The organism is Lysinibacillus capsici (assembly GCF_003367505.1).
GTDB lineage: Bacteria > Bacillota > Bacilli > Bacillales_A > Planococcaceae > Lysinibacillus > Lysinibacillus capsici.
In genome coordinates this window covers 57,672-258,815 of record NZ_PXXX01000019.1, presented here as the reverse complement: position 1 = coordinate 258,815, position 201,144 = coordinate 57,672, and the positions used below count along the sequence as shown (strand labels likewise).

The 201,144-nt window shown below is 36.8% G+C and carries 173 protein-coding genes and 1 riboswitch; of the genes, 21 read left to right on the top strand and 152 right to left on the bottom strand.

Translation table 11 applies throughout. The features are described from left to right. Window positions 1-40 precede the first annotated feature (40 nt). The 12 genes from C7B89_RS18455 to C7B89_RS18395 form a co-directional block, all read right to left on the bottom strand. A complete protein-coding gene (locus C7B89_RS18455) occupies window positions 41-262 on the bottom strand; it encodes a DUF2198 family protein (protein ID WP_004227503.1) in 222 nt (73 codons plus the stop codon). After that, complete coding sequence (locus tag C7B89_RS18450; RefSeq protein WP_115674277.1) at window positions 262-1,443, bottom strand: PDZ domain-containing protein; 1,182 nt, start codon at window positions 1,441-1,443, stop codon at window positions 262-264. The genes C7B89_RS18455 and C7B89_RS18450 overlap by 1 nt, the downstream gene beginning before the upstream one ends. 122 nt (window positions 1,444-1,565) lie before the next feature. After that, window positions 1,566-3,008, bottom strand: coding sequence for a S41 family peptidase (locus C7B89_RS18445; RefSeq protein ID WP_048392047.1), 1,443 nt, complete (start codon window positions 3,006-3,008; stop codon window positions 1,566-1,568). A gap of 221 nt (window positions 3,009-3,229) precedes the next feature. Further along, window positions 3,230-3,817: a redoxin domain-containing protein gene (locus C7B89_RS18440; protein WP_115674276.1), complete on the bottom strand. Its 588-nt coding sequence runs from the start codon at window positions 3,815-3,817 to the stop codon at window positions 3,230-3,232. Further along, window positions 3,814-4,446, bottom strand: coding sequence for a hypothetical protein (locus C7B89_RS18435; protein WP_066036283.1), 633 nt, complete (start codon window positions 4,444-4,446; stop codon window positions 3,814-3,816). Before C7B89_RS18435 ends, C7B89_RS18440 begins: the two co-directional genes overlap by 4 nt. A 653-nt stretch (window positions 4,447-5,099) precedes the next feature. After that, on the bottom strand, window positions 5,100-6,407 hold the full coding sequence (locus C7B89_RS18425) for a murein hydrolase activator EnvC family protein (RefSeq protein ID WP_048392050.1): 1,308 nt from the start codon (window positions 6,405-6,407) through the stop codon (window positions 5,100-5,102). A gap of 53 nt (window positions 6,408-6,460) precedes the next feature. After that, window positions 6,461-7,345 (bottom strand): permease-like cell division protein FtsX, encoded by an 885-nt coding sequence (gene ftsX, locus C7B89_RS18420; RefSeq protein WP_004227513.1) that lies wholly within the window; start codon window positions 7,343-7,345, stop codon window positions 6,461-6,463. Then, entirely contained in the window at window positions 7,335-8,021 is a 687-nt protein-coding gene (gene ftsE / locus C7B89_RS18415; protein WP_016991524.1) for a cell division ATP-binding protein FtsE, read from the bottom strand. The genes ftsX and ftsE overlap by 11 nt, the downstream gene beginning before the upstream one ends. Window positions 8,022-8,264: 243 nt before the next feature. Further along, window positions 8,265-9,452, bottom strand: coding sequence for a DUF4097 family beta strand repeat-containing protein (locus C7B89_RS18410; RefSeq protein WP_066036284.1), 1,188 nt, complete (start codon window positions 9,450-9,452; stop codon window positions 8,265-8,267). 283 nt (window positions 9,453-9,735) lie between these two features. Beyond that, window positions 9,736-12,603 (bottom strand): excinuclease ABC subunit UvrA, encoded by a 2,868-nt coding sequence (gene uvrA / locus C7B89_RS18405; protein ID WP_112117403.1) that lies wholly within the window; start codon window positions 12,601-12,603, stop codon window positions 9,736-9,738. Window positions 12,604-12,610: 7 nt separating this feature from the next. Next, a complete protein-coding gene (uvrB, locus tag C7B89_RS18400; RefSeq protein ID WP_115674275.1) occupies window positions 12,611-14,590 on the bottom strand; it encodes an excinuclease ABC subunit UvrB in 1,980 nt (659 codons plus the stop codon). A 410-nt stretch (window positions 14,591-15,000) separates the two neighbouring features. After that, the gene (locus C7B89_RS18395; RefSeq protein ID WP_054549770.1) at window positions 15,001-15,249 is read right to left on the bottom strand and encodes an IDEAL domain-containing protein; all 249 of its coding nucleotides are present in this window, start codon (window positions 15,247-15,249) and stop codon (window positions 15,001-15,003) included. 227 nt (window positions 15,250-15,476) lie between these two features. Here C7B89_RS18395 and C7B89_RS18390 point away from each other — a divergent pair, with 227 nt between their 5' ends. Then, window positions 15,477-15,986 carry a competence protein ComK gene (locus tag C7B89_RS18390; RefSeq protein ID WP_048392055.1) on the top strand — a complete coding sequence of 170 codons (510 nt, stop codon included), beginning with the start codon at window positions 15,477-15,479 and terminating at the stop codon, window positions 15,984-15,986. A gap of 43 nt (window positions 15,987-16,029) precedes the next feature. Here the strand turns inward: C7B89_RS18390 and prfB are convergent. The 60 genes from prfB to C7B89_RS18090 form a co-directional block, all read right to left on the bottom strand. Continuing rightward, window positions 16,030-17,134 (bottom strand): peptide chain release factor 2 gene (prfB, locus tag C7B89_RS18385; protein ID WP_237497242.1). Its coding sequence is split into 2 segments (ribosomal slippage): window positions 16,030-17,058 and window positions 17,060-17,134, totalling 1,104 coding nucleotides; the frame shifts between segments, so codons are not numbered across the junction. Window positions 17,135-17,256: 122 nt separating this feature from the next. Then, window positions 17,257-17,799 carry a competence protein ComK gene (locus C7B89_RS18380; protein ID WP_048392056.1) on the bottom strand — a complete coding sequence of 181 codons (543 nt, stop codon included), beginning with the start codon at window positions 17,797-17,799 and terminating at the stop codon, window positions 17,257-17,259. Between the two features lie 328 nt (window positions 17,800-18,127). After that, window positions 18,128-20,638, bottom strand: coding sequence for a preprotein translocase subunit SecA (gene secA / locus C7B89_RS18375; protein ID WP_115674274.1), 2,511 nt, complete (start codon window positions 20,636-20,638; stop codon window positions 18,128-18,130). A 144-nt stretch (window positions 20,639-20,782) separates the two neighbouring features. Beyond that, a complete protein-coding gene (gene hpf / locus C7B89_RS18370) occupies window positions 20,783-21,334 on the bottom strand; it encodes a ribosome hibernation-promoting factor, HPF/YfiA family (RefSeq protein WP_004227537.1) in 552 nt (183 codons plus the stop codon). A gap of 90 nt (window positions 21,335-21,424) precedes the next feature. Next, window positions 21,425-21,808: a PilZ domain-containing protein gene (locus C7B89_RS18365; RefSeq protein WP_048392058.1), complete on the bottom strand. Its 384-nt coding sequence runs from the start codon at window positions 21,806-21,808 to the stop codon at window positions 21,425-21,427. A 181-nt stretch (window positions 21,809-21,989) separates the two neighbouring features. Further along, a complete protein-coding gene (fliS, locus tag C7B89_RS18360; RefSeq protein ID WP_004227541.1) occupies window positions 21,990-22,400 on the bottom strand; it encodes a flagellar export chaperone FliS in 411 nt (136 codons plus the stop codon). Window positions 22,401-22,602: 202 nt separating this feature from the next. After that, a complete protein-coding gene (gene fliT / locus C7B89_RS18355) occupies window positions 22,603-22,962 on the bottom strand; it encodes a flagellar protein FliT (RefSeq protein WP_112117401.1) in 360 nt (119 codons plus the stop codon). 19 nt (window positions 22,963-22,981) lie between these two features. Further along, entirely contained in the window at window positions 22,982-25,309 is a 2,328-nt protein-coding gene (gene fliD / locus C7B89_RS18350) for a flagellar filament capping protein FliD (protein ID WP_112117400.1), read from the bottom strand. Window positions 25,310-25,331: 22 nt separating this feature from the next. Beyond that, window positions 25,332-25,715, bottom strand: a complete 384-nt coding sequence (locus C7B89_RS18345) for a flagellar protein FlaG (protein ID WP_115674273.1) — start codon at window positions 25,713-25,715, stop codon at window positions 25,332-25,334. 155 nt (window positions 25,716-25,870) lie between these two features. Then, a complete protein-coding gene (locus C7B89_RS18340) occupies window positions 25,871-27,568 on the bottom strand; it encodes a phospho-sugar mutase (protein ID WP_115674272.1) in 1,698 nt (565 codons plus the stop codon). Then, complete coding sequence (locus tag C7B89_RS18335; RefSeq protein WP_115674271.1) at window positions 27,561-28,775, bottom strand: glucose-6-phosphate isomerase; 1,215 nt, start codon at window positions 28,773-28,775, stop codon at window positions 27,561-27,563. The genes C7B89_RS18340 and C7B89_RS18335 overlap by 8 nt, the downstream gene beginning before the upstream one ends. Before the next feature lie 59 nt (window positions 28,776-28,834). Continuing rightward, window positions 28,835-29,977, bottom strand: coding sequence for a UDP-4-amino-4,6-dideoxy-N-acetyl-beta-L-altrosamine transaminase (gene pseC / locus C7B89_RS18330; RefSeq protein ID WP_115674270.1), 1,143 nt, complete (start codon window positions 29,975-29,977; stop codon window positions 28,835-28,837). Between the two features lie 2 nt (window positions 29,978-29,979). After that, window positions 29,980-30,786: a formyltransferase family protein gene (locus tag C7B89_RS18325; RefSeq protein ID WP_112117396.1), complete on the bottom strand. Its 807-nt coding sequence runs from the start codon at window positions 30,784-30,786 to the stop codon at window positions 29,980-29,982. Beyond that, complete coding sequence (locus C7B89_RS18320) at window positions 30,786-32,126, bottom strand: DUF4910 domain-containing protein (protein WP_233436300.1); 1,341 nt, start codon at window positions 32,124-32,126, stop codon at window positions 30,786-30,788. The genes C7B89_RS18325 and C7B89_RS18320 overlap by 1 nt, the downstream gene beginning before the upstream one ends. Next, complete coding sequence (gene pseI / locus C7B89_RS18315) at window positions 32,123-33,169, bottom strand: pseudaminic acid synthase (RefSeq protein ID WP_112117395.1); 1,047 nt, start codon at window positions 33,167-33,169, stop codon at window positions 32,123-32,125. Before pseI ends, C7B89_RS18320 begins: the two co-directional genes overlap by 4 nt. Next, window positions 33,166-34,134: a UDP-2,4-diacetamido-2,4,6-trideoxy-beta-L-altropyranose hydrolase gene (gene pseG / locus C7B89_RS18310; protein WP_115674269.1), complete on the bottom strand. Its 969-nt coding sequence runs from the start codon at window positions 34,132-34,134 to the stop codon at window positions 33,166-33,168. The genes pseI and pseG overlap by 4 nt, the downstream gene beginning before the upstream one ends. Then, window positions 34,134-34,856 (bottom strand): cytidylyltransferase domain-containing protein, encoded by a 723-nt coding sequence (locus tag C7B89_RS18305; RefSeq protein WP_115674268.1) that lies wholly within the window; start codon window positions 34,854-34,856, stop codon window positions 34,134-34,136. The genes pseG and C7B89_RS18305 overlap by 1 nt, the downstream gene beginning before the upstream one ends. Before the next feature lie 16 nt (window positions 34,857-34,872). Next, complete coding sequence (locus C7B89_RS18300; protein WP_244205707.1) at window positions 34,873-36,069, bottom strand: acyl-CoA reductase; 1,197 nt, start codon at window positions 36,067-36,069, stop codon at window positions 34,873-34,875. After that, a complete protein-coding gene (locus C7B89_RS18295) occupies window positions 36,066-37,124 on the bottom strand; it encodes a LuxE/PaaK family acyltransferase (protein WP_115674267.1) in 1,059 nt (352 codons plus the stop codon). The genes C7B89_RS18300 and C7B89_RS18295 overlap by 4 nt, the downstream gene beginning before the upstream one ends. Further along, a complete protein-coding gene (locus tag C7B89_RS18290) occupies window positions 37,121-38,452 on the bottom strand; it encodes an AMP-binding protein (RefSeq protein ID WP_115674266.1) in 1,332 nt (443 codons plus the stop codon). Before C7B89_RS18290 ends, C7B89_RS18295 begins: the two co-directional genes overlap by 4 nt. A 55-nt stretch (window positions 38,453-38,507) precedes the next feature. Further along, window positions 38,508-38,747 (bottom strand): acyl carrier protein, encoded by a 240-nt coding sequence (locus C7B89_RS18285; protein WP_115674265.1) that lies wholly within the window; start codon window positions 38,745-38,747, stop codon window positions 38,508-38,510. Between the two features lie 57 nt (window positions 38,748-38,804). Further along, complete coding sequence (pseH, locus tag C7B89_RS18280) at window positions 38,805-39,341, bottom strand: UDP-4-amino-4,6-dideoxy-N-acetyl-beta-L-altrosamine N-acetyltransferase (RefSeq protein WP_158539195.1); 537 nt, start codon at window positions 39,339-39,341, stop codon at window positions 38,805-38,807. 30 nt (window positions 39,342-39,371) lie between these two features. Then, window positions 39,372-40,103, bottom strand: coding sequence for an SDR family NAD(P)-dependent oxidoreductase (locus C7B89_RS18275; protein ID WP_115674263.1), 732 nt, complete (start codon window positions 40,101-40,103; stop codon window positions 39,372-39,374). Window positions 40,104-40,167: 64 nt separating this feature from the next. Further along, window positions 40,168-41,319, bottom strand: coding sequence for a glycosyltransferase family 2 protein (locus C7B89_RS18270; RefSeq protein ID WP_115674262.1), 1,152 nt, complete (start codon window positions 41,317-41,319; stop codon window positions 40,168-40,170). Between the two features lie 327 nt (window positions 41,320-41,646). Continuing rightward, window positions 41,647-41,706 (bottom strand): hypothetical protein, encoded by a 60-nt coding sequence (locus C7B89_RS23320; protein ID WP_244205709.1) that lies wholly within the window; start codon window positions 41,704-41,706, stop codon window positions 41,647-41,649. Window positions 41,707-41,821: 115 nt separating this feature from the next. After that, window positions 41,822-42,895: a glycosyltransferase family 8 protein gene (locus tag C7B89_RS18260; RefSeq protein WP_115674261.1), complete on the bottom strand. Its 1,074-nt coding sequence runs from the start codon at window positions 42,893-42,895 to the stop codon at window positions 41,822-41,824. Window positions 42,896-42,928: 33 nt separating this feature from the next. After that, entirely contained in the window at window positions 42,929-44,065 is a 1,137-nt protein-coding gene (locus C7B89_RS18255) for a glycosyltransferase family 8 protein (protein ID WP_115674260.1), read from the bottom strand. A 622-nt stretch (window positions 44,066-44,687) separates the two neighbouring features. Further along, window positions 44,688-46,487 carry a capsular polysaccharide export protein, LipB/KpsS family gene (locus C7B89_RS18250; protein ID WP_115674259.1) on the bottom strand — a complete coding sequence of 600 codons (1,800 nt, stop codon included), beginning with the start codon at window positions 46,485-46,487 and terminating at the stop codon, window positions 44,688-44,690. A 454-nt stretch (window positions 46,488-46,941) separates the two neighbouring features. Then, window positions 46,942-47,916 (bottom strand): sugar phosphate nucleotidyltransferase, encoded by a 975-nt coding sequence (locus tag C7B89_RS18245; protein WP_115674258.1) that lies wholly within the window; start codon window positions 47,914-47,916, stop codon window positions 46,942-46,944. A 17-nt stretch (window positions 47,917-47,933) separates the two neighbouring features. Beyond that, the gene (locus tag C7B89_RS18240; RefSeq protein WP_279629547.1) at window positions 47,934-48,617 is read right to left on the bottom strand and encodes an acylneuraminate cytidylyltransferase family protein; all 684 of its coding nucleotides are present in this window, start codon (window positions 48,615-48,617) and stop codon (window positions 47,934-47,936) included. 22 nt (window positions 48,618-48,639) lie between these two features. Next, window positions 48,640-49,521, bottom strand: coding sequence for a sugar phosphate isomerase/epimerase family protein (locus C7B89_RS18235; protein ID WP_115674256.1), 882 nt, complete (start codon window positions 49,519-49,521; stop codon window positions 48,640-48,642). After that, window positions 49,514-50,167: a formyltransferase family protein gene (locus tag C7B89_RS18230; protein WP_115674255.1), complete on the bottom strand. Its 654-nt coding sequence runs from the start codon at window positions 50,165-50,167 to the stop codon at window positions 49,514-49,516. The genes C7B89_RS18235 and C7B89_RS18230 overlap by 8 nt, the downstream gene beginning before the upstream one ends. 1 nt (window position 50,168) lies before the next feature. Then, the gene (locus C7B89_RS18225) at window positions 50,169-51,233 is read right to left on the bottom strand and encodes a GNAT family N-acetyltransferase (RefSeq protein WP_115674254.1); all 1,065 of its coding nucleotides are present in this window, start codon (window positions 51,231-51,233) and stop codon (window positions 50,169-50,171) included. Next, on the bottom strand, window positions 51,223-52,281 hold the full coding sequence (locus C7B89_RS18220; RefSeq protein ID WP_115674253.1) for an N-acetylneuraminate synthase family protein: 1,059 nt from the start codon (window positions 52,279-52,281) through the stop codon (window positions 51,223-51,225). Before C7B89_RS18220 ends, C7B89_RS18225 begins: the two co-directional genes overlap by 11 nt. Window positions 52,282-52,298: 17 nt before the next feature. Further along, entirely contained in the window at window positions 52,299-53,312 is a 1,014-nt protein-coding gene (gmd, locus tag C7B89_RS18215; RefSeq protein ID WP_115674252.1) for a GDP-mannose 4,6-dehydratase, read from the bottom strand. Further along, the gene (locus tag C7B89_RS18210) at window positions 53,309-54,424 is read right to left on the bottom strand and encodes a DegT/DnrJ/EryC1/StrS family aminotransferase (RefSeq protein ID WP_115674251.1); all 1,116 of its coding nucleotides are present in this window, start codon (window positions 54,422-54,424) and stop codon (window positions 53,309-53,311) included. Before C7B89_RS18210 ends, gmd begins: the two co-directional genes overlap by 4 nt. A gap of 24 nt (window positions 54,425-54,448) precedes the next feature. Next, entirely contained in the window at window positions 54,449-55,216 is a 768-nt protein-coding gene (locus C7B89_RS18205) for a CBS domain-containing protein (protein ID WP_208644742.1), read from the bottom strand. Beyond that, a complete protein-coding gene (locus tag C7B89_RS18200) occupies window positions 55,213-56,421 on the bottom strand; it encodes a UDP-glucose dehydrogenase family protein (protein ID WP_115674250.1) in 1,209 nt (402 codons plus the stop codon). The genes C7B89_RS18205 and C7B89_RS18200 overlap by 4 nt, the downstream gene beginning before the upstream one ends. Next, window positions 56,422-57,306, bottom strand: coding sequence for a UTP--glucose-1-phosphate uridylyltransferase GalU (gene galU / locus C7B89_RS18195; RefSeq protein WP_115674249.1), 885 nt, complete (start codon window positions 57,304-57,306; stop codon window positions 56,422-56,424). Then, window positions 57,307-58,242, bottom strand: a complete 936-nt coding sequence (locus C7B89_RS18190) for a UDP-glucuronic acid decarboxylase family protein (RefSeq protein ID WP_115674248.1) — start codon at window positions 58,240-58,242, stop codon at window positions 57,307-57,309. It lies immediately after the preceding gene. Further along, window positions 58,239-59,222, bottom strand: coding sequence for a UDP-glucose 4-epimerase GalE (gene galE / locus C7B89_RS18185; RefSeq protein WP_115674247.1), 984 nt, complete (start codon window positions 59,220-59,222; stop codon window positions 58,239-58,241). Before galE ends, C7B89_RS18190 begins: the two co-directional genes overlap by 4 nt. Next, window positions 59,223-60,194 (bottom strand): UDP-N-acetylglucosamine 4,6-dehydratase (inverting), encoded by a 972-nt coding sequence (pseB, locus tag C7B89_RS18180; protein WP_115674246.1) that lies wholly within the window; start codon window positions 60,192-60,194, stop codon window positions 59,223-59,225. A 115-nt stretch (window positions 60,195-60,309) separates the two neighbouring features. Then, window positions 60,310-61,512: a motility associated factor glycosyltransferase family protein gene (locus C7B89_RS18175; RefSeq protein WP_115674245.1), complete on the bottom strand. Its 1,203-nt coding sequence runs from the start codon at window positions 61,510-61,512 to the stop codon at window positions 60,310-60,312. Next, on the bottom strand, window positions 61,512-61,856 hold the full coding sequence (locus C7B89_RS18170) for a DUF8042 domain-containing protein (RefSeq protein ID WP_115674244.1): 345 nt from the start codon (window positions 61,854-61,856) through the stop codon (window positions 61,512-61,514). Before C7B89_RS18170 ends, C7B89_RS18175 begins: the two co-directional genes overlap by 1 nt. Then, on the bottom strand, window positions 61,849-63,549 hold the full coding sequence (locus C7B89_RS18165) for a motility associated factor glycosyltransferase family protein (protein ID WP_115674243.1): 1,701 nt from the start codon (window positions 63,547-63,549) through the stop codon (window positions 61,849-61,851). The genes C7B89_RS18170 and C7B89_RS18165 overlap by 8 nt, the downstream gene beginning before the upstream one ends. Before the next feature lie 84 nt (window positions 63,550-63,633). After that, entirely contained in the window at window positions 63,634-64,560 is a 927-nt protein-coding gene (gene hag, locus C7B89_RS18160; protein WP_115674242.1) for a flagellin Hag, read from the bottom strand. Window positions 64,561-64,732: 172 nt separating this feature from the next. Then, entirely contained in the window at window positions 64,733-64,951 is a 219-nt protein-coding gene (gene csrA, locus C7B89_RS18155) for a carbon storage regulator CsrA (RefSeq protein ID WP_115674241.1), read from the bottom strand. Continuing rightward, window positions 64,951-65,394, bottom strand: coding sequence for a flagellar assembly protein FliW (gene fliW / locus C7B89_RS18150; RefSeq protein WP_103117460.1), 444 nt, complete (start codon window positions 65,392-65,394; stop codon window positions 64,951-64,953). Before fliW ends, csrA begins: the two co-directional genes overlap by 1 nt. Before the next feature lie 16 nt (window positions 65,395-65,410). After that, on the bottom strand, window positions 65,411-65,974 hold the full coding sequence (locus C7B89_RS18145) for a DUF6470 family protein (protein WP_103117459.1): 564 nt from the start codon (window positions 65,972-65,974) through the stop codon (window positions 65,411-65,413). Between the two features lie 57 nt (window positions 65,975-66,031). Next, window positions 66,032-66,946 (bottom strand): flagellar hook-associated protein FlgL, encoded by a 915-nt coding sequence (flgL, locus tag C7B89_RS18140; RefSeq protein ID WP_115674240.1) that lies wholly within the window; start codon window positions 66,944-66,946, stop codon window positions 66,032-66,034. 55 nt (window positions 66,947-67,001) lie between these two features. After that, window positions 67,002-68,594: a flagellar hook-associated protein FlgK gene (flgK, locus tag C7B89_RS18135; RefSeq protein WP_103117457.1), complete on the bottom strand. Its 1,593-nt coding sequence runs from the start codon at window positions 68,592-68,594 to the stop codon at window positions 67,002-67,004. Between the two features lie 14 nt (window positions 68,595-68,608). Further along, on the bottom strand, window positions 68,609-69,109 hold the full coding sequence (locus tag C7B89_RS18130; protein WP_115674239.1) for a flagellar protein FlgN: 501 nt from the start codon (window positions 69,107-69,109) through the stop codon (window positions 68,609-68,611). A gap of 27 nt (window positions 69,110-69,136) precedes the next feature. Continuing rightward, complete coding sequence (gene flgM / locus C7B89_RS18125) at window positions 69,137-69,397, bottom strand: flagellar biosynthesis anti-sigma factor FlgM (protein WP_115674238.1); 261 nt, start codon at window positions 69,395-69,397, stop codon at window positions 69,137-69,139. 121 nt (window positions 69,398-69,518) lie between these two features. Further along, window positions 69,519-69,932, bottom strand: coding sequence for a TIGR03826 family flagellar region protein (locus tag C7B89_RS18120; RefSeq protein WP_066036322.1), 414 nt, complete (start codon window positions 69,930-69,932; stop codon window positions 69,519-69,521). A 78-nt stretch (window positions 69,933-70,010) separates the two neighbouring features. Then, the gene (locus C7B89_RS18115) at window positions 70,011-70,601 is read right to left on the bottom strand and encodes a ComF family protein (RefSeq protein WP_115674237.1); all 591 of its coding nucleotides are present in this window, start codon (window positions 70,599-70,601) and stop codon (window positions 70,011-70,013) included. Next, window positions 70,594-71,964 (bottom strand): ATP-dependent helicase ComFA, encoded by a 1,371-nt coding sequence (locus tag C7B89_RS18110; RefSeq protein ID WP_425269297.1) that lies wholly within the window; start codon window positions 71,962-71,964, stop codon window positions 70,594-70,596. Before C7B89_RS18110 ends, C7B89_RS18115 begins: the two co-directional genes overlap by 8 nt. Before the next feature lie 62 nt (window positions 71,965-72,026). After that, a complete protein-coding gene (locus C7B89_RS18105) occupies window positions 72,027-72,869 on the bottom strand; it encodes a DegV family protein (RefSeq protein WP_048392086.1) in 843 nt (280 codons plus the stop codon). 268 nt (window positions 72,870-73,137) lie between these two features. Then, window positions 73,138-73,683, bottom strand: coding sequence for a DUF3225 domain-containing protein (locus tag C7B89_RS18100; RefSeq protein WP_004227588.1), 546 nt, complete (start codon window positions 73,681-73,683; stop codon window positions 73,138-73,140). A 285-nt stretch (window positions 73,684-73,968) separates the two neighbouring features. Beyond that, window positions 73,969-74,643 (bottom strand): response regulator transcription factor, encoded by a 675-nt coding sequence (locus tag C7B89_RS18095; RefSeq protein WP_004227590.1) that lies wholly within the window; start codon window positions 74,641-74,643, stop codon window positions 73,969-73,971. Window positions 74,644-74,678: 35 nt separating this feature from the next. Then, entirely contained in the window at window positions 74,679-75,827 is a 1,149-nt protein-coding gene (locus C7B89_RS18090; protein ID WP_048392088.1) for a sensor histidine kinase, read from the bottom strand. A gap of 165 nt (window positions 75,828-75,992) precedes the next feature. On the opposite strand from C7B89_RS18090, the gene C7B89_RS18085 reads away from it, so the two are divergent. Together C7B89_RS18085 and C7B89_RS18080 are read left to right on the top strand one after the other, a co-directional pair. Beyond that, window positions 75,993-76,628, top strand: a complete 636-nt coding sequence (locus C7B89_RS18085; protein WP_103117453.1) for a YigZ family protein — start codon at window positions 75,993-75,995, stop codon at window positions 76,626-76,628. A gap of 147 nt (window positions 76,629-76,775) precedes the next feature. After that, a complete protein-coding gene (locus C7B89_RS18080; protein WP_103117452.1) occupies window positions 76,776-77,831 on the top strand; it encodes an LCP family protein in 1,056 nt (351 codons plus the stop codon). A gap of 238 nt (window positions 77,832-78,069) precedes the next feature. On the opposite strand, the gene C7B89_RS18075 is transcribed toward C7B89_RS18080, so the two are convergent. Beyond that, the gene (locus C7B89_RS18075) at window positions 78,070-79,137 is read right to left on the bottom strand and encodes a glycosyltransferase family 4 protein (RefSeq protein ID WP_004230902.1); all 1,068 of its coding nucleotides are present in this window, start codon (window positions 79,135-79,137) and stop codon (window positions 78,070-78,072) included. Window positions 79,138-79,362: 225 nt separating this feature from the next. Here C7B89_RS18075 and secA2 point away from each other — a divergent pair, with 225 nt between their 5' ends. Next, complete coding sequence (secA2, locus tag C7B89_RS18070; RefSeq protein ID WP_115674235.1) at window positions 79,363-81,726, top strand: accessory Sec system translocase SecA2; 2,364 nt, start codon at window positions 79,363-79,365, stop codon at window positions 81,724-81,726. Then, window positions 81,726-82,622 carry an accessory Sec system S-layer assembly protein gene (locus tag C7B89_RS18065; protein ID WP_103117450.1) on the top strand — a complete coding sequence of 299 codons (897 nt, stop codon included), beginning with the start codon at window positions 81,726-81,728 and terminating at the stop codon, window positions 82,620-82,622. The genes secA2 and C7B89_RS18065 overlap by 1 nt, the downstream gene beginning before the upstream one ends. An 84-nt stretch (window positions 82,623-82,706) precedes the next feature. Here the strand turns inward: C7B89_RS18065 and C7B89_RS18060 are convergent, their stop codons facing one another. Further along, a complete protein-coding gene (locus C7B89_RS18060) occupies window positions 82,707-83,600 on the bottom strand; it encodes a C40 family peptidase (protein WP_115674234.1) in 894 nt (297 codons plus the stop codon). 250 nt (window positions 83,601-83,850) lie between these two features. Here C7B89_RS18060 and brnQ point away from each other — a divergent pair, with 250 nt between their 5' ends. Together brnQ and C7B89_RS18050 are read left to right on the top strand one after the other, a co-directional pair. Further along, window positions 83,851-85,170, top strand: coding sequence for a branched-chain amino acid transport system II carrier protein (gene brnQ / locus C7B89_RS18055; protein WP_115674233.1), 1,320 nt, complete (start codon window positions 83,851-83,853; stop codon window positions 85,168-85,170). 181 nt (window positions 85,171-85,351) lie between these two features. Next, the gene (locus C7B89_RS18050; RefSeq protein ID WP_115674232.1) at window positions 85,352-86,719 is read left to right on the top strand and encodes a S41 family peptidase; all 1,368 of its coding nucleotides are present in this window, start codon (window positions 85,352-85,354) and stop codon (window positions 86,717-86,719) included. Window positions 86,720-86,757: 38 nt separating this feature from the next. On the opposite strand, the gene C7B89_RS18045 is transcribed toward C7B89_RS18050, so the two are convergent. Next, the gene (locus tag C7B89_RS18045; RefSeq protein WP_103117447.1) at window positions 86,758-87,357 is read right to left on the bottom strand and encodes a TetR/AcrR family transcriptional regulator; all 600 of its coding nucleotides are present in this window, start codon (window positions 87,355-87,357) and stop codon (window positions 86,758-86,760) included. A 565-nt stretch (window positions 87,358-87,922) separates the two neighbouring features. Between C7B89_RS18045 and C7B89_RS18035 the strand changes: the two genes are divergently transcribed. Continuing rightward, on the top strand, window positions 87,923-88,897 hold the full coding sequence (locus C7B89_RS18035; protein ID WP_036074906.1) for a proline dehydrogenase family protein: 975 nt from the start codon (window positions 87,923-87,925) through the stop codon (window positions 88,895-88,897). A 103-nt stretch (window positions 88,898-89,000) separates the two neighbouring features. Here C7B89_RS18035 and C7B89_RS18030 read toward each other — a convergent pair whose 3' ends face one another. Continuing rightward, complete coding sequence (locus tag C7B89_RS18030) at window positions 89,001-90,338, bottom strand: AAA-type ATPase lid domain-containing protein (RefSeq protein ID WP_115674230.1); 1,338 nt, start codon at window positions 90,336-90,338, stop codon at window positions 89,001-89,003. A 179-nt stretch (window positions 90,339-90,517) separates the two neighbouring features. Between C7B89_RS18030 and pruA the strand changes: the two genes are divergently transcribed. Together pruA and C7B89_RS18020 are read left to right on the top strand one after the other, a co-directional pair. Further along, on the top strand, window positions 90,518-92,062 hold the full coding sequence (gene pruA / locus C7B89_RS18025) for an L-glutamate gamma-semialdehyde dehydrogenase (RefSeq protein ID WP_066036915.1): 1,545 nt from the start codon (window positions 90,518-90,520) through the stop codon (window positions 92,060-92,062). A gap of 275 nt (window positions 92,063-92,337) precedes the next feature. Beyond that, complete coding sequence (locus tag C7B89_RS18020) at window positions 92,338-94,305, top strand: S-layer homology domain-containing protein (protein WP_054548732.1); 1,968 nt, start codon at window positions 92,338-92,340, stop codon at window positions 94,303-94,305. A 400-nt stretch (window positions 94,306-94,705) separates the two neighbouring features. On the opposite strand, the gene C7B89_RS18015 is transcribed toward C7B89_RS18020, so the two are convergent. From C7B89_RS18015 to C7B89_RS18000, 4 genes are all read right to left on the bottom strand, one after another. Next, window positions 94,706-96,622, bottom strand: a complete 1,917-nt coding sequence (locus C7B89_RS18015; RefSeq protein ID WP_115674229.1) for an N-acetylmuramoyl-L-alanine amidase — start codon at window positions 96,620-96,622, stop codon at window positions 94,706-94,708. A gap of 233 nt (window positions 96,623-96,855) precedes the next feature. Beyond that, window positions 96,856-97,767: a C40 family peptidase gene (locus C7B89_RS18010; RefSeq protein ID WP_009371892.1), complete on the bottom strand. Its 912-nt coding sequence runs from the start codon at window positions 97,765-97,767 to the stop codon at window positions 96,856-96,858. Between the two features lie 221 nt (window positions 97,768-97,988). Further along, window positions 97,989-99,056, bottom strand: a complete 1,068-nt coding sequence (locus C7B89_RS18005) for a CAP and S-layer homology domain-containing protein (protein ID WP_112117354.1) — start codon at window positions 99,054-99,056, stop codon at window positions 97,989-97,991. Between the two features lie 199 nt (window positions 99,057-99,255). Next, the gene (locus C7B89_RS18000) at window positions 99,256-103,254 is read right to left on the bottom strand and encodes a rhoptry family protein (RefSeq protein ID WP_244205705.1); all 3,999 of its coding nucleotides are present in this window, start codon (window positions 103,252-103,254) and stop codon (window positions 99,256-99,258) included. A gap of 347 nt (window positions 103,255-103,601) precedes the next feature. Here C7B89_RS18000 and C7B89_RS17995 point away from each other — a divergent pair, with 347 nt between their 5' ends. Together C7B89_RS17995 and C7B89_RS17990 are read left to right on the top strand one after the other, a co-directional pair. Beyond that, window positions 103,602-104,279, top strand: a complete 678-nt coding sequence (locus C7B89_RS17995; protein WP_115674227.1) for a hypothetical protein — start codon at window positions 103,602-103,604, stop codon at window positions 104,277-104,279. Next, window positions 104,279-105,535 carry an HlyD family secretion protein gene (locus tag C7B89_RS17990; protein ID WP_115674226.1) on the top strand — a complete coding sequence of 419 codons (1,257 nt, stop codon included), beginning with the start codon at window positions 104,279-104,281 and terminating at the stop codon, window positions 105,533-105,535. Before C7B89_RS17995 ends, C7B89_RS17990 begins: the two co-directional genes overlap by 1 nt. A gap of 88 nt (window positions 105,536-105,623) precedes the next feature. On the opposite strand, the gene C7B89_RS17985 is transcribed toward C7B89_RS17990, so the two are convergent. From C7B89_RS17985 to C7B89_RS17975, 3 genes are all read right to left on the bottom strand, one after another. Further along, complete coding sequence (locus tag C7B89_RS17985) at window positions 105,624-108,116, bottom strand: S-layer homology domain-containing protein (RefSeq protein ID WP_115674225.1); 2,493 nt, start codon at window positions 108,114-108,116, stop codon at window positions 105,624-105,626. Between the two features lie 66 nt (window positions 108,117-108,182). Further along, the gene (locus tag C7B89_RS17980) at window positions 108,183-110,075 is read right to left on the bottom strand and encodes a stalk domain-containing protein (protein WP_115674224.1); all 1,893 of its coding nucleotides are present in this window, start codon (window positions 110,073-110,075) and stop codon (window positions 108,183-108,185) included. 461 nt (window positions 110,076-110,536) lie between these two features. After that, the gene (locus C7B89_RS17975; protein ID WP_115674223.1) at window positions 110,537-114,298 is read right to left on the bottom strand and encodes an S-layer homology domain-containing protein; all 3,762 of its coding nucleotides are present in this window, start codon (window positions 114,296-114,298) and stop codon (window positions 110,537-110,539) included. A gap of 632 nt (window positions 114,299-114,930) precedes the next feature. Between C7B89_RS17975 and C7B89_RS17965 the strand changes: the two genes are divergently transcribed. The 5 genes from C7B89_RS17965 (at window position 114,931) to csaB (ending at window position 122,430) form a co-directional block, all read left to right on the top strand. Then, window positions 114,931-116,781: an S-layer homology domain-containing protein gene (locus C7B89_RS17965; RefSeq protein WP_115674221.1), complete on the top strand. Its 1,851-nt coding sequence runs from the start codon at window positions 114,931-114,933 to the stop codon at window positions 116,779-116,781. A 342-nt stretch (window positions 116,782-117,123) separates the two neighbouring features. Beyond that, window positions 117,124-117,864, top strand: coding sequence for a WecB/TagA/CpsF family glycosyltransferase (locus tag C7B89_RS17960; protein ID WP_244205703.1), 741 nt, complete (start codon window positions 117,124-117,126; stop codon window positions 117,862-117,864). Then, window positions 117,861-119,417: a putative polysaccharide biosynthesis protein gene (locus C7B89_RS17955; protein ID WP_115674219.1), complete on the top strand. Its 1,557-nt coding sequence runs from the start codon at window positions 117,861-117,863 to the stop codon at window positions 119,415-119,417. Before C7B89_RS17960 ends, C7B89_RS17955 begins: the two co-directional genes overlap by 4 nt. Before the next feature lie 20 nt (window positions 119,418-119,437). Further along, window positions 119,438-121,351 (top strand): DUF5693 family protein, encoded by a 1,914-nt coding sequence (locus C7B89_RS17950; protein WP_115674218.1) that lies wholly within the window; start codon window positions 119,438-119,440, stop codon window positions 121,349-121,351. Beyond that, window positions 121,351-122,430 (top strand): polysaccharide pyruvyl transferase CsaB, encoded by a 1,080-nt coding sequence (gene csaB, locus C7B89_RS17945; protein ID WP_066036929.1) that lies wholly within the window; start codon window positions 121,351-121,353, stop codon window positions 122,428-122,430. The genes C7B89_RS17950 and csaB overlap by 1 nt, the downstream gene beginning before the upstream one ends. 40 nt (window positions 122,431-122,470) lie before the next feature. On the opposite strand, the gene C7B89_RS17940 is transcribed toward csaB, so the two are convergent. Then, a complete protein-coding gene (locus C7B89_RS17940) occupies window positions 122,471-123,301 on the bottom strand; it encodes a flagellin N-terminal helical domain-containing protein (RefSeq protein ID WP_066036930.1) in 831 nt (276 codons plus the stop codon). Between the two features lie 172 nt (window positions 123,302-123,473). Further along, entirely contained in the window at window positions 123,474-123,950 is a 477-nt protein-coding gene (locus tag C7B89_RS17935) for an IDEAL domain-containing protein (protein ID WP_066036931.1), read from the bottom strand. A gap of 216 nt (window positions 123,951-124,166) precedes the next feature. On the opposite strand from C7B89_RS17935, the gene C7B89_RS17930 reads away from it, so the two are divergent. Together C7B89_RS17930 and C7B89_RS17925 are read left to right on the top strand one after the other, a co-directional pair. Beyond that, window positions 124,167-125,741 carry a hypothetical protein gene (locus C7B89_RS17930; RefSeq protein ID WP_016991812.1) on the top strand — a complete coding sequence of 525 codons (1,575 nt, stop codon included), beginning with the start codon at window positions 124,167-124,169 and terminating at the stop codon, window positions 125,739-125,741. Continuing rightward, a complete protein-coding gene (locus C7B89_RS17925; protein WP_115674217.1) occupies window positions 125,738-128,500 on the top strand; it encodes a DEAD/DEAH box helicase in 2,763 nt (920 codons plus the stop codon). Before C7B89_RS17930 ends, C7B89_RS17925 begins: the two co-directional genes overlap by 4 nt. Before the next feature lie 245 nt (window positions 128,501-128,745). Here the strand turns inward: C7B89_RS17925 and C7B89_RS17920 are convergent, their stop codons facing one another. After that, window positions 128,746-129,144: a single-stranded DNA-binding protein gene (locus C7B89_RS17920; RefSeq protein ID WP_004269495.1), complete on the bottom strand. Its 399-nt coding sequence runs from the start codon at window positions 129,142-129,144 to the stop codon at window positions 128,746-128,748. A 297-nt stretch (window positions 129,145-129,441) separates the two neighbouring features. Here C7B89_RS17920 and C7B89_RS17915 point away from each other — a divergent pair, with 297 nt between their 5' ends. Next, window positions 129,442-129,867 carry a YwpF family protein gene (locus C7B89_RS17915; protein ID WP_048395644.1) on the top strand — a complete coding sequence of 142 codons (426 nt, stop codon included), beginning with the start codon at window positions 129,442-129,444 and terminating at the stop codon, window positions 129,865-129,867. 282 nt (window positions 129,868-130,149) lie between these two features. Here C7B89_RS17915 and C7B89_RS17910 read toward each other — a convergent pair whose 3' ends face one another. The 48 genes from C7B89_RS17910 to C7B89_RS17675 form a co-directional block, all read right to left on the bottom strand. After that, entirely contained in the window at window positions 130,150-130,575 is a 426-nt protein-coding gene (locus C7B89_RS17910; protein ID WP_048395642.1) for a hypothetical protein, read from the bottom strand. A 109-nt stretch (window positions 130,576-130,684) separates the two neighbouring features. Beyond that, window positions 130,685-131,068 (bottom strand): hypothetical protein, encoded by a 384-nt coding sequence (locus C7B89_RS17905; protein WP_048395640.1) that lies wholly within the window; start codon window positions 131,066-131,068, stop codon window positions 130,685-130,687. Window positions 131,069-131,215: 147 nt separating this feature from the next. After that, a complete protein-coding gene (gene fabZ, locus C7B89_RS17900) occupies window positions 131,216-131,659 on the bottom strand; it encodes a 3-hydroxyacyl-ACP dehydratase FabZ (RefSeq protein WP_016991806.1) in 444 nt (147 codons plus the stop codon). 56 nt (window positions 131,660-131,715) lie between these two features. Further along, a complete protein-coding gene (locus C7B89_RS17895; protein ID WP_004269489.1) occupies window positions 131,716-132,006 on the bottom strand; it encodes a DNA-directed RNA polymerase subunit beta in 291 nt (96 codons plus the stop codon). A 47-nt stretch (window positions 132,007-132,053) separates the two neighbouring features. Beyond that, entirely contained in the window at window positions 132,054-132,893 is an 840-nt protein-coding gene (locus C7B89_RS17890) for a flagellar hook-basal body protein (RefSeq protein WP_048395638.1), read from the bottom strand. Window positions 132,894-132,917: 24 nt separating this feature from the next. Beyond that, a complete protein-coding gene (locus tag C7B89_RS17885) occupies window positions 132,918-133,751 on the bottom strand; it encodes a flagellar hook-basal body protein (RefSeq protein ID WP_115674216.1) in 834 nt (277 codons plus the stop codon). A 21-nt stretch (window positions 133,752-133,772) separates the two neighbouring features. Further along, window positions 133,773-134,768, bottom strand: a complete 996-nt coding sequence (gene mreB, locus C7B89_RS17880; RefSeq protein WP_004269486.1) for a rod shape-determining protein — start codon at window positions 134,766-134,768, stop codon at window positions 133,773-133,775. A gap of 209 nt (window positions 134,769-134,977) precedes the next feature. After that, on the bottom strand, window positions 134,978-135,238 hold the full coding sequence (locus C7B89_RS17875; RefSeq protein WP_115674215.1) for a sporulation transcriptional regulator SpoIIID: 261 nt from the start codon (window positions 135,236-135,238) through the stop codon (window positions 134,978-134,980). Between the two features lie 156 nt (window positions 135,239-135,394). Next, complete coding sequence (locus C7B89_RS17870) at window positions 135,395-136,072, bottom strand: M23 family metallopeptidase (RefSeq protein WP_048395635.1); 678 nt, start codon at window positions 136,070-136,072, stop codon at window positions 135,395-135,397. Window positions 136,073-136,109: 37 nt separating this feature from the next. Then, window positions 136,110-137,048 carry a stage II sporulation protein D gene (gene spoIID, locus C7B89_RS17865; protein ID WP_115674214.1) on the bottom strand — a complete coding sequence of 313 codons (939 nt, stop codon included), beginning with the start codon at window positions 137,046-137,048 and terminating at the stop codon, window positions 136,110-136,112. Window positions 137,049-137,129: 81 nt separating this feature from the next. Continuing rightward, a complete protein-coding gene (murA, locus tag C7B89_RS17860) occupies window positions 137,130-138,440 on the bottom strand; it encodes a UDP-N-acetylglucosamine 1-carboxyvinyltransferase (protein ID WP_048395622.1) in 1,311 nt (436 codons plus the stop codon). 463 nt (window positions 138,441-138,903) lie between these two features. Then, complete coding sequence (locus C7B89_RS17855) at window positions 138,904-139,143, bottom strand: DUF1146 family protein (protein ID WP_004269481.1); 240 nt, start codon at window positions 139,141-139,143, stop codon at window positions 138,904-138,906. A gap of 81 nt (window positions 139,144-139,224) precedes the next feature. Continuing rightward, window positions 139,225-139,632: a F0F1 ATP synthase subunit epsilon gene (locus tag C7B89_RS17850; protein WP_004269480.1), complete on the bottom strand. Its 408-nt coding sequence runs from the start codon at window positions 139,630-139,632 to the stop codon at window positions 139,225-139,227. 24 nt (window positions 139,633-139,656) lie between these two features. Continuing rightward, entirely contained in the window at window positions 139,657-141,072 is a 1,416-nt protein-coding gene (gene atpD / locus C7B89_RS17845) for a F0F1 ATP synthase subunit beta (RefSeq protein WP_004269479.1), read from the bottom strand. Window positions 141,073-141,123: 51 nt separating this feature from the next. Continuing rightward, window positions 141,124-141,981 (bottom strand): ATP synthase F1 subunit gamma, encoded by an 858-nt coding sequence (gene atpG / locus C7B89_RS17840; RefSeq protein ID WP_004269478.1) that lies wholly within the window; start codon window positions 141,979-141,981, stop codon window positions 141,124-141,126. A gap of 47 nt (window positions 141,982-142,028) precedes the next feature. Next, complete coding sequence (gene atpA, locus C7B89_RS17835) at window positions 142,029-143,537, bottom strand: F0F1 ATP synthase subunit alpha (protein WP_004269477.1); 1,509 nt, start codon at window positions 143,535-143,537, stop codon at window positions 142,029-142,031. Window positions 143,538-143,565: 28 nt separating this feature from the next. Further along, complete coding sequence (locus C7B89_RS17830) at window positions 143,566-144,102, bottom strand: F0F1 ATP synthase subunit delta (RefSeq protein WP_115674213.1); 537 nt, start codon at window positions 144,100-144,102, stop codon at window positions 143,566-143,568. After that, a complete protein-coding gene (atpF, locus tag C7B89_RS17825) occupies window positions 144,099-144,620 on the bottom strand; it encodes a F0F1 ATP synthase subunit B (protein ID WP_016992759.1) in 522 nt (173 codons plus the stop codon). The genes C7B89_RS17830 and atpF overlap by 4 nt, the downstream gene beginning before the upstream one ends. Window positions 144,621-144,792: 172 nt before the next feature. Beyond that, the gene (gene atpE / locus C7B89_RS17820; RefSeq protein WP_004269474.1) at window positions 144,793-145,017 is read right to left on the bottom strand and encodes a F0F1 ATP synthase subunit C; all 225 of its coding nucleotides are present in this window, start codon (window positions 145,015-145,017) and stop codon (window positions 144,793-144,795) included. Between the two features lie 63 nt (window positions 145,018-145,080). Next, complete coding sequence (atpB, locus tag C7B89_RS17815) at window positions 145,081-145,791, bottom strand: F0F1 ATP synthase subunit A (protein ID WP_004269473.1); 711 nt, start codon at window positions 145,789-145,791, stop codon at window positions 145,081-145,083. Window positions 145,792-145,827: 36 nt separating this feature from the next. After that, window positions 145,828-146,199: an ATP synthase subunit I gene (locus C7B89_RS17810; protein ID WP_004269472.1), complete on the bottom strand. Its 372-nt coding sequence runs from the start codon at window positions 146,197-146,199 to the stop codon at window positions 145,828-145,830. 537 nt (window positions 146,200-146,736) lie between these two features. Beyond that, window positions 146,737-147,858, bottom strand: coding sequence for a non-hydrolyzing UDP-N-acetylglucosamine 2-epimerase (wecB, locus tag C7B89_RS17805; protein WP_004269471.1), 1,122 nt, complete (start codon window positions 147,856-147,858; stop codon window positions 146,737-146,739). A gap of 157 nt (window positions 147,859-148,015) precedes the next feature. Next, entirely contained in the window at window positions 148,016-148,645 is a 630-nt protein-coding gene (upp, locus tag C7B89_RS17800) for a uracil phosphoribosyltransferase (protein WP_004269470.1), read from the bottom strand. A gap of 124 nt (window positions 148,646-148,769) precedes the next feature. Continuing rightward, the gene (locus tag C7B89_RS17795; RefSeq protein ID WP_115674212.1) at window positions 148,770-150,926 is read right to left on the bottom strand and encodes an EAL domain-containing protein; all 2,157 of its coding nucleotides are present in this window, start codon (window positions 150,924-150,926) and stop codon (window positions 148,770-148,772) included. Window positions 150,927-151,211: 285 nt separating this feature from the next. Beyond that, window positions 151,212-152,453, bottom strand: a complete 1,242-nt coding sequence (gene glyA / locus C7B89_RS17790) for a serine hydroxymethyltransferase (RefSeq protein WP_048395620.1) — start codon at window positions 152,451-152,453, stop codon at window positions 151,212-151,214. Window positions 152,454-152,511: 58 nt separating this feature from the next. Next, the gene (locus C7B89_RS17785; RefSeq protein ID WP_016992753.1) at window positions 152,512-153,054 is read right to left on the bottom strand and encodes a TIGR01440 family protein; all 543 of its coding nucleotides are present in this window, start codon (window positions 153,052-153,054) and stop codon (window positions 152,512-152,514) included. 61 nt (window positions 153,055-153,115) lie between these two features. Continuing rightward, window positions 153,116-153,553: a ribose 5-phosphate isomerase B gene (gene rpiB, locus C7B89_RS17780; RefSeq protein WP_004269466.1), complete on the bottom strand. Its 438-nt coding sequence runs from the start codon at window positions 153,551-153,553 to the stop codon at window positions 153,116-153,118. Between the two features lie 328 nt (window positions 153,554-153,881). Next, window positions 153,882-155,165, bottom strand: a complete 1,284-nt coding sequence (locus C7B89_RS17775) for a methyl-accepting chemotaxis protein (RefSeq protein WP_004269465.1) — start codon at window positions 155,163-155,165, stop codon at window positions 153,882-153,884. An 8-nt stretch (window positions 155,166-155,173) separates the two neighbouring features. Continuing rightward, entirely contained in the window at window positions 155,174-155,614 is a 441-nt protein-coding gene (locus tag C7B89_RS17770) for a low molecular weight protein arginine phosphatase (protein WP_048395618.1), read from the bottom strand. A gap of 22 nt (window positions 155,615-155,636) precedes the next feature. Further along, a complete protein-coding gene (locus tag C7B89_RS17765) occupies window positions 155,637-156,134 on the bottom strand; it encodes a manganese efflux pump (RefSeq protein WP_048395616.1) in 498 nt (165 codons plus the stop codon). 169 nt (window positions 156,135-156,303) lie between these two features. Then, entirely contained in the window at window positions 156,304-157,338 is a 1,035-nt protein-coding gene (locus tag C7B89_RS17760) for an L-threonylcarbamoyladenylate synthase (protein ID WP_048395614.1), read from the bottom strand. A gap of 101 nt (window positions 157,339-157,439) precedes the next feature. Next, window positions 157,440-158,045 carry a stage II sporulation protein R gene (locus C7B89_RS17755; RefSeq protein ID WP_115674211.1) on the bottom strand — a complete coding sequence of 202 codons (606 nt, stop codon included), beginning with the start codon at window positions 158,043-158,045 and terminating at the stop codon, window positions 157,440-157,442. Window positions 158,046-158,089: 44 nt separating this feature from the next. Next, the gene (gene prmC / locus C7B89_RS17750) at window positions 158,090-158,950 is read right to left on the bottom strand and encodes a peptide chain release factor N(5)-glutamine methyltransferase (RefSeq protein WP_048395610.1); all 861 of its coding nucleotides are present in this window, start codon (window positions 158,948-158,950) and stop codon (window positions 158,090-158,092) included. Continuing rightward, window positions 158,937-160,013: a peptide chain release factor 1 gene (prfA, locus tag C7B89_RS17745; RefSeq protein WP_115674210.1), complete on the bottom strand. Its 1,077-nt coding sequence runs from the start codon at window positions 160,011-160,013 to the stop codon at window positions 158,937-158,939. Before prfA ends, prmC begins: the two co-directional genes overlap by 14 nt. Window positions 160,014-160,186: 173 nt before the next feature. Next, window positions 160,187-160,759 carry a thymidine kinase gene (locus tag C7B89_RS17740; RefSeq protein WP_048395608.1) on the bottom strand — a complete coding sequence of 191 codons (573 nt, stop codon included), beginning with the start codon at window positions 160,757-160,759 and terminating at the stop codon, window positions 160,187-160,189. Between the two features lie 116 nt (window positions 160,760-160,875). After that, window positions 160,876-161,079 carry a 50S ribosomal protein L31 gene (gene rpmE / locus C7B89_RS17735; protein ID WP_004269457.1) on the bottom strand — a complete coding sequence of 68 codons (204 nt, stop codon included), beginning with the start codon at window positions 161,077-161,079 and terminating at the stop codon, window positions 160,876-160,878. Window positions 161,080-161,282: 203 nt separating this feature from the next. Further along, window positions 161,283-162,332 carry an NAD(P)/FAD-dependent oxidoreductase gene (locus tag C7B89_RS17730; RefSeq protein WP_115674279.1) on the bottom strand — a complete coding sequence of 350 codons (1,050 nt, stop codon included), beginning with the start codon at window positions 162,330-162,332 and terminating at the stop codon, window positions 161,283-161,285. Between the two features lie 123 nt (window positions 162,333-162,455). Then, a complete protein-coding gene (locus tag C7B89_RS17725; protein WP_115674209.1) occupies window positions 162,456-163,490 on the bottom strand; it encodes a FecCD family ABC transporter permease in 1,035 nt (344 codons plus the stop codon). Next, window positions 163,487-164,539 carry a FecCD family ABC transporter permease gene (locus C7B89_RS17720; protein ID WP_054548709.1) on the bottom strand — a complete coding sequence of 351 codons (1,053 nt, stop codon included), beginning with the start codon at window positions 164,537-164,539 and terminating at the stop codon, window positions 163,487-163,489. The genes C7B89_RS17725 and C7B89_RS17720 overlap by 4 nt, the downstream gene beginning before the upstream one ends. A gap of 32 nt (window positions 164,540-164,571) precedes the next feature. Beyond that, window positions 164,572-165,366, bottom strand: a complete 795-nt coding sequence (locus C7B89_RS17715) for an ABC transporter ATP-binding protein (RefSeq protein ID WP_048395606.1) — start codon at window positions 165,364-165,366, stop codon at window positions 164,572-164,574. 34 nt (window positions 165,367-165,400) lie between these two features. Further along, window positions 165,401-167,125: an ABC transporter ATP-binding protein gene (locus tag C7B89_RS17710; RefSeq protein WP_115674208.1), complete on the bottom strand. Its 1,725-nt coding sequence runs from the start codon at window positions 167,123-167,125 to the stop codon at window positions 165,401-165,403. 76 nt (window positions 167,126-167,201) lie between these two features. Next, window positions 167,202-169,103 (bottom strand): helix-turn-helix domain-containing protein, encoded by a 1,902-nt coding sequence (locus C7B89_RS17705; protein ID WP_115674207.1) that lies wholly within the window; start codon window positions 169,101-169,103, stop codon window positions 167,202-167,204. A gap of 134 nt (window positions 169,104-169,237) precedes the next feature. After that, window positions 169,238-170,521 (bottom strand): transcription termination factor Rho, encoded by a 1,284-nt coding sequence (rho, locus tag C7B89_RS17700; protein ID WP_016992739.1) that lies wholly within the window; start codon window positions 170,519-170,521, stop codon window positions 169,238-169,240. A 223-nt stretch (window positions 170,522-170,744) separates the two neighbouring features. Next, window positions 170,745-171,701 (bottom strand): class II fructose-bisphosphatase, encoded by a 957-nt coding sequence (glpX, locus tag C7B89_RS17695; RefSeq protein ID WP_004269449.1) that lies wholly within the window; start codon window positions 171,699-171,701, stop codon window positions 170,745-170,747. Between the two features lie 94 nt (window positions 171,702-171,795). Further along, window positions 171,796-173,082 carry a UDP-N-acetylglucosamine 1-carboxyvinyltransferase gene (locus tag C7B89_RS17690; RefSeq protein ID WP_048395599.1) on the bottom strand — a complete coding sequence of 429 codons (1,287 nt, stop codon included), beginning with the start codon at window positions 173,080-173,082 and terminating at the stop codon, window positions 171,796-171,798. Between the two features lie 62 nt (window positions 173,083-173,144). Beyond that, on the bottom strand, window positions 173,145-173,795 hold the full coding sequence (gene fsa, locus C7B89_RS17685) for a fructose-6-phosphate aldolase (protein ID WP_004269447.1): 651 nt from the start codon (window positions 173,793-173,795) through the stop codon (window positions 173,145-173,147). A gap of 149 nt (window positions 173,796-173,944) precedes the next feature. Beyond that, window positions 173,945-174,799: a class II fructose-bisphosphate aldolase gene (locus C7B89_RS17680; RefSeq protein ID WP_048395593.1), complete on the bottom strand. Its 855-nt coding sequence runs from the start codon at window positions 174,797-174,799 to the stop codon at window positions 173,945-173,947. 614 nt (window positions 174,800-175,413) lie between these two features. Next, window positions 175,414-175,773 (bottom strand): response regulator, encoded by a 360-nt coding sequence (locus tag C7B89_RS17675; protein ID WP_004269444.1) that lies wholly within the window; start codon window positions 175,771-175,773, stop codon window positions 175,414-175,416. A 153-nt stretch (window positions 175,774-175,926) separates the two neighbouring features. Between C7B89_RS17675 and C7B89_RS17670 the strand changes: the two genes are divergently transcribed. After that, on the top strand, window positions 175,927-176,457 hold the full coding sequence (locus tag C7B89_RS17670; RefSeq protein WP_054548562.1) for a DUF2529 family protein: 531 nt from the start codon (window positions 175,927-175,929) through the stop codon (window positions 176,455-176,457). A 51-nt stretch (window positions 176,458-176,508) separates the two neighbouring features. Here the strand turns inward: C7B89_RS17670 and C7B89_RS17665 are convergent, their stop codons facing one another. From C7B89_RS17665 to C7B89_RS17580, 18 genes are all read right to left on the bottom strand, one after another. Further along, entirely contained in the window at window positions 176,509-178,101 is a 1,593-nt protein-coding gene (locus C7B89_RS17665; RefSeq protein WP_115674206.1) for a CTP synthase, read from the bottom strand. Between the two features lie 444 nt (window positions 178,102-178,545). Next, window positions 178,546-179,088 carry a DNA-directed RNA polymerase subunit delta gene (gene rpoE, locus C7B89_RS17660; RefSeq protein ID WP_115674205.1) on the bottom strand — a complete coding sequence of 181 codons (543 nt, stop codon included), beginning with the start codon at window positions 179,086-179,088 and terminating at the stop codon, window positions 178,546-178,548. A 449-nt stretch (window positions 179,089-179,537) separates the two neighbouring features. Continuing rightward, window positions 179,538-182,786 (bottom strand): fused isobutyryl-CoA mutase/GTPase IcmF, encoded by a 3,249-nt coding sequence (gene icmF / locus C7B89_RS17655; RefSeq protein ID WP_048393735.1) that lies wholly within the window; start codon window positions 182,784-182,786, stop codon window positions 179,538-179,540. A gap of 90 nt (window positions 182,787-182,876) precedes the next feature. Then, on the bottom strand, window positions 182,877-183,509 hold the full coding sequence (locus C7B89_RS17650; protein ID WP_048393737.1) for a TetR/AcrR family transcriptional regulator: 633 nt from the start codon (window positions 183,507-183,509) through the stop codon (window positions 182,877-182,879). A 3-nt stretch (window positions 183,510-183,512) separates the two neighbouring features. Further along, window positions 183,513-184,649 (bottom strand): acyl-CoA dehydrogenase, encoded by a 1,137-nt coding sequence (locus C7B89_RS17645; protein WP_016993589.1) that lies wholly within the window; start codon window positions 184,647-184,649, stop codon window positions 183,513-183,515. A gap of 166 nt (window positions 184,650-184,815) precedes the next feature. Further along, entirely contained in the window at window positions 184,816-185,952 is a 1,137-nt protein-coding gene (locus C7B89_RS17640; protein ID WP_115674204.1) for an acyl-CoA dehydrogenase, read from the bottom strand. 59 nt (window positions 185,953-186,011) lie between these two features. Continuing rightward, on the bottom strand, window positions 186,012-186,863 hold the full coding sequence (locus tag C7B89_RS17635; RefSeq protein ID WP_103117416.1) for a 3-hydroxybutyryl-CoA dehydrogenase: 852 nt from the start codon (window positions 186,861-186,863) through the stop codon (window positions 186,012-186,014). Then, window positions 186,863-188,068: an acetyl-CoA C-acetyltransferase gene (locus C7B89_RS17630; RefSeq protein WP_103117415.1), complete on the bottom strand. Its 1,206-nt coding sequence runs from the start codon at window positions 188,066-188,068 to the stop codon at window positions 186,863-186,865. Before C7B89_RS17630 ends, C7B89_RS17635 begins: the two co-directional genes overlap by 1 nt. A 196-nt stretch (window positions 188,069-188,264) precedes the next feature. Then, window positions 188,265-190,496 (bottom strand): heterodisulfide reductase-related iron-sulfur binding cluster, encoded by a 2,232-nt coding sequence (locus C7B89_RS17625; RefSeq protein WP_115674203.1) that lies wholly within the window; start codon window positions 190,494-190,496, stop codon window positions 188,265-188,267. A gap of 356 nt (window positions 190,497-190,852) precedes the next feature. After that, complete coding sequence (locus C7B89_RS17620; protein WP_004231536.1) at window positions 190,853-191,416, bottom strand: cob(I)yrinic acid a,c-diamide adenosyltransferase; 564 nt, start codon at window positions 191,414-191,416, stop codon at window positions 190,853-190,855. 12 nt (window positions 191,417-191,428) lie between these two features. Next, window positions 191,429-192,889 (bottom strand): adenosylcobinamide amidohydrolase, encoded by a 1,461-nt coding sequence (locus C7B89_RS17615; protein WP_115674202.1) that lies wholly within the window; start codon window positions 192,887-192,889, stop codon window positions 191,429-191,431. After that, window positions 192,886-193,887 (bottom strand): FecCD family ABC transporter permease, encoded by a 1,002-nt coding sequence (locus C7B89_RS17610; protein ID WP_066036948.1) that lies wholly within the window; start codon window positions 193,885-193,887, stop codon window positions 192,886-192,888. The genes C7B89_RS17615 and C7B89_RS17610 overlap by 4 nt, the downstream gene beginning before the upstream one ends. Then, window positions 193,884-194,852, bottom strand: a complete 969-nt coding sequence (locus tag C7B89_RS17605) for an ABC transporter substrate-binding protein (protein ID WP_115674201.1) — start codon at window positions 194,850-194,852, stop codon at window positions 193,884-193,886. The genes C7B89_RS17610 and C7B89_RS17605 overlap by 4 nt, the downstream gene beginning before the upstream one ends. A 137-nt stretch (window positions 194,853-194,989) precedes the next feature. After that, window positions 194,990-195,172: riboswitch (cobalamin riboswitch) on the bottom strand. 57 nt (window positions 195,173-195,229) lie between these two features. Then, the gene (locus C7B89_RS17600; RefSeq protein ID WP_115674200.1) at window positions 195,230-196,897 is read right to left on the bottom strand and encodes an acyl-CoA dehydrogenase family protein; all 1,668 of its coding nucleotides are present in this window, start codon (window positions 196,895-196,897) and stop codon (window positions 195,230-195,232) included. A gap of 1 nt (window position 196,898) precedes the next feature. Next, on the bottom strand, window positions 196,899-198,401 hold the full coding sequence (locus C7B89_RS17595) for a class I adenylate-forming enzyme family protein (protein ID WP_115674199.1): 1,503 nt from the start codon (window positions 198,399-198,401) through the stop codon (window positions 196,899-196,901). Next, window positions 198,394-198,783 carry a MerR family transcriptional regulator gene (locus tag C7B89_RS17590; RefSeq protein WP_066037054.1) on the bottom strand — a complete coding sequence of 130 codons (390 nt, stop codon included), beginning with the start codon at window positions 198,781-198,783 and terminating at the stop codon, window positions 198,394-198,396. The genes C7B89_RS17595 and C7B89_RS17590 overlap by 8 nt, the downstream gene beginning before the upstream one ends. Before the next feature lie 232 nt (window positions 198,784-199,015). Next, window positions 199,016-200,683 (bottom strand): arginine--tRNA ligase, encoded by a 1,668-nt coding sequence (gene argS, locus C7B89_RS17585; protein ID WP_048393759.1) that lies wholly within the window; start codon window positions 200,681-200,683, stop codon window positions 199,016-199,018. Then, window positions 200,683-201,114 carry a YwiB family protein gene (locus C7B89_RS17580; protein WP_048393761.1) on the bottom strand — a complete coding sequence of 144 codons (432 nt, stop codon included), beginning with the start codon at window positions 201,112-201,114 and terminating at the stop codon, window positions 200,683-200,685. The genes argS and C7B89_RS17580 overlap by 1 nt, the downstream gene beginning before the upstream one ends. Between the last annotated feature and the right edge of the window lie 30 nt (window positions 201,115-201,144).

The following is a 201,144-nucleotide window of genomic DNA, read 5'->3' as shown; positions in this document are numbered from 1 at the left end:
ATCTTATAGGGTACAGTTTATTGCCTGGACTGACCTTTCCTTATTTATTCATTTTACTTGCTAGCCAAAAGCCTACTGTTAATGAAAATGCATCGATAACGAAAATAATAGGTGGGGATGTATAGCCTGCATATACAGAGGCAGCAATAAGTGCAATGGCTAATAATAATGCAACATAGCGGTTATAAGTAATTCTAGTGAATAGTAATACCAATAAAGCTGGTATGAATAATGCTAGCATCATTTTCCCAAAAACGTCCATTATACTTCCCTCGGCTCAGCTAATAATAATCCAATACGGTAATGATCATTGCTATAAATCACATGTTGTGTTAAACGTAATTCATTGTTTCGGTCTAAAACCTCTAGACGACAATGAGCTGCATTTAATTGCAGTGCTTCATATAACTCATTTTCTGTAAAAATTGACACACCATTTACTTTGCGGATACATTCTCCTGCAAGTAAGCCCATCTTCTCAGCAGGTGAATCAGGAAGAACGGCTGCAATAATAGCCCCCTTCGTACTTGGCGCAACTGCATAATGATCTGTTTTTTCCTGTTGTGCAAAGTAGATAGCAATTATAATGCGGATAATTACACCAACAGCAAGTGTAATGAAGCCAATCACTGGCTCAAAATATGCAGCCAATCCTCCTATTAAAATAAGCTGTCCTAGTAAAAAGACAGGTCGGCCAATTTTTGGATACATATAAGCTGGTAATTCCTTTCTTGTCAGTTTAGTAAAGCCAATGACAAGTGGAAATAACACAAGTGCAAAGCTACTATGACCTATCGTAAACTGTGGCCAATATGGGAATATGGCCGAAATCGCATCGCCAGGAATAACAAAGAAAATAGGTAATACCCATACATTTTTTGACCGATAGACAATTGCCTGCATACCCCGCTTCGTTTTCTCAATACAAGGTGTTGTAACCTTCATCGCCATACGTCGAATTAATAGCCCTTCTGCAATAACACAAAGGCCCGCAAGAATGGTAATTGTCACAATTGCGCCACTCTCTAAATGGACATCCTCTACTGAAATTTTCCACCAGGAAAATGACCAATTGTAATAGGACATACCCCATATGGCAAGTGTGGCAATCCCCATTGTCAAAATAGGCGACATTGCATTCATGACAAATAAGATAAGTGCTACTATAGAAACTGCCGTTAAAATGATTAAAAATTCCTTTGGGACAGTTAGACCTGCTCCAATACTAATGATAGAAATAATTAGTGCATAGAGCCACCCATCTTTCCATTGTCCGATTAGCTCCGTCCAGCCCCAAATAATACGTCTATTAAAATATTTACGCTCCTGTTTTACTCGACGATAACCTAAAATAATAGCAAATATTATGACTATATATAGTAATGGGTTGAGTAAAAAGCGGCCAATCGCTGTTACAATCTCTATTAATATCTCACTAACCATACGAACACCCGCCATTTCTATCTTGAATACTATGAATTTATTGTATCAAAGGACTACACGCTTGCGTAGTACAAACTCATAGAAAGCTTTGTATTATGGTATTTTTGTTCTGTCTGCGAGTTTTATTGGTCAATCGTATGCAGTAAAAAACTAGTGGCCATTTGGAATTGTTGGTCATTTTGACGATCGGCTTTAAAATCCTTTAACGTTTCGTTTAAACTATTAAAGAAAGTCGTGTCCATATAAAATTCATCTTCTGCTAGCTTTAATTTTTTCTGTTTACGATAAAGATTAACGGCCTCTGCGGTCGTTTCATCCATATAGCCATCTAAACGATCGATTTGATAGCCTAGTTTCTGCAAGGCGTTTTGTGAATAGGAAATCTCTTCACTCATATCACCCACTTTAAACTTACCTGTTAGTGGATGAAGTTGAAAAGCAAATAATTCATTTTGCTCAATCATTAAACTAGCTTCAATGCCCTGCCCATGAATCCATTCACGTTTTGGTGTAAGCCATTTGTTGGTTGATAATTTAAGCTCGCCGCCATTGGAAAGCTCCCAAGATTCTTGTACAGTCCCTTTTCCAAAGCTCTTAACCCCAACAAGTGAAGCGCGTCCCCAGCCTTTTAAAGCTCCGCTCAATACTTCACTAGCAGATGCACTACCTTGATTTTGCAAAACAACAATTGGAATTTTATTCATCGTTTCTATATATTTTTCATCAAAGCCTTTTGTTTGCGTTTTTAATGGTTCCATAGCACCTTCCGCATTTTGCATATATGCAAATACTTTGCCATTGTCCAATACTGTGCTCAGTAGCGCTGCGACGCTATGTAAATAACCACCTGGATTATCCCGTACATCGATCACAATTCCTTCCACATCTTTACGAAGTAATTTACTCGTTTCTGCCACCCATTCATTGGCGGTTTTTTCACCGAATAATGAGATCACTACATAGCCAATAGCTGTATCTTCTACCTTCACTACCTCACTAGTTACCGTTTTATTGGAAATTGCTGCACGCTCCATCGTCATCTTAATATGCTTATCTTCACTTGGACGATAGACAACAATGGTTACTTTCGTTCCCTTTTCACCTTGAATTAAATGCATTAATTCACTCATCGTTTTCCCATCAATCCGTACCCCATCAACTTGTACAATTTCATCGAGTGAACGCATGCCTGCTTTCTCTGCTGGTGATGAGCGAACAGGTGACACAACAATAAACTTCCCTTTATTTTCGGTTAGTTCAATACCAATGCCTACTCGTTCCTCAGCTAGCATTTGCCGATGTTGCTCAGCCTCTTCCTTGGAGTAATACGTACTATAAGGATCTTTAATGGCATCAGCCATCCCACGAAGAGCCCCTTCCACTAATTCATCCTTTTTTGTACTGTATACTGATTTTTCTTCAATGATTGTCATAGCCTCACCAATAGTATCAACCTCCGTAACAGGCTCCTTTTTATCGCCAATATTAAACCAATCAAAGTAAATACCACTGCCCACCACCAAACTACTAAGTAGGACTCCGACACCGGCTGTTAATTTGCGCAAATCTTCCCTCCTCCGTCTCTTTTACTGTATGACTCTATTTTTTCAAACATACAAAATTACCTTTCAAATTTGTTAAGAGAGAATATTTCACTTTACACATGGATGTTGGCTGTTGATTCGCACGGATATACCTTGGTTCCCGCGAGTATTCATCTTGATTTCATGAAAAATAAAAAAATCTGCTTGTTTCCACTATAGAAAACGAGCAGATTTTTTATAAATCAATCTAGTGCATCTACATAATCATTTAACATATCCACGTCCATTGGTCCTCTGATGGCGCGTTGAATGAGGCCCTTGGAATCAATAAAATAAGTGGTTGGAATCGTGATGACTTGATAATTCAAGCCAGCTTCATTGTCAGGGTCCAATAAAATAGGGAACGTTAGCTCAAAGCTATCTCTAAATGTCATCACTGTGTCCACTTTGGCATCATCGGTCACATCACGTTCGGCTTCTGTTAAATTGACCGCTATAATTTCAACGTTTTTCTCTTTTGCATACTCATCATAGAAGCTTTGCATATGAGGCATTTCCGCCTTACAAGGTGGGCACCATGTCGCCCAGAAATTTAAAACGACTTTTTTTCCACGAAGATCGCTTAACGTGATATCTTCCCCGTCTAAGCTTGTTAAGGTGAAATCAGGCGGTATATCCCCTTTGCTTAAGCCGGTTTCTAGCTCCTCCATATCCTTACCTAGGGCCGATTTATCAATAGCACGTTCTTCGTCAATTTGTTGTTTTACATATGTACCAATCATCGCAACCACTAATAGCACAACGATCAGCAGTCCAATATTTTTTTTCATTTCTTACCTCCCTCATTGATTCGTTCATGCTGAATAGTTAAGCCCAAACAAAGTAGTATTACACTGACAGCCACAGCTGTTTGCCCTATACCAAGCGGCTGGAAGATAGCCACTATCAAATAGCTAATTGTATAGAGTATGAGAGCTTGTTTCACCGCTATTAATCTCCATAATATGACGAGCGTGACTACACTTAGCACAGCTAATGTTATAACTTCACTCGATGTGTTGTTGTCATTAAATAGCACAGCAAGCATTTGATAAATGGATTGCGTGAGAATAATAGCCCAGTTACCAGCTATCATCTCTTGTTCCTCAAGCTGTAGACTCTGTCGCTTTCTCCATATTTGCAAAGATGCTACAATGACACCGAGAAGAACACCCATTGTTCCGCCATTAAAATAAAGCAATGTAATTGGATTGTTTACTACCGTTTTGAAATCTGTTACAAGCAAACTTAACTTCCAAACAATAATAAAGGTGAAAATGGCATCACTATATAGCTCAGACCACTTTTTAGAAAATTGTAAGCGCAAGATAAGCCACACAATAAAAAAAGTAATAAGTAAAGCGACTGCAGTAGCTGGTAAAGTTAATGTTCGGATTGAGTACCACTCTGTATTTATCAATTCAACGAATCCTCCTCCGAAAGCATAGCATAGAACCTTTTTAAAAAAAGACTATTTCACACTGTTTTAAGAAAATCTTCAGAAATAACAACAATAAAAATACCCCACTAAGTATATATTCATCATAACATTATTTAGAATCTTATAATAGCGATGAAACTTTCAATGGAATATTTCGTAAAATGAGAAAAGGGGAGGAGTTATGCTTTCAAAGCGACTTATACTATGGATTGCTGCTATTTGTCTTAGTATTAGTGTTCTGATGCTGTACTCAGAGTATCGAACAAAGAATTTACTACAAGATTTTTTACTTAATAAAGATCTTCTAGAAATAGTAAATAAGATAACGATTTAGGAAGTTGACAATGGTACCAATAAAAGCTTTGCCATTATCAATCGTGAAAATCCACGATTAGATGTTTGCGTTTAGACTTAAGTACTTTGGAATTAAAAACAACCTTATTAAATAACAAAAAAGCTGATGTTGTCTTTCAATTGGATCTTACTTATTTTGACCATACATTAAAAATACTGTTCTGCAAAAATGGCTTATTGGCTATTAATGGGCAAACCTATAAGTTGGTGAATGGTGAAACATTCGATGAAATATTAAAAGCTATACACTAGAAAACGCTAGTGTATAGCTTTTATGTTTACAATGGAATATATTTCAGTGGATTTACACTGCCGACTGCTTGTCCTTTCCAAGGACCAATATGCACTTCAAAGTGTAAGTGTGGGCCAGTAGAGCGACCTGTACTACCCATGGCTGCAATTTGCTGACCTTGTGTTACTTCTTGTCCTACACTAACATTAAATGCACTTAAATGTGCATAAACGGTTGTGTAAATTTGTCCATCGATAGAGTGCGTTACAATGACAACATTACCATACGAACTAAGTGGTGCTGCGTAAGAAACAACGCCATCTGCTGCTGCCCATATTGGTGTTCCCGTTGCATTTGCAAGGTCGACACCATAATGGAATTCAGGACCTGCTCCAAGATTTCGCCAACCATATGGTGATGTTAAGCGACCGTTCGTTGGTTTTATCCAAGTTCCGTTTGATTGAGGCGCATGGACTGTACCACCAGATGATCCGCCACCATTGTTAGCAGCAGCTGCTGCCGCGGCCGCGGCGGCTGCTTTACGTTTTGCCTCTTGCTGACGTGCAATTTCAGCCAAACGATTTTGTTCAGCAATAATTTGATCTTGCAATTCCTGACTTACTTCCAAAGCCTCTGAGTATTCTTTTTCAAGTAATACCTTTTCTGATTTCAGCTTTTCTTGCTCTTTTTCTAATTGGTCTACTAGTTTATTTTTCTCAGTTTTTTGACTGTCTAATGATGCTTTTAATCGTTCAAGCTCAGCTTTTTTACCTTCTAGGTTTTTACGTTTCTCTTCTACACTTTGCTTTTGCTCTTCTAATTTTTGTTTATCATCTTTTTGATCTTGAATAATTTGACGATCCGCTTCCAATAATGCATTAACTGCAGAGAAACGATCAATAAAGTCTACAAAACTATTAGAGCCTAGCAAAACATCTAAATAACTTACAGAGCCCCCAGCTTGAATGGCACGTGCACGTTCTTGTAACAATAAATCGCGCTCTTCAATTTTATGCAAAAGCTCTTCAATAGAAGCTTCTAACTTTTTAATTTCCTCATTTGTTGCCCGAATATCTGCTTGTACTTTTTTAATATTACTATTAGTTTTGTCGATTTCAGCGTTCAATGCTTGAATTTGATCTAAGATTTGTTGTTGCTTTTCTTGATTAGCTGTAATTGCATTTGATTTATTGCTGATAGATGAATTTAACTGATTCTTCTTTGTTTCAACTTGTTTCTTTTCTTCTTTTAAATCCGATAAACTTGTTGCATATGCTGATGGAGTTTGGATAAAAAGAATTAGAGCAGATGCTGCTGCAAGTGTTTTTAATATGTTTTTCGCCTTACTTTTCACCGATTGAACTCCCCTTCGACTATTCTTTTCTTTTTCACAAATATCCGTTGTGACTAAATTTTTAAAAACTTACGTACTGACATGAAACTTCCCCAAATACCGATCAGTACACCAATGAGTAACAGAAGACCGCTTACCTGATACACAAGTGGAGAAAAATCTAGTAATTGAACAAGCTCTCCTTGTAAACGTGGTGCAATAATTTTATATATATTGTGGTAAAGGGTCGTGACAACCGCAATCGGAATAATTGAACCTAAAATTCCAAGCCACATACCTTCTAATAAGAATGGGATACGCACGAATGAATTTGTAGCCCCTACAAGTTTCATAATTTCTATTTCATCACGTCGAGCTATAATCGTTATACGAATTGTATTCGAAATTAAGAAAATTGCCGTAAATAATAACCCTAAAATAAGTACGATTCCTACATTACGACTAATATTTAAGAAGTTAAATAGTTTTTCAACTTTTCCTTCGCCATACATTACATCATATGTATACTCATATTTATCAATGGTTTTCGCAACTTTTGCTGTTTGCTGTGGATCAGCAGCTTTTACATAAATAACGTTACGTAAAGGGTTACTTTGTTCAAATAGTTTAAAATCATCACCGAAGTCTTTTACTAGCTTGGTTAACTCATCTTCCTTAGTGGAATACGTCATCTCGGAGACACCAGGCAATTTTTTGACTTTTTCGATGAGTGCTTTTTCAGCAGCTTCATCTGCTGTTTCATCAATTAACACTTTAATTTCGACATCATTTTCTAAATCCGTTGCTACTTTATTTAAATTCATCATAATAAGCGCAAAAACACCTACTAGAATGAGCGTAACGGTAACGGCACTGACAGAGGCAATGGTCATCCAGCTATTTCGACCAAGTGATTTGATACTTTCCCGGAAGTGGCGCTTTACTGTACTAAATTTCATAGCCGTATTCACCTCCGTGTTCATCACGGACAATTAAGCCGCCTTCAATTGCAATAACACGACGTCGAATCGTATTTACAATTTCACGGTTGTGGGTTGCCATTACAATCGTTGTCCCACGTGCATTAATTTCCTCAAATAAATTCATAATTTCCCATGATGTTTCAGGGTCAAGATTCCCTGTAGGTTCATCTGCAATCACCACTTTTGGGACATTGACGATTGAACGAGCAATCGATACTCGTTGCTGCTCTCCTCCTGAAAGTTCATTTGGAAACATTCTTGCTTTATGCTTCAATCCAACTAGTTCTAGCACTTCCATAACCCGACGTCGGATTTCATCTGGCTTTTCCTCTATTACTTCAAGCGCAAACGCTACATTCTCATAGACATTCAAACGAGGTAGCAATTTGAAATCTTGGAAAACTACACCAAGTTGACGGCGCAAAAAAGGGACCTTCTTATTCTTTAAAGTTGCTAAATCAATACCATTTACAATTATTTGTCCTGATGTTGCTTTTTCTTCACGGTACATCAATTTAATAAATGTGGATTTCCCTGCCCCACTTGGGCCAACTACATACACAAATTCGCCTTGCTTTATATTAACGGAAATACCATTTGTCGCAACAACACCGTTTGGGTATTTCTTTGTCACATTTTTCATTTCTATCATGATTAAACCACCTAAAACTCTCATCTATGTAAGAGGTATTTCTTTTACTATTATAGCACTCTATTTCTGTTTTTTTATTACAGTTTCATTTCAATCCGTGGCAGTTCCTTCTATTTCATTCTTTCCTTGCCATTATCCTTAAAAATATGACAAAAATAAAAACAAGATTCGCCTCTATGTGCTAGGTCGAATCCTGTTTGAAAAGAAAAAGCATTCAAGCTTTACCTTGAATGCTTTTTACTGTTAAATTTGTTGTTCATCTGTTGTTGTGTAGCGCACTAAAACAGCACCAGTTTTCGATTCACCTTCTATAAATAGGCGATTCGCATTTTCAACTTCTTTGTCGAAACGGACTACTTTGGATAAGAATTGATCTTGTGACTCCATTTTAGAAACATCCTGGATCCCCACATCCACTTTACCGAAATTCGTTACGACTTTACCGCTCAATGAAATTGTTCGTGGGACATATAATTCCACTGCTCCAGCAACTGTTTGAGCTTTAATTTTAGAAGAATTTGTCGAGCATGTTGTTACGACTACATGTCCATTGACAGACTTAGCTTCAACTTCATCCAATGCACCATCCAAATAAACACGCCCATTCAATGTTTCAGCCTCTAAATCCTTACCTCGAACATTCGTTAATTCAATGGAACCATTAGAAGAATCCACTTCAGCTTTTCCAAAATTAAATTTCGTACCTTTAATGGCACCGTTTAACGTTTTCACTTTTAATTCTTCAAATTCTGTATCCTGTAATGAAACACTACCATTCATTAGACGAACAGATAATTTTTCAAGTTTATCCTTTGGTACTAGCACCTTCACATTGACTTGAACAAGCTTTAATTGGCTCAAAATACGAAGTGATTGCGCTTCCTCTTTCACAACAAATTGCTCTAAGAAGTGATTACGAGTTTCTTCTTCACTTTCGTTCATCAAAGGTGCCTTTACCTTGCAAATCACCTGAATAGTTTCTCCTTCACTGGATTCCAATGAGAAGTTACCATTCGGTAATTCAACAATAATATTGTCCACATTGGCAGCAGCCACTTCTTCTGTATGGGTAAATTCAATTTTATCTCCAAATGGAGAAGCTACATCAAATTCCTTTACCTTTTTAACAGCCGTATTCATCATATCCATAAAAAGAGAACCGATTTGCGTTAAATCCTTACGAAAATCCTGCATTTCATCTTGGAAGTATTTCATAAAATCATCTTTTTTCTTGTCACCATCTTTTGATTTTTCTTCAAATAATGGCTCTTTTTCATTTGAAAAGGATTGCGTCTCTTTCGACACATCATTCATAACATGTTGAGTAGACTTGCCAGGTTGCTCTAATGCTTCTAATAATGTAATCGCCTCTTGTGCCGAAATTGTTCCTTTTTCTACAAGTTCTAAAATTCGTTGACGTTCATTTTGCATAAATAAATAGCCTCCCTCAGTTCGTTATACTATTTATACGATTCATCATGTGAAAAGTTTCACTGCAAAATTGAATAAATTGGGTCTTTTCATTTCAACATCGACAGGCTTTTACCTCTGAAGATTTTATTGCTCGTTTTTTAGATTAGTTGGATCACTTCTGACCTCTGTTTTAGTGGGTTCTTCACATTTCGAATCATTTTCAATCTGGATTGAGCGACTTTCCCCAATTTAAAATCACCTTTCAATCCAGATTAATCATTTCCGTTCGAATGTAAAACCCTTAAGACTTAGTAGCTTCTGCTAGCAATGCATCCATTCTCATACGATCACGTTCCAGAATTGGTTTTAAGTATTTGCCTGTATAGGAGCCTGCTACTTCTACTACCTCTTCAGGTGTACCAGTTGCAACAATCGTACCACCTTTGTCTCCGCCTTCTGGACCTAAGTCAATGATATAATCAGCTGTTTTAATCACATCCAAGTTATGCTCAATAACTAATACCGAATCACCGTTTTCAACAAGACGCTGTAAAACGACAAGTAAACGAGCAATATCATCGGCATGTAATCCTGTTGTTGGTTCATCTAAAATATAGAAGGATTTCCCTGTTGAGCGTCGATGTAATTCAGAGGCTAGTTTTACACGCTGTGCCTCTCCACCCGATAAGGTTGTGGCTGGTTGACCTAATTTCATATAGCCCAGCCCAACATCAACAATCGTTTGTAGCTTACGCTGGATCTTTGGAATATTTTCAAAGAACACTACTGCATTCTCAATCGTCATATCGAGAATATCTGCAATACTCTTATCTTTATACTTCACTTCAAGTGTTTCACGGTTATAACGTTTGCCGTGACATACTTCACATGGTACATAAACATCTGGAAGGAAATGCATTTCAATTTTAATAATGCCGTCACCACGACATGCTTCACAGCGACCGCCCTTAACATTGAAGCTAAAGCGTCCTTTTTTATAGCCTCGTACCTTTGCTTCATTTGTTGCTGCGAAAACATCGCGAATATCATCAAAAACACCTGTATAAGTTGCTGGGTTTGAACGAGGTGTACGACCAATTGGCGATTGATCAATATCGATTACTTTTTCAAGCTCATCGATACCTGTCACTTCTTTATGCTCGCCAGGCTTAACCTTTGAACGATTAAGCTTCTGTGCCAAAGATTTATATAAAATTTCATTTATCAGTGTAGATTTCCCTGAACCAGACACACCAGTCACTGCTACAAATAAGCCTAATGGAACATCTACTTTAACATTGCGTAAATTATTTTCCTTGGCACCTTTAATGGAGAGCTTTCGACCATTTGGTTGGCGTCTTTCAATTGGTAAAGGAATAAACTTTCTACCACTTAAATATTGTCCAGTTAAGGATTTTTCATTATTCATAACTTCCTGTGGTGTACCTGCTGCCACAATTTGACCGCCATGGACGCCTGCTCCAGGTCCTACATCGATGAGATAATCTGCTGCAAGCATCGTATCTTCATCATGCTCTACCACAATCAGCGTATTCCCAATGTCACGCATATTTTGTAATGTGCTTATCAGCCGATCATTATCACGCTGGTGCAAACCAATCGAAGGCTCATCTAAAATATAGAGGACTCCTGTTAATCGTGAACCAATTTGCGTAGCAAGGCGAATACGTTGTGCCTCTCCACCAGATAATGTACCTGCTGCACGACTCAATGTTAAATAGTCTAAACCAACATTCACAAGGAAGCCCAATCGTTCTTCGATTTCTCGTAAAACTAATCGAGCAATTTGCATATCCTTTTCAGTGAGATCAAGCTCTTTAAAGAAAGTGTCTGCTTCCTGAATTGAATATTGTGTGACCTCACCGATATGTTTATCAGCTACTTTCACTGCTAGCGTCTCAGGCTTTAAACGATACCCTTTACATGAAGGGCAAGCCTGCTGTGCCATGTATTTTTCCATCTGCTCACGAACATAATCGGATGTCGTCTCTTTAAAACGACGCTCAACATTGCGCACCACACCCTCGAATTCGATCATTTGATCTCGCACATTGCCAAACTCATTTTCATAATGGAAGTGTATCTTGTCTTTTCCAGAGCCATATAAAACTTTATCCATCTTTTCCTTTGGCAAATCCTTCACAGGCACGTCCATTGGAATATCGTAATGATCACATACAGCTTTTAGTAATTGTGGGTAGTACTGCGAACTTGTTGGTTCCCATGGTGCGATGGCATGCTCTAACAAAGAACGATCCCAATCAGGCACCACTAAATCTAAATCTACCTCTTGTGTTGAACCTAAGCCATCACAGCTTGGACAAGCACCAAACGGACTATTAAATGAAAACATACGAGGCTCTAACTCACCAATAGAAAAACCACATAATGGGCAGGCATGATGCTCACTAAATAGTAACTCTTCATGTTCCATCACATCGACAAGCACACGTCCATCTGCCAGGCGTAAAGCCGTTTCTAAAGAATCACTCAGACGAGCAGCAATCCCTTCCTTCATAACAACACGATCCACTACTACTTCGATGGAATGCTTTTTATTTTTATCAAGTTCGATAGCATCATCTAAATCACGCAATTCCCCATCAATTCGTACACGAACAAACCCCTGCTTTTTTAAATCTTCTAGCAGTTTAACATGGGTACCCTTACGTCCAGAAACCATTGGTGCAAGGAGCTGCATCTTAGTTCTCTCAGGATAGGTTAATAAACGATCCACCATTTGCTCAATCGTTTGGGAAGTGATTTCTATGCCATGATTTGGACAAATCGGTTTACCAATACGTGCATAAAGTAAACGTAGGTAATCATAGATTTCCGTTACCGTACCGACAGTAGATCGTGGGTTACGACTTGTTGTTTTTTGGTCAATGGAAATAGCAGGCGATAAACCTTCTATCGCATCGACATCTGGCTTATCCATTTGTCCAAGAAATTGACGGGCATAGGCGGAAAGGGACTCAACGTAACGACGCTGGCCCTCCGCATAAATTGTGTCAAATGCTAGAGAAGACTTTCCAGAGCCTGATAATCCTGTTAAAACGACTAATTGGTCACGTGGAATTGTGACATTGATATTTTTTAAATTATGAGCACGTGCGCCTTGCACGACAATTTCAGTATTTTTCACAAGTCATTCACCCTTCTACCTTCAATTCAAATATTGTATCTCGTAACTCAGCCGCACGTTCAAAATCAAGCGCTTTTGCTGCTTCCTTCATTTCGACTTCTAGGGAAGCTAAGAGCTGTTCTCTTTCCGCCTTTGTCAGCTTTTTGCCTTTTGTTGCCTTTGTTACATACGATTCCTCTTCTTCTGCTACTTGTGTTGCGCGAATCACATCTGGGATTTTCTTAATGATCGTTTGAGGTGTTATGCCATGCTCCTCGTTATAAGCCATTTGTAACGCACGACGACGTTGCGTTTCATCAATCGCCTTTTTCATCGAGTCTGTTATATGATCCGCATACATAATGACATGACCATTCGCGTTACGAGCAGCACGACCAATGGTTTGAATCAATGAACGCTCTGAACGTAAAAATCCTTCTTTATCAGCATCTAAAATTGCCACAAGGGACACCTCAGGGATATCAAGACCTTCACGCAATAGATTAATACCTATTAGCACATCATACGTTCCTTTGCGTAGCTCACGGATAATTTCAATACGTTCTAGTGTCTTAATTTCTGAATGTAAGTATTCTACTTTTAAGCCCATTTCCTTCAGGTAAGCCGTTAAATCCTCAGACATTTTCTTCGTTAGCGTTGTCACTAAAACTCGCTCATCACGCGCAATTCGATCTTGTATTTCATCAATTAAATTATCAATTTGACCTTCAATAGGACGTACATCAATTAATGGATCTAATAATCCAGTTGGACGGATAATTTGCTCTACCATTTCTGGTGTATGCTCCAGTTCATAAGGACCTGGTGTGGCTGATACATAAATCGCTTGATGTACGCGGTTTTCATACTCTTCAAAACGTAATGGACGGTTATCTAGAGCAGATGGCAATCGGAAGCCATGTTCTACGAGCACTCCTTTACGTGCTTGGTCACCATTGTACATTCCTCGAACCTGTGGAAGTGTTACGTGACTTTCATCAACCACAAGTAAAAAGTCTTCTGGGAAATAATCTAGCAAAGTATATGGAGTAGCACCTGCTTCACGCAATGTTAAATGACGTGAATAGTTTTCAATCCCAGAGCAAAAGCCCATTTCACGCATCATCTCTAAATCATAGCGTGTACGCTGTTCTAAACGCTGTGCCTCTAGTAATTTATCTTCTGCACGTAATAATGCAAGTCGTTCCTCTAATTCTTTTTCAATATTTTCAATCGCTTTACGCATTTTCTCTTCTCGTGTAACGAAGTGAGATGCAGGGAAAATAGCAACATGCTCTCGATCCGATAAAATCTCTCCCGTTAGTGCATCTACCTCACGAATGCGATCGATTTCATCCCCAAAAAATTCCACACGAATACAATGCTCATCACGAGAGGCTGGGAAGATTTCCACTACATCTCCACGTACCCGAAATGTTCCGCGAGTAAAACTAACATCATTTCGCTCATACTGAACGTCTACAAGCTTGCGCAGTAGCTGATTACGTTCAATTTCCATACCCGTACGAATGGAAACAACCATTTCTCGATATTCTTCGGGAGAACCTAAACCATAGATACAGGACACAGATGCAATAATAATGACATCCTCACGCTCAAACAATGCAGAAGTAGCAGAGTGACGCAGCTTATCAATTTCATCGTTAATGCTAGAGTCTTTTTCTATATAGGTATCTGTCTGCGGTACATAAGCTTCTGGTTGGTAGTAATCATAGTAGCTGACAAAATATTCAACGGCGTTATTTGGGAAGAACTCTTTAAATTCACTATACAACTGGCCAGCTAACGTTTTATTGTGTGCCATGATTAATGTTGGTTTTTTGACTTGCTGGATGACATTCGAAATGGTAAACGTCTTACCTGTTCCAGTAGCACCAAGCAATGTTTGATGACGTTTGCCTGCTTTCACACCCTCCACTAATTCCGCAATGGCCTGTGGCTGATCCCCGTTAGGCTGATATGGCGCTTGTAAATCAAATGTTTGCACTCATGTCCCCGTCCTTTCTTCCAATTTGTACATATATTTTAGCATAGCAATATTAAAATTTCGAACATTTAACGAACGAATGTTTGTAAATTTTTTTTCATCTCTAAAATTTTTATTACATAACAATACAGTCAATTTAACTTGTTACTCTTATAATAGCCGCTTTATTAGGTTTTCAAGCTTCATCGATGGATGATTTCCCCTTTTCAGAGTGATGGTTATTGCTTTTGGAGCGAGGTCACTTCTTTTGGAGCGGTTATCTCACTGTTATGATCGGAAGACTATACTTTCCGAGCAGCTTTCACTTTTTTATGAGAGGGTCCTCTGCTTTTGGAGTGAAATCTCCAATCCCGCAAATATTTTCAAAATCAAAAAAATCCCACTCTCCAATAGAATGGAGAGCGGGTTCGTCAATATGATTCATCTTCTGTTTGGTGTAAGGAAGTTAGTTCGGATGCGTATTGATAAAATGCGTTTTCATCTTTTTCATCGAGTGCTCTATCTATCAGAACCATGAGCTGCTCTTGCCGATGCATACGCTGGATACGATTTAAAAATAAATCTAAATAAATCTCGTTTAATAATTTCTCTGCCTCATCAACTTTTTTCGACTGACCAACGGCTTTCAGAAAATCTGTATACGAATAATATTTATCCAACGATCTCACCTCGATCCTTTTCTAAATTATATGAAAATTGAATTTAAAAAGCAATGCTTACGATTCGAAAATATCTTGGATTAGCTATTAATCAATGGATATTTAGAGCAAATCCTCTAGACATTTCGTGCTTTTCTGAACGATTTTCAACTATTTCATTTAATTTAAGAAAGTCATATTCTGTTTTACACTACCGTTATCACTAGAAAAAAGGAGGCACTCCCTATATGACAACTAACTTTGTAAACGGCTACTTAATTTCATTCAATACTTATTTGCTGCAACCTATTCAGCATGACTCCAAAGTCTTCACGCATGTGATTGATAAGCATAATGAGCTGATTGTTACACGCAAACCGATGCATGTCCTTCGAAAATCCTGTCTCTCATTAGGATCAACTTATGAAGCTGCAAAACAATCGGCTAAACGTTTTTTCGGCAATCAACACAAGCTACCAATCGTCGTGGCCTTTGATTATGGTTATCCCTGTATTTTTCTGCCAACTTATTCACCCAGCTCCATTCACAATATATGGATAGGGCTTCATGCAATTATTAATATTACACCTAGCGAATTGGGGTGTATTGTAACGTTAAAAAATGATAAACAAATCGAACTACCTATTCGTTATGCTTCCATTAGTAAACAATTTCTTAACGCATCTATGCTGTATAAATATTACATGAATGAACGAAAACAGCTGAGCCAAGATGCACCCTATCATCCACCCTTTTAACAAAAATTCCCCAAGAGCATCTCACTCTTGGGGAATCTGGGTATTAATTTATTTTTGAACGTAAATAGGCATTAATAAATGGATCTAAATCGCCATCCATCACAGCACCCACATTACCTGTTTCTTCATTTGTACGATGATCCTTCACCATCGAGTATGGGTGGAAGACATACGAACGAATTTGGGAGCCCCAGCCTATTTCTTTTTGCTCACCGCGTATTTCATCTAATTGTGCCTGCTGTTTATCAAGTTCTAGTTGATATAGCTTCCCTTTTAACATCGTCATCGCTTTTTCACGGTTTTTAATCTGGGAGCGCTCAGCTTGACATTGTACGATCGTACCAGTAGGAATATGCGTAATACGAACGGCAGAATCTGTCGTATTAATATGCTGACCACCTGCACCTGTTGCACGATACGTATCAATTTTTAAATCCTCTGTACGAATATCGATTTCTATATTGTCGTCAAACTCTGGCATAACATCACAGGAAACGAAGGACGTATGACGGCGGCCAGACGAATCGAATGGAGAAATGCGTACTAGACGATGCACACCCTTTTCCGCTTGTAAATAACCGAAAGCATTGTGACCTTTAATCGACAATGTTACAGATTTAATCCCAGCTTCATCTCCTGGTAGATAGTCCACTGTTTCCACTTTAAATCCACGCTTCTCAGCCCATCGTGTATACATACGTAATAGCATTGAACCCCAGTCCTGTGACTCCGTACCACCAGCACCAGGATGCAGCTCTAAAATGGCATTGTTTTGATCGTATGGGCCACTTAGCAGTAATTGAAGCTCAAAATCAGCCATCTTTTGTTGGAATTCTGCTAGTTCTTTGCCTAGTTCTTCTTGTAATTCTTCGTCTGGTTCTTCACGCAAAAGTTCCAGTGTCATATCTAAATTTTCATGTGTTTCCACTAAATCTTTATATTCATTGACAATCGCTTTTAAGCCATTTCCTTCATTGATAATCACCTGAGCACCTTGCTGATCATCCCAAAAGCCTGGCTCTAGCATCATTTCATCTAGCTCCTGAATACGTGCCTCTTTGTTCTCTAAGTCAAAGAGACCCCCTAAAGTCCGCCAATTTTTTGGCTGTAGTGTCTAACACATTGCGTACATCTGCTAATTCAATCATCGTTAAATCCTCCGAACGTTAGTCATGAAGCTAACACTTTATTCATAAAGCTCCGTATCTTTTTATTATAACGTTTTTAGAAACGAAAACATACTATCTAGCAGATGTTTTGTGGAATTAAGTCAACTATCCTGCGTCTCGTCCTCAAACATATTCTTGGCAAGACGTTGAAATACTTTCACACGGTCATACTGAACAAGTAAATATTTTGTTCGTTTCTCTAGTCTATATTTTAATAAAAAAGCTCTTTGAATCCGAGACTCTAACGCATTGACACTGACATCCACAATAAATTCCTTGCCATTCATAAAAGTAACCTTTGTCCTCTTTTTATCCACAGCGACATAGTCATCTATATGATGAACAGCGAACCAGATACAGTCAGGGTGTAAAGGAGACCTACTAGGAAACCATAAAATATTACAACGTTCGTGCACGACGATAGGATTTTTATTAAGCTTGCCTAGGATCATTTTCGAACCATCGAACGCTCCTCTTAAACTAGAACCAAAATAACGCAGATTAAAGTCCAATAATTTCGTTGGTGGTAACGTAGATATATACTCATTATTTTTCTCATACACCTGCGTACATAAATTTCCAAAGGAATCATACACAGGCATATACATCATTGTTTCACTATTCATAATATCTTTTTTATGCATCTATAGTCCCCCTTTATACATTTTATGTTGCTTCCAGTCAAAATAAAAAGGAATATACAAATATGCGTACATTCCCGCTATTTTCAATGAGTAAGATTGCTTGAAAATTCCGATCCTCCTTAAGACTTAGTATCACCATCAAAAATTCAGGATAATAATAGGATAAATGACTTGTACTATATACCTATTATTACAGCTATTGTATACCCATATTTTTCAATTGTCTATAAATTCTGACTTTTTATACTAAAATTTCTTCATTTTTAAGTAATTTTAAAAAGAAAAAATCATTTCAACACGTAGTTAAAATGATTTTTTCACCTAGATATTATAGAGCTGTGCCATGACAGTTTTTAAATTTCTTGCCGCTACCACATGGACATAAATCATTACGGCCAATGTTTTCAGCTTTACGTACTGGTTGCTTTTTCGGCGCAGCGCCACCTTCTTCTTTTGGATTAACAGCCTGCCCCTTTGCCACCTCTTCACGCTCCAGATTATTGCGGATTTCTGCTTTCATCGCATATTTCGCAACATCCTCGCGAATAGAGGCTACCATATCCTCAAACATCGCAAAGCCTTCTTGTTGATATTCACGAAGTGGATCGTTTTGACCATAAGCACGCAGATGGATACCTTGACGTAGTTGATCCATTGCATCAATATGATCAATCCATTTTGTATCGATTGATCGTAATAAAATAACCTTTTCAAACTCACGCATACGCTCTGGTGTCAGTTCTGCCTCTTTTTCATCATAACGAACATGAACAGCATCAGAGATTAGCTGATTAATATCTTCAGCAGACTTGCCTTGGAAATCAGATACTTTAAGTTGACCTTCCTCTAAAAGATTAGCCGCTACAAAGTCTTCAATAGCCTTTAGGTTCCAATCCTTCTGTTCACCTTGAGTATACAGGCTAACAACATTATCGATTGTTTCTTGAATCATAGACTCAACAAGCACACGCATATTTTCTGTTTCTAGTACATCATAACGCTCTTTATAAATAATCTCACGTTGCTGACGTAGTACATCGTCATATTGTAATAAGCGTTTACGCGCATCAAAGTTATTACCTTCGACACGTTTCTGCGCTGATTCTACAGCTCTCGACACAACTTTAGATTGCAATGGCTGGGAATCATCCATACCTAAGCGCATCATCATCGACTTCATATTATCAGAGCCAAAACGACGCATTAAATCATCCTCTAAGGATAGGTAGAATTGTGTAACCCCTGGATTCCCTTGACGACCAGAACGTCCACGAAGCTGATTATCAATACGACGTGATTCATGTCGCTCTGTACCGATTACCGCTAAACCGCCAATTTCGAGTACTCCTTCGCCAGGTTTAATATCGGTACCACGTCCAGCCATGTTTGTTGCAATTGTCACTGCACCCTTTGTACCAGCGTTCGCAATGATTTCAGCTTCACGTTCATGATTTTTCGCATTTAATACATTATGAGGAATTTTATGTTTATCCAATAGTTTAGAAATAATCTCAGACGTTTCAATAGCAACTGTACCAACAAGAACAGGTTGACCAGCTCTATGACGCTCTGCGATATCAGCAGCAACTGCTTTATATTTCCCTTCCATCGTTGCAAAAATCAAGTCAGCACGATCATCACGAGCAATCGGTTTATTCGTCGGAATAGCGACAACATTCATATTGTAAATATTACGGAATTCCTCTTCCTCTGTTTTCGCTGTACCTGTCATCCCTGCAAGCTTTTGATACATACGGAAGTAGTTTTGGAAGGTAATTGTCGCCATAGTCATCGATTCATTTTGAATCTCAACGCCTTCTTTAGCTTCAATTGCTTGGTGTAAGCCATCAGAATAACGACGACCCTTCATCAAACGACCAGTAAAGCCATCAACGATCACAATTTCGCCATCCTGCACAACATAATCGACATCGTTATGCATACTTACATGCGCCTTTAATGATTGATTGATCGCATGATTTAAACGAACATGTGTCAAATCAAATAGATTATCGATGCCAAATGCTTTTTCTGCCTTTTCCACACCTGCATCTGTTAACGTAACACCTTTTGTGGACTCTTCATACGTATAATCCGTTTCTGCATTTAACATACGTACAAACGCATTTGATTGTTTATAAAGCTGTGCTGATTTCCCAGCTTGACCCGAAATAATTAATGGCGTACGAGCTTCATCAATTAAGATCGAGTCCACCTCATCAATGACAGCATAGTGCAATGGACGTTGTACACGTTCCTCTTTGTAAAGCACCATGTTATCACGTAAGTAGTCAAATCCTAGCTCATTGTTTGTACTATACGTAATATCTGCCTCATAAGCAGTACGTTTTTCATCTTTTGAAAGGCTATTTAAATTAAGCCCAACAGATAAGCCTAAGAAATTATAAAGTTGTCCCATTTCAGCAGCATCACGACTCGCTAGGTATTCGTTGACTGTTACAACATGTACACCTTTACCAGTGATCGCATTTAAATAAACAGCCATTGTCGCTGTTAAAGTTTTACCTTCCCCGGTTTTCATCTCCGCAATATTCCCCTCATCAAGAGCGGCTGCCCCCATGATTTGAACGCGGAATGGGTACATCTCTAATACACGTTTTGCCGCTTCTCGACAAACAGCAAACGCTTCGGCACGAATCGACTCTAAATGCTCACCCTCAGCATAGCGCTTTTTAAATTCATCTGTTTTCGCTTGTAGTTGATCATCTGAAAGCTGTTCCATTTGAGAAGCGAATCTCTCAACTTGGTCAGCGATTTTTTCTAATTTTTTTAGCTCACGTTTATTGAAATCAAATAATTTATTTAATAGGTTTGCCATGAATGTTTTTCACTTCCTATATAGATTCAACTTTCATTTTACCATTGTGTAACAGTTTCATGCAAACTGTCACCCCGGCTACATATGATTGTCATACCAAAAAAAGGCCCTCGCCATCGCGAGAGCCTTCGTCATCATGAAGTTTTAAGTTGTTTCAATTAAGCCATATTTTCCATCTTTACGTTTATATACAATATTTGTGCCGTTCGATTCAGCATCTGTAAAGACATAGAAATCATGTCCAAGCATATTCATTTGTAGAACTGCCTCTTCTTGATCCATAGGTTTTAAATCAAATTGCTTTGTACGAACAATTGAGTACTCTTCTTCCTCTGACACAGCATCAGCGGCTGCTTGAGTAGTAGCAAAATAAAGGCCTGCACCTTCACGCTCGCGGAATTTACGGTTTACTTTTGTTTTATGCTTGCGGATCTGACGCTCTAATTTATCAACAATTAGATCAACAGCAGCATACATATCATTATGACGCTCTTCAGCACGAAGAGTTAGATTCTTCATTGGAATAGTAACTTCCACTTTAGTTTGTTTGTCATTGTAAACCTTTAAATTGACATTAGCGTTGGCATTAACATCTTCGTTAAAATAGCGTTCAACTTTATCGATTTTGTTCTCAACATACTCTCGAATAGCTGGAGTTACCTCAATATTTTCACCACGAATGTTAAAGTTTAACATGTAAACTCCTCCTTTATAACTGCTATACTATCTATTTCTACACAAGTGTGTGAAATTCCTCTAAAATCATTCTTTTTTTTACAAAAATTTTTATAAATTATTATTTTGTTTTTTCGCTTCTGCTGCTTCCTTTTTTCGTCGAAGCTTTAGTTCTTCAACAATCAAATCTTCCACGGGTCCTTGATTATTGAAATAGATGCCATATTGCTTGCCGCTCCCAAATGGACGACTCCAAATCACTTCCCCATAAGCGCGAACTTCTTGTGTATCAAGCACAAAATGGATATCTAATGGAGGAGGGTTTATACCTAAATCCACCTCCGTAAACATCTTCAATCCACGTGGGCTAATATCCAACAAGTCAGCCATAGCCGTTTGTCCATGATTGACCTTTCCATTCTCATAAATAGCAAAAGTTATTTGAATAGGCTCCTTAAATTTAAATCGGAAACCTTCTTGACGCTTAAAAATCATATTCCCACCCCAGTACTCTTTTAAACATGTTTATTGCTTTGATTATGCCATGATGCCCAACTAACAGCCACAGGGAATAAGTAACATATTTTACCGTTGAATAGCCTAATTTATGACTATTTCATGATAATAACGGTTTAACAAAAAAGAGACCATCTCTTTCGATGGTCTCTAATTGTGTCTAAATTTGTCCGCTGTTTCCCTGACCAAATTGCTGTTGTCGATTAATGCGAATTACTTCCTTCCACGTATCGCGAAATTCCGTCACCAATCCTTCCACTTCCTCAATAATGGCTACATCATTTTGAATGTTGGCTTCTACTAAACGATGATTCATATATTCATAAAGAGGTAGCATTTGTTTCGAAATCTCAATATCCATATTGAGTGTAGACATCAGTTCACTAATAATCGCCTGAGCTTTTTGAATGTTTGTATTTTTCTCTTGAATATTTTTATCTTGGATAGCTTGTTTCGCCTTATGCAAGAATTTTAAGCATCCATTATAAAGCATTAATGTCAATTCGCCAGGTGAAGCTGTAGTCACACTATTTTGTTTATACGCGTTTTGTGCTGTTAAATTTGCTGCCAATAAAGGACAACTCCTTTGAAAGGTTACTTATTTACTAGTTTAAACCATTTTCCGAAGAAAAGCTATTTACGTCTCAGCGTAAATTTGTCTGGATTTTGAATTGTATGATCACAATTCACTCCTTTTAAAATCGGATGACATCTGCCAATGCTTTATCTTCATTCAGCTAGCAACTTCCAGCACGATGAATGAAGATAAACTATTAATTTTTTTTGTCATAATACATGCCATCCATTACGCGAACATTCGAGTAAGGATTATAATATTGCTGTTCACTTTTCTTCGTTTTTTGTAGGTTCGCCATGTCTTGTTTGACGGTATTCATTACAACAGCCAATCGTTCTTTTATACCATTATCTAATTCTAGCAATGTTCGATGAATACGATTTTGATTATCAAAACGAAATCCTTCTTTCATTAAGTTTTCCATAATCGTACCACGCTTGTCCAGCATGTTGTTGATTACTATAATGTAATCGTCGCGTTCTTCGCCTTTAGGAATATTACCTAAATGCTTAAATAAATTAGCTGAAGTCTGCAATAGTTGTTCTATTTGCTGCATAATATTTCACCTACCTTTATTAGAAGCCTCCACCTTGCATGAACATGCCTGACTGCTGATTTGCTTTATTAATGGCTTGTTCCATGGCTGTGAATTGTTTCCAATATCGTGCTTCAATATCTACTAGTTTAGCTTGTAATTTAGAAATACGATCATCAGACTCTATAATTAATTTACCTAAACTATAAGTTTGATCTGTTTTGCCTTCCTTACCAGCCTTCTTCTCAATGCTTTTAGTTAAAGCATCTATTTCATCTCTTAGACGTTTCGTAATCCCCCGTGAATCTTGAGTTACTTTTCTACCTTTTTCATCAGTTATGGTAGTAACGCTGCCTTGATTAGTAAACATTTGAATAACTTGATCAGGATCTTTTTCCAATGCTGCATCAAGTTTCTTGTCATCTATTACTAGCTTTCCACCATCTGATAGTATCTTAGATGTTGTAATCCCAATTTCAGCTAAAGAATCAATTGTATCATCACCCAATCCTTTGACAGACGATACGAATTGCGAGCGCATCTTCGCTAAACCATCGCGAATTAAAGAATCGCTACGTAATAAACCGCTTTTAGCTTTTTCATCCCACAACTTTTGCTCGCTTTCAGACATATCTTCACGTTGTTCTTTTGTCAATGGTGGATAATCACGATATTTCTTCTCTTTTAATAGACCATTCAGCGTATCCAGCATTTCATTATAAGTTTTTACAAACTCTTGAATACTATCTTTTATGCTTTTAGTATCAGTAGTAGAGGTTAAATTAACTGGAGCTACAGTAGGAGAAGTATCACCTGCTGTGCTACTCTCTGCAGCCTTTGCATTATCATAAGATTTTTGAGCCTCCGCAATACGTTTCAGACCAGACTGAACATCATTTTCTGCTGTTTTATATGCTGCTAGATTCTCATTATTAGTTTTCTCAACTACACTAAATTGTTTAAAATCTTCTAAGGATCCACTTAAATCCGCTAAACGGGCTAAATCAACTCTATCCATCTTTTCGAATTTTTTCTTAATAGCATCATCTTTTCCTGCTAAAATTTGATCTATTTCACTATTATCCTTACCTTTGATTTCAGATAAAAATGCTATATCGTCTGCAGACAGGTTACTCAAAAAAGTCTTATCTAAAGATTTATAGGAGTTTTCAAAATCTATTTGATGTGCTCGGTCGAGTAATGCCCCTCCATCTGTACTTTGTAAAGATTTTAAATCATCTGCAGATAGTCTTAATAGTTTTGCCTTTTGTTCATCTGTTAAGCTTGAATTGTTAATCGATGTTTTAATACTGTCTGCATCTGTATAATCGATGCTCAAAGATTGTAAATCATTCAAATCAGTAGAATTTAGGAGAGCAACCTTACCTACATCTGAAAACTTATCAAATTTCCCTTGTTGATCTACTGTTAAATTATTTTTCCCAAAAATACGCTCGTGCTCTATTTTATACGTATCATTATAATAAGTATTGTATTCTCCAAGCTTTTTATCTCTATCAGCTTCTAAAATTGGCTGTGCATCTTTCGCATTATTCAATTCTATAAGTGTTGCTGCTACACGATCAGCTGCTCCTGCTTTAGCATTGAATGTTGACTTAAGTGAGACCTCATAGCCAGAAATCGTAATTGTATTTGATGAACGCTCCATCGAAATACCATTAACTTTTAGAATCGCATTTTTACCAGATATAAGAGTTGCTTTATCCATCCCTAATGCATCAAATAGTTCTTTTCCTTGTCCAAAGACAATCTCCCCGCTACCACTTTTTACACTACCTGTATTATTTGCAGTTAATGAAAGTTGTCCATTTTCAAATAATGCTGTAACCCCAGCATTGCTCTGATTGATTTTTTTCACTAAATCATTAATTGTATCTTTCGATGGGTCAAAAGTAATTGTAGTTGCCTTTTCTGCTAAATTACCGTTCTTATCGATTGATTTTAGCTCTATTGACTTAACAGATTCCCCCACCAAAGCTGATAATTTTGTTGTACCTGTATATCCTTTTTGCTCACCAATCAGCTGAGTTGCAGTGGCTAATTGGGAAACACTTTCAATATTGAGAGAACCTGTCGCTGTATTTGTAGCTTTAACAGTTGCTAGGTTTTCATTAGAAGATGTAGCAGTTTTTTTCATCATTTGACTCTGTAACCACATCTTTTCCTCTAAAAATTTATTGAGTTTCTGTGTAGCTACATTCACATTTCGATATGCGTCACGTTGCCATTCTAATGTTTGTTTTCTTTGAAATGCTTTATTCAACGGCATTCTTTCTGCTTGCATCAATTTCTCAACTATACTGTCAATATCCATCCCTGAGGCTAATCCACCAATTCTTGAAACCATGTTTCATCCTCCTATTTTTCCTTTATATTTTTTCGTCTACAATCATTCCTACCATTTTTTTCATCTCATAAAATGCATCTAATAATTTTTTTGGCGGAATTTCTTTTAGTACTTCTTCGGTATCACGATTTACGATTGTTACATAATAACGTTCTAATCCCTCATGATAAATAAATTTAGAGGAACTGTTATTAATTTCCAAAAATTCATTTACAACATCAACTGCCTGTTGTAGTTTATCCTTTGAAATTTCTTGATCTTCCTCTACTGCTGTTGCTTTTTCTATCACCGGTTTAGAGTTTGCGTCTGAAACAATAGGTGTTATATTTTCCTGAGCATTCATAGCTCTTGTATTAGTTGGTGCAGTAATCGTATCAATTGACTGTCCTTGCGATACAATACGCATGTAACTCAACCTCCCAAACTTTTCAATTGCTTACCATTATTATCGGAAGTATTTTGAATTGTTTCACGTTTTTTGACAAACAATCAGTTTCAGTCTTTTTAAGAATAATAAAACCTCCTAATCTTTATAAAATAGACTTTGGAGGTTCAAATCAATTATTTAATTAGTTCATGTATATAATCTTCAATCTTAGCTAGAGTTTTATCTGCCTCTTTTTTACTTTCCTTTTTAACACCTATATAAATTTTACATTTAGGTTCTGTTCCAGAAGGTCGAATACAAATCCATGAATCATCTTTTAATCTAAATTTGAGAACATCTGTTTTCGGTAAAGTTAATGCATGTTTTTCACCATTTGCAAGATATGTAAAACCAATTTTATAATCTTCTTTAGCTACAACCTTGATTTCAGCTATTTCAACAGGTTTTTTGTTTCTAAGGTGCTCCATAATATTGATTATTCGTTTCTGCCCCTCCATCCCCTCATATGTAAATGACAACAATTTTTCTTGATAGTATCCATGTTGCTGGTAGAGGGCGTTCAGCACATCTAAAAGTGATAGATTTTGCTCTTTATAATAAAAAGCCATTTCTGCAGTTAAAAGCGCAATTTGTACTGCATCTTTATCCCTTACAAAGCTACCTGCTAGATATCCATAGCTTTCTTCATAGCCAAATAAAAATGAATACTCACCAGTTGTTTCAAATTCTTCGATTTTCTCAGCAATATACTTAAAACCTGTAAGTGTATTTATAGTTTGTATGTTAAAACTATCGGCAATTGCTGTTCCTAACTCAGAGGTTACAATAGTTTTTAACATTGCTCCATTCAAGGGTAAAGTTCCTGCCCGTTGCTTTGTAGAAAGTATATAGTTTAGTAACAGGGCTCCAAGCTGATTCCCTGATAGAAGCTGATAATGTTCTCCATTATATAATGCTACACCAAGACGATCAGCATCTGGATCTGTAGTTAGTATTAATTCAGCACCAACCTTCTTTCCTAAAGCAATACCCATTTCAAAAGCAAAAGCATCCTCAGGATTTGGATACAACACTGTCGGAAAGTCACCATCTTGGATAGTTTGTTCGTTAACAATATTTACATTTGTAAAACCTGCCTCTTTTAAAGCACGCTTTGTCGGCACAAGACCTGCTCCATGTAAGGGTGTGTAGACAATGTTTATATCCTTTTTACCATTACCTTGAACAAGTTTTTTTAGAGCTGCATTATACGCATCATCCAATTTTGCTAACATTTCAATGCAATAACCCGATGTAAATAATTCGTCTTTTGCTAGGGAATGAATTTTAAAAATATCTTCTACACTTTTCATATGTTCAGAAATTTCATCAGCAAATTGAGGGGTTAACTGTGCTCCATCTTGTCCATATACTTTAAAACCATTATACTCTTTAGGATTATGACTTGCTGTAATAACTACTCCTGCATAAGCCGATAAATATCTAATAGCAAAACTTAATTCAGGGGTTGGTCTACTTTCACTAAATACATAGCTTTGTATACCATGTGCAGCCAAAACTCCTGCTGTTTCATAAGCAAACTCCTGAGAAAAATGCCGTGTATCATAGGCAATAACGACACCACTCTTTTTCGCCGATTCTCCCTGACATTCAATTTGACGAGCTAATCCTTCTGCTATTAAACGAATGGTATGTACATTAATACGATTCGTGCCGGCACCTAACTTCCCACGCATTCCACCCGTACCGAAAGGAACTAACTGATAGAAATGATCTTCTATCGCTTGCTTATTATTAGCAATTTCTAGCAGTTCGTCTTGATAGTTACTATTCGCTTTTTGACGCCATAAATCATACAATTCTCTATGCACGAACCTTCACCACATCTTCCTTTAACAACTCTAACATTTTCTTTTTATAGGCTTCTACACCAGGTTGATCAAATGGATTTACCCCCAGTAAATTAGCACTAATAACACATGCTTTCATAAAGAACATCATCAAATATCCAACATGATACGCATCTAATTTTGGTAATTCTATCCGAATGACAGGTACGCCACCTTCTTCATGTGCAAGTGCAACCCCATCTTTTGATGTTGCATTTACCTCATTCATTGATCGACCAGCTAAATAATTCAGACCATCTATATTTTCAGCAGAAAAAGGGATTTCTATATCTTCTTCGATATTATCAAAGTGAATAAGTGTTTCAAACATTATACGACTACCGTCTTGAATAAACTGTCCAATAGCGTGTAAATCTGTCGAGTAGTTAACGGTTGAAGGATATAGCCCTTTATGCTCTTTCCCTTCACTTTCTCCAAATAACTGCTTCCACCATTCATGTAATTTATTGAGTTTTGGCTCAAACGAAGCAAGTAATTCAACGGAATAACCCTGTTTATATAATTCATAACGATTATACGCATAATCGACAGCGCTGTTTGACTCACTAGAAAGATCTATTTCTGCTTGTCTTCCACCACGAACAAAAGCTTCTATATCAATACCTGCTACTGCAATTGGTAATAAACCTACTGGCGTAAATACAGAATAACGTCCCCCCACTTCAGACGGAACAGTAAATTGGCGATACCCTTCTTTAATGGCAATTTGCTTTAATATTCCTTTTTCAGCATCAGTAGTCACAATTATTCTTTTACTAGTTGCGTTACCATAACGACGCTCCATATATTTTTGCACAACTCGAAATGCAAGAGCAGGCTCCATCGTTGAACCGGACTTTGAGATAACATTGACATAAACGTCCTTTGTATCTAAATAAGACAATAATTGCTTTAAATAGGCACCACTCATGTTATTTCCAGCATATAAAATTTCTACACCATTATTAGTATGGAAATAAGGAGTTAGTGCATCAATCACCGCACGTGCACCAAGAAAAGAACCACCGACACCAATAACTAAGAAAATTTGTGCTCTTGAATTTATCTGATTTGCAACATTTTGAATCGCAAAAAGCTCTTGCATAGTAACAGGATTATAATGTTGCATGCTTGGATTTTCTGAAATTTTCATTTTAGGAAGATCAGTTAGTGGCTGAAAATTAATCATGTCGTCAACTCCTGCGAAAACAGCCTACCCTTTTTATGGTAAGCTGTTTGTTATATTACTTATTTCGGTTGTTTTACTAATTCTTTAATATTCGACACGATTATTGATAAATCTTCTACTGTCATATTTGGATGAATTGGTAATGTTAAAGTTTTTTCATACCACTTTTCTGCAATCGGACATATTCCACGTTCATACCCAAGTTCCTTATAATAGGGGTGCCAATAGACAGGAATATAATGTACATGAACTCCTATATTGAAAGATCTCATTTGTTCAAATACAAACTTACGAGATATTCCCTCAAGCTGAAGCATATACAAATGCCAACCAGAATTAGTTCCCTTTAACTGCTGTGGAACGATAATTCCTTCTATACCTTGAAATGCCTCTGTATAAAATGCAGCAATTTCACGGCGTTGTTGGATAAATGTATTAATTTTTTTCATTTGTGATAACCCAAGCGCAGCTTGTAAATCAGTCATTCGATAATTATAGCCAAGGTCAGTCATTTCATAATACCACCCACCTTGTTCAGCAGAAAAGTCAGTTTGCTCAATACCATGGCTACGGAACAATTGTAATTTACGATAATATTCCTCATTATTCGTTACAATAATGCCACCTTCAGCTGTTGTAATTGGCTTTACAGGATGGAAGCTAAACATCGTCATATCTGCCTGTGTACCAACTTTTTTTCCTTTATATTCAGCACCAAGAGAATGAGCACCATCTTCAATCACAACTAAATTGTGTTCACGTGCGATATCCATAATGATATCCATATCAGCTGGTTGACCTGTAAAATCAACTGGAATAATTGCCTTTGTATTTTGTGTAATCTTTTTTCTTATCTCTTCAGGATTAATGTTGTAAGTATTTGCATCAATATCTGCAAAGACAACTGTTCCTCCCATATAACGAACACAGTTAGCACTAGCTGCAAATGTAATGGGTGAAGTAATTACCTCATCCCCTTCGCTTATATCTGCTGCATAACACGCTGCGTGAAGTGCCGCTGTTCCGTTACAAAATGCAACAGCATATTGAGCGCCAACATAATTGGCAATTGCCTGTTCAAACTGTTGAATCTTTGGGCCTTGTGTTAAAAAGGGAGAGCGTAATGTTTCTATAACAATCTGTATGTCGTCCTCATCAATCAATTGACGACCATAGGAAAGAAATTCAGGCAATTTTTTCATAGCTATTCCTCATTTCTCAAAGCAGAAATTATAGGAGGGTCGATTCTTGGTATTTTACCATCTAAAAACTGGTCTACAATATCATTGTTATATTGATTATAAACAAAACGTAGATGTTGAGGCATCCAATCGTTACCTACCCATAGCTTTCCATTTCCTTTTTGTGGATGATATACTATTTGGTCAATAGATGTTGTAGTCAGAATTGTAGTTAAATCCGAAGCAACTTGAACGACCGCTTTACAAGCAACATCATGAAGCTTATCACCATAATCTAGATTCGGAACTGAGTGATGGACAATATCTCCTGCATCTAATCGAGCTGATAATCGATGAATTGTCATACCTGCCCAATTTGGACGTAACATAAAGAATGGCCAAAATAGTGTAGTATTTCCTTTATACCAAGGTGAAAGCCCACCATGAATATTCCATGAATGCTTTGGTAAAACATTTAACAACTCGTCAGATAATTTATGTACCCCGTAACTTATAGCTATATCAAATGATTGAGAACCAACCCATTTAATTGTTGCCTCACTATTTAATTGTGCTAAAGACACGTTTAGAGTCGGCATTTCAAGTTGTACTTTTTCATGTCCTACAAAATGGCGCTGTTCGGCTTCATCTCTATCTGCAAAATGTCGAATAAAATTCAAGCGATCGATTTCTTCTAGATTAGCTGGTGGTTGAGGGACAAACGCTTCTCGAACTTCCATTACATGAGCAGCTACTATACCTAATTCAGCTAGTTTATTCACTACATATAAATGTCTCGGATGTGATCCTGTTAGTAATAATACTCTCACTAAAATAACTCCTTCTCGTCATAAAATGGACCTTCAAGTAATTGGTGTTCTTTTAATACATCAATTGAAATTTTATAATCTTCTAGTGAATAGTTTAAAGTTTTAGCTACATCAGATAATCTATGTTTCCCATCAGAATAATTTAAAAGTGTTAGCACTTGATTTAATTGTTGTCGATTATCTATTTTTTTACTGCTAGAGTTCCCCCATGTTCCAGGGGCATTTATATCAGGATAAAGATCATATTTTCCTAGTTTTGGTTCACCAAATGGTTTTTTATTAATATAATAGCCATCTAATTCTTGCAGCTGTAAAATTTTTTCAATTTCATTGACACTAGTTAATAAAGCTTCTATTGTCATATGCTCTTTTGTATCTAAAGAATTATGATAGCCTTGGTACGTTCCATATATCATTTTAGAGAACTGCCCTACAGGTAAATTAAAACCAGGCGAACAATATTGACGTTCATCTGAACCAAACAATGGTGTAAATGGACGTATTGAATAACTTTGTTGTCCTCTTTCATTTAAGTAGGTTAACAAATTATTAAGTGGCGAATTAGTATTACGCGATTTTTTGTAACTAAGCTGATGCTCTTTACCACCCAAACATGTTAACACTGCTCCAGAATATATATTTTCCTTTAAATGTTGTCCGTATTTTGATAAATATGCTATAGATCCAATTGTTTCTGGTAAAAAAACGAATCGATAAGTTAACTCTCTATTTTCCCACTGTTTAAGGCGATTATATAAAAAGGTTGCAACAATTGGTCCACTTAGTTCATTATTAGCCATGGAAGGATGACAGATATATGTACTAATTAATACTTCTTTTTTTGATTTTCCAGGTAAAACAGCTTGAGCAAAGTTTAACTCACCATCAATTTTTTCACTATCAATATACACATGGTACTTTCCATCTGAAAGAGCATCTAATTGATTTTGGCTCATACAAAAACCCCAACGTTCCTTATAATAGGAAATTACATACGGCACAGCTTCTGGTAGATGGGGAATAGTATGAACATGTTTCTTTAATTCCTCAAGAGAAAGCCACATATCTATAGGTTCACTATAATTTACAACATGTAAATTTAAATCCTTTATATCTATGATTGTCTCACCATGCTCATCCTTAATCCAAGCTTCATGTATAACCCACTCTTTTGGAATTTCCCAGTCGAAAACTTCTGTACCTGTTGGTATTCCTTCCATTTCAAGTGGTATATATTCTTGAAGGATATGAATTGTTTCTCGAACACCTTCTCCCGTAATACTACGCATAATTGGAAAAAGTCGATCAAACAATTCGTCCATTTCTTTTAATTCATTCACAGTAATAACTCCCAACTTAAAGGTGTTCCCTTTTTCACATCTTGTTTAATAGTCTTTCCAAGTACTAAATCATAGTATTTTGTTGGCAGCCCTAAACCTGGTCTAACATTTCGAAGATTTTCTTCTGTTAAAACGTCGCCTGCTTTTAAGTCTTCCCCTATATATAATGAACGTCGAAATTTAGTTGAGTCCTTTTCGGCTTCTGTTGGACCATAATGAATTTGCCCTAAGCTTCGCCACGCTCGTTCAGTTTCCTCTACAAGCATTTTTAACTCATGTGGCTCCATTGAAAATGCAGAATCAACTCCTCCATCAGCACGCGAGGTAGTGAAATGTTTTTCAATAACAGTTGCTCCAAGCGTTACGGCAGCAACCGATACACCAACACCCATCGTATGGTCTGATAAACCAATCTCAGTTCCAAGCAAATCCCGCATATGAGGGATTGTAGATAAATTAGAGTTTGCTGGGGTTGCTGGATATGTACTTGTACATTTTAATAAAACAATTTGCTGATTTCCTTCAGCTTTTGCAGCTCGAACTGCTTCATCAAGCTCTGCTGCTGTTGCCATACCTGTCGAAATAATAATTGGTTTACCTGTGCGAGCAACTTTTTGAATTAACGGTATATCCACATTTTCAAAAGATGCAATTTTATACGCAGGTACATTCAAAGTTTCTAAAAAATCAACAGCTGTTTCATCAAAAGGCGAACTAAAAGCTAGTAAACCATGTTCTTTCGCACGATTAAAAATCGCTTCATGCCATTCCCAAGGAGTATAGGCCTCTTTATACAAATTATATAGGGAATTCCCTTTCCAAAGGTTGGCATCATCTTGGATAAAAAACTCACCTGTATGTACATCTAATGTAATTGTATCCGGTGTATACGTTTGTAGCTTTAACGCATCCACACCAGCTTCAGCTGCTAAATCTACTAAATGCAAAGCTCTTTCTAATGATTGATTATGATTGCCAGACATTTCTGCAATAATAAAAGGCTTTGCATGCTTGCCAATCTCTTTATGTCCAATTTTTATCATGCTAACAACTCCATTATTTGTGATAACCAGGCATTTGGTTGTTGTGTGGCTGTTAATTGTAAACCTATTTTTTCAAGTCTCACCACATCTAAATCGCCTAATCTATTTAGCAAATGTTTATACGTATCTACTGTGACATCTTCATGCCATCCTAAACTAATAACTGCTCCAAGTTGATCTGTATAATTAGTTGTAATGAGTTGATTGTCAGCAACTATAGTACTTGAGGATGGGAGTCCAACATAGCAACGCTCCCACATTGAACTTCCACCTGCCCCAATAGAAAAATCTGCTTGTCGCATTAGCTGTGCCATATAAGGAATTTGACAATGATAATGGTAATTACGTTCACGGCAAATTTGCTCAATTTCTTCTTTATGTACATTTCCATTACCTACAACAACATCTACATGGACAAATGTCAATTCTTCAAGTGCAGTTAATATTTTTAGCGTTTCATGGGTTGGATCAGTTCCCCCCATAAATACAAGAAGTCGTTGAATATCTTGATTGCGCTTTCGAATTTGCTGACGGGCTTCAATAAACTCTTCACGCATAATTAAGTACTTAGGGCCCAATAACTTAATACAATGCTTTGGTACAAGCTCATCATAACGGTCCTCAAAGTTTGGCACAACATTTTGATCAAGCAATACATCACAATCATGTACTCTTGCTAAATCATCAATCACCATTAGTTTTTTTGTATATGGACGAATATTTAGTTCCCACTCTATATCAAGCCCGTAATGATCAATAATATAAAGATCAGCCTGGTCAGCCTTAGAAATAGTTTCATAGCCTTGTTGCGCAACATAATCTATTAAATTGCCGACATGTGGCTCCATCCAAAATTGAAGATTACAACCTTCTCGCTTTAAATTATGAGCAATTGTTAAACAGCGCATAACATGACCGCTTCCAATGTCTACTGATGCATCAGTACGGATAATTATTTTTTTCATTAAATCACCGGCTTTTGTTCAATATGTGCATTTAATATAGCGACATTAGGCGTTTCTCTTAAATAGCTAATAACCTCTGAACTTGATACTAACGGGTTATTAAAATGCTTCGCTACTGCCGAAATCAACTCATAGTCTTCTGCAGTATCTAACGTGATACGTAGCTCAGGTGCTATTCGATTTGTAGGTACCTCATAAGTAACAGCACTAAATTCTTCAAGAAATTCATATGCATAATAAGTGACATGCTCCCGATGGCGTGGTTCAGTCCCAGTTTCATATATACGTAATAGTGCCTCATAGGAAATAAGTTCAACCGCTAAACCACGTGGAAGCTCTCCATTCATTAATACAATGTCTTTCTGTTCTTTTTCCATTAGTGAAACAATCTCACTTGCCATTTCATAATCAACAAAGGGGCAATCTGATGTAACACGCATAACATAATCAGGCTTATACATTTTAGCGCATTGCACATAGCGATCCAGTACATTATCTTCAGAACCACGGAAATAAGCTACCTGATGCATTTCACACCATCTTGCAATAGCATCATCCTGTGGTAAATTACTTGTTGCAACAATTACTTCACTTACCCCTTGAATTGCTCGACATCGTTCTATATCATATGTAAGTACATCCACATCCCCAAGCTGTTTTAAAATTTTACCAGGTAGACGGGAGGATCCCATTCTGGCTTGGATGATTACAATTGTATTCATCTTGAAACACCTCGATCTATATAATTACTACTTCTCTTGTAAACGATGTTAAAAAACTCTGCCCGTCCCACACCCCATTAAAATCAAGTGCTTTACCAATAGGGACAATACGATCAATACCACGAGTTGAAATAGCTTCTACTAAATTCTCAAGTTCCTCGCGTTTAAATCCAAAGTAGGCAATTGTTTGATCTTTGTCTATTAGTACATCTGCTAATTCTTCAAGTTTATCAACTTCGTATTCATAGAACAAACCACCACCGCAGTGACGTTCCCGAACGTCTACTGGCACATCAGATAGTTTCACACGTGAAAAATAAGTTCCATTTTTCAAATTCTCCACATTACTTTCTGTTGCAAGAATTAAGCTTGTTGTATATTTTAAAACTTGTGTCGCAGCCATTAACTTATACTGTTTTTGCTGAATCTTTTGTTCAAACGCTAACCAAAAACGATTAATGGCCTGTTGATTACCTCCACACCATGTTATTAATCTTGGAGAAGAGCACGCCATTTGATCGAACCAAAAAACATCATTATAAAATTGCTCTAATAGACTGTCTAATTGTGCTTCTTCTGCTTTAGCGAGTACATCACTATTTAATACTGCCAACGAGAAACGATCTGGAAAAGCAAGTTCATTAGCTAAAGGAGCTAGTGGTATTTCTCGAATAGTACTAATCGTTTCATCCCCACCCCAAATCACACGTGTTTGACATGTAGCACTTAAGACAGCTGTTGTATTTTCCTCGTGACCATACGTACATATTATCGTCTGTTTAGCGATTTTTTGAAATTCGTTCCGCGCTAATTCATCAATAATAATCTGTAGAAGCAAGTTTAGTCCGTTTTGTTCCTTGCTTGATATTCTAATGACATTTCGGTTGCCTGCTAGTAACGATAACATCCAGGAGTAAACAAAAATAGTATCAACATTCGACGGAGCCATATGAAAGACCGTCCCACGAGCTTTTATAATTTTTTTAACTGTATACTGTTCAAAAGCTGTTTGCATTTCTTTTATATTCGCCTTTCGTAGCCAATAACCTAATGCTACTACTTCAGGTAATTCTCTTATTCGGAGAAAGCGCTTGGAAATTGCTTGTGTGAATGCCACAACTTCTTGATCAAATGGTTGATTCGGTTTATTCGAAGATAGTTGCTCAATGGCAACTTCAAATTCTATATTTTTCGGCCAAAATAATTGCATCATTTTGTACCTCCTTGAAACGTATCACTACACCCTCTTAGCTCGGCCTTCGGAATTCTGCCTGCTACAGAAAAATATTTCCCTTTCCAACCACATGGACAATCATCTTCCCCATGAATTGTACCCAAATCCTCAGTCAGTAATGAATGCCCTGGGTAGCTTTTGGGTAGCTCACTCAACACCTGAATAAGCCCCTGTTCTCCGTAAGGAATTGGCTCAAAAGTTATCGGATTGCGAATAATGACATCAGCGTAGCTAGGTGTATGCAGATGGCCCATACTACACTCAACAAAAATAGAACCGACCTGCTCAACCATACCGTAATAATTATGTACCTCACGAATTCCCAGTTGCTGATTTAACAACCGATTAAAAGTTAATGAATCGACTGCTTCATCCTTAAGCTTCTTCCAGCCACCACCGTGAATTAAAATACTGTCGCCAAAATCAATCTCTAAGCCTCGAGCTACAGCCTCCTTATAGACATACTGCCATATCATAAAAGTAAAGCCGAACAGTAAAATTTTCTGTCCTTCAAATTCCTTTAGATATGCCTGTAGACCCTCGACATCCAAACTCATATCATCATTTAAAGCATAAAAATGCTTACGTCCAAAATTGGAAAAGCCTAAAATCCCAGCACCACGCGCACTAAAGGATTTTCTGTCTTTTAAAACAGACTTCGTATCTAAAATAATCATCGGTAAACGTTTACTGCCTAGTAACGGCTTCATCACTTCCACCAATGTTTTTGTTTGTGAAGCAGATGTTTCCTTATCTAAATAAATTTTCGACACCTGCTGCCCTGTCGTACCACTTGATGTAAGTATTTTTACTACCTCTTCTTGTGAAATCGATTTTAAATCTAAAAGCTTAAATAATTGTACAGGTAGGTAGGGTACTTCTTCTAATGAGCTTGCCTGCTGTAGAGCACCACTTTTTTCAAGCATTGCCATATAATCTGAACAGTTTCCAATATGCCATTTTGTTAAATCATTTAGTTTATCTAATAGCTGCGCTGATTTTTGCTCTCGTTCCAAATGATAAGGGGCAATCATAAACAGCTCTCCTTTAATTTCATATAATCTGTTTTGCTATTTGCAAAGCGTGGTATATCCATCACTTTTATCTTATAGGCAGTTTTATGCAGTTTGTATAAATCCTCTACTGCTTTTTTTATAGGTTCAACAAATATTTCTTGTTCAATGGCTATAATTAATTTATCGTCAGAGCCAGTACAAGCTAAAGGTATGTGAAAGGAGGACTCGAGTTTTTTCTCAACTTCATCTAGGTTTATACGCAAACCAAAAAGCTTAATAAAGCGCTTCATTCGCCCCGTTATCGTAAAGTATCCTTCTGCATCAACAGTTGCAGTGTCACCAGTATGAAGCACGCCACCAAGCTCATCTGATTTTGCTAAGTCTTCAAGACATTCAGCATATCCCATCATGACATTTGCACCTTTATAAATAAGTTCTCCTGTTGATTCGTTAACTTCCAAATGTCCATCAGGAATCGCCACACCAATTGTTCCTGCTTTTTCTAGCACTTTTTCAAAAGGAATATAGCTGATACGTGGTGCTGCTTCAGTCTGTCCATACATCACGTAAAACCGTTTATCTCTTTCCTTTGCATACTCTGCAAAAAACTTCACAAGCTTTTCATTTAGTCGTCCACCAGCTTGTGTCAAAGTTTTTAATGTCGGTAATTCCATTTTAGTAAAACCTATACGTTGCAACATTTGATAAGTAAAAGGAACCCCTGATATAGATGTAGCCCCCTGATCTTTCGCAAAACTCCAAAAGGATTTTTCCATGACACTTTCGTCTGTTAATAATATAGAAGCACCAGCATAAAGATGACTATTTACTATGGACATACCATATGAATAAGAAAGTGGTAGATTCATAATGGCACGTTCCTTTTCATCTATATCAAGATATTTAATAATAGATTCTGCATTTGAACGAATATTTTCATACGATAAACGGACAAACTTTTGGCTACCAGTCGTGCCTGAAGTACTCAATAAGATCGCTAGGTCGGGATGTATATTCATGTTAATATTTTCGATTCTTACTAAATACTCACTACTTCTCTCATAGCCATCATAACTCTCTAAACCTACAATCCATTTTGGTTCATATCGGATTATAATATCTTCTAAAAGTTCACGATTAATATCTGCCGAAAGTAGCATCACGGCATGCTGACTATTCATAGCTGAAACATAGGTTGATAGTATATCAATGGTATTCTCACATAAAATTAATACTAATTCTTTTTGTGTACTTTTAAATTCCACTCTAGAAATTTCATTGTACGTATATGTACGTTCATGTGTAATGACTGCAACTTTATCGTTGTTCAGTTTAAAAAAACTCATTCAATCTCTCCTTCCATTGAAAAAGGCGTGATAGTCTCTACCACACCCTCCTCAATTAAAACTCTACATCATATTTAACTAATATTTCCTTCGCTTTAGCAAAAGTACTCATATCTAATACATCATCCGTATCTAGCATTGTATCAAATTGATCGTCAATTTCTGCAATCAATGCCATATGAGCAATTGAATCCCATTCTGGAATTGTATTATAAGCTAGGTCCTCTGTAACTTGATTAATATCAATCCCAAGTGCTTCTACAAAAATTTCACGTAATTTCTCTTCATTCGTCATAAATTATCCCTACCTACTTCAAATTGTATATATAGTATTTCGGCTATTTCTATTTAATTATAATACAAATGTTGATTTAAATTTATGGAATTTTGTACACTCCATCCAATCAGAAGCTAAAAGTTCAAAGTACTCTACATTGTGAAATTGATCGTATTTATAAATATGATCTTTAAATGTTGCAACATGTGTAAAACCATAGTGCTTATGCATTTTCATCATGCCATCATTTTCTTGCATGACTTCTGCATATACCTTATTTAAACCAAGTTCAAAAAAGGCAAAATTATAAAGATAAGGGTGAATACGACCCGCGATAATCGAATAATTTAAATCGCCAATGTAATAAGCAAATGATGATTTTTTATTCGTTCGATCCAACTGATTTAGTGAAATTAAACCAATTGGCGTATTTTTAACTTCAATTATCCAGTAATATTGTGTATCATCATTGGAAATTCTCTCAAACCATTTATATTGGTTCGCTAAATCCTTTTCTATATCCGTATACATATATTGTGTCACATGCTCACTTGTACGCCATTCTAGCACAAGCTCTAAATCGCGTTCCTCTAATTTACGAAATGAAATCAATAATCTCAACTCCTATATAAAAGGCATGGTTTAAATCACCATGCCTCCATCTACACCTATAACCTGTCCTGTTACATAAGAAGAATAATCTGAAGCTAAAAATAAAATGACATTAGCTACTTCTTCAGCGGTACCAATACGACCCATTTTAATTTCTGATAAACGTTGCTCATATTTCTCTTGTGATAATTGCTTTGTCATATCTGTCTCAATAAACCCTGGTGCTACTGCATTTACACGGATATTATAAGGTGCTAGCTCTTTAGCAGCAGAATACGTCGCACCAATTACCGCTGCTTTACTTGCACCATACACTGTTTGCCCAGCATTACCAACTCGACCAATAATCGAGCTCACATTGACAATTGTCCCTGATTTTTGCTTCATCATTAAGCGTGATGCATATTGCATATGGTAAATAACAGCTTCAGTATTAACAGCTAAAGTATGAGACACCTGCTTTTCATTGACCATCCCAAGTAGTGCATCATCTAAAATGCCTGCATTATTAACAACAGCATCTAGTTGCCCAACATTTTTCTTAATCCACATAAATGCTTTTTTTATAGCATCAATATCGCAAACATCATAGCTTAATATATGAACCGATGCACCGTATGCCATTAGTTCATTTTTTATTTCTATCAGCCGCTCTTCATCACGACCGTTTACAATAATCGTAAACTTTTGTTTTGCTGCTTGTACAGCTGTTGCATAACCGATACCACGTGTGGCGCCTGTGATGAAAATTGTTCTGCTCATTCTTCACTCATCCCACCTATTTCAGTTGTTATTCTTTAGTATATCTTATTTATAAAAATAAGCTTTATAAATACCTCAATAAATTTTCACGCAATTCTCGCTTTGTAAAACGGTACTCACCTTTTCCTTCTTTTAACACTAGTAAATTATTTGTCGCATCCATATAGCCAGGAAATTGCAATAAGGCTTTTTCAAATAGTTTTTGTGCTGCTATTAGATTACTCTTTTTAGCATAAAACACTGCACGATTATTTAACGCTGCACCATGTCTTTCATTCATAACAAGTAGTTGATCTAAACAAACTATTGCTTCCAATTCTAAGTTTTTCTCTATATAATACAGTGCCTGATAAAATAATTTGCTCTCCTTAAATTCTTCATCCGTAACACCTTCCAAATATCGGAATCCTTCATCGTATTGTCGGTACTGATAAAGAAGGGTCACAAAATCTATTAAATTCTTTTGTTCACTAAAGTTTCGGCAAAATACTGCTTCTTTCACATCATCAATCGAATACACATCTAAAACTGCTTTTCCTGCCTCTGAAATTTTTTTCAAGTCTGAAGAAGTATTCATCACATGACGACGGTAATATACATAAGGCTTATCCAAATATACAAACGTACCTGTTCGTGATAAACGTAACATGAATTCTGCGTCCTCGGATATTAGAAAATCTATTTTATAACCACCAATTTCCAATGCTGCATCCCGTTTTAATAACAACCCCGATTGTGTAATAATATAATTGCGCATTAATAACGATCCAAATGTTTCATTAAATGGTAGTTGCTTTCCGAGAAATTCACTATTAGGTAAAATATTGCCCTCTGCATCGGTTTGTACATATGCTGGATGCACACAGACAGGTTCAGGATGTACCTCTTCATATTGTGCCAGTTTTTCAATTTGACTATTTAACAAATTAGGATGAATTGTATCATCTGCATCCATCATCAACACCCATTCATTTCTAGCCTCTAGTAGTCCTTGATTACGTGCCGCTGAAACACCTTGATTATATGGCTGCTGAATTAAGCGAACAATAGGATATTGCTGACTATATTCTTTTACAATTTCAGCCGAACAATCAGAACTACAGTCATCTACAACTAAAATCTCATCTATTGGATATGTTTGATTTATTAAACTATCTAATGTTTCTACTATGTACTTTTCTGCATTATATAGTGGGATTACTACAGAAATATTCATTTATTTACCCCATTCCATATTATCTCTTTCATAAATATATAGTAACACAAAAGGTTATGTTAAGATTTCCTTTTCCCAACATACCCCATAGATACTAATCTAATTTATTAACTTCTTATAAGTTTTCAATGTTGCTGACCTGTTAATTGTTTAAATTCTGTAGTTCGTGTAATATCATAGCTATTTGGCGAGTTAAGTTGTCCAACATTATGGAAGCTCAACATAATTGAAGTCAAATAATTCATCAATCTTACCTGTATTAATAATTTGTCCTTCAAAAGGCTGTCCAAACAAAGTATGTCCATCCTTTGAAATTGTCACAACATCTTAATATTTTGTATTCAACATCAGTTGAATGTTCAGATGATCCAACATCTTTTTATACATCTCTGTATAACCATACTTCGGTATGCCTTGATAATTATCTTAGAAATAACGATTATCCCGTGAAATATAAACAGCAACTCGTCCCGGCACCGTTGGATGAAAATGTATATCCTTTCTACATTTGATGTACAAAATCAATATTTTCTTGATATCTATATTCTTTCAAAATATTAGCAATTTCTTTATAATAACCGCTACACACCAAAATACCTATTCTATCTTTTCTTTGAATTTGTTCTATAGAGTAGATTAGTTTATTCTTTAATAAATGACCTACTTTGCGTTTATCTGAATCAATAAATCCCTTTATTTGTATTTCAAGATGTTCATAGACTTTTTCCCCAGTCGAACCGGCACCCCAAATATAAATCTCTTCTTTAGTATTTATTAATTTTTTGGTATTTTCAGAAACCATTCCATTATCCCTAAAACGTCCTAATTGTAAATATTCATGGTACTCATTTTTAAAAAGATTTTCTGAAGAAATATGCCAAGGTTTAGAAGCACCTGTAAAATGTACTATTGCCGGGTTTGTTAGATTATTTTTGTCGTAATATTCTAATTCAAAATTTGCTGTTTGAATATTCCAAGTGTCTTCCACTATCAAAACCTTATCATATAAAAGAGCATTTAAAGCATCTTGGTCCCAATATTTAAGATTACTCCCCATCTCCTGTATATAGTGTTCTAGAATATTTGTTAAGTTATAATTTCGCCAATATTCAAGATTCATTAATAATACACCTGCATTAAAATAAGAAGCAGCATCTGGTATGCCTAATTCCTTTTTTCGCTCTTGTGCTTTATAATCATAAGCTGCTGCAATAGCTACAGACTCAATGTTTTTATTATATAAATCATTTAATGGCCGCCTTACAATTAAATCGCTATCTAAATACAAAACTTTATCTACATCAATTATTTCTGGGAGTATAATTCTAAAATATGTTTCATAACTAATATGCCCATTTACGAAAAAATTACCAAATTCAAAATTATTCATATTATGCCAAATAAATTTAAAATGTGGGAATTCTATTTTTAATTGATTAAGTTCTAATTCTGTTAAATCAATAAACATAATATGTATAGTAAAATCTTCACCAGGTAATGAATTTTTTTCTATAGATTTTAAAACCACAAAAAAATACGGAATGTATTGTTTATTTATAGCAAACGCAAGATTCATTTTTATACCTCACTTTTGTTATTTCCTCAAAAATTATATTAAAAGATTTTCCGAATCAGGAGTTAAAATTGTTATTTTACTAAAGTCAAATTTTATTTCATTTAAACTTTTCAATATTTCTTGATAGTACATACTACAAATTAATAATTTTATATTATTATTTTCCATAAATAATTGCTGAGGTGCTATAATTTTAGAATCTTCTAAATTAGAACCCCACTTACTTTTATCATTATCTAGAAAACCACTTACTTTCACGTTAAAATATTTTAATATATTAAATACTGTTTTTCCAAACTCTCCTGTTCCAAATATATATATGTCCTCATTATTATTTAATAGATTGTTATTTATAATACTGCTCTCCCAAACTTTCATTTCAAATAAAACATCGAAAAACTCTTTATAATTAACCTGATTATTCAACAAATTCCAAGGCTTGTTTTTTCCAGAAAAGTGTATTCCAAAAGGTCTTTCAGTAATTTCTTCGTATATTTTTTCCGAATAAAACTCACAAAAATTTTCCTTTGTAAAATATAATGAATTTTGTACATTCCATTTAGGATGTAAACGAATCCAATTACCTTTAAAAAAACCATTTAAAACATCTTGATCACCAAATATAATTTTTTCCTTATTTTCTTTTGTGTATTCCGCAAATAATTCAAAATATTCTTTTTCTCGCCATAATGTTAAGTTAATAAGAATAAATCCTGCATTAAAATAATCAAATTTACTATTTAAATCTAATTTTTGATACATGATACCTTCTAAATTAGCGACTGCAGCTATAGGATAACTTCCCAAATCAGTACTCCAAACTTCCATTACATCAGCTTTAAACAACATGTCTGAATCAATGTATAAAACTTTTGAGATAGTTTGAGGTAGTAATTTTGCTAACATTAATCTATATAACGTTTCAACTGTCAAATGATCTGCTACAACAGGAAATACCTGTACATTTTCTTGGTCAATTTTGTAGAAAAAGAATTCAACATAATCAAATTCACTGAAAATTGATCTAATAAATTCCTGATCTTCATTTACTAAATCACTGTGTAATACATGAATTGTTATACTTCTACATTTCGAATTGTTTAAAATTGATTGAATCATAACCGAAAAGTATTTTATATATTTTTTATTTATTGAGCATGCTAAATGCATATTATCCTCCGAAAAATTTTTATATTATTTAAATTTGGCCCAACGAGACAAAATCCATTCCTAATTATATACATTAAAATCTGGACACAATCATTAAAAGTTTAACTTGATATTTACATGTCATCAACACACTCAAAAAGAGTCCTTTCTTTTTTGAATCCTCACGGCACCCATTAGTAAGCGAAAGATTTTCTAATGTAATCATATTGAGAAACTTATATAGTGTTTCGCCTTGAAGATTTGAAAAAGCAGAAATGTGTCGTCTTGCAGTATTGACATCTTTAATCCTAAAATTCTAAGCATATGGACTGTATCTTAAAACACATAGGGGGCTAATAGAAGAGAAAATTCTTATTTGGATAATCATCAACTATCAATCAAACGGTTTTTAAATTATTATAAAGTACTTCTGAAACGATTGGTTGTACCAGAGACTTGTGCTATTTGTACATCTATTTTTATGTTATTTATATGGCATCTCTTTTACGCTTGCAATGCTTTTGTAAAAAAATTAGAGGGGTAAGGATTCTCTATGCAGATACAACAAACAATATATATTTTATTATGGTCTTTAAATAGATTTAATGAAGAAATATCTTAGGAATATTTGTAATTAAAATGTTCATTTGTAGTTATTATCAATAATATTATTATTGATTTGAGTATAAAGTGCTGGAATTCTTTTTAAAAATACATCAAAAACCCCGTTATATTCACATTCTTTTTCCAATGTTTCTAATGATTCTTTACTCAACCATGAGTCCATATGTGAATAATGATGAGTAAATTTAGTCTTTATGCGATTTAATAAACTTAAAGCAAGATATAACTTTGCAAGCTTTAAGTTGTCATCAGGAAATTGAATATCTTTATTGGAAAATTCCAGAATATTACTATAGTAATCGTTTTCAGATTTTGAGACAACACAAAAATTTGAATCGGCATAATAAACACACGATTTAGTAATAACTGTTTTCCCCATGCAAATCGATTCCAAACCGATTGTTGAAGTATTCGGAAGTACAATTTTTGAAAATTTAACCAAATTATACGAGGAAATATTTTCTTTGCAACCAATAAAAATAAAACGTTCTTCCTCGCCAAACTCCTCTATTAAATATTTCTTTAAATCATTTCCTGTTTGAAAAACTTCCTCATGTGGATGTTGTCTCACTACAATGCTTAAATTTGTATTTTTTAAAATAAAACTAATAGTTTTATTTAACCATTCCCAAATATTGTTATTAAAAATATCGTTATTAGCGTATGCTGCACTATCCCAAAAAATATTTAAAGGTATTAAAACATATTCGTTTTTTATTATTCTTTTAAATTCATTACCAATTTCAATACTTAAATATTCTTCCGAAACCCTTAACAAACGTTTTTTTTCTTCTTCGTTCAATAAATTTATCACTATTGAAATATCATTTTGTTGAACTGCTGGTCCCGTTATAGAATAAGAAAATCCGCCCCTCATTAATTCAGCAGATGTAGTGTGTATATTTTTACCAGAACAAATTTTTTCAATACACCCTAACGAATAATGTAAATTAGTTATCGCAAAAACAGTATCAAATTTGTTAATTTCAAAGTAATGGTTAAATTTCTCCGCTAAAGTATATAAATTAATTTTTATTTTTTTATAAACTTCCAATTCTTTTTCATTATAATCCAATACTTTTCGTGTATAAGAAATCATGCTAAAATCAATAACACTATTTATTTCTTCAGTTTGTTGGACAGTTAGACTTTCTCCAGTTATTTCACTTAGTGAATCGTATGGTATACCCCAGTCAATTTTTATCTTTTCCAATAGAATCCTAATTTCTCTTTCGTATTTCTCAAAGTCGATTGATAATTTATCGTTAATATCTTCAAAAATAAATCGTACATCCATACCCTTTTTCTTCAAAAGAATTCCCAGTGCTAAACAATAGTAAGGGGCTATCCATCCTTTCCAATGATGGATGTATATCCCTATTTTTTTACCATTTATTGTTTCTTGCAATAAAGTAGAATCATTATTTAAAAATTGGTAAAACCCTTTTTGATACCTACTAAGTGGAATTTCACTAAGTAATTCATCAGCTATATAGACTTTAATTAAGACTTCAGCATTAATACTTTTTAATTTCTCGATTATTTCATCTTTATAAGAAGAACATATCAAAATTTCTATTTCTCTTTTATTTGCTATGAAAGTATATATATCAATTACTGGTCTATCTAGAAAAGAGGTCTTGTTTGGAGACGTTTCAATAAAGCAATTCACTTTACTTAACAAAGTAAAATCAAAATACTCGTTTATAACATTAAATAAATTACCCGTACCCCAAACATTTATTTTATCGCTATTTCTCAGAAAACAAATGATACTACTGGTTTCTTTTTCAATATGAATTGTACTTTTTAAACTCATTATGTATTAGACCCCTATCTATTTGTATTTTAGTTCAGTCTTACGTTTAATTCATTTGAAGTGAAGGGAGTTCTTATACAGTTCACGGCTTTTTTCGACTGCATTACTTTTAAATGACCCCATTTTTTTATTAATTATAGGCAAAAGAGAAGGAATACATTCTTTCAATAATTAAGCCTTCAGTCATAATAATTTCTTTTGTTTTAAGTTAATTCAAAGAATTCCAGAGAGTCATTTATATGAATTCCCCATTACCACTAAACTAAACCCTATATGCTTAAATCTGCGTACTCCTTGGATTATTTACATTTAAAAGACTATATAAATTTCTCAAGTTAAAGAACGTATGGTCATATTTTTCAAAATCTAAACAGAGAACACTAACAGCCATATATATATCCATAATCTATTTCCCTTATCGTCTAAGAACCTTCTGATTAATGTAATTTGAAAATTAAAACGATAGCATTTTCTTTATTTGTTCACTTTTTCCTTGCTCAGTTATAAAAATACCATGTTCATTTACAACAATAATTGCATTTGAGATTCCAACTACATTTATAGGAATTTTCGTTTCATTAATAATATATGTATTATTTGTATCCTGACTGACTTGAGCTTTTCCTATGATTGACTGGGGGATTTCCTCTAATAAGCTTTCCCAAGTACCAATATCCTTCCATAAGCCATCAAACTTTTTACAATAAATGCTACTACATTTTTCTGTGAATTCGTAATCAAAACTGTTTTTTGGTAATAAATGAAAACTACTCTTCAATTCTTGATAGGATGTTGGAAAATGATTGATTTCTATATTTTTTAATATCTCTTGAATTTTAATAACGAACACACCACTATTCCATACCGCTCCCTTTTGTAAGAGCTCTACAGCAAGGTCTTTAGCAGGTTTTTCGGCAAAACTATTTACTTTAAAGAAATTCTCCTCTTCATCAGGTACAATATAACCGTATTTTGATGTTGGAAATTGTGGTACCACTCCAATCAAACCTAACTTTCCATCAGTTTGTTCAAGCTTATTTGGCATCTTAACAATTTCTTTAAAAAATCGATCCTCTGCATAAGTATCAACCGAAATAAAAGCGATATACTCATCTTCTTTTGCCCCTAAATCCAAGGCATATGTACTAGCCAATAAAATAGCACCATATGTATCTCTTCCACAAGGTTCTACAACGATATTTACTTGTCCAATTTGTTCGTTAATATAATCCACTTGCTTTTCATTTGCTGCAACTATTATATCTTCCCTCTGCACAAGTTTTGATAATTGCCTAAACGTTCTTTGTAACATCGATTCTAATTGACCATTTTCAGCCGGTAATATTTTCACAAATTGTTTTGGTCTATCTTCATTAGACAATGGCCAAAGTCGAGTACCTGACCCCCCAGAAAGCAATACAAACTTCAAATTTCACTTACCCCCTTTTAATGATTTGAATTATGTTTCATTATTGTTTGTGCAATTAAAAAATCTAGTTCATCGTCGATATCAATTCCATTTTTTTTATTCATTAAAAATGCATATGTTTTCTCTTTTAAAAAGTATTGTTTCTCTTCTAAGAAACATTTTTTATTCCAAATATATATCGCACCATTTAAACGATAATAAGTTGGAAGATCCTGACTTCTAATATTTTTATATTTATCATTCATAAAATTATCTAAAGACATATCTTCTGGGAGTTTATTAGCCCACAATGGAGAATGATCACATTCTGAAACAGATATGACTCCATTAGCACCTTTTTCCTCATAATATTGAATTGCATTATCAATATCATGAGAAGTTCTCAAAGGAGAAGTGGGTTGCAATAAAATTATATTCTCTATTTCTTTCATATATTTTTTTTCATAGAATTTGATAGCATGTTCTAAAACTTCTACAGTAGTCGCTACATCTGTACTTAGTTCCTCTGGTCTCTTAAAAGGTGCAGATGCTTGCATTTTCTCAGATATTTCCATAATAACTTCGCTATTTGTAGACACAAGAACCTCTTCGATATATCGACTATTTTTTGCAGCCTCTATTGTCCACTCAATTAATGGGCGACCATTCAAATTTTTAATATTTTTATTGGGCAACCTTTTACTTCCTTTACGCGCAGGAATAATTGCAATATATTTAACTTTATTAATTGCGGTTCACCTCTTCTGCTAAAAAGGATTTAATAAGATCAATTTGTTGAAAAATTTCTTCTTTTTCTAAATTATATACTTCTAAAACAATATACTTATCTTTAAATGGTTTTAAAAATTGTAAAACAGTAGATACTTCAGTTAATTTTGAATTTGTATCATAATACCCATCATTATCGCTAACGTGTATACCAATTATATAATCCCCTAGTTCATCAATTATTTCTTGAATTGGCGCGTTTAATGTATTTTCATTTACTTTTGCATGACCTAAATCAAGTAATAAGTATAAGTTCTCGTGATTTACAAGATCAAAGATTTCTTTTAATCCTTTTGAATCTGTCCCTAAACATAAATGGTTTTCTCCATCAATTAATCCAAATTCCGCTAAAACATTGTTTTCTATGGCAAGCTTTACATTTTGAATAGCTGCAAATTCTACTAATTCTCTTAAATTATTAACAAAATTAGTTAATGCCTCGTTTAATGGGATTCTGGGAAGTTCCATCTGAGATTTATTCCCCAAGTGTCTTCCATCAGCATCGAATGCAAAGCCACAGTGAACTGCATAAAATTCGCCACCTAGTTTTGCAGTTAACATGATTGCTTGTTTACATAAATCAAGGCTTTTATTCTTGATAGTTTCATTATTGGAGCCTAAGTTCAATACAAAAGAAACCTCTGGGGGGGGGAAATAATTATGAACTAAGAGATTCATATCATCTTTTTGCTGTAGTAAAATATCAATTAAGTCCTCCTGATAATTTAAACCTGCTGTCATTTCAAAATTTCTTAACCCTGTATTTTTAAATTTTTTTATTATTTCATGGATATCATTACTTTTAAAGGCTCCACTACTAACATATAGTTTATCCAAAATTCACCCTCCAAAAATATTCAATAATTTCTTTATCTACCTTGGGGTTAAATAAAATCTCATTGTAATATCTCACTGATTCTTTCTTATTTTCATGTTTCATTAATTTTTTTATAGTATCTACAATTAATACATCTTGTACAAAACGATATCGTTTTAAAATATCATCAAATTTATTCATTCCATAATTAGGGAATGTTGCTTGTGATATTTTTTTCCCAGTATCCACTCCCTTATCAACAAAGTGTATTGTAGCACCAAGAAATAAGTCATCTGACTGTACAAGCATTTCTTTTAAAAATAATCCAGGATGAGATGGAAGTACTGAATGGTGAGAATTCAAAATCTTATCTTCATATTCTTTTACAAAATAATCCGGTAATATATATTTAAAACCGCTTAAAATAATATAATCGAATTCTACTTTCTTTAAGATTTCAATACTTTTATGAAAAAATTCTTCTTTATTTTTTTCTACAAATATATCCTGAGAGGAATAATTTGTTAAGTGATAACTTAAAGCTTTTGAATTAATACTGTTTGTAAGAACTTTTACTATTTCAGTTTTAATTAAATTATTTTTATTTGCTTGCTCAATTGCAAAATAATCTCCACCGCTATCTCCAACAACGAACACTAATTTCATATTATTTATCCATCCTATATTTTAAAAAGAAATTTTTATATTTATTATTATTTTTGCTAGAGGTTTGTTGTTCCCATAATCTACATAACTCTTGATAAATTTCTGTATGATGAACTTTTTTACCTATATAAACATCTTTTTCCAAATTACTATACTTTCGTTTAAAACGGAGTAAACTATCTTGTTCATCATTAGTAGTACCGCCACCGAAGCTTAAGTAATTAATATTGTTTGCAATTGAATATTCAATCATTGTATGAAATAACAAATCATTGGGGAAATATTTAGCATAATTGAAGTCAGATGCTCCCAAATGATAAGTAGCTTTATTTGAATCCTCCAAAAGAACTATACTAGCTATAATTCCCTCTTCATATCTAATATTTAATAATTTCACTTTGTTCCCTAACAAGGGTTTTAATTTTTGAAAGTAATTCTCTTGAAAATTATAAAAATTACTCATATTTAATCGTTGAAATGTTTTAGTATATAATCTTTGGAAATCTTCAATATTATCACAATTAGAATCTATCTCAACTATTAACCCATACTTTAGAGCTTTTTTTATATTTCTATACGCATTTTTATTTATAAAATCAAAATCAACTTTATTTGTTAAATCTGCATATACATTCTTTCTAACAAGTATATAACTAACATCTCTGATATATTGTTCTTTATTATTTAAGAAAGGATTTTCTCTAATAAATTCCGCAACTATGTTTGAATCTTTACACCATCCGTCAAACTTTTTATTAAAATCTACTAATAATGTTTGGGAAATTTCTTTTGTATTTGAGATAACTCCTCCATAACCGTAAGCAGATTGAATATCATAATACTTCTCTTTTAAATTGTAGCCCTGAATTTCTTTTTTAAAGAAAGGATACAATAATTTGACTCCCTCTTTTTCAGCATAAACACAAAGAGGCTCTGCTTGCTCATGTTCTTTCCATGTTTTGTAGTAAGCTGGTGAATAATAGATATCTTTAAATTGATCTGGAATAAGGTCTAACTGCTTTTTCCATTCATCTTCTCTCGATAAATCAAATATTTTAAAGATCATAGTCTATCATATCCCATTCCAGAAATTCATCAGCTTTTATATCTACTTTCGCATATTTCCCGATAAATTTATCTATTTCTGTAGGTAGAATTCCCCCACCAGGTCTTTTAGCACCTAAATTTTCTAACGTGAAATATTCACCTTTTTTTATGTCCCTAAGAGAAAACAAACTTTTTCTCATGCTTTGTAAATGTTCACTTTCACTTTTCTTAATTTCTTTAATCCCTGTGCCTAATGCCTTTTCAATCTCTCTAATATTTTGTACCATTTCTGCTAACTCAAAGGGTTCTATCGATGCAATATGATCTACTCCTGGTAAGTTTCTACTAAGAGTGAAATGTTTCTCAATAATCTTTGCACCTCTAGCCACTGCCGCATATGGAATATGTAAACCCTTGGAGTGATCTGAAAGACCAATAGGTACATTAAATAGAGCCTTGTAAGTATCCATTACTTTTAAATTAATATCCTCAATAGGCGCAGGATATTGTGACGTACATTGTAAAACTGCTAACTGCGTGACTCCATTCTCTGTCAAATAATTTATGCCTTGCTCGACATCTTGAATTGTAGAAATACCAGTAGAATAAATTACTGGAAGTTTTGTTTGCCCTAAATATTTAAATAGAGGATAATTCAAAGTGTCTGAGGAGCCAATTTTAATAGCTGGAGTCCCTATATCCACCAGTATCTCTAGAGAAGGAAGATCCGCAGCCATAGACATGAAAATAATTCCTACTTCATCGCAATATTGTTTTAATATCTTGAATTCATCCTTATTGAACTCTAGCCCTTTTGAAAAATCTAATTTGTTTTGATCTGAATCTCTTCCATTGAAATATGAAGGCTTTAGTGAATATTGGCTTTCACAAAACTCAGTTGAAAACGTTTGAAATTTCACACAATCTGCTCCTGCTTTTTTAGCCTCATCAATTAACTTAATAGCTAACTTCATATCACCATTATGATTTACCCCTGCTTCTGCAATTATGAAGCAAGGAGAATTTTCATCTACTTTTCTATTTTGAATATTTAATTGTCTTTTCAAATCAATCACCTTTAAAATTATTTAATTAAATCTGCCATAACCATTTTTTCAACCAATTTAGTAAATGATGTTTTTGGCGCCCATCCTAACTTTTCTTTAGCCTTAGTACTGTCGCCTAATAATAAATCTACTTCTGTTGGCCTAAAGAATTTAGGGTCTACTGCTACAATTGTTTTACCAGTATCAGTATTAATGCCTACCTCATTAAGCCCTTGACCTTCCCATTTAACATTTATATCAAGTAACTTGAAAACCTCATCTACAAATTCCCTTACAGTTCTAGTTTGTCCTGTTGCAATAACAAAATCTTCTGGTTTTTCTTGTTGGAGCATTAGCCACATTGCTTCAACATAGTCTTCAGCATATCCCCAATCACGCTTTGCATCTAAATTCCCTAAATATAAGCAATCTTGAAATCCCTCTTTAATTTTGGTTGCTGCAATTGTAATCTTACGTGTTACAAAAGTTTCTCCTCTTAAGGGTGACTCATGGTTAAATAAAATTCCGTTACAAGCATAAATATTATACGCTTCTCTATAATTCACTGTAATCCAGTATGCATATAACTTTGCCACAGCATAAGGACTTCTAGGATAAAATGGTGTGTTCTCAGTTTGAGGTGTTTCAATCACTTTTCCATATAGTTCACTAGTAGAAGCTTGATAAAATTTTGTTTTTTTCTCCAGTCCTAGGATACGTATTGATTCTAAAATTCTTAATGTGCCAATTCCATCTGTATTAGCAGTATATTCTGGAGTATCAAAAGAAACATGTACATGGCTTTGTGCTGCTAAATTATAAATTTCATCCGGTTTGATTTCAGAAATAATACGAATAATATTGGTTGAATCACTTATATCCCCATAGTGTATTTTAAAATTTGGTTGTTCCAATAATTCTTCAATTCGATCAAACTTTTCTAAAGATGAACGTCTTACTAGACCATGTACGACATAATTTTTATTTAATAGAAACCTAGCCAGATATGCACCATCTTGACCAGTCACACCTGTTATTAATGCAATCTTCATCGTTTTTCTCCTAATTTATAGACAATTTGATTAATTTTTTCACAAATAGACTGTATATCTTGCTCATTTAAGTCTAAATAAGTAGGTAAATTCATACCTTCTTCAGATAATTTAAGCGTATTTATATTATCTGCCTGACTATAGTTTCTATATATATCCATTTTTGACAAAGGTATGAAGAACTGTCTAGTTTCAATTCCTTCTTCTAATAGTAATTTTTTTAATTTATCCCTGCTAATATTTTTAACTAATACACTAACTAACCAACAAACTTTTCCTTCTTTTTGAGGTTGGAAATCAATAAATGGATTATTTATTAAATATTTTTTATATAAATCCTCTATTTTTTTTCTTTTTTCAAGAAACGAAACTATTTTATTTAATTGCCCTAATCCTATTGCTGCTTGAAGATTAGTCATTCTGTAATTATAACCAACAAAATCATGGAAATATTTTCGCTTTGGATTCATCCCATGATCCCGCAATATTTTCAATCTTTCAGCAATTCCCGCATCCTTTGTTAAACAAATTCCGCCCTCTCCTGTTGTAATTATTTTATTTGCAAAAAAGGAAAAGCAACTAATATCACCAAACGCTCCAACTTTCTTGTTATCAATATGTGCACCATGTGCCTCTGCACAATCTTCTATTACATATAGTTGATGCTCTTTCGCTATTTTTAATATTTCTATCATATTACAAGGCTGACCATAAATATGAACAGGAATAATAGCTTTGGTTTTAGGGGATATAGCTTTTTTTATTTCTTCTGTAGAAATACACCATTCATCATTAACGTCTATAATAACTGGCGTTGCACCTGAGTGTAATATTGCATTAATTGTCGCTGCAAATGTTAGATCTGGTACTATAACTTCATCATTTTCACCAATATTTAGAGCTTCTAATGCCAAATGAATAGCAGTTGTACCATTGGAAACTGCTACACCATAATCTACTCCTATAAAACGAGCAAACTTTTCTTCAAAATCTCTTATATATTTCCCATTACTTGAAATCCAACTAGAATCAAATGCATCGATTAAATTTGCTCTTTCCTCATCAAATAATTTAGGTACTGAAATTGGATATATAATATTAGACGCTCGCATATTTTTCCTCCCAAAATTCAAACATTATCTTCCATATACATCGGAGTATCGAATAATATCATCTTCTCCAAAATAACTGCCTAATTGAACTTCAGAAATTATTAATGGTAGTTCCTTGGAAATATTTTCTATTCGATGTTTACATCCTTTAGGAACAAAAAAATACTGACCCTCAGCAATTTTTTTAATACTTTCCCCTATGGTAATCTCTCCGTGTCCCTTTATAATTACCCAATGCTCATCTCTAAATTTATGTTCCTGTAGACTTAATTTCCCTTTAGGATTTACTATAATTACTTTTGCTCTTGCATAATCATTCAAATAAACTGTTTTGTAATAACCCCATGGTCTATTATAAATCTCATGTTCTAACAGATTAATATCTAAATCATCAAAGATTATATCAGTAGACCAATTTCTTCCTTCTAAAATCAATACATGTAACTGCTTTTTTGTAATAACATTAATTAAATTACCCCTATTATCCAAAATGGGCAAAAAATTTATTTTATGTTTTTTGAACTTTTCTACTACTATTTCAAATTCATCTAACACATTTACATATTCAAAATCAGTATTCATCACTTCATTTATATCGCTATATATAGATTTTTCTTCAAGTAAAAATCTCCGTATATCTCCATCAGTTATCGTGCCCATGACTTGATTATTCTCATTTATAACAATACAAAATCCCTTAGCATTGTGATCAATCACTTTTAATGCGTCAATTATCTTTTGATTTATCTTTATAAGAATATCCATTTTTCTTATCATTTCTTTGTTCTTCATTTCTTCAAGAAGTATCTCCCATCGAATAGTTTATTTGCAGGGATTTCTAATGACTTAAATTCTTCCCACTCAGTTACAAGTAACACTATATTAGAATTATTAATTACTTCATCAAAGTGTTCTACACACTGAGGCAAATGTTTAACTACTGGGTCATATGCCTTCACAATTGCTCCACGTTTTTCTAATTCTTCAATTAAATACACTGAGGGAGCTTCTCGTAAATCATCCGTATTAGGTTTAAAGGATAAACCTAACATACCAATGATTTTACCTTCTAAATTACCATCAAAGTAATTCAACACTTTTTGTAAAAAAATCTCACGTTGACGGAAATTGGCTTTAATGGCATTTTCCACAATCGTTAATGGTGCACAATATTCTCTACCTAAATATGCAATTGCCTCGGTATCTTTTGGGAAGCAAGAACCGCCATAGCCTAAACCTGGGTTTAAAAAAGCCCGCCCTATACGATGATCTAATCCCATACCTTCTGCTACATCTAATACATTTGCATCCATTGCCTCACATAAATTTGCTATTTCATTAATATAGCTAATCTTTACAGCTAAGAAAGCATTAGCTGCATATTTAATCATTTCTGCACTGCGACGATTTGTTTGTACAATCGGTAAGTTTAATGGTTTAAATAATTTCTTAATTGTATTACCTGCTTCATTATTTTCGGCACCAATCACAATACGATCACCGTAAAAAGTGTCTTGAATAGCGTGTCCTTCTCGTAAAAATTCGGGATTAGATACAACATCTACTTTTCTATTTGTTATCAAGTGTTCTTTAATAATTGATTCTACTAAATCATTTGTCCCTACTGGTACAGTACTTTTCACAACTACAATAGTGTCTTTCACAATATTTAATGCTATATCCTTTGCAGCTTGTTTAATATATGTTAAATCTGCTGCACCGCTTTCACTTTGTGGTGTACCAACTGCAATAAAAATTATGTTTGAATTCGCTAATGCTTCTTTATGATTTGTAGTAAAGAATAATCGTTTTGCATCAATGTTTTTTACCATTAACTCATCTAAACCAGGTTCATAAATAGGTGATTGACCTCTTTGCAAAATTCGTACTTTATTTTCATCTATATCAATACAAGTTACTGTATTGCCGATTTCTGATAAAACAACTCCAGTCACAAGTCCTACATATCCTGTTCCAATTATCGCTATATTTGACACTTAACTTTCCTCCTTATTTGCAATTTCTTTTATGTAGGTCAAAATCTCATCTCGTAAATTTTCTCGTTCTAATGCAAAGTCTATAGTAGCTTGTACAAACCCAACCTTACTACCACAATCATAAAGCTTCCCTTGCACATCATGTGCAACAATACGCTCAGATTGATTCAATATTTCAATGGCATCTGTTAATTGAATTTCTTCACCTGCTCCTGGTTGTGTAACTTTTAAAGCATTAAAAATATTCGGTGTTAGTATATAACGTCCCATAATCGCTAAATTTGAAGGGGCAACTTCGGCTTTTGGTTTTTCTATAAAACCTTTTACCTCAATTGCTTTTCCTTTTTCAATTTCGCCATTTGGATCAATCACTCCATACTGATGTACCACGCTCATATCGACAGCTTGTACACCGATTACTGATGCTAACTCTTTGTCGTACGTTTCAATTAATTGCGCTAATGCTGGTTTTTCAGCCTGTAAAATTATATCCCCTAACAGCACCGCAAAAGGTTCATCTCCTATAAAGCGGTGAGCACAATAAATAGCATCTCCAAGCCCTCTCGCTTCCTTTTGACGAATATAATGGATATTGGCTAAATTTGAGATTGCTCGAATTTCCTCAAGATCATCCCATTTTCCTTTTTTCGTTAATAACTCTTCTAGTTCATATGTTTTATCGAAATGATCTTCAATTGCTCTTTTATTTCGTCCACTTATAATAATGATATCTTCAATGCCTGCTGCAACTGCTTCTTCTACAATATATTGAATCGTTGGCTTATCAACAATCGGTAACATTTCCTTCGGTTGTGCCTTTGTTGCTGGTAGGAAACGAGTTCCTAATCCAGCAGCTGGAATAACAGCTTTACGTACTTTTTGCATTTACACCCGCTCCTTGAAATAAGCAATAGTTTTTTGAAGCCCTTCCTCTAACATAATTTTCGGTTCCCAATTTAATAAATGCTTTGCTTCATTTATAATCGGCTGGCGCTGTTTTGGGTCATCCTGTGGAAGTGGCTCATATTGTAAAGGCGTTTTATTGCCAGTCCATTTCACTACCTTTTCTGCAAGCTCAAGCATTGTAAATTCATTCGGATTGCCTAGATTTACAGGACCAGTAATTTGTTTAGGAGTAGCCATTAATCTTAAAAATCCTTCGATTAAATCATCTACATAACAAAATGAGCGAGTTTGCTGACCATCACCGTAAACTGTCAATGGCTTGTTTTGCAATGACTGCACAATAAAATTACTTACTACTCGTCCATCCTTGGCATCCATTCGAGGACCATATGTATTAAAGATACGTACAATTTTAATTTCAATATCATACATTCTTGCATAATCGAAGAATAATGTTTCTGCACCACGTTTTCCTTCATCGTAACAACTACGAATGCCAATTGGATTGACATGTCCCCAATATTGTTCTGGCTGTGGGTGCACTAACGGATCACCATATACTTCGGATGTTGAAGCTTGAAAGATTTTCGCTCCTGAATGGCGAGCTAGTTCTAATAAGTATAAAGCCCCAATTACACTCGTTTTGAATGTATGCACTGGGTCTGCTTGATAATGAACTGGACTTGCTGGACATGCTAAATTATAAATTTCATCAATCTGTCCTAACTCGGGCAATGGCTCTGTAATATCATGCTGAATAAATGTGATTTCATTCATAATTTGTTTTATATTATCCAATGAGCCTGTTTGCAAATTATCAATACACACAACTTCATGCCCTTGCTCTAACAAGCGATCAATCAAATGTGAGCCAAGAAAACCTGCTCCACCTGTAACTAAAATACGCTTCTTCATACTGTGCCTCCAAATTTCTTCTGATGCCATTTCCAAGCAGATTCAATAATTTGTTTTAATTCATATTTCGGTTTCCATTGAATAACTTCCATTGCTTTATCAGCGCAACCAATTAAATGCCCTGGGTCACCAGGTCGTCGGTCTGTTAGTTGATATGTAACCTGCTTTCCAGTTACCTCTTCAACCATTTGAATAATTTCCAAATTGGAGTATCCTTCACCATTTGCTAAATTCAACTTAATATTTTTTCGTTCCTTCATTAAATATTGTGCAGCCTTATAATGTGCGTCCGCTAAATCCGTCACATGAATATAATCACGTACACATGTGCCGTCTGGTGTATCAAAATCTGAGCCAAACACATTAATAGAATTTGATTTCTCTAGTGCTACATCAAGCACTAAAGGAATCAAATGAGACTCTGGCTCATGCCATTCACCAATAGAGCTATCCTCTGATGCCCCAGCTGCATTAAAATAGCGTAATGCAGCATAGTTAAACCCATATGCAGCTGAGTAGTCCTCCATTAATTGCTCCATCATTAACTTCGTACGACCATAAGGATTAATCGGTTTTTGTGGATGCTCTTCAGTAATTGGTAAGGAAATTGGATTACCGTATGTAGCACAGGTCGATGAGAATACAATGTTTTTCACATTATGTGCTAACATTGCATCTAATAAATTAACTGTATTGATTAAATTATTTCGATAATATTTCGCTGGCTCTACCACAGATTCACCTACATAGGCATATGCTGCAAAGTGAATAACTGTATGGATATTAGGATACTGTGCAAAAAAATTGTGTAAGTTCTCAATTGAAGCCAAATCACCTTTAACAAATGGTAATTCAACTGGCACACATTCGCGATGCCCTGTACTTAAATTATCAAATACAACAACTTGTTCATCTTGTTCTATTAAATATTTAACTGTATGTGAGCCTATATAGCCAGCTCCCCCAACAACCGCAATCAATTATATCTCCCCCGCTAATTTACGTAATTCCTCAACCGTTAACCACTCATCATTTACATCACTTGTATAAGAAAATCCTTCCGGTAATTCTTTTCCGCCTTCTGCAAATTTAGATGACCAAAATGGAAACTCAGGCTGAATAACATAGTAGTCATCAAATTCCACCGTATGACGTGCATCGTCCTCCATAATCATTGCTTCATGTAACTTTTCACCTGGACGGATACCAATAACTTTTATTTCACATTCAGGTGCAATGGCTTGTGCTAAATCTATAACCTTCATGCTTGGAATTTTCGGTACAAAAATTTCACCTCCATGCATACGCTCTAAGTTATCTAGTACAAATTGAACTCCTTGATCTAGGGTAATCCAAAAACGTGTCATTCGTTCATCTGTAACGGGTAATATACCTGTTTCTTTTATTTTCTTAAAAAATGGCACTACACTTCCTCTACTACCAACAACATTGCCATAGCGTACTACTGCAAAACGCGTTTTCTTTTCACCTACATAAGCATTAGCTGCAACAAATAATTTATCAGAGGCTAATTTTGTCGCTCCATATAAATTAACAGGAGCACAGGCTTTATCTGTTGATAATGCAATCACTTTTTCTACTCCACAATCTATAGCAGCTTCGATAATATTTTGAGCACCCTGTATATTTGTTTTAACTGCTTCAAAAGGATTGTACTCACAGGCATCGACATGCTTCATTGCCGCAGCATGAATGACAATATCAACCCCGTCAAACGCTCTATGTAGTCGCTCCTGGTCACGAACATCACCGATAAAGAAACGTAGACGATTATCATTAAACTCTTGTTTCATTTCATACTGCTTTAGTTCATCACGACTAAAAACAATTATTTTTTTTACACCCATTGTCAATGCTTTATGTATAAATTTCTTCCCAAAGGACCCTGTTCCTCCTGTGACAAGAATAGTTTTATTTTTTAATACGTTCATAGTACGTATCTCCATTCTAATTCATTTTATATATTTTATTATATAACCAACTTCTATCTATATATATCGACAAAATTCCTCAATCATAAATAAAAACCTACATTACAGTAGGCTTTTAATTTGTACCAACAATACTATTCAGTTCTTTTTTATTTATAAACAGTACTTTAGATATAAAAACACCTTGTTCAGATGTAGTATAAAGTTTTTTTGACATTCGTTTGGCCTTATTTTCTATCCATCTTGCATAGACTTGCAAATTTGGTGTTGTATGAATGAAAGAACCATCATTAGCAAGAACTTCTCTTATATTCAAATCATCACTAGCAGCACGTCCAGAGGTAGAATTATTCGCATGAGTATGGTTGCCTACAAAACCTAGATCTTGTCCAAATAAAATAATTTTTTCAAAATCGAAATACTCAAGTAGGCTAATAGCAACGGTAGATACAGAGCCTCCTGTCTCTAGTAGAGGCATATTAAATTTCTTTGCAGCCTTTTCCGCTAAAGGATATCCTTGCTGAAATAAAATATATGAATCACCCGAATGTTTCAAAATAGTTTCGGTATTGGCAGTACTTAAATAATACAATGTTCCTAAATAATCTGATCCTTGAATTTGTTTAACGATGTTAGGTTTTGCGTCTGAAATTATAGCTGCTGTGGGGGTTATTCCATTTAACAATAATAATTTTAATGCTGAACCTACTGCGAATATTTCCACTTTATCTTGTATTTCCTTTAACCAGCTTACTGTGGTATTAAGTGTTGGACCAGATGCTACAAGACATGCAATTTTCTTTTTATATTCTGGGTAATTTAAGATTTTTTGCGAAGCAATTTGCATATTGCTATTAAAATTATTTTCCATTAATTCAGCAGATTTTTTATAGGTAACTTGATTAATTTTTATATCTTCCAAAAAGATGAATAGTGGGTGATTTTGTCCAATGGCTTTTATCCAACTTCCATAAATTAGTACCTGAGTTTTTTTATTTAAGATAACATCTTCCAAATCATGAACAATATCTATTTTTAGTAGTAATTCATCGGATTCGTTATTTCTCAAAAATAACTCGTATTCTAACTTTTCAAAGAAATATACAATTACTCTTTTACCTTTTGCTAATTGAGCTAATCTTTCGGCATGATATCCAAGACCTAAACCAATTAAGAAATACTGTTCCATCGATTCTTCATACTCACTATCTATCCACTTCCATGCATCTTCCCTAGGTCTATATTTACTATAGATTGCATAATTATTTAAAGTTAACGTTGCTTCTCCATTTCTCGCAGTAGCAACTTCCCAGTTCATCAGTTCTCAAACCCTTCAATTGGTAATAATTGTTCAAAAAATGGTGCAATTTCATACTCAAACATATCTGCAACTAATACATAATCTTGGAGTTCTAACCCACTATTAATTTCATTTAAAAATTCATGAATTTGTTCAACTGGTAAGTGAACTGTTACTTTATTTTTAGAAAGTAGCTCACTAGCTTCTACTAGCCAGCCCATTCCTTCTGAAAATTGTAAAATCATTTGCATTGCTTCAGGTACTTCATCTTTACGTAAATGTTCTGCAATTTGAACACTACCTTTAGTTACCTTTAAAATATACTTATTGTAGCTACTAATTACATCAATTACCTCATTCATTGTTCTCAACCTCCCTATTTTCAAATACATTTTTAATACACTGCTCAGTATAATTTATAGCACTCTGTAGTTGTGTATATAAGGCCTTAGTTTGCCTATTAACTCGTTTATAAGTTTCAACTGTAGTTTCATTTTCCGCTGGTAAATAATTACTTAAAATATCTATTGTAATTGAATTAGTCATTGGTTCAATGGGAATTTTATCAAGAAGTTTATTAACATTTATTTCCAAATCATCTAATTTTTTAAGAGCTTTTTTATCAATTTGTTTAGATAGTTCAATTTTCTCTATTATAATTAACCCTTTATTTAAAAATACTTTTAACTCATTTAAATTGTTAAGCATATGTTTTAAATTATTATTGATGTCTAAATTCAGGTTAATATCATTTACTTTTATTACTTTAGATTCCTCTATTTTACTTACAGATTGTTTTAAAAAATTTTCAAATGACATTTGTTCAAAACCTTTTATTTTAACACCACCTTCAGTACAGTTATAAAATGGTACATCTGGTTTTTTCACTGAGATAAGAGCTTCAAAATCTAATTTCATTGATTGGAATACAGGATTTGTCCAAACAAGTTCCCCATAATAACCTTCGATTTGAAACGCCTCTCGTTCTTTAATAAATGCTTCATCGATACCTCTAGCATTTTTGTTACTTGAAGCATGAGTTAAATTATCAGTATACGCCAAATCTTGTCCTATTAAAGCAACTGGTCCAGTTGTAATATAATGGGCAACATTAAAGGCCGAATGAGCTACACTCCCTCCATATTCTAAAATAGGGTATTTTACTCCTATCTCAGTTTCAAGATATTTTTTCAATTTTCCAAAACCGTTTGTCCCCATGACAAAGCCTTTTTTTTCAAAAGATTTTCTAACCATATAGTGATTTTGCATACTATAAATTATTTCTGCATTTCGTAAAAATAATTGCTTAAAGTGTAAATAATTAGGTTCACCACCATCTATAGTGACAACATAATCAGGTTCTAAATCATTACTTACTAATGAATTAATAGTAGAGCCTGCTGAAATTAGTATTATATATTTCCTATATTTTTTTATTAATGGAATTTGCTTCGTTAAAGATGGACCTCCTGAAGCTACTACAACAGGGCAATTATATTTTTTATGTAACCCTTCAATAGAGGAGTCCACAGAAAGATTTTGTAAATTTTCTATGAAATTACGCTGCCAGTCCTTAGCATATCGTAATAACGTATAATCATTTGTTCTATTTTTATACTGTATATCAAGCATTTTTTTTAGTAATTCTTTATACTGATTAGGAAATACCTTATCATAATTTGAAGTACATATCATTTTGAAGGCTACACGTGTATTTGTAGCAATTTTATTTATATACAATTCAAGTACTGAAATGGCTGTACTATCAAACATAAATAAATTAGAAGCTTTGTGTTTAGGTCTTAATGTTTGATTATCAAATAAGGGATCTATCACAATAATAGTTTCTTCAAATGATCTACGCTTTAATAAAGCCTCTACAACATAACCACACCCATAACCAAAAATGATATGAGTGTGATGAGGTGTGTATTGATTATGAATTAATTGTTCCGCTTCTTTATTGGGATTATATTTACTATGTACAAAATACTCATTTAATTTTAATGTTTCCTCACCATTTTTACTTGGCAAGAACTCAATATTAATATTCAAATCATATCACCCCGATACCTCTATTTACCTTATTGAATAATTTAAAAAACCTCTAGCCAAAGCTAGAGGTTTAGCGTTTAAAAATTAACCTAATAATTGTAGAACGCCTTGTGGTTGTTGGTTAGCTTGAGCTAACATTGATTGTGCAGCTTGCATTAAGATGTTGTTTTTAGTGAAGCCCATCATCTCTTTAGCCATATCTGTATCACGGATACGTGATTCAGCAGCTGTTAAGTTTTCAGAAGTTGCACCTAAGTTGTTAATTGTGTGCTCTAAACGGTTTTGTACTGCACCTAGAGATGCACGAGTTTCAGATACACGGTTTAATGCTTTGTCGATAATTGAAATTGAATTATCAGCAGCTGTTTGTGTAGAAATGTTAATACCAGTTGTACCAATTTTATCTGTAGCACCTAATTCAGCAACAGTACTAGCATCATCTGCAGCATTTACACCAAGTGCACTCGCTGACATGTTACCAACACTTAGGTTGATAGATTGACCAGAGTTAGCACCAATATGGAATACTTTACCACCAGCATTTGTTGCATTATTAATATCAAATCCTGCACCAGATGTCACTTGACCACCAAAAGTACCATCTAATAACTTTTGAGTATTGAACTCAGTATCTGTAGAAATACGCGTAATCTCTTTTGCTAAAGAGTTAATTTCTAATTGTAGTGCAGCGCGGTCAGAAGATACGTTTGTATCGTTTGAAGATTGAACTGCTAGTTCACGCATACGTTGTAGGATTGCATGTGTCTCATTAAGAGCTCCCTCAGCAGTTTGGATTAAAGATACTGAATCTTGTGCGTTTTTTGTAGCCATATCAAGACCACGGATTTGTCCACGCATTTTTTCAGAGATTGCTAAACCAGCAGCGTCATCTCCAGCACGGTTTACTTTGTAACCTGAAGATAATTTCTCAAGGTTTTTAGAAGCTTGAGCGTTGTTGAAAGTAAGGTTACGGTGTGTGTTTAAAGCTGAAATGTTGTGTTGAATTCTCATTTGGAATTCCTCCTTGAATGTTTGTTTTTTATTCCACTTCCTTGTGGAATATAGTCGGTTTAGGTTGTATGTATGTACTTCCCTTCCCCTACAACCTATATATCGTTAGTAGTTGGAAAAGTTTAATAGTTTTTTAAAAGTTTTTTTTATGTAATTGGTTCATAGTACTAATTTATTTTTTCTTTAGCTGTTCTAAAAAGTTTGAGGATGAAGCAAGTGCTTCTTTATTTTGAGCTTGAATTGCTTCAAAAACTTCTGAGCGATGTACTTTAACTGTTTTGGGTGCGACTATACCAAGTTTAATTTGGTCACCTTCGACAGCTAATATTTTAATTTCGATTTGATCGCCTATCATAATCGATTCATCTTTTTTACGTGAGAGTACTAACATTATTTCGCACTTCCTTCCAATGGTTGCATTGGATAGCGTAGAGGAAAGGCTTTATTGTCTTGGAGAACGATTTGCTTGCCTCGTTTTTTAGCCATATTTAATATAACGGGAGCTAATAAGTTAATCGTAGAGTCTTGGAAAGTTTCCTTCATTGTGACAATGGAGTATGGAAGTACATCTTCTTCCTTTTCAATCTGTAATTGTTCGCGATCCTCTTCGCTAATATCAAAGCTATAATCTTTTTTGAATGCAAAAGGATAGGCAACAACAAAACCAATTTCCATATGTAGAACAGATTGTAATAGTGCAAGTGGCAGATCTGCATCGATTGGTAGCAATACAAATTCTTTTTCTTCCTCTAATCCTAGTAAGCCCTGTTCAAATGTCAGGATATCTTGTTCAGCAATATCGACTTCTCCTAAAAATTTAGTAGCTATTTTCATATTTCCCTACACTCCTTTAAATGATGACATCAATGTCAACTTCTGGCCTTTGTACCATTGTACCAGTTACTTTCCCTGGTTTGTATTCGTGAATTGGTTTGTTCACTTTTGTGTCGATTATTGGTTCCCTACGCTGAATATTGACATCAGTTGTGCCAGGCGTAAAGTCGATTTTTACAGAACCTATTGAAGGGACAAATTTAATATTGAACGGAGTACGATGTGGACCATGATTTTGTTTTGCAATATTTTGAATTATAGATCCACCTTGATCTTTACCAGCACTATCCATCATTTGTCTACCCTCTCTTGCTCTACGTGCCATACCTTTCAATGCCTCTTGTTTACCCTTTTCAGCATAATTCTTACTGGATTCCAAAGGGCCAATCATCCCTATATCTCTTCTTGCCTGTGAAGAGTCAATCCTCAAAACACTTCTTGTTGTATTTATATCTAAAATAGCAGAAGGCTGTTTGATATGCTGTGTAGCTTTAGGCTGTTCAATATGCTGTTGTGGTTTTGCAATGTGCAGATCTATTTTTGCATCTGTTGTCCGTATTTGGATTTGAGGGAGTCTCATTAACATTTCTCCTTTAAGAAAAGCGTCTGAACAAAATGTTCAAACGCCTAAATTATATTAGCGAATAAAGTCCACTAGTGTTTGTTGAATAATTTTAGAACCTACTGAAAGTGCAGCCTGATGAATTGATTCATGTGTCACCATTTCGGTAATAGCTTTTGAATAATCGACAGACTCATTATCTCTTAGTTGTTTTGTAACATTTACTTCACGGATACCTAGACGATTTTCCATCATCTCAACACGATTTTGACGGGCACCTATATCAGCTTGTGCCTCTAGAACTTTATTGTGCATTGTTAAGATATCATCATTTGTACTGGAGGACGATACGCCACCAAGCAAATCTCCAATTTCCACACCTGTTTTTGTTGGGTCACCTAATAAGTCAGAAATTTTCCCCATCATATCATCTATATTCTTAAACAAATCTTTTCCAGGTGTATTAACTGGGATTTGAATACCATCATATATCTCAATATTCACAGTGTTATTGTTTATAGTAGGATCAATTACTTTACCACTTCCTCCAGATATAAACAGTGGCTGGTTTGTATTGGTTCCACTAAATATGTAACTACCACCAATATTCGTATTACCTACATCCTGAAGTTGCTGACGAATTTGGTCAATCTCCATTTTCATTTTTTCACGTTCTTCAGGTGTGTTTGTATCATTAGCAGCTTGTATAACAAGTTCACGAACTCGTTTCATTTGCTCACCAACTTGGTTAAGTGATTCATCCGTTGAATCTAACCAGCTACTTGCTGTAATCATATTACGAGTATATTGTTCTACTTTAGCTAAATCTCGGCGATACCCCATTCCTTTTACTGCTATTACTGGGTCATCTGATGGACGAGTAATTTTTGAACCAGAGTTTATTTGATCTTGGAGCTTTGACATTTTACCGTAGCTGTTATTTAAATTGCGTAGCATGTTATTTGAAAGCATAGATTGTGTTACACGCATTCTGAAAAAACCCTCCTTCTTGATAGTCTAAGAGAAATGTCTCTATATATTATTGTTAAAGACCAACTCGGCCCATACCATTAATGATTTTATCCAATGTTTCATCGACAACCGTAATCATACGTGCATTTGCATTGTATGCCTGTTGGAACGTAATCATATTTGTCATTTCTTCATCTAAAGAAACAGCACTTACAGCATCGCGACTATTAGATACCATTAGGCGTTGGGATTCAGACGTAGCGGCTAAACGTAAAGCTTCTTCACCGTCTACACCAACTTTTCCAACCATTGCTTGATAAAAAGATTGTAAACTTGCGTTATCTATATCTGCATATAATTTATGTTGCATATTTGCAAGTTCGTAAGCATTCTTACCATTTCCTTCTTCTGTTGGATCAGATGATGCGGCTAAAAGGTTTGGATTTTTAGATATATTTTCATTAACTTTGATTCCACCAGCACCAGTTCCTTCAAAGAATACGCCCCCTGCAACAGAAGCATTAATGATGTTTCCATTTGCATCTTTCTCTTCAAGAGTATAACCTTTTGCGTGCTGCGCGTTGAATTCTTTAATAAATGCATTGGCTAATTGATCTAATTTTTCTAATGTCTCTGGATAATATCCTTTAATATCGCCACCCGCACTTTGATAACCATATGAATTAATTAATGATAGTAATTTTCCTTTTGATGCTTCAAAGTCTTGCTGTTTAATAGCTGCTTGTGTACTAGTGACAGCACCTGCTTCATGCGCATCTAAAGATTCCAATCCTGTTAATCGTAATTCAGAGAACGAATTTGTAATATCGTCGCCTGTCACTTTAGTACCAGTGGTACCCATTGCTGTAAATTGAGCAAAGTCTTTGCCATTTACTAGATCTCTGACAACACCATCTGTCCCTTTAAATGTAATTTTTAAGCTTCCCTCTGCAACCTCTGATGCTAAACCACCTGAAGGAATACGTTCAATCGATACTGGGATATATTCATTTAATTTGTCAACTAAAGTATCACGAACATCATATAAATCATTTGGTACATGTCCACTAGGTTCAACCTCTTGAATCTGTTTATTAACAGCTGCAATCTGTTTTAGGATGGTATTAATTTGAGTGGTCGAAACATTAAGTTCATTTCCAAGATTGCCCTGAATCATTTTTAATTGTTTATCAAGATAATTAAAAGATTCGGCTAAGTGCTCAGCACGTCTAATAGCTACTTGACGTGAAGCTGCGTCTGCTGGTTTTGTCCCAACATCTTCGAGTCCCTTCCAAAACTGTTCAAAAGCTTTATCTAAGCCAAATTCCGAAGGTTCATTCATGACATCTTCCATTTGTGCAATAGCATTTGTTCTAGATTCCCAATAGCCAAATTTATTCGTTTCTTGACGATATTGGCGATCAATAAATTCACTGCGTATACGCTGGATCGAACTTGCTTCAACCCCTGTACCAAGGTGCCCTGGATAAGTAGGTTGATTTAACCCAGCCGTTGGAAAGCCTGGTGTTGCTTGCATGTTTACTCGTTGGCGAGAATAGCCTAGAGTATTTGCATTAGAAATATTATGTCCTGTTGTATATAACGCTGTTTGTTGTACAAAGAGGCCGCGTTTACTAGCTTCTAAGCCCATAAATGTTGAGCGCATGTTTCTTCCTCCTTTTATGCTTGTGAATCGAAATATGATTTTTTAGCTATATTGTTTGTGCCGAGAACCTCGTTGCTAGAGTAGTTGATTTGCTCTGTGCGAGGTCTTACGGCGTCTAGTGTTAAGTTAACAATTTGTAGTGATTGGAAAACGAGTTTTTGATTTAAATCATTTTGTTTTCGTAGGTCATTAATAATTTGCATTAAACGTTCGCGAACTGCTGAGAGTGTTGCTTTGTCAGCTTGTTGGTCAGCAGCCTCGATGACATCCGCGACAGTTGTTTTGTCAGCTGAAGCAAGTCCATTTGCTTCAAGGTAGTCCGTTACCTGTTTCTGACGCTGTTGCTCGAGCTTATCGATGGCTGCTACATGCGCCTGTTCATCCTTGAGCAATTGGTCTAGCGCTTCGATATCGCCAGCTTTAATGATTTCTGTTTTTTTATAGGCTAGTTCAAGTAAGCTTTTATGCATTCTCTCTAGCATTGTTAGTGTAGAACTAATTGCTTCTACAGACATATCGTTATACACCCTTTCTGCTATTCCCTAGAAACGATAATATTTCAGCATATCCTCTGCCACTTTACGTGCATCTACTTTGTATTCACCAGAAGCGATATCCTTTTTTAACTGTTGAACATGTTCCGCTCGCTCTGTACTGTATGTTGAAACACCCTGCATTTCCTGTGCAGCCTTGGAAATTTCAATTTTATCAGCAAAAGATGCTTTGTTTGCGTCTGATTTCACATTGCGCACTTGGTTTTTATAGGCGTTAACTGCATTAATACCATAAGATGTAATTTTCATTTCAATACCCCCCATCTCTAAATCCTATCTTACTATTATTTCGGATTGTCTCACATAATGTTAAGTTTTCACATAGAAAAAAGTGTGCTAATTTTGTTTAAAATTAACACACTTGGAGTAATTAACGTTTACGCTCTGAGTGATAGGTTACACGATCACGCTGCTCTACACTGTCGCGGAATTCCTTAGCTGCTTCAAATGTACGTAAGTCTGCCTTTAATTCATCCTGGCATTTTGCACAAAGTTTACCGGTTGTTGTCAGATGACCACAGTTATCACATGGATAGCCAAGGTTAGGGAACATGGCTGGCTGCAGGCGACCCTTACGAACCCATTTATACAATAGCTCCTCTGCCGCTCCCGTGGCTTCCACAATACGTTCTACAGTTGCCGCACGGTTTTCACGTTTACGTAAGAAACGATAAACGATTTGATAAAGCTCCTCCTCTGATTGTGCACACTTATGACACACTTCTCGGACTCCTGTATAATTAAAAAACTCATTACATTTCGGACAATTACGAACCTCTGCCATTGGCCTTTCCTCCTCTTTCTAGCAAATTTATCTACGAATGCTGTCTCATTAACTATTATACATAATGCATTGGTATTTTCATCCTTCAATTAATGTGAAGTATTGGACATTTTTAGCACCCGCCTGCATTAAAACAGTTGTAGCATGCTGTAGAGTTGTCCCTGTAGTTTTTATATCGTCAAAAAGAAGATAATTTTTATGTTCAACTTGTGCTCCCTCCTTTAAGCAAAAAAGTGGAGCTGCCTGTATTCGCTGCTCTCTATTTTTGGAGCTTTGCGTTTCTGTCGTTGTCTTTTCTAATAATTGAATAAAGGGAATATGAGCCGCTTTTAATAGTTCATCAGTATGCGAGAAAGTACGCTCCTGTTGCTTGAGAGGATGCATTGGAATGGGGAGAATAATTGCTTTTTCTTTATTGAGACGATCATAGAGCTCCTGTCGAAATACCTTGGCAAGAGCCACATCTTGAAGAAACTTTAGCTGGTGTAAGTAATCCTTCATCGCCTCATTATATTGATAAAGGGATGTAGCAGATTGTGAAGGTACAAAACGAGCGGCACATCTTTCACATATTTTCAGTGAGAATTGCTTGGTTAGAATCATTTTCCAGGAAATAGTTATTTTTAACGGCTGTGCGCATATTAAACAACGAGGTTCTATTTTATTCATTCAGAAATCCCTTCTTATTAAAAAAATGAATTTTTGCACATGCCTCATCCATCTCTGCCGTAATACCGTGATGAAAGAATAGGACGTCCCCATCAGGAAATTGAACATCTCGCCCAACTCGACCTGCAATCTGAATGAGAGCATTTGCAGTAAAAATCAATGACTCTACCCCTATAACAGCCACCTGTACATTGCTGATTGTAATGCCTCTTTCTAATATCGTAGTGGTTAATAAGCCCGGAACTGCTTTATTTCGTAGCTTTAACACCTTCAGCTTCCGCTCTGGGTCAGCTGCATGCACAGCTAGTATGTCTTCATTTAACCCTTGAAAAAGAGGAGTTGCACGTTTCATTAAGTCAATTGTCGGGAAAAATAGTAAAAAGGGTTCCTTTTGGCGTAAGCGCTCCTCCACCCACTTTTTTAACCTTTTAGGGATTTTACCTCGCTTAAAGCATTTATTATAGCTCCATAAAGAACGAACTTGTGGGACTGGTAATGGATGATTATGATAGCGTTTTGGAATAAAAGAGTAGCTTTCTTGTTGGAAGGTATGGAGTAATGATGCTGATGGGGTTGCTGTCACAAATACCAGAGGAGCATTTTCCTTTTTAGCCTTATCTACTGCTCTTTGTAAAGTTTCATCAAATGTATAAGGAAAAGCATCTGCCTCATCTACAATAATGACATCAAATGCCTTGTCAAATCGGTAGAGCTGATGCGTCGTTGCTATAATAAACTGCGCATAGCCCTTTTGGTGAGGTGCTCCACCGTATAAAGCATGAATAACTGTATCAGGAAAAGCCTCTTGAAAACGTGGATACAGTTCTAACACTACATCTGTCCGTGGTGTAGCGATACAAACACGTAGCCCTCTCTTTAATGCATCATAGACAGTAGGAAAAAGCAGCTCTGTTTTGCCTGCACCGCAAACTGCATGAATTAAATGGGAGCGTTTTGCTTTCACACTTGCCAAGGTTTCATTAGCAGCCTGTTGCTGGAGTTCGGTGTATTGCCCTGCCCATTTTAATGAATGCTTGTTAATTTTAATCGTCTTGGGACCTGTCCAAATCATCAATTTTGTACAGCTACTTACTCTCCCCATTTTAATACAGTGTCGGCAGTACACACATTGTTGCTGACATTTTGAGCAATCGAATTTTGTGAATAAGTGCGGGTCTGTATTGTGACAACGATTGCATTTAATAGCTGGCTTTATTTGAATTCCTTCTATTATACTGACGTATTTTCGCTTTATTTCTTTCTCAATATCTTCAGATGAAAATGGCGAATGTTCTTTTAACCAAATGCGCCCTTCATGAAAATCACGTAATGCTGGGGGCATCAACCAACCCCTATATCTCATTAAAACCTCCCCTTTCACAGAAAAAAGCCTCTACTTTTGCTGTAGAGACTTCTCACAATTCGTTATTTTTTTGTCCATCCTAATCCCATTGACCCTTCACCCAAATGAGTACCAATAACAGGACCAAAATAGCTCAATTTAAAGTTTACGTTTGGGTACGTTGCGGCTAATTGCTCTAGCCATTCTTGGGCTTCAGCAGGGCAATTTCCGTGAATGACAACAGCGTCCATCGCTGCATACTTTTTTGCATCCTCTGCTAGCAATTCTTCCGCACGCTTTAATGCCTTTTTACGTGTTCGGATTTTTTCGAAAGGTACAATTACCTTATCCACAAAATGTAAAACAGGCTTTACTTGTAATAAGCCACCGATTAATGCAGCTGCAGAAGATAAACGCCCACCACGTTGTAAATGTGCTAAGTCGTCTACGATGAAGTAAGCACGAATAGACTGTTGCATGTCCGCTAATGCTGCAAGTATGTCTTTTGCTGAATGGCCCTCTTTCGCCATCTCCGCTGCTCTTAATACGTAAAAGCCTTGAACAGCACAGGATATTTCACTGTCAAAGGCATAAACATTAATACCTTCCACCATTTCACCGGCCTGCACTGCACCTTGGTATGTTCCACTAATACCACTCGATAAATGGATAGAAATTATCTCATCGTAATCCTTTGCTAGCTCATCAAAAAGAGCAACAAATTCTCCAATTGGAGGTTGTGTTGTTTTAGGAAATTCTTTAGCTCCACGCACCTTATCATAAAATTCAGATGCTGTGATATCTACTTCTTCTGCAAATAATTGACCTGAGATATTAACACTTAAAGGTATCATGTGAATGTTTAAGCGTGCACGTTCCTCAGCTGTAATATATGCAGTACTATCTGTTACGATTGCCGTCCTCATCCATGTCCACTCTCCTATAATTTTTAGTTTACAATCTATTTCTACTTGGTGCAATTGTTGTTGTTGTGTTGTTATTGCTGGCGCTTCGCTTTTGCATAAATGACGGAAAACAAAAAGAAATGAATGTGAAATGAATGACGAACGTCGGATTCCCGTTCTCGCCCTTCTAGAGTCGTGCTAGTAAGCTAGCTTCCATTTCACATTCATTGTCTATGTATAAATAGGCATATCTTCACTCAATTGTTATGTTGAATGAAGATAGCTTCTGTTAATTTCCTGTACTTGACTGTGAGTCGTCACCAATATAAAAGACACTTGTTACTTTCCAATCATTGTCCTCTTTCACAAAGACTGTTACCTGACGTCCTGCACTTTCATGTTCGACATTTGTCTCAAGCTGAAGTGAGTGCATTTTCATGTTGGCAAATACTTGCGCCTCTTCTGATTCATACTTTGCAATTGTTACATTTTCTACTTCACGCTTAATATCAAATTGATCAAATACTTCTGATGCATATGTTTTTTCTTCATCGTATTTAAAACCCTTTGGATTTTTCGAGATTGTATTCATATAACGATCAATTTCTTCAGCATTTAATGCAGCAATATACTCATCAAAAGATGCTAAAATTGCCTTTTCATCTTCCGCTGGTACATTATCAGCCTTTTCTACGTTTCCACCCATCATTTCAAAGCCAACTGTACCATCCTCTATTACTTTATCTCGTTCTTCATCACTCATCTTCTCATCTTTATTACCACAGGCAGTTAACACTAATAAGATTAGAACTGCTAGAAAACTTTTCTTTAACATCAAAAAACCTCCCGCGCATATTGTAGCATATAAATGCTTTCGTAGGAATTTTGTTGTGCATTTTCAACATTTAAGTGCTACATCTTCCTTATGACGCATTAGGCTGTAAAATGTTGCATGAATTGCTAGTTATCATATTCATACTAATGATTAGTAATGTTACAAAATTGTGAATGACCTGTTCTTCATCATGTAAGCCCAATACAAATTATTACCAAAAAACAATAAAAAACTGTTTTAAAAACTACTTCAATAAAAAGTAGCTTTTAAAAACAGTTTTAGCAATTAACGTACTTCAACCCAGCCATTTTTAATGGCTGTTACAACTGCTTGTGTACGGTCATTAACATTCATTTTTTGTAGAATACTTGATACGTGGTTTTTAACTGTTTTTTCAGAGATAAACAGTGTCTCACCGATTGTACGGTTTGATTGACCATCTGTTAATAATTGTAATACTTCACATTCACGCTTAGTTAGCAAATGGAATGGACGACGAATTTCAGTTTGATGGAAGTTTCCTTTATTTTCATGTTCTGAAAGTCGCTTGAATTCTGCTACTAGGTTTTTCGTTACTTTTGGGTGTAAATAAGAACCGCCGTTGGCAACAACTTTAATCGCCTCAACGATTTCATCTGCATCCATCTCTTTTAACATATAGCCAAGAGCACCTGATTTTAATGCATGCGTAACATATGTTTCATCGTCATGTATAGACAACATAATCACTTTTGCATCTGGAAATTCAGTAATTAACTCTGCCGTTGCTTCTACTCCGTTTTTACCTGGCATGTTAATATCCATAAGCACTACATCTGGTTCGTTTTCAGCGTATAACGTAACCACATCTGTTCCATCGTCACCTTCTGCTACTACATCAAACGTATCTTCAAAATCTAAAATGCGTTTTACTCCTTCGCGGAATAGCTGGTGATCGTCTACAATAATAATCTTTGTCATTTGTCTTTACCCCCTAGATTTCTGCGACAGTTACATCATTCTACTTCTAACGGTATTTTAAATAACACCGTTGTCCCTCGATTGATTTCACTCGTAATGGTGATTGTACCATTTAAAATTTCAATACGTTCTTTCATTCCTAAAATCCCAAAGGAATGATCTTTCACTACTTGTGGGTCGAAGCCTATGCCATCATCTTTTACAACAATGTTGACGGCATCTTTTAACCATTCAAGCTTTACCCAAATGTCTTTACACTTTCCATGCTTCATGGCGTTGGTTACACATTCTTGTACTAATCGGAAAATGGATACTTCATAATTTGAAGGTATACGTTTTTCTGTACTTCTCGATTGGAAATGAATTTCAACACCTGGATTATATTCAGTCACTGTCGATAAATACTTCTTTAATGTCGGAATAATTCCCAAATCATCAAGTGCCATTGGTCGTAGATCATAAATAATACGTCGCACCTCAGATAAGGCATTACGTACCGTTTTCTTTAAATCGGCAATTTCAGCCAAAGCCTTTTCAATACCTTTTTCACGATACGTTCTATCTATTAAATCAGTGCGCATAAGGACATTTGCAAGCATTTGAGCAGGTCCATCATGAATCTCTCTTGATAAACGCTTACGCTCTTCCTCTTGAGCTGCAATAATACGTATCCCAAAATCCTGTTTCATTTTTGCTTGTTCAAGGGCTAAACCAACATTTCTTAAATCTGAAGTTAAGTAATTCAAAACGACATTTACCTGATTAACAATATGATCAGCACGTTCAATCGTATCGAGTAATCCTCTTAATCTTCTCTCTAGATCATCTCTTTTATCCCGTAGCTGTTTTTCTTGTGTTCTAATAACGGAGAGCTTTACTTGAAAATCATGTGCAGTTTCATAGGCTTCTCTAACTTGTTCTTCGGTATAATTATCAAAAGCTTTACTCACTAGCACAAGTCGTTGCTTAGCAAGCTGCGTACTTTTTTCCAATGCATCGCCATCATCAATTACGATTGATATTTGTTTTCGAACAATTTCAAGCTCTTTTTGCATATCTTCAAAGCTTCTGCGGCTTTGTTCACTTATAATAAAGATATCATCCTTTGAGCTCATGATTGTATCTAACATTCGATTAAAAATGTCATCAAGCGACTTTAAATCGAAGGTATCATTTGAAAACATAGTATACTCCCCAGTCTAATGTCTTATGATTACTTACTAATTTAATAGACTAAAATCACATATTCCATAGTCTACACCTATTATAGCATTACCATGCTAAAATTTAATGCTTTTTCTTCATGAAAATTATAGAATAGAACTCTAGTTAAAAGGAGATTGATACGAATGAGAGAAAACTATTTAACAGTAAAAGGATATGGTGAAAGCGAAATTGTCATTTCCAAATCTCGCTTTCTCACTTATATAGAACGTGCAGAAACGGAAGAGGATGCAATTTCTTTTATAGATGGTATAAAAAAATTGCATCATAATGCAACACATAACTGCTCTGCATATATTATTGGAGAGCATGATCATATTCAAAAGGCAAATGATGATGGGGAACCTAGTGGTACTGCAGGCGTCCCTATGTTAGAGGTCTTAAAAAAACAAGGGTTAAAAGATACGGTCGTTGTTGTGACCCGCTATTTTGGAGGCATTAAGCTCGGTGGTGGTGGCCTTATTCGTGCTTATGGAAAAGCAACTACAGAGGGATTAACTGCTGCACAGATAGTTGAACGTAAATTGCATCATGTCATGAAAGTAGCTATTGATTATACATGGCTAGGAAAAGTCGAAAATGAAATAAGAAGTTCATCATATTCTTTAGAGGAAATACGTTATTTGGAGGGTGTTGAAATCATTGTTTCTGTGCTAAAAGAGGAAGAAGAACAGTTCCGAAGTTGGATAACAGAAATGACAAATGGACAGGCTACCATCACTTTCGAAGATGCTCAATTTGTAGAATTTATTGTCAATTAAATAGTTTTAATTGTCGAAACTAAATATGCATAGTATAATTTTTTTGTTAAGCTATTTTATTGTCCACACAATTGCTTAGTTAAAATTGAATAAAAGTTAGCTTTATCGCATTATTATTCCCAATAATTAGAGGAGAATATATCTATTATGAAAAAAAGATCTGTTAGTCCGACTAAAAAGAGGTCTTCTAAAGCTTCATTAATTATAAAAGTTACACTACTATTAGTTGCCAGTTTGGTAATTTGTGTAACGGCTTATGCTGTTTACCTTACTAAACAGGTAGAGCATGCTGCAGACTCAGCATATGAGGAGTTAGAAGGTCGAGAGGTTTCAACGCAACGTGTAGAGAAAGTAGAGCCTGTACAAGACAATGTCTCTATTTTATTTGTAGGTGTTGATGATAGTGACAATCGAGGGCAAGGTTCGGATCATTCACGCTCCGATGCACTCGTTTTAGCTACATTAAATAACAAAACTCATACAATTAAAATGCTAAGCATTCCTCGTGATTCTTACGTTTATATTCCTAAAGTAGGTTATAAAGATAAAATTACTCATGCACACGCTATGGGTGGAACACTTACTACGATCGAAACTGTAGAAGAACTATTTGATATTCCTATTGACTATTATGTACGCATGAACTTTAATGCATTCATAGATGTTGTAGATGCATTAGGTGGTATTGAAGCTGAAGTACCATATGCATTGCATGAATTAGATGAGTTTGATAAGTTTACAATTAACTTACAGCCAGGCTTACAACATTTAAATGGTAGTGAGGCACTTGCACTCGCAAGAACACGTAAACAAGATAATGATATTGAGCGTGGTAAACGTCAACAGGAAATTCTATCTGCGATTATTAAAAAAGTCGCTTCTGTTAAGTCCGTTACGAAATATGATGATGTCATTAAAGCTCTTGGTGATAATATGAAAACAGATATGACATTCACTGAAATGAAGTCCTTCTTATCTTATTTATCAAAAGGCGCACCACGTATCGATTCCTTAACATTAGATGGCACGGATGATACATCTACTGGTATTTATTATTACCAGTTAAATCAAGATTCTGTTGAAGAAACAAAGGAGATTTTCAAAAACCATCTTGGCCTAAATGAACAATCATCAAGTCTAACAAGTGGCAATACAGGAACAGATAGTGCTGCTAGTAGCGATGACAATTCAGTTACTGAATAGAGCTTTCAGACCATAGACAAACAACTTGTCTATGGTCTTTTTATATGGCTTCTCCATTGATTGACTACCCTTTTCATTTACCCCTCCTAGTAATCGATAAACAAGCTTATTTAAGTTTACCTTCTATTCCATTCCCTATATATAATCGGTTTAAAAGAGTTTCTCAGTGTCTAACTTTAATAGTAACCCTATTTAACAACAAAAAAGCAATCATACAAATTGTATGATTGCTTATATTTTATTTACTAAATATCCGTACAAAATTTAATAATGGTTTATAGTTTTTACCAGCCAATCCGATGACCTCTACAAAGATTTCAATAGCTGTTAGGATGACCGCTACAAGTAATATAGCTCCCCAAACCTTTGCCATAGAGAAAATGATAGCTGCTAATCCAAACATTACTGCAATTCCGTAGATAATTAGGACTGTTTGTCGATGTGTAAAGCCCATATCGAGTAATCGATGGTGTAAATGTGATTTATCTGGGTCAGACCATTTCTTCTTCATGCGGACACGACGAACAATGGCAAAGAATGTATCCGAAATCGGAACACCAAGGATAATAATTGGGATGATTAAAGCTACGAATGTAATATTTTTAAAACCAAGTAACGCTAACACAGAGATCATAAATCCTAGGAACAATGCCCCTGTATCACCCATAAAGATTTTTGCTGGGTGGAAATTATAAAATAAGAAACCAAGTGAAGCTACAGCTAAAATGGCTGCTAACGCTAAAACAAACACATTGCTCATGATAAATGCCATGACAGCTAATGTAATCAGTGCAATCGTAGAAACACCTGCAGCTAGACCATCTAGGCCGTCAATTAAATTAATGGCATTCGTAATACCGATGATCCAAATAATCGTTAATGGAATACTCAATAAACCAAAGTCTAATGTACCTAAGAAAGGTAGATTAACCATTTCAATTTCAATACCACCTACAAAAACAACAATCAGTGCAGCAACTAGCTGACCAAGCATTTTTGCTTTAGCAGAAATCTCACGCATATCATCAATAACACCTGTGATTACGATTATACAAGCACCAATAATGATAGCTAATAAAGCCTCATTACTACCATGTTTTGTATGAACTAAAAATGAGTATAAAATCGTCACGCCAATAATAAAGGCAAGGAAAATGGCTAAACCGCCAAGTCTTGGCATAATTCGAGCATGTACTTTTCGATAGTTTGGTGCATCAACTGCACCTATTCTAAACGCTAAACGTTTCACTAATGGAGTTAACAAAATGGATGCAACGAACGCTGCTATTAAAGACACGTAAAGCATGTCTCTCCTCCTCAAATATATAATCTACATTGAAATCCAAATTGATTATAGCATGAACAAGCATTGAAATATACTTTTTCTAAACATTTTCCACGATTTCACAAATATTTTGTACATTTTAGCATTAATAGATTCCTATACAGTCAAATGTAGTCACCATTCGCAAAATTTGATAGAATAATGGAGTGTCTAGCATGTAGACAACTTTAAAGGAGCGTATATTTCATGTTCTCAATTTTCAAAAGTAATAAAGAGCAAACTAGTGCTCGTCAATTAAAACGCTACTACAAAATAGTAGATCAAATTAACAATCTTGAAGAAAAATATGTTAACAAGTCAGATGCCGAATTACGAGAAATGACTTTTATTTTCAAAGATCAATTAGAACAAGGTGAGCCTCTTACATCGATCATCCCGGACGCATTTGCTGTTGTACGCGAAGCCTCAAAGCGTGTATTAGGAATGCGTCATTTTGATGTCCAGCTTATCGGTGGCCTGGTATTAACTGAAGGCAATATTGCTGAAATGCCAACAGGTGAAGGTAAAACTCTAGTTGCCTCCCTTCCCTCTTATGTACGTGCATTAGAAGGTAAAGGTGTTCATGTCATCACAGTTAATGATTACCTAGCAAAGCGTGACTATGAGCTAGTCGGTCAAATTCATCGTTTCCTTGGCTTAACTGTTGGTTTAAATGTACCGATGATGGAAGCTGATGCGAAAAAAGAAGCTTATAATGCCGATATTACATATGGTGTTGGTACTGAGTTTGGTTTCGATTATTTACGCGATAATATGGCTTATAGCCTTGCAGATAAAGTGCAACGTCCTTATCACTTCGCCATTATTGATGAAGTGGATAGTGTATTAATCGACGAAGCGAAAACACCTTTAATTATCGCAGGTAAAATGCCTTCCAACGAAGAATTACACCGAATTGCTGCTATGTTAGCGAAACGATTCAAGAAAGATGAAGATTATGACTTTGACGATGAAACAAAGGCTACTTCTCTAACGGATAAAGGTATTGAAAAGGTTGAGGCTGCCTTCAATATCGATAATTTATATGACTTAGAACACCAAACACTCTTCCATTACGTAATCCAAGCAGTACGTGCACATGTGATGTTTAAGCGCGATGTTGATTACATTGTCAAAGAAGACAAAATCGAGCTTGTTGATATGTTTACAGGTCGTATTTTAGAAGGTCGTTCACTTTCTGATGGCTTACATCAAGCGATTGAAGCTAAAGAAGGCGTAACGATTACAGATGAAAATAAATCAATGGCCCAGGTCACAATTCAAAACTATTTCCGTATGTATCCAAAGCTTTCCGGGATGACGGGTACAGCGAAAACACAGGAAAAAGAAATTCGCGAAGTATATGGCATGGAAGTTGTGCAAATCCCAACAAACCGTCCGCGTAAGCGTATTGATCAGCCTGATCTTATTTTTAACACACAGGAAGCAAAATATAAGTATGTTACAGCAGAGGTTAAAAAACGTCATGAAAAAGGTCAGCCAATTTTAATTGGGACAACATCAATTTTACAGTCTGAAACTGTAGCTGACTATCTGAAAAAGGAAAAATTAACATTCCAATTACTTAATGCAAAAACAGTTGAACAAGAAGTTGAACTTATTTCACAGGCAGGTCAAAAAGGTCGTATTACAGTAGCGACAAACATGGCTGGTCGTGGTACGGATATCATGTTAGGTGAGGATGTACACGAGCTTGGTGGTTTATATGTAATTGGGACAGAAAAGCATGAAAGCCGTCGTGTAGACAATCAGCTACGTGGGCGTTCAGGCCGTCAAGGTGATGTAGGCGAAAGTCGCTTCATTCTCTCTATTGAAGATGATATGTTCCGCCGTTACGCAAAAGAAGAAGTAGAAAAATTCTCTGCAAAAATGATTGTAGATGATCAGGGTATTATTCAAAATAAAGAGGTTCAAGAGCTTATTGACCGAACACAACGAATTGTTGAAGGTTCCCAATATGGCATGCGGGAATATAACCTAAAATTAGACGATGTTATCAATGACCAACGTACCGTTCTTTATGGACTTCGCGACAAAATTTTAGCTGGTGAAGATTTAATGGGTGAACTGAAGAAAATGCTACGTGAAACAGTTGATTTTGCTGTTCATGACGCCGCGCCAGAAGATGTATCTCCAATTGAATGGGATTACGAACAAATGGAGAATGCGCTTAACTCATTATTCATCACACCTGTTTCAATCAACCGAGAAATAGGAAAAACAAAACAAATTCTTGCTGAAATTCAACCTTCTGAACAAGAACTGCTTGATCGCATGGAGACATTCGCTGAAAACGAAAGAGTCATAGAAGTACTTCCTCAAATTATGCTTAGCCATATTGATAGCGGCTGGATTAAGCATTTAGAGGCCATGACGCATTTAAAAGAAGGAATCGGTCTACGTCATTATCAGCAAGAAGATCCAATGCGAATTTACCAACGTGAAGGGCTAGAATTATTCGGTAAAAATTTCCAAGAATTACGTCGTTCTATTATTATAGAAATTACAGGCTTCATGAAAACAGTTGAGGCACAACAGGAGGAACAATAATGGGCTTATTTTCATTTTTTAAAAAATCAGATAAAGTTGTTCAGGAAAACACAATTGACTCAAAAGATTTACTAGGGAATACAACGAAAAATACAGGTGATAATCGCGATGTGGAAACAAAGTTATCATTCCATCCTGAATGGGATGTCCCACAAGAGCAAAAATACATTTTTAACTTCCTAGCGAATGAGCTAGAGCCGTTGAAACCAAATCAATTATCGCTTTCTTCAATTAGTATTGAAGAAGGTCGAGGTGGAAAATGGTTAGTTCGTGCATTTTTCCGTTCCTCTCTACCTCAAGCTATTGAGCTAGGTGAAATTGAGCTTTTCATTATGGATAAAAATGATGAGCTTGTTGCATCTAAAAAATTCGATTTTAAAGCACTTGGTACAATCCCAGCAGAAAGTGCTCGTCCATGGGTATTTGAATTTGAAGAGTCTACAATTAAAGTAGATGAAGTTCCTGAAGATGGCTGGAAAATTGCCTTTAATCTTGTTTCCCTTCGCGGTCATCAATTAGAATTAGATCCGTCATGGGAAAAACAGTTACCAGCAGAACAAAAAGAAGAACTTGAGAAAATCGTTAAAACATTACCAAAGCTAGGTGAGACAGAAGTGAATTTCACAGGTTTACAGGCCAAACTAGCTGACAATGGTAATTTAAACGTATCTATCTTTATTCGTAATGGACATAATAAAGCAATCAATCTAGAACAATTACCATTAGAAATTGTCGATGCTACAGGTAAACAAATTGCCAAAGGTTCCTTTAAAATGGATCCAATCTTAACTGTCCAACCAAACTCCACAAAGCCTTGGACATTTATTTTCCCAGCAGAGCTTGTTGATGCTAAAGACGCTGACCTTTCTCGTTGGACAGCTCGTGTAACACAATAACCTAAATCCCCCTTTCTTTTTTAGTAGAAAGAGGGTTTTGTTAAAACAAAAAGCGATTTTTGCCTAGGCAAAAATCGCTACTTTTTATTTCACATTATCAAAACGTTTGTAGGCTACTAATTTAGAAGACCAGTAAGAGTACGTAACATCCGAAACTTCTACACCATCTGTCCCCGCATGAATGAATTTATTATCTCCGAGATAAATTCCCATATGAGAAATACCTTCTTTATACGTATTCTCAAAGAACACTAAATCGCCAGGTACTGGATTTTCTACATGGGTAGTATTACCGTAAAAATAGCCCTCACTGCTTGCTCTTCCTATTTTTAAACCACCTTGATTAAAGGCATAAAAAATAAAGCCACTGCAATCAAGCCCTACAGGTGTATTTCCACCGTATAGATAGGGTGTTCCAACCAATGTATTGGCAACTTCAACGGTTTTGTTATATATCGCTTGTCCATTAGCTGTAGGATCTTTCGCAGTTACTTTTGATGGAGTGCCCGTACCTGAAGTCACATTATTATGTATAGTCTCACCACCGGGTATCACTGCGGCTGAAGAAAGCTTCAATACTTGTCCAACAAAAATTGTGTCTCTTTCAAGCTTATTCCAATCCATTATATCCTTAATTGTCACATTATATAGCTTTGCAATTTTTGATAATGTGTCACCCTTTACTACTGTATGAGAACTAGTTGCTGGTTTTTCAGATGTTGATGGAGTGGCGGGCTTTACTCCCTCATTCGTTGAATGTTTTGGAATCTCAAGCTTTTGAGCTACATAAATCGTATCTTTCGATAGATTATTCCACTTCATAATATCCCCTATCGTGACTTGATGATTTTGGGCGATTTTCGTTAAAGTATCTCCTTTTTGTACAGTATATGTTGCTGCTTCTGCTGTTTGTAATGCTAAAAATGAAGTTGCTAAAGTACTTAGAACAAGAATTCTCCATTTTTTTGTCTTTTGCATACCAAAGTGCCTCCGTTCGTGCTAGAATATTCCCTTGTGTGTCTATCATACTAGATAACTATTGCATGAAAAATCGGAAAAACTGACTATTTTTCAAACATTATAGGAAACTTATAGAATACGACGAAATCCGACTATATTGAAATACTATTTTCATTGCAAGATTAGTGTTCCTATGATAACATACACTTCTGTATTTAAAATTTTTAGAAAGTTTTAGCTTTTCAATCTTAAAGGAGTTATTATACTTATGAAAAACATCTTGCATTTCATCAAAGGAAATTTAGCAGTAGGATTACTACTATTTGCCTTGTTCTTGGGTGCTGGTAATATTATTTTCCCACCATTATTAGGCCAACAAGCAGGTGAAAACATCACTGTAGCCATGATTGGTTTCCTTATAACAGGTGTTGGTCTACCACTATTAGCGATTGTTGCTGTTGCCAAAGCAGGAGGCGATTTACAACTTCTCGCTAACCGTGTTAGTCCTGCTTTTGGGGTGATTTTCACCTCCATTGTCTACTTAGCAATTGGACCGTTCTTTGCTGTACCACGTACTGGATCTGTGTCCTATGAAATAGGCATTGCGCCATTTCTCTCTGAAGGTATGAGTGATCATTGGGCACCACTTTTTATCACATCTATTTTGTTTTTCACGTTAATTCTATATTTATCTATTAATCCTTCGAAGCTCGTTGATCGTGTAGGTAAAATTTTAACACCTGCCCTGCTTTTTGTTATTTTATTGCTTGCTGTTAAAAGTTTTATCTCTCCTATGGGAGAACCAGGAGAAGCCGTAGGTAACTATAAAGTGTCACCTTTAGCTGAAGGCTTTGTACAAGGTTACTTAACGATGGACGTTCTAAGTGCTCTTGTTTTTGGTATCGTCATTTTACAGGCCTTGCGTGATATGGGTATGAAAGATACGAGAAAACAAGTAAAAACAACGATTTTTGCGGGGGTCGTTGCTGCAATAGGTTTATCCTTTGTCTATATCTCTCTAGGGCATATTGGTAATACAAGTATCAATGCAATCGGTATTTCTGATAATGGCGGAAATATTATTGCAAAATCAGCTGAGGTGCTCTTTGGAAGCCTTGGAAGTATTATTTTGTCTGCGACTATTTTACTAGCTTGTATATCCACAGCTGTTGGTTTATTAACTGCTAATGCACAATTTTTCCATAAGCTATTCCCTCAAATTTCATATAAAACTTTTTTAGTTGTCTTTACTATTTTTAGTACAGCTATTACAAATGTGGGACTTTCAACAATAATTAGTGCATCACTACCTGTACTTTTAATCATTTATCCTTTAGCTATGGTATTGATGGTCTTGTCACTAGCAGATCACTTCTTTAAAGGTGGACAAATTGTTTATATTTTAGCGCTCGTTCCAACTTTCCTTGTCAGTCTATATGATGGCTTAAAACAAATGAAAGTTGAAATTACGCCTTATGAAACAATTCTGAAAGCATTGCCAATGTATGAGCAAAATTTAGGATGGCTTTTACCAGCTATTGTTGGCGCATCAATTGGTTTTATTATTCATAAAGTGATAAAAAAATAATTTACAAGAATCTACTTGCCCATAGCGACAAGTAGATTCTTTTTCTATCTCATATAAGTCCACCACTATAGCGATGGCTTCATGTATAATAAAAATCAGATACTCAATTGCATAATGTAACCATCCATTTAATACCTAATAATGATACATTCTATTTTGAGTTCTAGAAAAGAGGTGTCCAATGAAAAAGTTAATATGGTCATTCGTATTTGTTCTAGGTTTCTTCCTTCTCCCTTTTACAACTACTCACGCTGCTGAAAATGATCAACAGCTTATTAAGGAAATTAAGGAGATTGTGAAAGATACTTACGTTGGAACAATTAATGGAAATTTAGAGAAGGCTACATCCATCTCAGAAATCATGAGTATGCTTGATCCTTACTCAACCTACTTCACTAAGCAAGAATTTGAAAATTATATGAATAGCATCAACCTATCTACTATAGGTATAGGTGTGGTGATTGAAGAACACGAAGATGGAATTCATATTTTACAAGTAATCGAAGGCAGTGGGGCATTTGAGGCTGGTGTTCAGGCTGGAGATATCATCATTGGGGTTAATGGTGAATCCATTATCGGGCGTTCTACACAAGAGGCCACTTCCCTTTTAATCGGCAATGAAGGGACTAAGGTGGAGGTTACATTAAAGAATAGTGACAGTTCAAAAACTACCAAAACTATTACACGTAAAAAATTCACATTACCAAATGTACAAACTGACCTGCTATTTGGAAATGTGGGCTATATTTCGTTGGCTTCCTTTTCAGAGGATGGTGCACAGCTTGTTAAAAATGCGCTGATAGACTTAAAAAAACGTGGTGCAACATCGTTCATCTTAGATTTACAAAATAATGGTGGAGGTTATGTGACAACAGCTGAAGAACTAACAGGATTATTCCAATCTGCTAAAGTTGCGTATTTATTAGAAGAAGCACATAACTCTTATACCATCCCAGCAGTTCAACAAGATACAAAGTTTCCTAAAGATACCCGTATTCTTGTAAACCGCTATAGTGCCAGTGCTTCTGAAATGCTTTCCGCATCATTGAAAGACCAGAAAGCTGCTATTTTATACGGAGAAACAACCTATGGGAAAGGCGCTATGCAAGGCTTTTACACATTACAGGATGGAAGCTATTTAAAGCTTACAGTTGGTAAATTTACAGGTCCTGCGGGTCATACTATTCATGAAGTAGGCGTTAAGCCAAATGTTCAAACCACAACAGCACCTATTTTCCAGGCACATTATGATGCATTGAAGGAGAAATATCCTAAATATAAACAACTTTCCACGGTAAAAAATATTGCTGATACACAAAAATTTACAGTAAAAATTCCTGCTGGGCTTACTTCTCAAATTGCTAAAAGTAACATTCAACTGGCTGCTTTAGGAGCTAAGGAAGTACCCGTAGCAGTTAAAATTGAAGGTCGTACATTAACTGTTACACCTAAGAGTGCTTTATCACCAAATCAGGAATATATGCTACTTATTCACCCAAAGAGCAAAGATCAAAAAGGCTACTATCAGCATATAAGAATAAGCAATTAAAAAAACTGTCATCGATAATAAGTATCGATGGCAGTTTTTTATATCACTTCTTTGGTTTTCCAAAAATATAATTGTACAATATCATTTGCAAGTTCTGCAGGTAACCTTTTTTCTTCTAATAAATTCGTAATGATGAGTCTTTCTATTGAGCCTACTAAACTATCTATCATGATTTTTATATCCACACTATACAATTGTAGATCTTTGTCACAATCATGCAGATAAATAAGGTGGATCAATTGCTGTGTCATTTGGTTTTTCACCAAATGTGCTTGCTTGGATTCAATAAAACCTATTTTTGTTAATTCAGGATTTTCAATTATGTATACAAACAAGTTCAATAACTTTTGCTCTAAGAGCGTGATAAAACCCTGTAATCCATATTCAATAATGTCAGTTGATTTACTATTCATTACTGCCAAGAATCCGCTTTGAAATTGCGCATTCAAATCGTTATAAAGGGCATCCTTGCTTTTAAAATAGAGATAAAAAGTAGGCTGAGTTACATTGGCAGCCTTTACAATGTCACTAATTTTTGTGTGATGATAACCTTTATCAGAAAATAGCTCTATCGCTTTTTCAAGTAATAGTTGTTTACTTTGTTCGCCATTTGAATTAAATTTTCTGCCTCTTGCCATACTTTCCACCTTATCTTAGTTTAGAGTAGTCATATTCCCTTTTGTATTGCTTATATAGACACACTATTCTAAATCAAAAGTAACTACAAATTCACAAAACGTACATAATTTAATCTTGATTATATACCATTTTATTATAATACACCCTGTTTTTTTTTACTATAAACTACTATTAATATGATATTTAAATTGAAAAATGAAAAAGCGGATATCTAAGAATCACTTCTAAGAATACCCACTAATAAATTATATTAAAATATAAATAATTCTGAAATACTATCATGCCATTCAAGTAATTCACTCTCGAAAAGTCCAATATTATACATATTCGCAAATTTAGACATATACTAATTAACATAAAGCAAATCTTTTATTTTGAAAAGTCCTTTTTTTTTGAAAAAATTTTTTAATTTAAATTTTTATCATGAAAAAGTCAATGACTGCAATAGTTTTATCTCACTAACTGGCTTCGAAAAATTTTTTTCTGAAAATCAAACCATTTTACTTTTCAAAAAAAGTGTTATAATCGCCAAGAATTTAAAATTTTCATTTTTGGAGGCATATGATGGTATTACGTGACTTTTTCATTTACTTATCAGAGAACAAATTATTAAACAGCGCTGCACAAAAATATGGTTTAAAAATGGGTGCTCAAAGTGTTGTTGCTGGCACAAGTTTACCAGAAGTTGTGCAATCGATTAAAGAATTAAACAAGGCCAATATTTCTTGTACAGTCGATAATCTAGGCGAGTTCGTCTACGAAAAATCAGAGGCAACTGCTGCCAAAAATAACATTTTAGCTGTTGTACAAGCTATTCATGATGAACAGCTTGATGCACACATCTCTCTTAAACCTTCACAATTAGGTTTAGATATTGATTACGCATTTTGCTATGAAAACTTAAAAGAAATCGTAGCTCTTGCACATCAATATAATATTTTCGTGAATTTCGATATGGAAAACTACGAGCGTTTACATAGCTCTTTTGAATTATTAGAGGAATTACACAAAGAGTATGATAACGTAGGGACAGTTATTCAAGCTTACTTCTTCGAATCAGAGGAAAATATTGAGAAATATAAAAACTTCCGCTTACGTATTGTAAAAGGTGCTTATAAAGAACCTGAAAATGTGGCTTATCAATCTAAAACTGATATTGACCATAATTACTTAAAACTAATTGAATATCATTTGCTACATGGTAAATTTACTTCGATTGCGACACACGATCATAATGTGATCAACCATGTAAAACAATTTGTGAAGCAACATAATATTCCAAATGAAAAATTCGAATTCCAAATGCTATATGGTTTCCGTAAAGAAATGCAGCTAGACCTTGCTCGTGAAGGTTATAATTTCTGCACATACCTACCATTCGGTAATGACTGGTACGGTTACTTTATGCGTCGTTTAGCTGAGCGTCCACAAAATGTTGCACTTGTGACAAAACAAGTGTTTAACAAAAAAACGAACATGGCAATTGGCTTAGGAGCAGCTGCATTTGCGCTTGGTCGCCTTTCGAAAAAAGGAAAATAATTATACAAGCTTGAAGCTATCCATCAGTTTTGTGTTTTTATCCTTCAGTTAGATCGTTCTATCCTTCACTTTCGGGAAACTATCCAAAAAAGCGAAAACATTGTTAATCAATGTTTTCGCTTTTTTTATTGAGCTTATAGTTTTTAACTCGATACTGTAAACTTTGTCGACGAATCCCCAACGCAGCAGCCGTTTTGGAGATATTGCCTTGATGAAAGTCCAACGCCTTCGAGATATAGTACTCCTCTACCTCTTTCATATAGACATCTAATGGTCGAATATCCTGTTGATTTTTAATGACAAACAAGTCACTCGTAGAAACCTCTTTTTCCGTCTCCTCACAAGAGCTTTGGATTTTCCATTTGAAATGCACTGGCAGCATATGTGATTCAACTATCGTTTCATTGGTGATTAATGAGGTTATTTCATCCAGCAGGACTTCTAATTCCTTTAAATTTCCTGGCCAATCATATTTTAAAAAGGTATCTCGTACTTCTTCTGAAAGCCCGTGAATAGATGAGCCAAAGCTATCACGATGTCTTTTGAAATAATCATCGATAAAGGGCATAATATCTTCTTTTCTTTCTCGTAAAGGAGGTACATAAATCGTAATACCTGAAAAAAGTCTGTAAAGCTTTTTGGATAGCTCATGCTTTTGAATCAAATCAATTGGATCTTTGCCAACACTAGCAATTAAAACATGCTGATGATTAGGATGATTATTAAAAAGTTCAACAATCTTTTCTTGTGCTTCTAAAGATAAATATTCAATGCGCTCAGCAAAGAAGGTTATTTTCTCCTTTTCCACAATATATTTTTCAAATTGTTTTAATACCGTTTTCTCATCTCGACGGCAAATTAAAGCAATAAACATATCATTTTGTACCTTTAGATCATGATGTATTCCCTCTGCAACCATATCAATCCCAGTACCTGATTCCCCTATTAACACAACAGGCATTCTACTTAGTGCCACAATTTTTGCTTTTTCAATGACATCCTTCATGACTGGTGATACAGCCGTGATAATGTCAAATGTCAATGGAGCGCCATACCTTCTCAATGGCTGATACATCATGTATTCAAGCTGTGTAATATCTCGGGCAAATTCCACAGCGCCTATTAAAGAGCCTTCATAGTGCAACGGATAAATATTGCTTATGTAGGTCACTTCTTGATTTTTTTTATTCCAATACGTTTTTTTTATATTGTACACTGGCGTTTCAGAGCTGAGGACCTTATAAATATCGCTTTTTTCGATTTCAAAATCAATAATCTCTAAGGCTCGCCTCTCCTCAAATTCATCCTCATTAACGCCTTCTAATTCTCTCATTTTTTTATTGTATATAAGCAATTTGCCCTCTGTGTCTACAACGCAAATTCCCATATCGCCTTTTTCAATGACGTATTTATAAATACTTAGTAGTACATTGTTATCCATTTTGTCCTCCTGTAGTCCATTAAGCTTATTCTAACACCAATATGAAAAGCAGATGCAAAAATTAAAAAAGTTTTAAAATTTGAGTTGATTAATGCCAAATTATATTGCATTATATAATTAACACAATCTTAAAAGGTGCATAATCATTTGGCACTACTTATACCTGGGAGGAAACTGACATGATTCCATACAAACACGAACCATTCACAGATTTTTCACAAGAGGCAAACTACAATGCTTATGTAGAGGCTTTAAATAAAGTTGAAGGTTACTTAGGTCAAGACTACCCACTAATTATTGGTGGCGAGCGCATTACAACAGAAGATAAAATCGTTTCGTACAATCCTGCAAAGAAAACAGAAGTCATTGGTCGCGTTTCAAAAGCAAGCAAAGATTTAGCTGAAAAAGCGATGCAAGCGGCAGATGAAACATTCAAAACATGGAAAAAAGTTGATCCAGCCATTCGTGCGGACGTTCTTTTCAAAGCGGCAGCAATCGTTCGTCGTCGTAAACATGAATTCTCAGCTTTATTAACAAAAGAAGCCGGGAAACCATGGGCAGAGGCTGATGCAGATACAGCGGAAGCAATCGACTTCATGGAATACTATGGTCGCCAAATGCTACGCATTAAAAACGGTCAGCCAGTCGAAAGCCGTCCAGGTGAATATAATCGTTATGACTACATTCCATTAGGAATCGGTATTGTCATTTCTCCTTGGAACTTCCCATTTGCAATCATGGCTGGGACAACAGTAGCTGCTTTAGTAACAGGGAACACAGTGTTATTAAAACCAGCTTCTACAACGCCAGTTGTAGCGTATAAATTTATCGAAGTATTAGAAGAAGCTGGTCTTCCAGCAGGTGCGGTGAACTTCGTACCAGGTTCTGGTGCTGAAGTAGGTGACTACTTAGTCGATCATCCAAAAACACGCTTCATCAGCTTCACAGGTTCACGTGATGTTGGCTTACGTATCAACCAACGTGCATCTGTATTAAACGAAGGCCAAATTTGGATTAAACGTGTCATCGCTGAAATGGGCGGTAAAGATACAATCGTAGTGGATAAAGAAGCAGATTTAGAATTAGCTGCACAATCCATCGTAAAATCAGCATTTGGTTTCTCAGGTCAAAAATGTTCAGCATGTTCTCGTGCTGTCATCGTAGAAGATGTATATGAGCAAGTGGTAAATCGCGTAGAAGAGTTAACAAACGCTTTAACAGTGGGTGACCCAACTGATTACAGCAACTTCATGGCAACAGTAATTGACCAAGCAGCATTCAATAAAATTACAGAGTACATCGAAATCGGTAAAGGCGAAGGTCGTTTAGTAGCTGGTGGTACAGCAGACGATTCAGTCGGCTACTTCGTACAACCAACTGTATTCGCGGACGTAGATCCTTCTGCTCGTATTATGAAGGAAGAAATCTTCGGACCAGTGGTAGCCATTGCAAAAGCAAAAGATTTCGACCATGCGATTGAAATTGCAAACGATACAGAATACGGTTTAACAGGCGCTGTTATCACAACAAATCGTATGAACCTAGAAAAAGCACGTGAAGAATTCCATGTAGGAAACCTTTACTTCAACCGTGGCTGTACAGGTGCAATCGTAGGTTACCAACCATTTGGTGGCTTCAACATGTCAGGTACAGATTCAAAAGCAGGTGGCCCAGACTACCTACAGCTGCATATGCAAGCAAAAACAACTTCAGAAATGCTTTAATTTTTACTTCAATAAAATGCCGTACATTGTTTCTTAGTAAGCAATGTACGGCATTATTTTTTGGGGATGACACAAATGACATATATAATAGAAGAAACTCATGTGAATTTCGGTTCACTTTCCTTCCCCTATTTAAAACTAACTTTCACACCAAATTATAAAAGCATACTTATTGCCTATAAAACGCTGGTATATTTTATGGCATTTCTAACATTTGACCCTTATCTTGATTGTATAACTTTGTTAAAATGATATCAGTTTAGGAGGGTAAAACTATGAAAAAACTATCAATTTTTATGTTGCTCATGATGCTTGTTAGTCTAGTCATTTGGCAGCCTCAATCTGTCTATGCAGACGAGCTATCAGGACATATGCATGAAAGTGGTCTACGCTATTTAATTCAGAAAGATGCATTACTAAAGGATGCAAATGGAAGCTATCGTCCAAATGCTACGGTTACACGCGGTGAATTCGCCACATACATAGCAAAAGCATTAAATTTGGACACAAAGAACGAGATAACGTTTACAGATGTGTCAGACACATATTTATTTGCAAATGAAATTAAGCTTGCCGCTACTGCTGGGATTATTACTGGTTATACGGATGGCTCATTTAAGCCAGATGACCGTATTTCAAGAGAGCATATGGCAGTGATGCTAATCAGAGCAGTTGATTATTTAAAAATACCAAAAGGTACTTCTTCTATTACCTTCAAAGACAATACAACTATTTTTAAAGATTTCCGTGAGGATGTTGCAATCGGTGCACAATTAGGACTTATTAAAGGAAGCTCCAATGGCATGTTTTTACCAAGAGACAATGCCACAATTGGTGAGGCATCGACATTTATTCTACGATTAATTCTTCTTGCTGATCAGCTTGACGCTGGTAAAAATGAAAACAATGGTAACTCCGAAAATAACGGTAATACTAATAATGGGAACAACAATAATACTGGTAATAACGGTAATACTACTGCATATATCGTCAAAGAAGTTTCCAATGGTAACTTGGTAGACAAACAAACCTTTACTAGCTTTGAAGCAGCTGAAAAGGCGATGACGACTAGTTCCTTAGTGATTACTCAAAATGATAAAATTATTAAAATGACTTCAGGTTATGTTGTAACGAATAATTATGTTGCTCTAAATTCTGAAACGATTAAGGATCAAATCGCAGTTGCGGGTAATACAGAAATGGAGTATCTAGGTAGTGATGCCACACAAGTAAAAGTACGCTTAGCTGGTCATACTGGCTATTTAAAGCAGACTGACGTTACCTTAATTCCTTCTGCTTTAGTGAAAGGCCGTTCTTATTACTCAAATGAGTACGGTGAAATAAAACATACCTTATATGATTATAAAACTAATAAATATTCTGCTAGTTACGTGTATGGTAAGGCACCTAGCTTTATGAAGCAGGGTGAGAAATACTTTAGCTGGGATGGCATCAACTTTACCAATGCTGATGGTTCTTCAAAGGGAGAAGCCTATAACTACTATCAGTTCTTACCAGCTCGTGCAGCAACTCAATATACAGCAGATGAGCTAGATCAATATATTGTGGGAAAATTAGCAGAGGTTGAAAGCTCAGGTGCTTCGATTTATAAAAATGCCACAACTAAAAGTAAACTGCTTGGTTTAGGCTCTGTATTAAAAGAAGTGGAAGCCAATTCTCATATCAATGCTATGCTTATTTTATCCCTAGCACAGCATGAGAGTGCCTATGGTATGAGTGATCACGCTCAAAATCTAAACAATCTATTTGGCTTATATGTCTATGATACAAATCCACTAAACAAGAAGTTTGATAGTGTGGAAGCCAATATTAATGAGCTAGTTGAAAAATTCCTTCAGCCAAATTATATTACGCCAGGTGGACGTTATACAAATGGCGCAGTTGTTGGTTCTAAGGCTATCGGCTTCAACGTAAAATACGCTTCAGATCCATTCTGGGGGGCAAAAATTGCAGGACATTACTATCGTGCAGAAAAAGCTTTAGGCTTTAAAGATGCAAATAATCCCTATAAAATCGCTCTCACAACAACTGCTGGACTAAATGTTCGTGCAGATGCATCAACAAGTCAAAGTCCACTTTTCACATTTAGTAAAAGTAATATGCCTGTCATCGTTACAGATACAAGCTCAAATGGTTGGTATCAAATTGTTTCAGATAAACTAAACACTGAACCTGGATATATAAGTAAGGATTATATTAAATTCATCAATACCGTGAAATAACGTAAATGGCTGTCTCTTAATAAATGAGACAGCCATTTACTGTTGTTGAAAAAAGATAAAGTCACTGGCAAAAAGGCCTTTTTATAAGGCAGGAGATTGATTTCCGTTCCGCCAGCCACCTTTCCAGGGGCCGTCCGATGAGCACTTCACTTACTTATGTTCGCTCTAGGCTCTCCTCTGTGACGCTAGCTCCACTCCAATCACCCATGTGCAAAAGTGTCTTTTCCTTATCTTTCATACTAGCCAGCCGTAGCAATCAAACTAGCCCATTATTTGTATGATTAGAAAAATTTTATAGCCATTTTTATCAATTAGTTTGTCTTTTTCTTATGTGGGTATATAGAGAATAAGAAAAACGATCCTAAAGGCTAGTACACCTTTGGAATCGTCTCTTAATCAATTATTGTTTTTTATAATATTGCAAAATACCATTATAAATAGATTCTGCAAATAATTTAACGTATTGATCATTTGTCATTTTACTGTTATCCTCTGCATTCGTTAAGAAACCAAGTTCTACTAGAATAGAAGGGATCACCATATTACGAATAACGTAGTATTGCTCTTGCTTGACACCACGATTTTTCATATTTAAATTGTTGACAATTTGATTATTAACATATGTCGCTAAATCAATGTCTTCCTGATACATATCTCCTGTAGATATTGCATAATATGTTTCAGTACCAGACGCTGACGTATTAGCAGCAGAGTTGACATGAACACTTACAAAAATTTCACCATAGTTTGCTTGAGTAAAGTCTACGCGATCTTGTAAGGATGGATACGTATCACCAGTACGTGTCATATAAACTTTTGCACCAGCATTCTCTAGTAATTGTTTCACTTGTGTGCTGACTTTTAATGTAATGTTCTTTTCAGAAGCAGAGCCCTTTACTGTACCTGGATCTTTACCACCATGACCTGGGTCTAGGATGATAATACGATTTTGTAAAGGTTTAGCTGTTTGATTTAATAGTTTCAAATAAGACTTGTGAACATAGCCTGATTGGCCATTATAGGTGATTTCTGCCCAGTAACCATTGATGTTATTAACTTGGACATACTCTCCTTTATTCAGCTTAAATAACACGGCTGATGTAGAGTTACTTTGACTGCGAACATTTAAATTAGCTACCGTTACTCTTCCTAGCACATCACCAGAAGCTGGTGGTGTTGGATTTGGATTTGGATTTGGCTTTTCTTCCTCCACAATATCCGTAGTGCTATTCGCTACAATATAACCTGGTAAACCATTTACTTGTGTTAAGTAGTAGCCACCAGTTGTTTTGTAAACGGGAAGCTTTTCGTTCGCTTTAATCGATGAAATTACTTTTGCTGAAGATGTAGGCTTCACATATAAATTGACAGCATTTTTTGTCGTTACTTCTTTTTCGACTGTTCCTAACGCATTACCATCTGCATCTACAAATTCTGCATATTGCTTATAGATGTAGGCATATGCGCCTTTATAAGTAACCTTTAGCCAATTACTTTCAACAGCGTAGACTGATAATTTACCGCCTGTATTGACTTTGCCTACAATGTTCGTGCTTGAAGTAGAATCTTTTGTCTTACGGATGTTTAACCCATCTGTAGTGACCTTCACTAAGCCAATGACTTGTGATGTATCTGGAACTTGTACACCTTTTACAGGAAGCTCTAATCGATATTTTTCACTGTTTGCACGTGCAACGAATAATGAAAATTGAGAACGTGTTACAGTGCTATTCGGTAAATACGTATTACCTGTTCCGTTGGTAATGCCATTATAATAGATTGTATTGATGTATTTCACATATTCATGTGTAATTCCTACATCTGTAAAAGGTGAGTCGATCCCCTCATACTCACTAGTATCTAAATTAAAAGCCTTTGTTAATACATAACTCATTTCTCCACGAGTTAGAGGCTTATTTGGTAAGAATTGACCTTTTATATTTTTGTCGAAAAATCCTAGCTGTACAGCACGTTCTATATAACCTGACATTTCAGTGCCGACTGTAACATCTGAAAAGCTAGATTTATTTACAACTAATGGTTTATTACCAGAGGCAACAACAACCATTTTAGCTGCTTGTCCTCTTGTAACACTATTATTTGGGCCAAAGACTCTCTTACCATTCACAAAGTAACCTTGAATTACCCCCAAATTTACTAAATAATTGATTTCTTCATAGGCTGGGTGATTTTTAGTAACATCTTCAAATGTTATATTTGAATTGTTAGCTGCACTGACACTTGCACTATGTATCGTAAACATAGAAGCCGAAATGAATAAGACGCACAAGATAAGACTAATTTTTTTGATGTTCAATGTCTTATTTCCTCCCTTCTTGTTCTCTTAACGTGTCCATTTTAACAAAATTAGCTAAATAAAGCATCATACAATAGAACTGTTAAAATTTAATTTTCCAATTCACATCCTTTCCTACAAAATTATCATAAAAATAGAAGAGTCTGCTATTGCAAACCCTTCTTCCATTATACGCTATTCAAAAGATCATTTCTTGCAATCTATGACACAATTAAAGTGTTAACTTTATGAACTTATTGTTGAATTCTTTCAATAAATACTTTTAATTGTTCGATTTTTAGTAATTCATCAGAACCGAAGCTACCGTCTCCGTCACCATTTGTAATGCCATTTGACGCTAGAGTAGAAACATATTCATTAGCCCAGCTCTTTTGAGGCACATCACTAAAAGCTACACTTCCACCATTATTTTCAAGACCAAATGCTAGCACTAATACTTTAGCAATTTGTGCACGCGTAATTGGTGAAGACGGGTTGAATTTACCGTTTGCATCGCCTTCAAAGATACCTAATTTTGCTACAGCTGCAATAGCACCTGCATGAGCATATGTAGGTTTTACATCTACGAAACTAGTAGTAGTATCAGATGTATCTAAGTTTAAAGCTTTTGCAATTTGTACTGCTACCTCTGCACGAGAAGCATATACGGAAAAGTCAATAGCTGCTTGTTTTACTTCAGCCTGTTGTTGAGCATCAAATGTTGCTACACGTTTAGCACCTACATAACGATCGCCCCAATAATATGGGTCATTAACATTTGAGTAGCTTACACCTTGACCAGTTTGAGAGTGGATCATTTTACCATCACCTATGTATATCCCCACATGTGAAATACCACTACCACTTGTATTGAAAAATACTAAATCGCCAACTTGAAGATCACTCTTGGCAACTGCAGTACCTTGTTGATATTGAGATCCTGACGTACGGTTTAATTGAATGCCTAAGTCTGAAAATACTTTAGAAGTAAAGCCAGAGCAATCAAAACCGCTTGTTGTTGTACCGCCGTATTTATATGGAACACCTAAATATTTAGAAGCTGTATCAGTTAAATCTGCTTTAGACGCTGCTTCAGCAGTATTAATATTAGTAGTTGAAAATAACATAAATGATGCAAAAATCGGTAATAACCATTTCTTATTCATACTTTTGTTATACCCCTCTCAAAACTTTTTTGCCTATACATAGACTATCACAAAAGAGGCGAATGTTATTTTTCAATTGTGTAACGGTTTTAGACAGCAAAAAAACGCTGTAATACCAACGTTTGGTGGTATTTCCAGCGTTAAAAAGGGGATTTTTTTATCGTAATTTGGAACTTTCGTAACATTTCTGTAATATTAGCGATTCTTTGTTACACAACAACTTATTGACTAGAGAACATTTGGACCCAATAGTAATTTCCTTTGCTATCCTGTGCTATTGCAACACCTGTGTTCGTATAGTGCTCTTTTAAAATATTATCTCGATGGCTAGGTGAAGCCATCCATGCCTTAACAGCAATTTCAGGTGTTTTAATATTTCTAGCAATATTCTCTCCAAAACTTGTATAGTTGTAATCAAATAATGTCGCTAAATCCCAAGGTGCCCCATAATATGGGGAAACGTGTTCAAAATAATGGCGATTTACCATGTCCTGTGCTTTGATAATTGCAATTTGTGTCAGTTTCGAATCATAAGCAACTGGTTCTAGCTTATTCTTCTGTCTTTCAACATTTATTAATTCAATCACCTTTTTAGACCACTCAGAAGAAAGGTTTACAGTTGGGATATAATCCTTTGCTAGATAGTCATAGGCTACTTCCAATGCCTTAATTTTTTGTTGAAAAATCATGCTTCGCTCAACAAAAACAGCAAACTGTGCACGTGTTACCAATTGGTCAGGAGCAAAATGCTTAGCATCCACTCCACCAATAATGCCGATATCTGCTAAGGATTCAATATAGTCTTTTGCCCAATGCGTACGCGTAATATCCGCAAACTGGCTATTATTTTTGCCATCTACTTTAATTTGGTAAGCTAGTGCTAGCATTTTTGCCACCTGCATACGCTTTAAAGGCTCTTCTGGATGAAAGGCATCACTTTTTTGAATAACTCCCAGTTTAACAAGCTGGCAAATTTCCTTGTAATATGGATGTGTTGTAGGAACATCCTTGAATTTTACAGGGTTCTCAATGTCAATGTTTGTTTGAAGAGAGCGAGCAATGGCAGCAGCAGCCTCTGCCCTTGTAATAGCTTGCTCTGGCTTAAAAGTGTTGTCGTTGTATGTAGTCATATATTGTTTTGTGAGCATATGTTGAATCGAGGCATTTGCCCAGTATGAATTTGTCACATCTACTGCCTTAGCAGACGCTGCTTCTACTTGACTAAAACTAGTTAAACTTCCTACGGTTGCAGCTATTGAAAGTACCATTATACTCAATAATTTTTTCAACAGGGCGACCTCCTCACGTTGGCAAAATGAAAATGTATCAAATGGTACCTCCCAATCAAAGCGACCATTTATACTATAAGATACGAATTTCAGATGATATAGTTTCACTTTTTTGGAAATTAATATTAGGATTCATTTTTCTTACTTATAAAAGGAGTTTTCCCGTTGTATTGATTGGGAAAACTCCTTTTTTATCATACTATTGAATCATTTTAAGATAGTCTTCTAGAATGCGGTAATTATACACTAAGCCCTGTTGCTCAATTGACAAATTACTATAATCTTTTTGAGCAGCTAACACTTTTTTCTCGAATGAGGAGCTGTCTGGATCAATATTTCCAATCGCTTGAACAACTTTGAGAACGGCAGCCACATCTTTTTCTGCCTGCTTTAAGACATCCTCATTAATGACCTGTCCTTTAATTTTAGAGTCCAATGCCTTATAGGCAGCAACGGCATTCGCCACATCTTCAATATACGTTGAAGAGCTTGGAGACAGTCCCGCTATGATCTCCACAACCTTCTTCACATCAGCTAAACTTTTCTCTGCTTCGAGTAAAAGAGCATAATTGGAGATACGTTGTTTATCTGTCGTATTCAAACTATCATATTCTTTACGCGCCGCTTCCACCATGCCAAAGTAATATTTATCCTTTGGATTCAATTTAGCAATATTATTATAAACCTTTATAACATTATCTAGCGAAAGCAATAGCTGGTCGTTATAAACATAGCGACGTTGATCCGCATTGAGCTTATCATAGGCTTTTAAAATCTTTTGGTATTGGCTATTCATATCTTTTGCCGTTAGCAATCGGTCTATATCTTCTACAATACTCATTACAGGCTTTATTAGCTTTTCCTGATCTTGTAGCACTTTATAATTTTGAACAGCCCGTTGTTGATCCTTTGGTAAAGCATTGTAAGCAGCACGGATTTCTTGAATACGTTTCACATATTGCTTTGGGTCAACGGATGGTAAGTCATCAATCATTTGCATGACATTACCAGCACCTAAAATACTAGACTCCGCTGCTTGCAATAAGTAGTAGTTTGTCACATATTGCTTCATATCGTCAGGTAGTGCATCGTAAAGTGAGCGTGCTCGTGATGTATCTTGAAGGAATGTGTTACTTGAAGATTTAAGTTTACTAATCAATTCCATCACATTAGAGACAGGCTCAAATTTTAAGAGAATATTAATATTATCGATGTATTTCTTTTGATCTTTCGATAATTTATCATACGCTTTACGTACTGAATTTACCTTACTAACAAAGCTTGTTGATTCTGGATCTAGTTCATTAATTTGAACCATCACACTTAAAATTGGTTTCACTGCTTTTTCACGTGTTGTTAAATCTTTAATATTCGTCACTAATTTCTTTTGGTCAGATGACAGCTTATCGTATGCTACACGCGCATTCATCAGCTTCGTTAAATAGTCAGCATCTTGCACTTCTGTTAATTTAATTAGCTCGACTACACTCTGTGCTAATCCTTGTTCATTCTCTGCTGCTACCAGTGCATCATAGTTTACGATCGCTTGCTGCTTCTCTGCTGGCAAGGCATCATAAAGCTCACGCGCTGTTTTCATATCTTGATAGAAAGTTTTACTTGTTGGTTTTAACGACGCAATAAGACCAATCAAGGAAGCAACATCCTCTACAGCTGTGAGATTAGCATAGTTTGTTACACGTTTTTGGGAAACTTGATCAAGTGCATTATAGGCTTTACGTGCATCAAGAACCTTTTTTGTATAATCCTTATTTGTTGGATTTAAGGCATCGATCATTTGAATCACCTTGATTACCGCCTTGTTATCCTTTTCATAGGAGCTTAACATTTTGGCTTGCTCCACTAGCTTCTGTGCGTTCTTATCCATTGCTTTATATTCTAATGTAAGTTCGGCTACCTTTTTGACAAATGTGTCAGGGCCTTCATTTGCTAAGGCTAGAATACGGTCATCAAATGCTTTGGCCGTATTGATGAAGCCTTGTGCTTTTGTTAGGTCCTCGCTATTTACTACCTTTGCCTTAAGAGATTCACCCAATTTATTAAACGCTTCATCTGCTTTTACCACATCATCTTTATACGTTTTTTTAGATGGATTTAATGCACTAATTTGCACCATTACATCAATCGCAGGAATTATATCTTTTAAATCTTTATAATTTTGGACAAACGTCTTATTCTTATCATCTAGCTTCGCGTAAGCGGTATAAGCTGATTTTGCTTTAGAAATATAGCTTTTTGAATTAGAATCTAGTTTTTCAAAGAGAGAGATAACATTAACGACTGATTTATAGGATTTCTCTAAATCTGTTAACGCTTTAATATTTGTTACACGCTTTTTAGCTGTTGATGATAACGCATTATAGTGAGCTCGTGCATCCAATATTTTTTCAATAGCTATATTGCTATTTAACAGATCAATTTCCGTTGTAACAGCCTGTACCGCTTCTTCCTCTTTAACTAAAGCATCTATTTTGTTTTGCAGCTGTGTTTTCAAATTAGTAAGAGCTGTTTCATGCCCTTGCAAAGTCGTATCTAATTTCTCCACTGTCTCTTTCAACTTGGTAAGCTGTGTACCGTAGTCAGTTGTCGGCTTTAATGTATTAATCGTTTTCGATGCTTCTGCGTATGTTTGAAACAGCTTTAGTTTTGTCGCTCCCTGCACTAGCTTCTGATCATTTTCAGTGAGCTTATTAAAGGCAGTCCACGCAGATAAAGTTTTACTTTCAAATGTTTTGGCGGCAGGATCAAGGCTATCAATTAACTTATCTACCTTTAAGGCAGCACCTAAATTTTTCTCCCACGCTGTGAGCTCTGCTAGATTATTGACGATTTTTTTCACATTGGACGCATTGATATTTGTGCCTGAAGGATTATTATAGGCTTCGCGTGCAGCTTTAATAGCAGCTACTTTATTAGCTTCTTCTACAACATTAATGGCTTTAATCTTTCCTTCAATATCCTCTGCATATGCAATATTTGCTAACGCCAGATCTAGATCCCCTATGTTTTTAACAAAACCTTTACCATCCGTTAAGAGATCGTATTCCGCTTTTATGTCTTTGACTGTTGTACGATATACATCTTCTTTGGATACACGCAACCCTGAAATGCTTTTCGAAATATTTGCTGCTTTAAGATATTGTGCAATACTTTCATATTCCGTTTTTAATAATTGTTTGGAGGCTGCATCCAGACTATTGTAGGCTTTCTCAACAGCCGTCACAGCACTAATAAAGCTTGAGGCTGAAGTGAAATCTGCAGGTTGCTTACCTTTTAACTGTACAATGCTGGAAGTCACTTTATCTAAAGCAGATAAACCTGACAAGGCATCCTTATACTTCTTAAAAGGTGTGATTTTATCATCATTTGGATTATAAGCTTCGACCACTTTCTTTTGCTCTGCTGTCAGCGCATTATAATTCGTGGTAAAACTATTCATTCCAGGAGAAATAGCTGAATAATCCGTAGATTTCTCCAATAACTCAACTAACTGATCTAATTCTGTAATGACCGGTTCTACTTTTGCTACGTCCACTTTCAGCTTACTTAACTTGTCAACATCCATTCCCTTGCCTTTAAAATAGACATTGCGTGCTGTTTCATCATAGCCATATTGCAACACTGTGCCACGAACTGTTGAGGCAATATCCTTCGCCCCATTATTAAGTGCAGCAAGAACAACTTGGTTGAATTGGTCTTGCACATATTGATAGGATGTCGCTGTTGATTCATCTCCTAAAAATGTTTCATATTGGCTTTGTACATTTTTCACATCGTTAATAAATGTTTTGCTGGTATATGAAATAGTACCCATCTTATCGCTAATTTCCTTAAGCTTCTTTAATAGTAGTCGTTGCTTAACTACATAGTCATATTTCGCTTGTATAAAAGCTTTTTCATCGGCATTAAAATCAGCTGAATTTTGTACAATCGTTATATCACCATCTGCAATAACCATTTCATTATCTGATGAATTCTCTGATAGCTTGCCAAATTGTGCAATAAGTTGTTCCCTTGCTATAGTTGCTGCAACCTCATTTGCATAAGCTACCTTTTCTGATTGTATTGAGATGTGCGACTGTCCTTCGTTGTCCTGTGCGTGTGCGTTCGCTATAGCCGTAGGTGCCAATAAAAGACCCGTTATGACCCCTGCTGTCAATTTTCGATTCAATCGAACCACCCTTTCATCGTTTATGTATAGGAAAATGATTGTGTTCATTTTCATTTAGAATTTATGACTTTAGTATCGGTGTAAATTGCTTGATTTCAAGCCATTCTAATATATTTACAAAATGAGACATATCAAAAGTAATTTTTCTAAATTACTAGCTAGAAAAACAGGAAGTTATTTCAATTATACTATACAATGGTGTTATATAAGGTTTTCACCAATTGACATATAATAAGAGATTATGTTTTTTCAATGAATTTATTGGAAAAAAACAGCTATTTTCATATGTCATAATATCTTTACAAGGTGTATACTACAACTTTGATATCCTATTTTGGAAGAAAGGACGCTGTTTTATGTTTTACCATTATAAGTTCTGGCATAGCTTAAAAAATCCTACCTACTTTACTAGCATCGTAGAGGAAGGCGAGGTCATCGGATATAAAAAAAGAGTACTAACGGTGTTCATTCTTTTCATCCTGTTGTTTGCTGCTCGCGAATATTGGGGAATGGGGACAGAAAATTTAACGTCCTTATTCGCAAAGGATTTACAAAATGAATACTATGTAGCACGTATACTTTCGATGCTTGGTGCCGTTTTATGGGCAATCGTCTATTTTTGCTTCCACTATTATGGTGTTACCTATCTTTTACATCTATTAACGGACATTCCTTATACTTGGATAAAAAGAGTGCAGCTTTATGTTGTAGCCTTTCTATTAATTGAAAAAGCAATCCTCTTTGCTGTTTTCTATGCTGTAGGCTATACAACCATGTTTTCTTTCTTCTCCTTAGCTCCTGCTGCCTTACAGGTGATTGAAACAGATTTCGTATTATTTACCCTCAATCAGTTGACGGTAACAACTGTTTTAATCATTATTGTACAGTATCTCTTCCTATCAAAATGGGAGGAAGAAGCTAGTAGAAAAATGTTAGTAGTCAAATTGATTGGTATACAGCTATTTATGGCCATATTTGTTGGTTTGATTAGTGTACTACCAATTAAAGAATGGATTGCTAGGGGGTTAGGATGATGGCATTTATCAAAACAAGACCATGGACAACTACGACCATCGTGTTAGCAATGCTAGTAATCGGCATAAATGCTTATTTTGTCTTTAAAGATAATAGCAACGTGACACGATCCTACTTTATCGATGAATTTCAAAAAGCTTATATCGGCACGAATACAGAGCGTGTTCATAAAGATACCATTGTAGCGCCTGCTGAGACATACACGATTACTGCTGATGCAACTAACTTATCAGCTGTGAATGTAAAGCGTGGCCAAGAAGTGATGATGAATGATGTACTTGCTACCTATAAAACGGATGAGGTGGATGAGGAGTTAACAAAGCTTGAATCTGAACGCACAGCATATGAAACAGAATTACAAGATTTACAGGATGCACTTGATCAAATTGAGGATGAATATGGAGACGATTCTAATCCAAAAAGCTCCATTAATACGGATCAAATCAATGACAAGCTATCCGTAACGCTAAAATTAGAGCTTGCTCAACAAAATTCAGCATCTACAGCGGTTGCCCTGTTAAATCGACATATTGCTGAAACAAATCGTCAAATTGCGTTACTTGAAGCCCAAATTACACAAATTCAATCTCGTCAGGGTATTGTCAGCCCTATTGATGGTGTTGTGGCAGCGATTAAGGAAGAAGCTGGTGCGCTAACTTTTGAAATCTATTCGAATGAAAAAGCAATGCTTGCCTATTTATCAGAAAAGGAATGGCAAAAGGTGGAGGAAGGGCAAACTGTAGATTTCGAGGTGAAACATGTCAAGGATGATCTATCTGGCATCGTATTAGAAAAACAAACGATTGCTACTGACGATCAGACAATTTGGGCAAATGAGCTAGCCAAAACTGCAACCTTACCACAACCAACTAATTATGAAGTAACCTTACAGCAGGATGCCCCACTCGAGGACATCCCATTTTCGACAACTGGTAAGGCCTCTATTATTGTCAACGAAGCATTCGATTCCTATAAAGTCGATAAATCGTGGCTAGCCACAGCTAAAAAAGGGAACAAAAAGCTGTATATCATCAATCAGGACGGTAAAATTCAGCTAATTGATGTCAATGTACAATTTAAAACGGCTAAGTCAGCTATTTTTATGGATTATCTTGATGAAGGTACGCCAATGCTCTCGAATGAGAAACGTAATCTCGAAGCTTATACCTTCAGAACATTACCTGTTGAGAAAATCCAATGGAGCCATTTTAAAGAGCTAACTTGGAAGCAATATGTGAAATATATCGTTTTCTAACCTAAATCCGCCTCGTCTTTTTATGGACAAGGCGGTTTTTTTTTACAAAAGAAATCCCCTGTAGATTACTACAGGGGATTCGTCATTTTTATTTTAATGATAAACATCTATTTAAGAAGCTTGCAAATTGAGCACGTGTAATTTGTGCATCTGGTCTAAATGTGTTATCTGGGAAGCCGCCAGTTAAATCATTTGCCACAAGTGCTTGGATATGGCTGTATGCCCAATGTGTTGATTTCACATCAGAGAAGCTTACTTTGCTTGTACCCGTTAATTTATAGGCCCTTGTTAAAATGGCAGACATTTCTGCACGTGAAAGCTGTCCGTTTGGATTAAACTTCCCTGCCTCTTGCCCTTTAATAATGCCAGCCTGCTCAACTGCAGCAATGGCACTGTATGCATAATGGCTCTTACTCACATCTTTAAAGCTAGAATCCTTCGTTGTAGTTAGATTTAAAGCTCTGGCAATGATCGTAGCTGCCTCAGCACGTGTAATGGATGCCTCTGGTTTGAACGTTCCATTTGAGTATCCTTTAATAAGGGATTGATCGTATAGACTTTGGATTTCGGAAAATGCCCAATGTCCTTTTGTTACATCTGTATAAACTAATTCCTCATGATTATCTTTATAAACAGCTTGTAATTGATCGAAATACAGCTGTCCTTTCTTCTGAAGAGATGCTGTTGGCTGAGCAACATACAAACGCTCGAATTTCAATGGCTGTGGTAAGTCACTCGGAATATTCGCCGTCACGTACTTCCAACCACTCCAGTCTAAACCACCCTGGCTTGTAAAATCAATTGTGTGCTTAGCTCCAGCACCATCAATGACAACGCCTCTTAGCCAATGCTTACCAGCATCGCCAAATACCCAAAGACCGATATTTTTAGGCTGCCCTGAAATAGCAATTGGTGTTTTCGCAACCATATAGGCTGCTTTTGTACCTGTACCTGCTGTTGTGAAATCATAGTTTAATTGTAAGCTAGCCATTCCCTGTCTTGCATACTCTTTAGAGCTTGCTAATGAAGCATTAGCTTTCGCCACTTCTGTTGTCCAAGATGACGTATTATCAAAGCTATCTAGTACAATAGGTTTTTCTGCTAGATCTACTACTTTCACAGCTGTAGACGTACGAATTCCTTCATACTCTCCAATAATTTTCCCTTCACCCTTTTGTGTTGCTGTGAAGGTTGCACCATCCATTTTGCCGATATTACCTTCAACTGTCCAGCTCATATTTGCTGGGTTGATGGTCATTGGATTCAAGTATTGATCATAGGCACTTACAACCTGCATATCTACAGAAGAACCTTTCATTACCTGACCAACACTACTTAACGTAATTGATTTTACTTTCCCTGGTGGCGCTGTATTCACTACCTGTAAAATGGCAGATACACGACGTTCACTACCCTCTGACGGTCTATTCACTAGGTTGGCGAAATAACCTCCTGGGTTACGCGCCACCATTGCTGTAGAGCCGCCTCCGTCTAGGTTAATAGCCGAAGAAGCACCCACTGAAATTAAATGAGCAGCTAAATCTGATAAATTAACACCATTACTATGACCACTTATGCGACCATCAATCGTTACAAGAGATACCTTTGTACCTGTAGCATCTATAGCTACTGCTGTACGTGGACTACGTGTAGAAGCAAACCCTGAATTCGTTGGCATAGAAATATCCACTTTGCCGTTACGCACAAGCATTGGTCCAGCAGCTAAGATGAACTGTGCATCCATCCATTTTTGATCGATTGATAAGCTGACATCCACGCTTGTACCTGCTGTAATACTACTTAATTCAGCTGCTAACTCTTTATTTTGTACAGAGATAACAAAGCCATCTGCTGGTACAGAAGAGTTACCTTCTGCTCCGTAAGCTGTTACATGAGATACTGTACCTGAGAACTGATCACCAAAATGCAAGGTACTTGTATCTTGGCTAGCGCCCGACACAACGAGTTCTACCCCCCATGTATTTGTCCCTGTTGATCTTTTTTCAGGTGTATATAAAACGTTTTTATTTGTTCCTCTTTCACTATTAATAAGATCAATAGGATAGCTTTTGCCATTCACTTGGAAAGTTAGATTCGTAGAATAATAATCTGCAATAGCTTTCCCTGATTTCGATAAACCAAATGCAACTGGCTTTTGTGTTGGGCTATCATATGTATCTCCCAAAATACCATAGTTCACAATTTCATTGTTTTCTGCTAACAAGTTCGCAGGCATACCATTTCCTAAAAAGTAAGAGGCATTGACAGCCCCAACCACACGATGCCCATCATATGTGTTTTGCTTGGCCATCGCTGATGTTGTTTTTAATGAATTAATAGGATTTGGCATACCAATTTCTAGTTTTGTATATGTATTATTTAAATTGACATCTAAAACATTTACAAACTGACGTATCGAACCTGACGTATAGTTTTGCTGTGAATGTATTACCTGTGGTGAAACCTCTGTTTTAACTTCACTGACTTTATTGCCTAAACCAGCAGCTTGTCCATTGATGGGGCTAACTGTTAGTGTAAGCATGAGTAGGACTACAATAATCGTTATTAGTTTTCTTGCCATTTTTCACTCCGAATTAATTCAAAGTATGGCACGTACCATGTCACATGACCCGTGCCAGTGACTTTTTTATTTTGTTTCTACATAGATTGCTACTGGAAGGTTGACACCACCAGCATGCATTAGTTCTAATTCAATCGTATCTTTTGAACCCTTCATTTTGAAATCAGGTAATTCAACATACTCTGCCCCGACTCTTAAAGAAGGCACTAAATACACTTTGCCATTCACCTTAATCGCTCCGCTGTATAATCCTCCTCGACCAGCTAACTTCAGCTTAATCGTTTTTGTAGAGCCTGTTGGATTGACAACAGGAATGGATACTTTATAGTTCATACCGAAGTGACCTGGGTTTCCTACAGCACCATTGATTTGAGAAAATGAATTTTCAGCCGTTTGTAAATGGTCTGTACGGCCATTAGAAATGTTATAGCCTACCTCAGGAGTATCTACTGTATAGGCTGGTAGCTCTGCTAGAATTGTCGCACTAGGCCACGCACCTCTTGGATGCTTCGCATACTCATCCACAGCAACCTGTTCCGATTGGATAGTTGTTAAATCTGTATCATCTTTCGAAAGCACTGTACGAATTGTATACTCTGGCTTTCCACCATTGACTGCTTGAATATCTAAATCATGTAAAAAGCCGATAATATAATCATAGTGTAAATCGTATGTTTCAATGACCTTTGTTTCCCCTGGTGCAATGACAATACCACTACTTTCTGATTTTTGAAGCTTGTTATTTAAAGTAGCGTCCGCAATTGTCAAGCCAAGGTCATGACCTACCCAGCTATTACCCGTTTTTTGGCTAATGCCCTTCGAGTCAGTTACTTTAATGCTCTCTGTCGTAGACTTGTTTTGAACGGTAATGCCAAGATTGACGTCCGTACCTAATGTGTTGTAATGCCAGCCAAAGACACGATGCTTATTCGTTGCAGCAGTTGGTTTCACATCATATTGGGCGAGCGTCGCATTATTCATTGGTACAAGCTTACGTGTTAACGTTTCAGGATTATCACTAATAAATAAATCACGATCCCCCTCTAAACGAGCAGAAGGAACAGCCTCGGGTGATGACGTCGTGCCAAATGATTTATCTAGGAAGGGGCTTGTGAACATATAACGGTAAACATAAATATACATTTCTTTTTTTTCTGTGATATAGCGTAAATTTCCGCCTAATGCATCCACAAGAAACTTGGTAGGAATGTACATTTTGCCTTTTTGTATAAATGGCTTTTCGATCATTGTCACTGCTTCATTGTTAACCAAAGCCTGATTGCTGTTATCATTAAAAATAAAGCTCATCCCACCAATTAACAATTCAAAGGAACCATCAGGTTGCCAAGTACCAGATGAATCATCTAAATAATCATAAATATAGCTAGCAGGTAAATAGGTTCTTCCATCCTTTGAAACAATCGGATCTTTCATAACGATACGTTTGTTATTGATATGTAAGATATATGGGTCTTCCTGCGGTGGTGCTGTTGTTTCATCTGATAATGTAATATCCACCGATTGAGTAGCCTCATCCCAATTAACAACTCCATCAAAGTTTTCGCTGACGAAACGTAATGGCATGTAGGTACGATCTTTATACATAAATGGCGCAACATCCATTGCAACCTCTTGACCATCTACTAAAGCCGTATTCGAATCGATCGTTAAATCAACCATTTTACCATTGCGAATCGCCGATGCCGTCAACGTTTCCTTATCCCAATCCACACTTGCACCAATTGCTTCATACAATGCACGCATTGGTAATAATAAGAAATCCGATTTATTTAAAATAGGATCATTGACTTGAATCGTCTCTCCATTAATCGTAATCGAAACATTGTTTTTTATCTGAATTCCATTGTTACTAGTCACTGATGCAGACGCTTGTCCTGGCAAAATCGTAGCCAACGCAACTGCTGATACAATACATGTAGTCCTAAGTTTCTTAAACATCTTAATCTCCTTTTTCCTCTTTCAATAGTCTTTATCATCTTAACACGAAAAACCCCTAAAATGTGGGATTTATATCGAAAAGAGTAGAATACGGTACTTGAGTGCTAGTCTTTCTCCTTCGAAAGCTTCATATAATACAAAAAAGACTTCCATAATTCTATGAATATTTTCTAGGAAACTCTTTGCTACTTGATTAACTTTTGTTACCATCATCGTTTGAGTTAAAACAATGATTTTAGACCTTTTATCTAATGTAAATCGGTATATAATATTGTTTTTACATAACTCTCTTAATTAGACTAGTTATCTTATAAAAGGTTACAAGACTTCTTTATACATTTTGTATTTCAAATTTCTTTCTATTAGAGGTTCTAAAAATAAAAAAGACTCTATGAGATTGTTACCTCATAGAGTCATAGTTATAAAATAGCAAATAATTAAACGTATTTTAAGTTAATTGCTTATTTTATTGTAATTACTGGTTCAGTAATTGTAGTACCTACTGGTGTTACAGTAGAAGTTAATTTAATAGTACCAGTAGTTGCCGACGCATCAAATTTATCTGCAGTATTTGTTTGAATAGCTGTAGCAAGATTGTCTGCTTGGTCATTTACAGAAAGTGCACCAGAAGCATCTGTTACTACAAATGTAGTAGCTGTTGCAGTAGCAGTATGTGCGATAGCAGTATATTCAACGCCATCAATAACTACTTTTTCGCCAACAGATAATGCATTAGTAATAGCAAATTCTTTTGTTGCAGCAATACCTGCAGCGACAGCAGCTTTACCATTAACTGTTGCATTTAACACTTGATCAACAGAAGTTAATGTAACAGCAACTTCAGAAGTAACACCTGTTGTAGCTGATTTAATCACTACTTTGTCTCCAGAAACAGTTGCAGTACCTGCAAATGCAGCATTGATAGCATCAGCTACGCCTTGTGCACCTTTTTTACCTGCTAAGCTAATTACTTGAGCACCAGCATTATCAATATTTAAAGTGAATCCTTCACCTGTTGCAAATGTGTAATCTGCAGCAATTGATTTAGAAGTATATTCAGCTGCTGTAGCTGCTGATGGTAATACACCTTGTGTAAATGTACCAGAAGTAATTACTCCAGTAGTTTTCTTTAATGTTACGCTAGCAGTAATATTTTCAGCTACACCTGCAGCATTTTTAGCATCTGCATAAGTAACTGTTAATGTACCAGCAGCTAAAGTAGATAGAGTACCAGCTTGAACTGTAGTAGCGAATACACCTGTATTAGCACCAGTTTCAACTAATGTAAGAGATAATGAATTATTTGCACTATCTTTTAATGAAACAGTTGCAGTATCAACAGTTGTTGCACTTACATTAAGATCTGCATCAGCTAATGAAATTCCTAAAGTATTAGTTGCAGATGTTAAATCAACTACACTATTTGCTACTGGTGTTAATGTTAATACGCCAGTAGATGGAGCTACAGGAGTAGTTGGCATAACTGGTTTAATTGCATCAGTAAGAGGATTAGCAAGAACTGCGCTAATTACTTTAAACGTAATATTATCGCCATCTACATTGTATGAAATTGTTACTTTTTGATTATCAGTTGCATATTGAGTTAATAATGCTTCCCATGCCGCTTCACCAAATACTTCATTACCATTAGCTCCGAAGTATTTATATGTTTTGCCTGATACACCAGCATATTTCACTGGGTTTTTACCAGCAAACCAAATAGAGTTGCTGTTTGAACCAGAATCAGCTGTATTGAATTGAGTAGCTACACCAGTGTAAGAGTTTGGAACTTCATTCGTAGCTGTGAATGTAGCTGTAGCTTCTTTAGCAGTAAATGCATAGTCTTTACCGTCTGTATTAACAGCAATACCTGTAGCAATTACTTTAACAGCAGTTGTTTTACCATCCACTGAAGTAACTTCTAAATTCTTAGCAGGTGTAATAACAGTTCCTGTAGAAGATAGAGTAGCTTCATAAGTTACTGTGTAGCTACGATTAGGTGAGATAACTTGGTTATCTACTTTAATATCATTAGCACCAGTATTGTAAACTGTATAAGTTGCTTTCTTAATAGAAGTACCAGTTACTTTTTTGCCGCTTTGGTTTACTAATTCTGCTGCAAATACTGCAGTTTCAGAACCATCAAACTTAGTTACAGCTTTATTTAGATCTGATTTTTTGTATGCTTTGATAGCTGAACCATCAAGGTATGGTGCTTGGAAGTAAGAGATTGGTGCAACTGCTTTAGGTTCACCTTCATCAAGGTCGCCTTGTTTTGCATCAGAAGTATTAATATCAATCCAAGCAATTGGTGTTGCATAATCGTTTACTGTATCAGAACCGATAACAAATGTAGCTTCACCTTTATCATTTGTTTTTACAGAGATTTGTTTTGCTTTATCGCCTGTGAAGTATACTGCTGTATCTGGATCAGTATCAACGAATTTAGCATTTGTAACTGTTGAAATTACACGATCTTTATCTTCATTGAATGCAACATTAACGATTTCGTTTTTAGCTAAGTTACCAGCTTTATCTTTTACTACAACTTTGTATTCGCGACCGTTAGTAGCGCCAATTGCAGCAACTTCTCCAGCATTATCAGCACGAGTTAACTCAATTGTATACTCTGCTTGAAGTGCAGCGAAAGTTACTTTAGAAGCAGTTGTTTGTAAAGCAGATGCACTATATTTTTTGTTTGAAGTGCTATTGTTAGTGCTGTGTAGATCATATACTACTGGCGTTACAGCTGCATTAGTACCAGAAACTGTGAATGTAGCTTCACCTTTAGAATCTGTTGTAATTTGAGCAGCGTCTAAAGCTGTACCATTGCTTAATTGTAATGCTTTTACACCATTAACTGTAGCATTTGCTACTTTATCAGAAGTAACATTCATGTTTTCTACAAAACCAACATTAAATGTTTTGTTTGCTTCTGGTTTACCTGTTTTAGGGTTTTTATAAGTAACTTTGTAAGTTTTGTTTGCACCATTATTAACTGAAGCACCTGTAGTTACTTCTTCAACTGAAAGAATTGTATCTACGCCCCAGAATACATAACCAAGTGAGAATTTAGAACGATCACCAGTTGCGTAAGCAGTTACTTCATCAGTAGTATCTTTATAACGAGTATAAGAATATGTTGCAATACCCTCTTCGTTAGTTACAGCTTCCCCTACTAATGTTGGCTTAACTGCATCATTGTCTCCTGGTACGTTGAAAGTAACAGGAATACCAGCTTTAGATTGACCATCAGCTACAGTTACTTTAGCTTGAACTTTAACTTCTTGACCAAGTTTACCTTGAACCGCAGTTGATACTAATTCAACTTTAGTTGGAATTACAGCTGCGATACCTTTAAATGAACCAAGCTTTTCGCCATCTAAAGTTACAGTGTAATCTTTACCAGCTTCTTGTGCTGCAGTAGTTAAAACTACAACTTTTTTGTTAGATTGCTTTACAGAAGCATTTTTAATTTCTAAGCCATCGATTTTGAAATCTAGAGCTTGAACGTTCTCAACTTCTTCGTCGAATGTTACTTCAACAGTTGTGTTGTTGATTGCTTTGATAGCTGCATCAACTGGAGTTTCAGTATCAACTAAATCAAGAGTACGAGCGAATACTACTGCGAAATCTTGACGAGTGATAGCTGCGTTTGGTTTTAAGTTTAATTTACCGTTTTCTTCAGAACCAGTGAAGATTCCGTTTGCTACAGCAGTTTCTAGAGCAGTTTTAGCCCATGGTTTAACTTGAGAAGCGTCTGCGAATTGGCTTAGGCTTTCGCTACCTTCTAAACCGAAAGCATCTACAAGAACTTTAGCTGCTTCAGAACGAGTTAAAGATTTGTTCGGTGCAAATTCGTTTGCACTTACACCTTCAAAAATGCCGTTTGCTACTACTGCTGCGATTGAGTTGTAGTACCAAGCACCTTTTTTAACGTCTGAGAAGTTTACATCGCCGTCAGCTTCTAATTCTAGAGCTTTCGTGAAGATTTCTGCAGCTTGTGCACGAGTTACTGTGTTAAGTGGGTTGAAGTTCCCGTTAGTATCACCTTGGATTACGCCAGCGTCAACTAAAGATTGAACTGCTTCTTTAGCGTATCCAGAGATTTTGTTATAGTCGTTTACTTGTGCAGCAGATGCTACAGGTACGATTGCCGATGCAACTAATGCAGCTGTTGCTGATGCCGCGAAGAACTTACGGCCTTTGTTTTGCTTTGCCATTAATGTATTCCTCCCTAAAATTCCTTAAATTGATATTAATCCAACGAAAACTATAGTACCGCCTAGTTACCTAAATGTATGTATTATAGCTTTCTTGAATAATACAAAACTAAAGCAAATTTGTTAGTAAATTTACTAGAAAAAGCGTAGTAGAATACCATTCTAGTAAGTTTATTCACTTTCTACAATAATATAACACTATCTTTTCCGAAATTCAAGCATTGGGACATAAATTTAGTTATAGAAGATTTTTTTACCATACCTAATATGGTATTTAGTAGAAACCATTAAAATTACAACTAATTATATCCTCATTTGGATTGGTAACATATAGTTCCGTTACCTATTATACCTTACTCTCAATAATAACCAAGCATTTTCTGGAATGGTTACTAAATTGTCAAAAATTAAAGACTCCCGTAATATTTTAGTTATAATTGTAAAGAAACCGAAATATAGAAGGCGTTTCTTAGCGAATTCCGCCTCTCCCCCACCAACTTTATGAGTTTCTTCTTTATTAAGTAAAAAGCTAAATCTATCTGTCCCCATGTTGTAATAATAGATTGCCACTTTTTATGCTACACTTTTGATAGTTTGATAGAACATATCAGCTATTGAAGGGAGCTTAAAAAATGAAACGTAAATTTCCTCTTTACGGGGCCGTGCTAGCAGGCATGTTATATCTTGCGCCAACTACCGCTTCAGCAGAAGATATTTCGAAGCACTGGGCCTACCATGAAATGAACTATCTTATTACCAACGATTTAATGAAGGGTGATGAATTCGGCCATTATCGTCCGAATGATGCTGTCACTCGTGCTGAATTTGCAGCCTTTCTTGTTAGAACACTGAACTTACCAGCAGCTTCTAGTCAGGCAACCTTTACAGATGTTAAAAAAGGTGACTGGTATTACGGAGTAGTCGAGCAAGCAAGCTATCACGGGCTAATTAAAGGTGACGAGCAAGGCAAATTCCATCCGAATCATCACATTAATCGTCAGGAAATGGCGGCTATGTTAAAAAGAGCTCTCACTTATCAAAACATCAATACATCTTCCTCCCCTATTGCTTTTAGTGATAATGCGCGCATTGCCAAATGGGCCTATGCAGATGTACAAGCTGTCGTCACAACAGGACTACTTGTTGGGAAGCCAAATAATCAATTTGCACCTCTTGCTCAAACAACTCGTGCTGAGGCAGCTACCGTGCTCTATCGTTTAATCCATTTAGAGGCGCCTGGGACAGGTGGTAAGCAATATATGACGACGAATTACTCATATGATTACTCCTCTGTAGTAAGTAAACAAACAATGAATAATCCAAAGGTCGATGGTGCTGGCATTTTCACGGCTAGCGAGGCACTAGTGTCATACTATGTACACCCAAAAAGCTTTATGCAGGATAGCCCATCTTATTATCAATTCCTAAAATTATCTACTGTCGTCAATAATCTGAGTGCAAAAGAGCTAAATGATAAAGTACTTGCCAATAAAGGAAGCTTAGCAGGTACAGCTGATGCCTTTATTCAAGCTGGTGTAGACAATAAAATCAATGCTATTTATTTAGTCTCGCATGCCTTGCATGAAACAGCCAATGGTGGTTCTGCACTAATTAAAGGGATCGAGGTTGGCTTAGATACAAATGGCAAGCCAATGGTAGCAACACCAGAAAATCGCGATAAATTAACTGCTATTAAGACAACCTACAATGCTTACGGTATTGGCGCTATTGATGCCGATGCTAATAAGTATGGTGCGGAGCGCGCTTATACAAATGGCTGGTTCACTGTTCAGGATGCCATTATCGGCGGTGCCCAATTTGTAAAGGATCAGTATATTAGCAGGGGGCAGGATACGCTCTATAAAATGCGTTGGAATCCTGATAATCCGACAGTCCACCAGTATGCAACACATGTGATGTGGGCTGTCATTCAAGCGAAAAAGATCTATGATATTTATGAATTAATTGGTGCTCATACGACAACAAACCTAGTGTTTGATGTGCCTGCCTATCAAAGTCAATCTTCCGCTCCTTCATTACCGAGTCCATCGAAGCAATACGCATTGGATTTAGGGTTAGCTGGAGCAACTGGTAAAACGACGATTAATCTCAATATGAGAACATATCCAAATACAGCAGATAATGCTTCGATTATTACGAATTTGCCAAAGGATACCTCCTTTAAAGTTCTTGGTGAAAATGGTGGTTGGTTGAAAGTAAGTGTCAATGGACAAGAGGGCTGGGTGATTGATGATTATGTGAGTCTTGAAAATGGCTTACAAATTGTTAATATGAACATTACACTTAATGTTCGAAGTGAACCATCTACGACAAGTGCTATTTTAGGTACTGTTAAACCGAATGGCTTTATTATCGGTGTTGTAGACGATAAAGGTGAATTCATAAAAAATGGTGCCTGGTATCAGGTGCTTTACAACGGAAAAACAGGCTGGGTACATGGCGATTATATTGTAAAAAAATGATTTTAATAGGATGCGCAAAAGAAGAGTGCGATGATGATTCGCACTCTTTTTGTTAGTCATTTTTTATCACCGAGATGAAAACGCTATATAATAGAAGAAACTCGAAATTTTAGGATATAATTTTCATACTATCCCCCTAAATTTTAGTAAATTCTACGTCAAAATACTGTCCTAAAAAAGCTTAATAGGACAATTGCTATACCATGTAAAAATCGTTACTAATAAGAGCTATACTTTAGGTAATCATCGTTAAACCCATTATCGAAAATTTCCTGTCAATATTGCTTTTGTGGTATGATAGATTGCAGTGAAAATGGAATTACAGAAAGGTTTGAACACTATATGAGGCATGTAACGATTATGGGCGTACCCTTTTTACATATTGGTCAGCAAGGGTTTGTTGATTTACTCGTTAATCGTATTGAACAGCAAGAAAAAACTTTCGTTGTGACAGCCAATCCTGAAGTTGTCATGCAGGCAAATGAAAATCCAACTGTCATGAATTACTTAAAGCAGGCAACATACATTTGTGCAGATGGCATTGGTGTCGTTAAGGCTGCACAAATCCTTGGAGATTCACTTCCAGAGCGCGTAACTGGCTATGATACGATGGTACGTCTGTTAGAGGTTGGTCAGCAAAAGCATTTTAAAATCTATTTACTAGGTGCTCAAAAGGAAACCATCGAAAAGACGGTTGCCAATATTCATAAGAACTATCCAAACGTTGATGTCGTTGGCTATCATGATGGCTACTTCGACTGTAATAATAATGATTTTGCAAAAGAAATTGCAACTTTACAGCCTGATCTTGTATTTGTGGCATTAGGTGTACCAAGACAGGAAAAATGGATAACAGAAAACCTTGAAAAATTTTCAAAGGGTGTATTTATCGGTGTAGGTGGCTCCTTCGATGTCATCGCTGGTACTGTAAAACGTGCACCAGTACTCTGGCAAAAGTTAAATCTTGAATGGCTCTATCGACTGTTACGCCAGCCAAGTCGGTTTGGAAGAATGCTTGTACTCCCTCGCTTTGCTTTAAAGGTATTTGCATTAAAGTTTAAAGGTCAGGGCAAAACAAAATGAGTCAGTCAACATTTGTTAAAAGCACACTCATCCTGACGATTGCCACCTTACTTTCCAAAGTAATCGGAAGTATCTTCCGTATACCACTTCAAAATATTGCTGGTGATGAAGTACTTGGTATTTTTAGTCTTGTCTACCCTGTTTATATGGTAGCACTTTATTTATCCGTTGCGGGTATCCCTATCGCTATTTCTAAGCTAATAGCCGAAGCTAGGACGAGTCATGATACTGCCAAAATTAAGAAAATTTATGTGACTGCAAGAATCCTTGCATTATCCTTTGGCGTCATTAGTTTTACAATCATTTACGGCTTTTCAGATCAGATAGCGAATGCACTTGGTGGACCTTCAACAGAGATTGCCTTAATTATTGTTGCCCTTACATTACTGGTAGCCCCCTATATGGCTGTCTATCGTGGATTTTTCCAAGGTTTTGGGGATATGCGACCTACTGCCATTTCTCAAGTGATTGAGCAGTTAGTACGTGTTGCATTAATTTTAATTGTTGCGTATTTCCTAGTAGCAATGGATTATTCAAATGATATCGTAGCTGGTGGAATTATGGCAGGCTCTGTATTAGGAGCCCTCGGGTCACTTTTCTATTTACTCTTTAAATATTTCCGTTCTTCGGTAAAAGTGACGAGTAAGGAGAAATATTCTGGTAAGGATTTCTCTAAATACAGTAAAACCATTTTAAAGATTTCTATTCCCATTGCGATCGGTTCTGTGACAATGGCACTCTTTAACTTTGTTGATTCCTTTACGGTTACATATGGCTTAAGAAGTGCTGGTGCAGATGCGAGTGAGATTAGCTACCTTTATGGTATTTATGGTCGAGGACTAACATTAGTTCAAATTACGACTGTTTTTGCTTCTTCGATTATCTTGCCGCTTGTGCCGTTAATTACAACGAAGCTAGCTGAGCGTAAATTGGATGAAACACGCACTATTATTGAGCAAACTCATCGTATGACACATCTTATTTCATGGCCAGCTGCGATTGGGCTACTAGCCTTAACCTTGCCTTTAAATCTAGCTCTTTTTAAAGACTTAGAGGGAAGCTTAATGTTAGCCATCATCAATCTAAGCTCTGTCTTTACATCACTGACTTTGCTAGGAACAGGTATTCTACAGGGCATGAATGCTGCCAAAACAGGAGCTCTCATTATTTTGAGCGGTGTTGTCCTTAAGGTGTTTTCTAACATCTTCCTTATTCAAGCATTTGGTTTAGATGGTGCTGCCTATGCAACTTTGCTAGTGTATTTTGTGTTATTTATTGTGAATTCTGTCTTAATTTATCGTACGATTCGCTTTACTGTCCTTGGAAAAGATACGGTGAAAATGATTGTGTCTTCAATTGTAATGGGAGCAGCAGTTGGATTACCAACACTTTGGCTTGACTTTACACATTGGTCAAGAATGTCGGCAATGGGCTATCTAACTGTCGCAATCGTAGTTGGTGGAGCTCTTTACTTCCTTCTACTATGGCTGATGAAAGCTATTCATAAACAAGATTTAAAGAAAATCCCTGTTATCGGAAAAAGATTTTCATAAATAAGAGAGGTAGGACACTTATGTCAAAACAGAAATGGCTTTGGGGAATCATTGTTCTTTTACTCGTCGTTTCCTCTACAGGTATTATGAAGAGGTGGAATGCGGAGCAATCGAATGATGCTTATGAGATTGTTATTCCCTATGATGAAATACAAACCGCAGAAAAAAATAGCGACCTAACAATGGATGAAATTCTTTCTTCCTTAAAGGATGCTGGGCTGAATACTGTGAGTCTAGAGCCCTTAACATTAAAGGAAATGGAAAAGCAAAACCTAATTACCGTTTATAAAGAAAGTGAGTTAGCAGCCCAATTATTGTTTACACCTTATAAAGATGCTGTTGATATCACTAATAGCGGCTATTATATTCGAGTGCCTGAAAACGAAAGCTACCAAAAACTGATCATGGAGAGCGTTGAACCAGAGGAAGTACAAATAGGAGAAGAAGCTTTCTATTTCCTTCCTGCTTCTAACCACAATTTTGATTTAAAAACTCCAATTGGCTATGATCAGCCTGCTATTGACATGATTAGTAAGCATGGACTAGCTCACATCTTTAAGGTGGAAAATGCAGATAATGAAGTAGCTAACGAAAAGTTGGTCAATCAATTAGTCGATTTAAAAGAGGCTTCAGCAGGCCGCTTACTTGGTCAAGGTGATGAAGCTATTGGTTTTGGACAAGAAGACGGCAATCAATTAGTTGAAAAATTAAATGATGCTGGCTATTACTTCTACACAATTGAAAGTAACCCACTTAAAGGCGAAAGTAAAATCGCTCAAATGACGGATTACAATATGATTCGTTTGCATAGCATCAATGTCAATAGAGAGACTAAATTAAAGCTAAATGCAAGTATTGACCGTACAACACGAGCTGTCAAAGAGCGTAATATTCGCTCTATTTTCTATCATATTAAAACAACAGGTAATGCCAAAGAAAATGTAGAAGAAACGATTGATTATTTAAATGGTGTGCATGACACAATGCCAGATCATTTCAAAGCAGGTGAACCTAAGCTATTTGATAAAGTAGTCGTGCCAGCTTGGGTCACAGCAGCCGTATTAGTAGCAGGTATTTTATTTACCTTTATCATTTCAGAATTAGTAAAATGGATGCCTCTTCGTATCGCAGCTGCTGGCTTTATGGCTATACTAGCGATTGCGTACTTTATCCTGAAAATTACTCTATTTTTACAAGCATTTGCACTCATTATTGCAGTCCTTGCCCCAACCTATGCAGTCATTAAATCAGCGCAAGGTTCTACGAAGGTGTCTAACATATTGGTCCAATACTTAAAGGCAGTAGCAATTAGCGTTATTGGCATTGTAATTGTTATTGGCTTATTGAATGGTAATGCCTTTATGACAGGCTTTGCTGTATTTAAAGGGGTTAAGCTTGTTTATCTTATTCCAATTATGGGTGTTTTACTATTTACAGTGATTGAGATAAACCGACTAGCTGAACAAAACATTAAGAACTCTTTATCAAATACGGTAACATTGTTAAATAAAGAATTAAAATATTGGCATGTGCTACTACTCGTTGTGTTGGCAGGTGTCGGATTATTTTACATTAGCCGAACAGGTAACTCTGGCTCTGTAAGTGATATGGAATTAGCCTTTAGACAATGGCTAGAAAATACATTGTATGTTCGACCAAGAACAAAGGAATTTTTAATTGGTTTCCCATTCTTCATATTAGCGCTTTATGTAATGGGGATTAATCGCAAATGGGGAAGTATTCTCCTAGTACCAGGTGTTATCGGTTTCTTATCCATCATGAATACATTTACTCATCTACACATCCCAGTAGCTGTTTCTGTATTACGTACACTATACAGTGTATCTCTAGGTCTTGTAGTAGGACTTTTGTTTATCCTAATCTTCAAAATCGGTTATCGTTGGGTTTCTAAGGCAATCGCGAGGTGGTCATAATGCACGTTGTTTTATCTGGCTATTATGGATTTGATAATGTCGGAGATGATGCCATTCTACTGTCCATTATCCAATCTTTAAAAAAGTGGCAAAGTGATATAGAAATCACGGTATTATCTAATAATCCAGCAGCTACTGAGCAAACATATGGTGTCAAAGCCATTAACCGTTGGAAAATGAAAGAAATTCGTCAATTACTTAAAACAGCAGATGGACTGATTAGTGGTGGCGGTAGTCTCATGCAGGATCAAACAGGCATGAAAACGATTCCTTACTATGCGGGCGTTATTCAAATCGCAAAATGGTTGAAGAAGCCAGTATTTGTTTACGCCCAAGGTATGGGCCCGATTAATCACCCACTTAGTAAATTTATTGTTCGTACAGTTTTTAATAAGGTCGAACAAATAACAGTCAGAGATAGAGCCTCTCTAGCTCTTTTAACAGAGATCGGTGTGCGAAAAGAAACAAAGATCGTACCAGATCCTGTTATGGGACTTAACGGTAATGACTTTCATTGTGAGTGGCTAGAAAATGTCTCTTTGTCAGCCGATAGCTATATCTCTGTAAGCGTTCGAGATTGGCCATCCTCTGTTGCCTACAAGGAAAAAATTGCACACAGCCTAGATGAATTAGTACGTCAGGGTGAGCAAATCGTTTTCCTGCCTATGCATGGTGAGCATGATTTTATTACTTCACAGGAAGTAGCAGCACTTATGAAGGAAAAGAGCTTGATTGCTCCTGCTGATTTATCTATTGAAGAAAAAATCGCAGTGATTGGTCAATCTCAACTATTAATAGGTATGCGACTGCACTCCTTAATTTTCTCAGCAATCTATGCGACACCGTTTATTGCCATTTCGTATGATCCGAAAATTGATGCGTTTGCTGATATCGTTGATCAGCCTGTCATCGGTCATGTCGAGGTTGATGATTGGAATGGTGTAACATTGTTTGAACAAGCTGTAGCAATTCTTGAATCCTATACAACAGTTCAAGAAAAAATGCGCCAGGCCGTCATCCCATTGCAAGATGAAGCAACTGCAACTGCTAAATTAGCAATTGATGCTTTGTCAAAATAAACATTAAAAAATGATGAATTTCAATGTTAATTGAAATTCATCATTTTTTTCCTACTTCTAATAATTTTAAAATGGACTGGGCCTGTTGCATATGCATGGCTAAAACATATTGACCTGCTTGCATTAAAATTTGCGCCTTCACCATATTCATCATCTCTTTTGCGATATCTGCATCTCGAATACGAGACTCTGCTGCTTGTAAATTCTCTGCCGTGTTCACATTAGCATTATAGGCATGTTCCAAGCGGTTCTGATAGGCACCAAGACGTGAGCGCTCATTGGAAACACGTTTTAAGGCTTCATCCATTGAAGACATAGCTTTTTCCGCATCCTCACGAGTAGCAATAGAAGCATCCTTCAACCCAAGTGCCTCGGACCCCATCCCATTAATAAATAATTCTATACTCTGTCCTTCATTGGCGCCTGCTTGAATCTTGATGCCATTTGTTTCATAATCCCCATTAAGTAATGTCTTCGTATTAAATTCTGTATCGGTTGATGTGCGCTGGATTTCCTTTTTTAATTCCTGAAATTCCAAATCTAATTTTTTACGATCATCATCTGTTAATGTATCATTGGCTGCCTCCACTGCTAACTCACGCATACGCTGAATCATGGCATGTGTCTCATTCAGTGCCCCCTCTGCCGTCTGCACAAGCGAAATACCATCCTGTATATTCTTAGCTGCCATATTCAAGCCACGAATTTGAGCACGCATTTTTTCAGAAATCGCCAGTCCTGCTGGATCGTCTGCTGCACTATTAATTCGATATCCGGAAGAAATTCGTAGCATAGCTTTACTCATCGCCCCATAATGACGATTCATATTATTCAGGATTGCCATCCCTGTCGCTGACCACTTACCAAGCATGATTTCACCACCTTCTTGTTTTTATATCGGTCCAACATCTCATCTATTGACCTTAATACTGGAAATCGTTTCTAATTTTTTATGTTTTTTTAACATTTTATAGTTGATTAACTACATAATAAAAGCACCTGCTTGTCATTTATGATAAGTAGGTGCTTACTGGACATTCCATCTATTCAATTTTGAAACCCCCAAGTTGATGGCTCTTTTGCTGTAGCAATTCGAAAAAGAGTTCTTTATTATTCTCTAGTAATGCCTGATCAATCAAATGATCCAAATTTTTCTCCTCTAACTCTGCAATAAGCTGATCGATTTCACCAACCGTCACAGTAGAAACCATCGGAATTTGTTGCTTTGGTGTAGCGCTTTCAAGTATTGGTGCTAGATGCTCATGAACATTAGTAATAAGCAATAGTTGATAAAGTGGTAACCGAATAAAGCGATTTCCTTTTTGGAAAACAAAAACCTCAGATAAATTTTCAATCTGCTGTGTCTTCATGTTGATGATCATCTCTTTACCTTCTATGGGAATGAAATGGAAAATCTCATTCTCTTTTAAAATAGAGAAATATTGATAAGCAAATACGAGACGTAATTTATCTCCAGTAACTTTTGTGTAAAACGGCTTCATGTATTGAACTTGCATCATCCTTCATCCCTCCCTAGTTATCTGATTATTCAGATTTTAACACAAATCAAAAGCCTTGTTAACTATCTTTACCTCATTTTTTTCTTTCTGATCATTCAGCTGATCATTCAGCTTATCATTACTGCATTTTAATCGTATAATGGAAGGACAGTCTTTTTTTCCTTTTTACAATTAACAATGTTAACTATAGCCATACATGATGAAAGGAGTGAGGTTATGGCATTGTCTATATCGCAATTAGCTAAGGAACATCAAACATTTGTGCTGACTAAATTAAAAGAAGCTGAACAAGGGTTACATCCTTCCTCTACCGAAGATGAGGAACTAGTACGCCGTGCTGTCTTTTCAGTAAGGAATAAGTCCATTGTTTTTGAACGATTTAATGGAGCAAGTTCTATATTATATGCAAGTGTTCAAGATGTCAGACCCGCTTCTGTTGAAATTGATTTTTCAAAGGAAGAGCTACATTGTAGCTGTCCTCAAGCAAAATGGTGTCGACATCAAATAGGTGCTTTACTCGCTCTCTACCAATATTTTGATTCTGTTCAAAATTGGTCGAGTGCTTGGCGTGCACAAAAATCTGTTCAATTAAAATCTTTAGCAGATGAACGCAGCCCGCAAAGCTGGTCGATGATGGTGGATGAGGTGATGAAACGATTATTACCACCTGGGCGCATACTAGAAGGCTATGGGCTTTCCGCTGTAAGAACCGATGCTTTGGAGCGTCTTCGTCGACATATGCCCTTTGAGCGTGAATGGCAACCTCTTTATAAGCTCTATATGGAGCTAGCCATTTTTAATTCGATATGGCGACATTTAAATGAAACACCTGGACATTCGTTAGATTCACCTTATATGAAATATTTTATCGAACAAAGCACGCAATCTTTTGAGAGCATTCTTACAGAGCTTTCTAATCGATCACGACTATTTGCGACAGATCCATTTTATGATGCCATCCAAGAGCTAGTAAGAGAATTTTTATTAGAAAGACAAGGGCTTTTTGCCAATCGCCTTCGTCTATATATGCTACTATGGGCAGTACTTTTTTATGAGAAGCCTCGTCGTGAACAGGAATTGGCATTTATAAATAATCTTGTTCACTCTTCAGCAGAAATTTCTCTACAATCACTAAAATTATTATTTTATGTGCTATTACAGAAAGAGGATTTACTGCTTGAAAAGTTGGCACAGGTCGATTTACCACAAATGCAGGATTTGTTTGAACTAGCTACTTTTGCTCAACGTGCTGGAGAGTCAAATTCATTAGCAGTCATTTTACGAGCAATTTTACCTTTGACTGAAGTGTTTCTACAGGAGGTCGTTCCAGTCGTTCAGCGTGCCCAATACGTAAGGCAATTCCAACTTTTATTTGACGAGATTCAGCTTTCGGAGGAAGAGGAAGCAATGCTGTATAGTGCCTTTGGTGTGTATGGACTACAGCCGTTCTCAAGTTTTTTAATTAAAAAAGGTCGCTATCGGGAATGGGCAGCTCTACATCAACTTAACCCATCATCCCTCTCTTACTTAGAAATGTGTGGATTAAAGGATGTATTACAGGTTGAACCTGCAACTGTTTTACCTTTATATCATGTCTATGCAATGGCTGAAATTGCGCAAAAATCACGCTTAAATTATAAACAGGCTGTGCGTATTTGGAAAAGTATGCGTAGCGCTGCAAAGCGAGCTGGTAAAGCAGCTTATTTTGAAACATATATGCAAACCATTCGTGCAGAATATAAACGACTACGTGCGTTACAAGAAGAAATTGAGAAAGGAAACTTAGTATGATGACAATAAATGCTCCTTCCCCTTTTTCCAAAACACAACAGCTCCGTATCGAAGTAGCTCGGGAAGGATATTTTACGTTGCAGGGTTTTACTGCAAATGGTACAGCAATCGATGTTGATACATTAATTTCTTCGCTATTCTTTACTTATGAGGCAAATGTTTATGGATTATTAACAAATCGGGCTGATTTTACGATTGAAGTTTCTACGGCTGAATTACTCGATATTTTTTCAACAAGCTTCCAGCACCCCTTCATTAATTGGATTGGTGCAAATGAAGAAAGTATAAAATGGTTAAATAAAGTTTATGCATTACAAGCATACTGGCAAGAGCCATCACTTTGGTCACATGCTGTGATTGCAGATGATTTTTCATCATTAACTTTCCCTATTGATCATATCGATTCAGCATTATTGGAAACGGCTGTACAGCAGAAGCTTTCACAGGTTGGGCTAATACTAGCTGATTTACCAAAGTTACTACCCTTTTTCCTACGTGGAGGCTGGCCATTGGATCAAGCTCGTCAAGCTGGAGCTGTTTCCGTTTCTTTACGGTTAAGTGAGCCAGAAGAAGATGCCGATTTATGGTTATTAGAAACGGTGCTAAGCACTGCTACAACGAAAAACTACTGGACACCTGCTATTCGTAAACAATCCTTACCTATTGAAGAGGCACTACCTACAAAGTGGAGAATGTTTGCGACTGAAATTACACAGCAACAACAGCAAATTGTAGAACTTCTATCCACCGATACGATCAATAGTGATATCTTTATTCGTGTGACACTGGAAGATTTAGAAGTTCGCTCTTTTTTACGGGAGGATCTTGCTAGATTGCAGGCACTTGGTTTTGATGTTGTGCTGCCAGCATGGCTAAAGGATTTAAAACAATCCAAAATCCGAGTACGCGTTACAACTAGCAATGTTTCCACAAGGAAGGTAGCAGGTTTAGATGATATTTTAACGTTTAAATGGCAGTTTTCTATGAACGGACAAACGATTTCAGCTGAGCAATTTAAAAAACTTGTGGATGAGAAACGTGAATTTATTCGTATTGGTACTGAATGGTTCCGAGTAGATGCTAATTGGATGCAAGAAATGCGTGAATTGATGCAACAGGCAGAAGATGAAAGTTGGACTGTTCGAGAATTATTATTTAGGGAGTTACCAGAAGACCTGTCTGCTCCTGTTGAGGAAGAAGATGTAGATGATGCACTGAGAGATGATCCAATCTTTGCATTGGAAATACAACAATCATTAAAAGCATACATGGAGCAACTTTTGGAGAAGAAAGGCTTACCTGCCGTCTCGATTCCATTGTCCCTACAAACCGAATTACGCCCTTATCAATTAGAAGGCTTTGAATGGTTAGTCTTTATGCGCCAACAAGGTTTCGGTGCATGTCTAGCTGATGATATGGGACTTGGAAAAACGGTTCAATTGATTACCTATTTGCTCCATATTTATGAGTCATCAACTTACACAAAGCCATCCATCATTATTTGTCCCACTTCAGTACTTGGGAACTGGCAAAAAGAACTTGCTCGATTTGCCCCGTCCCTGATTGTGCATACACATTATCAAGCAAATCGAGCAAAGGATGAAGAGTTTAAAAAGCTAGTGACAGCAGAAAGGCCACATGTCATTTTATCAACCTATGGTACTGTTTCACAGGATACTGAATTTTTACAGGATATCGAATGGGCAACGGTAGTACTTGATGAAGCACAAAACATTAAAAATATGCAAACATTACAATCGAAAGCCATTCGTAAATTGCTAGGTGACCATCACATAGCTCTTACTGGGACACCTGTAGAAAATCGTTTATCTGAGCTATGGGCTATTTTTGATTTCATTCATAAGGGCTATCTAGGTAGTTTTGGTCGCTTCAATGAAGAATTTATTTTGCCTATTGAACGAGACGAATCAGAGTCGCATAAGCAGAAGCTTCGAGCTAAAATTCAGCCATTCTTATTGCGTCGTACAAAGCGAGATCCACATTTACAGCTTAACTTACCAGATAAGCTAGAATCGAATGAATATTGTCCATTAACAACAGAGCAAGCTTCACTTTATGAGGGCTATATTTTAGAGACGCTTGATCAGCTGGAGCAGTTAACAGGCTTTCAAAAAAAGGGTCGCGTCTTAAAGATGCTCAGTAAATTAAAGCAACTATGTAATCATCCTGCCTTATATTTAAAGGAATCTTTCGAGGATGCCGAAACAATGCTTGCACGTTCGACTAAGCTAGAGCGCATTGTACAAATGGCAGCTGAGATTGTGGACAATGGCGAGCAATGTCTCATCTTTACACAATATATCGGAATGGGACAATTGCTACAACATTGCTTTAGTGAAATATATAATGTGGATGCACCATTTTTAACTGGTGCCATGCCTAAGCAGCAACGAGACCGCTTAGTAGAGGCTTTCCAGGCAGGAGATTTCCCTATATTTATCCTTTCTTTGAAAGCTGGTGGAACAGGACTTAATTTAACAGCAGCTAATCATGTTTTACATGCAGATCGCTGGTGGAATCCTGCTGTTGAAAACCAAGCGACCGATCGAGCATATCGAATCGGACAGACACAATTTGTGCAGGTCCATAAGTTTGTGACAATTGGCACGATCGAGGAAAAAATTGATAAGATGCTGGTGCAGAAATCTGCATTATCCGAAGAGCTTATTCAATCAAGCCAGTGGTTGACCGAGTTAGAAGATCAAGAACTCCGCGATTTAATAACATTAGATATATAATAATGAGATGCGCCAAGAGCAAATAGTTCTTGGCGCTATTTAGTGGAACTTGCTACTTCTTTTCCCTACTTACTTCATCATTTGTATTTAGTTGTATTGAAAATTCCATTGCTGTGCGGTCTTCAGCAATGTTTTTTATTTGTGTTCCACATCATTCCTTTCTGTTTGTTACGGTGCAAGAAATATAAGGAGAATGGCGGATCAGACAATGAATGTTCTCTTGCCCCGTATGTAAGCTATACTTGCTAAGGTAAAACAAAATCCTTTAAGTGTTCCTGTTCATTCGGTGGCTGTGGCGGTATAGTAACTGCTTCGTCACTATCTCTTTGTTTAAGTTGATAAAATCTAACATCCTCAACCACTATCTCTGTCATAAAAATCTTTGTGCTTTCCTCATTTACAAATGACCTTGTTTGAATACGGCCAGTGGCACCGATTAATGAACCTTTACCGCAATATTTAACGATATTCTCTGCAAGCCTTCCCCAAGCTGTACAGAAAACAAAATCTGTATCTACTTCCCCTTGATTGTTTTTAAAATTACGATTAATGGCTAGTGAGAAATGAGTTTGCACACGATTTCCAGATAAGTAACGTAACACCGGGTCTTTTGTAAACCTTCCAACCAATCCGACTTGATTCATTCATTCACCTCCTTTGCTTTTGATTGCTCTCATCTTACAAAATGATTCCGGTATTCGCAAAAATCAATATTGTTAATTTCCTTCAGTTTTTGTGCATAAATTGGGTAAATCGGCATTTTTATTTTTCTATTTTTTATTAATTTTCTAGCTGAATGCTTTAGGCTGTAATGGCAAATGCTATTCCATGAAATCTGCAATTTCGCAGTTTTTGAAAAACCGTCACAGGTGCGCATCACAAACAACAGCTGTCTCATGTGTTATACTAAAAGAATGACAGACTTAGGAGGAATATACATATTGAAAACCTTTAAAATGCTTTCCTTTGACCTTGTCACGAAAGATGGCGTGCAACCATTCCCTTTAATCGATGGCATCATTATTAATCAGGAAAATAGTCATCAATCTTGGGTACTTGAATTGTTTATGGAAAAACAATATCGCTCAACCTTTGATGAGCTCTTAGCGAATGCTACAGTCTTCAATGTACGTGCAGTTATTTCATTCCCAGATAATGAACCCGCTCCTTTTCAGGTGATCGTACATACTGTTGAAGAAATCGGTAATCATGTTTCAGTTCTATTAAAAGGTACGCTTAAAATTAAACGATCAAAATATGCAGAACAATTACTTTCCGAGCTACTTGCTGAGGGTGTTTCTTTAGAGGATTTACTGGATCGCTTTACACAAGATATGAAAAAGCGACCAAAATTAAAAAATGACTGACGATGCGAATTTTTGCATCGTTTTTTTTATTGGACAAGCAGTAATTTTTTTGTACAATACAATTTGAAAAAGGAGGGTTTCATTTGGTGGTTGCTATGAGGGGGAGGCCTTTAAGGCTGTTGGAGATGTTCGTTTTGTCATTATAGGAGTATAGGAATTTTCTTAGGGCCATGCTTGATTAGTGATTAGTTACTCTTCATGAGTATTATTATGCTTCTGGCATTTCCCGCTTACATGGGTATAAAAAAGAGTGTTTTCCGCAGAGGAAACACTCTTTTTATGTTATCGGTTATTCATACCATCACGGTATTTTTCAGTGTTGTTTACTTTATCGTCGACAACATCATTATTATTGTTACCGTTCATGTTGTCATTACGTTCAACACCATTTACACCGTTTGCATTTGGTGTGTTATCATAGCCGTTTGTGCTGTTGATATCGGCATTTGAACCAGGTGTTGTTGCTTCAGGTAATGTTGTATTATCGTTAACAGTACCTCGATCTACACCATTCCCATTTACATTATTGCGATCGTATGCATCGTCACGATTATTCGGATCTAATGCGTCCTCAACATCGTCGACTCCTCGACGTACGTCATTCTCGACTTCTCGAACAGGGTGATCTTCTACTGCATTATTTCCCCAGTTACAACCTCCAAGGAATGCAGTTGCAAGAATGATGGTTAAAAATGACATTTTCCACATAGTAAAAAACCTCCTTTCTTGGGTACTATGTCATCAAATACATCTACTGTATTTGTGATCCTACATAGATTGCCCGAGAAAGGAGGGAACTATCCGATTTTTGTACAAACTATTTTTGTTTTTCTTTTAATAACTGTTCAATATATGCTGCCTCTGCTTTACAGTCGTAGCTATAGTTTGTGCCTAGCTCTTTTTGCAATGCCTCGATTGTTTCGACTTGCTGTGCTGTTGGTTCTTCATTTAAAATTTTGGCAATAACCTCATCGATTTTTTGTGCCATTTCTTCATGAAACTGTGCGCTCATCAATGTATCAGCAGGGATTTTTTCGATCCACGCGGCATTCTCCTGAAAATAAGTCTGCCAGTTTGCAATGAAGTCTTCCATGGAAAAGCGCTCTTCATCCCAACCAATACTTGCTAAGTATGTTTCAAAAGATGTTGAAATCGAACGAGTAATGCTAATTTTAATACCTGAAGACAATTCCTTATACATCTTAATAATCCTCCTACGTTTGTAAAACCTAAAAATTACATCTATTTCAATTCACAATCGCTTATTTACCATCGCAATTTAAGAACCTACTAATCAATTTTTGACTTGACTTTATCTATTTTATATCTTTTGGTCTACAAATGCAAATTAAGCTTGTTTAGGCTGTTCAGGCCCAATTGCAAATAGAATATCGGCTTCACATACAAGTTCTCCATCTACAGTTGCTACACCATGACCTTTACCCATTGCGCCACGAAGTTTTACAAATTCTACTTCCAATTTAAGTTGGTCGCCAGGTACGACTTGACGCTTGAAACGACAATTATCAACACCCGTTAAAAACGCTAAACGACCCTTAAATTCTTCAGCATTTAATAAAGCCACTCCACCTACTTGAGCTAAAGCTTCCACAATTAACACACCTGGCATAACTGGATAACCTGGGAAGTGCCCATTAAAAAAATCTTCGTTAATTGAAACGTTTTTTAATCCTACTGCACGTTTCCCTTCTTCTAATTCAATGATGCGATCGACGAATAAAAAAGGATAGCGGTGTGGTAAAATTGCTTGAATTTGTTCTGCAGTTAACATGTCATTTCCCCCTCAAAAATTAAGTATGTATACACAAAGTAAGGTAAAGAATAATGTTATTCTTTACCATTCATAATATCAAATATATGCTGCCATGTTTCTCGTTTAAAAATATCCATAGCATTGCCTTCTCCAATAACGCTAAAGCCAAACATTGCGCCTAATGCTGCGGCAACAACGACTAAAATGAGAACAATTACAATGCGTAACCAAATCGGAATCAGTCGGATTTGCACCCATCGAACCTCGCGTTGCTCTCCAGTCGAGCGGCGTTCTTTCTTTTCTGGTTGCGGTTGCGTATCGGTTTCTTGTGTCGGCACAGAACGTCGACGTGAATCGTTTGTCATAGATTGTACTCCTCTTCATTCCTTACTATGCGTTTTTGGATAACTTCCTATCGAATGCCATTAATTAGTCCTAGCATTTGATCTGCTAATGTCACCGCTCTTGCGTTGAATTGATAAGAACGTTGTGTTTGAATGAGTTCTGTCATTTCTTTCGAGAGGTTAACATTGGACATTTCTAGTGTACCACTTTGCATGCCAATTTGCTGACGGTTGGCTCCCACAAGCTCTGTCAAAACTTCTGCCTGCGTATAGCCAAGTTCAGCTAAATTATTAGGTAATCCCATATAAGAACCGGCAACATGCTCCATTAATTGCGGCTTTTGGAATTCTGTTACAGCTAAATCCGTACGAATAATATCCCCATTTGGATAAGATGCTTCTAATACGCCACCATCTCGAACAGCAAACTTTTGAACCGTGTCTGGTAATGTAATAGCTTGTCCTGCAGCATTAGCTACTGGATAACCCTCTGCTGTTACAAGCATAACTGTTCCATTATTCAATGGAGATAAATAAAAGTCACCTTGTCGAGTATACACTGTTTCAGTTCCATTTTCACCATCTGGCATCAAAATATTGAAATATTGTTTCGCTTTTGTGAAAGCTAAGTCTAAATCACGATTAGTTGTTTGTAATGAACCTTGCTTTTCATTGGATTTAATTTGCCCAATCATTGCGCCAGATCCATAGCGAATACCAACAGGTGTTTGTCGTTCTGCGCGATCCTGCTTATCATTATTAAATTGCTGATAAAGTAATTCATTAAAGGATGCTTCCTTTGTTTTATAGCCCGTTGTATTACTGTTAGCAATGTTATTACTAATGGTATCCAGTTTGTTTTGTAATTGCCCCATTGTGTTTGTAGCTGTAATCATTGTACGTAGCATTGATAAAAGCCTCCTGTTCGCCCATTAAATTTTTCCGATTTCATTTACAGCCTTTTCCATGCTACGATCATAAGCTTGTAATACTTTTTGATTTGCTTCAAATGCACGGTAGGCAGTCATTAAATCTGTCATTGTGCGACCAGAATCTACGTTTGACCCTTCTAAAAAGTTTTGACGTAGTGTAAAGGAAACACCATTCGCTCCATAAGCTGTTGGCAAGTTCTCACCATTTCCTGTACGAATAAGGCCATTATCTTGTTTTTGTAGCATGTTCGGGTTAGCAGCAAATGATACACCAACACGAGCTACTTGTTGATTATTTACAAAGATAGCGCCACTTTCATCTAATCGGAAATCATCATTTGGTAGCTGGATACGTTGCCCAGCATCATTTAGTACATATAATCCTTGACCGTTAACTAAATAGCCTTGCCCATCTAAAGTGAAATTACCATTACGTGTGTAAGCCTCACCACCAGCAGGATGTTCTAGTCGGAAGAAAATTGAACCCATAACCCCATCTTCATTTTGTGGTAAGTTTCCATTAATCAATGCCATATCTGTTGTAAAATCAGTATTATAGATTTGGCCTTGTATGTAATTTGGCAATGTTTCTTGTAAATATGTCCCTGTATTTAAAGCTCCTACTTGACTCATATATTCAGCGCCAGCTTGTTGGTGAGCAGGAGCATTTGTTTTTCCAATGCTAGACATTAGCATATCTGGAAATGAGCGAATCGTAGATTGATCTGCCTTAAATCCTGGTGTATTCGCATTTGATAAATTATTGGTAAGTAATTCTGTTCTTCTTTGTTGCGTGATCATACCTGTTGCAACTGTATAAAATCCTTTAAACAAAGAAATCACCTCATTTTATTTTTATAAGGATGCTGGCACACGATCAATATTTTCAAGCATGATACCTGTACCAATGGCTACACAATCCATAGGTCTCTCTGCAATGAAAACAGGTACCTTCAACTCTTCTATTAATAGCTGGTCCATTCCATGTAACAATGCACCACCACCAGTTATAATCACTCCACGATCAATGATATCGGCTGATAATTCAGGTGGTGTTTTTTCTAAGACATTTTTAGCTGACTGGACAATCATGGCTACTGACTCATGTAGTGCACGTTCAATTTCTTCAGACTCAATTGTAATTGTACGTGGTAAACCTGTTACCATATCACGGCCACGAATATCCATTGTATCATTGCGACTACCTTTGAAAACTGTACCAATTGTCATTTTGATTGCCTCTGCAGTACGTTCTCCAATCAGCAATTTATATTCTTTTTTAATATATTGCAAAATATCGTTATCAAACACATCGCCTGCTACTTTAATGGATTCACTTGTTACGATATCACCCATTGATAGAACTGCGATATCTGTCGTTCCGCCCCCGATATCGACTACCATATTTCCACTTGGTTGGAAAATATCCATTCCAGCACCTATTGCTGCAACTTTTGGCTCTTCCTCTAAATATACTTTTTTACCACCGGATTTTTCAGCAGCTTCACGAATTGCCTTTTGTTCAACACTTGTAATATTCGTTGGACAACAAATTAATATGCGTGGCTTCGCCAAAAATCCTTTTACGTTTAATTTATTGATGAAATGTCTTAACATCGCCTCTGTCACATCAAAATCTGCAATGACTCCGTCTCTTAGTGGACGAATAGCTGTGATATTACCTGGCGTTCTCCCTACCATTTGGCGGGCTTCTTCCCCAACCGCTAATACTTTATTTGTCTTTTTATCGATCGCCACAACAGATGGTTCATTGAGGACGATCCCTTTCCCCTTAACGTGGATTAATACGTTCGCAGTCCCTAAGTCAATGCCAATATCTTTCGAAAACATTTTATAATTTCTCCTTCCCGCCAGTTCCAACTACATAACGTTCATTTTATCTCTTTATCTAGAATATTTTATCATATTCTATTGGTAATTTCACCTAAATTTAGTGAATAAGACTGTTTTCTTTTTAGGCAGTGAACGGCTATAATATAGAATTACTATTCTTAGAAAATCATCACTTATGCTTGTCCAACACAACAAAAAAGAACGAATCATTCATGACTCGCTCTTTCTTTCCACTTGTTTTTCGTTGCTTCTCCTCCGCGAATATGACGTACGGCCTTATGGTAGGCGAGTATTTCTTTCACTTGGTCAGCTAATCCTTCATGAATTGTTGGTAATCGCTCTGTTAAATCCTTGTGCACCGTACTTTTTGAATAACCAGTCATTTTCGCGAGGACACGCACAGTCTCACGCGTCTCAATCAGTAATTCACCGAGGCGTATGCAGCGCTTCCGAATGTGCTCATGCACGTTCTTCGTCCTTTCCACACAATTTCACAAAATGCTTTGGCAATCAGATGCACATTTGCGCATTTCTTCACCTTATGTGAGGACAAAGCTATTCAGAACACGTTTTGCATTTTCTTGATAAAATGCTGACTTTTTATGCGTTACTAGCTTTTCTCATTAAAAAGCTAGTAATTTTTTCGGATTGATATATTTTCCGTTTTCAAGAATTTCGAAATGCATGTGGACGCCAGCCGCTTGATTCCACTCGTTGTCAGTCGCTTTTCCTAATGCTTGACCTTGTGTAACCTCATCGCCTTCTTTAACAGCGATATCCTTCACAGAGCTATAATGTGTCTGCATACCATTTGGATGCTCGATCACGATCTTATTGCCTGTAAATGCGTCTAGTTTTACCTCTAGTACTTTACCACTCATAGCAGCTAGTACTTCAAACTCTTCACCATTCATAGCAATAGAGATTCCTGAAGATGTAGTAAATGTTTGATTAAATACCATTAGTGCATTTTCACGAGACTCTTCATTTGCCTCTAACTCGTAAAATTCTTGTAAGACTTGTACTTTACTAAAATTCTCTTCTTTGAATGGATACTTCATGTTTTCAGTTCGTGCATTAGTTTCCACTACAGGACCTGGATCTACTTCAGCTAAATCTGGTAAAGGAGCCTCTTCTACTTTTGATACGAGACTATTGTAACCAAATAACAATCCTGCTAGAACAAGTGCACCACCTGTGTAAACTACTGGCCAAAACCACGGTTTCTTTTGTAATTGGCCATTTTCCTTTTGATTTGGATCTTGGTTTTGAGAAGCTTTGTTATTTTTATCCTCTCTCATTTTCATCACCTCTAGTTGCAGTGTGAACAACTAGAAGTTATTTTAAACATGCATCTATTTTTTTTATTTCAATATCTTGATAATAATAGTGTAAAATTTCGGCAGCTGTTTTCCTTTCATTTGCCATTGCCTCAGCTCCATATTGACTCATGCCCACTCCATGCCCATAACCTTGAGTTTTCACTTGAACTTTTCTTTTATTGGCATTAAAGATGATTGTGAAATCAGTTGATGGTATACCAAGGAGCGTTCTTACCTCTCTCCCTGTCCAGACGTTATTCCCTAGCTGTAAACGTTCTACTCGTCCAGAATCATTATAAAATAACTGGATACGATTAAAATCACTAGGTTGCCATTGTATAGGCCAGAGCTTATTCCATTGAGCTAAAGTCCATTCTTGCTCAGCCTCAAACTTAGGAGATGTTTGATCAGATATACTTGCAACACTTTGCAAATATGGAATATCATTTCCACCATATCCATAAGCACTTTCTGTTTTACCATTGCTTGTTGAATGAAACATGGCTGTAATCAATTCATTATTATAAAGAATAACTTGTCCTTGTGTTTCATTGATAGCTTCGACAATTTTCTTTTCATTTCCCAGGAAATTGCTAGCCCAATTCGCCTTTCTTTGTTCTTCATCATAGAAGACTTGTTTTGCCACAGTTGGGGCGATCGCAATTTTTCCGTAATTTGTCGTTTTCAACGCATATGTGCGTGCTGCAATAGCTTGTGCCTTCAGTGCCTCTTTTTTAAAAGAAACGGGCATTTCTGCAGCAACTACCCCTGTAATATACGTTTCCAAAGGGATTTTTTCTTCTTGCCCCTCCACTTCTATAAATATTTCACAAGCATTCTTATCACTAGTTTGAGGTATGATAGCCTCTTGTCTTTCACTAAACCCTACTATAGGAAGCATATATAATGCCCCAATTAAGCAAATGACACCTATACTAATCATCCATTTTTTCATAAGGAATAATATGCTAGATTTCTTGTAGTTATGAGAAAATAAAAACCCTCTGCATAAAAAGCAAAGGGTTTTAAAATCTATTTAGTTTGTAGGCAATTCAACTGTTACATCTTCAATTGTCACTACTTCTTCTGTAATACGTTCAATATTAGCACCAAGAGATGCTAATTTTCCATGGAAATCAACATAACCACGATCTAAATGATGAAGTTTTGTGACACGTGTCATTCCTTCTGATACAAGACCTGCTAAAATTAATGCAGCCGCAGCTCGTAAATCCGTTGCCATTACCTCAGCTCCCTGAAGATCCACAGGCCCCTCGATAAACACAGAACGTCCCTCTATTTTAGCACCAGCATTCATACGACGGAATTCCTCAACATGCATAAAACGGTTTTCGAATACCGTTTCTGTAATAATACTCGTACCTTCAGCAGTAAGCATTAACGCCATCATTTGTGATTGCATATCTGTTGGGAAACCAGGATGTGGCATTGTTTTGATATCAACTGCTTTTAGTGTTTTAGGAACTCGTACACGGATTCCTTCATCCAACTCAGTAATTTCTACACCCATCTCACGCATTTTAGCTATTAAAGCAGTCATATGCTCAGGAACTGCGTTTTCAATCACCACATCTCCTCTCGTAATAGCTGCTGCCACCATAAATGTACCAGCTTCAATACGGTCAGGAATAATATGATGCTCTACTCCATATAATGTATCGACTCCTTCGATACGAATCGTATTTGTCCCCGCTCCGATTACACGGCCACCCATACTATTAATAAAGTTTGCAAGATCCACGATTTCAGGCTCTTTCGCTGCATTTTCAATTACAGTTGTCCCTTCAGCTAAAGATGCAGCTGTCATAATATTTTCAGTTGCCCCAACACTTGGGAAATCCAAATACACATTCGCCCCTTTTAAGCGACCCTCTGTCTTCGCCTCAACATAGCCATGGCCAAATGAAATTTTTGCACCCATTGCTTCAAAGCCTTTTAAGTGTAATTCAATCGGACGTGATCCAATTGCACAGCCTCCAGGAAGTGCTACACGAGCATAGCCATTACGAGCAAGTAGAGATCCCATTACTAAAATAGATGCACGCATTTTACTAACAAATTCAAATTGAGCTTCACTTGAAAGTTCTTTTGTTGCATCTATATATACGGCATTATCTTCAGGTATATATGTAACTGCTGCGTTTAAACTTTTAAGTACTTCATTTATTGTAAAGACGTCTGCTAAATTAGGGACTTCTTTAATTACATTTTCTCCTTTTGAAGCAAGTAAAGCTGCTGCAAGGATTGGTAACACTGCATTTTTTGCGCCCTCTACACGTACTTTTCCCTGTAGTTTTTGGCCGCCAGTCACTATTATTTTATCCACCCTATGTCCCTCCGAATTCAATCTATTAACCTACCAAATTTTTATTTTAATAAAGAAGTATAATGTCATAATCAGTAAACAAACAACTCTATAGTACAACTTTTCTAACGCTCGTTCAAGCGTCCAAATCACTATTTTAAGCCATTATTAGATTTTTTGCTATTTATTTATTGTACGCTGCTAAATTTTTTTTGTGAATGACCAATAACCCGTTCGCTTCTAATACATACCCAAAGATATATGAATAAAAAACAACTTTTCACTTTTTTCTATAAAAAATGAAGTGGCAGGCCCTATTATCGTACATTTATCAATGGGTATCTTGGTAGCTAATAGCGTAAAATTCATAAGAATTTAATGTATTAGCGTCTTTTTACATAGTTCAAAGGGCCACACAAATGGTATTATAAAGTCCTTTGAAGTATGTAGACCTATAAATTTATGAAAGAAAGCAACGAATTCTTTAAAATAAATAAGGAAGTTTGCCTGACCAGCTAGATATTTGAAGAAAGAAATTAGATACTGCTGAGCCTATCGCAATACTAAGTAAAATATAAATGAGCTGAATTTGAAAAACTCGATTCTTTTTAAATAGTTTTTCGATCATAAAAGCTTGTAATGCGTAAAAAGTAATAGCAATAAAAAATAGGTGAGATAAAATACCCAATAAAGCTTCTTGTCCGATCGCTTCATATATTTCCATGTAGCATCCTCCATTTCTCCTTCAATATGTTTATTCACCTTAAAAAACGGGCAGATGCGATATCTGCCCGTTAAAAATGAATTAGATATTACCCTCATGAACGTTGATACGATTCAACGCACGTTTTAATGCTAGGTCAGCACGTTTGAAATCAATGTTGTCTTGTTTACTTTGAAGACGTCCTTCAGCACGTTTAACGGCTTCTTTAGCACGTTGAACATCGATGCTTTCAGCAATTTCAGCAGACGGCGCTAAAATTGAGATTTTTTCTGGACGAACTTCAATGAAACCACCGCTTACAGCAACAATATCAGTCGAACCGTTTTCTTTTTTAAGCTTCACTGCACCAATTGCAAGTGGAGCAACCATTGGAATATGGCCAGCAAGAACACCGATTTCTCCTGAAGTTGTTTTAGCGATTACCATTGATACTTCAGAATCGTATACTGGGCCGTCGGGAGTGACAATATTGACTAGAACTGTCTTCATATTTTTTCCTCCTCGTCCCTAGTATTAAACCTCTACGCCCATGCTTTTCGCTTTTTCAACTACTTCATCAATTGAACCAACTAGACGGAAAGCATCTTCTGGTAGGTGATCCCATTTGCCATCAAGGATTTCCTTGAATGAACGAACAGTTTCTTTTACAGGTACATAAGAACCTTTTTGACCAGTGAATTGTTCCGCTACGTGGAAGTTTTGTGATAAGAAGAATTGAATACGACGAGCACGTTCTACTGTTTGTTTATCTTCATCAGATAACTCATCCATACCTAAGATTGCAATGATATCTTGTAATTCACGGTAACGTTGGATTGTACGTTGTACACCAGTAGCAATTGCGTAGTGCTCAGCGCCTACGATTTCAGGTGATAATGCACGAGAAGTCGAAGCTAATGGGTCAACCGCAGGGTAGATACCCATTTCAGATAATTTACGCTCAAGGTTAGTTGTTGCATCTAAGTGGGCGAAAGTTGTAGCTGGAGCCGGGTCAGTATAGTCATCGGCTGGTACATAAATCGCTTGAATAGAAGTTACAGATCCTTTGTTCGTAGATGTGATACGTTCTTGTAGTTTACCCATCTCAGTTGCAAGTGTTGGTTGGTAACCTACCGCTGAAGGCATACGACCTAATAGGGCAGAAACCTCAGAACCTGCTTGTGTGAAACGGAAGATATTGTCGATGAATAAAAGTACGTCTTGACCTTGCTCATCACGGAAGTATTCCGCCATTGTAAGGCCAGTTAAAGCAACACGCATACGTGCACCAGGTGGCTCGTTCATTTGACCGAATACCATCGCTGTTTGCTTGATAACGCCTGAATCGCTCATTTCGAAGAATAAGTCGTTCCCTTCACGAGTACGCTCACCTACACCAGCGAATACAGAGATACCAGAGTGCTCTTGTGCGATATTGTTGATTAATTCTTGGATTAATACAGTTTTACCTACACCGGCACCACCGAATAGACCGATTTTACCACCTTTGATATATGGTGCAAGTAAGTCTACTACTTTGATACCTGTTTCAAGAATTTCAACTGTAGTTGAAAGATTCTCGAAAGTTGGTGCTTCACGGTGAATTGAATCACGACGTGCGTCTGCTGGAATCTCTTCACCTAAGTCAATTACTTCTCCAAGTACGTTGAATACACGACCTAGTGTAACTTCACCAACTGGTACTGAGATAGCTTTTCCTAAGTCTGTTACTTCTGCTCCACGTTGTAAGCCATCAGTAGATGACATCGCAATTGTACGAACAGAATCATCACCTAAATGAAGCGCAACTTCTAATGCAAGAATTGTTGGTTCTTCATTAGGACGTTCAATCTTAACTGTTAAAGCGTTATAGATTGCTGGTAATTGGCCATTGTCGAATTTAACGTCAACAACTGGACCCATTACTTGAATAACATGTCCTTTATTCATTACTGTGTACCCTCCTATCGTATTCTTATACGACATTGGGAAGCTGCTTGCCTATTCTAAGGCTGCAGCTCCACCAACGATTTCTGTAATTTCTTGTGTAATCGCCGCTTGACGTGCACGGTTATATTGCAAAGAAAGGTCTGAAATAAGATCAGTTGCATTATCTGTTGCATTTTTCATAGCCGTCATACGAGAAGCATGTTCACTTGCTTTTCCATCTAATAATGCGCCATAAACTAAGCTTTCCGCATATTGTGGAAGTAACACTTCTAGAATTGCTTCACCAGATGGCTCGAATTCATAAGAAGCAGTACCGCTTGCAGGGGCAATATCTGTTAATGGAAGAAGTTTTTTCTCTGTCACTTCGCTAGCAATAGCGCTGACAAAGTGATTATAGTACATATAAAGTTCGTCATACGTACCATCAATGAACATACCAACAGCATTACGAGCGATTTCTTTAATATCAGCAAATGTTGGTTGGTCAGGTAGACCGACAACATTACTGATGACATTATGATCACGTTTCACAAAGTAGTCACGAACAACACGACCTACTGCTAAAATAACGTATTCGTCTTTTGATTTATGACGCTCGTTAATCGTACGTTGTACTTGACGTAGGATACTTGAATTGTAAGCACCTGCAAGACCACGGTCAGAACCAATGACTAAGTAAGCCGTTTTCTTAACAGGACGAGCAGTTAACATTGGATGTCCGCTGTCTTTTGTCCCTGAAGCGATCGCGCCTACTACGTCCTGAATTTTTTCCATGTAAGGAACGTAAGCTTTAGCATTTTGCTCTGCACGACGTAACTTAGAAGAAGAAACCATCTGCATTGCTTTTGTAATTTGCTTCGTACTCTTTGTTGAAGTAATACGACCTTTAATTTCGCGTAAGTTTACCACTGGTATTTCACCACCTTCTGTTTTTTAATCAAGTGACTAGCTAAGACTTATTCTGATTTAGCGAAAGTTTTTTTGAATGCATTGATTGCTGCTTCATAATCCGCATCAGGAGCAAGCTCTTTAGTAGTACGAACATGATCTAAAACGTTTGTGTGGTTTGAATCTAACCAGCTTAAGAATTCTGATTCGAAGCGAACGATATCTTGTACTGGAATATCATCTAAATGACCTTTAGTTAATGCGTAAAGGATTGCAACTTGTTTTTCAACTTTTAGTGGTTTGTTAAGGTCTTGTTTAAGAACTTCAACCGTACGTTTACCACGCTCAAGTTTAGCAAGTGTTACTTTATCTAAATCTGAACCAAATTGAGCAAATGATTCAAGCTCACGGAATGCAGCTAAGTCAAGACGAAGTGTACCCGCAACTTTTTTCATCGCTTTAATTTGAGCAGATCCACCTACACGTGATACAGAAAGACCGGCGTTAATCGCTGGACGTACACCTGAGTTGAATAAGTCAGATTGTAAGAAGATTTGTCCATCAGTGATTGAGATTACGTTAGTTGGGATGTATGCAGAGATATCCCCAGCTTGTGTCTCAACGAATGGAAGAGCTGTAATCGAACCATTTTGATATGTTTCATTTAACTTCGCAGCACGTTCAAGTAAGCGGCTGTGTAAGTAGAAAACGTCACCAGGATATGCTTCACGACCTGGAGGACGGCGAAGAAGAAGTGAAAGTTCACGGTAAGCTGATGCTTGTTTAGAAAGATCATCATACACGATTAATACGTGTTTACCTTGTAACATGAATTCTTCAGCCATAGATACACCAGCAAATGGTGCTAAGAATAATAATGGAGCTGGTTGAGAAGCAGAAGCTGTCACAACGATTGTGTAATCTAAAGCGCCATGTTTACGAAGAGTTTCTACAACACCACGTACAGTAGATTCTTTTTGACCGATTGCTACGTAGATACAAATCATATTTTGGTCATTTTGGTTAAGAATTGTATCGATAGCTACAGATGTTTTACCAGTTTGACGGTCACCGATGATTAACTCACGTTGACCACGACCGATTGGTACTAATGCGTCAATCGCTTTAATACCAGTTTGTAGTGGTTCGTGTACTGATTTACGAGCCATTACACCGAAAGCTGGACTTTCGATTGGACGAGATTTTGTAGTGTTGATAGGACCTTGTCCATCCACTGGTTGTCCAAGTGGGTTTACAACACGACCAATTAGTTCTTCACCAACTGGTACTTCCATGATACGACCTGTACGACGAACTTCATCGCCTTCTTTGATGTCAGTGTATGGACCTAAGATTACGATACCAACGTTACCTTCTTCTAGGTTTTGAGCCATACCCATAACACCATTAGAGAACTCTAGTAGTTCTCCAGCCATGGCGTTGTCGAGGCCATGAGCAAGAGCAATACCGTCACCAATACGGATAACTGTACCAACTTCGCTTACTTTAAGTTCAGATTCATAATTCTCAATCTGTTGTTTAATCAGACTGCTGATTTCTTCAGCCTTGATGCCCATGTATGTCACCTCTCACATTTCTAAATTATTAACCGATTAATTCACGTTTTAGACGCTCTAGTTTATTAGCTACTGAGCTATCATAAATATGGTTACCGATTTGAACACGAATACCACCAAGTAAAGATGGATCAACTTCGTTTGTAATATTTAATGATTGTTTTCCAACAAGTTTCGAGAACGCTGCTGAAATATTAGCGCTTTCTTCTGCAGAAAGTGCGCGTGTTGAAAATACTGTTGCATCTGCAGTGCCTTGTGCTTGCGCAGCAAGTTCAGCATATGCCTTAGCAATTTGTGTCATCTCGTTTACACGTTTTTTCTCAACTAGAAGTTGAACAGTGTGTAAAACTTCTGGTGTTGCACCATTAAAGATATCAGCTACCATTTGTTTTTTTCGTTCAACGGAGAACTTAGGTGCATTTAAAAGCGTTAAAAAATCAGGCGATTCTTTTACTACTTTTGTTAGTTCACTTAAGTCTGCTCCTACTTCAGTAAGAATATTTTTTTGTTGCGCCAATTCAAAAAGCGCTTGAGCGTAACGTTTTGCTACAGTTGAATTACTCATCGAGCTTCCCCTGCCTTCGCAATCGTCTCTTCAATTAGAGCACGGTTGTCTGCCTCAGAAATCTCTTTGCTAAGGACTTTAGATGCTGCAAGTACAGATAATGAAACGACTTCATCACGTACAGCTGCAATAGCTTTTTCTTTTTCAGACTCAATTTCACGTAAAGCCGATTCTTTTAAGCGATTTGCTTCATTACGAGCTACAGTAAGAATTTCTTCTTTTTGTAATTCGCCTTGCTTCTTAGCGCCTTCAACAATCGATTGTGCTTCTGTACGAGCTTCCTTAAGAAGGCTCTTTTGTTCTTCTAAAAATTGGTGCGATTCTTTGCGCGCTTTTTCAGCTGCTTCGATTTCACTCGCTACTAATTCTTCACGTTGTTGCATAATGCCCATAAGTGGACCCCAAGCGAATTTCTTAAGTAGTAACATTAATACGATGAAAATAACTAATGTTGCGATGATATCTCCACTATTTAACGAAGCACCGCCTGCACCTAGTACAAGATTATCTAAAAACACGATTGTTTCACTCCCTTCAAGAGCTTTAACTTCAACATAATTTAATGACTAAAAAACTACCTATTTTAAAAAGCTATATTTACACATAGCTTTTATCAGTTCCAAAATGAAGGGCGAAGTTTCATCTGGAGAATCCTGCTTCGCCACTAGTAAAATTCAGTGTTCAACTGAATTATTTGTTCATTACGATGAATGCTACTACTACTGCGATGATCGGTAGGGCCTCAACTAATGCAACCCCGATGAACATTGTAGTTTGAAGAACGCCACGAGCTTCTGGTTGACGAGCGATACCTTCTACTGTTTTTGATACAATAAGACCGTTACCAATACCTGCACCAAGTGCACCTAAACCGATTGCGATTGCTGCTGCTAATAAACCTAATGAACCTGTCATTTGAAAATTTCCTCCTTGGAATTGTTTGTTTTTGTTGTTCAAGCATAGGGTATATGCTTTATATTAATGGTCATCGCTCACTTTATGAGCCATGTAAACCATTGTTAACATTGTGAAGATAAAGGCTTGGATAAAGCCGATGAAAATTGAGAAACCTTGCCATGCCATCATAGGAACGATTGCCCCGATGAATCCCACAGCACCTGATGATGCTAAACCTGCAAGTAAGCCAAGTAAAATCTCACCCGCGTAAATGTTACCGTAAAGACGTAAACCTAATGTTAATGTGTTTGCAAATTCTTCTACTATTTTAAGTGGGAACATGAATGACATTGGTTTGAAGAATGTACCAACATAATGACCTGTACCCTTCATTTTTACACCATAGAAATGCGTTAAGACTAATATCATTGCTGCTAATGTCATCGTTACTGTAGGGTCAGCTGTTGGTGATTTCCACCATAGCTCATGCCCATAGACAATTGAGAAAGGAAGACCTAGTAAGTTAGATACTGCGATAAACATAATTAGTGTGATACCTAGAACGTGGAATCGACCACCAGTTTTCCAATCCATGTTGCTTTTAATGATATTCTTAACGAAATCCATAATCCATTCCATAAAGTTTTGCATACCAGTAGGTTTTAACTTTAGGCTTCTAGTTGAAATAAAGGCAATTAAAAATACGATAATTGCTGCAACTAGTAACATCATAACTGTTGATAAGTTAAATGTTAAAAAACCGACTTCTAGTAACGGAGCTTCATGATTCATTGTTATTTTTCACCTCTCTTTCTAATTTAAAGCACATTAGCGGTTCCTTACATGTGACACAATTCTCTCGACAAAGAGAAAAACGTACGGAATCATTAGCCCTATAACCGTGCTAATTAAGTGAAAATAGTTTGGCAACGAAATGGCTATTGCGACTGCCGCAACACCTGATCCAAAGCGAAGCGCTGTACCAAGTGAGCCTATTTTCTTCCCTTCACTAATGGATCTGTCAAACTTCTCCATACGCCGAACTAAAATCCAAAAATTATACGTACCAAAGAATGCACCGACTGCGATGCCCGCAAAAACAGTTTGATAGGGGGTAAATCCCCAGCCTAATGCGCAGAGTGCAAGCAAAAAAAATAACGCCCTCTTCTGCACAGCAAAAATGTGATGCAAATCTAGCATTGGTTGTAATCTCCTGAATCATTTTTTCGAGTAATGAAAACGTTTGCTGACCACTATGTGAAATCAGAAAAGAGCAGTGAAAAGCACTACTCACAGCGGAATAGTAATGGGAGAGTCATTTCAATTACAGGTGTAAATGCCCAAAAAAATAACTTACACCCCTTACCGACTCGGTAAAAACCGAAACGCACAAAACGTTGCAAATCGACAGTCTTATTTTGAACTGTCAATTTAGTAGAAAGTTGATATAACAAGTGTTTCAACGTCCTATTTATGAACAGAAACCCTTATCATTCTTACCCTTTGTAAGCATACAATAGGTGATATTTGAAGTCAATTGGTAAAGGAGAAAAACTTCACAGCCTCTATACTCTTGTCAAATTGTTGACAAATTTGTGTATGAAATTTCATAGTTTCAAAATTTCTCAACCTTCTCACGCATAAAAAAAGCTAATTTACGACAAGATTATGCTCGTAAATTAGCTTACCCATTTCAACAGGTACATTAGACTTATTTTTAATATAAAATATAGTATTTTAATTAGTTTTTTGTAAAAATCCTAGCAATGCTTCAACAATACGCTTAGATGCATGTCCATCCCCATATGGATTTGATGCTTTAGCCATTGCTTCATAGGCATTATTATCTGTTAGTAATTCCTTTGCTAAGGCGTAAATTGTTTCCTCTTCTGTTCCTGCTAGCTTTAATGTTCCTGCTGCAATCCCCTCTGGACGTTCTGTCGTATCTCTAAGAACAAGCACTGGCTTCCCTAATGAAGGTGCCTCTTCTTGTACACCGCCTGAATCCGTTAAGATCATATATGAATTAGCCGCAAAGTTATGGAAATCAAATACTTCAAGAGGCTCAATTAAATGCACTCGTTTATTATTCCCTAAAATTTCATTAGCAATTTCTCTTACAGCCGGATTCATATGAACTGGATAAACAACTTGAACATCCTCATGTTCTGCGAGTATTCTGGTGATCGCTTTAAACATATGGCGCATTGGTTCACCAAGATTTTCACGACGATGTGCCGTTAATAAAATCATGCGATCCTCGCCAATTTTATCTAATACAGGATGCGTGTAGTGTTCACTGACTGTTGTTGCTAATGCGTCTATTGCTGTATTACCTGTAACAAAAATCGTCGCTGGATTTTTGTTCTCATCTAAAAGATTCTTTTTAGATACTTCAGTTGGCGCAAAATGTAAATCTGCCATCACGCCTGTTAGTTGGCGATTCATTTCCTCTGGATATGGTGAATATTTGTTCCATGTTCGAAGTCCCGCTTCTACATGTCCTATAGCAATTTGGTTATAGAACGCAGCGAGGCTTGCAATGAAAGTCGTTGCTGTATCACCATGTACCAAAACGATATCTGGTTGTGCTTCCTTCATTACTTTATCTAAACCCTGTAATGCGTTTGTCGTTACATCAATTAATGTTTGGCGATCCTTCATTATATTTAAGTCATAGTTTGGTGTAATACTAAACGTCTCTAATACTTGATCGAGCATTTGGCGATGCTGTGCTGTTACAGTTACAATAGATTCTATTTGCTTAGGATACTTTTGTAACTCCAAAACAAGAGGAGCCATTTTAATTGCTTCTGGTCTTGTACCAAAAATCGTCATTACTTTCCATTTCTTTGTCAAAACGATCTGCACCGTCCTTTTTGTTATTGTATAGTAAGATCAATCTCCTGTTGATGAGGGATTACTTACCTACACATACTATGAAACGCCCTTCAATTTGAAGGACGCTTTCACAAATTATTAGTTTCCTAAATGAGGAAATTTCATGTATGGATTTTTATTTTGTACCGAATAGACGGTCTCCGGCATCACCTAAGCCAGGTACAATATAACCATGGTCATTTAATTTTTCATCAAGTGCAGCAATGTAAATATCTACATCCGAATGTTCTTCTTGAATAGCTTTCACACCCTCTGGTGCAGCGATTAAGCACATGAATTTAATGTTTTTAGCTCCACGTTTTTTCAGTGAATGAATTGCCTCCACTGCAGAACCACCAGTTGCAAGCATTGGATCTACAATGATGAAATCACGTTCTTCAACATCTGCAGGAAGTTTTGCGTAATATTCAACTGGTTTTAATGTTTCTGGATCACGGTAAAGACCAATATGACCAACTTTTGCAGCAGGGATAAGCTTTAATACGCCATCTACCATACCGATACCTGCACGTAAAATCGGTACGATTGCAAGTTTTTTACCAGAAAGTACTTTTGTTTTTGCAATTGTTACAGGTGTTTCAATTTCAATTTCCTCTACTGGCATATCACGTGTAATTTCAAATGCCATTAGTGTTGCCACTTCGTCTACTAGCTCACGAAATTCTTTTGTTCCTGTATTCTTGTCGCGAATATAAGTTAATTTGTGTTGGATTAGTGGATGATCAAATACATAGACTTTGCTCAAAGGGATTCTCTCCTCACCGTTCGGATTCATTTTTATCTCAACTAGTATAACAGAAAAAAGGAGTCGCCTCAAAAATAAATTTAGGACAACTCCATTTATCATCTATTCTTTTGTCAAAACTAAGTTATTGATCAAGGATTATATCTAATTGTTCAATTGGCATTGGCTTGAAATAGAAGTATCCTTGTCCTACTGTGCATCCTAGCGCACGTAGAATCTCAACCTGTTCCTCTGTCTCTATACCCTCTGCCACTGAAATCATCCCTAAATTTAATGCTAACTGAATGATAGAGCGAACAATAGCAAGTGTTGCTGGATCTTCAATAGCATTGATGAAGCTACGATCAATCTTTAGTTCAGCAAACGGTAGTTGTTGTAAATAGCTTAATGAAGAAAAGCCTGTTCCAAAATCATCTACGGATGTTTTAAAGCCATAGCTCTTCAGCTCCTGAATGATCTTATAGGCTGATTGGAAATCTACTAAACCAATATTTTCTGTCACCTCTAAGATAATATAGCTAGGGTCAATATTGTACTTCCGCACAAGTTTCAGTGTATCCTGAACAAAGTGCGTGTAGTAAAAATGGTCAGGTGAAATATTGACAGCTATTTTCACTAATTTCCTTCCCAGGTGTTGTCGTTCTGAAAGCCATGAGAGTACCGTCTCTAAAATAAGTACATCAATTTCTCGAACCTTACCAGCACTCTCAGCTACTGGAATAAAGACTGCTGGTGAAACAAAACCCAATTTTGGAGAAATCCATCTTGCAAGTGCTTCAATACTTTGAATTTCCCCATTGCGTAAATCTACTTTAGGCTGTAAGTGGACTGTTATTTCTTTATTTTTGATGGCTTCTGACAAATGATTTAAAACCGTCATCTTCTGTACAAGCACATCATTTTTCTCTGTTGTAAATATTTCAGTATGTGTGCCTGGCCTATCGATTGCAAAGGATAACGCATTATCTGCAAAACGAATCGCATCATTAATATTTATGTCATCATTATAGGAAGCAATGCCTGTTTTTAATGTAATATAGATTTGCTTTCCTCCTATAATAAAAGGCTGGCGAATCGTTTCTTTTATTCTCATCTCATAATCATTCAAATCTTCATGAAGTGATATTGTAGTCATAATCAAACTAGAGCTAGTGAATCTAGCAACATACTCATTACTTTCTGACTTGTCTTGCTCAAGACGTTTGGCAAGTTGTCTTAAAAGTTCATCACCAATTTCACGGCCATATAATTCAACTACTTGATGAAATTCACTAGGTTTTAATATTTTAATAAAGCCGCTTTGCCCCTGCTGGACTTCCCTTTCAATCGTATTAACAAAGCTGTGACGATTAGGCAGACCTGTTGTAATGTCTGTATAGGCTAAATCCCAAATTTTTTTCTGCGTCCTTGCATATGAATAAGCCAATGCAACAAGAGCACCCATTTTTCGAAACATATTTTTAAGCATTTGGTCACTTTGTGTTTTTTGGCTAAATATCGAGAAAACACCTATTACTTGCCGCTGTTGATTACGTATAGGGATAAACCATCCATGCGGCTTTTTAGCTAGCGAAGCATATTGCTTATGTTCTTTAGGAATATTCACTTCATCTAAATTTTCTATGAAAGTAGACGTTTCTGATTGCATGACCTTATTAAAGAAATCATTGTTTGTACAACATTTTGGTACGCTCTCTGTTTGATTATCTCCTATGAAAACTTGTAATTGGTTTACTTCTGTTTTTATAAGCACCATACTTGCAATATTTGGCATGAAAAATTCATCGAGGCCTTGACAAATAAGCTTCATCTTTTGCTCAAAAGTAAACTCCTTCTCAATTGCCCTGTACATATCATTTTCTAAACGCATTAAGAAGTCTTCCGTATGATAATATGTAACATCCTTCACTAATACTAAAACAAATTGCGTTACATTTGCCTCATTGCAAAAAGGTAATGCTTGTATTTCTGCCCAAAAGGGAGGTTTATCGATGCCATTATGATATAGCTTCGCCTGCACCATTATGCCGTTATGTATTTTTTCTTTAATCATTTCAATGGTTGTCATTTTTTCGTCCATTGATAGCCATGAAAAATAATCAGTATTTAGAATTTGTGAACGTGCAGCATTAGTAAGCATACAAAAAGAATCATTACACTCTACTATGTAATGATGCTTCGTCGCATCAAAAATAACGTAGCTTTCTTTCGAATTATTACCTAATTTGCGAATGCTGTTTAATAATACATCATAATCTGTGTTTAACGATTTAGTGACCATCCAACCCCTCCTTTTCTATCACTTCATCTCATTTCCATTGTACATAAAATTTAATTAAATTTTCACTTTTATTAAAAAAAACTTCTTTTCTAGGACACTATCTGTCCTCTGCCTACTATAATATATCCCTTTATACCGTTTTTATGTAAATTTATTCAAAAATAAGAGGATTATTCTACTTTATTAGAAAAAAGATGTTTTTTACAGTTTAATCCTCCATTTCCAAAATAAAAAGCTGTATTTAAAGTAAATTTTGTACTTTAAATACAGCTATTATTCTATTGATTATACATATAGTGGATGCTTATCAGTTAATGCCTTCACACGATCTTTTGCATCTGCTTTAACTGCCTCATCTTCAGGGCTTTTAAGAACAGCCGCTATAATTGCTCCTACTTCTTTCATATCTTCCTCTTTAAAGCCACGAGAAGTGACCGCTGGAGTACCAATACGAATTCCAGAAGTGACAAATGGAGATTCAGTATCGTAAGGGATTGTATTTTTATTTGTTGTAATACCTACTTCATCTAGTGCGTGCTCTGCTACTTTACCTGTTAAACCAAGAGATTTAACATTTAGCAGTAATAAATGGTTATCTGTACCACCAGAAACAATTTCAACACCCTCAGCAATTAATACTTCTGCTAATGCCTTTGCATTGGCTTTAATTTGTTTTGCATAGTCTTTAAATTCTGGTTGTAAAGCTTCTCCAAATGCTACAGCTTTTGCAGCGATAACATGCATTAATGGGCCACCTTGAATGCCTGGAAATACAGATTTATTTAGTTTTTGCTCCCATTCTTTTGAAGCAAGAATTAATCCACCACGTGGTCCACGTAATGTTTTATGTGTAGTTGATGTAACAAAATCAGCATATGGCACTGGTGATTGATGTTCGCCAGCAGCTACAAGTCCAGCAATGTGTGCCATATCCACCATGAAATAGGCTCCGACTTCGTCTGCAATTTCACGGAATTTAGAGAAGTCAATTTCACGTGGATAAGCAGATGCACCAGCAACAATCAGTTTCGGTTTATGCTCTAAAGCCTTTTGTCGTACATCTTCATAATCAATCACTTGTGTATCTTGTGTTACACCATACTCTACAAAATTATATAGAATACCAGAGAAGTTTACTGGAGAACCATGTGTTAAGTGACCACCATGTGAAAGGTTCATACCCAGAACTGTGTCACCTGGTTCTAGAATCGTATGGTAAACAGCCATGTTTGCTTGTGCACCTGAGTGTGGTTGCACATTTGCATATTCTGCTCCGAAGAGTTCTTTTACACGATCACGTGCAATGTCTTCTACTACGTCTACATGCTCACAGCCACCATAATAGCGTTTACCAGGATAACCTTCAGCGTATTTATTTGTCAGTACTGATCCTTGCGCTTCCATCACTGCTTCGGATACAAAGTTTTCTGATGCAATCAATTCAATATTTGCTTGCTGACGTGTTTTTTCTGCAAGAATTCCATCTAGTACTGCTTTGTCTTGTACTGCTAATTTTTCATATGCCATGTTTGAAAAAGCCTCCTAAAGTATCGTTATTCATCTCTACCACTAAATAGGGTGGTAATTATTTATATACTGCACGTTCTCCGCCAATTAGCTTAGGACGTGTTGTTGCAATCGTCACAACAGCTTCTCCTACCATTTTTACCGATGTTCGAACAGGTACAGCTACTGCTTTCAAATGCATACCGATTAATGTTTGTCCAATATCAATACCTGCATGTGCCTGTATTGTTTCAACAATCACTGGATTATCAAATTGCGTATAGGCATATGCTGACATTGAGCCGCCTGCCGTACGTACTGGGACAACCGCTACTGGATCATAGCCAAATTTTTCAGCTGTTGATGCTTCCATAGTAATGGCGCGATTTATATGCTCACAACCTTGGAATGCTAAAAGCAATTGATGCTTTGCTGCAAATTCTTGTAACGGCTCAAAAATGGCTTCTGCTATCTCCAATGCTCCCGCTGTGCCAATTTTCTGACCAATCACTTCAGATGTAGAGCACCCTACTACAAAAATTGTATGGGGTCGTAATGTTACTTGCTCTTCAAATTCACTGAGTAACTGAGTCAAATGTGTTCGTATTTGTTTTACAACCATTAAGCTCAGCTCCTTCATCTATATCCATTAAAATCATGCCATATATGGAATAACAAAACTATTATTGCTCTAGTTCAGTAATTTTTTCAATACGGCGTACATGGCGGCCACCTTCAAAATCGGTTTCTAGCCATGCTTGTACGATTTCACGTGCAAGGCCAGGGCCAATTACACGTTCGCCCATTGCTAAAATATTTGAATCATTATGGCAACGCGTTGCCTTGGCACTAAATACATCATGTACTAATGCACAACGTATGCCCTTGACCTTATTAGCGGCAATGGACATACCGATTCCTGTGCCACAAATTAAAATGCCTTTATCAAATTCTCCGTTAGCAACACCCTCAGATACAGGTTTTGCATAGTCTGGATAGTCTACTGAATCCGCAGATTGTGGACCAAAATCTTCGTAGCTAATTTGAAGTTCATCTAATAGCTGCATAATCTCACGACGTAAGTTATTGCCTCCGTGATCAGAAGAAATTGCTATTCTCACTGGGTTCCCTCTTTTCGAATTATAGTCAACCTTAGTGTACCACTTCTTTCTGAAGAATAACACGATTTTTCTTATGTTTTTACGTTGATTTTTCCTGAAAGACGAACATTAATTGTATGTTAACACAAAATTATTCACTTTTAAACTTATTTTTTTGTGGATAATGTGAATATCATGTTAATAAGTTCGGATAATGGTCTTTTGTTGTAATATTCCATCTACTGAAGTTTTTTTAGCTTTTTACTTACAGTGGACATAAATTGTCCTTTAATAAAAAAGGTTATACATAAATCCGATTTTTCATGGGATTTATGTATAACCTTCAGGACTATGCTTGTCTATCAAATTGTTGGATCATTTTATGCAATGCTTCCGATTGCTTTTTCAAACTTTGAGCCAGATGCTCGACTTGTTCAATTGCATAGGCTTGCTCTTCAGCAGCACTACGAACTTCCTGTGCACCTGCTGACGTTTGTTCCGCAATGGCAGCAACTTCCTGTGATTGTCGAGCTGTCGTTTCAATATTATGCATTTGCTGTTCAATTAAAGAAGAAATCTCAACAATTGATGTTGCCATTTCATGTACATTAGAAGCCATATTTTCTACTGCTGTCGTTGTTTCAGACACTCGATCGGCTTCCTTTGTTGCAAAGGCAACTTGTTCGTTCATTTGTTTCACAACTACCTCTACGTTTTGCTGCATGGTTTGAATTAAAGCTGTAATTCCTTGCACTGCTTTTGCACTTTCATCAGCCAAACCACGGACTTCTTCAGCTACTACTGCAAAGCCTTTTCCATGTTCTCCTGCACGAGCAGCTTCTATAGAGGCGTTTAGTGCCAACAGATTGGTTTGTGCTGCAATGTCACCAACTAAGCTAATTATTCGTTCTACCTGTCCAGCATTCTCTTCTAGCGCATGAATGCTTTTTAATGCCTCATTATTGCCTGTCGCAATTTGTTGAATACTATTCACTAATGTTTCAATGGCTTTTGTTGTTGTCGATAAATTATGTAGAATCTCTTTAGTTTGTGATGCTGATGCTTCTGCCCTACTATTTACCTCTGTTGCAAGCGTTCTTACATCTTCAATCGCTTCAGCAGTATCTTGTACAGCAGTTGCAGATGCTTCTGCTCCTGTAGAAATATGCTTTACGGTAGATGCAATGCCTTCTGCCTTTCTTGTTGCCACTCCTGCTTCATCTGAAAGCTGGATAATCGATTGATTCGTTTGTTGGAAGTTATGATCAATACTTTCCACCATTTGACGTAAGTTTAACACCATTTGTTGGAATGCCTCTGCAACAGATCGAATCTCATCATTTGTATTAGGCATTTGTACATCCTGTCCTATTTTTCCTTCTGCCACAAGTGTTGCTGAGTGTTCAAGCTGCTGCAACGGCTTGATGAGGATTACACTTAAAAAGGCAGCTAATATCCCTGACCAAGTTATGCCTAACGCATACGTAATCACTTCAAAAACTTTTCGATTTGTGTCAGGGAAGAAGGTAGGTTGTAAAAACTCAATGAATATAAAACTGACACTGTAGGTGATTAGTGCAAGAACACTAACAAATAACACCAACTTTAGGCGTAAACCAAATTGTTTTTTCATAGGACCCCTCAATTCTTTTCTAGTTTTTGTATTAATTGATCAACCAGTTCTTTTAATTCTGCAAATGTTGCTTCATAAATTGCTCTATTACCACCATAAGGATCCACTACATTTTCTAAACTGCATTCATTTGTATACTCTTTCAATGTAAATACTTTATGCTCAGCTTCTGGATAATTGGAAATGACGGTATCTTTGTGAGCAGTCGTCATCGTTAAAACTAAGTCTGCCCATGCCATTTCAGCTTGTGATAATTGCGTCGCAAAATGTTGATGGGACATTTGGGCTTCATTTAACACTTGTTGTGCATGTGCTGACATTTGTGCATTAGGCATCGCATAAATACCCGCTGAGCGCACTTCTACATTGTTTATTTGTTTATGTTTTAAAATAGCTTCTGCCATCGGACTGCGACAAGTATTGCCTGTACAAACAAATAATATTTTCACACTTATCACTCTCCAATTTTATCTATTGTTGAATAGCTAGAATACTCATGATTATAAATATAATGCCAGCAATGATTTGAATTTTATTGCCAAAAAAGACTTGGCTCCTACGTGCTATAACTAATGACCCATAAGCACAAATTAATGCACTTAAGCCTGCACTCATAATAAAAATCGTTTTTTCTAAGTTAAGCATACCAAAAGAAACACTAACTGAAAAGGTGTCTAGGCTTGCAGTCACTGCTAAAAGTACAGGTGAAATCGTTACTTTTTCATCTCTGTGCGAAAATAATAATAAATGCATCCCGATACAAAATAATAAAATACTTGAAATCCATTGTCCCCATTCTAATAGAAATCGAACTAAATAGCTTCCTAATTCAAACCCTAATAAAGGAAAAAGCATATGTAATGCAGCCGTCCATAATGATAAAAATAATCGATATCTAACATTTGGCAGCAAAACATATAGACCAATCACATCAACAGACGTTAATATACCTGCAAGAATTCCCTGCAAGAACGCACTCCTTCGCTCCCTAATATTTTATCATTTTATGCTCGAAAATACATTATTATCATAACTGTTTACTATTGTTTTTCATTTTTAACATATAATAATTGGACAAAAAAAGACAAAAAACATGTGGTTTTTCAATGTCTTTTGCCTATAATTGTTCTATTATTATTTACAATGAATACCATTTACCTCCAGAGGCTTTTTCAAGTCTATTCATAATAGCTGCACCTACTCCTTCTATTGAAGTAGTTGTTGCTAATATTACGGTAGCGGTAGTTTTATCACATGCTCTAAGTGCATTATATAAGGCCGCACCCATTTCTTCTTTACTTCCTGCTTCACCAATAGAGAAGTAAAAATCCACTTTAATTTCTTCAAAGTTCTCAGGTGCAAGTAGTGCTACACTATGTCCTTGTCTCTGTAAATGCAGAACAGCTTCGTTGACTTTCTCAACATCACAGTCTATTAAATACACGGGAGCATTTGGTGCATAATGCGTATATTTCATTCCCGGTGCCTTAGGCGTTGCGTCTAGCTTCTGTTCTATTTTAGTTGGTTGAATCACTGGACCAATCTTAGCCTCAAGCATTTCCTTCGTAATGCCACCTGGACGTAAAATTACTGGAGGTTCATGTGTCAAATCTAGTACAGTAGACTCAAGCCCTATGCCTGTAGAACCTCCATCTAAAATATAAGGTATGTACCCTTCTAAATCATCTAATACATGAACGGCTTCTGTAGGACTTGGCTTTCCACTACGATTAGCGCTCGGTGCAGCAAGCGGTTTTTGGAGCTGTTGTAGTAAGGCGAGCGCTACTGGATGATCAGGCATTCGAATCCCAACTGTTGATAACCCAGCTGTGACACTTTTAGCTAATACATCTGGCTTCGCTGGCATCACCAGTGTTAATGGTCCTGGCCAAAATAAATCCATGCATTGTTTAGCTATGTCAGAAATATGTTCGATATAGATCGCTACTTCCTCTTTTGTACCAACATGGACAATTAAAGGATTATCTGAAGGTCGACCTTTTGCTTCAAATATCTTTTTAACTGCCAGATCATTTGTGGCAATCGCTCCTAAGCCATAAACCGTCTCTGTTGGAAATGCGACTACCTCTCCTGCATTTAAGATATCCACAGCTTGTGTATAATTAATCTGACTATTCACATTACTGTCCACAACCTTACAAACAGTTTTCATGATTAATACCTACCTTCAATTATTCGTTTTTACTGAATTATCCACATATTGTTTATAACTTAATAAAAAATGTGTATAAGTTGTCTGAATTTGTGCACAATTCATTCAAAAAGTCCTTTAATCCATTCCCATATAAAGAATGTAACTTGTTCTTTTTCTTTTTCTTTTTCTTCTACTTCTACTTCTTCTTTTACCTCTTCTTTATCAGGCTCACATATCGATGGGAAAATACTGCACCACCAGTTATCTCCACGGGCATCACCAATCTTTACAACAATTGATTGATAGACATTTTGTGGATAAAGTACAGCACCTTGTCTTTTTGGTGGGAATAAATTATCCCCAACAACAACCTGTGCATCCAATTGTGGATAATTTTCGCTCAGTTTAGCTTCAATTTGTTGTTTTAACGAAAGAATTTGCTCATTCCCAGCAAATCCAGCCGTACCCAGTTGTAGAAAGTATGGCTTTAAATCTTGGACAAGCTGCTGTTTCTCTAGCTGATCTTGTGCAGTATTACTGTTTGCGATAACACGTATACGAAAATCTTTTTCTTGCACATCACCGGAAGATTCCTTCGCCAAACCTACTAATGTTGGAATATATAAAACACATAACTGTAAAACAATCGCAATTAATACTAGTCTAGCAAAAGCTAGAAAGATATTTTGTTTAGGTAATCTAATAATCTTGTATTCGTTCAACATAAAAATCCCTCCTTGCTCAACATTGTTGGCAAGAATAAGAAACTTTATACATGTAGCTCACAAAAAATCATTCGAGGTTTACCGTTAATATCTTTTTCTACTGAAACTGTCGCCTGTGGAAAACTATCTTGAAAAAATTTGGCTACTTTCTCCCCCTGTGTATAACCGATTTCTAATCCAATCAACGCTGGCCTATTCATATAAGCTGGTAATTGTTCGGCTAATTTTCTATATAAAATAAGACCATCTTCCTCGGCAAAGAGGGCACTATGCGGCTCATGCTCTAGCACAACGCTTGACATTGCTTGTGCCTCATCAAATGCGATATACGGTGGGTTCGATAAAACAATATCAAATTTTTCTCCTGCAAGTGGAGCAGCTAAATCTCCCAATCTAAAATCAATATCTGCCTCTAATTGCTTTGCATTTTTTTGAGCAGTTGCTAGTGCAGCTTCTGATAAATCGGTAGCTATGACCGTTAATGCTGGGCATTCCAGCTTCATTGAAATAGCAATGGCTCCACTACCTGTACCGATATCAGCCAGCTTCAATGTTTGCTTTGTAAATAATTTAGGTAGTCGATTAATTGTTCCAAGCACCAATTCCTCTGTTTCAGGTCGTGGTATTAAGACAGATTCATCGACTAAGAATGAACGGCCATAAAACTCCTCATACCCAACACAGTATTGGACAGGGCGTCCATTGACATGTTCTTCTAAGAGCTCATTAAATCTCATTTGCTGCGCTGCTGTTAATTCATCTTGCAAATGCAACATAACTTCTCCATAACTAGTACCAAGCACATGTTGCATAACAATCCGCGCTGCTGTTTGTTCACAACCATTATCCACTAAAAAAGAAGAAGCCCACTCAAGGGCCTCCATCACATTTTTATAAGTCATCATTTAAACGCTCTAACTTCGATGCTTGTTCTTCTAAAATAAGAGCATCGATAATCTCGTCTAGTCTGCCTTCAACGATTTGATCTAGCTTTTGAATCGTTAAGCCGATACGGTGGTCGGTTACGCGGTTTTGTGGATAATTGTATGTGCGAATTCGCTCAGAGCGGTCACCAGATCCAACAGCTGATTTACGTGTAGCATCAATCTCTTTTTGCGCTTCCTGCATATACATATCTGCAACACGAGCACGAAGAATTTTCATTGCTTTTTCACGGTTTTTAATTTGTGAACGTTCATCCTGCATCGAAACCACAACACCTGTCGGTAAATGGGTCATACGAACAGCAGACATTGTTGTATTTACAGATTGACCACCCGCACCAGAAGATGCGAATGTATCTACACGGATATCTTTTTCATGGATTTCAACATCTACTTCCTCAACCTCGGGTAAGCAAGCAACTGTTGCTGTTGATGTATGAATTCGGCCTTGTGATTCTGTAGCAGGGACACGTTGTACACGGTGTGCGCCATTTTCAAATTTGAATTTTGAATAGGCTCCTTGTCCATTAATCATAAAGATTACCTCTTTATAGCCGCCCATTGGGTTTGGTGTAGCTTCCATAATATCAATTTTCCAACCTTGCGTTTCTGCATAGCGAGAATACATACGGAACAAGTCACCTGCAAAAATATTAGCCTCGTCACCACCAGCTGCCCCACGGATTTCCATAATAACGTTTTTATTATCATTCGGATCTTTTGGAATTAATAAAATACGTAATCGCTCTTCTAGCTCTTCCTGCTGTTCTTTTAATAGGTTAAATTCTTCCTTTACCATTTCGTGCATATCAGGATCTTTTTCGCTATCTAACATTTCTCGTGTATCTACTAGCTGTTCTTTAACACTTTTATATTCACGATAAGTATCTACTGTCTCTTGGATATCTGATTGTTCCTTAGAATATTCGCGTAATTTCTTACTATCATTAACAATATCCGGATCGCTCAAAAGCTCAGTAAGCCTTTCATAACGATCTTCCACTGCTTGTAATCGATCAAACATGGATTTCACCTCTATTTAGTTTTTTAAATTGCTCCTTTTTTACAGAGAAGCCGCTTTCATCAAAATTACGCTAAGGCGTAATGGTTTTTTCATTTCTTATTTCCACTACTTAGTATAAGGAAATTTTCACATGTATGCTACTTTTTCTTAGCGCTTTAACAAGCTACTTAGCTTTAAAGCGGTGGATTTGCATGACATTTTCGGCAAACAGGATAATACGAATCATTGCCACCGATTTGAATTTGATCTCCTGTGTAAACTGGCTTTCCACTTTCATCTACACGCAAATTCATTGTTGCTTTTTTATGACAGAACCAGCAAATTGTTTTCATTTCCTCAATTTTATCTGCATATGTAAGCATGTACTGGCTACCTTCAAATAGCTCATTTTGAAAATCATTTTTTAAACCAAAGCCCATTACGGGAATGTCCAATTTATCCACAATGTTAGCTAGCTGTAAAACATGTGCTTTTTTTAGAAATTGAACTTCATCCACAAGCACACAATAAGGTTTGACAGCATTAGTTTTCACTATTTCAAAAATATTTGTATCTTCATAAACAGGAATGGCTTGTTGTCGTAAACCTACTCGACTGGAAACGAAGCCCACCTCATCACGCGTATCTAAACCTGAAGTAAACATCATTACAGGTTTTTGTTGTTCTTCATAATTATGGGCAACTTTTAGAATTTCTATTGACTTCCCACTATTCATTGCACCATGTTTAAAATATAGCTGTGCCATTTTGTCTTCTCCCTTTCTTTGTGTCAATCTGGATTTTGAAAAGACTTGCATCAACGTGTATTATTTACTGAAAAAAATACCTGCCAAGCGCATGCTTGGCAGGTATTAAACTAACATTAGTTTTTAAGACCGTATTTTTTGTTGAAACGATCCACGCGACCATCAGCAGACGCGAATTTTTGACGGCCAGTGTAGAATGGGTGACATTCGTTGCAGAACTCGACAACGATGTTTTCTTTTACTGAACCAGTTTTGAAAGTGTTCCCACAAGAGCAAGTTACTGTTGCTTCTTTGTAGTCTGGATGAATTCCTTGTTTCATATTCGTTTTCTCCTCTCGCCCTGAACCATCTGGAACAGAGTATTATCGAACTGTACCTTACATAGCCCGAATATGTCGACTACAAAAGTTGTGTCGAAGTGGAACGTCAGCTACATATGTACACGTTGCATACTTTTGAAGTATAGCATAGACATTTTATCATTTTCAAGTAAAAAATATTAAAAGCAAACCATCCCTAATACCTAACCGCGAACTTCACGATAATCACTGTCTACTAACCCAATTTTCTCATTTCGTTCTTTAAAGCGAATATTATGTGAAGATACATAGGCTACTTTCGGTGCATCTGGCTCCAAGTATAGTTTTGCACTATTTAATGCTAGTATTCCATCAGTAAATGCACCAGCTATTAATCTAACTTTACTAGGATGATCAATAAAATCACCAGCTCCATAGATACCCGCTACGTTCGTTTCACGATTCTCATTAACAATTGCTACGCCATCCTGAATATTTAATCCCCATTCTTCAAGCGCACCATAATCACATTTTAAACCATGATTTACAATGACAGCATCTACCTTTACTCGTTCCAATTCATCGGTATCTTTATTGACAATAGATACATATTGAATTAAATCACCGTCCCCATGCAATTGAACCACTTCATAGGGCGTTTTTACATGAACTAAGGATTCTTTCATACGTAAGACATTTTTTTCATGTCCTCCAAAATCATCTCGCCGATGAACAATCGTGACGCTTGCGGCTATTGACTCTAGCTCATTAGCCCAATCAACCGCAGAATTACCACCACCTGAAATCAACACATGCTTGTCTCGAAAGATTTCTAATTCCTGAACTGTATAATGTAAATTCGTTACTTCGTAGCGATCTGCTCCTTCAATTTCAAGCTTTTGCATAGAAAGGACGCCATAGCCTACTGCTAAAATAACCGTTTTGGAATAATGCTTTTCTCCTGTAGAGGATGTTAAAATAAATGTTCCATCCTGTTGCTTATCTAACTTTTCCACTTTTTGATTTAAGACAATCGTTGGATCAAAGGTTTCAGCTTGCTCCACAAGTTGTTTAATAAGCTGACCACCTAAAATAGGTGTTACTCCACCTACATCCCAAATCATTTTTTCAGGATATATTAACATACGACCACCAAGTTGTGAGCTATACTCGATAATTTTCGTTTTTAAATCTCGCATTCCACTATAAAAGGCAGTATAAAGCCCTGCTGGACCACCGCCAACAATCGTTACATCATATAGTTCCTCTGACATTTCCTCTTCTCCATCCCCTTCTAATCTATTCAAATGTAAATTATTTGACAAGAATTAATCTAATAACCGTCTATTCTTTCCCCTCATGGTAATACTATTCACACACAAAGGCAAAAGTGCCATTTACTCTTTTAATCGTGCTAGTAAATACAAGAAATAAGGTGCTCCTAAAACTGCTACCACAATCCCTGCTGGAATTTCTGAAGGTTCTAAAATGGAACGACCGATTGTATCAGCCATTAACACTAAGAAACCTCCTAATAATGCTGCGGTTGGCAATAAAAACTGGTGTTTAGCCCCAACAAGCTGTCGAGCTAAGTGTGGCGCAACAAGGCCAACGAAACCAATTCCACCACTTACTGAAACACTAGCTCCAGCCAAACCAACAGCAGCAGCCAACAACCAGCGTCGCTCTTTTTCTATCGAGGCACCTAGTCCTACTGCTGTTAATTCACCTAAATTCAATATGTTTAATACACGTGATTTTGAATAGACGAATGGCAATAAGATAACTAACCATGGTAATAACGACAGAACAAATCTCCAATTTGAGCCCCAAATGCTACCTGCTAGCCATGTTGCTACAAATTGATAATTCTCTGGCGATAGACGTAGTGTTAGCACAATCATAGCGGAGCTAATCCCTGCTGCCACAGCTACCCCAGTTAAGATTAAACGCATTGGTGTAATCCCCTCATGGCGTCGATAAGAAAGTGAATAAATCAGTACAGCTGTCAAACCTGCTCCTATAAAAGCCAGTATAGGCAGTAAATAAACAGGTGCTGCTTTCGTAGTTGGAAAAAATGACACATAGAGCATAACCGCTAGTCCTGCTCCTGCATTAATCCCTAAGATTCCTGGGTCTGCTAAGGCATTTTTAGAAATGCCCTGTAAAATAGCGCCAGATATAGCTAACCCCATACCTACTAATACAGCAATCACAATTCTTGGAAGTCTGAATTCATATAAGATAAGCTGCTGTTGTGCATCACCTTGACCAAAAAGAGTCCGAAGAACCTCCATTGGTGTCAGTTTAATGACACCTGTATTCATACTTATGACAAAGGTAATAACGATTAACACAATGAGCGTAGCAAGAATGGAAAAATGTTTCCTTTTCGCCTTTAGCTGACTTGGTGTTAAATAGCTGTTACTCATAGTTCTTTCCCTCCTTTTCGAGCTAAATAAAGGAAGAATGGTACTCCAATAAAGGCTATGAGCGCACCAATGGGTGTTTCATATGGTGGATTAATAACACGTGCTACTAAATCAGCTAACACAACAAGCAATGCTCCATATACCAAGGAACAAGCGATGATCCAGCGATAATCATGACCAACTATGTATCTGGTTAAATGAGGGATAATTAACCCTACAAAACCAACCGCACCGACAACAGAAACTGCTGCACCCGCTAAAACTAAAACAATGATCATTCCCCATACTTTTACCACAGCAGTACGTTGCCCTAGCCCTACTGCAATTTCTTCACCTAAGCTCAGTACGGTGATGGAGCGTGATAGGATAAGAGCTCCTATCATCGCAACAAGTATCCATGGAGATAAGATTTGTAGATGGCTCCATTTTGTGCCCGAAACCCCACCCGCATACCAAAATGCGAGGTCTTGTCCGATACGAAAATAAAGAGCAATTCCTTCTCCGAGCGCCCCAAGTAACGCACTAACAGCAGCTCCTGCTAAAACTAGTCGCATAGGTGTTAAGCCACCTTTAGAAAGCGAGCCAATACCATAAACGATGGCCACACCAAGACCTGCACCTACAAAGGACCATAAAATTAAATACATATAAGGCAACCCAGGGAAGAAGGCAAAACATACGGCTAACATAAAGGCAGCTCCTGAGTTCAAGCCTAATAACCCTGAGTCTGCTAAAGGGTTGCGTGTCATCCCCTGCATAATCGCACCCGCTACCGCAAAGCTTGCACCGACTAATGCTGCTCCAAGTACCCGTGGTAAGCGAATATCATGGATAATTTGATGTGTTGTTAATTCTGGTGAAAAATGGGTAACAGCTGTCCAAACAGTACCCAATGAAATATCTGCTGCACCAAAAGAAATTGATAAGCCAATGGCAACTATTAATCCAATTACTCCTACGATTAAAGCCACTACTCCACGGATCGGATGAGATCGCTTCTGTAGCTCTTCTAAATCGTGGAGCTCTCCTACTCCTGTCGACGTAGTCATTTTATTTCCTCCTCATAACTTCCAACTAGCTTTTATTTTTTCATATCGTACAACTGATAAGATAGGCAGATTGGATTTTCACTATAGGGACATACAGCCATTTCTGCATCAATATTAAATACCCTTTGTAAATTTTCTTTTGTCATCACTTCTTTTGGACTGCCATTCACCATTAAATTGCCGTCTCTCATGGCCATCATAAAATGAGAGAACCGTGATGCATGATTTAAATCATGTAAAACCATGATAATTGTTCGTCCTTCTTCCTTATTTAGTTTTTGTAGCAACAATAAAATATCGAGCTGATGTGCTAAATCTAAATAAGTTGTTGGTTCATCCAGTACTAAAATATCCGTGCCTTGCGCCAATGCCATAGCAATCCATACTCTCTGACGCTGACCACCTGATAATGCTTCGATTGGTCGATCACTAAATTCTCTTAGTCCCGTAACATCAATAGCCCAATGGATATATTCATAGTCTTCCTTTTGCAATGTACCAAACCCTACTTGATGAGGAAAACGACCATAGGATACCAGTTCAAAAACCGTTAATCCTCCTGGTGCTGTTGCTGTTTGAGGTAAAATAGCCATTCTTTTGGCCACTTCTTTTGTTTTCAATTGATGTATAGCTTTGCCATCTAAATAGACAGCTCCATTTTGTGTGCGTAATACACGTGCTACAGCCTTTAATAAAGTAGACTTGCCACAACCATTTGGACCAATAATCGTGGAGATCTCCCCTTTTGGAATCTCCACACTTAAATCATTGACGATGAGCGCAGAAGAGTAACCAATCGCAACATGATCTATTTCAAGTACTGACATCTTTAACTTCCTTTCACTTTTGAGACTTTTACTTTTAAATTTGTAAACCAAATTGGGCTGTATACAAGCCATAGTAAGCATTTTGGCGTTCCATTAATTGCTCATGTGTGCCTTCTTCAATAATGCCCTTTTTCGATACCACAACAATTCTGTCTGCATCCTTAATCGTTGCTAAACGGTGGGCAATCACTAATGTAGTACGACCGATAGAAAGCTCGTTTAAGGCTTGCTGGATAGCTTGTTCTGTTTCTGTATCCAATGCAGATGTTGCTTCATCTAGTATTAAGATTTTTGGATTTTTCAAGAAAATACGCGCAATTGATAATCTTTGTTTTTGTCCACCTGATAATTTGACACCACGTTCACCTATGAGAGTATCCATGCCTTCTGGTAAAGCATTGATTACATCCGTCAGTTGTGCTCGTTGTGCGGCATACCAAATATCTTCTTCACTGGCATTTAAATCACCATAGGCAATGTTTTCACGAATGGTACCATCGAATAAAAAGACATCTTGCTGGACAATCCCGATATGCGAACGTAAAGATTGCAGTTTAAAGTCTCGTATATCAACACCATCAATCTTAATGGAACCCTCATTCACCTCATAAAAACGTGGCAATAGGCTACAGATCGTAGATTTCCCTGCACCAGAAGGGCCTACTAAGGCAACCGTTTCACCAGGACGTATCTTTAAATTAATTTGATGTAAGGCACGATTATTGGCAGCGTAGCCAAACGATACATTAGAAAAAGTAATTTCACCATCAATTTCATCGATTGTTTTCGCTTCTGGATGGTCCGCAATTTCGGGCTCCGTTTCGAGGAATTCAATATAGCGCCTAAATCCTGCCATGCCCTTAGGATAGCTTTCTATAAACATATTGATTTTGTTAATTGGGCCTAAGAGAATACCTGAAAGTAAAATAAATGCGATAAAATCGCCATTTGTTAAATGCCCATTTAATACAAAATAAGCCCCAACAAATAAAGTAAAGAGTGATAATACCTTCGTGAGTATGCCTGAAATAGCTTCATTCCAAGCCATTACTTTATAGGAAAACAGCTTTGTCATACGGAATCTTTCATTATTTACTTTAAAGCGTTTAATCTCATGATCTTCATTTGTAAAAGCTTGTACAACACGAATACCACTTACATTGTTTTCAACACGTGCATTAAAATCTGCAATATCTCCAAACATTTGACGGAATGCCTTGGACATTAATTTCCCGAAAATAATGGTTAAGATTAAGATAATCGGAACAAGTAAGAAAATAAGAATCGTAAAGGTTGGATCAATATAGTACATGACACCAAATGTTCCAATAATCGTCATCGCTGCAATAAAGATATCCTCTGGACCATGGTGAGCAAGTTCACCAATATCCATCAAATCATTTGTTAAACGAGAAACAAGATGCCCTGTTTTGTTGTTATCAAAATATCTAAAGGATAGCTTTTGTACATGGCTGAAGGATTCTTTTCTCATATCCGTCTCAATATTAATGCCCAGCATATGTCCCCAATATGAAACGATAAAATGAAGAATGGAGTTAAAAATGTATAATCCAAACAGCAATAAACTCGCCATAATAATCCATTTCAATTCCCCATCTGGCAGAATATCATCAATTACTTTATTTAAAACAATCGGAAACGCAAGCTCTATTAGTGCCACTAATATGGCACAGCTAAAATCTAAAATAAATAAGCCTTTATAAGGCTTATAATATGAAAAAAATCGCCGTAATAACATGGTGTAGCCTCCTATCGTGATCTCGTTTTACGTATCTATAAATGAGCTATCTACAATAGCTCTCCTGTTATCTCAGTTATTGTTGATGAGCCTTTGTAAATTCAACTATTTTATCAGCTAGTTCTTCAGCTTGGTGTAAGCCAGAGAGCGGATCAGAAGCAAAATAATATTCAGATGGAAGCTCTAATACTTGATTACTTTTAACGACATCTAAGTTTGTCCATGTTGCTGGCAACTGGCCATCTTTGTTAAAGAAATTAATCATGAAGTTATAGTCACCTACATAGTTACCTACTACCTCATAGGAAATCTCATAACGTCCATTACTTGCTTCCTTTGTATCAAAAATCTCCTGCACCTTTTCTTGAGGTTTCATGCCCAAAATTTGATAGAGCGCTCTACCGCCCGATACACTAGATTTCCCTATAATCGTTGCATTTTTTTCAAACATTTCATAAATAGTAAATGTAGATCCTTTTGGAATCACATCCATGATTTTTTCTTTAGCTTTTGCGATCCGATCTTCAAATTCTTTTGTAAAGGCCTTAGCCTCTTCTTGTCTTCCTAAGTAATTCCCCATTGCCTTAATCTCCTCAATCGCTGATTGATGGGTATCTTCAGCGAAGACAATTGTCGGGGCAATTTTTTCATATTTCGCTACATCTTCAATATTCCAAGTAATAATCAAGTCTGGCTTTAACTCTAAAACTTTTTCTAATGACACCTTACCATCTGTACCAATATTCGTAATTTCACCATCCTTATAGTGTTGCTTTAAGAAAGCAGCATAATCAAGGTTAGCCGTTACGCCTCCAACTGGTACAACATCTAACGCTAAAATTTGCCCCAGATACCAATCAGTTACGACTCTCTCTGCCTGCATTGGAATTTCTACTTCGCGTCCACTATCATCTGTTACGGTTCTAGTCTCTGCCTTCTCGGGCGAAGTTGGTTCATCAACCTTAGATTGGCTTGTCTCTTCATTACACGCTGCCATTAAAACGAACAGGCTTAATAAAAAAGGTAGCTTTATATGGTGAATCATCTTCTTCATCATGATTTCATTTTCTCCATTCTCAAATCGTTTTGCTTGCGCGAGCTGATTATTATTGTATTGAAAATGATTCTCATTTGTAATGGCAATTTCGGACATATTAGATGCATATTTCAGCCTAAAGCTACTTGGAGCCAGTTTTGTTGCTTTTTTAAAAGCACGGCTAAAATAATATTCATCTTCAAATCCAAGAGATATGGCAATTTCTTTTATGCCATATTGATTGGTTAATAAATACTGCTTAGCCTGCTCTATTCTCAATTGTTGTAAATATATTTGTGGACCTATTTCATAGCGAGCTTTAAAGATGCGTAATAAATGTCGTGTACTAATCTGAAGCATATCTGCTAATGTCTGGATAGATAATGGTTGATGAATGTGTTGCTTTATAAATAATCGTGCGGCTTCTGCCTTATCAATTTCATGTGGTTTCCCTTGTCCTTCTGCTAATTCTCGAAAGACATGATAGATAAGCTCATAGAAGGATGCCCTTACAGATAAATGCTCCTGTATAGAGCCAGATTGCCATTTGCTATACATATCCTGAAGGATTCTGTGAATGACTATCGGATTTGCGGGTACACAAGAGAAATGTGTTTGGAATGGTTGATAGTGCATGTGCAAATGCTGCATAAAGGCATCTTTGTACATGACATCTCCTTTATAGCTAATGAGAAAATAGCTAACACTCTGATGTGCCTTAATGTGAAGAGATTGAGATTTACCTAGATGAAAAATACTGAAGCGTTGCACATGATAAGATTGATCATCAATGACAATCTGTGCACCGCCTGCTGTGACAATAAGAAACGAGCTATATGTTAAAACCTTTGACACATGAATGTCTGATTTATTTATGTAATCGATTTGCTTCAACTGGATAAATGCATTTTGCCAAAGAAGCATATAGGCATCATAATTCATCTTCGTCTCCTTCAGAACACATATTTACTTACCATTATATTGATAATGATTATCAATTTCAATATACATTTATAAAATAAACATATACAAAAAAAAATCACCACTGACAATTTGATTGTCAATGGTGATGCCCTTTATAAAAGTCCCTTACCCTTTGTTGCTTTTTTCATATCTTCGTTTAGCTTTTCAAAAAATTCTTCATTTGATTTTGTTGTACGTATTTTTTTCAGGAAGCGCTCTGCAAAATCAGGTGCATCAGAAAACGTTTTACGAATTGCCCATAGCTTTTCAAGTTGTTCTGGTTCCAGAAGAAGCTCTTCTTTACGTGTACCCGAACGACGAATGTCAAGCGCAGGGAATATACGGCGTTCCGCTAACTGACGATCAAGATGAAGCTCTAAGTTCCCTGTTCCCTTAAATTCTTCATAGATAACTTCATCCATACGAGAACCTGTATCTACTAAAGCCGTTGCTAAAATTGTTAAACTGCCGCCTTCTTCAATATTACGAGCCGAACCAAAGAAACGTTTCGGTCTATGGAATGCAGCAGGATCAATACCACCAGATAGTGTACGTCCACTTGGTGGAATTACTAAGTTATAAGCACGAGCTAAACGTGTAATAGAGTCCATTAAAATAATTACATCACGTTTATGTTCCACTAAACGTCGTGCGCGTTCTAATACTATTTCAGCCACTTTGACGTGGTTCTCAGGTACTTCATCAAATGTTGAGCTGACAACATCTGCATTGACAGAACGTTCAATATCTGTCACTTCCTCAGGTCGTTCATCAATCAATAGGACAATTAACTCCGCTTGCGGATGATTGGTTGTAATAGCGTTCGCAATCTCTTTTAATAAAGACGTTTTCCCTGCCTTTGGCGGAGCTACAATTAATCCACGTTGTCCAAAGCCTACTGGTGCCACTAAATCCATTATACGTGTGGATAAATTGCGTTGTGTTGTTTCTAGTTTAATTTGTCGATTTGGATATAAAGGTGTTAGTGCTGGGAAATGAACTCGTTCTTTCGCTACTTCAGGATCTTCGCCATTGACAGCATCTACTTGTAATAGGCCATAATAGCGCTCATTTTCCTTCGGTGGACGCACCTTTCCTGACACCTTGTCCCCATTACGCAAATCAAAGCGACGAATTTGGGATGCAGAAATATAAATATCTTCTTTACTTGGTGAGTAGTTGATTGGTCGAAGGAAGCCGAAGCCCTCTTGCGAAACAATTTCTAGTACGCCTTCCATAAAGAAATAGCCCTCTTGCTCTGAACGCGTTTTCAAAATAGCAAATATCAATTCTTTTTTCGTTAGCTTGCTATAATAAGAAATTTTATATTGGCGTGCAAGGGCGTAAAGCTCTTTTAACGTCATGTTTTCTAATTGAGCGATTGTCAATGCAGACATATGCACAACTCCAGTCTTTTTCAAAATATAATTCAATTTAATGGGGTTATCATTGAAGTTTACGATTGGCTCTGCTAACGCTTATATGGTTGCCTTTAATAATATCTATTGAAATACTTCCACCATATAACTAAACATTGCCTTAAAAATATGGGATGGTTATTTAAAGAAGAAGGTACCTAGCACAATAGATGTACTAGGTATATTTTAGAAGAAAATAACATTAATATCTAGGTTTTTTCTCAAGAGCGTGACGGCCTTCAACAAAGCGAACCGTACCAGATTTAGCACGCATAACTACTGAATGAGTTAAGGCATAAGCACCTTTATATTGAACACCCTTTAAAAGCTCGCAATCTGTTACTGCTGTCGCTGCAAAAATAGCATCGTCACCTTTTACTAGGTCATCTAAATAAAGAACTTTTTCAACATCCACACCCATTTTTGTGCAGCGTTCTAATTGCTCTTCATCTTCTGGTACTAGTTTTGCTTGGAAGTCACCACCAAGGCATTTTAAAGCTACTGCTGCTATAACACCCTCAGGTGCACCACCTGTTCCAAACATAATATCAATGCCTGTTTCATCAAAAGCCGTATTGATTGCTGCACCAACATCGCCATCTTGGATAAATTTAATACGTGCACCAGCCTCACGAATTTCATCAACAATCGCTTGGTGACGTGGTCGATCTAAAAGAGTAGCTACAACATCAGAAATATCTTTATTTTTAGCTTTTGCTACTTGTAATAAGTTATAAGTGACGGAAGCATTGATATCCACTTTGCCCGCCGCTTCTGGTCCTACAGCAATTTTCTCCATGTACATATCTGGTGCATTTAACAGATTCCCTTTATCTGCAATAGCAAGAACTGTCATAGCACCATTTGTACCTTTTGCTACAATGTTTGTACCTTCTAAAGGATCTACTGCAATATCTACTTTAGGACCACCATTTCGTAAACCAAGTTCTTCACCAATATAAAGCATTGGTGCTTCATCCATTTCGCCTTCACCAATTACTACTGTAGCATGCATTGGAATTGTATCGAACATTTTGCGCATCGCTGTTGTTGCTGCATCGTCTGCCTCAATTTTCAAACCGCGCCCCATCCATTTCCCGGATGCGATTGCTGCTGCTTCTGTTACTCGTACTACTTCCATCGATAAACTACGTTCCATTGTTGCTTTGCCTCCCGTTATGGGCACCTTTTCGTGCCAAAACATTCAAATTACCTCTATTGTAACATAATTGGTTGAAAACTTTTAGCTCTCATTATTCCTTTGTCTCAGCTACACGTGCCACAATTGTTTCACGTCGAATATCAGCGCCTAAATCACGTAATTTCTCAATAAGTGAGCTATAGCCACGTTCGATATGATAGATATCCTGAATCTCAGTTTCTCCTTCTGCTAAGAGTCCAGCTAACACTAAAGCTGCTCCAGCACGAAGATCTGTAGCTGTGACAGTTGAGCCATGTAATCTACTCGGCCCTTTAATAATTGCTGTGTTTCCTTCTACACGAGCATCTGCATTCATACGACGAAGTTCATCAATATGCTTGAAACGAGCTGTGTAAATAGTATCTGTTACTTTTGAGGAACCGAATGCTTGTGACATTAACACGGCAAGCGGTTGTTGAATATCCGTTGGGAATCCAGGGTATACCAATGTTTTGACATCCACTGCCTGTAATGTTGAGAGGTCTGTTTTTGGTACATAAATACTTTCTTCACCAATCTCAATTTTCACACCCATTTCACGAAGCTTGGCGATAATTGCTTCTAAGTGAAGTGGAATAACGTTATCGATTGTTATACCATCACCAACTGCTGCAGCCATAATCAAAAATGTAGAGGCCTCAATGCGATCAGGTATAATCGTATGTTCAGTACCATGTAGCTCTTCTACGCCTTCGATACGAATGACACTTGTACCTGCACCTTTAATATTGGCACCCATATTTGTTAGAAGTGTCGCCACATCAATTATCTCAGGTTCTTTTGCAGCATTTTCAATGACAGTACGTCCCTTAGCAAGGACAGCAGCAAGCATGATATTAATCGTAGCCCCAACACTTGCCACATCTAAATAAATTTTTGCCCCTATCAATTCATCTGCACGTAAATAAATGGCTCCGTGTTCATTAGTAATTTTAGCTCCTAAAGCCTCAAAGCCCTTTATATGTTGATCAATAGGTCGAGGTCCTAAAAAACAGCCTCCAGGTAAACCAATAACTGCTTTTTTGAAACGTCCAAGCATAGCCCCCATTAAATAATAAGAAGCACGTAACTTTTTAACGTTGCCGTTTGGTAAGGGCAATGCAATCATCTCTGTTGGATCGATTGTCATTTTCCCATTCTCAAATGAAACTTCTCCACCAATTTCCTCTAATAGAGCCTTTAACGTCCAAGCATCTGAAATTTCGGGTATCCCTCCAATAGTCACTGGAGAGTTCGCCAAAATTGATGCAGGAATTAAGGCGACTGCACTATTTTTTGCGCCACTAACTTTAATTGTACCTTGTAGACGATTTTCGCCAGTAATTTTATAAACATCCATTTTGCGTTCTCCCTCATGATTGGAAAGTAGTATTTTTGCAATTTGCACACTTTATAATCTTATTATTCGCCTTTTCTCTTATTCCAATCCGCTAAAAATCCTTCAATTCCTTTTTCAGTTAATGGATGGTGGAAAAGCTGCTTTAATACTTTAAACGGAGTAGTTGAAATATGTGCACCTGCTAAAGCCGCTGCTGTAACGTGTTGCGGGTGACGGACAGAGGCAGCGATAATTTGTGTATCGATATTATGGATTGTAAAAATATCTGCAATTGTTTCAATTAACTCAACACCATTTTGACCAATGTCATCTAAACGGCCGATAAATGGTGATACGTATGTAGCACCTGCACGCGCAGCCATTAATGCTTGGTTAGCACTAAAAATTAATGTCACGTTTGTTTTAATTCCTTTGTTTGCAAAGAATCGACATGCCTCTAATCCAGCTGGTGTCATAGGAAGCTTTACTGTGATGTTTGGCGCAATCGCAGCTAATTCCAAACCTTCTTTAATCATACCTTCTGCATCAAGTGCAATAACTTCCCCACTTACAGAGCCATCAACAAGCTCAGCGATTTCGCGAAGACGATCATGGAAAGAAACATTCTCTTCTTTAGCCACTAACGATGGGTTTGTCGTTACTCCTGATAAAATACCCCATGCATGTGCCTCTTTAATCTCTTCAAAGTTTGCTGTATCAATGAAAAATTTCATATTATTTCCTCCTGATCATTTTTCTTATATTATTAAATATTTTCCAAAATTTCTTTATTTCAAAAACAAGAGAAGGTCGATTGAAAGCATCAACACTTCTCTTATTATGTGTATTTATCTATGCTTTTGTAACATATTAAATGCAAAAATTATGCTTTTTGTGCACTTCCAAATTCACGAATTTTACCAATAACCGTAGCTTTGATGGCTTCACGTGCTGGACCAAGGAATTTACGTGGGTCGTAAACAACTTTGTCGTTGTCCAGAATTTCACGAATTACTTTTGTTGCTTCAATTTGATTTTCAGTATTGACGTTAATTTTAGCCGTACCTAACGAAATAGAACGTTGGATATCTTTTGTTGGGATACCTGTACCACCATGTAAAACAAGTGGAAGGTTTGCCAATTTAGAGATTTCCTCCATTTCTTTAAAGCCTAAGTTTGGCTCTCCTTTGTAAGGACCATGTACAGAGCCAAGTGCTGGCGCTAAGCAGTCAATGTCAGTTAGTTCAACCATTTTGCGACATTCTTCTGGATCAGCGTAAATAATACCACCGATTACGCCATCTTCATCTCCACCAACTGTCCCTAATTCTGCTTCCACAGAAACGCCTTTAGCATGTGCGTATTCTACTACTTCTGAAGTAATTTTCACATTTTCCTCAAATGGGTGATGTGATGCATCAATCATCACGGAAGTAAAGCCTGCATCAATTGCTTCTTTACATTTTGCAAAGCTAGAACCATGGTCAAGGTGAATTGCTACAGGAACTGTAGTACCGTAAGATTCCATTAAACCTTTTACCATATGAACAACAGAAATAAATCCGCCCATATATTTACCTGCACCTTCAGAAACACCAAGAATCACTGGAGACTTTTCTTCTTCAGCTGCTTGTAAAATTGCTTGAGTCCATTCAAGGTTATTAATGTTGAATTGACCAACAGCATAACCTTCTGCTTTTGCTTTAATTAACATCTCTTTCATAGATACTAATGCCATACTAAAAATCCTCCTCATAGGACTATTCTTTCTACATAAACATGCTCCTCAATCATAGCAAAAATAATAGCCCCTGAAAAGCAGGGGCTATTATTTTCTACCCGAAAGCGAAGTGTAACGTAGCGGCAGGGGTGACGAAGTGGAGTGTTACGTAACGAAGTCATAGCCCCTGAAAAGCAGGGGCTATTATTTTCTACCCGAAAGCGGAGTGTAACGTAGCGGCAGGGGTGACGAAGTGGAGTGTAACGCAACGAAGTCCTCTCACCTGAAAAGCAGGGGCTATTATTTTCTACCCGAAAGCGGAGTGTAACGTAGCGGCAGGGGTGACGAAGTGAAGTGTTACGTAACGAAGTCATAGCCCCTGAAAAGCAGGGGCTATTATTTTCTACCCGAAAGCGAAGTGTAACGTAGCGGCAGGGGTGACGAAGTGAAGAGTAGCGTAACGAAGTCCTCGCACCTGAAAAGCAGGGGCTATTATTTTCTACCCGAAAGCGAAGTGTAACGTAGCGGCAGGGGTGACGAAGTGAAGTGTTACGTAACGAAGTCCTCGCACCTGAAAAGCAGGAGCTATTAATCAACATAAAAAAACAGGCCGTGTGTCCACTGCCTGCTTTTTAAACTTGTAAAGCTTTATTTACTTCATCACGCACTTCGAAAATATCAAACGGTTTTGTAAAGTAACGAATGGCTCCTAATTCTAACGCTTCTTGCACAACATCCAATTCTCCGTATGCTGTCATCATAAAAACAGGCAGCTTCGGAAACTTCTTTTTTAAACGTCTCAAAATTTCAATACCATCCATTCCTGGAATTTTCATGTCCAGTAAAACACAATCCATCTCTTGTTCGTCTGCATACTTTAATGCCTCTGAACCATTTGCTGCTAAATATGTAATATATCCTTCCTTTTTCAGCACTTCATTTAAAAGTAAACGAATTCCCTGCTGATCATCGACAATTAGTAATCGTTTCACATCGCATTCCGCCCTTTTTAGTTTTATTCTTACACAAAAACTTTCTTTATTATGTATAATTCTCCTTTTTCAGCTTAATACCTTCTAGTATTATAAATTATCTGCTTTTGCTTTCTACCTTTTACCCCCTATAATATGAATAGAGGTGGGAACATGTCAAAAATTCTAACAACACAATTAAGTGGATTATTACAAAGAATTATACAAAATGAAGAAGATGCTATCGAGGAAACAGCAAGGTTATTAGCACAAGCCGCAATCGGCGAAGGAAATGTCTATTTTGCTTGCTTTGGAGAAATGCAGGTTGTGGCATTAAATGCACTTCAAGCAGTCGAACCCTTTAGCAAGTTAGCACCTTGGACTACAGACACAAGCTTAACAGAAGCTGATCGGGTTTGCATTTTTACTCGTAGTGCATATGATGAAGAAGCACTCGTCTTAGCACAAAAATTAAATACGCAATTTATTCCCTTTGCTGCTATAGCTAGTGAAGCAGCTAGTGTAGATAACCCTCTTGCTGATTTAGCCTATACGTATGTTTCTACACGCATTAAAGGCGGTTTAATACCAAATGATCTAGGTCAACGTATTGTTGTACCACATGCGCTTGCAGGACTCTTTGTATATGAAGCTGTCAAAATTGCTTATGATGAAATGCTTGGGTTGGATGAAGAAGAATTGTAGTCAGCAAATTAAAAAGAGTTGTCTCGTATTTAACGAGACAACTCTTTTTGATTATTTAAATGTTGAGCCGATAAAATCGCGGAACAATGGTTGTGGACGATTTGGACGTGACACTAGCTCTGGGTGGAATTGACATGCTACAAAGAAGTTGTTTTCTGGTAGCTCAATAATTTCAACCAATTTGCCATCAGGACTTGTACCTGAGAAGACAAGGCCAGCTGCTTCCATTGCCTCACGATATTCATTGTTAAATTCATAGCGGTGACGATGACGCTCATAAACAAGCTCTTTACCATAGGCTTGGCTAGCTTTTGAACCATCCTTTAATTTACATGGGTATAAACCTAAACGTAAAGTACCACCGATATCTACAGTATCATTTTGATCTGGTAGGAAGTCGATAATTGGATACACCGTATTTGCATCAAGCTCTGTAGAATGAGCACCTTTTAGGCCAAGTACATTACGTGCAAATTCTACTGTTGCTAATTGCATACCTAAACAAATGCCTAGGAAAGGAACATTATTTTCACGTGCATATTGTGTTGCTAAGATTTTACCTTCAACACCACGATCACCAAAGCCGCCTGGTACTAAAATAGCGTCAGCACCTTTTAATAGCGAGGCCACATTGTTAGCATCAACGTGTTCTGCATTAATCCAGTCAATTTCAATATCAGAATTAAATGCATATCCAGCATGCTTTAATGCCTCAACTACAGAAATGTAAGCATCTTGTAGTTCTACGTATTTCCCTACTAATGCTACCTTTCTTTTATTTGGTAAGTTCTTCACTTTTTCTACAAGGTCACGCCATTCTTCCATATCTGCTTCTGGAGCTTCCATACCAAAATGATCCAAAACGATATCATCTATATCTTGCGCATGTAGGTTTAATGGTACTTCATATAAATGCTCAGCATCACGAGATTCAATAATTTCATGTGGTTGAACATCACAGAATAATGCTAATTTCTCTTTCATCTCTTGTGGTACTTCTTGTTCAGTTCGAACTACGATAATATTTGGCTGAATACCTAAAGAGCGTAATTCTTTAACAGAATGCTGTGTAGGTTTTGTTTTAAGTTCACCAGCTGCTTTAATATAAGGAATAAGTGTACAGTGAATATACATTACATTGTTATGCCCTAAATTTGTTTTCATTTGGCGAATGGCTTCTAGGAATGGCAATGATTCAATATCACCTACTGTTCCACCAACCTCTGTGATCACAACATCTGCATTTGTTTCACGACCAGCACGTTGGATACGATCTTTGATTTCGTTTGTAATATGAGGAATTACTTGGACTGTTCCACCATTATAATCTCCACGACGTTCTTTCTGTAATACAGATTGGTAAACACGACCTGAAGTTACTGTAGAATGTTTCCCTAGGTTAATATCAATAAAACGTTCATAGTGTCCTAAGTCTAAATCAGCCTCAGCACCATCATCTGTTACAAAAACCTCACCATGTTGATAAGGACTCATCGTACCTGGGTCAATATTGATATATGGGTCAAATTTTTGAATCGTCACTTCTAACCCACGATTTTTTAATAAACGGCCTAAAGATGCTGCAACAATCCCTTTTCCAAGTGATGATACAACCCCACCTGTTACAAAAATATACTTCGTCATGAATAAATTCCTCCTTATGATGTTCTAAAATATTAGTGCGTTTAGGGGGGATCAGAACCATTTACATTCTAATACCCTAAAAAAAGAAAAGCCGAGAATGTCTACAAAATGTAGTCGATTCGAAGCTGTAATCGGTTCTATCTCTTTTCCACTTTCCTTTAAACCATAAAACTCTAATAACTTTTCAGTCACCGTTTACTATACATCATGAATAATTAAAAACATTTATATTCATATCGGTATTAAAAGTATGGGAGAACTAAAATGATTAAAGTTAAAAACAAAAAAACGCTCCTCCTGCATAGGTTTGCAGGGGGAGCGTATTATATACACGGTCTTTCTCCTTCTTTTAAGGAGCCCAAGTAAAAGATTAAACGTAACCGTGATAGAAGTCAAGATTTTTTGCTTCTAGCTTAAAAGAAAGAAAATTCTAAGTGTACTGTATTAGATCTCTTCCTCTTCTTCCTCAAATTCTTCTTCCTCTTCATCAATAAACTCTTCATCGATTTCTTCATCAATTTCTTCTAGTTCTTCATCGTCAAAGTCGATATCTTCTTTTTCATCATCTTCTTCATCAAGTTCTTCTTCATCAATGAACTCTTCAAAGTCTTCATCAAAGTCGATATCTTCTTCATCTAAGTCTACCTCTTCATCAAGATCTTCATCATCAAAGGCAGCTTTAGATTTTTTCTTTTGAGTCTTAACAGAAGGAGCTGTTTCTTCTTCGATTTGCTCAACTTTAAACCATTCACGTAAGCCCCAGCCTGCTTCTTGATTATATAAGAAGCGACCATCAATATTGATATCTGTATAAAATTGTAACAGACGGGATTTCATTTCTGCATCACTATAGCCCACAAGCTCTTGAATTAATTTTAATAAATCATTAAAAGACACTGAGGCACGTTTTTCATTTAAAATTGCATAAGCTAAGTTAATTAACGATTCTTCTGTTAATTGTTCCTTTGTCATTTCACGAAAATTCAATTCGTGCACTTCCTTTCCCTCATCACAATGGACGTTTTAAAATTACATGGTGCTTTATTCTCCAAGCGCAGCAAAAAAGGCCACGCAAAAGGTTCTTTCCATACAATAAGCATAATACCCATTATATACAAAGTTTTAGCCCCTTTGCTAGCTTCAATTACTGTTTTTTATATTACGCATTTTTTTTATTCCAAGATAAAACAAATAGACAGATAATAGTAGTAAAGGAATAGCGCCAATTTGCTTATTATACAGGAAAAAGGCTCCCAATACTAAAGCTAATATAATTATGTAGTGAATAGCTGATTTCATCCTCTACTGCGCCTCCCCTTTTTTTACATTTCTATTATAACGAAAATAAAAAGAAGTGCCTAATCTTAAGACTAGACACTAGAAATTAGAGAAGCATGATACTTGAATAGAAAACAAGAAGTTTTGATCAACCTTGCTTACATATTACGACGATATTGTCCGCCAACTTCATATAAAGCTTTTGTAATTTGTCCTAAACTCGCTACTTTTACTGACTCCATCAGCTCAGCAAAAATATTACCATTATTGACAGCCACTTCTTGTAGACGTGCAATCGCAGCTTCACTTTCCTCTTCATGGGCTTTCCAAAAAGCTTGTAAATTACGAATTTGTGTCTCTTTTTCTTCTGTCGATGCACGTGCGATTTCCATATTATCTATATCAGCATCTGAAGGTGGATTTGGGTTCAAGTAAGTATTAACACCAATGATTGGTAACTCTCCTGAATGTTTTAACATTTCGTAGTACATAGATTCTTCTTGAATTTTACCACGTTGGTATTGCGTTTCCATAGCACCTAACACACCGCCACGATCATTAATACGATCAAACTCTTCAAGAACCGCTTCTTCCACAAGATCTGTTAATTCTTCAACAATAAACGCGCCTTGTAGTGGGTTTTCATTTTTTGCTAAACCATGCTCTTTTGTAATAATCATTTGAATTGCCATAGCACGTCTTACAGATTCCTCCGTAGGTGTAGTAATGGCCTCATCGTAGGCGTTTGTATGCAATGAGTTACAGTTATCTTGTAATGCCATTAAAGCCTGTAATGTTGTACGAATATCATTAAAATCAATCTCTTGTGCGTGTAAACTACGCCCAGACGTTTGAATGTGATACTTTAGCTTTTGAGCGCGCTCATTAGCACCGTATTTATCACGCATTACAATAGCCCAAATACGTCGTGCCACACGACCGATTACTGTATACTCTGGATCTAGTCCATTTGAGAAGAAGAATGATAAATTTGGTGCAAAGTCATTGATATTCATGCCACGACTTAAATAATACTCTACATACGTAAAGCCATTAGCTAAGGTGAAGGCTAATTGGGAAATAGGGTTTGCTCCAGCTTCCGCAATATGATAACCAGAAATGGAAACAGAATAATAGTTACGTACTTTATGGTCTATAAAGTATTGCTGAATATCGCCCATCATACGCAAAGCAAACTCTGTTGAGAAAATGCATGTATTCTGGCCCTGATCTTCTTTTAAAATATCAGCTTGTACTGTTCCACGTACGACTTGCAATGTTTTTTCACGTGTCTCGGTAAACTCTTCAACTGTCAAAGTTCGTCCTAGCTCTTGCTCACGTAATTGAACTTGTTGATCGATTGCTGTATTCATAAACATTGCTAAAATAATAGGTGCTGGTCCATTAATAGTCATTGATACAGATGTAGACGGTGCACATAAATCAAAGCCTGCGTAAAGTTTTTTCATATCTTCTAGTGTACAGATCGATACACCTGATTCTCCAACCTTACCGTAAATATCTGGACGGTAATCTGGGTCTTCCCCATACAAGGTTACAGAATCAAAAGCTGTAGATAAACGTTTTGCATCATCATCTTTTGATAAATAATGGAAGCGTTTATTTGTACGTTCTGGTGTTCCCTCGCCAGCAAATTGACGCTTCGGATCTTCACCCTCACGTTTGAATTGGAATACACCAGCCGTATATGGGAATTCGCCAGGAACATTTTCTTTATAAACCCAACGCAAGATTTCCCCATAGTCTTCAAACTTCGGTAATGCTACTTTTGGAATTTTCGTGCCAGAAAGACTAGTTGTTTTTAAGATGGTACGAATTTCTTTATCGCGAACTTTAGTCACAAACTCATCGCCAGCATACGCTTCTTTTAATGCCTGCCAATTATCCAATATACGCTTGGATTCTGCTGTTAATTCATCTCTAACACCTTCTGCTAAAGAAGTAAGCGATGCCACAAGCACATCATCTGGAGCTTTTTCTTGGACAGCTGCAATAGCACCTTCTAATTGGAATAGTCGACGAGCAAATGCCACCTGCTGCTCAGTTTTTTTATGATAGCCACGGACAGTGTCCGTAATCTCACGTAAATAATAACGGCGATCGTTTGGAATGATAACATCTTGCTTTTGCGTTTTCGCAAATTGCTCATAGCTTGTTTCCCAATTAAAACCTGTTTTTTCGTTAATTATTTTAACGAGGGCGGCGAATAACGCATTTGTGCCTTTGTCATTAAACTGGCTAGCTATTGTACCGTAGACTGGCATGTTATCAAGTGATTCATCCCAAAGCTCGCGGGAACGTTGATATTGTTTTTGTACTTGTCGAAGGGCGTCCTCTGAGCCTTTTCGCTCAAATTTATTGATCGCAATAACATCTGCAAAGTCAATCATATCAATTTTCTCAAGTTGTGTAGGTGCACCGAATTCGCTTGTCATGACATACATAGATAGATCCGTGTATTTAGTAATTTCGGCATCACCTTGACCGATTCCACTTGTTTCTACGATGATTAAGTCATAACCTGCTACACGTACTACATCTAGCACATCACCAATTGATGCAGATAATTCTGTACGTGAGCCACGTGTTGCTAAACTACGCATATAAACACGGTTATTAAAAATAGCGTTCATGCGAATACGATCCCCAAGCAATGCTCCACCCGTTTTTTGCTTTGTTGGATCGACTGATAGAATGGCTACACGTTTATCTGGGAATTCTTTTAGGAAGCGGCGAATCAGTTCATCCGTTAAGGATGATTTCCCTGCACCACCTGTTCCCGTAATCCCCATTACTGGCGTACCTTTTGAAAGCTTTCTTGCCTCTGCTAGCATTTCTTTCGTAGCTTCATCGTCATTTGACTCAGCTGCTGTTATTAGATTGGCTAAAATTTCAGGCGTCTCTGTCGTTAAAGACTTTAATTTCTCTAAATAATTACCTGTTGCAGTAGGAAAATCTGTTCCTTTAATTTGTTCATTAATCATTCCCTGTAGCCCTAAAACACGGCCATCCTCTGGTGAGAATATCCCTGCAATGCCATACGTATGAAGCTCTTTAATTTCACGAGGTAAAATAACTCCTCCACCACCGCCATAAATTTTAATATGTGGTGCTCCTTTTTCGCGCAGTAAATCATACATATATTTAAAGTATTCCATATGTCCGCCTTGATAAGAAGAAACCGCAATCCCTTGTGCATCTTCTTGTATCGCAGCATTCACGACTTCTTCAACAGAACGATTATGACCTAAATGGATTACTTCTACACCGCTCGATTGTAAAATGCGTCGCATAATATTGACTGAAGCATCATGTCCATCAAAAAGACTCGATGCTGTCACAAAACGTACGTGATTTTTTGGACGATATACTTCTACCTTTGTCATATGAAATCCCCACTTTCTCCCCTTATTGAATAAAAAAAGCCGGCATTGCAATATCGCTATATGCAATTGCCGACAAACCCCTTACAAATATTAAAACCCCTTTATGCCTGAAATGAACAAGGTGATTTGCATGTCAATGAATTCGTCTATTGAATGCTGACGATGTAAAGCCCATTTGCGAAACGCCCAGCTTTGTCCTGAAACAACTAAGTTATTGGCTGCTAAATGGATTTGCTTCTCTGTCATAGTTAGTTCGCCAGACTGGACACATCGCTGTAACAAGCGTTCAAATGTGGCAACCATTTCAAACTCTTTACTAAAAACATAGCGTTGTGCTTCTTTTGACAATGATTTTGTTTCTTGATACATGATTGTTAGCTCATCAACCATACTATCGATTTGCAGGAAGTATTCCCGAATCATTTCTTTTAACTCATCAATAGTTCCTGCTTTAATCTCATAACTTGAAAGACGCTCCATTGCATGGTGATAGATACTGTCACAAACAAGGTATAGAACATCTTCCTTCGTTCGGATGTATTCATACAAAGTACCGATACTAAAGCCAGCAGCTTTTGCAATTTCTCTCGTCGTGGCACGGTGAAAGCCTTTTTCTTTAAATAGCTTAATAGCTCCTTGAATCATTTGTTCACGACGAATGGCGATTAGATTTTCATCTTTTACGGTTGACTGTACTTGGGGCCTTTTATCTTTATCAGTCATCAATTATTTCGTTAGCATACGCGAGATAACAAGACGTTGAATCTCCTGCGTACCTTCGTAAATTTGTGTAATTTTAGCATCACGCATAAAGCGCTCTACAGGGTAATCTTTTGTATAACCATAGCCACCAAAAACTTGAACCGCCTCTGTCGTTACACTCATTGCTGTATCGCCAGCCATTAATTTCGCCATTGCAGATGCCTTACCATATGGTAGGTTATTAGATTCTAACCATGCCGCTTGGTATGTAAGAAGTCGAGAAGCCTCAATTTGAGTTGCCATATCGGCTAATTTAAAGGAAATGCCTTGATTTGCAGTGATCGGTTTACCAAATTGCACACGTTCTTTGGCATAGTCAACTGCTGCATCGAGTGCTCCTTGTGCAATTCCTACTGCTTGAGCCGCAATACCATTACGTCCACCATCTAGTGTCGTCATGGCAATCTTAAAGCCTTCCCCTTCAGCCCCTAATAGATTTTCCTTTGGAACACGACAGTTATCAAAAATAATCTCTGTTGTTGGAGATGAACGAATTCCTAATTTTTTTTCTTTCTTCCCTACAGAGAAACCTTCAAATCCAGCTTCCACGATAAATGCGGATGTGCCATGTTTTGCTTCAGGGTCTGTTACTGCAAATACAATATATGTATCTGCTACTCCACCGTTCGTAATAAAGATTTTTGAGCCATTTAAAATATAATCATCGCCATCACGTTTTGCATAAGTTTTCATGCCACCCGCATCAGAGCCAGAGCCAGGTTCTGTTAAACCATATGCACCAATATGTTTGCCTTCAGCCATTGGACGAAGGTATTTTTGTTTTTGTTCTTCTGTACCGAACTTGTAAAGTGGCCAACCTGCCAGTGAAGTATGTGCAGATAAAGTTACACCAGTCGAAGCACAAACACGTGAAAGTTCCTCAACAGCTATGACATATGCAAGGTAATCAAATCCTGCACCACCATATTCCTCAGGCCATGGAATACCAGTAAGCCCAAGCTCAGCCATTTTGTCGAAAATCGCACGGTCAAATTCTTCATTTTCGTCACGTTCAGCAGCTGTTGGCGCCACTTCATTTATAGCAAAATCACGAATCATTTCACGTAATTGTTCATGCTCTTCTGTTAACTGAAAGTTCATTGTCCATTTCCCCTTTTTAGTTAGACTCTGTTTTGTGTTACCTGATTATTGTTAGGTTGGATTGAGCGGGTTTGCCTTATTTCAGAGCAGTTCACACCCTTAATAAACGTTTTCCCCTCACTCTTGAACGGTTTCCATCACTTTGTACCATTCGCAATATCAGGCTTTATTTCAGTAAATGTTTACTAATGACTAGTCGTTGAATTTCACTTGTACCTTCATAGATTTCTGTCACCTTTGCATCGCGGAAATAGCGCTCTACTGGATAATCTTCCGTATAGCCGTAGCCGCCAAATATTTGAACAGCCTCTATTGCCGTTTGTACCGCTGTTCGTGATGAGAAAAGTTTAGCCATTGAAGCTTCTGCTCCACATGGTAAACCTTTTGCACGTAAATCGGCTGCACGATAGACTAACAGTTTTGCAGATTCAACAGCCGTTGCCATATCCGCAAGCTTAAAGCCAACACCTTGTTGTGCGGCAATCGGCTTACCAAATTGAATGCGTTCTTTAGCATAAGCAGTAGACGCCTCTAGTGCCGCCTCAGCAATTCCTAACGCCTGTGCCGCAATGCCGATTCGTCCAACATCTAAATTGGCCATCGCAATTTTAAAGCCTTCTCCCTCTTCCCCAAGTAGGTTGTCGGCTGGAATGCGACAATTATCGAATGTCAGCTGAACTGTACGTGAGCCGTGTAAGCCCATCTTATGCTCATCTTTTCCGATGATTAAACCAGGTGTTCCCTTTTCAACAATAAATGCTGAGATACCCTTTGTTTTTTCAGCTGGGTTAGTAGATGCGAATACAATATACACATCAGCTTCTCCACCATTTGTAATAAATACTTTGGAGCCGTTAATCACATATTCATTGCCATCACGCACTGCCTTTGACTGTAAAGAGCCAGCGTCTGAGCCTGCACTTGGTTCTGTTAAACAAAATGCACCTAAATATTCGCCTGTTGCAAGCTTTGGTACATAACGTTTCTTTTGTTCGTCATTCCCAAAGTAAATAATTGGATTCGTTCCAACTGAAGTATGGACGGATAAAATAACACCCATTACAGCGCTTACTTTTGATAGTTCATTAATCGCAATAATATAAGATGTAAAATCCATACCAGAGCCACCTAAGTCTTCTGGAGTCGTAATCCCCATTAAGCCAAGTTCACCCATTTGCTGTAGAAGCTCACGTGGAAATTCTCCCGCTTCCATTCGCTCCACCCATGGTTGAATTTTTTCCTGAGCAAATTGACGAACCATATCGCGCATCATAATTTGCTCATCTGTAAATTGCAAATGCATCTATAATGTCACCCCTCTAAGTTGTCCCGAAACATCTAAATAACCCCATCCCCATAGGATTATTCGTAAACGTAAAAGCCTCTTCCTGATTTCTTACCTAGCCAGCCAGCTGCAACGTATTTACGTAGCAGTGGGCAAGGGCGATATTTACTGTCTCCAAGACCCTCATGTAAAATTTCCATGATGTAAAGACAAGTATCTAAACCAATGAAGTCTGCCAATGTTAATGGCCCCATCGGATGATTCATACCAAGCTTCATCACATCATCAATTGCTTCTTTTGTTGCCACACCTTCGTAAAGTGCGTAAATCGCTTCATTAATCATCGGTAGTAGGATTCGGTTTGAAATAAATCCTGGGAAATCATTCACTTCTACTGGTGTTTTCGATAATTTAACCGTCATCTCTTCGACAGCTTTGTACACTTCATCTGTTGTTGCTAAACCTCGAATGATTTCAACAAGTTTCATAACTGGTACAGGGTTCATAAAATGCATACCAATTACTTGCTCTGGACGCTTTGTTACTGCTGCAATTTCTGTAATAGGCAGTGAAGATGTATTCGTAGCTAAAATAGCATGTGCTGGCGCAATGCTATCAAGTTGCTTAAAGATGGATTGCTTAATTTCCATATTTTCCACAGCTGCTTCAATGATAATATCTACATCACTAGCATCTTGTAAATCTAGCGACATACTAATTCGACTTAGAACAGCAGCCTTCTCATCTTCAGTTTTACGACCCTTTTCTACATCACGTGATAAATTTTTCGTAATAACCCCTAATCCACGCTCGAAAAATTCTTGTTTGATATCGTTCAATTTCACATCAAAGCCTGCTTGTGCACAAACTTGGGCAATACCAGAGCCCATTTGCCCTGCACCAATGACCATTACCTTTTGAATTCCCATTAGTTCAGTCCCCCTGTTTTTGGTACTTCAATCATAATTGCATCACCTTGGCCGCCGCCTGAACAAATTGCGGCAATGCCAATGCCACCGCCACGACGCTTCAATTCCTGTGCAAGTGTTAATATTATACGTGCACCAGATGCCCCAATCGGATGACCTAAAGCAACTGCACCGCCATTAACATTCACTTTTTCTGCATCTAAATCTGCCAACTGCTTGCTGACTAAAGCTACCGCTGCAAAGGCTTCATTGATTTCAATTAAATCAATATCTGCTAATGATTTGTTAGTCTTTTTCAGTAATTTATTAATAACAAGACCTGGTGTTTGCGGGAAGTTTTCTGGCTCAAGCGCAAGTTCTTCGTGACCAATGATTACTGCCAATGGTTCTCTACCTTCACGTTTTGCACGTTCTTCACTCATAACGACAAGTGCACATGCACCGTCGTTAACCCCAGGTGCATTACCTGCTGTAATCGTGCCATCCTTGTCAAAGGCTGGTTTTAGCTTCGCCAGTACTTCCAAAGACGTCCCTGCTCTTGGTGCCTCATCTGTATCAACAATAAGTGGTGCACCTTTTCGTTGAGGAATCTCCACTGGTACGATTTCTTCAGCGAAGTAACCTTTTTCAATTGCGGCTAACGCGCGTTCATGACTGCGTACTGACCAAGTGTCCTGTTCTTCTCGGCTTAGCGAGAACTCTTTAGCTGTTGCATTACCATAGCTACCCATATGTGGTCTTGCTTTATCGAAAGCACATGTTAAGCCGTCATATAGCATGCCATCTACCATTGTAGAATCTCCCATACGCAAACCATTTCGACCATTCAGAAGATAATATGGTGCATTGGACATAGATTCCATGCCACCCGCAATAATCACTTCTTCGTCCCCTAAACGAATCAATTGATCTGCTAATGTCACCGCACGCATCCCTGAAGCACAAACTTTATTGATTGTTTCTGTTTTTACTGCTGTTGGTAAATTGGCCTTCAGCGCAGCCTGTCGAGAAGGAATTTGCCCCTGTCCCCCTTGTAAAACAGAACCTAAAATTACCTCATCCACTTGCTCAGGTGCAAGATTTGCCTTCTCTAATGCCCCTTTAATGGCAATCGCACCTAAATCACTTGCATGTAATGCTGATAATGAACCTCCAAATTTACCAAACACAGTTCTTGCTCCTGCTAAAATTACAGCTCTATTCAAGTAAAACACCCCTTTTGTTTTACGTTCTCGATGAAGATGCAAAGCATTATTGACTGAACGCTCGCTCGACTTCTATCGAGGAAAAATGGGAGTTTACTATCTCAACTCCCATTCCCATTTAATCTTATTCTACAAAACAATTTTTTATTGTGCAATTTATATTTTTCAGATAACTAAAATATTTCTGCAATAGCAATCATTTTTCTGCGTTCGCTTCCGTATTCTCGTCTTGTTGAACATTTTCTATAGACGCTACCACTTCTTCGTATGTTTCTTCTGTTTCTTCGGAAGAAGGATTAACTGCCTTTACTTTTTCACCGAATACAGAACGTTCTAGTAATTCTGCAACATCAAATGTTCCAATAGAGTCTTCAACCTCTTTAGCCTTTGTACCATCCTCTAGCATTGTTAGGCAGTAAGGACAGCCTGATGAAATAACTGATGCATTTGTTGCAAGAGCCTGTTCTGTTCGCGCTACGTTTATGCGATTTCCTACATGCTCTTCCATCCACATTAATCCACCACCAGCTCCACAGCACATCGCTGTTTCGCGATTACGTTCCATTTCAACAAGCTTCACGCCAGGGATTCCTCGAAGGATCTCACGTGGGGCATCGTACACATCATTGTAGCGGCCTAAATAACAGGAATCATGGAAAACAATCGTTTCATGAACCTCATAGTTTAGAGCTAGACGATTTTCCTCAATCAACTGATTTAATAACTCAGTGTGATGATACACTTCACCTTTCCAGCCAAAGTCTTGATATTCATTTTTAAAGATATTGTAGGCATGAGGATCGATTGTTACAATTTTCTTCACGTCATTTTTCTCAAACTCATCAATATTTGCTGTAGCTAGCTCTTGGAATAAGAATTCATTCCCTAAACGACGAGGTGTATCCCCAGAGTTTTTCTCTTTATTACCTAAGATTGCAAACTTCACACCAGCCTCGTTTAATAGACGACATAATGCTAAAGCGATTTTTTGAGAGCGGTTGTCGAAAGCTCCCATCGAACCAACCCAGAATAAATACTCCATTTCCTCGCCAGATTTTTTCAGCTCTTTTACAGTTGGAATTTGGATTGTTGGATCTAGATCACGCCAATTTTCTTTTTCCTTGCGGTTTAAGCCCCAAGGATTACCTTGTCGTTCGATATTCGTCATTGCACGTTGAGCATCAGGATTTACTTTCCCTTCAGTCATTGTTAGATAACGACGTAGATCAATAATTTTATCAACATGCTCATTCATTACAGGGCATTGATCCTCACAGTTACGACATGTCGTACAAGCCCAAATTTCCTCTTCTGTAATGACATCGCCAATTAAAGATGGGCTGTAGATATCCTCAATTACAGCACCTTCAGCACCAGCTGCAATTGCAAGCTGGTTACCCTTTGTATTGGCAAAGAATTGATAAGGCACCCATGGTTTTTGTTTTGTTACGACTGCGCCCGTAAATGTTAAATGGTCACGCAATTTTACGATTAAATCCATAGGAGACAGCATTTTTCCTGTTCCTGTTGCTGGACACATGTTTGTACAACGTCCGCATTCTACACAAGAATATAGATCAAGCATTTGCTTTTGTGTGAAGTCCTGTATGCGTCCTACCCCAATAGAAGGCATATCCTCTTCGCTTTCAGCATTTTCTCCAGCTTCTTCCAAGGCCTCAAAATCAATTGGTGTTAATGTACCCGTACGATCTAAACGATTCATGTAAACATTAAGTGGACTGACAATTAAGTGGAAATGTTTAGACTGCGGTACGTATACAAGGAATGTTAATAGAATTAAAAGGTGTGCCCACCACATTACATAAAACACACCAGCGGCAACTGATGTAGGTAGGAAGCCAAAAATAGCAGCAATACTTGAAGCAACTGGCTCCGTATAAGTTAATCCCTCACCATGCCAAATTAATCCCATACCATTAGCGATTAATGTAGATACCATTAACCCACCAATGAAAATTAATACAAGGCCGTTTTTCCATCCTCGTTTTAGACGCACTAGCTTTTCAACATAGCGGCGGTAAAATGCCCACACTACCGCGACTAAAATCATTAAAACCACCAGTTCTTGGAAGAATGTAAAGACACCATAGAAAATGCCTAGTGGCAGATGTGACTCTGGTGCTAGTCCTTTCCAAATTAAATCAATGGCCCCTAACTGTACCATCAAAAATCCATAGAAAAACATAACATGTATTAAACCACTCTTTGGATCCTTTAATAGCTTATTTTGACCAAATACATTGACCATAATATAACGAAGTCGTTCTTTAACACTTTCATCAAACTCAACCTTTTTCCCCAATTGCACATACTTATAGCGTGTTTTCAACAGGTAGAAGAACAATCCTACTGCATAAAGCACAACCACGACTGTTAAGACAATGTTAGCAATTAATAATGGACTCATGGTTGGTCCCCCCTTTAGTTTGTCGTAATTTTCTCTCTTTGTGACGAATTTGCTAGTTCAAACAGAAATGTACTTCACTTTATCATTATATTCCTATTCTAATAAATGAGTGAGCATTCAGTCAACATAAAACGGAAATATTTCTGATAATTTTATATTCTTACATTTTACAAGAAAAAAAGCCACCCTGAATTTTTCAAAGTAGCAATTTTACTTTCCTTAACTATTATACTTAGGGGATGTCGCATATTCAGTAGACTTTTGAACATCTGCTAAATTGCATACAAACCTATACCGACCCGTAGCTTAACATCTGGAATTCATTTTTTGTACAAAAACATTTTTTAAATCAAACTTTATTTTTTAAAAACATTCCCACTGCGAATATATTCAACATCTGCTACGTTTAAGCGAGCATTTACAACACGTGCAGCTGCAAATAAATAATCCGATAAGCGATTTAAATATTTTTGTACAACCTTGGGTACATCTTCAACTTCTTTCATAAGTGTCACCATTTCACGTTCTGCTCGACGTGCAACCGTGCGTGCAATGTGTAAAGTTGCCGCTGCTGGTGCACCTCCTGGTAAAATAAAACGTTGTAAAGGTGGCGCTTCGTCTGATAAAGCATCTATACGAGCTTCAAGTACTTCTATCGGTTGCTCTGTTAATTTATAATGACGTTCTTTCATCACATTAGCAAGGTCTCCACCAGCATCGAACAACTCATGCTGAATTGTCTCTAGGTCTGTTAAAATATCCTTGAAAAGCGCTTGATCTAATTCACTTACGGCCTTCCCAATAAAGGAATTTAATTCATCAATTGCCCCATATGTTTCCACACGTAAACTATCTTTATCAACCCGTCCTCCAATAAGACTTGTTTTCCCCGTATCGCCTGTTTTCGTGTAAAGCTTCATTTCTCTCATCTCCTAAAACTGGTTTTTATAATTCCTAATCGCCTGAACTGTTGTTTCATAGACACCCTTTGCAATCATTTTACCAACTTCCGTAATTGGGCCACCATACAGCATTTCTTCTCCTTTTTGAGTTGCAGCAATTAACAGACTATCTGTAGCAGTACCTGTTGCAATTGTTCCACTCCGCTCATCACGAATATTTTCTGATTGCAACGCCTTTGTTTTTGCCTCAGTTGCTGTCATCAATGCCTGAAAAAATGCCTCTTCCGATAAACAACCATTAACGATAACCCATGTATTAATAGTACCAATATATGGATCATCTTGTCTTTCGTGTACTCGAGATACATCAACTGCATTGCCTACGCCAGCTGTTACAGCTACGATTATACTGCCAAAAGGTGCTGAAAATTCATTGATGGCCACTAGAGCTGTTGGTACTGCTGTAAGCATAACAACAGTATTTGTAGATGAAAAATTTTCCCTTTTCAAAAATTCTTTAACTTCTCTTTTCACATCGCTAATGACATAATCACCAGGAACTGAGCGATTTAATAAGCAATTATGCCAGCCAATACCTGGGTTATGAACTGCAGAAGATACGGTCTTCAGAGGAAGCTCTGATTGAAGTTGGATATATTGTTCAGTTATCGTAAAGTGCTCTTTTTTGATGACAGCTCGCTGCTGATAGTCTGTAGCTGCGGGCATTATTGTAATTTGGGGTTTTGGTATTTCAGGGTGAGCATATGTAGTCACCCGTGCTTGATAAACTTCTTCAATTTGGGAGGCAATTAATACTTCATGTGGTGCACCAAGTGCTCTCATTTGTCCGCTTTCCATCAGCAATAATTCATCACAATAAAGAGAGGCTAAATTCATATCGTGTAGTACCATAACGACTGTTAAACCACACTCCATAGCTTCCTTCCGAACCATATCTAAAATTTGACGTTGGTGTGCAATATCAAGATGATTCGTTGGTTCATCCAGCAGTAAGATTTCAGCTGTTTGAGCTAATGCCTGTGCAACAAAAGCTCTTTGTTGTTCACCGCCAGATAAAAATTCCATCGGTGTATGCTCATATCGCTTTACACCTGTTTGAAGCATTGCATGTTGAACTGCCTTCTCATCTTGTGCAGACCAACTCGAGAAAAAGCCTGTTTGATGCGGGTAGCGCCCCAGTGAAACTGCCTCTCTCACACTGTTCGAGAAAGCATTTGCATGAAGCTGTGGTAATACAGCCATTTTTTTCGCCAAAGCACGAGCATTATAAGAAAGAATATTTTGTCCATCAATCGAGACGGTTCCAGCAGTAGCTGGTAAAATACCACTCATTACTTTTAATAATGTGGATTTCCCGCTACCATTCGGCCCTAGAATGCCAAGAATTTTTCCTTTTTCAACAGTAAAACTAATGTCCCTGACGATTGGTACATCTTCATAGCCACCTGATAGATGTTCAACAACAATCATGCCCGTACCCCCTTGCTTCTTCGCTGCTTATAAAAAATATAGGAGAAAACAGGTGCTCCAATAAATGCCGTAATAACACCAATTGGTAGCTCTCTTGGCACAATGATTGTTCGTGCTACTAAGTCGCAAATAATGAGTAATGTTGCACCATTGAAAAAAGATAATGGTAATAAGTGGCGATGATCAGAACCCCAAATCATCCTTGTCATATGCGGCACCACTAATCCTACAAAGCCAATTGTGCCAGAAACCGCTACAGCCGCTCCAGTTAACATGGAGCCACCTGCTAATATCAAATATTTACTGCGCTTTACATTAACACCTAAATGTTTTGCTCGCTCTTCACCATACAACAAGACATTTAATTCTCGTCTTTGTGTCCATAGCATAATTGAACCAACAATCACAAAAGGAATGATCATTTGGACATATGGCCAACCACGCATCGAAACAGAACCAAGTAGCCAGCCTATTACCTGACGTAATTCTTCACCAGATAAGGCAATCATTAATGAAATAAGGGAACCTAAAAAAGAACTAAAAATAACACCTGTTAATATCAACGTTTCCATTTTTAATGAGCGGTCTACGAGTCTAGCAAAGCTCATAACAACTACCATCGTAATGATAGCACCAATCATACTGAAGATTGGCAGCGCATACAAACCGACAACAGGTATAGAAATACTAAAAAAGATCGTTAAAACAGCACCAACAGAAGCCCCTGATGAAACCCCTAGTGTATATGGATCTGCTAATGGATTTTTTAATAAACCTTGGAAAGCTGCTCCAGCAATAGCTAGAGATGCGCCTACTAGTCCCGCTAATAACACGCGAGGCAAACGAATTTTCCAAAAGATATTGGCGGCTGTTTCATCAACCGCCTTATTCCACAATACTTCTAATGGAATATGAACCGAGCCTATCGCTACGCCACACCAGATGCTAATAAGAAGAAGCGTACATGTTAATGTATAGGCTAGTGCTATTTTTTTCACTTAAATACCTCAGGATAGATTGCTTTTGCTAATTCTTCTAGACCTTCAGCTAAACGTGGCCCTTGACGACTTGTCGTACTTTCATCTACCTGCACAATCGCATTATTTTTTACGGCATTAATCGTATCAAAGCCCGCACGTTTTGGTATTTTCGTTAAAATATCTGGTACATAATGATATGTCACCACGATGACATCTGGATTTTTTGCGATAATTTGTTCTGCATCAATTTTATACCAATTATCGCCATCTACAGCTACATTCTTTGCATTGATCATTTCAAGCATAGCGTTCATAAATGTACCATTGCCAGCTGTATAAATATCTGGCTCATCTGATGCTTCAACTAACACTTTTTTGGGTTCAACATCCTTGACTTTAGACAAAACTTCTTCTACTTTTGCCTTCATATTAGCGACAATTTTTTCTGCCTCTGGTAATTTCCCTGTAGCACGTCCAAGTTGCTCAATTGTTGTATATGTTTCATTAAAGTCTTGTGCATTTTTTACAACAAATACTTTCAAACCTGCTGATTCAAGCTGTGCAATAGCCTCTTCTGAAAGAGACATGCTAGATTCGTGTGAAAAAACGATATCTGGTTTTAAGGCAATAATTTTTTCAATATCGTATTCCATACCGCCAACCTTATCCTTCTCAGCTGCCTCTGGCGGATAATCGTCGTTGTCCGTAACACCAACTATTTCATCATTTAAATCTAGTCCAAAAAGGATTTCAGTATTACTTGGAATAAGTGAAACAATTTTCTCAGGAGGTGCTTCAAGTGTAATGTCCTTACCAAGGGCATCTGTTATCGTCATTGGGAATGTTGCTTCATCCACCTGTGCTGTTTCTTGCTGTGTTTGCTGCTCGTTAGATGGCTTGTTATCTTTTGCTTCCTGCCCACAAGCAGCTAGCAAGCCTACTGCTAAAAATGCTGATAATCCTATTTTCCAAAATTTCTTCATGTGAATCCTCCTTCGTTGATCCGTGCGACATTTCGCTTTATTCTACATCAAAATAAAACCCCTCATCTTTGATCGATGAGGGGGCAAAATCGCACCAAAAAAACTGATACAAAATCCACCACCCTATCCTCGTAGGTTGTCATGTCGTTATAAAGGCAGGTCTCCTGGCTAGTGCTACTTGCGATTTTTCAAGCCTTCCCGAAATCTTCAGTGGCATCATTTGAAAAAACTCACACTTACAGTGGCGGGACCGCATCGGAATTACACCGATTTCCCTTTTCACTTTACTTAAGTAAAGAACCTTTATAATATTCAGTTGATTTTATTATACATGAAAATGAAAGAAGTCGCCTCCATTCAAGACGACTCCCAGGCCATTATACAATTTCAGAAAAGTATTGAACTGTTTTCATTTGTGCACCCATTTCTCTTAATGACCATGTCTGCTCTAAATAAACGTCTGCTAGTTTTTCATATTTCCCACCAAATTTATGTGCCCACTCAACCGCTATGACACTTTCATAAAGGTGAGCCATTTTTTCCGCCATACCTTTAGCTTCAAAAGTTTTCGTTGCCTCGTCTAAAGCGCTAAAAATTTGCAGTTTCACAGACATATTCGCCAATTGTTCTTTAACGATTTGTACTAGTGAGCTGTCAGCTAATTTGTCTAATCGTTCCTCCATCTCCTGTACAAACAGTTCATGAGCATGAAACTTATCTACTAAACGAATGAGTTCTAAGGCCAAAATATTAGCCGTCCCCTCCCACACCGTTAACACTTGGGCGTCTCTTAATAAGCGGGGCGTTACAAAGTCTTCTATATAGCCATTACCTCCGTGTAATTCAATTGCCTCACTAGCATAATGAACAGCTTGCTCTGCTGTTTCCTTTTTCATAATGGCAATATATAAACGATTCATAATAAGATCTTGCTGAGTTCCCTGTCCACTTGTCACTTTATCGTATAATTGGATAAGGTCAAAAACTGTCGCTACTTCCACGTGCAACTTAGCTGCAAATTTCCCTAAAGTATCCTGAATCATAGGGTACTGTGTTAAGGGCTTGCCAAATGCATGTCGATTGCTTACATAATGTTTTGCCTCTAAGAAGCCGCGACGCATAATACCAATTGAAGCGACTGCATTACAAATTCTAGAGAGATTTAGTGCTTCTAGCATATAATAAATCCCTTTATTTTGCTCCCCTACAACATAGGCAAGTGCACCATCAAATTCTACCTCACCAGAGGGAACTGCCCGAACGCCTAGCTTATCTTTCAGTCGGCGAATACGTAAATGATTTGTTGTTCCATCTTCTTTGCGCCAAGGAACTGCAAACAATGTTAAGCCTTTGGAACCTGCTGGCGCACCTTCTAGTCGTGCTAATACCATCGCTACACCACACATGCCCGCATTGGATGCAAAATATTTTTCACCATATAGACGATAAGCAGTGCCATCCTTTCTCGCCTCCACCACATTTGCACCTACGTCAGAGCCCCCTTGACGTTCTGTTAAAAAGGTCGCACCTTCATATAAATCTGTGTCACCTGTTGCACACACATGTGGTAAAAAACGCTGCTTTACCTCTTCATCTGCATAATGATCTAATAGATAGGCAGTTGCCATTGTCAATGTTACTGGACAATAAAAACCGGGCTCTGCATGTGATAGCAAATAACCTTGTGCAAAGCTATAAACATAATTCCCCTTGTGTCCTAGCTGCGGAATATGCTTGTGTACATAACCTACAATCCCAGTATTATATGTCTCTTCAATCGTTTTTTTATAGCCATCATTAACCCAAACCTCTGATATCTCTTCACCATAGGCATCATATCTTTGAAGGCGAGGCTCACCCTGTCGATCTGTATGCTTTGCCCTCGCATCAATATCACCTGCACATAGCTCACCAAAATCTGTTAACTCTCGTTGGGCATAGGATAAAAACTCTTTATCTAACATCATTTCCACTATTTTTTGAAGCGTGTCATCTTCAGTAAAAAAGTTCGTAGTACGCATTGCTTCTTGTTGTAATACTTTCATGCTATCTCACCTCTTGCCCCTTTAAATTTTGTTTTAATATTTTGCCTGATGCATTGCGTGGTAGCGCTTCTACTTTTTCAAAAATACGTGGTATTTTAAACTTTGCAAGATGCTCCTCTAAATAAGCTTTCAAAGCTTCCTCATGGATGTCTTGTTTAGCAGAATACACCGCCTTTACAGTTTCCCCCCATTGCGGATGTGGTACACCAATTACCGCAACCTCGAATATACCTTCAAAGCTCAATAAACAATCTTCAATTTCTTTCGGATAAATGTTGACACCTCCCGAAATAATGACATCCTTTTTACGATCTACGATCCAAATAAAACCATCTTCATCCTTGCGAGCTAGATCTCCGGTTTTTAACCAACCATCAATAAAGGCTTCATTAGTAGCTACTTCATCCTTATAGTAGCCAAGCATGTTGCCCTCACCCAACAAGACAATTTCCCCCACTTCGCCTACATTTACATCTTCTCCACTGTCATTCACAATACGCAACTCTGTACCAAGTGGCGCCCGCTGACCAATACTTCCTGCCTTTGCTTCATGCTCCTTGCCAAATAATAATGAGCCACTTGGACCTGCCTCTGTTAATCCATATACACAAGTCAAATTATTTGTGCGGAATGCCTGCTGAATGAACCGAACCTCACTTTGAGATAACGGTGCCCCACCATAGACCCACCATTTCATAGAAGACAAATCTGCCGAATGTAGCCTTGGCAGTTGTGCCGTTAATAAATAAGCAACAGGTGCACCAAAGAAATGTGTTGTTTTCTCCTTTTCAATGGAATCAATGAATAAATCGGGTGTAAAAGTTGGTGTTAATACATTTGTTGAGCCTACCAATACACCCGCCATTAAAAATAAATGTAATGGTGCAGAGTGTGTTAATGGCATCATAAGCAAAATACGGCTCTCAGGCTTTACCTCCATTTCAACAGCTATCATTTGCGCCACTGTTAAAATATTACGGTAGCTAAATAACACACCCTTTGGTTTTCCTGTCGTGCCAGATGTATATAAAATCGTGGAAGGGTCATCCTCTTGTAACTGACAATCAATTGTTTGTGTACTAGCATTTTGAAGCATTGATTCATACTGATGCCATCCCACTTTTTCTTGACCTGTTTTAATTTTTAACGGAATACCGGCTAGCTGTTCAACTGCTGCAAAAATAGCCTCATGTACGACAATTGCCTTCGCCTCGGCATGCTGCGCCACGTACTCTACTTCTTGCAATGTAAACTTCGCATTGACTGGCACAACGATCGCTCCAATACGCTGAATAGCAAAGTAACTGACAACAAACTCTAAAACGTTTGGCATAAAAATTAAAACCTTATCCCCCTGCTTTACTCCCTGCTCTAGTAAAGCATTACTAAAACATGTCACCTGCTTATCTAAATCTTGGTAGGTTACTCTTCTGCCATGACAAATAACGGCTTCATTTTTCGGATACTTACGGGCATTACGTGCTAATAAATTGGAACTATTCATCTTGCATCTCTCCCTTTAAAGTCGCTAATTTTTCGCTAAACATGCCATGCATTTGTTGTAACTCATGCTTCATCTGCGTCAGCTCAGCTATTTTACTGTCAATCTCTTGAATTTTTTGTTCCCCGTATTCAACCGTTCGCTCTAATTGCTGAATTCCTGAGCGATCAAAATCAAATAGTAAAACCATCTCTTTGATTTCCTCTAAAGAAAATCCGTACCGCTTGCCTCTGAAAATAAGCTTGAGTTTCGCCAATTCTTTTTTGGAAAAGGTTCGTTGGTTGGTAGATGAACGATGGGGGCAAAGAAGCCCAAGTTCCTCATAATAACGTATTGTCCGCGTAGACACATTAAACTCCTTTGCTACCTCCTGAATCGTCTTCAAAACCATCTCCCCTTTCCTAATTGGCAACAGTATACCATTGACGTTAACGTAAACTTCAACAAAATTTTCGGAATTAACAGAAAAATAAAGTTTGGGACAGCTAATTTCCCACGGTTTATCCGTTTCTTTTGTCTTTCTATCCAACACATTCGGAACTTTATCTCTCATATTCAGCCTTCTATCCATTAAAAAAAGCCCCTAACACTTTTCATGTTAGGAGCCTAAAGTTTAATTACATTTTTTCAGGTGCAGATACGCCGATTAAACGTAATGCGTTCGCAATTGTTGTGCGGACAGCCGTAATTAATGCTAAACGAGCCTCTGTTAACTCTTTATTTGAAGCATCTAATACTTTTTCTGCATTATAGAAGCTGTGGAATGCAGCTGCTGTTTCTTGAATATAGTTTGCGATACGGTGCGGTGTGCGGTGTTTCGCTGCTTCCGCTACCACTTTCGGGAAATCACCAATCTTTTTCAGTAAATCAATTTCCTTTTCTGCTGTTAATAAATTGAGATGTTCTGTTGTAGCAGCAAAGCCTTGTTCATTTGCTGAACGTAAAATAGATGAAATACGTGCATGCGCATATTGTGCATAGTACACAGGGTTTTCATTAGATTGTGATACTGCAAGGTCAAGATCAAAGTCCATATGAGAATCGCCAGCTGTTTTTACAAAGAAGTAACGAACTGCGTCAAGACCAACCTCTTCTACAAGCTCACGCATAGTTACTGCATTCCCTGTACGCTTAGACATCTTGAATTTTTCACCGTTTTTATAAAGCTGAACCATTTGAATAACTTCCACTTCTAACGTATCTCGATCATAACCAAGTGCTTGAATCGCTGCTTTCATACGTGGAATATATCCGTGATGATCAGCTCCCCAAATATTGATTAATTTATCGAAGCCACGGACAATTTTGTCTTCGTGATAAGCAATATCTGGTGTTAAATACGTGAATGACCCATCATTTTTAATTAGCACACGATCTTTATCATCACCAAATGTTGTAGAGCGGAACCAAGTAGCACCATCCTCTTCAAACACATGTCCATTAGCTTTTAATTTATCTAAAGCTACTTCGATTTTCCCGTTTTCATATAGAGACGTTTCAGAATACCAGACATCAAAATTTACACGGAAGTTTGCTAGGTCTGTTTTTAATTTATCTAATTCTAAAGCTAAACCGTGCTGACGGAAGAAGGCAAAACGCTCATCATCTGATTTTGCTAAAATTGCATCCCCATGCTCTTTTGCTAATTTACCCGCAATATCAATAATATCTTGCCCATGATAGCCGTCTTCTGGCATTTCAGCTTCCATTCCTAATGCTTGTTTATAACGAGCTTCTAATGAATAAGCTAAGTTATTAATTTGATTACCTGCATCATTAATATAATATTCACGAGAGACACTGTAACCAGCCATATCCAACACATTACATAAGGAATCACCAACAGAAGCGCCACGAGCATGACCTAGGTGAAGATCTCCAGTAGGATTTGCTGAAACGAACTCCACTTGAATCTTTTCCCCAGCACCTGCATTTGAGCGGCCATAGTCCGTACCTTGCTCAAGCACCTGTGTCACTACCTCTGTTAGGAAATCTTTACGCACTGTGATATTCATGAAGCCTGGGCCAGCAATATCAATCTTTTCAATATCAGTGCCTGATGGATCAAGATTTTCTAAAATAGCTTCGGCGATAGCACGTGGTGGCTTTTTAGCTAACTTCGTTAATTGCATCGCAATGTTTGTTGCATAGTCACCATTTGCTTTATCCTTTGGTGTTTCTAGGTGAATCGATAATTCTGTGCCAGCCTCAACTAGACCAGCTTTTTCAACAGCCTGCACGATCGCTGCTTTAATAGCCTGTTGTACTTGTTCTACTGCGTTCATCATTGTACCTCCGTAAATGTAATATCTAATGTATAGTTGCCAACGGATTGCCCACCCATTAGTAAATCGTACTGTACATGGAAATCTCCGCTTGTTGCCAGTTTTGTAAACGTCATATTTTTCGTATCAATCACGAGGGGCATAGAACCGAACTCACTTTCATAATGCCCTTTTTGTTGTTCGATTATGTTCAGCGGTAATCGCATATTAACCGCTCCAGCACGCATAATTAGTGCCTTCTCATGACCTAACTTCATCGTTGTGCGGACGATTTTATCCTCCTGCACCTCATCATATTTCAAATACAAGCTTCCTGCCTTTTCAAGTAGCTGCCCTTTGAGCCACATTTCATAACTTTCGGACTCCCCATCACTTGGACGAATGGTAGAAATGAGCTTTATGTTCACATGCGATCTTACTTCGTTCGCCATAACGGATGCCCCTTTTTAGTCTTTTACTAT

Coding starts and splice junctions, on each gene's coding strand:
- C7B89_RS18455 (WP_004227503.1), bottom strand. CDS start 262: ATGGACGTTTTTGGGAAAATGATGCTAGCATTATTCATACCAGCTTTA.
- C7B89_RS18450 (WP_115674277.1), bottom strand. CDS start 1,443: ATGGTTAGTGAGATATTAATAGAGATTGTAACAGCGATTGGCCGCTTT.
- C7B89_RS18440 (WP_115674276.1), bottom strand. CDS start 3,817: ATGAAAAAAAATATTGGACTGCTGATCGTTGTGCTATTAGTGGTTGCG.
- ftsX (WP_004227513.1), bottom strand. CDS start 7,345: ATGAAATTTAGTACAGTAAAGCGCCACTTCCGGGAAAGTATCAAATCA.
- ftsE (WP_016991524.1), bottom strand. CDS start 8,021: ATGATAGAAATGAAAAATGTGACAAAGAAATACCCAAACGGTGTTGTT.
- C7B89_RS18410 (WP_066036284.1), bottom strand. CDS start 9,452: ATGCAAAATGAACGTCAACGAATTTTAGAACTTGTAGAAAAAGGAACA.
- C7B89_RS18390 (WP_048392055.1), top strand. CDS start 15,477: ATGACAACTAACTTTGTAAACGGCTACTTAATTTCATTCAATACTTAT.
- C7B89_RS18380 (WP_048392056.1), bottom strand. CDS start 17,799: ATGCATAAAAAAGATATTATGAATAGTGAAACAATGATGTATATGCCT.
- secA (WP_115674274.1), bottom strand. CDS start 20,638: ATGGCAAACCTATTAAATAAATTATTTGATTTCAATAAACGTGAGCTA.
- hpf (WP_004227537.1), bottom strand. CDS start 21,334: ATGTTAAACTTTAACATTCGTGGTGAAAATATTGAGGTAACTCCAGCT.
- C7B89_RS18365 (WP_048392058.1), bottom strand. CDS start 21,808: ATGATTTTTAAGCGTCAAGAAGGTTTCCGATTTAAATTTAAGGAGCCT.
- fliT (WP_112117401.1), bottom strand. CDS start 22,962: ATGCAGCAAATAGAACAACTATTGCAGACTTCAGCTAATTTATTTAAG.
- fliD (WP_112117400.1), bottom strand. CDS start 25,309: ATGGTTTCAAGAATTGGTGGATTAGCCTCAGGGATGGATATTGACAGT.
- C7B89_RS18345 (WP_115674273.1), bottom strand. CDS start 25,715: ATGCGTATTGTATCGCAAGGACAGTCAATTGATACGATTACTGCACCA.
- C7B89_RS18335 (WP_115674271.1), bottom strand. CDS start 28,775: ATGATTAATTTTCAGCCACTAACTGATCTTCCTAAAATGAAAATTTCA.
- pseC (WP_115674270.1), bottom strand. CDS start 29,977: ATGAAAAAATTGCCTGAATTTCTTTCCTATGGTCGTCAATTGATTGAT.
- pseI (WP_112117395.1), bottom strand. CDS start 33,169: ATGATAAAAATTGGACATAAAGAGATTGGCAAGCATGCAAAGCCTTTT.
- pseG (WP_115674269.1), bottom strand. CDS start 34,134: ATGAAAAAAATAATTATCCGTACTGATGCATCAGTAGACATTGGAAGC.
- C7B89_RS18305 (WP_115674268.1), bottom strand. CDS start 34,856: ATGAATACAATTGTAATCATCCAAGCCAGAATGGGATCCTCCCGTCTA.
- C7B89_RS18300 (WP_244205707.1), bottom strand. CDS start 36,069: ATGATGCAATTATTTTGGCCGAAAAATATAGAATTTGAAGTTGCCATT.
- C7B89_RS18295 (WP_115674267.1), bottom strand. CDS start 37,124: ATGATTGCCCCTTATCATTTGGAACGAGAGCAAAAATCAGCGCAGCTA.
- C7B89_RS18290 (WP_115674266.1), bottom strand. CDS start 38,452: ATGAGTTTTTTTAAACTGAACAACGATAAAGTTGCAGTCATTACACAT.
- C7B89_RS18285 (WP_115674265.1), bottom strand. CDS start 38,747: ATGACGAATGAAGAGAAATTACGTGAAATTTTTGTAGAAGCACTTGGG.
- C7B89_RS18275 (WP_115674263.1), bottom strand. CDS start 40,103: ATGAGCAGAACAATTTTCATCACAGGCGCCACACGTGGTATCGGTTAT.
- C7B89_RS18270 (WP_115674262.1), bottom strand. CDS start 41,319: ATGAATATTTCTGTAGTAATCCCACTATATAATGCAGAAAAGTACATA.
- C7B89_RS18260 (WP_115674261.1), bottom strand. CDS start 42,895: ATGAATCTTGCGTTTGCTATAAATAAACAATACATTCCGTATTTTTTT.
- C7B89_RS18255 (WP_115674260.1), bottom strand. CDS start 44,065: ATGCATTTAGCATGCTCAATAAATAAAAAATATATAAAATACTTTTCG.
- C7B89_RS18250 (WP_115674259.1), bottom strand. CDS start 46,487: ATGAGTTTAAAAAGTACAATTCATATTGAAAAAGAAACCAGTAGTATC.
- C7B89_RS18230 (WP_115674255.1), bottom strand. CDS start 50,167: ATGAAATTAGTGTTCGTTGTTGGAGATAGCGGTGGAGATTATTTTGCA.
- C7B89_RS18225 (WP_115674254.1), bottom strand. CDS start 51,233: ATGATCTTTAAAATATTTGATTTATCGAGAGAAGATGAATGGAAAAAG.
- gmd (WP_115674252.1), bottom strand. CDS start 53,312: ATGAAGATTGCATTAATAACAGGTGTGACTGGTCAAGATGGTGCATAT.
- C7B89_RS18210 (WP_115674251.1), bottom strand. CDS start 54,424: ATGCGAGCGTCTAATATTATATATCCAATTTCAGTACCTAAATTATTT.
- C7B89_RS18205 (WP_208644742.1), bottom strand. CDS start 55,216: ATGAAGAACAAAGAAATGATAAGAAAAATGGATATTCTTATAAAGATA.
- galU (WP_115674249.1), bottom strand. CDS start 57,306: ATGCAAAAAGTACGTAAAGCTGTTATTCCAGCTGCTGGATTAGGAACT.
- C7B89_RS18190 (WP_115674248.1), bottom strand. CDS start 58,242: ATGAAGAAGCGTATTTTAGTTACAGGTGGAGCAGGTTTTCTTGGCTCA.
- pseB (WP_115674246.1), bottom strand. CDS start 60,194: ATGAACGTATTAAAAAATAAAACTATTCTTGTCACAGGAGGAACAGGG.
- C7B89_RS18175 (WP_115674245.1), bottom strand. CDS start 61,512: ATGAACTGGGAAGTTGCTACTGCGAGAAATGGAGAAGCAACGTTAACT.
- C7B89_RS18170 (WP_115674244.1), bottom strand. CDS start 61,856: ATGAATGAGGTAATTGATGTAATTAGTAGCTACAATAAGTATATTTTA.
- hag (WP_115674242.1), bottom strand. CDS start 64,560: ATGAGAATTCAACACAACATTTCAGCTTTAAACACACACCGTAACCTT.
- csrA (WP_115674241.1), bottom strand. CDS start 64,951: ATGTTAGTACTCTCACGTAAAAAAGATGAATCGATTATGATAGGCGAT.
- fliW (WP_103117460.1), bottom strand. CDS start 65,394: ATGAAAATAGCTACTAAATTTTTAGGAGAAGTCGATATTGCTGAACAA.
- C7B89_RS18145 (WP_103117459.1), bottom strand. CDS start 65,974: ATGAGACTCCCTCAAATCCAAATACGGACAACAGATGCAAAAATAGAT.
- flgL (WP_115674240.1), bottom strand. CDS start 66,946: ATGCGTGTAACACAATCTATGCTTTCAAATAACATGCTACGCAATTTA.
- flgK (WP_103117457.1), bottom strand. CDS start 68,594: ATGCGCTCAACATTTATGGGCTTAGAAGCTAGTAAACGCGGCCTCTTT.
- C7B89_RS18130 (WP_115674239.1), bottom strand. CDS start 69,109: ATGTCTGTAGAAGCAATTAGTTCTACACTAACAATGCTAGAGAGAATG.
- flgM (WP_115674238.1), bottom strand. CDS start 69,397: ATGAAAATTACATCTTATGGTATTAATGCAGTTAACGCCTATAAAAAC.
- C7B89_RS18120 (WP_066036322.1), bottom strand. CDS start 69,932: ATGGCAGAGGTTCGTAATTGTCCGAAATGTAATGAGTTTTTTAATTAT.
- C7B89_RS18115 (WP_115674237.1), bottom strand. CDS start 70,601: ATGAATAAAATAGAACCTCGTTGTTTAATATGCGCACAGCCGTTAAAA.
- C7B89_RS18110 (WP_425269297.1), bottom strand. CDS start 71,964: ATGAGATATAGGGGTTGGTTGATGCCCCCAGCATTACGTGATTTTCAT.
- C7B89_RS18105 (WP_048392086.1), bottom strand. CDS start 72,869: ATGAGGACGGCAATCGTAACAGATAGTACTGCATATATTACAGCTGAG.
- C7B89_RS18100 (WP_004227588.1), bottom strand. CDS start 73,683: ATGTTAAAGAAAAGTTTTCTAGCAGTTCTAATCTTATTAGTGTTAACT.
- C7B89_RS18095 (WP_004227590.1), bottom strand. CDS start 74,643: ATGACAAAGATTATTATTGTAGACGATCACCAGCTATTCCGCGAAGGA.
- C7B89_RS18090 (WP_048392088.1), bottom strand. CDS start 75,827: ATGTTTTCAAATGATACCTTCGATTTAAAGTCGCTTGATGACATTTTT.
- C7B89_RS18085 (WP_103117453.1), top strand. CDS start 75,993: ATGAGAGAAAACTATTTAACAGTAAAAGGATATGGTGAAAGCGAAATT.
- C7B89_RS18080 (WP_103117452.1), top strand. CDS start 76,776: ATGAAAAAAAGATCTGTTAGTCCGACTAAAAAGAGGTCTTCTAAAGCT.
- C7B89_RS18075 (WP_004230902.1), bottom strand. CDS start 79,137: ATGCTTTACGTGTCTTTAATAGCAGCGTTCGTTGCATCCATTTTGTTA.
- secA2 (WP_115674235.1), top strand. CDS start 79,363: ATGTTCTCAATTTTCAAAAGTAATAAAGAGCAAACTAGTGCTCGTCAA.
- C7B89_RS18065 (WP_103117450.1), top strand. CDS start 81,726: ATGGGCTTATTTTCATTTTTTAAAAAATCAGATAAAGTTGTTCAGGAA.
- C7B89_RS18060 (WP_115674234.1), bottom strand. CDS start 83,600: ATGCAAAAGACAAAAAAATGGAGAATTCTTGTTCTAAGTACTTTAGCA.
- brnQ (WP_115674233.1), top strand. CDS start 83,851: ATGAAAAACATCTTGCATTTCATCAAAGGAAATTTAGCAGTAGGATTA.
- C7B89_RS18050 (WP_115674232.1), top strand. CDS start 85,352: ATGAAAAAGTTAATATGGTCATTCGTATTTGTTCTAGGTTTCTTCCTT.
- C7B89_RS18045 (WP_103117447.1), bottom strand. CDS start 87,357: ATGGCAAGAGGCAGAAAATTTAATTCAAATGGCGAACAAAGTAAACAA.
- C7B89_RS18035 (WP_036074906.1), top strand. CDS start 87,923: ATGGTATTACGTGACTTTTTCATTTACTTATCAGAGAACAAATTATTA.
- C7B89_RS18030 (WP_115674230.1), bottom strand. CDS start 90,338: ATGGATAACAATGTACTACTAAGTATTTATAAATACGTCATTGAAAAA.
- pruA (WP_066036915.1), top strand. CDS start 90,518: ATGATTCCATACAAACACGAACCATTCACAGATTTTTCACAAGAGGCA.
- C7B89_RS18020 (WP_054548732.1), top strand. CDS start 92,338: ATGAAAAAACTATCAATTTTTATGTTGCTCATGATGCTTGTTAGTCTA.
- C7B89_RS18010 (WP_009371892.1), bottom strand. CDS start 97,767: ATGAATAAGAAATGGTTATTACCGATTTTTGCATCATTTATGTTATTT.
- C7B89_RS17995 (WP_115674227.1), top strand. CDS start 103,602: ATGTTTTACCATTATAAGTTCTGGCATAGCTTAAAAAATCCTACCTAC.
- C7B89_RS17990 (WP_115674226.1), top strand. CDS start 104,279: ATGGCATTTATCAAAACAAGACCATGGACAACTACGACCATCGTGTTA.
- C7B89_RS17985 (WP_115674225.1), bottom strand. CDS start 108,116: ATGGCAAGAAAACTAATAACGATTATTGTAGTCCTACTCATGCTTACA.
- C7B89_RS17980 (WP_115674224.1), bottom strand. CDS start 110,075: ATGTTTAAGAAACTTAGGACTACATGTATTGTATCAGCAGTTGCGTTG.
- C7B89_RS17975 (WP_115674223.1), bottom strand. CDS start 114,298: ATGGCAAAGCAAAACAAAGGCCGTAAGTTCTTCGCGGCATCAGCAACA.
- C7B89_RS17965 (WP_115674221.1), top strand. CDS start 114,931: ATGAAACGTAAATTTCCTCTTTACGGGGCCGTGCTAGCAGGCATGTTA.
- C7B89_RS17960 (WP_244205703.1), top strand. CDS start 117,124: ATGAGGCATGTAACGATTATGGGCGTACCCTTTTTACATATTGGTCAG.
- C7B89_RS17955 (WP_115674219.1), top strand. CDS start 117,861: ATGAGTCAGTCAACATTTGTTAAAAGCACACTCATCCTGACGATTGCC.
- C7B89_RS17950 (WP_115674218.1), top strand. CDS start 119,438: ATGTCAAAACAGAAATGGCTTTGGGGAATCATTGTTCTTTTACTCGTC.
- csaB (WP_066036929.1), top strand. CDS start 121,351: ATGCACGTTGTTTTATCTGGCTATTATGGATTTGATAATGTCGGAGAT.
- C7B89_RS17940 (WP_066036930.1), bottom strand. CDS start 123,301: ATGCTTGGTAAGTGGTCAGCGACAGGGATGGCAATCCTGAATAATATG.
- C7B89_RS17935 (WP_066036931.1), bottom strand. CDS start 123,950: ATGATGCAAGTTCAATACATGAAGCCGTTTTACACAAAAGTTACTGGA.
- C7B89_RS17930 (WP_016991812.1), top strand. CDS start 124,167: ATGGCATTGTCTATATCGCAATTAGCTAAGGAACATCAAACATTTGTG.
- C7B89_RS17925 (WP_115674217.1), top strand. CDS start 125,738: ATGATGACAATAAATGCTCCTTCCCCTTTTTCCAAAACACAACAGCTC.
- C7B89_RS17920 (WP_004269495.1), bottom strand. CDS start 129,144: ATGAATCAAGTCGGATTGGTTGGAAGGTTTACAAAAGACCCGGTGTTA.
- C7B89_RS17910 (WP_048395642.1), bottom strand. CDS start 130,575: ATGTGGAAAATGTCATTTTTAACCATCATTCTTGCAACTGCATTCCTT.
- C7B89_RS17905 (WP_048395640.1), bottom strand. CDS start 131,068: ATGTATAAGGAATTGTCTTCAGGTATTAAAATTAGCATTACTCGTTCG.
- fabZ (WP_016991806.1), bottom strand. CDS start 131,659: ATGTTAACTGCAGAACAAATTCAAGCAATTTTACCACACCGCTATCCT.
- C7B89_RS17895 (WP_004269489.1), bottom strand. CDS start 132,006: ATGACAAACGATTCACGTCGACGTTCTGTGCCGACACAAGAAACCGAT.
- C7B89_RS17890 (WP_048395638.1), bottom strand. CDS start 132,893: ATGCTACGTACAATGATTACAGCTACAAACACAATGGGGCAATTACAA.
- mreB (WP_004269486.1), bottom strand. CDS start 134,768: ATGTTTTCGAAAGATATTGGCATTGACTTAGGGACTGCGAACGTATTA.
- C7B89_RS17870 (WP_048395635.1), bottom strand. CDS start 136,072: ATGAGAGAGGATAAAAATAACAAAGCTTCTCAAAACCAAGATCCAAAT.
- spoIID (WP_115674214.1), bottom strand. CDS start 137,048: ATGAAAAAATGGATGATTAGTATAGGTGTCATTTGCTTAATTGGGGCA.
- C7B89_RS17855 (WP_004269481.1), bottom strand. CDS start 139,143: ATGGAAATATATGAAGCGATCGGACAAGAAGCTTTATTGGGTATTTTA.
- C7B89_RS17850 (WP_004269480.1), bottom strand. CDS start 139,632: ATGAAGACAGTTCTAGTCAATATTGTCACTCCCGACGGCCCAGTATAC.
- atpD (WP_004269479.1), bottom strand. CDS start 141,072: ATGAATAAAGGACATGTTATTCAAGTAATGGGTCCAGTTGTTGACGTT.
- atpA (WP_004269477.1), bottom strand. CDS start 143,537: ATGGGCATCAAGGCTGAAGAAATCAGCAGTCTGATTAAACAACAGATT.
- C7B89_RS17830 (WP_115674213.1), bottom strand. CDS start 144,102: ATGAGTAATTCAACTGTAGCAAAACGTTACGCTCAAGCGCTTTTTGAA.
- atpE (WP_004269474.1), bottom strand. CDS start 145,017: ATGACAGGTTCATTAGGTTTATTAGCAGCAGCAATCGCAATCGGTTTA.
- atpB (WP_004269473.1), bottom strand. CDS start 145,791: ATGAATCATGAAGCTCCGTTACTAGAAGTCGGTTTTTTAACATTTAAC.
- C7B89_RS17810 (WP_004269472.1), bottom strand. CDS start 146,199: ATGCTAGATTTGCATCACATTTTTGCTGTGCAGAAGAGGGCGTTATTT.
- C7B89_RS17795 (WP_115674212.1), bottom strand. CDS start 150,926: ATGGTCACTAAATCGTTAAACACAGATTATGATGTATTATTAAACAGC.
- glyA (WP_048395620.1), bottom strand. CDS start 152,453: ATGGCATATGAAAAATTAGCAGTACAAGACAAAGCAGTACTAGATGGA.
- C7B89_RS17785 (WP_016992753.1), bottom strand. CDS start 153,054: ATGGTTGTAAAACAAATACGAACACATTTGACTCAGTTACTCAGTGAA.
- C7B89_RS17775 (WP_004269465.1), bottom strand. CDS start 155,165: ATGAAAAAACAATTTGGTTTACGCCTAAAGTTGGTGTTATTTGTTAGT.
- C7B89_RS17760 (WP_048395614.1), bottom strand. CDS start 157,338: ATGAAAACTGTTTGTAAGGTTGTGGACAGTAATGTGAATAGTCAGATT.
- C7B89_RS17755 (WP_115674211.1), bottom strand. CDS start 158,045: ATGTTGAACGAATACAAGATTATTAGATTACCTAAACAAAATATCTTT.
- prmC (WP_048395610.1), bottom strand. CDS start 158,950: ATGATGACTTATAAAAATGTGATGGAGGCCCTTGAGTGGGCTTCTTCT.
- prfA (WP_115674210.1), bottom strand. CDS start 160,013: ATGTTTGATCGATTACAAGCAGTGGAAGATCGTTATGAAAGGCTTACT.
- C7B89_RS17740 (WP_048395608.1), bottom strand. CDS start 160,759: ATGGCACAGCTATATTTTAAACATGGTGCAATGAATAGTGGGAAGTCA.
- rpmE (WP_004269457.1), bottom strand. CDS start 161,079: ATGAAACAAGGAATTCATCCAGACTACAAAGAAGCAACAGTAACTTGC.
- C7B89_RS17730 (WP_115674279.1), bottom strand. CDS start 162,332: ATGTCAGAGGAACTATATGATGTAACGATTGTTGGCGGTGGTCCAGCA.
- C7B89_RS17725 (WP_115674209.1), bottom strand. CDS start 163,490: ATGAGTAACAGCTATTTAACACCAAGTCAGCTAAAGGCGAAAAGGAAA.
- C7B89_RS17720 (WP_054548709.1), bottom strand. CDS start 164,539: ATGACTACGTCGACAGGAGTAGGAGAGCTCCACGATTTAGAAGAGCTA.
- C7B89_RS17715 (WP_048395606.1), bottom strand. CDS start 165,366: ATGTCAGTACTTGAAATAGATCATGTTGCGATTGGTTACTCTTCTGCG.
- C7B89_RS17710 (WP_115674208.1), bottom strand. CDS start 167,125: ATGTTATTACGGCGATTTTTTTCATATTATAAGCCTTATAAAGGCTTA.
- C7B89_RS17705 (WP_115674207.1), bottom strand. CDS start 169,103: ATGAATTATGATGCCTATATGCTTCTTTGGCAAAATGCATTTATCCAG.
- rho (WP_016992739.1), bottom strand. CDS start 170,521: ATGTCTGCATTGACAATCGCTCAATTAGAAAACATGACGTTAAAAGAG.
- glpX (WP_004269449.1), bottom strand. CDS start 171,701: ATGGAACGTAGTTTATCGATGGAAGTAGTACGAGTAACAGAAGCAGCA.
- C7B89_RS17690 (WP_048395599.1), bottom strand. CDS start 173,082: ATGGATGTTTATAAAATTACTGGCGAAAATCGTCTACAAGGTACAATT.
- fsa (WP_004269447.1), bottom strand. CDS start 173,795: ATGAAATTTTTCATTGATACAGCAAACTTTGAAGAGATTAAAGAGGCA.
- C7B89_RS17680 (WP_048395593.1), bottom strand. CDS start 174,799: ATGGCATTAGTATCTATGAAAGAGATGTTAATTAAAGCAAAAGCAGAA.
- C7B89_RS17670 (WP_054548562.1), top strand. CDS start 175,927: ATGTCAAAAATTCTAACAACACAATTAAGTGGATTATTACAAAGAATT.
- C7B89_RS17665 (WP_115674206.1), bottom strand. CDS start 178,101: ATGACGAAGTATATTTTTGTAACAGGTGGGGTTGTATCATCACTTGGA.
- icmF (WP_048393735.1), bottom strand. CDS start 182,786: ATGACAAAGGTAGAAGTATATCGTCCAAAAAATCACGTACGTTTTGTG.
- C7B89_RS17650 (WP_048393737.1), bottom strand. CDS start 183,509: ATGACTGATAAAGATAAAAGGCCCCAAGTACAGTCAACCGTAAAAGAT.
- C7B89_RS17645 (WP_016993589.1), bottom strand. CDS start 184,649: ATGAACTTTCAGTTAACAGAAGAGCATGAACAATTACGTGAAATGATT.
- C7B89_RS17640 (WP_115674204.1), bottom strand. CDS start 185,952: ATGCATTTGCAATTTACAGATGAGCAAATTATGATGCGCGATATGGTT.
- C7B89_RS17635 (WP_103117416.1), bottom strand. CDS start 186,863: ATGGGAATTCAAAAGGTAATGGTCATTGGTGCAGGGCAAATGGGCTCT.
- C7B89_RS17625 (WP_115674203.1), bottom strand. CDS start 190,496: ATGAGTCCATTATTAATTGCTAACATTGTCTTAACAGTCGTGGTTGTG.
- C7B89_RS17620 (WP_004231536.1), bottom strand. CDS start 191,416: ATGAAGCTTTACACGAAAACAGGCGATACGGGGAAAACAAGTCTTATT.
- C7B89_RS17615 (WP_115674202.1), bottom strand. CDS start 192,889: ATGATTGTTGTTGAACATCTATCAGGTGGCTATGAAGATGTACCAATC.
- C7B89_RS17605 (WP_115674201.1), bottom strand. CDS start 194,852: ATGAAGAAATTTTGGAAAATAGGATTATCAGCATTTTTAGCAGTAGGC.
- C7B89_RS17600 (WP_115674200.1), bottom strand. CDS start 196,897: ATGAAAGTATTACAACAAGAAGCAATGCGTACTACGAACTTTTTTACT.
- C7B89_RS17595 (WP_115674199.1), bottom strand. CDS start 198,401: ATGAATAGTTCCAATTTATTAGCACGTAATGCCCGTAAGTATCCGAAA.
- argS (WP_048393759.1), bottom strand. CDS start 200,683: ATGAACGCAGTAGAACAAGTACAACAGGCTATTAAAGCAGCGATCGTG.
- C7B89_RS17580 (WP_048393761.1), bottom strand. CDS start 201,114: ATGGCGAACGAAGTAAGATCGCATGTGAACATAAAGCTCATTTCTACC.